General features: G+C 47.4%; 233 protein-coding genes, 2 tRNA genes, 1 pseudogene, 1 riboswitch and 2 other annotated features (2 of these 239 only partly in view). Of the genes and pseudogenes, 186 read left to right on the top strand and 50 right to left on the bottom strand.

The window, feature by feature from the left end; all coding sequences use genetic code 11:
• From rluF to U719_RS04075, 6 genes are all read left to right on the top strand, one after another.
• Positions 1-470 carry the 3' portion of a 23S rRNA pseudouridine(2604) synthase RluF gene (gene rluF, locus U719_RS04050; protein ID WP_023467446.1) on the top strand. It extends 226 nt beyond the left edge of the window, so only the last 470 of its 696 coding nucleotides appear in the window; the start codon falls outside the window, past its left edge; it ends in the stop codon at positions 468-470.
• A 47-nt stretch (positions 471-517) separates the two neighbouring features.
• Positions 518-1,399 carry an EamA family transporter RarD gene (gene rarD, locus U719_RS04055; RefSeq protein ID WP_217448895.1) on the top strand — a complete coding sequence of 294 codons (882 nt, stop codon included), beginning with the start codon at positions 518-520 and terminating at the stop codon, positions 1,397-1,399.
• Positions 1,400-1,415: 16 nt separating this feature from the next.
• Positions 1,416-2,300: an EamA family transporter RarD gene (gene rarD / locus U719_RS04060; RefSeq protein WP_023467448.1), complete on the top strand. Its 885-nt coding sequence runs from the start codon at positions 1,416-1,418 to the stop codon at positions 2,298-2,300.
• A gap of 76 nt (positions 2,301-2,376) precedes the next feature.
• Positions 2,377-3,042: a deoxyribose-phosphate aldolase gene (gene deoC, locus U719_RS04065; protein WP_023467449.1), complete on the top strand. Its 666-nt coding sequence runs from the start codon at positions 2,377-2,379 to the stop codon at positions 3,040-3,042.
• 135 nt (positions 3,043-3,177) lie between these two features.
• Positions 3,178-4,152, top strand: a complete 975-nt coding sequence (locus tag U719_RS04070; protein ID WP_023467450.1) for a BMP family protein — start codon at positions 3,178-3,180, stop codon at positions 4,150-4,152.
• On the top strand, positions 4,149-5,798 hold the full coding sequence (locus tag U719_RS04075) for a methyl-accepting chemotaxis protein (RefSeq protein WP_023467451.1): 1,650 nt from the start codon (positions 4,149-4,151) through the stop codon (positions 5,796-5,798). The genes U719_RS04070 and U719_RS04075 overlap by 4 nt, the downstream gene beginning before the upstream one ends.
• A 76-nt stretch (positions 5,799-5,874) precedes the next feature.
• On the opposite strand, the gene U719_RS04080 is transcribed toward U719_RS04075, so the two are convergent.
• Both U719_RS04080 and U719_RS04085 read right to left on the bottom strand, forming a co-directional pair.
• A complete protein-coding gene (locus U719_RS04080) occupies positions 5,875-7,122 on the bottom strand; it encodes a murein hydrolase activator EnvC (RefSeq protein ID WP_023467452.1) in 1,248 nt (415 codons plus the stop codon).
• A gap of 334 nt (positions 7,123-7,456) precedes the next feature.
• Positions 7,457-8,206 carry an SDR family NAD(P)-dependent oxidoreductase gene (locus U719_RS04085; protein ID WP_023467453.1) on the bottom strand — a complete coding sequence of 250 codons (750 nt, stop codon included), beginning with the start codon at positions 8,204-8,206 and terminating at the stop codon, positions 7,457-7,459.
• A 136-nt stretch (positions 8,207-8,342) separates the two neighbouring features.
• Between U719_RS04085 and U719_RS04090 the strand changes: the two genes are divergently transcribed.
• From U719_RS04090 to U719_RS04100, 3 genes are all read left to right on the top strand, one after another.
• Positions 8,343-8,777, top strand: a complete 435-nt coding sequence (locus tag U719_RS04090; protein WP_023467454.1) for a YkvA family protein — start codon at positions 8,343-8,345, stop codon at positions 8,775-8,777.
• A gap of 131 nt (positions 8,778-8,908) precedes the next feature.
• The gene (locus tag U719_RS04095) at positions 8,909-9,472 is read left to right on the top strand and encodes a DedA family protein (RefSeq protein WP_035398399.1); all 564 of its coding nucleotides are present in this window, start codon (positions 8,909-8,911) and stop codon (positions 9,470-9,472) included.
• 13 nt (positions 9,473-9,485) lie between these two features.
• Positions 9,486-10,115 (top strand): HAD family hydrolase, encoded by a 630-nt coding sequence (locus U719_RS04100; RefSeq protein WP_023467455.1) that lies wholly within the window; start codon positions 9,486-9,488, stop codon positions 10,113-10,115.
• An 86-nt stretch (positions 10,116-10,201) separates the two neighbouring features.
• Here U719_RS04100 and U719_RS04105 read toward each other — a convergent pair whose 3' ends face one another.
• Positions 10,202-11,260 (bottom strand): PTS transporter subunit IIC, encoded by a 1,059-nt coding sequence (locus tag U719_RS04105; RefSeq protein ID WP_023467456.1) that lies wholly within the window; start codon positions 11,258-11,260, stop codon positions 10,202-10,204.
• A 188-nt stretch (positions 11,261-11,448) separates the two neighbouring features.
• Here U719_RS04105 and U719_RS04110 point away from each other — a divergent pair, with 188 nt between their 5' ends.
• Positions 11,449-12,444, top strand: coding sequence for an NADP-dependent oxidoreductase (locus tag U719_RS04110; RefSeq protein ID WP_023467457.1), 996 nt, complete (start codon positions 11,449-11,451; stop codon positions 12,442-12,444).
• 58 nt (positions 12,445-12,502) lie between these two features.
• On the opposite strand, the gene U719_RS16920 is transcribed toward U719_RS04110, so the two are convergent.
• On the bottom strand, positions 12,503-12,667 hold the full coding sequence (locus U719_RS16920) for a hypothetical protein (RefSeq protein ID WP_023467459.1): 165 nt from the start codon (positions 12,665-12,667) through the stop codon (positions 12,503-12,505).
• 287 nt (positions 12,668-12,954) lie between these two features.
• Between U719_RS16920 and U719_RS04115 the strand changes: the two genes are divergently transcribed.
• From U719_RS04115 to pulA, 13 genes and pseudogenes are all read left to right on the top strand, one after another.
• On the top strand, positions 12,955-15,579 hold the full coding sequence (locus U719_RS04115; RefSeq protein WP_023467460.1) for a glycosyltransferase: 2,625 nt from the start codon (positions 12,955-12,957) through the stop codon (positions 15,577-15,579).
• Positions 15,576-16,580, top strand: a complete 1,005-nt coding sequence (locus tag U719_RS04120) for a bifunctional 2-polyprenyl-6-hydroxyphenol methylase/3-demethylubiquinol 3-O-methyltransferase UbiG (protein ID WP_023467461.1) — start codon at positions 15,576-15,578, stop codon at positions 16,578-16,580. The genes U719_RS04115 and U719_RS04120 overlap by 4 nt, the downstream gene beginning before the upstream one ends.
• Complete coding sequence (locus U719_RS04125) at positions 16,475-17,791, top strand: glycosyltransferase family 4 protein (RefSeq protein WP_235147622.1); 1,317 nt, start codon at positions 16,475-16,477, stop codon at positions 17,789-17,791. The genes U719_RS04120 and U719_RS04125 overlap by 106 nt, the downstream gene beginning before the upstream one ends.
• On the top strand, positions 17,788-19,041 hold the full coding sequence (locus U719_RS04130; RefSeq protein ID WP_023467465.1) for a glycosyltransferase family 4 protein: 1,254 nt from the start codon (positions 17,788-17,790) through the stop codon (positions 19,039-19,041). The genes U719_RS04125 and U719_RS04130 overlap by 4 nt, the downstream gene beginning before the upstream one ends.
• A 278-nt stretch (positions 19,042-19,319) precedes the next feature.
• Positions 19,320-20,612, top strand: coding sequence for a nucleotide sugar dehydrogenase (locus U719_RS04135; RefSeq protein ID WP_023467466.1), 1,293 nt, complete (start codon positions 19,320-19,322; stop codon positions 20,610-20,612).
• The gene (locus U719_RS04140) at positions 20,609-21,409 is read left to right on the top strand and encodes an ABC transporter permease (RefSeq protein WP_023467468.1); all 801 of its coding nucleotides are present in this window, start codon (positions 20,609-20,611) and stop codon (positions 21,407-21,409) included. Before U719_RS04135 ends, U719_RS04140 begins: the two co-directional genes overlap by 4 nt.
• A gap of 11 nt (positions 21,410-21,420) precedes the next feature.
• A pseudogene (gene tagH, locus U719_RS04145) lies at positions 21,421-22,161 on the top strand (teichoic acids export ABC transporter ATP-binding subunit TagH); the annotation flags it as partial.
• A gap of 112 nt (positions 22,162-22,273) precedes the next feature.
• Positions 22,274-23,374 carry a non-hydrolyzing UDP-N-acetylglucosamine 2-epimerase gene (wecB, locus tag U719_RS04150; RefSeq protein WP_023467472.1) on the top strand — a complete coding sequence of 367 codons (1,101 nt, stop codon included), beginning with the start codon at positions 22,274-22,276 and terminating at the stop codon, positions 23,372-23,374.
• The gene (locus U719_RS04155; protein WP_023467474.1) at positions 23,371-23,856 is read left to right on the top strand and encodes a hypothetical protein; all 486 of its coding nucleotides are present in this window, start codon (positions 23,371-23,373) and stop codon (positions 23,854-23,856) included. Before wecB ends, U719_RS04155 begins: the two co-directional genes overlap by 4 nt.
• Positions 23,846-25,234 (top strand): MBOAT family protein, encoded by a 1,389-nt coding sequence (locus U719_RS04160; protein ID WP_023467476.1) that lies wholly within the window; start codon positions 23,846-23,848, stop codon positions 25,232-25,234. The genes U719_RS04155 and U719_RS04160 overlap by 11 nt, the downstream gene beginning before the upstream one ends.
• 15 nt (positions 25,235-25,249) lie before the next feature.
• Complete coding sequence (locus tag U719_RS04165; protein ID WP_023467478.1) at positions 25,250-26,425, top strand: DHHW family protein; 1,176 nt, start codon at positions 25,250-25,252, stop codon at positions 26,423-26,425.
• A 25-nt stretch (positions 26,426-26,450) separates the two neighbouring features.
• Positions 26,451-27,365: an LCP family protein gene (locus U719_RS04170; RefSeq protein WP_235147623.1), complete on the top strand. Its 915-nt coding sequence runs from the start codon at positions 26,451-26,453 to the stop codon at positions 27,363-27,365.
• Between the two features lie 228 nt (positions 27,366-27,593).
• Positions 27,594-30,506 carry a type I pullulanase gene (gene pulA, locus U719_RS04175; protein WP_023467482.1) on the top strand — a complete coding sequence of 971 codons (2,913 nt, stop codon included), beginning with the start codon at positions 27,594-27,596 and terminating at the stop codon, positions 30,504-30,506.
• Positions 30,507-30,574: 68 nt separating this feature from the next.
• On the opposite strand, the gene U719_RS04180 is transcribed toward pulA, so the two are convergent.
• Complete coding sequence (locus U719_RS04180) at positions 30,575-31,834, bottom strand: dicarboxylate/amino acid:cation symporter (RefSeq protein ID WP_023467483.1); 1,260 nt, start codon at positions 31,832-31,834, stop codon at positions 30,575-30,577.
• Positions 31,835-32,147: 313 nt separating this feature from the next.
• Between U719_RS04180 and rpsU the strand changes: the two genes are divergently transcribed.
• The 21 genes from rpsU (at position 32,148) to U719_RS04285 (ending at position 51,306) form a co-directional block, all read left to right on the top strand.
• Positions 32,148-32,321 carry a 30S ribosomal protein S21 gene (rpsU, locus tag U719_RS04185; RefSeq protein WP_012369719.1) on the top strand — a complete coding sequence of 58 codons (174 nt, stop codon included), beginning with the start codon at positions 32,148-32,150 and terminating at the stop codon, positions 32,319-32,321.
• 21 nt (positions 32,322-32,342) lie between these two features.
• Positions 32,343-32,789 carry a GatB/YqeY domain-containing protein gene (locus U719_RS04190; protein WP_023467485.1) on the top strand — a complete coding sequence of 149 codons (447 nt, stop codon included), beginning with the start codon at positions 32,343-32,345 and terminating at the stop codon, positions 32,787-32,789.
• A 169-nt stretch (positions 32,790-32,958) separates the two neighbouring features.
• Positions 32,959-33,480 (top strand): NfeD family protein, encoded by a 522-nt coding sequence (locus tag U719_RS04195; protein ID WP_235147624.1) that lies wholly within the window; start codon positions 32,959-32,961, stop codon positions 33,478-33,480.
• Positions 33,477-34,460: a flotillin-like protein FloA gene (gene floA / locus U719_RS04200; RefSeq protein ID WP_023467489.1), complete on the top strand. Its 984-nt coding sequence runs from the start codon at positions 33,477-33,479 to the stop codon at positions 34,458-34,460. Before U719_RS04195 ends, floA begins: the two co-directional genes overlap by 4 nt.
• Before the next feature lie 13 nt (positions 34,461-34,473).
• On the top strand, positions 34,474-34,944 hold the full coding sequence (locus U719_RS04205) for a hypothetical protein (RefSeq protein WP_023467490.1): 471 nt from the start codon (positions 34,474-34,476) through the stop codon (positions 34,942-34,944).
• Between the two features lie 171 nt (positions 34,945-35,115).
• A complete protein-coding gene (locus U719_RS04210; protein WP_023467492.1) occupies positions 35,116-36,078 on the top strand; it encodes a PhoH family protein in 963 nt (320 codons plus the stop codon).
• 36 nt (positions 36,079-36,114) lie between these two features.
• Positions 36,115-38,172 carry an HD family phosphohydrolase gene (locus U719_RS04215; protein WP_023467493.1) on the top strand — a complete coding sequence of 686 codons (2,058 nt, stop codon included), beginning with the start codon at positions 36,115-36,117 and terminating at the stop codon, positions 38,170-38,172.
• Positions 38,169-38,645 carry an rRNA maturation RNase YbeY gene (gene ybeY / locus U719_RS04220; RefSeq protein WP_023467495.1) on the top strand — a complete coding sequence of 159 codons (477 nt, stop codon included), beginning with the start codon at positions 38,169-38,171 and terminating at the stop codon, positions 38,643-38,645. The genes U719_RS04215 and ybeY overlap by 4 nt, the downstream gene beginning before the upstream one ends.
• A complete protein-coding gene (locus U719_RS04225; RefSeq protein ID WP_023467497.1) occupies positions 38,642-38,992 on the top strand; it encodes a diacylglycerol kinase in 351 nt (116 codons plus the stop codon). The genes ybeY and U719_RS04225 overlap by 4 nt, the downstream gene beginning before the upstream one ends.
• 48 nt (positions 38,993-39,040) lie before the next feature.
• Positions 39,041-39,439 (top strand): cytidine deaminase, encoded by a 399-nt coding sequence (locus U719_RS04230; RefSeq protein ID WP_023467498.1) that lies wholly within the window; start codon positions 39,041-39,043, stop codon positions 39,437-39,439.
• Positions 39,432-40,340, top strand: a complete 909-nt coding sequence (gene era / locus U719_RS04235) for a GTPase Era (RefSeq protein WP_023467500.1) — start codon at positions 39,432-39,434, stop codon at positions 40,338-40,340. The genes U719_RS04230 and era overlap by 8 nt, the downstream gene beginning before the upstream one ends.
• A gap of 3 nt (positions 40,341-40,343) precedes the next feature.
• Positions 40,344-41,093: a DNA repair protein RecO gene (gene recO, locus U719_RS04240; RefSeq protein WP_023467502.1), complete on the top strand. Its 750-nt coding sequence runs from the start codon at positions 40,344-40,346 to the stop codon at positions 41,091-41,093.
• Between the two features lie 289 nt (positions 41,094-41,382).
• Complete coding sequence (gene glyQ, locus U719_RS04245) at positions 41,383-42,273, top strand: glycine--tRNA ligase subunit alpha (protein WP_029341034.1); 891 nt, start codon at positions 41,383-41,385, stop codon at positions 42,271-42,273.
• Entirely contained in the window at positions 42,266-44,326 is a 2,061-nt protein-coding gene (gene glyS / locus U719_RS04250; RefSeq protein ID WP_023467506.1) for a glycine--tRNA ligase subunit beta, read from the top strand. The genes glyQ and glyS overlap by 8 nt, the downstream gene beginning before the upstream one ends.
• 21 nt (positions 44,327-44,347) lie before the next feature.
• A complete protein-coding gene (locus U719_RS04255) occupies positions 44,348-44,977 on the top strand; it encodes a helix-turn-helix transcriptional regulator (protein WP_023467507.1) in 630 nt (209 codons plus the stop codon).
• Between the two features lie 12 nt (positions 44,978-44,989).
• Positions 44,990-45,799 carry a pyruvate, water dikinase regulatory protein gene (locus U719_RS04260; RefSeq protein WP_023467509.1) on the top strand — a complete coding sequence of 270 codons (810 nt, stop codon included), beginning with the start codon at positions 44,990-44,992 and terminating at the stop codon, positions 45,797-45,799.
• 146 nt (positions 45,800-45,945) lie between these two features.
• A complete protein-coding gene (gene dnaG, locus U719_RS04265) occupies positions 45,946-47,742 on the top strand; it encodes a DNA primase (RefSeq protein ID WP_023467510.1) in 1,797 nt (598 codons plus the stop codon).
• Positions 47,743-47,776: 34 nt separating this feature from the next.
• Positions 47,777-48,862: an RNA polymerase sigma factor RpoD gene (gene rpoD, locus U719_RS04270; protein WP_023467512.1), complete on the top strand. Its 1,086-nt coding sequence runs from the start codon at positions 47,777-47,779 to the stop codon at positions 48,860-48,862.
• Between the two features lie 153 nt (positions 48,863-49,015).
• The gene (gene cccA / locus U719_RS04275; RefSeq protein WP_023467513.1) at positions 49,016-49,357 is read left to right on the top strand and encodes a cytochrome c550; all 342 of its coding nucleotides are present in this window, start codon (positions 49,016-49,018) and stop codon (positions 49,355-49,357) included.
• A 117-nt stretch (positions 49,358-49,474) separates the two neighbouring features.
• On the top strand, positions 49,475-50,194 hold the full coding sequence (locus U719_RS04280; protein WP_023467515.1) for a tRNA (adenine(22)-N(1))-methyltransferase TrmK: 720 nt from the start codon (positions 49,475-49,477) through the stop codon (positions 50,192-50,194).
• A complete protein-coding gene (locus U719_RS04285; protein ID WP_023467516.1) occupies positions 50,194-51,306 on the top strand; it encodes a Nif3-like dinuclear metal center hexameric protein in 1,113 nt (370 codons plus the stop codon). Before U719_RS04280 ends, U719_RS04285 begins: the two co-directional genes overlap by 1 nt.
• Before the next feature lie 83 nt (positions 51,307-51,389).
• Here U719_RS04285 and U719_RS04290 read toward each other — a convergent pair whose 3' ends face one another.
• Positions 51,390-52,337 carry a 4-hydroxy-3-methylbut-2-enyl diphosphate reductase gene (locus U719_RS04290; protein ID WP_023467517.1) on the bottom strand — a complete coding sequence of 316 codons (948 nt, stop codon included), beginning with the start codon at positions 52,335-52,337 and terminating at the stop codon, positions 51,390-51,392.
• Positions 52,338-52,481: 144 nt separating this feature from the next.
• Between U719_RS04290 and U719_RS04295 the strand changes: the two genes are divergently transcribed.
• From U719_RS04295 to U719_RS04315, 5 genes are all read left to right on the top strand, one after another.
• Positions 52,482-54,245: a HAMP domain-containing sensor histidine kinase gene (locus tag U719_RS04295; RefSeq protein WP_023467518.1), complete on the top strand. Its 1,764-nt coding sequence runs from the start codon at positions 52,482-52,484 to the stop codon at positions 54,243-54,245.
• Positions 54,242-55,195 carry a sugar ABC transporter substrate-binding protein gene (locus tag U719_RS04300; RefSeq protein WP_023467519.1) on the top strand — a complete coding sequence of 318 codons (954 nt, stop codon included), beginning with the start codon at positions 54,242-54,244 and terminating at the stop codon, positions 55,193-55,195. Before U719_RS04295 ends, U719_RS04300 begins: the two co-directional genes overlap by 4 nt.
• 47 nt (positions 55,196-55,242) lie before the next feature.
• On the top strand, positions 55,243-56,595 hold the full coding sequence (locus U719_RS04305) for a DEAD/DEAH box helicase (RefSeq protein ID WP_023467520.1): 1,353 nt from the start codon (positions 55,243-55,245) through the stop codon (positions 56,593-56,595).
• Positions 56,596-56,693: 98 nt separating this feature from the next.
• Positions 56,694-57,596: a deoxyribonuclease IV gene (locus tag U719_RS04310; protein ID WP_023467521.1), complete on the top strand. Its 903-nt coding sequence runs from the start codon at positions 56,694-56,696 to the stop codon at positions 57,594-57,596.
• 20 nt (positions 57,597-57,616) lie between these two features.
• Positions 57,617-58,234, top strand: a complete 618-nt coding sequence (locus tag U719_RS04315) for a hypothetical protein (protein ID WP_023467522.1) — start codon at positions 57,617-57,619, stop codon at positions 58,232-58,234.
• A 121-nt stretch (positions 58,235-58,355) separates the two neighbouring features.
• On the opposite strand, the gene U719_RS04320 is transcribed toward U719_RS04315, so the two are convergent.
• The 3 genes from U719_RS04320 to U719_RS04330 all read right to left on the bottom strand — a co-directional run bounded on the left by U719_RS04320 (position 58,356) and on the right by U719_RS04330 (position 62,280).
• A complete protein-coding gene (locus tag U719_RS04320) occupies positions 58,356-58,526 on the bottom strand; it encodes a XapX domain-containing protein (RefSeq protein ID WP_023467523.1) in 171 nt (56 codons plus the stop codon).
• A 65-nt stretch (positions 58,527-58,591) separates the two neighbouring features.
• Complete coding sequence (locus tag U719_RS04325; RefSeq protein WP_023467524.1) at positions 58,592-60,745, bottom strand: RNA degradosome polyphosphate kinase; 2,154 nt, start codon at positions 60,743-60,745, stop codon at positions 58,592-58,594.
• Positions 60,742-62,280, bottom strand: coding sequence for a Ppx/GppA phosphatase family protein (locus U719_RS04330; protein ID WP_023467525.1), 1,539 nt, complete (start codon positions 62,278-62,280; stop codon positions 60,742-60,744). The genes U719_RS04325 and U719_RS04330 overlap by 4 nt, the downstream gene beginning before the upstream one ends.
• A gap of 215 nt (positions 62,281-62,495) precedes the next feature.
• Here U719_RS04330 and U719_RS04335 point away from each other — a divergent pair, with 215 nt between their 5' ends.
• The 5 genes from U719_RS04335 to U719_RS04355 all read left to right on the top strand — a co-directional run bounded on the left by U719_RS04335 (position 62,496) and on the right by U719_RS04355 (position 68,038).
• Positions 62,496-63,263 (top strand): metal ABC transporter ATP-binding protein, encoded by a 768-nt coding sequence (locus U719_RS04335; protein ID WP_023467526.1) that lies wholly within the window; start codon positions 62,496-62,498, stop codon positions 63,261-63,263.
• The gene (locus U719_RS04340; protein ID WP_023467527.1) at positions 63,260-64,129 is read left to right on the top strand and encodes a metal ABC transporter permease; all 870 of its coding nucleotides are present in this window, start codon (positions 63,260-63,262) and stop codon (positions 64,127-64,129) included. The genes U719_RS04335 and U719_RS04340 overlap by 4 nt, the downstream gene beginning before the upstream one ends.
• A complete protein-coding gene (locus tag U719_RS04345) occupies positions 64,101-64,532 on the top strand; it encodes a Fur family transcriptional regulator (RefSeq protein ID WP_023467528.1) in 432 nt (143 codons plus the stop codon). The genes U719_RS04340 and U719_RS04345 overlap by 29 nt, the downstream gene beginning before the upstream one ends.
• A gap of 94 nt (positions 64,533-64,626) precedes the next feature.
• Positions 64,627-66,057, top strand: coding sequence for a bifunctional ADP-dependent NAD(P)H-hydrate dehydratase/NAD(P)H-hydrate epimerase (locus tag U719_RS04350; RefSeq protein ID WP_023467529.1), 1,431 nt, complete (start codon positions 64,627-64,629; stop codon positions 66,055-66,057).
• Positions 66,058-66,208: 151 nt separating this feature from the next.
• Entirely contained in the window at positions 66,209-68,038 is a 1,830-nt protein-coding gene (locus tag U719_RS04355; RefSeq protein WP_023467530.1) for a GGDEF domain-containing phosphodiesterase, read from the top strand.
• 59 nt (positions 68,039-68,097) lie between these two features.
• Here the strand turns inward: U719_RS04355 and U719_RS16405 are convergent, their stop codons facing one another.
• From U719_RS16405 to U719_RS04375, 4 genes are all read right to left on the bottom strand, one after another.
• Positions 68,098-69,177: a diguanylate cyclase gene (locus tag U719_RS16405; protein WP_023467531.1), complete on the bottom strand. Its 1,080-nt coding sequence runs from the start codon at positions 69,175-69,177 to the stop codon at positions 68,098-68,100.
• A 98-nt stretch (positions 69,178-69,275) separates the two neighbouring features.
• Positions 69,276-69,845: a hypothetical protein gene (locus U719_RS04365; RefSeq protein WP_023467532.1), complete on the bottom strand. Its 570-nt coding sequence runs from the start codon at positions 69,843-69,845 to the stop codon at positions 69,276-69,278.
• 99 nt (positions 69,846-69,944) lie between these two features.
• Positions 69,945-71,054, bottom strand: a complete 1,110-nt coding sequence (ispG, locus tag U719_RS04370) for a flavodoxin-dependent (E)-4-hydroxy-3-methylbut-2-enyl-diphosphate synthase (RefSeq protein ID WP_023467533.1) — start codon at positions 71,052-71,054, stop codon at positions 69,945-69,947.
• A gap of 167 nt (positions 71,055-71,221) precedes the next feature.
• A complete protein-coding gene (locus tag U719_RS04375) occupies positions 71,222-71,707 on the bottom strand; it encodes a hypothetical protein (protein WP_023467534.1) in 486 nt (161 codons plus the stop codon).
• A gap of 207 nt (positions 71,708-71,914) precedes the next feature.
• On the opposite strand from U719_RS04375, the gene U719_RS04380 reads away from it, so the two are divergent.
• From U719_RS04380 to U719_RS04485, 22 genes are all read left to right on the top strand, one after another.
• Positions 71,915-73,558, top strand: coding sequence for a Na/Pi cotransporter family protein (locus U719_RS04380; RefSeq protein ID WP_023467535.1), 1,644 nt, complete (start codon positions 71,915-71,917; stop codon positions 73,556-73,558).
• Between the two features lie 127 nt (positions 73,559-73,685).
• Positions 73,686-73,759, top strand: a tRNA-Met gene (locus U719_RS04385).
• A gap of 11 nt (positions 73,760-73,770) precedes the next feature.
• Positions 73,771-73,844, top strand: a tRNA-Ile gene (locus U719_RS04390).
• Positions 73,845-73,960: 116 nt separating this feature from the next.
• Positions 73,961-75,421 carry an alpha-amylase gene (locus U719_RS04395; protein WP_023467536.1) on the top strand — a complete coding sequence of 487 codons (1,461 nt, stop codon included), beginning with the start codon at positions 73,961-73,963 and terminating at the stop codon, positions 75,419-75,421.
• A gap of 93 nt (positions 75,422-75,514) precedes the next feature.
• Entirely contained in the window at positions 75,515-76,123 is a 609-nt protein-coding gene (locus tag U719_RS04400) for a superoxide dismutase (protein WP_016404085.1), read from the top strand.
• Positions 76,124-76,258: 135 nt separating this feature from the next.
• Complete coding sequence (locus U719_RS04405) at positions 76,259-78,331, top strand: penicillin-binding protein 2 (protein WP_023467537.1); 2,073 nt, start codon at positions 76,259-76,261, stop codon at positions 78,329-78,331.
• A gap of 226 nt (positions 78,332-78,557) precedes the next feature.
• Positions 78,558-79,502: a PstS family phosphate ABC transporter substrate-binding protein gene (locus tag U719_RS04410; protein WP_023467538.1), complete on the top strand. Its 945-nt coding sequence runs from the start codon at positions 78,558-78,560 to the stop codon at positions 79,500-79,502.
• Positions 79,503-79,592: 90 nt separating this feature from the next.
• A complete protein-coding gene (gene pstC, locus U719_RS04415) occupies positions 79,593-80,534 on the top strand; it encodes a phosphate ABC transporter permease subunit PstC (protein ID WP_023467539.1) in 942 nt (313 codons plus the stop codon).
• A gap of 1 nt (position 80,535) precedes the next feature.
• Positions 80,536-81,444: a phosphate ABC transporter permease PstA gene (pstA, locus tag U719_RS04420; RefSeq protein ID WP_023467540.1), complete on the top strand. Its 909-nt coding sequence runs from the start codon at positions 80,536-80,538 to the stop codon at positions 81,442-81,444.
• 99 nt (positions 81,445-81,543) lie between these two features.
• Complete coding sequence (gene pstB, locus U719_RS04425; RefSeq protein WP_053454494.1) at positions 81,544-82,320, top strand: phosphate ABC transporter ATP-binding protein PstB; 777 nt, start codon at positions 81,544-81,546, stop codon at positions 82,318-82,320.
• A gap of 18 nt (positions 82,321-82,338) precedes the next feature.
• Positions 82,339-83,001, top strand: a complete 663-nt coding sequence (gene phoU, locus U719_RS04430) for a phosphate signaling complex protein PhoU (RefSeq protein ID WP_023467542.1) — start codon at positions 82,339-82,341, stop codon at positions 82,999-83,001.
• Positions 83,002-83,108: 107 nt separating this feature from the next.
• Positions 83,109-83,831 carry a DUF4912 domain-containing protein gene (locus U719_RS04435; RefSeq protein WP_023467543.1) on the top strand — a complete coding sequence of 241 codons (723 nt, stop codon included), beginning with the start codon at positions 83,109-83,111 and terminating at the stop codon, positions 83,829-83,831.
• A 32-nt stretch (positions 83,832-83,863) separates the two neighbouring features.
• Positions 83,864-86,047: a 1,4-alpha-glucan branching protein domain-containing protein gene (locus tag U719_RS04440; protein ID WP_023467544.1), complete on the top strand. Its 2,184-nt coding sequence runs from the start codon at positions 83,864-83,866 to the stop codon at positions 86,045-86,047.
• A 104-nt stretch (positions 86,048-86,151) separates the two neighbouring features.
• Positions 86,152-86,301 carry a 50S ribosomal protein L33 gene (rpmG, locus tag U719_RS04445; RefSeq protein WP_012369771.1) on the top strand — a complete coding sequence of 50 codons (150 nt, stop codon included), beginning with the start codon at positions 86,152-86,154 and terminating at the stop codon, positions 86,299-86,301.
• Between the two features lie 57 nt (positions 86,302-86,358).
• The gene (locus U719_RS04450; RefSeq protein WP_023467545.1) at positions 86,359-86,904 is read left to right on the top strand and encodes a 5-formyltetrahydrofolate cyclo-ligase; all 546 of its coding nucleotides are present in this window, start codon (positions 86,359-86,361) and stop codon (positions 86,902-86,904) included.
• Positions 86,898-87,677 (top strand): DUF92 domain-containing protein, encoded by a 780-nt coding sequence (locus tag U719_RS04455; RefSeq protein ID WP_023467546.1) that lies wholly within the window; start codon positions 86,898-86,900, stop codon positions 87,675-87,677. Before U719_RS04450 ends, U719_RS04455 begins: the two co-directional genes overlap by 7 nt.
• Before the next feature lie 165 nt (positions 87,678-87,842).
• Positions 87,843-88,799 (top strand): L-lactate dehydrogenase, encoded by a 957-nt coding sequence (locus U719_RS04460; protein ID WP_023467547.1) that lies wholly within the window; start codon positions 87,843-87,845, stop codon positions 88,797-88,799.
• 257 nt (positions 88,800-89,056) lie between these two features.
• On the top strand, positions 89,057-89,566 hold the full coding sequence (locus tag U719_RS04465; protein ID WP_023467548.1) for a GNAT family N-acetyltransferase: 510 nt from the start codon (positions 89,057-89,059) through the stop codon (positions 89,564-89,566).
• 160 nt (positions 89,567-89,726) lie between these two features.
• Entirely contained in the window at positions 89,727-90,764 is a 1,038-nt protein-coding gene (locus tag U719_RS04470; RefSeq protein WP_023467549.1) for a M42 family metallopeptidase, read from the top strand.
• Positions 90,748-90,951 carry a YqgQ family protein gene (locus tag U719_RS04475; protein ID WP_023467550.1) on the top strand — a complete coding sequence of 68 codons (204 nt, stop codon included), beginning with the start codon at positions 90,748-90,750 and terminating at the stop codon, positions 90,949-90,951. The genes U719_RS04470 and U719_RS04475 overlap by 17 nt, the downstream gene beginning before the upstream one ends.
• An 83-nt stretch (positions 90,952-91,034) precedes the next feature.
• On the top strand, positions 91,035-91,985 hold the full coding sequence (locus tag U719_RS04480; protein ID WP_023467551.1) for an ROK family glucokinase: 951 nt from the start codon (positions 91,035-91,037) through the stop codon (positions 91,983-91,985).
• 216 nt (positions 91,986-92,201) lie between these two features.
• Positions 92,202-94,127 (top strand): LTA synthase family protein, encoded by a 1,926-nt coding sequence (locus U719_RS04485; RefSeq protein WP_023467552.1) that lies wholly within the window; start codon positions 92,202-92,204, stop codon positions 94,125-94,127.
• Between the two features lie 536 nt (positions 94,128-94,663).
• On the opposite strand, the gene U719_RS04490 is transcribed toward U719_RS04485, so the two are convergent.
• Positions 94,664-94,843 (bottom strand): DUF2759 domain-containing protein, encoded by a 180-nt coding sequence (locus U719_RS04490; protein ID WP_023467553.1) that lies wholly within the window; start codon positions 94,841-94,843, stop codon positions 94,664-94,666.
• 168 nt (positions 94,844-95,011) lie between these two features.
• Here U719_RS04490 and U719_RS04495 point away from each other — a divergent pair, with 168 nt between their 5' ends.
• Positions 95,012-95,629, top strand: coding sequence for an MBL fold metallo-hydrolase (locus U719_RS04495; protein WP_023467554.1), 618 nt, complete (start codon positions 95,012-95,014; stop codon positions 95,627-95,629).
• A 42-nt stretch (positions 95,630-95,671) separates the two neighbouring features.
• Here the strand turns inward: U719_RS04495 and U719_RS04500 are convergent, their stop codons facing one another.
• Positions 95,672-95,935 (bottom strand): DUF2626 family protein, encoded by a 264-nt coding sequence (locus U719_RS04500; protein ID WP_023467555.1) that lies wholly within the window; start codon positions 95,933-95,935, stop codon positions 95,672-95,674.
• 224 nt (positions 95,936-96,159) lie between these two features.
• Here U719_RS04500 and U719_RS04505 point away from each other — a divergent pair, with 224 nt between their 5' ends.
• The 13 genes from U719_RS04505 (at position 96,160) to gcvPB (ending at position 104,964) form a co-directional block, all read left to right on the top strand.
• Entirely contained in the window at positions 96,160-96,546 is a 387-nt protein-coding gene (locus U719_RS04505; protein WP_023467556.1) for a Spx/MgsR family RNA polymerase-binding regulatory protein, read from the top strand.
• A gap of 62 nt (positions 96,547-96,608) precedes the next feature.
• On the top strand, positions 96,609-97,451 hold the full coding sequence (locus tag U719_RS04510; protein ID WP_023467557.1) for an ATPase, T2SS/T4P/T4SS family: 843 nt from the start codon (positions 96,609-96,611) through the stop codon (positions 97,449-97,451).
• 14 nt (positions 97,452-97,465) lie between these two features.
• Positions 97,466-98,407 (top strand): type II secretion system F family protein, encoded by a 942-nt coding sequence (locus U719_RS04515; protein ID WP_023467558.1) that lies wholly within the window; start codon positions 97,466-97,468, stop codon positions 98,405-98,407.
• Between the two features lie 17 nt (positions 98,408-98,424).
• A complete protein-coding gene (locus U719_RS04520) occupies positions 98,425-98,736 on the top strand; it encodes a competence type IV pilus major pilin ComGC (protein WP_023467559.1) in 312 nt (103 codons plus the stop codon).
• On the top strand, positions 98,705-99,166 hold the full coding sequence (locus U719_RS04525) for a type II secretion system protein (protein ID WP_023467560.1): 462 nt from the start codon (positions 98,705-98,707) through the stop codon (positions 99,164-99,166). The genes U719_RS04520 and U719_RS04525 overlap by 32 nt, the downstream gene beginning before the upstream one ends.
• Before the next feature lie 5 nt (positions 99,167-99,171).
• A complete protein-coding gene (locus U719_RS04530; protein ID WP_023467561.1) occupies positions 99,172-99,531 on the top strand; it encodes a type II secretion system protein in 360 nt (119 codons plus the stop codon).
• 19 nt (positions 99,532-99,550) lie between these two features.
• Positions 99,551-99,817 (top strand): hypothetical protein, encoded by a 267-nt coding sequence (locus U719_RS04535; RefSeq protein WP_235147625.1) that lies wholly within the window; start codon positions 99,551-99,553, stop codon positions 99,815-99,817.
• Positions 99,793-100,086, top strand: a complete 294-nt coding sequence (locus U719_RS04540; protein WP_023467563.1) for a hypothetical protein — start codon at positions 99,793-99,795, stop codon at positions 100,084-100,086. Before U719_RS04535 ends, U719_RS04540 begins: the two co-directional genes overlap by 25 nt.
• A complete protein-coding gene (locus tag U719_RS04545) occupies positions 100,079-100,564 on the top strand; it encodes a shikimate kinase (RefSeq protein ID WP_023467564.1) in 486 nt (161 codons plus the stop codon). Before U719_RS04540 ends, U719_RS04545 begins: the two co-directional genes overlap by 8 nt.
• A complete protein-coding gene (locus tag U719_RS04550) occupies positions 100,561-100,875 on the top strand; it encodes a hypothetical protein (protein ID WP_023467565.1) in 315 nt (104 codons plus the stop codon). Before U719_RS04545 ends, U719_RS04550 begins: the two co-directional genes overlap by 4 nt.
• A gap of 184 nt (positions 100,876-101,059) precedes the next feature.
• Positions 101,060-102,142, top strand: coding sequence for a glycine cleavage system aminomethyltransferase GcvT (gene gcvT, locus U719_RS04555; protein WP_023467566.1), 1,083 nt, complete (start codon positions 101,060-101,062; stop codon positions 102,140-102,142).
• 13 nt (positions 102,143-102,155) lie between these two features.
• Positions 102,156-103,502, top strand: a complete 1,347-nt coding sequence (gcvPA, locus tag U719_RS04560; RefSeq protein ID WP_023467567.1) for an aminomethyl-transferring glycine dehydrogenase subunit GcvPA — start codon at positions 102,156-102,158, stop codon at positions 103,500-103,502.
• Positions 103,495-104,964 carry an aminomethyl-transferring glycine dehydrogenase subunit GcvPB gene (gene gcvPB / locus U719_RS04565; protein WP_023467568.1) on the top strand — a complete coding sequence of 490 codons (1,470 nt, stop codon included), beginning with the start codon at positions 103,495-103,497 and terminating at the stop codon, positions 104,962-104,964. The genes gcvPA and gcvPB overlap by 8 nt, the downstream gene beginning before the upstream one ends.
• A 66-nt stretch (positions 104,965-105,030) precedes the next feature.
• Here gcvPB and U719_RS04570 read toward each other — a convergent pair whose 3' ends face one another.
• On the bottom strand, positions 105,031-105,411 hold the full coding sequence (locus tag U719_RS04570) for a rhodanese-like domain-containing protein (RefSeq protein ID WP_023467569.1): 381 nt from the start codon (positions 105,409-105,411) through the stop codon (positions 105,031-105,033).
• Positions 105,412-105,549: 138 nt separating this feature from the next.
• Between U719_RS04570 and U719_RS04575 the strand changes: the two genes are divergently transcribed.
• The 3 genes from U719_RS04575 to hpt all read left to right on the top strand — a co-directional run bounded on the left by U719_RS04575 (position 105,550) and on the right by hpt (position 107,503).
• Positions 105,550-106,380: a lipoate--protein ligase family protein gene (locus tag U719_RS04575; protein WP_023467570.1), complete on the top strand. Its 831-nt coding sequence runs from the start codon at positions 105,550-105,552 to the stop codon at positions 106,378-106,380.
• A gap of 24 nt (positions 106,381-106,404) precedes the next feature.
• Positions 106,405-106,827, top strand: coding sequence for a transcriptional regulator MntR (gene mntR, locus U719_RS04580; protein ID WP_035398709.1), 423 nt, complete (start codon positions 106,405-106,407; stop codon positions 106,825-106,827).
• 148 nt (positions 106,828-106,975) lie between these two features.
• A complete protein-coding gene (gene hpt, locus U719_RS04585; RefSeq protein ID WP_023467572.1) occupies positions 106,976-107,503 on the top strand; it encodes a hypoxanthine phosphoribosyltransferase in 528 nt (175 codons plus the stop codon).
• Positions 107,504-107,560: 57 nt separating this feature from the next.
• On the opposite strand, the gene U719_RS04590 is transcribed toward hpt, so the two are convergent.
• Together U719_RS04590 and U719_RS04595 are read right to left on the bottom strand one after the other, a co-directional pair.
• The gene (locus U719_RS04590) at positions 107,561-107,962 is read right to left on the bottom strand and encodes an SA1362 family protein (protein ID WP_023467573.1); all 402 of its coding nucleotides are present in this window, start codon (positions 107,960-107,962) and stop codon (positions 107,561-107,563) included.
• Positions 107,963-107,982: 20 nt separating this feature from the next.
• Positions 107,983-108,915 (bottom strand): DUF1385 domain-containing protein, encoded by a 933-nt coding sequence (locus tag U719_RS04595; RefSeq protein WP_023467574.1) that lies wholly within the window; start codon positions 108,913-108,915, stop codon positions 107,983-107,985.
• A 156-nt stretch (positions 108,916-109,071) separates the two neighbouring features.
• Between U719_RS04595 and aroQ the strand changes: the two genes are divergently transcribed.
• The 15 genes from aroQ to spo0A all read left to right on the top strand — a co-directional run bounded on the left by aroQ (position 109,072) and on the right by spo0A (position 122,870).
• Positions 109,072-109,518, top strand: coding sequence for a type II 3-dehydroquinate dehydratase (gene aroQ / locus U719_RS04600; RefSeq protein WP_023467575.1), 447 nt, complete (start codon positions 109,072-109,074; stop codon positions 109,516-109,518).
• A complete protein-coding gene (locus tag U719_RS04605; protein ID WP_023467576.1) occupies positions 109,515-110,579 on the top strand; it encodes a Xaa-Pro peptidase family protein in 1,065 nt (354 codons plus the stop codon). The genes aroQ and U719_RS04605 overlap by 4 nt, the downstream gene beginning before the upstream one ends.
• Before the next feature lie 35 nt (positions 110,580-110,614).
• Entirely contained in the window at positions 110,615-111,181 is a 567-nt protein-coding gene (gene efp / locus U719_RS04610) for an elongation factor P (protein ID WP_023467577.1), read from the top strand.
• Positions 111,182-111,349: 168 nt separating this feature from the next.
• Positions 111,350-111,799, top strand: a complete 450-nt coding sequence (gene accB / locus U719_RS04615; RefSeq protein ID WP_023467578.1) for an acetyl-CoA carboxylase biotin carboxyl carrier protein — start codon at positions 111,350-111,352, stop codon at positions 111,797-111,799.
• A gap of 15 nt (positions 111,800-111,814) precedes the next feature.
• Positions 111,815-113,167: an acetyl-CoA carboxylase biotin carboxylase subunit gene (gene accC / locus U719_RS04620; protein ID WP_023467579.1), complete on the top strand. Its 1,353-nt coding sequence runs from the start codon at positions 111,815-111,817 to the stop codon at positions 113,165-113,167.
• Between the two features lie 120 nt (positions 113,168-113,287).
• A complete protein-coding gene (gene nusB / locus U719_RS04625) occupies positions 113,288-113,692 on the top strand; it encodes a transcription antitermination factor NusB (protein WP_023467580.1) in 405 nt (134 codons plus the stop codon).
• Between the two features lie 69 nt (positions 113,693-113,761).
• A complete protein-coding gene (folD, locus tag U719_RS04630) occupies positions 113,762-114,595 on the top strand; it encodes a bifunctional methylenetetrahydrofolate dehydrogenase/methenyltetrahydrofolate cyclohydrolase FolD (RefSeq protein WP_023467581.1) in 834 nt (277 codons plus the stop codon).
• On the top strand, positions 114,592-115,914 hold the full coding sequence (gene xseA / locus U719_RS04635) for an exodeoxyribonuclease VII large subunit (RefSeq protein ID WP_023467582.1): 1,323 nt from the start codon (positions 114,592-114,594) through the stop codon (positions 115,912-115,914). Before folD ends, xseA begins: the two co-directional genes overlap by 4 nt.
• Positions 115,915-115,916: 2 nt before the next feature.
• Entirely contained in the window at positions 115,917-116,138 is a 222-nt protein-coding gene (xseB, locus tag U719_RS04640) for an exodeoxyribonuclease VII small subunit (RefSeq protein WP_023467583.1), read from the top strand.
• Entirely contained in the window at positions 116,135-117,004 is an 870-nt protein-coding gene (locus U719_RS04645) for a polyprenyl synthetase family protein (RefSeq protein ID WP_023467584.1), read from the top strand. Before xseB ends, U719_RS04645 begins: the two co-directional genes overlap by 4 nt.
• Positions 117,005-117,121: 117 nt before the next feature.
• Complete coding sequence (gene dxs, locus U719_RS04650) at positions 117,122-119,008, top strand: 1-deoxy-D-xylulose-5-phosphate synthase (RefSeq protein WP_023467585.1); 1,887 nt, start codon at positions 117,122-117,124, stop codon at positions 119,006-119,008.
• A gap of 6 nt (positions 119,009-119,014) precedes the next feature.
• Positions 119,015-119,821 carry a TlyA family RNA methyltransferase gene (locus U719_RS04655; RefSeq protein ID WP_041255024.1) on the top strand — a complete coding sequence of 269 codons (807 nt, stop codon included), beginning with the start codon at positions 119,015-119,017 and terminating at the stop codon, positions 119,819-119,821.
• 154 nt (positions 119,822-119,975) lie between these two features.
• Positions 119,976-120,425 carry a transcriptional regulator AhrC/ArgR gene (gene ahrC, locus U719_RS04660; protein WP_023467586.1) on the top strand — a complete coding sequence of 150 codons (450 nt, stop codon included), beginning with the start codon at positions 119,976-119,978 and terminating at the stop codon, positions 120,423-120,425.
• Between the two features lie 12 nt (positions 120,426-120,437).
• Complete coding sequence (recN, locus tag U719_RS04665) at positions 120,438-122,144, top strand: DNA repair protein RecN (RefSeq protein WP_023467587.1); 1,707 nt, start codon at positions 120,438-120,440, stop codon at positions 122,142-122,144.
• A gap of 3 nt (positions 122,145-122,147) precedes the next feature.
• Positions 122,148-122,870, top strand: coding sequence for a sporulation transcription factor Spo0A (spo0A, locus tag U719_RS04670; RefSeq protein ID WP_023467588.1), 723 nt, complete (start codon positions 122,148-122,150; stop codon positions 122,868-122,870).
• 36 nt (positions 122,871-122,906) lie between these two features.
• On the opposite strand, the gene U719_RS04675 is transcribed toward spo0A, so the two are convergent.
• Positions 122,907-123,485, bottom strand: coding sequence for a dihydrofolate reductase family protein (locus U719_RS04675; RefSeq protein ID WP_023467589.1), 579 nt, complete (start codon positions 123,483-123,485; stop codon positions 122,907-122,909).
• A 675-nt stretch (positions 123,486-124,160) separates the two neighbouring features.
• A complete protein-coding gene (locus U719_RS04680; protein WP_023467590.1) occupies positions 124,161-124,415 on the bottom strand; it encodes a DUF2627 family protein in 255 nt (84 codons plus the stop codon).
• Between the two features lie 122 nt (positions 124,416-124,537).
• Here U719_RS04680 and U719_RS04685 point away from each other — a divergent pair, with 122 nt between their 5' ends.
• The 15 genes from U719_RS04685 to trpA all read left to right on the top strand — a co-directional run bounded on the left by U719_RS04685 (position 124,538) and on the right by trpA (position 141,140).
• Positions 124,538-126,193 carry a sigma-54-dependent Fis family transcriptional regulator gene (locus U719_RS04685; RefSeq protein WP_023467591.1) on the top strand — a complete coding sequence of 552 codons (1,656 nt, stop codon included), beginning with the start codon at positions 124,538-124,540 and terminating at the stop codon, positions 126,191-126,193.
• 144 nt (positions 126,194-126,337) lie between these two features.
• Positions 126,338-127,258, top strand: coding sequence for a phosphate butyryltransferase (gene yqiS, locus U719_RS04690; protein ID WP_041255026.1), 921 nt, complete (start codon positions 126,338-126,340; stop codon positions 127,256-127,258).
• 13 nt (positions 127,259-127,271) lie between these two features.
• Entirely contained in the window at positions 127,272-128,396 is a 1,125-nt protein-coding gene (locus U719_RS04695) for a Glu/Leu/Phe/Val dehydrogenase (protein WP_023467593.1), read from the top strand.
• 16 nt (positions 128,397-128,412) lie between these two features.
• The gene (buk, locus tag U719_RS04700) at positions 128,413-129,516 is read left to right on the top strand and encodes a butyrate kinase (RefSeq protein ID WP_023469887.1); all 1,104 of its coding nucleotides are present in this window, start codon (positions 128,413-128,415) and stop codon (positions 129,514-129,516) included.
• Positions 129,486-130,907, top strand: a complete 1,422-nt coding sequence (gene lpdA, locus U719_RS04705) for a dihydrolipoyl dehydrogenase (RefSeq protein ID WP_023467594.1) — start codon at positions 129,486-129,488, stop codon at positions 130,905-130,907. Before buk ends, lpdA begins: the two co-directional genes overlap by 31 nt.
• Positions 130,908-130,920: 13 nt before the next feature.
• Positions 130,921-131,934 carry a thiamine pyrophosphate-dependent dehydrogenase E1 component subunit alpha gene (locus tag U719_RS04710; RefSeq protein WP_023467595.1) on the top strand — a complete coding sequence of 338 codons (1,014 nt, stop codon included), beginning with the start codon at positions 130,921-130,923 and terminating at the stop codon, positions 131,932-131,934.
• On the top strand, positions 131,931-132,914 hold the full coding sequence (locus tag U719_RS04715; RefSeq protein ID WP_023467596.1) for an alpha-ketoacid dehydrogenase subunit beta: 984 nt from the start codon (positions 131,931-131,933) through the stop codon (positions 132,912-132,914). The genes U719_RS04710 and U719_RS04715 overlap by 4 nt, the downstream gene beginning before the upstream one ends.
• Positions 132,915-132,928: 14 nt before the next feature.
• The gene (locus tag U719_RS04720) at positions 132,929-134,197 is read left to right on the top strand and encodes a dihydrolipoamide acetyltransferase family protein (protein ID WP_023467597.1); all 1,269 of its coding nucleotides are present in this window, start codon (positions 132,929-132,931) and stop codon (positions 134,195-134,197) included.
• A gap of 56 nt (positions 134,198-134,253) precedes the next feature.
• Positions 134,254-134,505, top strand: a binding site (T-box leader).
• Positions 134,506-134,553: 48 nt separating this feature from the next.
• Positions 134,554-134,803, top strand: a binding site (T-box leader).
• A gap of 51 nt (positions 134,804-134,854) precedes the next feature.
• Positions 134,855-136,249, top strand: a complete 1,395-nt coding sequence (trpE, locus tag U719_RS04730) for an anthranilate synthase component I (RefSeq protein WP_023467599.1) — start codon at positions 134,855-134,857, stop codon at positions 136,247-136,249.
• Positions 136,246-136,812, top strand: coding sequence for an aminodeoxychorismate/anthranilate synthase component II (locus tag U719_RS04735; RefSeq protein ID WP_023467600.1), 567 nt, complete (start codon positions 136,246-136,248; stop codon positions 136,810-136,812). The genes trpE and U719_RS04735 overlap by 4 nt, the downstream gene beginning before the upstream one ends.
• Positions 136,813-136,818: 6 nt before the next feature.
• Positions 136,819-137,835 (top strand): anthranilate phosphoribosyltransferase, encoded by a 1,017-nt coding sequence (trpD, locus tag U719_RS04740; protein ID WP_023467601.1) that lies wholly within the window; start codon positions 136,819-136,821, stop codon positions 137,833-137,835.
• A complete protein-coding gene (trpC, locus tag U719_RS04745; protein WP_041255028.1) occupies positions 137,832-138,599 on the top strand; it encodes an indole-3-glycerol phosphate synthase TrpC in 768 nt (255 codons plus the stop codon). Before trpD ends, trpC begins: the two co-directional genes overlap by 4 nt.
• Entirely contained in the window at positions 138,596-139,165 is a 570-nt protein-coding gene (locus U719_RS04750) for a phosphoribosylanthranilate isomerase (RefSeq protein WP_041255030.1), read from the top strand. Before trpC ends, U719_RS04750 begins: the two co-directional genes overlap by 4 nt.
• On the top strand, positions 139,162-140,358 hold the full coding sequence (gene trpB, locus U719_RS04755; protein ID WP_023467602.1) for a tryptophan synthase subunit beta: 1,197 nt from the start codon (positions 139,162-139,164) through the stop codon (positions 140,356-140,358). The genes U719_RS04750 and trpB overlap by 4 nt, the downstream gene beginning before the upstream one ends.
• A complete protein-coding gene (trpA, locus tag U719_RS04760) occupies positions 140,358-141,140 on the top strand; it encodes a tryptophan synthase subunit alpha (RefSeq protein ID WP_023467603.1) in 783 nt (260 codons plus the stop codon). Before trpB ends, trpA begins: the two co-directional genes overlap by 1 nt.
• A gap of 264 nt (positions 141,141-141,404) precedes the next feature.
• Here the strand turns inward: trpA and U719_RS16410 are convergent, their stop codons facing one another.
• The 7 genes from U719_RS16410 to U719_RS04795 all read right to left on the bottom strand — a co-directional run bounded on the left by U719_RS16410 (position 141,405) and on the right by U719_RS04795 (position 150,591).
• Entirely contained in the window at positions 141,405-141,875 is a 471-nt protein-coding gene (locus U719_RS16410) for a GNAT family N-acetyltransferase (protein ID WP_023467604.1), read from the bottom strand.
• Positions 141,876-141,891: 16 nt separating this feature from the next.
• A complete protein-coding gene (locus tag U719_RS04770; protein WP_023467605.1) occupies positions 141,892-143,865 on the bottom strand; it encodes a penicillin-binding transpeptidase domain-containing protein in 1,974 nt (657 codons plus the stop codon).
• Positions 143,866-143,981: 116 nt separating this feature from the next.
• Positions 143,982-144,698, bottom strand: coding sequence for a M23 family metallopeptidase (locus U719_RS04775; protein WP_023467606.1), 717 nt, complete (start codon positions 144,696-144,698; stop codon positions 143,982-143,984).
• A gap of 245 nt (positions 144,699-144,943) precedes the next feature.
• Positions 144,944-145,837, bottom strand: a complete 894-nt coding sequence (locus tag U719_RS04780) for a diacylglycerol kinase family protein (protein ID WP_023467607.1) — start codon at positions 145,835-145,837, stop codon at positions 144,944-144,946.
• A 137-nt stretch (positions 145,838-145,974) separates the two neighbouring features.
• Positions 145,975-147,438 (bottom strand): sodium:alanine symporter family protein, encoded by a 1,464-nt coding sequence (locus U719_RS04785; protein ID WP_023467608.1) that lies wholly within the window; start codon positions 147,436-147,438, stop codon positions 145,975-145,977.
• A 195-nt stretch (positions 147,439-147,633) separates the two neighbouring features.
• Positions 147,634-149,430: a ribosomal protection-like ABC-F family protein gene (gene abc-f, locus U719_RS04790; RefSeq protein WP_235147626.1), complete on the bottom strand. Its 1,797-nt coding sequence runs from the start codon at positions 149,428-149,430 to the stop codon at positions 147,634-147,636.
• 279 nt (positions 149,431-149,709) lie between these two features.
• Positions 149,710-150,591, bottom strand: coding sequence for a DUF1002 domain-containing protein (locus tag U719_RS04795; RefSeq protein ID WP_023467610.1), 882 nt, complete (start codon positions 150,589-150,591; stop codon positions 149,710-149,712).
• 193 nt (positions 150,592-150,784) lie between these two features.
• Positions 150,785-150,891: riboswitch (TPP riboswitch) on the top strand.
• 74 nt (positions 150,892-150,965) lie between these two features.
• Here U719_RS04795 and tenA point away from each other — a divergent pair.
• Positions 150,966-151,661, top strand: a complete 696-nt coding sequence (gene tenA / locus U719_RS04800; RefSeq protein WP_023467611.1) for a thiaminase II — start codon at positions 150,966-150,968, stop codon at positions 151,659-151,661.
• A gap of 51 nt (positions 151,662-151,712) precedes the next feature.
• A complete protein-coding gene (locus U719_RS04805) occupies positions 151,713-152,009 on the top strand; it encodes a hypothetical protein (RefSeq protein WP_058712931.1) in 297 nt (98 codons plus the stop codon).
• A 39-nt stretch (positions 152,010-152,048) separates the two neighbouring features.
• On the opposite strand, the gene U719_RS04810 is transcribed toward U719_RS04805, so the two are convergent.
• Positions 152,049-153,956 carry a glycoside hydrolase family 3 protein gene (locus U719_RS04810; RefSeq protein WP_023467613.1) on the bottom strand — a complete coding sequence of 636 codons (1,908 nt, stop codon included), beginning with the start codon at positions 153,954-153,956 and terminating at the stop codon, positions 152,049-152,051.
• Positions 153,957-154,164: 208 nt separating this feature from the next.
• A complete protein-coding gene (locus U719_RS04815; protein WP_023467614.1) occupies positions 154,165-154,938 on the bottom strand; it encodes a sporulation protein in 774 nt (257 codons plus the stop codon).
• A 110-nt stretch (positions 154,939-155,048) separates the two neighbouring features.
• On the opposite strand from U719_RS04815, the gene U719_RS04820 reads away from it, so the two are divergent.
• The 7 genes from U719_RS04820 to U719_RS04850 all read left to right on the top strand — a co-directional run bounded on the left by U719_RS04820 (position 155,049) and on the right by U719_RS04850 (position 160,424).
• Positions 155,049-156,233, top strand: a complete 1,185-nt coding sequence (locus tag U719_RS04820; RefSeq protein ID WP_023467615.1) for an SAM-dependent methyltransferase — start codon at positions 155,049-155,051, stop codon at positions 156,231-156,233.
• Between the two features lie 30 nt (positions 156,234-156,263).
• Positions 156,264-156,689, top strand: coding sequence for a BrxA/BrxB family bacilliredoxin (locus U719_RS04825; protein WP_023467616.1), 426 nt, complete (start codon positions 156,264-156,266; stop codon positions 156,687-156,689).
• A 287-nt stretch (positions 156,690-156,976) separates the two neighbouring features.
• Positions 156,977-157,750, top strand: a complete 774-nt coding sequence (locus U719_RS04830; RefSeq protein WP_023467617.1) for a transporter substrate-binding domain-containing protein — start codon at positions 156,977-156,979, stop codon at positions 157,748-157,750.
• Positions 157,751-157,807: 57 nt separating this feature from the next.
• Positions 157,808-158,467, top strand: a complete 660-nt coding sequence (locus U719_RS04835; RefSeq protein WP_041255309.1) for an amino acid ABC transporter permease — start codon at positions 157,808-157,810, stop codon at positions 158,465-158,467.
• 13 nt (positions 158,468-158,480) lie between these two features.
• The gene (locus U719_RS04840; RefSeq protein WP_041255311.1) at positions 158,481-159,203 is read left to right on the top strand and encodes an amino acid ABC transporter ATP-binding protein; all 723 of its coding nucleotides are present in this window, start codon (positions 158,481-158,483) and stop codon (positions 159,201-159,203) included.
• A 64-nt stretch (positions 159,204-159,267) separates the two neighbouring features.
• A complete protein-coding gene (locus U719_RS04845; RefSeq protein ID WP_023467620.1) occupies positions 159,268-159,804 on the top strand; it encodes a GNAT family N-acetyltransferase in 537 nt (178 codons plus the stop codon).
• Positions 159,786-160,424 (top strand): HD domain-containing protein, encoded by a 639-nt coding sequence (locus tag U719_RS04850; RefSeq protein ID WP_041255032.1) that lies wholly within the window; start codon positions 159,786-159,788, stop codon positions 160,422-160,424. The genes U719_RS04845 and U719_RS04850 overlap by 19 nt, the downstream gene beginning before the upstream one ends.
• A gap of 65 nt (positions 160,425-160,489) precedes the next feature.
• Here U719_RS04850 and U719_RS04855 read toward each other — a convergent pair whose 3' ends face one another.
• The 4 genes from U719_RS04855 to U719_RS04870 all read right to left on the bottom strand — a co-directional run bounded on the left by U719_RS04855 (position 160,490) and on the right by U719_RS04870 (position 164,351).
• On the bottom strand, positions 160,490-161,203 hold the full coding sequence (locus U719_RS04855) for a ZIP family metal transporter (RefSeq protein WP_023467622.1): 714 nt from the start codon (positions 161,201-161,203) through the stop codon (positions 160,490-160,492).
• A gap of 228 nt (positions 161,204-161,431) precedes the next feature.
• A complete protein-coding gene (gene fadH / locus U719_RS04860) occupies positions 161,432-162,196 on the bottom strand; it encodes a 2,4-dienoyl-CoA reductase (RefSeq protein WP_023467623.1) in 765 nt (254 codons plus the stop codon).
• An 85-nt stretch (positions 162,197-162,281) separates the two neighbouring features.
• Positions 162,282-163,217 (bottom strand): manganese-dependent inorganic pyrophosphatase, encoded by a 936-nt coding sequence (locus U719_RS04865; RefSeq protein WP_023467624.1) that lies wholly within the window; start codon positions 163,215-163,217, stop codon positions 162,282-162,284.
• 57 nt (positions 163,218-163,274) lie between these two features.
• The gene (locus U719_RS04870) at positions 163,275-164,351 is read right to left on the bottom strand and encodes an N-acetylglucosaminidase (RefSeq protein ID WP_023467625.1); all 1,077 of its coding nucleotides are present in this window, start codon (positions 164,349-164,351) and stop codon (positions 163,275-163,277) included.
• 76 nt (positions 164,352-164,427) lie between these two features.
• On the opposite strand from U719_RS04870, the gene U719_RS04875 reads away from it, so the two are divergent.
• Positions 164,428-165,390: an aromatic acid exporter family protein gene (locus U719_RS04875; protein ID WP_235147627.1), complete on the top strand. Its 963-nt coding sequence runs from the start codon at positions 164,428-164,430 to the stop codon at positions 165,388-165,390.
• Positions 165,391-165,619: 229 nt separating this feature from the next.
• The gene (locus U719_RS04880) at positions 165,620-166,744 is read left to right on the top strand and encodes a M20/M25/M40 family metallo-hydrolase (protein WP_023467628.1); all 1,125 of its coding nucleotides are present in this window, start codon (positions 165,620-165,622) and stop codon (positions 166,742-166,744) included.
• Between the two features lie 62 nt (positions 166,745-166,806).
• Here U719_RS04880 and U719_RS04885 read toward each other — a convergent pair whose 3' ends face one another.
• The gene (locus U719_RS04885) at positions 166,807-166,986 is read right to left on the bottom strand and encodes a hypothetical protein (RefSeq protein ID WP_023467629.1); all 180 of its coding nucleotides are present in this window, start codon (positions 166,984-166,986) and stop codon (positions 166,807-166,809) included.
• Between the two features lie 108 nt (positions 166,987-167,094).
• On the opposite strand from U719_RS04885, the gene rnz reads away from it, so the two are divergent.
• The 7 genes from rnz to U719_RS04920 are packed head-to-tail and all read left to right on the top strand — an operon-like array spanning position 167,095 to position 171,846.
• On the top strand, positions 167,095-168,000 hold the full coding sequence (gene rnz / locus U719_RS04890) for a ribonuclease Z (protein WP_023467630.1): 906 nt from the start codon (positions 167,095-167,097) through the stop codon (positions 167,998-168,000).
• A 3-nt stretch (positions 168,001-168,003) separates the two neighbouring features.
• Positions 168,004-168,900, top strand: coding sequence for a hypothetical protein (locus tag U719_RS04895; RefSeq protein WP_023467631.1), 897 nt, complete (start codon positions 168,004-168,006; stop codon positions 168,898-168,900).
• Positions 168,897-169,301 carry a DUF4430 domain-containing protein gene (locus tag U719_RS04900; RefSeq protein ID WP_023467632.1) on the top strand — a complete coding sequence of 135 codons (405 nt, stop codon included), beginning with the start codon at positions 168,897-168,899 and terminating at the stop codon, positions 169,299-169,301. The genes U719_RS04895 and U719_RS04900 overlap by 4 nt, the downstream gene beginning before the upstream one ends.
• Positions 169,279-169,998, top strand: a complete 720-nt coding sequence (locus U719_RS04905; protein ID WP_023467633.1) for a hypothetical protein — start codon at positions 169,279-169,281, stop codon at positions 169,996-169,998. Before U719_RS04900 ends, U719_RS04905 begins: the two co-directional genes overlap by 23 nt.
• The gene (locus U719_RS04910; RefSeq protein WP_023467634.1) at positions 169,934-170,887 is read left to right on the top strand and encodes an ATP-binding cassette domain-containing protein; all 954 of its coding nucleotides are present in this window, start codon (positions 169,934-169,936) and stop codon (positions 170,885-170,887) included. Before U719_RS04905 ends, U719_RS04910 begins: the two co-directional genes overlap by 65 nt.
• A gap of 38 nt (positions 170,888-170,925) precedes the next feature.
• Positions 170,926-171,447 (top strand): ECF transporter S component, encoded by a 522-nt coding sequence (locus U719_RS04915; protein ID WP_235147628.1) that lies wholly within the window; start codon positions 170,926-170,928, stop codon positions 171,445-171,447.
• A gap of 27 nt (positions 171,448-171,474) precedes the next feature.
• Entirely contained in the window at positions 171,475-171,846 is a 372-nt protein-coding gene (locus U719_RS04920) for a hypothetical protein (RefSeq protein WP_023467636.1), read from the top strand.
• A 43-nt stretch (positions 171,847-171,889) separates the two neighbouring features.
• Here U719_RS04920 and U719_RS04925 read toward each other — a convergent pair whose 3' ends face one another.
• Positions 171,890-172,705, bottom strand: a complete 816-nt coding sequence (locus U719_RS04925) for an SDR family oxidoreductase (protein WP_023467637.1) — start codon at positions 172,703-172,705, stop codon at positions 171,890-171,892.
• A gap of 145 nt (positions 172,706-172,850) precedes the next feature.
• Between U719_RS04925 and U719_RS04930 the strand changes: the two genes are divergently transcribed.
• Positions 172,851-174,311, top strand: coding sequence for an MDR family MFS transporter (locus U719_RS04930; protein WP_023467638.1), 1,461 nt, complete (start codon positions 172,851-172,853; stop codon positions 174,309-174,311).
• 253 nt (positions 174,312-174,564) lie between these two features.
• On the opposite strand, the gene U719_RS04935 is transcribed toward U719_RS04930, so the two are convergent.
• Complete coding sequence (locus U719_RS04935) at positions 174,565-175,461, bottom strand: DMT family transporter (protein ID WP_023467639.1); 897 nt, start codon at positions 175,459-175,461, stop codon at positions 174,565-174,567.
• A gap of 44 nt (positions 175,462-175,505) precedes the next feature.
• Here U719_RS04935 and U719_RS04940 point away from each other — a divergent pair, with 44 nt between their 5' ends.
• The 5 genes from U719_RS04940 (at position 175,506) to U719_RS04960 (ending at position 182,583) form a co-directional block, all read left to right on the top strand.
• Entirely contained in the window at positions 175,506-177,623 is a 2,118-nt protein-coding gene (locus U719_RS04940; protein WP_023467640.1) for a DNA topoisomerase III, read from the top strand.
• Entirely contained in the window at positions 177,623-178,042 is a 420-nt protein-coding gene (locus U719_RS04945; protein ID WP_023467641.1) for a hypothetical protein, read from the top strand. The genes U719_RS04940 and U719_RS04945 overlap by 1 nt, the downstream gene beginning before the upstream one ends.
• Positions 178,043-178,113: 71 nt before the next feature.
• Entirely contained in the window at positions 178,114-178,566 is a 453-nt protein-coding gene (locus U719_RS04950) for a hypothetical protein (protein WP_023467642.1), read from the top strand.
• Between the two features lie 207 nt (positions 178,567-178,773).
• Positions 178,774-181,329, top strand: coding sequence for a sensor histidine kinase (locus U719_RS04955; protein WP_023467643.1), 2,556 nt, complete (start codon positions 178,774-178,776; stop codon positions 181,327-181,329).
• A 144-nt stretch (positions 181,330-181,473) separates the two neighbouring features.
• Positions 181,474-182,583 carry an MFS transporter gene (locus U719_RS04960; RefSeq protein WP_023467644.1) on the top strand — a complete coding sequence of 370 codons (1,110 nt, stop codon included), beginning with the start codon at positions 181,474-181,476 and terminating at the stop codon, positions 182,581-182,583.
• A 52-nt stretch (positions 182,584-182,635) separates the two neighbouring features.
• On the opposite strand, the gene U719_RS04965 is transcribed toward U719_RS04960, so the two are convergent.
• The 6 genes from U719_RS04965 to U719_RS04990 all read right to left on the bottom strand — a co-directional run bounded on the left by U719_RS04965 (position 182,636) and on the right by U719_RS04990 (position 188,547).
• Complete coding sequence (locus tag U719_RS04965) at positions 182,636-183,808, bottom strand: MFS transporter (RefSeq protein WP_023467645.1); 1,173 nt, start codon at positions 183,806-183,808, stop codon at positions 182,636-182,638.
• Between the two features lie 114 nt (positions 183,809-183,922).
• Positions 183,923-184,951, bottom strand: a complete 1,029-nt coding sequence (locus tag U719_RS04970; protein WP_023467646.1) for an ABC transporter permease subunit — start codon at positions 184,949-184,951, stop codon at positions 183,923-183,925.
• Positions 184,951-185,811 (bottom strand): ABC transporter permease subunit, encoded by an 861-nt coding sequence (locus tag U719_RS04975; protein WP_023467647.1) that lies wholly within the window; start codon positions 185,809-185,811, stop codon positions 184,951-184,953. Before U719_RS04975 ends, U719_RS04970 begins: the two co-directional genes overlap by 1 nt.
• A gap of 28 nt (positions 185,812-185,839) precedes the next feature.
• A complete protein-coding gene (locus U719_RS04980; RefSeq protein WP_023467648.1) occupies positions 185,840-186,907 on the bottom strand; it encodes a DUF58 domain-containing protein in 1,068 nt (355 codons plus the stop codon).
• A gap of 6 nt (positions 186,908-186,913) precedes the next feature.
• On the bottom strand, positions 186,914-187,837 hold the full coding sequence (locus U719_RS04985; RefSeq protein ID WP_023467649.1) for a MoxR family ATPase: 924 nt from the start codon (positions 187,835-187,837) through the stop codon (positions 186,914-186,916).
• A 17-nt stretch (positions 187,838-187,854) separates the two neighbouring features.
• A complete protein-coding gene (locus tag U719_RS04990; RefSeq protein ID WP_023467650.1) occupies positions 187,855-188,547 on the bottom strand; it encodes a hypothetical protein in 693 nt (230 codons plus the stop codon).
• Between the two features lie 181 nt (positions 188,548-188,728).
• Between U719_RS04990 and U719_RS04995 the strand changes: the two genes are divergently transcribed.
• Positions 188,729-189,343 carry an NAD(P)-dependent oxidoreductase gene (locus tag U719_RS04995; RefSeq protein WP_023467651.1) on the top strand — a complete coding sequence of 205 codons (615 nt, stop codon included), beginning with the start codon at positions 188,729-188,731 and terminating at the stop codon, positions 189,341-189,343.
• A gap of 45 nt (positions 189,344-189,388) precedes the next feature.
• Here U719_RS04995 and amyS read toward each other — a convergent pair whose 3' ends face one another.
• Positions 189,389-190,930, bottom strand: a complete 1,542-nt coding sequence (gene amyS / locus U719_RS05000; RefSeq protein WP_023467652.1) for an alpha-amylase — start codon at positions 190,928-190,930, stop codon at positions 189,389-189,391.
• A 337-nt stretch (positions 190,931-191,267) separates the two neighbouring features.
• Between amyS and U719_RS05005 the strand changes: the two genes are divergently transcribed.
• Entirely contained in the window at positions 191,268-192,092 is an 825-nt protein-coding gene (locus U719_RS05005; protein ID WP_023467653.1) for an endonuclease I family protein, read from the top strand.
• A gap of 360 nt (positions 192,093-192,452) precedes the next feature.
• Positions 192,453-193,037 (top strand): YdcF family protein, encoded by a 585-nt coding sequence (locus tag U719_RS05010; RefSeq protein WP_023467654.1) that lies wholly within the window; start codon positions 192,453-192,455, stop codon positions 193,035-193,037.
• Positions 193,038-193,089: 52 nt separating this feature from the next.
• Here the strand turns inward: U719_RS05010 and U719_RS05015 are convergent, their stop codons facing one another.
• Together U719_RS05015 and ytzI are read right to left on the bottom strand one after the other, a co-directional pair.
• On the bottom strand, positions 193,090-193,641 hold the full coding sequence (locus U719_RS05015; protein WP_023467655.1) for a hypothetical protein: 552 nt from the start codon (positions 193,639-193,641) through the stop codon (positions 193,090-193,092).
• Between the two features lie 134 nt (positions 193,642-193,775).
• On the bottom strand, positions 193,776-193,949 hold the full coding sequence (gene ytzI, locus U719_RS16730; RefSeq protein ID WP_023467656.1) for a YtzI protein: 174 nt from the start codon (positions 193,947-193,949) through the stop codon (positions 193,776-193,778).
• A gap of 126 nt (positions 193,950-194,075) precedes the next feature.
• Here ytzI and U719_RS05020 point away from each other — a divergent pair, with 126 nt between their 5' ends.
• Positions 194,076-195,179 carry a PP2C family protein-serine/threonine phosphatase gene (locus U719_RS05020; RefSeq protein WP_023467657.1) on the top strand — a complete coding sequence of 368 codons (1,104 nt, stop codon included), beginning with the start codon at positions 194,076-194,078 and terminating at the stop codon, positions 195,177-195,179.
• Positions 195,180-195,259: 80 nt separating this feature from the next.
• Here U719_RS05020 and U719_RS05025 read toward each other — a convergent pair whose 3' ends face one another.
• Complete coding sequence (locus tag U719_RS05025) at positions 195,260-196,195, bottom strand: magnesium transporter CorA family protein (protein ID WP_023467658.1); 936 nt, start codon at positions 196,193-196,195, stop codon at positions 195,260-195,262.
• 122 nt (positions 196,196-196,317) lie between these two features.
• Between U719_RS05025 and U719_RS05030 the strand changes: the two genes are divergently transcribed.
• Positions 196,318-196,686: an Hpt domain-containing protein gene (locus U719_RS05030; protein ID WP_023467659.1), complete on the top strand. Its 369-nt coding sequence runs from the start codon at positions 196,318-196,320 to the stop codon at positions 196,684-196,686.
• Positions 196,687-196,732: 46 nt separating this feature from the next.
• Here the strand turns inward: U719_RS05030 and U719_RS05035 are convergent, their stop codons facing one another.
• Positions 196,733-197,611 carry a chemotaxis protein CheV gene (locus U719_RS05035; RefSeq protein ID WP_023467660.1) on the bottom strand — a complete coding sequence of 293 codons (879 nt, stop codon included), beginning with the start codon at positions 197,609-197,611 and terminating at the stop codon, positions 196,733-196,735.
• Positions 197,612-197,829: 218 nt separating this feature from the next.
• Between U719_RS05035 and U719_RS05040 the strand changes: the two genes are divergently transcribed.
• The 11 genes from U719_RS05040 (at position 197,830) to U719_RS05090 (ending at position 207,299) form a co-directional block, all read left to right on the top strand.
• Complete coding sequence (locus tag U719_RS05040) at positions 197,830-199,269, top strand: NADP-dependent glyceraldehyde-3-phosphate dehydrogenase (protein WP_023467661.1); 1,440 nt, start codon at positions 197,830-197,832, stop codon at positions 199,267-199,269.
• 173 nt (positions 199,270-199,442) lie between these two features.
• On the top strand, positions 199,443-200,414 hold the full coding sequence (locus U719_RS05045) for an MBL fold metallo-hydrolase (RefSeq protein WP_023467662.1): 972 nt from the start codon (positions 199,443-199,445) through the stop codon (positions 200,412-200,414).
• Entirely contained in the window at positions 200,414-201,172 is a 759-nt protein-coding gene (locus U719_RS05050; protein WP_023467663.1) for an SDR family oxidoreductase, read from the top strand. The genes U719_RS05045 and U719_RS05050 overlap by 1 nt, the downstream gene beginning before the upstream one ends.
• A 19-nt stretch (positions 201,173-201,191) precedes the next feature.
• A complete protein-coding gene (locus U719_RS05055; RefSeq protein WP_023467664.1) occupies positions 201,192-202,388 on the top strand; it encodes an ABC transporter substrate-binding protein in 1,197 nt (398 codons plus the stop codon).
• The gene (locus U719_RS05060; RefSeq protein ID WP_023467665.1) at positions 202,375-203,133 is read left to right on the top strand and encodes an ABC transporter permease; all 759 of its coding nucleotides are present in this window, start codon (positions 202,375-202,377) and stop codon (positions 203,131-203,133) included. The genes U719_RS05055 and U719_RS05060 overlap by 14 nt, the downstream gene beginning before the upstream one ends.
• Positions 203,130-203,879: a hypothetical protein gene (locus U719_RS05065; protein ID WP_023467666.1), complete on the top strand. Its 750-nt coding sequence runs from the start codon at positions 203,130-203,132 to the stop codon at positions 203,877-203,879. Before U719_RS05060 ends, U719_RS05065 begins: the two co-directional genes overlap by 4 nt.
• Positions 203,851-204,738: an ABC transporter ATP-binding protein gene (locus U719_RS05070; RefSeq protein ID WP_023467667.1), complete on the top strand. Its 888-nt coding sequence runs from the start codon at positions 203,851-203,853 to the stop codon at positions 204,736-204,738. The genes U719_RS05065 and U719_RS05070 overlap by 29 nt, the downstream gene beginning before the upstream one ends.
• 1 nt (position 204,739) lies before the next feature.
• On the top strand, positions 204,740-205,321 hold the full coding sequence (locus tag U719_RS05075; RefSeq protein WP_023467668.1) for a CDP-alcohol phosphatidyltransferase family protein: 582 nt from the start codon (positions 204,740-204,742) through the stop codon (positions 205,319-205,321).
• Entirely contained in the window at positions 205,318-205,902 is a 585-nt protein-coding gene (locus tag U719_RS05080) for an NUDIX domain-containing protein (protein ID WP_023467669.1), read from the top strand. Before U719_RS05075 ends, U719_RS05080 begins: the two co-directional genes overlap by 4 nt.
• A 162-nt stretch (positions 205,903-206,064) precedes the next feature.
• Entirely contained in the window at positions 206,065-206,601 is a 537-nt protein-coding gene (locus U719_RS05085; protein WP_023467670.1) for a PadR family transcriptional regulator, read from the top strand.
• A gap of 80 nt (positions 206,602-206,681) precedes the next feature.
• Complete coding sequence (locus tag U719_RS05090) at positions 206,682-207,299, top strand: hypothetical protein (protein ID WP_023467671.1); 618 nt, start codon at positions 206,682-206,684, stop codon at positions 207,297-207,299.
• 63 nt (positions 207,300-207,362) lie between these two features.
• Here U719_RS05090 and U719_RS05095 read toward each other — a convergent pair whose 3' ends face one another.
• Both U719_RS05095 and U719_RS05100 read right to left on the bottom strand, forming a co-directional pair.
• A complete protein-coding gene (locus tag U719_RS05095; protein ID WP_023467672.1) occupies positions 207,363-208,022 on the bottom strand; it encodes a type 1 glutamine amidotransferase domain-containing protein in 660 nt (219 codons plus the stop codon).
• A 67-nt stretch (positions 208,023-208,089) separates the two neighbouring features.
• The gene (locus U719_RS05100) at positions 208,090-208,944 is read right to left on the bottom strand and encodes an aldo/keto reductase (RefSeq protein ID WP_023467673.1); all 855 of its coding nucleotides are present in this window, start codon (positions 208,942-208,944) and stop codon (positions 208,090-208,092) included.
• Between the two features lie 168 nt (positions 208,945-209,112).
• Between U719_RS05100 and U719_RS05105 the strand changes: the two genes are divergently transcribed.
• The 11 genes from U719_RS05105 to U719_RS05155 all read left to right on the top strand — a co-directional run bounded on the left by U719_RS05105 (position 209,113) and on the right by U719_RS05155 (position 218,224).
• The gene (locus U719_RS05105) at positions 209,113-209,643 is read left to right on the top strand and encodes an NUDIX domain-containing protein (protein ID WP_023467674.1); all 531 of its coding nucleotides are present in this window, start codon (positions 209,113-209,115) and stop codon (positions 209,641-209,643) included.
• A gap of 101 nt (positions 209,644-209,744) precedes the next feature.
• Positions 209,745-210,227 (top strand): Fur family transcriptional regulator, encoded by a 483-nt coding sequence (locus U719_RS05110; RefSeq protein WP_023467675.1) that lies wholly within the window; start codon positions 209,745-209,747, stop codon positions 210,225-210,227.
• Positions 210,228-210,351: 124 nt separating this feature from the next.
• Positions 210,352-211,236: a site-specific tyrosine recombinase XerD gene (xerD, locus tag U719_RS05115; protein ID WP_023467676.1), complete on the top strand. Its 885-nt coding sequence runs from the start codon at positions 210,352-210,354 to the stop codon at positions 211,234-211,236.
• A gap of 118 nt (positions 211,237-211,354) precedes the next feature.
• Positions 211,355-212,527 carry a phosphopentomutase gene (gene deoB, locus U719_RS05120; protein ID WP_023467677.1) on the top strand — a complete coding sequence of 391 codons (1,173 nt, stop codon included), beginning with the start codon at positions 211,355-211,357 and terminating at the stop codon, positions 212,525-212,527.
• 18 nt (positions 212,528-212,545) lie between these two features.
• A complete protein-coding gene (locus U719_RS05125) occupies positions 212,546-213,358 on the top strand; it encodes a purine-nucleoside phosphorylase (protein ID WP_023467678.1) in 813 nt (270 codons plus the stop codon).
• Positions 213,359-213,405: 47 nt separating this feature from the next.
• Positions 213,406-214,707, top strand: a complete 1,302-nt coding sequence (locus U719_RS05130; protein WP_023467679.1) for a pyrimidine-nucleoside phosphorylase — start codon at positions 213,406-213,408, stop codon at positions 214,705-214,707.
• Between the two features lie 105 nt (positions 214,708-214,812).
• Complete coding sequence (locus tag U719_RS05135) at positions 214,813-215,472, top strand: hypothetical protein (protein WP_023467680.1); 660 nt, start codon at positions 214,813-214,815, stop codon at positions 215,470-215,472.
• 82 nt (positions 215,473-215,554) lie between these two features.
• The gene (locus tag U719_RS05140; RefSeq protein ID WP_023467681.1) at positions 215,555-216,559 is read left to right on the top strand and encodes a S66 peptidase family protein; all 1,005 of its coding nucleotides are present in this window, start codon (positions 215,555-215,557) and stop codon (positions 216,557-216,559) included.
• Between the two features lie 103 nt (positions 216,560-216,662).
• Positions 216,663-217,100, top strand: a complete 438-nt coding sequence (locus tag U719_RS05145; protein ID WP_023467682.1) for a peptidylprolyl isomerase — start codon at positions 216,663-216,665, stop codon at positions 217,098-217,100.
• Positions 217,101-217,197: 97 nt separating this feature from the next.
• Positions 217,198-217,725, top strand: a complete 528-nt coding sequence (locus U719_RS05150; RefSeq protein WP_035398198.1) for a type 1 glutamine amidotransferase domain-containing protein — start codon at positions 217,198-217,200, stop codon at positions 217,723-217,725.
• A gap of 172 nt (positions 217,726-217,897) precedes the next feature.
• Positions 217,898-218,224 carry a GNAT family N-acetyltransferase gene (locus U719_RS05155; protein ID WP_235147629.1) on the top strand — a complete coding sequence of 109 codons (327 nt, stop codon included), beginning with the start codon at positions 217,898-217,900 and terminating at the stop codon, positions 218,222-218,224.
• A gap of 17 nt (positions 218,225-218,241) precedes the next feature.
• Here the strand turns inward: U719_RS05155 and U719_RS05160 are convergent, their stop codons facing one another.
• Complete coding sequence (locus U719_RS05160; protein ID WP_023467685.1) at positions 218,242-218,706, bottom strand: DUF309 domain-containing protein; 465 nt, start codon at positions 218,704-218,706, stop codon at positions 218,242-218,244.
• Between the two features lie 92 nt (positions 218,707-218,798).
• On the opposite strand from U719_RS05160, the gene U719_RS05165 reads away from it, so the two are divergent.
• The 12 genes from U719_RS05165 to ymfI form a co-directional block, all read left to right on the top strand.
• Positions 218,799-219,554 carry a segregation/condensation protein A gene (locus tag U719_RS05165; protein WP_023467686.1) on the top strand — a complete coding sequence of 252 codons (756 nt, stop codon included), beginning with the start codon at positions 218,799-218,801 and terminating at the stop codon, positions 219,552-219,554.
• Positions 219,544-220,116, top strand: coding sequence for an SMC-Scp complex subunit ScpB (gene scpB / locus U719_RS05170; protein WP_023467687.1), 573 nt, complete (start codon positions 219,544-219,546; stop codon positions 220,114-220,116). The genes U719_RS05165 and scpB overlap by 11 nt, the downstream gene beginning before the upstream one ends.
• Complete coding sequence (locus U719_RS05175) at positions 220,116-220,877, top strand: pseudouridine synthase (protein ID WP_023467688.1); 762 nt, start codon at positions 220,116-220,118, stop codon at positions 220,875-220,877. The genes scpB and U719_RS05175 overlap by 1 nt, the downstream gene beginning before the upstream one ends.
• Before the next feature lie 126 nt (positions 220,878-221,003).
• Positions 221,004-221,594, top strand: coding sequence for a thiol-disulfide oxidoreductase ResA (gene resA, locus U719_RS05180; RefSeq protein ID WP_023467689.1), 591 nt, complete (start codon positions 221,004-221,006; stop codon positions 221,592-221,594).
• 22 nt (positions 221,595-221,616) lie between these two features.
• Positions 221,617-223,164: a cytochrome c biogenesis protein ResB gene (locus U719_RS05185; RefSeq protein ID WP_023467690.1), complete on the top strand. Its 1,548-nt coding sequence runs from the start codon at positions 221,617-221,619 to the stop codon at positions 223,162-223,164.
• Positions 223,161-224,327 (top strand): c-type cytochrome biogenesis protein CcsB, encoded by a 1,167-nt coding sequence (ccsB, locus tag U719_RS05190; RefSeq protein ID WP_023467691.1) that lies wholly within the window; start codon positions 223,161-223,163, stop codon positions 224,325-224,327. Before U719_RS05185 ends, ccsB begins: the two co-directional genes overlap by 4 nt.
• Before the next feature lie 170 nt (positions 224,328-224,497).
• Complete coding sequence (locus U719_RS05195) at positions 224,498-225,214, top strand: response regulator transcription factor (RefSeq protein ID WP_023467692.1); 717 nt, start codon at positions 224,498-224,500, stop codon at positions 225,212-225,214.
• A gap of 2 nt (positions 225,215-225,216) precedes the next feature.
• Complete coding sequence (locus U719_RS05200; protein WP_023467693.1) at positions 225,217-226,944, top strand: ATP-binding protein; 1,728 nt, start codon at positions 225,217-225,219, stop codon at positions 226,942-226,944.
• A 33-nt stretch (positions 226,945-226,977) separates the two neighbouring features.
• On the top strand, positions 226,978-227,529 hold the full coding sequence (locus U719_RS05205) for a cob(I)yrinic acid a,c-diamide adenosyltransferase (protein ID WP_023467694.1): 552 nt from the start codon (positions 226,978-226,980) through the stop codon (positions 227,527-227,529).
• A complete protein-coding gene (yfmF, locus tag U719_RS05210; protein ID WP_023467695.1) occupies positions 227,526-228,779 on the top strand; it encodes an EF-P 5-aminopentanol modification-associated protein YfmF in 1,254 nt (417 codons plus the stop codon). The genes U719_RS05205 and yfmF overlap by 4 nt, the downstream gene beginning before the upstream one ends.
• On the top strand, positions 228,776-230,047 hold the full coding sequence (gene yfmH / locus U719_RS05215) for an EF-P 5-aminopentanol modification-associated protein YfmH (protein WP_235147631.1): 1,272 nt from the start codon (positions 228,776-228,778) through the stop codon (positions 230,045-230,047). The genes yfmF and yfmH overlap by 4 nt, the downstream gene beginning before the upstream one ends.
• On the top strand, positions 230,047-230,686 hold the 5' portion of the coding sequence (ymfI, locus tag U719_RS05220) for an elongation factor P 5-aminopentanone reductase (protein WP_023467697.1). It continues 65 nt past the right edge of the window; only the first 640 of its 705 coding nucleotides appear in the window; it begins with the start codon at positions 230,047-230,049; its stop codon lies off the right edge, out of view. Before yfmH ends, ymfI begins: the two co-directional genes overlap by 1 nt.

Below are 230,686 nucleotides of genomic sequence, written 5' to 3' on the forward strand. Positions count from 1 at the left end.
TTGATATCGAAGGAAACATCATCGATTTCGTCAATCATCCGAAGCGGATTTTCCCAATCGGTCGCCTCGATAAAGATTCAGACGGCTTGATTCTGTTGACGAATGACGGTGATGTCGTTAACCGGATCTTACGAGCAGAAAACAATCACGACAAAGAATATATCGTAACCGTCGATGCACCAATTACGGATACGTTCATTCAAGGGATGGCGAGTGGTGTTGACATTCTCGGTACGACAACGAAGGAATGCATCGTTGAACCACTTGAGACACGGACATTCCGGATCATTTTGACGCAAGGGTTAAATCGTCAGATTCGCCGTATGTGTAAAGAGTTCGGCTACCGAGTTAAGCGTCTCCAACGCGTCCGGATCATGAACATCGAGCTTGGCGATTTACCGATTGGTTCTTGGCGAGATTTGACAGAAGAGGAATTACGCGAGTTGTTTACGACGCTTGACGGGCAATAAGGTTCAATGAAAGTCGCCACTGGCGGCTTTCTTCATACATAAGGGGGATGACCGTGGATAAACGGGGTATGAGTGCGACATTTGTCGCCTACGTGATTGGTGGACTGTTGCCGATCTACAAAGTATTTGCTGCTGGTATTCCAGCATGGACGGTCGTTTCAATTCGGATATTGAGTGCGTTCATCTTCGTGACGTTGTTACTACGCCTGACGAAGAAATTCCAATTCGTTCGTCAATTATGGCAAAACAAACGCCAGCGCTATACCGTGCTTGCGGCAGGGCTCGTATTAGGTGGGAACTGGTCGCTCTATCTTTACGCCATCGGGGAAGGGTATATCGTTGAGTCGTCACTCGGGTATTACATCAATCCGCTCGTCAGCGTCTTGTTCGGTTTGATCTTTTTTAAGGAACGATTGACGCGTCCGCAAGTGATTGCGATTTTATCAGCAATCATCGGTGTGATGATTTTAACGCTCGGTTATGGTCAATTTCCGATTATCGCCTTTTCACTTGCCGTCTCGTTCGCATTTTACGGTGTACTAAAGAAAAAGGCAGCAGCCGAACCATTATCCGGATTATTTTTAGAGACACTGGTCACGCTCCCGTTCGCTCTCTTGACGCTTGGTGTGACAGATAGTCAACCGCTTGCGATGCCGACGAGTGCGCTGGTTGCGATCATCATGCTCGGGATCGCAACAGCAGTCCAATTGATGTTATTCGGATACGGAATGCCGAAAATCCCGTTTGTCTACGTCGGGATTCTCCAATACATTGCCCCGACCCTGACGCTACTCCTTGGAATTTATCTATTTAATGACGTCTTTACGACGATTCACTTCATCGCTTTCCTGTTCATTTGGATTGCTGTTGCTCTCTTTACGATCAGCGGTTTATCGGCAGGAAAAATGCGAATGAAGAAGGTATCATAATGAAAGAAGGGATTACGTGAATCTACCAGGATTCTTTGCGACACTTGTCGCGTATATCATTTGGGGACTCTTACCGCTCTACTGGAAGATGCTCGCCAACGTACCGAGTGAAGAGATACTGGCACACCGGATTATCTGGTCATTCTTATTTCTGCTCATCTTATTATCATTTCAAAAAGCACTTGGGAAGTGGAAAACGGCGTTACGCGATCCATTCACGCGGCGACTCTTTTTCTTAAACGGACTGATCATCAGTCTGAACTGGTTCATCTATATCTGGGCCGTCAATCATCAATTCATTGTCGAAGCGTCGCTTGGTTATTACATCAATCCGCTTGTCAGCATCGTCTTTGGTGTCGTATTCTTTCGGGAAAAGCTTTCACGGATCGAGTGGATCTCGATTGTCCTTGCGACGATCGGTGTCTTGATTTTGACGATTGGCTACGGCGAGTTTCCATGGATTTCGATCGCACTTGCCTTAAGCTTCGGCTTTTACGGCGTCGTCAAAAAGCGGCGACCACTCGAATCAACGGTCAGTCTGACGCTCGAGACGATGGCGCCGCTTCCGCTGGCTTTGATTTTCCTAGGCTATTGGCAAGTACAAGGGACGTCTTCGATGACCGAATCTGTCGGTACGACGACCGGACTCATCTTGACCGGGATTGTCACCGCTGTTCCACTTTTGTTATTCGGATTCGGGGCACAACGGATTCCGTTCACGTGGGTCGGATTCCTGCAATTCGTCGCACCAACCTTGTCGCTTGGACTCGGTGTGTTGCTGTATCACGAACCATTTACTAAAACGCACATGGTGGCGTTTACATGTATTTGGACGGCAGCAATCGTCTTTACGCTCAATGGTGTCTGGATTCGGAAAAAACAGCTCCGAAAAGTCGCGTAAAAAGATAGAAGTCTGACCTCTTGCGTGATAGAATAAAAACAGAGTCTAAGGGATACCCTTAAGGAGGACAACAAACATGAATTTAGCAGGAATGATCGACCATACGGCACTGAAGCCAGAAACATCACGTGCTCAGATCGAAACACTCTGTAAAGAAGCATTAGAATACAAATTCGCAAGCGTCTGTGTTAACCCAACATACGTCGCGTTAGCAGCAGAACTCTTAAAATCAGATGATGACGTCAAAGTATGTACAGTCATCGGCTTCCCACTTGGAGCAAACACACCAGAAGTAAAAGCATTCGAAACAAAGGATGCGATCCAAAACGGTGCAACTGAAATCGATATGGTTCTCAACATCGGCGCATTAAAAGATGGCGATCTTGAGTTAGTAGAACGTGACATTCGTGCGGTTGTCGAAGCGGCAAACGGTACACTCGTTAAAGTCATCTTCGAAAACTGCCTTCTTACAAAAGAAGAAATCAAAACAGCTGCTGAACTTTCAGTTAAAGCAGGTGCTAACTTCGTGAAGACATCGACTGGTTTCTCAACAGGTGGTGCAACTGTCGAAGACATCCGTCTCATGCGTGAGACAGTTGGTCCTGACATCGGTGTTAAAGCATCTGGTGGCGTTCGTGACTTCGAAGGTGCAAAAGCAATGATCGATGCAGGTGCATCGCGCATTGGCGCATCAGCAGGAATCGCAATCGTTACAGGTGGTACTTCTGATAGCGACTACTAAGAATATCTCAAATGTCCCTCTTTTTTTGAGGGGCATTTTTTTGTTATGGAATTATTCTGAATTTAAATTTTGTATTAAGAAGTCAGACATCGCTTCCGATAATCAGATGTAGAATGTCGGAAGGATGTGGAATGAATGAAACGGTGGAGTGGAATCATACTGGCATCGACACTTAGCCTCGCAGGGTGCGGCAGTGTCATCGATGATCCAGAACGGGCAGTCAAGGAACGAAAGGAAATGGCAGTCGTCTTGTCGGATGTGGGTCTTGGCGATCAATCATTCAGCGATGCGGCGATGAGCGGTATGGCGTTGTTACGCGAGAAGGAAGGTTGGTCAATCGATTACCGAGAGTTGAACGAAACGAAGACCTATAAAGTAGCATTCGAAGCGTTAGCGAAGAAGAAGCCGACCGTCATCGTCGGACTCGGATTCATGGGACAGACGGATCTTGAGACCGTTGCTAAAAAATATCCGAAACAACAATTCGCCTTGATTGATGCTGTATCGACGTTACCGAACGTACTCTCGGTTACGTTCAAAGAGGACGAAGGAAGCTATTTAGCGGGTGCGGCTGCAGGTATCCAAACGAAGACGAATACGATTGGTTTCGTCGGTGGGATGAAGTCACCTCTGATCGAAAAATTCGAAAAAGGATACATAGCTGGCGCAAAAGCCGTCAATCCAAAAACAAAAGTACTCGTCGAATACGCAGAGGACTTTGCAGCGCCTGAAAAGGGACGGACGCTCGCAAACGAAATGATGCAGAAAAAGGCAGACGTGTTATACGCAGCAGCGGGGTTGACGGGAAGCGGTGTCCTTGAGGCAGCGCAAACGAAGGGGAAAAAAGCGATCGGTGTCGATAGCGATCAGACCCCGATCGCACCTGACGCTGTCATGACGTCAATGCTAAAACAAGTTGATCTTGCGATCACGAAAATCGGACAAGATGTGGCTGCGAAAGGTCTACAGTCCGGACAAGTCGTCCTGGGTGTCAAAGAAGGGGCAATCCAGTTGGCTCCAATCCGAAACACGAACTTTACGGACGGGGAACGAAAAAAATTAGAGCAGCTACAACAAGACGTGCTCGAAGGTAAGGTGACGATCCAATGACGTTACGGAAACGATTTTTACTCTCCACGTTAGTGACGATTTTGAGTGTCGTCATCTTGATGGGATGGACTTTGTTCCAACTCCGTCAAATTCAGTCCTATAACGAAGATTACGGGAAACAGCTCGTTGAGATCTCAGAGCTTGAAACGAAGCTCTTATATGAACAGGCAGCATGGAACCGACTGGCAAGCCAACCGTCTGAAAGTCAGGCGGAGCAAGTACAGGCACTTAGCAAAAAGAACGAACAAGCCTTGAACCAGTTACAAAAGACGTATTTGATTCCAGCATTTCAAGAAGAGTTGAACCGGGCGGATATGAAATATAAGACGCTTGCTGCGAAACGGACGGAACTGACGGACGCGATGAATCCGATTGAGATTCGCTCCCATGCCGCACGAATCGAAGGTGTGCTCAGTGATCTCTATACGTTACATACGAAAAATGGAGAGTTTTATGATGTCTTACAACGTGAAGCAAAAGACGAGACATTGAACCTGACGCGGACCGTCATGATTGCGACATTCATTCTCCTGATTGGTCTTGCGTTATACAACTGGTACTTCGCACGTAGCATCACGCGACCAATCAGCCGTGTCGTCCGGACAGCAGAACAGATTTCGGACGGAGACTTATCGCAGGAATTAGTCGTATCCGGTCGAAAAGATGAGATTGGTCGACTCGAGACAGCGGTTGCGCAGATGCAAGGAACATTGCATGAGGTCATCGGAACGATCAGTCGTTCGTCGAATACGATTCGTCAGATGAGTACGGAAGCGACGACGGAGAACGCGAACATCGTTGAAGTTTCTGGTAACATGACCCATGCGATCAATGAGATGGCGAGCGGGACACAAACGGTGTCGGACGATATCCAGACGACAGTCAGTACGATGTCCGATATGCAACAGCTCTTTGAAGAGAGTGAACAACGTGCACAAACGGCTTATGCAGAAGGACAGGCGGCCGATCACGTGATGGTTCAAAGTAGTTCCATCATGGAACAACAGGCCGCATCACTACGTGCATCAACAGAACAAAATCGCGAACTTGGTCAGAAACTGGAAGGTTTCTTAGAGCAGACGCAACAAATCGAACAGATGGCGCAACTCGTCGCTGGAGTTTCTGCACAGACGAATTTATTATCACTTAATGCGGCCATCGAGGCGGCGCGGGCTGGGGAAGCCGGTCGTGGATTTGCCGTCGTAGCAAGTGAAGTTAAAAAGTTAGCGGATGAGACAAATGAGGCGACGCGCTCAATCTTCTCACTCGTTCGTTCGATTCGTCAGGATGGTGCTGTCTTACAAGAAGCACTCGTGCAAGCGGAGCGGGAGCAGACGAATCAGGTCGAGAACTTCACACACGTTCAAGAAGCATTCGGTGAGACGCGTCAAAAGGTAGCAAGTGTGACGGAAACGCTCGATTACGTGACGAAACAACTCGTTCATTCGAAACAACAAGCCCGTCATGTCGTTGGTCAAGTCAGTACAGTCAGTGGCGTCATGGAAGAACTTGCAGCCGGAAACGAAGAAATTGCTGCTTCGATGCGTGATCAACAGGCATCGTTCGAACAGATTCATCAATTGATGCAAGAACTCGAATCGACGACGACGTCGCTTGACAGTCAGACACATCAATTCAAAATTTAATGAACACAGCAAAAAGTGCACGCTTTCTCAGGAAGAGAAGGCGTGCACTTTTTCTTGAATCGACTTATTAGACTTATTAGAAGAAGCTTTCTGGATCGAGCTCATTCGTCCGTCCATTCGCATCATACTGGTATCCACCATCGTGGATTTCAAAATGCAAGTGTGGACCAGTTGAGTTACCGGTGCTTCCGAGAACACCGATTTGCTGTCCTTGTTTGACTTGTTGTCCCTGTTTAACGTTTAAGGCATTCATATGAGCATACACGGTCGTATATGTTTTCCCGTCGATATTATGAGAGATATAGACGTGATTTCCGTAAGGACCACCTGAACTTGCTAAGATGACTGTTCCGCTTGCAGACGCAACGATTGGCGAGTTGAGTGGACCAGCGAAGTCTGTTCCGTTGTGGTACGCATAACCATTACTTCCGCTTGCTGCACCCATTCCTTGCGAAACAGAGCCTTGAGCAGGTTTGATGAATTTACCTTTTGCTTTTGAGATGACTTTCGTACTGGCCTTGCTAACAGATGCTGGCGCTGCCGATTGTTTCGCGGCTTTTGCGGCAGCTACTTTTGCAGCACGAGCTGCCGCTTTTTCAGCTGCTTCCTGTGCCTTCAGTTGGGCCGATGCCTCTTTCAGGCTGAGGATATTGGATTCTATTTTTTTCTTTTGTGACGTCAAGCGTTTCAAAAGGGCTGTTCGTTTTTGTTTCTCTTCTTTCAGTTCACGTTGTTTCTTTTTTAAAACATTACGATCTTCAATCAAGTCTTGGCGTGTCTGCTTCAATTCTTCTTTCGCAGCTGCCAGTTCTTTTTTGTTTGATTCGTAATCTTTTAACAAAGAAGCATCGCTTTCCGCAATCGTATTGAAGGCATTGAAGCGGCTAATCATATCACCGACATCTTTTGCGCCGAAGACGGCTTCAAGCAGCGGGGCATTATCGGCTTTAGACTGACGAACTGCCAGGCGATCACCGAGCATTTTTTCTTGCTTCTTGATTTTCTTTTGTAACTTTTCGATTTTATCTTCTAATCGAGCAATCTGTTTCGTGTTTTCGTCGATCTTCTTTTGATTTTCGACGACTTGTAATGTCAGCCCGTTAATCTGTTGATCCAGGGCGTAGACTTGTTGCTGTGCTTTAGATAATTGATTATTTTTTTGAGACAACGCCTCGCGTTGCTTCGATTGTTGTTGCTGGTTTTGTTGTTGCTTTTCTTTATATGAGCTTGCCGCGTCGACGGGAGTTGTCGTCATGAGCGGACTTGCGAGTAAAGTGAGTGTCATGAGCGATAGCCCGAGTGACTTTCCGAAAGGTCGTTTCATAAACTAAGCGTCATTCCTTTCCCTTGTGAAGTGTTACCTATCCCACTCTAACAAGAAAATCGAAAAATCCACTTTACAATTCTTTTAAAAAAATACAAGAGAAACTAGCAGAAAGTATGAAGAATTTATGAAAATAACGATAGAGAAGTAAAAGGACATGCTTGAATCGTTGATATAGAAGGAAAAATTGAGGAACGATTGATTGATTTCCGAATGATGTCATAGGATATATTTTTGTAACATCATATAAATAGAACGTTTATTAATGTTTGAAAAAGGTATAAGTATAGTTTTTGTGAAATGAAAAAGTGCCCCGAAAGGCACTCAGCACGAATCATTCTTCATAAATCATCTTTCGTGTCATTCCACCGTCTAGGACCAATGTTTCGCCCGTCAAGAAATCGTTATCTGGGTGTGTCAGATAGAGAGCCGCACGAGCGACATCACTTGGTTTTCCGACGCGACCAGCTGGATGTTGACTATGATCTTCAGGTGATAATTCTTGATAGTCACCGGTTTCAATCCAACCAGGAGCAATCGCGTTGACGAGAATTCCGTCTTCTCCAAGTGAGACAGCAAGTGCATGGGTCAGAGCAAAAATGCCACCTTTCGTCGACGCATAGGATTCCGTATGCGGTTCCGACATAAAGGCGCGGGTCGAAGCAAGGTTGATGATTCGACCACCACTTTTACTTTGTTTCAAATAGGGTGTAGCCGCCTTAGTTGTCAAGAAGATGCTACGCAGATTCGTATGATGAACTCGGTCCCATTCCTCAAGCGATAATTCGAGTAATGGTTTTCGAATCATAATTCCAGCGTTGTTGATGACAATGTCGATGCGACCAGTATGTTCAATCGCTTTTTCAATCAACAGTTGAACGTCTTTTTCATGTTGGATATCGAGGTGATAGAAGTAAGCCGTACCACCATCTTCTTCAATTTGTTGGACCAATTCGTCTCCTGTCATCTGATCGATATCAGCAAGAACGACATTTGCGCCATGCGCAGCATAGGTGCGGGCGAGTTCTGCACCAATTCCATTCGCAGCTCCTGTAATGATGACGGTTTGATTAACATGATTCATAAAAATCATCCTTTCTGTAACGCTTCTCTCCCTTTTTTACCGTTCCATCATATCCTGAAACCTGACAGGATTATCATCCGTAGGAACAGGGAAATAGAAAAGCGTTGAAGTTACTTTAGAATGGGGGAAAATAGGAATGAAATTCTCGAATCAACAATTAGAAAAACAACAAAATCAATATGCCGAAGATGCAAAAGATTATATCGATCGTCCGAAAAAGACGAATTCGTTGTTACAACGAGCAACTGCAAAGGTAAACAGTAACTCTCGTTTGTCCGTCGTCTTCTCACCGTTGACGTTATTCGTCGATATGATTCGCGCGTACCAGTCAGGTGAATATCGCAACATTCGTCGTACGACGATCTTAAAAGTAATCGGAGCGTTGATTTACCTCGTGTCACCGATTGACCTCGTACCTGATTTCGTACTCGGATTTGGTTTCGCAGACGATATCGCGGTCATCCTTTTCGTCACGAAAACAGTCTTTGAAGAATTGACACGTTTCAGTGACTGGCAAGATGAACAACAAAAGCGCCGTACGCAACCAGTACAAAGTGAGGATGCGTATTAATCAAATAGATGATCCGAGCGACTTCACTATGAGAAGTCGCTCTTTCTGATGTAAAAAGAGCCGTTTCCTGTACGCCTTCTTGAAAGTTCGATACACTAGAAATAGTTGGTAAAGGGGGAGGAGGGACGAAGATGGGACATCACTGGATGGAGTCATACGGTTATATTGGCATCATGATGACGCTCATGTTTCCATTCATACCGAGCGAAGTGCCGCTAGCGTATGCCGGATATCTCGTCCACACGGCACAGGCGAATCTGCTATTCATGTTGTTCCTCGCTGTAGTGAGCTTCGTCATTAGTCAGAACCTCTTCTTTACGATTGGTCAGTTCGGGAGTGAACGGTTATTGAACCGTTTATTCAAATGGTTTCGGATTTCGGAAACAAAAATGCTTCAGTTTCAGACACAAATGGAGACGAAGGGACGCTATATTCTCCTTCTGTCCCCGATGTGGCGCATCGGATTTGCGATTGGTGCCGGTCTGACTGGTGTTTCACGCTGGACGTTTACCGTCGTGACGACGATTTCCTTTTTCCTTTGGTCGGCGATCTTCATTTGGGGCGGGAAAGCCGTCGGGCATGAATGGCGAAAATTGCACCATCTCAATCATCCAATAGTTTGGATTGGTTTAGGTGTGTTGATTACGGTTGGCTACTTGATTCAAAAAAAGAGAAAAGCAAAAAAAGAAATCTAAAAGGAGTGGGAACATGGCAATTATCTTATTCGATATTGACGGTACATTGATCGATTCAACGGAACAGATGACAGAAGCAATCCATCGGGCGATGGAGGACATGCCGCATCTTCCAAAACCTTCTAAAGCTAGTGTACAAGCAAGTTATGGTTTAGCAGGAAGTGCCTTTTGGCGTAAGGCGATTCCGGAAGCCTCAGAAGAGGATATTCGGTTGATTCGTAAAAAAAGACATGGTCATCTAGAAGCGACGATGGCAGAACAGAATGTCTTGTTTGATGGAATTCGATCCTTATTAGAAGCGCTAGTGTCTGCAGGACATACCATTTCAACAGCGAGTAATTGTGGCAACCACTATCTTAACCTTGTGCTGGATAGTCAAGACATTCGTTCGTTTTTCACGAGTCCGAAATGCTTAGAATCCGTCAACGGGAAAGAAAAGGCGGATATTTTACGAGCGCACCGTGAGGAGTTTGGGGAAGAGTCCTACTGGATGATCGGAGATCGGTCTTCCGATGTGGAAGCGGCTCGTAAGGAAAAGATGCCGGTCGTTTTATGCCAGTACGGTTTTGGGACACAATCCGAGTTGGATTCGGCAGACCATGTCATCGAGTCACCGCTTGACTTACTGACAGTGATCAAATAAATGCACCAAAAAGCCAAGCTCGATCCGTCGATTTTTTAGACGGTCGGCTTGGCTTTTTTTGTGATGAGAGAACGATAACGATGAACTTACTCGAAATCCAGTCGGTATGGTTCTGCACTCATCCATGGACGGAATCTCCGGAAGAGCAGGTGGAACACTAGACAAAGGATGACCGGCAAGAAGATGAATAATCCCAGAACAAATGTCATGTTGAACAATGTCCAGCCTCCTGACATCAGATGTAACGCATTGATCGGACCGATTAATCCAGACATTCCGAAGCCGGCACTAAACGGTGTACCTTGGACGCCGAGCATTCCTGCTAGTGCGCCAAGGATAGCAGCACTACACATGACAGGAAGAATCATCAAGGGATTACGGATGAAGTTCGCCATCTGGATTTTAGGAGAACCAAGAAAATGAGCAATCGACGTTCCGCGCGAATTGGCTTGCCACCCGGCAATCGCAAGACCGAATCCAGCGGAACAGACGCCTAGATTTGCAGCTCCGGCGGCAACACCCGATAGACTGATGGCGGTCGCAATACCGACCGTTGAAAGCGGAGAGACGATCAGTACGGAAAAAGTAATCGCAATCAGAATACCCATTAAGACGGGTTGAAGTGCCGTAAAGTCTGAGATGACATGTCCGATCGCTGTCGTGATCCGTGTCACGAACGGATACGTCAAAACACCAATCCCACCGGCACCGACAATCAAAATCGTTGGCATGACAAGCACCGTATACGTCTTGAAACGTTCACCGATCAATAAGACGATTGCCGTCGCAACAGCTGCCGTCAGTCCGGCATTGATGACGTCGCCCGTGCCGACGAAAACGAAGGTCGCATCTGCACGAGTTGCAACGCCTGAGCCAACGACCGTCGCGAGTCCAATCGACGTGGTCGCAATCGGTGTCACTTTAAATTGCATGGCTACGGCAACACCAATCACCATCGGCAAAAGGCGCATCGCGAGTGTAGTGGCATCTAAAACATGCTGGGCTCCGGATACGTATGGCAACAACGCCTTAGCGAGTTCACCGAGTAGTGCTCCCGGAATGAGGGCAACAAGAATTCCGATACTGAGTCCGTTTAAAACATGAACAGCGAATTGACGTGGCTGACGCAAAATAGATGAATCCATACAAATCCTCTCCTTATGTAATGCTTTTGTGCATAACAGTATAAAAGTTATGAATTGTGTTTTATCTTACGGTAAGAACAGAAGGACGTCAAGAAAAAGTTAGAAAATTCCAAACAAGCAAAGGATTCGTCTTTCAGAAACGGAATTGTTACAGTGAAGAAGTACATTGAATGAGGAGGTCATGAATCATGTCAGAACAACGTATCGTATTAGCAGCACGACCAAACGGAAAACCAACAGGGGAAACATTCCGCTATGAATCATTTGAGTTAACAGAGCTGAAGGAAGGACAAGTCGCACTGGAGTCACTCTATATCTCGGTCGATCCATATATGCGGGGTCGTATGAACGATGCGCGTTCTTATTCGCAACCATTTGAGATTGATGAACCGATTCACGGAGGTGTCGTAGCACGTGTCATCGAGTCTAAAAGTGAAGGGCTCAAGTCAGGTGATGTCGTTGTCGGGATGCTCGATTGGGCAACAAAAGTAGTCGTCGATGCGAAAACCGTTCGTAAAATCGATGAGCAAATCGCACCGATTTCAACAGCACTTGGTGTTCTCGGAATGACAGGGATGACAGCGTATTTCGGATTGCTTGATATCGGGAATCCACAACCAGGGGAAACGGTCGTCGTATCGGCAGCAGCAGGGGCTGTTGGATCGATCGTTGGTCAAATCGCTAAAATCAAAGGCGCACGTGTCGTCGGAATCGCAGGAAGTGACGAAAAGCTACAACACTTGAAAGCAGATCTTGGTTTTGATGAAGTCATCAATTATAAAACGGAAGACATCCGGGAAGCGTTAGACCGGACATGTCCAGACGGCATCGATGTCTATTTTGAAAACGTCGGTGGGGAAATCGGTGATGCAGTTCTTGATCGACTCAATCCATTCGCGCGGGTACCAGTCTGCGGTGCCATTTCTGGATATAACGCACAACAGGACATCGGTCCACGTGTTCAATCGAAATTAATCATCGCGCGTGCGCGCATGCAAGGTTTCTTAGTGGGCGATTATGGCAAACGATTCAAGGAGGCGGCTGAGCAACTCGGTCAATGGGTTAGTGAAGGAAAGTTACAATACGAAGAAACGATCTTTGAAGGATTCGATCGTGTACCAGATGCTTTCCTTGGCTTGTTCGATGGGTCGAACACGGGGAAACTATTAGTAAAAGTGAAGTAAATATGCCAAAAGAGGTTGCGGAATCATTTCCGCAACCTCTTTTTCAATGGCGTAAGATTCATGAATCTTTTCGATCGCGCTCGAGCTCTTCAGGATCAGGATCCGGATGTTGTGTTTCCGCAGGCTTGATTCCGGGATCGGATGTCTCAGCTGGATCAGGATCCGGGTGAAGACCAACGTCTGCCTTTTCATCTGGTAAATCATGATTTTTTTCGTTTAACATGTCCAGTCATCTCCTTTTATCAATACGTAGTAATGTTTCCCCGTTTTTTAAATCCAAAACAATCAGGGTGCATAGGATTCGTTTTTGAAAACATGTGAATGACTTCCACGGACAAGAAAGTGAAAGCGGTCGATTTCCTAGGAAATACAGGTTGACTGAACTGGAATGTAAGGAAAATCCAAAAAAGCTTCATGAAGTCTTTACAAAAACCTTGCAAGTCCTTCAAGTAGCCTTTGAACTGCTTCCGTAGACTAAGAAAGAGTTGAAAAGAGGAAGGGTGTTTACGTGTGAGTGATCAAAAATGGAAACGACAAATCATGCAACAACTGAACTGGGTCCGCGAAGAGAAAAAACGGCTGACGAGCGCGACGACCGCAAGTAAAGATGCACTCGAAAAACTCCGTCAGTTAGACGTCTTGCGACTGCCGACGGTTCGAACTTCTAATAACACGACGACACGTTACCGACAAAATAGCCAAGCGTCACTACTAGATCAATTGGATGTCTCACATATACCGATCCGGACGACGACGCGTTATTATGAAAAACGATCAATCGAAATAGCCATCGTCTGTTCGGAATTCATGTATGCCTACTATGAAGATGCGGCTCATCTTCATTACGTTAATTCTGATACGTTTGAGGATGTCTTCAAACGCCCAATTGATCTATTTTTAGTTATTTCGTCTTGGAAAGGACTCCAAAATGATGATTGGAAAGGTGTCGCCACACCGAATTCCAAGAAGCGAAACCGATTACTTGCGATGATGCAAGAAGTGAGAGATAAAGGCATTCCAGTCGTTTTTCAATCGACAGAAGATCCGAGCAATCATGAACGTTTTCAAGACGTGGCGCAAGCTGCGGATTACGTTCTGACTTCAGATGAGGCGATGATTCCTGAATACCGTGTCTTATGTGGACACGATCGGATCATGGCGATGCCGTTTGGTGTCAATCCACTGATTCATAATCCAATCGGGGCGACACGTAGCCGAAAGAAGGGCGTCTTATTTGCCGGTAGCTGGATGGCGAAATATCCGGAACGTGTGAAAGATACGGAAATGTTATTTGATGGGGTGATGCAATCCTCGCACGAACTCGATATCGTGGACCGAAATTATCATCTCGACTTACCAGCTTATCAGTTTCCGGAGCGCTATCAATCACGGGTCGCACCAGCGATTCCTTATGATGCCTTACAACAAGTCAGTAAATGTTATGACTGGGTTTTGAACTTGAACAGCATCAAATACAGCAAAACGATGTGTGCCCGTCGCGTTTATGAATCACAAGCACTCGGGAATTTGATTCTGTCGAATTACAGTATCGCCGTCAATAATGAATTTCCGAATATTTTTACCGTGCATGACGCACAAGAGGCGACGGCAATCGTGGAGCGCACGTCGCAAGAAGAAATCGAACGGTTACGAGCAGAAGGACTTCGTGCCGTCATGACGGGGCATACGGTCTTCGAGCGGATGGATCAGATTCTAGCGTTCATCGGGCGCATACCTGAGACACAAAAACATCGTTTACTAGTCGTCGTCGCTCAGGACGGAGAAGACATCCGTAACGTAATCGATCGCCAAAGTCTCACACCCGATGCAATCGTTTCTGTGGATGCATTAACGGAGCAACTTTACAATCAAGCAGATCTCGTTGCTTGGATGGATGGACAGGAATCCTATGGTGAGTATTATCTAGAGGATCTTGTGAATGGTTTTAAATACAGTGATGCCAGCATCGTTCGCAAAGGAAGTGAGTATCCGTATCATGTACAAGAGATGAGCGGTAGCCGAAACGGTGCGATTGTTTGGCGGTCAGCTATCGGATATGACATGTTCCAGGCAGATGAACTGAACGGAAAAACACTGTTGCTTGATCAATTGGAGTGGAACGAGCAGACGGTAGTTCCGACGAATCAGACTCCGCAACTGTCGGTCGTTGTTCCAATCTATAACAATGGAAAACACCTCACGTATAAATGTTTCGCCAGTCTCACGCGGATGGATCGATTCATGGAGTCAGAGATTTTACTCGTAGATGATGGATCGACGGACAGAGCGACACGTCAAGCCGTAGAGCGTCTCGCACGACGTCATGAAAATGTCAGAACCTATTTCTTTGAGACAGGTGGAAGCGGTAGTGCTTCACGTCCGCGTAACAAAGGAGTCGAGATGGCACGAGCTGACTACGTGACGTTCCTTGATCCGGATAACGAGGTGCTCAGTGATCGATATGCCTTTTTGCTTCAAGAACTAGAAAAAGATCCATCACTTGATTTTGTGGCAGGGCATATGAAAAAGCTTGCCGAGAAGACAAGTATCATCGCCTTACCGACGATTCGTAAACAAGGACGAACGGTTTGTGAGGATCCGAAAGCTTTTCTATTGAAACATCGGTTTGCGGTACAAAGCATTCAAGCACTCGTCGTCCGTCGCACCTTCTTGCTTGAACATCAATTGGAACAGGTCATCGGTGCGGTTGGTCAGGACTCCTTGTTCTTCCAAGAATTGATGCTTCGCGCGAACCGTGTCTTACTCGTCAATCGAGTTATCCACTATTACTACGCAGCCGTTGCGGGGTCAACCGTGAATGCATTGACGGTAAAGTTCTTCGAACGAAGTGTCGTCCGAGAGCGGGCACGTGCTGAGAAATTCGCTCGTTATGGAGTGCTAGAGGAATACAAGGAAACTCGATTCGAGCATTTCTTTGAGCATTGGTATCTTGTCAAATTACGCTACTGCAGTGATAAGGATTTTGCACCGAGTGTCGCATTGTTGCGAACAATCATCGGATTCTATGAACCCATCACGTTGACGAACCCATTGATCCGTCAGTTCATAGAACTTGCGGATCGACAGGAGACGGATCGACTTCAACACTTATTACTCGAGGAGGTGCAGAAATGACGGCATCGATGAAAACAGCACGCCCCAAGGATCAAATCCGAGCTGCCTACTACGATCAGTTAGGTGGTGGATTCGGTAAAAAAGTTCGCGCACGTGTTCACTGGATCGTTCGACAAGCAAAAGGGGAGCACATTTTAGATATCGGGTGTTCGGGTGGAGTCGTTCCGATTTTACTTGGACGGGAAGGGAAACACGTCGTCGGAATCGATGTACTACCGGAAGCAATCATCGAGGCCAAACAAGCCTTACTGGAGGAACCAACATCCGTTAAAGAAAAGGTGGAATTACATGAAGCAAATGTCATGACATACACACCTGACATTCAATTCGATACAGTCTTGATGACGGAAGTACTGGAACATATCGGAGAGCCAGAGCGCTTTATCGCCCGTGCCGTCTCGTTCATCGCACCAGAAGGACGACTCGTCATCACAGTCCCATTCGGAGTAAACGATTATGCGGATCATAAACGGACATACTATTTAAATCAATTGCTTGAGCAGTTGACACCCTTCGGTAAAATCGAGACGATCGAGCGGATTGATAAGTGGCTCGGGGTCACGATCCAAGTCTATCCGGAACCTCGAGAGGGTCGAGCAATTTTACCAGCGGAAGTCGAATGGCTCGAGGATGCCTTTGAAGAGGTGGAACGATTGCATCTGGCAACGATCCTTGATTTAAAACGCAAGCAACAGAATCTAGAACGGAAAGTGCAACGGTTAGGAGAACAAACGGAAGAATTGGAGCATATTCGAGCAGAATCGCTACGTCAAGAACAGCAACTGCAGGAACAGCATGAACAATACAAGATGCTTGAAGAACAATATGCCGCACTGCTTGATCGATTCGAAGGATCACTGGTGACAAATCTGGAATTGTTGGAGGCGAATGCATCATGGAAATCAAAATACCGCTCACTCGCGCGCTCAAAACTCGGAAAAGTCGTCGTCCGTTACTGGAAGTTCCGACGTCAACTCAAACAACACCGGAGTCGTCGATGAACGTCTTGATGATTTGTCAAAATTTCTATCCAGAAATCGGTAGTGCGGCAAACCGAATGAAGAATATCTTCAAGCGGATGGAACAAGCGGGAAATGATGTCCATGTGCTAACGTCAGAACCGCTCTATCCAACGGCAGAACTCTATACGGACTCGATGTTCTGGGATGAACCGAGCCTCGATACGGCTCATGTGACCCGTATTCAGCCGCGTGACGTCCGGGCAACGAATAATTTATGGCGACGTCTTCGTTTATTCGTCGAACAATTCGTGCTCGCGATTAAAGAGGTGCGGCATGATCCAAAATCCTATGCCTACATCTATGCGACGACGCCATCCATCTTCATGGGACTCGTCGGGGTCGTCGCGAAACATGTCAAAAAGGCTCCATTGATTCTCGATGTACGTGACTTATGGCCGGAATCGTTGATTGGCGTCGGAATCACGAAATCGCGTCTCTTATTGACTCCGCTCTACTGGCTTGAAAAGTGGATGTATCGTCAGGCCGATCAATTGGTCATCAACAGTGAGGGGTTTCGATCGTATATTGAAGGGCGGGGCATTGCACCGGAAAAAATTCATTACATCCCGAACTCCATCGAGGAAAATGAGTGGTTGATCAAACGCCGAAAAGTATCGGAACAAGTGCGCGTCGTGTATACAGGGAATATCGGACTCGCACAAGATGTGTTCTTGTTGCTTGACGTCGCACAGGAACTTCAACAAGAACAGGATATCTGCTTTCAAGTCGTCGGTTACGGCTATCACAAGCAAACGTTCGAACGACTCGTCAAGGAACGTGGATTGACGAATATCGAGTTTCTTGACGCGATGCCACGCTGGGATGCGTTGAAACAACTCGCGAAGAGTGACATCGCCTTTGCGACACTCGTCGAGAGTACAGCGTTCGATACAGTGACACCAGGCAAAATCATCGACTACATGGCGATGGGCTGTGCCATCGTCGGTGCGGTATCCGGTCATGCGGCGCATGTCATTGAAGAAGCAGGAGCCGGTTATGTGTCTGTCCAGCGGAAAAAAGAGGAGATCGTTGATCATATTCTCGAGTTATCACGAAATCCAGAGAAACGTGCAGCGATGGGACGGGCGGGTGTGGATTACGTCCAACGCCATTTCGATTGGGAACAAAATGAACAGCGCTTGTTTGAAGCCATCGAACAAACGCAGTCACGAAAGGCGGTCGCAGAATGAAGCGCATTGGAATGTTTGTTTGGAATCCGTTTACGAATGATGCCCGTGTCTTACGTGAATGTACGGCACTTGTCGAAGCAGGACACCGCGTGGACCTATACTGCTTAAATGACGGAACACTTCCAGAAGTCGAATACCCGATGTCAGGGTTTCGCGTCATTCGAATCGACCGGACGCCACCTTTTGCGAGGTGGCTCCCGTTCTTTCGCAAACGGAAAAAACGGACCCTTGTGATCGGCGTGATGGGTGCGCTTCTTGCGCCATGGCTTATTCCCGTGATGCTCGTGCTCTTTTTACTCATGCGAAGTCGATTCATCCGTTACGCCCTATATAACAGTTTCGGCATTCTTCGTATGACACGTACTGCCCGGAAGCATGATTATGACGTCATGCATGCGAACGATGTCAATACGTTACCACAAGCGATTGGGGCGGCGCGTGGTGCCCAAATCGTCTATGACTCGCATGAAGTCCAAACCGATCGGACAGGATACGGAAGCATGCAAGGGAAATTAGAACGCTGGCTGCTTCGATTCGTCGACCAGACGATCGTTGAAAATGACACGCGTGCAGATTATCATCAAAAATTATATGGAACCCGACCATCCGTCTTGCACAATTATCCGTTTTACGAACCGATTGTTCCGCAACCGCGACCGTTACGCGAAGAGTTAGCACTCGTACCAGACGAGCCGATTTTGTTGTATCAGGGCGGGATCCAGGAAGGACGTGGACTGGAGCGACTCATTGAAGCGATGCCGTTCATCGATCGAGGAACACTTATTTTCGTTGGAGATGGAAAGTTAAAAGGGAAACTCATGCAACTGGCTACGCAATCATCGGAAAAGTCTCGTATCCGCTTCATTGATAAGGTTCCACTTGCTGAACTACCCAGTTACACGGCAGCGGCGACGGTCGGCTTTCAAGTCCTCCAGAACGTTTGCTTCAATCATTATTCCGCTTCTTCGAATAAACTATTCGAATACATGGCGGCGTTGATTCCTGTCATCGCGGCCGACTTACCAGAAATCCGTCGTGTCGTCGAGACAGAAGGAGTTGGATTAATCGTCGATGTCGAATCCCCGCAGAGTATTGCTGCAGCGGTCAATCGTCTAGTGAAGGATGAGAGCTTGCGACGGGCGATGCAGGAGCGAGCAAGCGTAGCAAGGAGACAATACAACTGGGAGCAAGAAAAAGGTCGCCTTCTTGCTGTCTATGACTCGATTTTCATGGAATCTAGCGCAAAATAAGAAAAATAGACAACGACTCGAAGGGAAATCCACGTGCAATGAAGGAGGATTCCTGACGAGTCGTTTTGTTTCATTCGAATAGACACGAAGGATTCGCGAAAGCTTCATAAGATTTACAAAAACGATAGAAAACACTGGAAATGTAAGGTCTGTGAAGAATGGTTTAAGAGATGGTTAGAAGCATTGGAAAGCAAAGGAAATGTCGTTATGGTCTAGTTACAGCCAAGCCACAGACCGTTCGTTGGCTAGTATGACTAACTCGATGGAGGAATGACAAAATGAAACTTTGCACAATCGGACTAGGATATATTGGATTACCTTCTTCTGCGATGTTCGCGGATCATGGCACGGAAGTCGTAGGTGTCGACATCGATCCACAAATCGTCAATCTTCTGAACACGGGAACGATTCATATTGAAGAACCAGGACTCGAGGATGTCATCAAACGAGTCGTCGCGAACGGAAAATTCCGAGCGACACTTACGCCAGAACGAGCAGATGTCTTTTTAATCGCCGTTCCAACTCCTAACTTAAACGATACGTATAAATCGTGTGATTTGAAATATGTCATTTCAGCGGTTAACAACATGCTACCCTTCCTTGAAAAAGGGAACGTCGTCATCGTCGAATCGACGATTGCGCCACGAACGATGGATGATCATGTCCGTCCCTTAATCGAAGCAGCTGGATTTACGATCGGTGAGGACATTTATGTCGTCCATTGTCCCGAGCGTGTCTTGCCAGGACAAATCTTACATGAACTTATCCATAATAACCGAATCGTTGGTGGATTGACGCCAGCGTGTGCGGAGGCAGGTGCTGCCGTCTACGAAACATTCGTTCAAGGTGAAATCGTCCGGACAGATGCGAAGACAGCCGAAATGTCGAAGTTGATGGAGAATACGTTCCGCGATGTCAACATTGCTCTCGCAAATGAATTGACGCAAGTATGTCATCAGCTAGAGATCAACGTCTTAGATGTGATTGAGATGGCGAACATGCACCCACGGGTGAACTTGCATCATCCGGGACCGGGAGTGGGTGGTCACTGTCTCGCAGTGGATCCGTACTTCATCGTCGCAAAAGCCCCATCGCTTGCTCGCATCATTCATACGGCACGACAAACGAACGTTCAGATGCCGCAATTCGTTGCCGAACAAGCAGCTCGTCTCGTCGGTTCGCGTGTCCGTCCAAAAATCGCCGTCTTTGGTGTCACGTATAAAGGAAACGTCGACGACATGCGCGAGAGTCCAGCTGTCGAAGTCATTGAACAATTACTCGACCGTGGACTTGACGTCGCTGTCTGTGATCCGCACGTCGAACGCTCGATTTCGACACGTTTCGAACTCGTCGATGAGCTGGAGGCGATTCAAGGCGCCGACCTAGCGCTTGTCTTAGTCGACCACGATGAATTCAAACAATTCGATTCACGTCGTCTCGCAAACTACATGCGGACACCGTTACTCTTTGATACGAAAGGGATCGTCAATGAGCTCGACGCTGTCAAAGTCCTGAACTTCGGTAATTTGCATACGCACCGCGTGACGGAAGTGGATGCGAAAGCGATATGAACGCGTTACGAACGATTGGGGGAGAGTTGAAGGATCATCTATATCTGATCTTTCGGCTCTCGCTTTATGAAACAAAGAGTCAATATAGCATGCAATACCTGGGTTGGTTTTGGGAGATCATGACGCCACTACTCCAAATCGGTGTCTACTGGGTCGTATTCGGCTTCGGGATTCGTGGTGGGCATCCAGTCGATGGAATTCCGTTCGTTTTTTGGCTCGTCAGCGGATTGATTGCTTGGTTCTTCATCGGCAGTACGATTCCAAGTGGTTCCCGGTCGATTTATGGTCGGGTCGCCCTCGTCTCGAAGATGCATTTTCCATTGAGTACGATTCCGGCGTATGTCATTTTGGCACAATTCTACCGTCATCTCGCGATGATTGCTTTGACGATCATTTTAGGATGTGCCTTCGGTTACTTCCCGGGATGGCATACGTTTGAACTCCTATATATCGTACCGGCGGGCGTCGTATTCCTCTATGCGGTTTCCTTATTGTTATCCGCACTTGCGACGATGATTCGAGATGTGCAAAACATGGTGACATCTGCGATTCGCATGCTGATGTATTTAACACCAATCATGTGGATTCCGCCAGATCACTCGTTATTTAAGATGTTGTTGATGTTAAACCCACTCGTTTATTTGATTGAGGGATATCGGTCCGCACTCATCGGAACGGGTTATCTGCTCGATCATATGTGGTACGGCGTGTATTTCTGGTGTATGACGCTCGCAATCTTACTTGTTGGAGCATCGATTCACATTCGATTCCGACGCTATTTCATCGATTACGTATAGGAGGGAGAACGATGGGTCATGTCGTGTTTGAGAATGTATCGAAACGGTACATGCTCTATGCCCGACCGATCGACAAGCTAAAGGAAGTGTTGTTCGGTAAGGTGAATGGAAAATCGTTCTATGCTCTGAAGAACGTCTCCTTTTCTGTGGAAGAGGGAGAAATCGTCGGTGTCGTTGGCATCAACGGAAGTGGGAAATCGACACTATCGCATCTGCTTGCTAACGTGACACCACCGACGTACGGTCGGGTCACATTGGGTGGAAAGTCAGCATTGATTGCCATCTCTAGTGGATTGAATAGTCAACTGACAGGGCGAGATAACATTGAATTAAAAGGGCTAATGATGGGCTTGACGAAACGACAAATCGAGACGATTACTCCAGAAATTCTAGAGTTCGCTGATATCGGGGAGTTTATCGATCAGCCGGTCAAGACATATTCGAGCGGCATGCGAGCTCGGATTGGTTTTGCGATCTCGATTCATATTAATCCAGATATCTTGATCATCGACGAAGCACTCTCAGTCGGAGACCAAACGTTTACCGAAAAGTGCCTCGATAAGATGCGTGAATTCCGCGATCAAGGGAAAACGATTTTTTTCGTCAGTCATTCGCTCAGCCAGGTAAAGAGTTTCTGTACAAAAATCCTTTGGTTGGAATACGGGGAAGTACGTCTATTTGGTCCGACGAACGAAACGTTGGCTGAATACAATAAATATCTATATTGGTACAAACAGTTATCAAAAAAGCAAGCCTCCCATTACGTAGCTAAGAAACGAACGGAACGGATCGGTTCCGTGGATCAGCAAATGATGGGCGAGACGATTGAACAATCGTCATGAAATGAGATAGGGGATGAAGTAAATGAAACGTGTCATGCTTGTATTCGGAACACGACCAGAGGCGATCAAAATGGCGCCGGTCGTCAAAGCACTTGAAAATCGTCAGGACGTCGAACCAATCGTCGTCGTTACAGCACAACACCGAGAGATGCTCGATCAGGTCCTTGAACTATTCGAAATCACTCCGGACCATGACTTGGATTTGATGCGTCCGCGTCAGACGTTAGAGGAAATGACGGCGCGTATTTTAAACGCGATGCGTCGCGTCCTCGAAAAGGAACAGCCGGATCTCGTCCTTGTCCATGGGGATACGACGACGACGTTCGCTGCTTCTTTAGCGGCGTTCTATCAACAGATTCCAGTCGGTCATGTGGAAGCAGGACTACGGACATATGAAAAGTATGCGCCGTTCCCAGAAGAGATGAATCGTCAATTGACAGGTGTGTTGGCGGATTATCATTTTGCACCGACTGAACAGGCTGCAATGAATTTACGTGCTGAGAACAAGCAGACACCAATCATCGTAACCGGTAATACGGTCATCGATGCGTTGAAGACGACTGTATCACCGACATATACGCATCCTGTCCTATCGCGCCTAGAGAAGTCGGGACGAAAACTCGTTCTTTTGACGGTTCATCGCCGTGAGAATCATTTACAACTGGCAACGATTTTTGAGGCGATCGAACGGTTAGCAAATGATCATCCAGAAATCGAAATCGTCTATCCGGTTCATCCGAATCCGGTCGTACTAGAAGCGGCAGCTCGCTTGGAGCATCATCCGCGGATTCAATTGATCGAACCGCTTGATGTCTTTGACTTCCATAATCTTGCGGCTAGGGCATCCTTCATTCTGACCGACTCAGGTGGGATTCAAGAGGAAGCACCTTCGCTCGGTGTGCCTGTCCTTGTCTTACGGGAGACGACAGAGCGTCCAGAAGGGGTCGAAGCTGGAACGTTGAAGCTCGTCGGGACGAATCCAGAGATGATTTATACGATGAGTCATCAATTGTTGACGGATCAGGTGTTCTATCAATCGATGGCACAAGCGGCGAATCCTTATGGCGATGGACAAGCGGCGGAGCGAATCGTCGATGCCATCATGAGTGAGGTACCTGTATGAGTCAACGTATTCCTCCAGCGATTTATCAATTCTTTCCATTCGGAACGCAGGAAAAAATCTTGCTTGAGGATGCTACAGATGGTGTCTATTTTGATTTTCAAGAAGCGACGACAGACGACAAATTGTACATTCAGTTGTTTGATCAAGGATTTCAACATCCGCCTTCAAAGTTATACCGGTCAGACGCCACGATTACAGGAGATCTCATCGAGGTGACCTGTCATTTCGAAGTCGATGCACCATGTGTCGTTCAGTTATTCAAGATGCAATATGGACAGAAAAAACGGATGGGATCGGAAACGGAAACCGTCACATTGACGAATGCGACAGTCGTTCATGTACAGATGAAACGAGTACCAGGAGCCAAGTATTTCAAGGTGGCATGGAAGTTCTTGCAAGAGGGGAGCTTCCGGGTCCATCTCCGGGACATTCAGATTGTGCAACATGTCACGGCAGGGGAGGAAGCGACGTATGCTATTTAGTTCGACGATATTCTTATTTCTGTTCTTACCGACTGTGTTGATCGTCTATTACCTACTCCCACGCAGCTTCCGAAATGGCTGGTTATTAGTGACGAGTCTATTCTTTTATGCATTCGGAGAACCGCGTTTTGCATTGCTGATGCTACTGAGCGTCACAATCAACTACTTCTTCGCCTTGTTCGTCGATCTGTATCGACACCGAATTGGCGTCAAATGGATCATGTTCAGCATGATCGTAGTCAATCTGGGGTTACTCGGCTGGTTCAAGTACAGCGGATTTTTTGTTCGTTCAGTCAACGAGACATTCGGATTAGGATGGTTCGTACCAGAAGTCGTCTTGCCACTCGGGATCTCGTTCTATACGTTTCATGCGATGAGTTATGTCATCGACATCTACAAAGGGAAGGAAGCGGTGCAAAAGAATCCGCTTGACCTCGCCCTTTATATCGCGTTCTTTCCCCAACTCGTCGCGGGTCCGATCGTTCGCTATAACACGATTGCGAGCCAAATCGAGTCACGAGAAGAGACGGTTTCCGATTTTGCCCGAGGGGTTCGTCGGTTTACGATCGGCTTAGCTAAAAAACTGATTCTTGCCAATGGATGTGGTCAGGTCGCGGATGCCATCTTCAATATGAAAGATCTTTCGATGGGGCTTGCTTGGATCGGCATCATCGCCTACGCCTTACAAATCTATTTCGATTTTTCGGGATACAGTGATATGGCGATTGGACTAGCTTTGATGTTCGGATTTCATTTTCTTGAGAATTTTAACTATCCCTACATTTCAAAGTCAGTTTCTGAATTTTGGCGTCGTTGGCATATTTCGCTTGGATCGTGGTTCCGGGATTATGTCTACATCCCGCTTGGTGGAAATCGTGTCTCACCATGGTTACAGTATCGCAACTTAGCAATTGTCTGGATGCTGACAGGTCTTTGGCATGGTGCGAGTTGGACGTTTGTCGCGTGGGGAGCGTATTACGGAATCTGGATCATGCTCGAGAAAGCATTTCTCGGGAAATGGTTGGAGAAAATGCCAGTCTTCTCGACCGTTTGGACACTCGTACTCGTGTTGGTCGGTTGGGTATTCTTCCGTTCCGAGACGTTCCCAGAAGCCGTTACTTACATTCAAGCGATGTTCGTACCAGATGTAATCTGGGATGAACGCGCGAGCTACCAGCTTGTCCAAAATGGTGTTCTATTGCTTGTCGCGTGTATCGCAGCGACACCGATTCCGAAAATCATCGGAGAGCGATTAGTCGTGTCACTCGGAAGAATTGGTACGACGATGCAGTATGGGTATGCGATGTTGCTACTATTTTTGGCGACATCAGCACTTGTTGCAAGTACGTTTAACCCCTTCATCTATTTCCGCTTCTAAAAAGGAGGTCTACTGATGGCACAGCCACTTGAAACAGAAAATAAGCAGGGACAAAAACGGACGACTTCTTTTGAACGGATCATGATGTGGGTGACGACGATTAGTTTTTTACTCATCTTGTTAACGATTGGTATCGGAACGATCGTCCGAGAGGATCGTGTGCGTTCCCAGTTAGAAAACCGTATACTCGCACAATCGGTCAATCCGACGATCGAAGGAATCGCGACTGGAAAAGACATGCTGAAGATGGAGACGTATTTCACGGATCAACTACTTTTGCGGGGAACGTTCGTTGAGATGCAAGCGCTACTATCGAAGGATGTCTTCAGACAGCCATTTCGTAATGGAATCTATACAGCTAAAAATGGCTATATGATCGAACCGAGTGCCTCGACTCAAGTCCAGATTCCAAACGCGTTTCAGCAATTCGTGCAAGAAGTCGATCGACCCGTATATATGGCGCTAGCTCCATCGAAGACGGTCATTGCTGAACGCGATCAGTTGATCCCATCGTATGTTGCTTCGAATGCACGGACACGTTACGCAGGAATGATTCGTGACTTCAAGGCTGCCGGGATGACGAATTTGTCACTTGATCAATTAAAACTAACGGACTACTTCAAGACGGACCATCACTGGAATATCGACGGGGCAGCGTCAGCATACCAGACGATTACGAAGGGGATGGGCTTGCAACCGGTCACACCATCAAAAGCAGATCGTAAAGAGGATGAGCATGCCTATTATGGTTCATTAGCGCGAAAGACGACGCTTGCGTACGCGACGTCCGGTGATCAGTTAGCTTATTATGGACCAGCATTCTTTAAAGGGATCGATGTCTGTTACGACGGGGCATGCGATCGCCCAGTCATTGATGAATCCTTCGTTCAGCAGGAGGGAGATTACGTCGATCGGTATGAAGTATTCTTGCGCGGGAATCACGGCATCATGTCGATGAAGGAGCAGACGAAGAATGATCGCCCAACGATTCTCGTCTTAAAGGATTCATTCGCGAATCCCGTCTTACCGTTCCTTGCTAAAAGTGCCAATCTGGAAGTCGTCGACGTTCGTTATGTGCCAAAATCATTCGACGTCTCGCAGTTCGCTAAACAAAAACAAGTCGACTCCGTATTGTTCCTGCATAACTCGAACATTGCTGGATTGATGAAGACGTATGAAAACACACTATGAAGGAGTTCATGACATGAGATCCCGAATGGCGAAAAGAAAACCACGCCTTGTTTGGCGCGTATTGAGTGCGCTCCTACTAGGGTTCGTTCTGATTGCTAGTACATCAGCTGGTTTAGCTTTTTTAAAAGTGAAGCAAACGGCAGACGCGTTCTTAACACCGTTAGATGGAGAGCGGCCGAAGCCACTCGAATCGATGAAGCCGGTCAATGTCTTATTACTGGGCGTGGATGAACGGAAAAACGATAAAGGACGTGCCGATGCCATCATGCTTCTTTCATTCAATCCAAAAACGAGACAAGCGACTTCCCTGTCCATTCCAAGAGATATGCAGGTAACCGTGCCGTCTGGCGAAAAGACTAAAATTAATCATACCTATGCCTATGGGGGGGTGAAAGAGACAGTCGAGACGGTGGAGCAGACGTTTGAGACCGATATTCCTTATTATGCGAAAATCAACATGGATGGATTAATTGAGTTGGTCGATGCTGTTGGGGGTGTCACGGTCGACAATCCATCTGCCTTCAGTTGGAACGACCGTCGTCTTCAAAAGGAGTATGAGAAAGGGAAAATTCATCTGACGGGTCTTGAAGCGAGTGGTTACGCTCGGATGCGAAAGCAAGATCCACTCGGCGATATGGGACGACAAATTCGTCAGCGTCAAGTGCTAGAAGCCGTCGGAATGAAGCTTGCTGGACCACAGTTGTTGACGCAACTCGAAAAGATTACGGACGTCATGAAAAACAACTTTACGACGAATATTGGACTCGATGTCGCAGCGCAACTAGCGCAGGAAAATCAGCGGGGGTTCGAACAATTAAAGCCGCTGAAAATCGAGGGAGAAGGATATATCGCAAGTGATGGTGTCTGGTATTTCTTTGCATCGGACGAATCAATGGAACAGACGAAGCAGACAATCGCTAAACTTCTTGCACGATCGTAAGCTATAATTAGTAGTACCATCAGACAAACCAGGATGAGCGTCTCTAGCACATGATTGTGGAGACGCTTTTTTTCTGTCTTCCTCTGATGTAACTCCCCATTCTTTTTGAAAAAAAGTGCTTGGTTCAAAAGTCTTATTTTCGACCAAACCGATGAAATAGGCTTTGACAGGACCTGTAAACGGATGCAAAATGAAAACGATTACATACCAAAAGGAGATGGCTACCGTATGAAACGCATGAGATTCGTTTGTATCGTTGCGCTAACGTTTGCACTGATATTTAGTGGACTCTCTTTATCTGGTCAAGCACTGGAAAAAGGGAAGTCGACATTGGTCATCATTCACTACAAGGCAGACCCGAATGCCACGAAGGATTGGAATCTGTGGTTATGGGCAAATGGACCGGATTATTTTCCGAATAAAGCTCACGCTTTTAACGGCGAGGATGCTTACGGAAAAATCGCAGCTTATGAATTCCCAGTTGATCAGCCGGAAAAAATCGGCTTTATCGTTCGAGATGATAACTGGAACAAAGATGGGGGATCTGAGAATGATCGCTTCATTACGAAAGACATGATTAAAAATGGTGTTGCTGAAATCTGGATCGAGTCGGGAAGTAAGAACATCTCGACAGTCAATCCAAGCAATGGAGCAGATGTCGAAAATATCGACACGAACATCCACTATTACCGGTATGACAATGATTATGAAAAGTATGGCGTTTGGTCTTGGCCGGAAGAGCAGGATGGCAAGCGATTCGAGTTTGACAAGCAAGATGAGTTCGGTGCCGTTGCCAAGGTAACACTCGATAATCCGACGAAAGCACGTCTTGCAGGCGTCATTCCTCATCTTGAAGGATGGTCGGAAAAAGACGGAGCTGATCGTTTCTTTTATGCAGGGGCGAAAGACATCTGGTTGATTGAAGGGGATCAGACGGTATACTACAGCAAACCGGAAATCGATCGCACACCGAAAATCACAAGCTTTTTAGCAGATGACTTCCGGACGATGACATTAAAAACGAATGCACCGTTGACGGAAGAAGACGTAAAGGCATTTACGTTTGAAGGCGTGACGAATCCAGCCGTGTCAGCAATCGATGCCAAAACGGTAAAAGTCGAAGTCACTTCAGATATCGATTTAGCAAAAGTCGTCCGAGCGTCTCATCCTGTTTTTGGAGAAGCAGTCCTTGAAGCGGGTAAAGTGCTCCGTTCGAAAGCATTCGACCAAAAGTATGCCTACGATGGAAAACTCGGTGTCGACTATCAAAAGTCAAAGACGACGTTTAAAGTTTGGGCACCGACAGCACAAGCGGTCGAGCTCGAATTGTATCGCTTACCAAAGCAACAAGCTGCTACGACAAAAGATATCACGCGCGAAATCAAGATGGAACGAACGGATCGTGGTGTGTATCAAGTGACGGTCAAGGGCGATCTTGACGGTGTCGGATACACATACGAAGTCAAACATGCCAAAGAATCGACGCGTGCGGTTGATCCGTATGCGACAGCAGTCGCCGTCAATGGCGACCAAGGTGTCGTCGTCGACTTACGCGAGACGGATCCAAAACGCTGGACAAATGGAAAAATGCCACTTCGCCATGCGACAGATGCGATCATCTATGAATCACACGTCCGTGATTTATCGATGTTTGATGTGACGAACTCGGGTTACGATTCAGGTATCAAACAAAAAGGGAAGTATCTCGGCGTCATCGAGCCAGGTACACGTTTAACGAAGGATGGTAAAAAAACGAAGACGAAGACGGGACTTGATCATCTGAAGGAACTTGGCATCACGCACGTTCAGTTCATTCCAGTCTATGATTTCAACACAGCTTCCGTCGATGAGACGAACCCGCTTAAATCGTATAACTGGGGTTATGATCCAAAGAACTATAACGCACCAGAAGGATCGTATGCGACAAACCCCTATGATCCAAAAGTCCGAATCAAGGAAATGAAGCAGATGATTCAAGGGCTACATGACAATGGACTTCGTGCTGTCATGGATGTCGTCTACAACCATATGTTTGACGCAAAGGCATCAAACCTTGATAAAATCGTTCCTGGTTATTACTACCGTTATACAGAAGGCGGCGATTTAGCGAACGGAACGGGTGTCGGAAACGATACAGCGTCTGAGCGTCAAATGATGCACAAATTGATCGTTGATTCTGTCTCTTACTGGGCGAAAGAATACCACTGGGACGGATTCCGATTTGACTTAATGGGCATTCATGACGTCAAGACGATGAATGATGTCAAACAGGCGACAAAACGAATTGATCCGTCGATTCTCATATTCGGAGAAGGGTGGAGCCTTGGAACACCGCTTCCAGATTCAGAGAAGGCCAACCAAACGAATACAAAACAAATGCCAGGAATCGGACATTTCAATGACAACCTACGCGATGCGCTCAAAGGTAGCGTCTTCATCGATTCAGATGCTGGTTTCATTAACGGAGCAACGGGTCTTGAAACGCGCATCAAACGCGGAATCGTCGGAGAGATTGCTTATAACAAAGAGATTAAAGGATTTACGCAAGAACCAGATCAAGCGATCACTTACGTTGAAGCACATGATAACCATACGCTCTGGGATAAGTTGAACCTGACGAATCCGAAAGACAATGACGCAACGAAGACAAAGATGCATCGTTTGGCTTCAAGTATCTTGTTGACGTCTCAAGGAACAACGTTCATCCATGCAGGACAGGATTTCATGCGGACGAAGGGCGGCGACCATAACTCATATAAATCACCGGATTCTGTCAACCAGCTCGACTGGAAACGGAAGATGGACCGTCAACAAGACGTTGATTATATGACAGGATTGATCGAGTTACGCAAAAAGAATCCAGTACTTCATTTAGCAACAGCAAAAGACATTCGTCGTTACCTGACGTTTGAAGCAGCACCGGCTCAAGTCATCGCGTATCGACTAGATGATTCTGCGCCGAAACAAAAAGAGGATCTCTATGTCATTCACAATGCAAATCGAAAAGCAGTCGACATGAAGTTACCAAAAGGAAAATGGAAGCTGCTTGTAGACGGTAAACAAGCAGGAACCAAAGCAATCCGTAACGTATCAGGTACGGTTCGTGTCGAAGGACTTAGCTCATTCGTCTTATCAAAATAAGTGAACAGATAAAAAAGGACGTTCCGCAGTTGGCGGAACGTCCTTTTCGTCAGTCGAGAAACGTGCAATCAAGCGTAACGCTCATCCGTTTCTTCGTTCTCTTCTTCTTTCAGATTACCTTGTTCCGATTTCGAGACGATGACGGCACATGCTGCGTCACCAGTGATGTTGACGGCTGTCCGCATCATATCAAGAAGACGATCGACACCGATGATTAAAGCGATCCCTTCGACCGGTAGATTGACCGATTGAAGAACCATCGTCAACATGACGAGACCGACACCCGGTACACCGGCTGTTCCGACCGATGCAAGAACAGCTGTCAGGACGACCGTCGCAAGTTGACCTGGCGTCAAGTCAACAGCGTAGACTTGCGCGATGAAGACAGTCGCGACACCTTGCATGATTGCTGTTCCATCCATGTTGATCGTCGCACCAAGAGGCTGGACGAAACTTGAGACGGAACGCGGAACCTTCAACTCTTTTTGAGCCGTTTGCATCGCAACAGGGAGTGTTGCGTTCGACGAAGACGTCGAGAAAGCGAACAGCATGACAGGTGCGAACTTCTTAAAGAAGAAGAACGGGTTCATCTTCCCAAGAAGTGAAACAGTCGAACCATACGTCAATACGGAATGGACGAATAGTGACAAGATGACGACACCCATATAAAGTCCCATTGCTTTTAGCGAATCCCACCCTTGAGAACCGACGGCTGATGCGATCAAAGCAAATGCTCCAAGCGGTGCCATTTTCATGACGAGCGTGATCAAGTACGTCATTAAATCATTACCCTGCTCGATGAACGTCCGTAGTGTCGAGACTTTTTGACCGAGGAACGTGATCCCAAAACCGATAAAGACACTGAAGACGATGATTTGTAGCATATTTCCTTCCGCCATCGACGTGATCGGGTTCGTCGGGAACATACCAACGATTGTGTTGATTATGCTCGTATCTGGTAGATTTCCGTTATCATATTCCAGACCTTGCGTCTCGAAGTTACCAAACGTACCCGGTTTGATCAGTAATGACAAACCGAGAGCAATGACAATTGCGACAGCTGTCGTCGTCATGAAATAAGTGATGGCTTTACCACCAACACGACCAAGCTCTTTTGGATTTCCAAGTCCCATGACGCCAAGGGCGATTGAGAAGAAGACGATCGGTACGACGAGCATCTTAATTAAGTTCAGGAAGATCGTTCCGATGGGTTGTAAAGCATATTTATTCAATCCCTCATAAATCGACTTGTCCGGTAAGGAAGCGAGGACGATTCCGAGAATCACCCCGAGAATCAATCCCCAAATGATGCGCTTTGCTTCTTTCATAAGTAATGTCACACTCCTTTATTTGATAATTGTCTATATTTTGACACATCATCACCCTTTTTGACAAAACATTTTAAAAAATAGATGATAACGCTTACAAAAAAGTTTCTGGATTTTGATGCAGGAATGACTAGATTTTGTTGTCAAACGGATGCAACCATGAGAGGATAGATAAGAACAAAAAGGAACAGCGTAGGGTACAGAAAAGTCGCTAGAATCAACTGTTGACCAAATTGTATATTCCTACTATAATGTTGTATGACGTGTCTGACACGTTTCCTTTAGTCGGTAATATCGGAGGGAGGGAAAACTAGTGGAAACTCGTGTACGTAAAAATGAATCACTTGAAGACGCACTTCGTCGCTTCAAACGTGGTGTTTCAAAAGATGGTACGCTTGCAGAAGTTCGTAAACGTAAACACTACGAAAAGCCAAGTGTAAAACGTAAGCTTAAATCGGAGGCTGCGCGTAAGCGTAAGAAGTTCTAACGTTAGAGAGGGTGTATCCTCATGAGTCTTCAGGAGCGTTTGACAGCGGATATGAAAGAAGCCATGCGTCTACGTGAAAAAGATCGTCTTACGACGATTCGGATGGTGAAATCATCGCTGCAAAATGAAACGATCAAACTCGGTAAGCAAGAATTGACAGACGAGGAAGAATTAACAATTCTTTCACGTGAAATGAAGCAGCGCAACGACTCCCTCCGAGAATTCGAAAGCGCTGGTCGTCACGATCTCGTCGAGAAAATTCAAGCAGAGATTGTCGTGCTCGAAGCTTATATGCCAAAACAGCTTTCCGAGGAAGAAGTACAGGAAATCGTCGACGCAGCTATTGCGCAGACGGGTGCCTCTGCTCCTTCAGATATGGGGAAAGTAATGGGTATCGTCATGCCACAGCTTAAAGGCAAGGCAGACGGTGCGTTAATTAATCGACTCGTCAAACAACGGCTCGCTTAATACATGAAAAAGGTGTCCTTCGGGGCACCTTTTTTGTCGTTCCTGTCACAATTAAAAGTTTCTTAATGAATTCAGAATAGTCATGAAACCTTTTTGTTTTGAAAGCGTATATAATTATAGTAACGAATCAAAGTGCAAAAGAAGCAGCTTCTGACACGAATGAAAAGGGGTGAACGTACGCATGACGTTTAGCTTAGGAATGATTTTGGCGGTCTTCATGATTGGGGTCCTCATGTTACTGGTCGAAATATTCGTCACAGGGTTCGGAATCTTTGGAGTCCTCGGAATCGGTGCGGTCCTTGCTAGTCTGATCATGGCAGGCGCTACAGTTGGTCAAGTAGGTATCGCAATCGGACTTGCTGTATTTCTATCGCTTGCGGCCGGATACTGGGCGTATCGCAGAATTAAATCAAATCAGTCGTTACTATGGCGCGGTTTGATTTTGACGGATTCGACATCGTCTGAAAAAGGCTATCTCTCCCATCAAGACAAAGTACAACTGTTAGGACAAGAAGGAGTCAGTTTGACGCCTCTTCGTCCATCAGGAACGATTGAAATCGATGGGAATCGAATTGATGCCGTAACGGAAGGGACCTTCATTCAAGCGGGGGAAACAATCGTCGTAAAAGAAGTGACGCATGGACGCGTCATTGTTAGAGTCCAACATACGAAGGAGGAGTCCCACACATGACACCTGAACTATTGACCGTATTACTCATATCTGGAGGAATTTTAATTTTCCTCGCCATCTTCTTCACGCTCGTTCCGATCCCACTTTGGATCAGCTCGCTCGCAGCAGGCGTACGTGTATCGATCTTTACATTAGTCGGGATGCGACTACGTCGAGTGACACCATCTAAAATCGTCAATCCGTTGATTAAGGCAGTTAAAGCGGGATTGAACTTGAATACGAATCAACTGGAAAGTCACTTCCTTGCCGGTGGTAACGTTGACCGCGTCGTCAATGCCTTGATTGCAGCACACCGTGCGAATATCGAGTTGAGCTTCGAACGCGCAGCAGCGATTGATCTTGCTGGTCGTAACGTTCTGGAAGCTGTTCAAATGTCGGTTAACCCGAAAGTCATCGAAACACCATTTATCGCCGGTGTGGCAATGAACGGGATTGAAGTAAAAGCGAAAGCCCGGATCACGGTACGTGCGAACATTGATCGTCTCGTCGGTGGTGCTGGGGAAGAAACGGTCATCGCACGTGTTGGTGAGGGTGTCATCTCAACCATTGGTTCGTGTAATGACCAAAAAGAAGTACTTGAGAATCCAGAGATGATCTCACGGACGGTTCTTGCGAAAGGACTCGATTCGGGTACGGCGTTCGAGATTCTCTCGATTGATATCGCGGACATTGATATCGGGAAAAATATCGGTGCGGTTCTGCAGACGGATCAAGCAGAAGCAGATAAGAACATTGCGCAAGCAAAAGCGGAAGAACGTCGCGCAATGGCGATTGCAAGTGAACAAGAGATGAAATCACGTGTTGAAGAGATGCGTGCGAAGGTTGTCGCTGCTGAAGCGGAAGTGCCCCTTGCGATCGCTGAAGCGATGCGTGACGGTAACTTTGGCGTCATGGATTATGCAAACTACTTGAACGTGACGGCAGATACGAAAATGCGTCAAGCAATCGGTGGGCAATCATCACCAAATGACTCACAATAAAGGGTGAGACGGTATGGATATCATATGGGTCGGATTGATGATCGCATTCGGTGTCATCTCCGTCATCTCAAAAGCAGCGGATAAAAAACCGAAGCAGACGAACCGGACACCTTCAAAGGAGTTCGGCGACTATGTGAAACAAATAACCGAACAGGTCGATACGGCGCGACAAGAGATGGTACCTCCACCTGTCGTTCGTAAAAAAGCACCCGCGAAGAAACAACCGGGGGTAACGCAAACAAAAGCGCGACCCGTTCATGAACGAACGGAATTGCAACAACGTTTGGACCAGCGTCAGAAACAACATTCGAAAAAAGGGATGTCCTCTTCGACGATCGGTGAAATCAAAGATAGCGTCGCAGACGGTGCTATTGGAACGTCGAGTCGTTCAGCATCAGCGACGAGACTCTCACAGGATGAAATGCGTCGTGCCATCGTCTGGAGTGAGGTTCTGGGTGCACCCGTTTCAAAACGAAAACGATGATGATTAGACAGTGAGTCGATCCTACGAAACGCGTAGGATCGACTCTTTTTATTTCCCAAAAGGTGGGAACGGGTTTTTCTTTCCATCTTTTCGGCGGAAGTGCTAAAGTGGAAGAGATTAGATATGAAGCGATGACAACTTGTTATCCATGACTAGGAGGCCATTCACAACGTGATATTCAACGAAAGAATCCCATTTGCATTTTCGAATTCAGAACAGATTCAAGCATTCGTCGGTCCGAATGATGCAGTCTTACGTACGATGGAAGCAGAACTTGACGTTCAGCTTACGCATCGAGGAGATGAGCTGTTGGCACAATCCGAACAGGAGCAGTCTGTAATCTTAGCAGGACAGGTCGTAGGCGTCTTGAAACAACTTGTGAATCGTGGAGCTGTTTTGACGGAGCGTGACGCGACGAGCGCCATTCAACTGGCACGTCAAGATCGGGTGGATGAACTACTGGAACTTTACGATACGGTCATTCATACGAATCATAAAGGAAAACCACTTCGTGCAAAGACACTCGGTCAAGCACGTTACGTTCGGGGAATCGACCGCTGTGATTTGACATTTGGTATTGGACCAGCGGGAACCGGAAAAACGTATCTTGCTGTCGTGATGGCGGCAAAAGCGTTAAAGGAAGGTCACGTCAAACGACTTGTCCTGACGCGTCCAGCAGTAGAAGCAGGAGAAAATCTAGGATTCCTTCCAGGGGATCTGAAAGAAAAAGTCGATCCCTATCTACGTCCTCTATACGATGCGCTACATGACGTACTTGGTGTCGAACATACGGCTCGTCTGCTTGAGCGTGGCGTCATCGAGATCGCGCCGCTCGCTTACATGCGTGGACGGACACTTGAACATGCCTTCGTCATTCTTGATGAAGCGCAAAATACGACACGTGAACAAATGAAGATGTTCTTGACGCGTCTCGGATTCCATTCGAAGATGATCGTCACAGGCGATTTGACACAAGTCGATCTTCCGCGAGGAAAAACGTCTGGTCTACAAGAAGCGTTACATTTGCTCGGCAATGTCAAAGGGATTCATTTTGAGCACTTTGGCTCAGCGGATGTCGTGCGTCACCCACTTGTCCGAAAAATCGTTGATGCTTATAGTCAGGATTTGACCTAAGCCGTTACGAAAATAGATGGAAAAGGGGGAGATGATATGCGCAAGGTTGGGGTCTGGGTCGGGCTTTTGACAGTAGTATTCTATCTCGTCGTATCGACGATGATGTATGTCAGTGTTCGGCCAGAAGCCTTGTCCGCAGAACCATTCTCAATTGCAGAAGAAGATATCCGGTCACCCTTGACGATGGAGGACCGGGTTGCAACAAATCAAATCAAGGAAAATTCGGTTGCTGCAATCGAGAGTCAGTATACGATCAAACAAGAGTATGCAGCACAACAAATTGATAAAGTCGAACAACTTTTTGCGAGTTTGTCTGGTATCAAAAAAACAAATGAGATCGGTAAAATCAAACAGCGTCTGCGTGGAACGGAGGCGGCAACTCTTTTGAAGGATGATGAGTTACGCTTGCTTGTGACGTCGACGACAGCACTACGGAATACGACACGTGACGTCGTCATCACCGCGATTGAAGAAGCGATGCGTCAACGTATCTCGTCTGATGGTGGTGAAGTAGCGGAGGCACGTGAGAATGCGCGAACGGATATTGAACGTTCGCCACTGTCCTTTTCACTAAAAGCAGTCGCTAAAGCGATGACCGATCAACTGATCGTGACGAACTACGTCTATGATCCGGAAAAGACGGAACAGCTTCGTAAGCAGACGAGTGATAAAGTTGAACCAGTCATCATTTCAGAAGGCGAAGTGATCGTTAAACGAGGCGAAGTGATTTCACAAGATGCCTATCGTCAGCTACAATTAGTCGGCTTGATTTCTGATCGACAGTCGTTGAAACCGTTACTCGGGGCGATGCTTGTCAGTGCGTTGATGACTGCCTTTTTATTTGGATTCATTCACCGTTCAAAACTGCGATACGCTCAAATGGGGCGGATTCGATTATTCGGGCTTGTCTACCTCGTCGTCAGTCTACAATTACTCGTCATGTATGGTATGGCGTTCTTAGCAGACGACATCAATCCAGCATTTTACTTACTCACGCCGACCGCTTTTGCTGCGCTCGTCTTGCGCAATTTATTGAACGAACGGATTGCATTATCGAGTTCTCTGTTTACGGCGCTTGCCGGAACGTTCTTCTATAGTACGAACCAGAACTTCAGCTTCAATATCGCAATCTATTTATTGGTCGGTGGTTTAGTCGCAACGTTTTTCCTGCGCTCTAGTTTGTCACGACGTCGTATTTTCATGAGCAGTGTTTCGATTGCCGGAGCAAACATCGCGATTTTCTTAGCATTCGTCCTGTTACGAAGTGGTACGTTCGAACTACGAGAAACGCTGATTTTAATCGGTTTTGCGATTGCGAGTGGTATCTTGAGTGCCGTCCTAGCAATTGGACTATTGCCGTTTCTTGAAATGACGTTCGGTATTTTAGCACCGACCCGTCTACTCGAACTGTTGAACCCGACGCATCCGTTACTCAAAAAATTATTAGTTGAAGCACCGGGAACGTACCATCACAGTATGATGGTTGCGAATCTAGCAGAAACAGCCTGTGAAGCAATCGGAGCAGATGGCTTGCTTGCACGAGTCGGCGCCTACTATCATGATTTAGGGAAAACGAGACGACCGCTTTATTTCATTGAGAACCAGCATGGACGCAATCCCCATGATCGATTGACAACGGAAGAGTCGGCACGTGTCATCTTGGCACATACCGAGGATGGTGTTGAATTACTCGAAGAAGCAAAACTGCCTGCAGCAATCGTTGATATTTGCCGCCAGCATCATGGAACCTCTCTGCTGAGATACTTTTATGTCAAGGCAGCAGAACAAGGTGAGGTCGATGAGGAGACGTTCCGATACACGGGTCCGAAACCACAAACTCGTGAAGCGGCGGTCATCATGATCGTTGACTCGATTGAAGCGGCAGTTCGTTCGATGAAAGCTCCTTCAGAAGAAGGAATTCGGGACTTGGTCGCGAAAATCATTCGTGAAAAGATGATGGATGATCAATTTGCGGAATGTGACATTACGACACGTGAGATTTATCGCGTTGGTGAAAGTGCGTGTCATACCTTATCCGGTTTGTTCCATGAACGAATCGAGTATCCAGAATTAAAGAAAGAGGCAACGACATGAATATTTATATGACAGACGAAAATAATCGTCTAACGGAAGAACAACGACAGCTTGTCGAATCGATTTTGATTTACACGGCAGAACAAGAAGAAGTCGATTCAAATAGTGAGTTGTCCGTGACTTTCGTTTCAAACGATGAGATTCAAGAAATCAATCGTGAATGGCGTGGAAAGGATCAGGCAACGGACGTCATTTCCTTTGCGATGGAAGAACTCGGTGAAGATGAAATCGATTTTGGATTGCTCGAAGACGAACCAATCGTCCTCGGCGATTTGATCATTTCCATAGAACGGTGTCGTGAACAAGCGGCAGAGTATGGCAATCATTTTGAGCGAGAGCTCGGTTTTCTCGCTGTCCATGGTTTTCTCCATTTACTTGGATACGATCACATTGAAAAAGCAGATGAGGAAGTCATGACGAAGCGACAGGAGGAAATCCTGCATCACTTCGAGTTATATCGGGGCACATTGTGAAAAGCTGGTGGCAACCGTTTCGGCATGCCATGAACGGATTGTGCCAATCGATTCGAGAAGAACGGCATATGAAAGTTCACGTGACAGTTGGTGCCATCGTGTTACTTGTCGCTTTTCTATTACCATTGACGTCTGTCGAGCGAGCGATCCTCTTCTTGACGGTCGGGATCGTCATCAGTGCCGAGATGTTCAATACAGCGTTTGAGCGCGTCGTTGATCTCGTGACGCAGGAATGGCATCCGCTGGCAAAAGCAGTCAAGGATATTGCAAGTGGAGCTGTTCTCGTGTTGGCGCTTACATCTATTGCAATTGCACTATGCATCTTCATCCCATATTTGGTACAATAAGAATCCGGCCTTTTTGGCCAATACCGTTCCTAAGAAGGGGATATTCACATGAAAACAGAACAATTACTCGAACAAGCTAAACGTGCACGCGAAAAAGCGTATGTTCCATATTCGAAATTCCAAGTCGGTGCTGCTCTACTAACAAAAGACGGACAAGTCTTCCACGGCTGCAATATTGAAAACGCTGCATATGGTCTTTGTAACTGTGCAGAACGGACAGCAATCTTCTCTGCGTGGGCACAGGATGCGCGCGAGTATGCAGCGATGGCTGTCGTTGCGGACACGGAAGGACCGGTCGCACCGTGCGGACAATGCCGCCAAGTGTTATCAGAGATGTGTGACGCGGATATGCCAATCTATTTGACGAACCTTAAAGGGGATGTCACAGAAACAACAGTGGGTGCCCTCTTACCAGGAGCATTCACGAAAGGGGATTTACATGTTTAAAGAAGGATTCAAATCGGGCTTTGTCTCGATCATCGGACGCCCGAACGTCGGAAAATCGACATTCCTCAACCGTGTCATCGGACAAAAGATTGCCATCATGTCTGATAAGCCACAAACGACGCGAAACAAGATCCAAGGTGTCTATACGACAGAAGACGTTCAGACGATTTTCATCGATACACCAGGGATTCATAAACCAAAACATAAACTTGGTGACTTCATGATGAAGGTCGCGACGAACGCATTGCGTGAAGTTGATGCGATTTTATTCATGGTCAACGTGACGGAACCAAAAGGAAAAGGTGACGATTTCATCATTGAAAAATTGAAGGAACTCGATACACCCATCATCCTCGTCATGAATAAGGTCGATTTGATTCATCCGAATGATATTCCGCCAATCATCGAGTCATATAAAAATGAGCTTGAGTTTGCGGCAGTCGTTCCGATCTCTGCGCTTCAAGGTAACAACGTCGGACCGTTACTTGAAGAAATCGCGAAGATCTTACCGGAAGGACCGATGTATTATCCGGCGGATCAAGTCACTGACCACCCGGAGCGTTTCATCATCTCAGAGATGATCCGTGAGAAAGTCTTGCAAAAGACACGCGATGAAGTACCACACTCGATCGCGGTCGCGATTGATCAAATCAAGACGCGTGAGAATGGAAACATGGTCGATGTCCATGCGACGATCTTGATCGAGCGTGATTCCCAAAAAGGAATCATCATCGGTAAACGCGGAGCACTTCTAAAAGAAATTGGCTCCGAAGCACGAACGGACATCGAGATGTTACTCGGAACAAAAGTTTACCTGAACTTGTGGGTCAAAGTCCAAAAGGATTGGCGCAATAAGGCCGGTCAATTGCGTGAACTTGGCTTCCGCGATGACGAGTATTAAGCGATGATCGATAAGGCGGAAGGGCTTGTACTACGAACGGTCGTATACGGTGAATCGAATAAGATCGTCACGCTACTGACACGTGAATACGGCAAGCTCGCCGTCATGGCGCGAGGAGCGAAGAAGCCGGGCAGCCGCTTTAACGCGGCAAGCCAGCCTTTCGTTCGAGCCGTCTATATCTATCCACGGTCTCGTGGTCTCGGTCAGTTAAAATCGGCAGACGTCATCACGAGTCATGCGCATATCCGGCAAGATGTCGTCTTGATGGCATATGCGATGTATCTACTGGAGCTTGCAGATAAAGCGCTTGATGAACGTGTGCCGCAACCAGCGCTGTATGATTTGTTCGTCGAAGGACTGGAGGCGATGGATGAAGGACTCGATCCCGACGTCGTCTCCTTCATCATTGAGTTGCGCCTGTTGCGTCATCTAGGGATTGCGCCACACTTGAACGGCTGTACGATTTGCGGGAGTGCTGAAGCACCGTTTGCTTTTTCGTTACACCACGGCGGTCTACTCTGTCGCCGGCACCGTCATGAGGATGAACATGCCGTCTTTATGTCAGAGGCAGTCGCGAAGATGCTCTACGTGTTTTCCGTCTATGATTTTTCGCGAATCGGGACCGTGACGGTGAAGCCGGAAACGAAGCGTCTACTACGTCAAATCATGGATGCTTATATGGAACGTTACAGCGGGTTACGCCTACGTTCAAAACGTGTCCTCGACCAGTTGATTGATTTCGGCAACGATTGACAGCAACAAGCGGGTTCGGTAGAATAAATGCGGTAGAAGCAACTAAATGAACACGATGACGAAAAGGAGTACCGTCTTTTTCTCAATCAAGCGATTCCAGGGTGGTGCGAGCTGGGAGTGAGAGGGGCGCGAATGGCGTTTCGGAGTGTTCTTTGTCAAAAAGAGTGGCATGCGATGCATGCAAGTAGGGTGGAACCGCGGGCTTGTCTCGTCCCTATGTGCAACGATTGTTGTACATAGGGGCGTTTTTTTGCGTTCCTTAATCATTTTGGAGGTGAAAGTCGTGAAGATGACAGTACAAGACATGATCTTGACATTACAAAAATTTTGGGCAGAACAAGGCTGCTTGACGATGCAAGCATACGACGTAGAAAAAGGAGCCGGTACGATGAATCCGATGACATTCTTACGGAGTCTCGGACCAGAACCATGGAACGTTTGTTATACAGAACCATCACGCCGTCCGGCTGACGGTCGTTACGGGGAAAATCCGAACCGTCTGTATCAACACCATCAATTCCAAGTCATCATGAAACCATCACCTGACAACATTCAGGAATTGTACTTACAAAGTCTCGAGTTGCTCGGTATCAACCCACTCGAACATGATATTCGTTTCGTAGAGGATAACTGGGAGAACCCGACATTCGGTGCTGCAGGTCTCGGCTGGGAAGTATGGCTGAACGGGATGGAAATCACGCAATTCACGTATTTCCAACAAGTCGGTGGAATCGAGTGTAATCCGATCGCAGTCGAGATCACTTACGGAATCGAGCGTCTCGCGTCGTACATTCAAGACGTCGAGAGTGTCTTTGATCTCGTTTGGACGGATGGCTTCAAATACGGTGATATCTTCTATCAACCGGAGTTCGAACATTCGAAGTATACGTTTGAAACATCAGATGTCGCCTTACTCTTCACGTTGTTCGATCAATATGAAAAAGAAGCGAATCGTGCCTTGGACGAGAATCTCGTTTTCCCAGCGTATGATTACATCTTGAAATGTTCGCATACCTTTAACCTTCTCGACGCGAAGGGTGCGATTTCTGTCACGGAACGGACAGGATTCATCCATCGTGTCCGGAACATGTCGCGCCGTTGTGCGCAAAGTTTCATCGAAGAACGGGAACGTCTTGGCTTCCCATTGATCAAGTCGAAAGCAGGTGAGTCACATGCATGAATTATTACTTGAAATCGGTTTAGAAGAGATGCCGGCTCGATTCGTCCTTCAATCCGAAACACAACTCAAGGAGCGCGTGACGCGTTTTCTTGAAGAAGCACGGATTGAGTTCGCGAGCGTCGAATCCTTCTCGACACCACGCCGTCTTGCAGTTTACGTCAAAGGTCTCGCAGCTCGTCAAAGTGACCTCGAAGAGACATTAAAAGGACCAGCAAAACGTATCGCGATGGACGAAGCAGGGAACTGGACGAAAGCAGCCGAAGGGTTTGCGCGTGGTAAAGGGTTAACGACGGACGATCTCTTCCTTGGAGAAGAAAAAGGAGTCGAATACCTTTATGCGACACGTAAGGAAGTCGGACAAGCGACAGCCGATCTACTTCCTGGACTAAAACAAGTCGTCGAAGCGATGACATTCCCGAAAAACATGCGTTGGAGCACACAATCATTACGTTATATGCGTCCAATTCGTTGGTTGATTGCCCTGCTTGACGATCAAGTCATCCCGTTTGAAGTCGCATCCGTCGAAACAGGTCGGACATCGCGTGGACATCGTTTCCTCGGGCAGGACATCACGATCCTACGTCCGAACGCTTATGTCGAAGCGCTCGCAGGAGAAAACGTCATCGTCAGTTACGAAGCACGTCGTCAATTGATCGAAGAACAAATCGCAGCGCTTGCGGCACGCGAACAATTCGAAGTGCCGATCGATGCGTCTTTACTTGAAGAAGTCACGAACCTCGTCGAGTATCCGACAGCCTTGTTCGGTGCATTCGATGAAGCGTATCTTGAGTTACCAGAAGAAGTCTTGATCACGACGATGAAAGAACACCAACGTTACTTCCCGGTCAAACGTGACGGTGCGTTGCTCCACTATTTCGTCACGGTACGAAACGGAAACGCAACACATCTTGAAAACGTCGCACGCGGAAACGAAAAAGTCATCCGTGCCCGTTTAGCCGATGCGCAGTTCTTCTATGAAGAAGATAAAAAAGCAGATATCGATGAACAGGCGAAACGTCTTGATAAAATCGTCTTCCATGAAAAATTAGGAACGACAGGCGAAAAAGTCCGTCGCGTCCGTCAGATGGCACTCGCACTTGCAGATCGTGTCGGTGCAGACAAAACACGTGTCGAACGTGCAGGACAGATCTATAAATTCGACCTCGTCAGTCAAATGGTCTATGAATTCACAGAATTACAAGGTCTGATGGGTGAGCGTTATGCGAACATGAAGAATGAGGATCCGGAAGTCGCGGCTGCGATTCGTGAACATTACATGCCACGCTTCGCGGGTGATGCAAGTCCGGAGACACCGACAGGAACACTCTATGCGATTCTCGATAAGATGGATAGCGTCGCTGGATTCTTTGGTGTCGGTATGATTCCGAGTGGATCAGCGGATCCGTATGCATTGCGTCGTCAAGCACAAGGGATTGTTCAGATTTTATCAGATCGCAAGTTGAATCTGACATTGACTGAATTGATTGCCTTCGTCGTTTCAGAACAGGTGGCAGCAGGTCTTTATGCGAAGGATGCCGAAGAAGTTCAAGCTGCATTACAAGACTTCTTTGCACAACGCTTGAAATACCGTCTATCGGAAATGAACTTCCGTCATGATGTCGTCGAAGCCGCTCTTGATCATACGTTGACAGTCGAAGCGAATGAGCAGCGTGCTGCGATGCTTGAAAGTGCGACGAAAAAAGAATCGTTCAAGAAAACAGTCGAACAACTCAGTCGTGTCTTAAACATCTCGAAAAAAGCAGAAGACGTCACAACTGTTAATCCAGCGCTCTTTGAAAATGATGCGGAACGCGCGTTGCATGAGGCGATTGAGAAAACCTTACCAGAGGTCGATCAAGCAATCGCGTCACTTGATTATGAGCGAGCGCTTGAGGCACTTGAGGCAACCGTTCCGTCGATTACAGCATACTTCGACGGTACGATGATCATGACGGACGACGAAACGGTCCGTACGAACCGTCTTAGCGAAATGAAACGATTTGCGCAAGCCATCGAATCAGTCGCCCGGTTCAATGCACTTACTTTAGCGTAAAGAAAAAGGACGGATGAGCCGATGAAGTTAAATGAACGGCAAAAAAAGATACTCCAAATCGTCAAAGAGAATGGTCCGATCACGGGAGAGCAGATTGCTTCTGCACTCTCCCTGACACGGGCGACATTACGACCCGATTTGTCGATTTTAACGATGACCGGCATGCTAGAAGCGCGTCCACGTGTCGGCTATATGTACGTTGGAAAGAAAAATGCGTCCATGCTTCATGAGAAACTCGACACCTTGACCGTCGGCGAATTCATGTCGTCGGCAAAGGTCATTCATGAAGGGATGACCGTATACGATGCGATCGTTCACTTATTCCTTGAAGATGTGGGTTCGCTGTTCGTCGTCAGTAAGGACCATGCGTTAGTCGGTGTGTTGTCACGTAAGGATTTTCTACGTGCGGCAATCGGTAATCAAGAATTAGATACGTTACCGGTCAACATCATCATGACACGGATGCCGAATTTGACGGTCTGTGAAAAATCGGAGACGTTGATTGGTGCCGGTATGAAACTGATCGAAAAACAGATTGATTCAATGCCAGTCGTCGAAGAGGAGAACGGCGTCTTGAAAGTCGTTGGTCGAATGACGAAGACGAACATGACGAAAGTGTTGGTCGCTTTAGCACGTGATGAAGAAATTTAAGGAGGGTTCCTGATGCGTCAACGGATTTATGTCGTGAGTGACTCTGTCGGAGAGACGTGTGAACTCGTCGTCCGCGCAGCTGCAATCCAATTCCCGGAACAAGCCATCGAAACGGTCCGCATTCCGTTCGTCGATGATGATCAAGTTATTTATGACTTGGTTCTTCATGCGAAAGAAGAACAAGCGACAATCGCTTTCACGATCGTTCATGCGACCCATCGTCGTCTGCTTGCAAACACAGCTCGCGCCCACGGTGTTAAAGCGATTGATCTACTTGGTCCATTGCTTGACACGATGGAAGATCGCTTGCAGATGCAACCGAAGGAAGAGCCAGGGTTAATCTATCGCCTAGATGAGGAGTATTTCCGAAAAATCGAAGCGGTTGAATTTGCTGTCAAGTATGACGATGGACGTGATCCAAAAGGTATCAAACGTGCGGATATCGTCTTGATCGGGGTGTCGCGTACATCAAAGACACCACTTTCGCAGTATCTGGCTTTGAAGCGATATAAAGTAGCGAACGTACCACTCGTACCTGAATCGATCCCGCCAGCGGAGCTATTCGATATTCCAAAAGAAAAATGTTTTGGACTACTCATCTCACCGGAAAAGTTGATCGACATCCGAATGGAACGCCTGCGTTCATTAGGACTCAAACCAGAAGCAGCATACGCGCAGATGGACCGAATCAACCGGGAACTCGAATACGCACGGAATTTATACGAACGAATCGGTTGCCAAGTCATCGACGTGACAAATAAAGCAGTCGAGGAAACGGCAAACCTGATTTTGACCGGAATTTCCGGGAAAGCGCATGACTAGTCAAGCAGTCAGGAACATAGTATACTTGTTTAGCTGATAAATGAGATAATGCCCTTTTTCTAATGAAACGGAACGAGTCATCGTTCCGTTTCATTGCGGGTATGGTCATGTAAGGATAAGTTCTCAAGGAAAGGGGAGAGGACGGAATGAAGCGAATTCCTGATGAAATCGTCGATCAGGTCCGCCAAGCAACGGACATCGTCGAATTGATTTCAGAACGTGTAGAATTAAAAAAACAAGGGAATCGATATTCAGGGCTTTGCCCGTTTCATTCTGAGAAATCACCTTCCTTTTCTGTTTCTCCTGATAAAGGGATGTACTACTGTTTTGGATGTGGTGCAGGTGGAAACGCAATCACTTTCGTCATGGAAACAGAAGGAATGAGTTTCAAGGAAGCCGTCTCTAAATTAGCTGATCGAAGCGATGTCACACTTCCGGAACTGGAGCCGGATCGATTCGAACAATCGGAATCGACACCCGAACAGGAAAAGAAGTTCCGGATGCGCGAGGCACATCGGATCGTCACCGAGTTGTATCATGAGGTGTTGATTCAAACGGAAGCAGGCGATGCGGGACGAATCTATTTAGAGAATCGTGGTATCCGTGAAGGTGCGATGCGTGAGTTCCGACTCGGGTATGCACCGGATCAAGATCGTTTTACAGTGGATTCCTTGGCACGACGTGGGTTTGATTTAGATGAGATGGTCGAAGCGGGATTGATTTCAATCGGACGCGATGGCGATTATCGAGATCGATTCAACGGTCGAGTCGTATTTCCTATCTCCGATCGTGATGGCACGATCGTCGGATTTAGTGGACGTTCGATTGATGGTCGTGATCCGAAGTATGTCAATACAGCGGAAACACCTTTGTTCAATAAAAGTGAACTGTTATTCGGATTCGCTCAAGCACGAGGAGCGATGCGCAAAATCAAACAAGTCGTCCTCGTTGAAGGGAATCTTGATGTTGTGCGTGTCGCTCAAGCGGGTATACCTTATACGGTAGCCTCTTTAGGAACAGCCTTAACACCGGTTCATGCCCAAAACCTAGCACGTATCGTCGATGAAGTCATTATTTGTTATGACGGAGACAAGGCAGGACGCGCTGCGACGTTAAAAGCCCTACAGTTGCTTGAAGCCGTTGCCGTCGACTGTTCCGTCATCCGTTTACCGGATGGCGAAGACCCGGATTCCTTCATTGGGAATCAGGGCGAAGAGACGTTTTTACACTGGATTGAACAAGAACGGGTTTCAAGTCTTGAATTCAAATCTTTTTATTTTCGACAAGGAAAAAACTTGCGATTAGAAGGAGAACGCGTTCGATATATTGAAACTATGCTTGAAGAGATTGGTCGAACATCCAATCCGTTGTTACGGGACATTTATTTAGGAAAACTTTCTGAGGAATTTAAACTCTCGAAAGACTCCTTGATCGCACAAGTGCGTCCAACCGTCCAACAACCGAAGAGAGAACAAATCGTTTCCGATCGCCCAGCTGCTCTACCGACAGCACCTCCTGACCGAACGTTCGCGAACTGGAAAAAGGCAGAACGCTTCTTGCTTGCCTACATGATCCGTTCAGAAGAAGTATGTCTTGAAGTGCGAGAGCAACTAGGTGTCCAATTCAATGATCCGGCACACCAATTGATTGCCGGCAAGCTATATGAATTTTACGGAGCAGGTACGCAAGGAAGTCCTGATCGTTTTTTGACGATGTTGCACGACGCCTCTTTGCAACGAATCGTAGCGGATTTAGAGTTCATGCTAATGCCTGAATATGATCCTGATTTACTCAGTCACTACATTCGTGCCGTCCAAAATGAACAGCAACGTCGGTTGTTAGAAGAAGAAAAGTCACGATTGAATCAACAAACAGATATCCGTGCTCAAGCGGAGCTGATGCAGGCGATCATAGAACGGAAGCGTCGTTTAAAAGATCGATGACCTGCTGCATGATGTGGAAGGAGTGTATGGTTCGATGGCAGAAAAAGCAAGATCAGAAGCTGAATTACTCCGTCTCGCGAAAGAGGAACTCATCGCGCTCGGACATAAAAATGGTGAATTGTCACACCAAAAGATCGAAGACAAACTAAGTTCGTTCGAATCAATGGATGCTCAGCAATTCGAGGAATTCCTTCAATTGCTTGAAACAGAAGGTATCAAGGTCAACAATGACGGTACAGGGGACGAAAAAGAAGAGGCGGATCTAAACGATTTGTCTGTTCCTCCTGGTGTCAAGATCAATGACCCTGTCCGGATGTATTTAAAAGAAATTGGTCGCGTTGATTTGTTAAATGCAGAAGATGAAGTCGAACTTGCTAAACGAATCGAACAAAACGATGAAGAAGCAAAAAAACGATTGGCGGAAGCAAACTTACGTCTCGTCGTTTCGATTGCGAAGCGTTATGTCGGACGCGGTATGTTGTTCCTTGATTTGATTCAAGAAGGCAACATGGGTCTGATCAAAGCGGTCGAGAAATTCGACTATACGAAGGGATATAAATTCTCGACGTATGCAACATGGTGGATTCGTCAGGCAATCACACGTGCGATTGCTGACCAAGCGCGGACAATCCGAATTCCAGTTCACATGGTTGAAACGATCAATAAATTGATTCGTGTCCAGCGTCAACTCTTGCAAGATCTCGGACGTGAACCATCACCGGAAGAGATTTCAAAAGAGATGGAAATCACGCCAGAAAAAGTCCGTGAAATCCTGAAGATTGCGCAAGAGCCGGTTTCTCTTGAAACTCCAATCGGGGAAGAGGACGATTCACATCTCGGAGATTTCATCGAGGACCAAGATGCGACGGCACCACAAGATGCTGCAGCATACGAACTCTTGAAAGAACAACTCGAAGATGTGTTAGATACACTGACGGATCGTGAAGAAAACGTCCTCCGTCTTCGTTTTGGTCTTGACGATGGTCGGACACGGACACTTGAAGAAGTCGGGAAAGTATTTGGCGTTACACGTGAACGAATTCGTCAAATCGAAGCAAAAGCACTTCGGAAATTACGTCATCCGAGTCGTTCGAAACGCCTGAAAGATTTCCTCGATTAATTCAAAGTGTGAAGAATATATGAAATTTTAGTGGGAAGGAAGAAAAAAGTTTCGTTTTTTTCTTCCTTCCCTGTTTTTTTTACAGTAGAATAGTAACGGGGAATACCATTCAGTCACCAACTTGGTTGGGTATAGAATATGGGGGGAATCCAAATGCGTAATCCATTAGTACCGTTCGCGGCGATCGCAGTCATCGCCATCATCGCTATGATTTCATTGTCTTACTTTGGGGTCGATCAGGTGAAGGAAGCTCGCAAAGGGCCGTCAACTGCAGAAATGAAGCCAGAAGACTTGTTTGCATCTAAAGGATGTACAGGATGTCACGGTGGAAACTTAGAAGGCGGAACAGGTCCGAACTTAACAAAGATCGGCGCGAAGCTGAAAGAAGATGAAATTAAGAACATCGCAATGAACGGTAAAGGGCAAATGCCTGGCGGTCTTGCGAATGACGAAGAAGCAGCTGTTCTAGCCAAATGGTTAGCTGCTAAGAAATAAGAACAAGGGCATCTATCTCGTTACGAGATGGATGTTTTTTTGTGGTGTATGGTATCTTTTTTAGCGTAAATCCGCTATTTTTAAAAGAGAGTTTTTCGGAAAATAGGAAGGATGAAGATGATGCAAATGAACGTCGTATTGGATCAACGACTCCAAAAAGTCGTGTCGTATATTCCACAAGGAGCTATCCTCGCAGATATTGGATCAGATCATGCATTCGTACCATGTTTTTGTATCCAGCAACAGAAAATCGAACGCGCGATCGCGGGAGAGGTAAACGAAGGACCGATGGAAGCGGCAAAAGGACAAGTGGCGCTTGTCGGGCTCGAGTCACAAATCGATGTCCGCCTTGGAAGTGGACTATCGGTTTTAAAGCCGGGCGAAGCAACAGCGATTACGATTGCAGGAATGGGCGGAACACTGATTGCCTCAATCCTTGAAGAAGGCAAAGATCGGCTGTCGGGGGAGGAACGTTTGATCCTTCAACCAAATGTTGATGCAGTTGATGTTCGGAAGTGGTTGCTGACGAATTCATATGCGTTATTGTCTGAAGCCATCGTCGAGGAGAGCGGAAAGATCTATGAAATTCTCGTTGCAGAACGTGGAGATGAAACACTTTACTCAGAGGACGAAACAACACGTCAGTGGGAATTGTTCTTTGGACCACAGTTAATGCGGGAACGTGCACCAGAATTCATTGAAAAATGGCAGATTGAAAAACAAAAGCGAGAGTATATCCTAGCTCAGATGAAACAAGGACAAGCAACGGAGGTTTTATCTGAAAAAATCGAAGCCATCGAACGATTGATTCAAAAGATGGAAGAGGTGACGAACTAATGGCGAATGGGAACCATGTCATTGAGCAGTTTGAAGCATTTGCTCCGAAAAAATTTGCACTCGAAGGTGATCCGATTGGTCTACAAATCGGAACATTGAACAAGGACGTCAAACGTGTGCTTGTGACACTTGATGTCTTGGAGTCTGTCGTCGATGAAGCGATTGAAAAGAAGGTCGATCTCATCATCGCGCATCATCCACCGATTTTTAGTAAATTAGCAAATGTGACGGATCGTTCTGCAACAGGACGGATCGTCACAAAATGTATCAAACACGATATTGCGGTGTATGCTGCACATACGAACCTTGACGTAACACCAGGCGGGGTCAATGACTGGATGGCAGATGCGCTTGGTCTTGAGTCTTGTGAAGTACTAGCACCGACGTTTGAAAACACGCAATATAAACTAAGTGTCTATGTACCGACCGAGGCTGTAGAGCGCGTTTCAACAGCCCTTGCACAAGCGGGAGCAGGAAAAGAAGGAGACTACAGTGATTGTCAATTCCACGTCGATGGAACAGGTCAATTCCGACCGTTGACGGAAGCTACCCCGTATATCGGTGAAGCAGGGCGACTCGAACGCGTTTCAGAAGTCCGAATCGAAACGATCGTTACGGAACTGAATCAGAAACAAGTCATTCGAGCGATGAAACAGGCTCATCCATATGAGGAAGTCGCCTATGATCTCATTCGCCAAGAACGCCCGGCAACATCACTTGGTCTTGGACGGATTGGTCGGTTACCGGAAGCAATGACGTTACGAGAATTTGCAGAACATGTTCGCGATGCGTTTGGTGTACAAAACTTACGTTTCGTCGGAGACGAATCGCGCCATATCCAAAAAGTAGCGGTCCTTGGTGGTGACGGCAATAAGTACGTCTCGAATGCAGCATTTGCAGGAGCAGATGTCCTTGTGACAGGAGATCTCTATTTCCATGTAGCGCATGATGCGATGGCACTTGGACTAGCAGTCGTCGATCCGGGACATCATGTGGAGTCGGTCATGAAAGAAGGCGTCGTCAACGAATTAAGCAAACGATTCAAAGAGAAGAAGATAGATGTGGAACTCATCGTCTCGACAGCCAATACGAATCCCTTTCATTTTTTGTGATATGTAAAGTAAAAAATGAGATAAAACACCGGACGGCGATGATTCGCTGTCCGGTGTTTGTTATTACTTCTATCATATTCAGGTTAAAGGATTTTTACTTTTGGTAAAATCCGTCGTAGTTCAAGGAATGGTGTCTTGTCATGTGTACTGATGTCTGATGGATCATATTGCTGTAAGAAATCAATGACCTTTTTCGTGATTGGTGTTGGTGTTGATGCACCTGATGTGACACCAACTTGCTGTACACCTTTAAGCCATGATAGATCGAGTTCTGTTAAATCACCAATCCGATGCGCTGGAGTTCCTGCGATATCGAATGATACTTGTGCCAATCGGTTCGAGTTGTTAGAACGTGGATCACCGACGACGATGACAAGGTCACAATCTCCTGCTTGATCAGCCACAGCTTCTTGCCGGACTTGTGTTGCGTTACAGATTTCATTGTGTACTTCTACATGCGGATACTTTTTACGCACGTGTTCCATCAAAGCTTGGACATCCCATTGGCTCATCGTCGTCTGATTCGTGACGATGATTTTTTTATGAGCGAGCTGAGGCGGGAGTTCATCGATATCTTCGACTTTTTCGATGAGGTGCACATGCTCTGGTGCTACACCGACTGCACCTTCAGGTTCCGGGTGTCCATGTTTGCCGACGTAGATGACTTCATAATCATCCGCGACGACTTGTCGAATCAAATCGTGTGTACGCGTCACGTCAGGACATGTTGCATCGACGACGTGCAGATTTTTTTCGGCGGCGCGTGCATAAACAGCAGGCGAAATACCATGCGCTGTAAAAATGACAGTTCCTTCTTGAATCGTCTCAAGTGCTTCGAGGCGATCGGGACCATCGACTGTGATGACACCCATACTTTCGAATTCACGTGTGACATGAGCATTGTGAACGATCATACCAAGAATATGAATCGGGCGTGGCAAGTCTTTATTCAATGCCGCTTGTTGTGCAAGTTTCATTGCATCGACGACACCGTAACAATAGCCGCGGGGGCTGATTTTTTTTACTAGCATAGTTGTAGATTCTCCCTTTGTGAAAAAGAATGATTAGTTAGAGTGTACCATTGTTTAGACGGGAATGAAAATAGAGGAGTCTGTTTCAGAAACAGAACATGGTATACTAATGAAGTTGCAATTATTTAATAAGGGGGCGAAAGGGTGGAGTCTAAGAAAATGATGCGGTCGTATTTTTTTCAAATCACCGCCATCTTATTCATCCTGTTATGTCTTGTCATTTCAGCGCTTGCCTTTACTGCGGATCGAGTCACGATTTCACGAGTCGAACAGCAAACGGAAAAGCAGAGTGAGAAAAGTGTCGAAGTTTCTGGAAACGCGATCCGTGATAACATTGGGAATTTACATGAGGAAATCATGAGTTTGCAGTTAAACGTCGAAAATCCTGATAAGCTAAGTCGAAAAATTGAAGAATCAAATCTTCTTGATATTGATACTGGATTTAAAAGTCTTTTTTATTTTGACAGAAAGACGAAACAGATTACTTGGTTCTCAAGTGAAGATCGTCGCGTACCAGATAGTACGATAGTAAAGGATGATGATTTTCTACAAACTCTGACAAGTACGGATTTTCATATGAGTAAGCTGTACTCAATGGAATCAGATGCCGTCACATATATGTTCGTGCCAGTTCGAGATGGTAACGAACGTGTAGGTGTGTTTGGTGGTGGACTAAGTGCGATGAATTCAATCATTTTCCGGAAATCATTAGAATCTTTTGATGATCAAACGATTGCCTATTTATTTAATAGTAAAAAAGAATTGCTAGCAACGTCGAGTAATCTTGTGACAGACGAAGAACGACTATTGTCGAGAAGTGTGATCGATCGTGCATTTCAATCCGTCGAACCATCTGAAATCTTTAGTACGAATCAAGATATGTATTACTTTGCAAAAGATTTAAAGGTGACGGATTGGAAAATTCTCGTTCGAACGCCGCGAAACGTTTTTTATGAACCTGTCTACACGACACGGCAGCAGTATTTGATCATCGCCGCTTTGACGCTCGTCCTTAGTCTGATTGTTGGCTATTTAATGTCACGACAATTGACATCTCCTTTACTTGAGCTTGTTCATAAAATTGAGAAAAGTAGTTCCCCGAAACCGATCGTCCTTGAACGTGCCGGATCAAACGAAGTGAAGACATTGGTCGCTGCTTATAATGAATACTCACAGCGAATGGAACATGCGCGACTTGAGCAGTTAAGTCAACAGCAAACCATGTTGCAGCAAGAGAAGCTAGCGTCACTTGGTCAATTAGCGGCGGGCATTGCTCATGAGATACGTAATCCATTAACACCAGTCAAAATGACCTTACAGTTATTAGCCGCAGAAAAGGATCGAGATACAGAGATGTTGATGTTAGCTTTATCTGAGCTTGATCGAGCGAACGGCATGATTCAGACGATGCTTGATTTATCCAAAGGCGAGAACAATGCGCTTCAAAAAACGACGATTGATATGAATGATTTAATGAAGAAGCTGACATATATCTTAGAAGCGGAAGCTCATCTTTACGAAGCGGATTGTAAAATTTATACACCTTCCTTTATGCCAAAGATTCATGCATCAGAAGAGGGGATTTTGCAGATTTTAGCAAACTGTGTTCGAAATGCCCTTCAAGCTGTCGCGTTTAAAGGGCCAGATGGGATTTGTCATTTGCATGTTCATATCTATCCGGAAGAGGTTGTCTTCATCATCCAAGATAATGGTGTCGGAATGGACGGTGATCAGATTGATCATGTTGGTCAAGCATTCAAGACGTCAAAAGTGGATGGAAATGGTCTTGGACTGTTCATGTCAAAACAAATCGTACGCGATCACAAAGGGAAGATGATTTTTGACAGTAAACCTGGAGTTGGCACAACGATTCAAGTTCACTTACCTCGAAAGGAGCAAACGGAATGAAATTCAATAAAGCGTGGCTATTCGTCTTAGTCATTTGGATATCATCCGTTCTTCTTATATCCAATATGTTCGTGAATACGGATTCGAATCCGCGTCGTCATCTCATCGGTTTTACGATCGTCAATGATAAACATGAATTTGCGCAGCGGCTCGTTGATGCGTTCAAGACACAAGCGAAACTGAATAAATATGAAGCAGTCGTCGCGACGTCGCATAATTCACGCATTAATGAAAGAGAGCAGATTGAAGAATTCATTCGAATGAAAGTGGATGCAATTTTCGTTACCACACTCGACGATGTTTACATCGCTGAATCTTTAGAAAAAGCTGCCAAAGAAGATATCCCTGTTTTTGCGATCGATCGATTGATTCGCTCCGATGCAGTCGTCAGTTCGATTACCTCAAATAATCAATTGATCGGGGAACAGCTTGCCTCATTCATCAAACACGAACGCATCAAGCAGACGGGACGAGCTACGGCCGACATCATTGAAGTCGCGGGTACGGCAAACGTCAATACGACGAATGAACGACACCGGGGATTTTTGACTGGTCTTGAGCGTGAGCCGGAACTTGAAATCGTCGAATCCGTGAATGGGGATTACGACCCCGTCACTTCAGAACAGGTCATGACACAGGTGATTGAGTCGGGAATTCCGTTTGATGCCATCTATTGTCACAATGACGATATTGCGCTAGGTGTCCTCGAAGCATTGAAAAAAGCAGGGATCAAAGGAAAAATAATTGTCGGCATAGACGGGAATCGTGCTATATTAGAAGCTGTTGACATGAAATCGATGGATGCGACGGTCGTCCAGAGTGCTGATGAGATGATGAAAGTCGCCTTCAGTGCATTGAAGCTTCATACGAAAAACAAAAAGATTCCAACTCGTTTTTATACGTACTCCTATCTGTATGACGGTAGTAGACCCATAACCATGTTGAACTAATCGAGAGGCAGAAGCCTCAGCAAATAAGGAAAGGACGGTGTCAATTCATGAATGGATTCAGCCATTATCAATTACACCCGTTCGTCATCGAAGCACTCGATGACGCCCGCATCACAAAACCGACCGACATTCAGTCGCGGATCATCCCAGCTGCAGTAAAGGGACGCGATATCATCGGTCAATCACAAACAGGAACAGGAAAAACGTTATCGTTCCTTCTTCCAATCGTTCAAAACGTCGATCCAAAGCTTCAAGAATTACAAGCCATCATCGTTGCTCCAACGCGCGAACTTGCTTGGCAAATTCATGAAGAACTGAAATCGTTACTCGTGAAGGAACCAGACTTCATCAAGACGAGTCTTATTACAGGTGGAATGGATCGCGAACGTCAAATCGGTCGTGTGAAAGTCTCACCTCAAATCGTTATCGGAACACCGGGACGTATTTTAGATCTATTCAAAGAACAGGCTTTAAAACCGCATTTCGTGAAGCACTACGTTATCGATGAAGCGGATCAAATGCTCGACATGGGTTTCTTGCCAGAAGTTGACCGGATTGCGCAAGCTCTTCCAGAACAGCTTCAGATGATGGTCTTCTCAGCAACGATTCCTGAGAAATTGCAACCGTTCTTGAAAAAATACATGAACAACCCGCGTTATGCGCATGTGGATCCAAAACAACAGACAGCGAAGAAAATCGTTCACCATACGATTCCGGTCAAGCATCGTGAGCGCTCACAATTGACGTTGAAAGTCGCGAAAGCGCTGAATCCGTATATCTGTCTAATCTTTACGAATACAAAAGCAGAAGCAATCGAAGTCGAAGCTTTGTTCCTAGAAGCAGGACTGAACGTTGGTTCCCTTCACGGAGATCTTCCGGCACGTCGTCGTAAACAAGCCATCAAAGAAATCAACGATGCGAAGTATCAATACGTCATCGTGACGGATCTTGCAGCACGCGGAATTGATATTTCAGGTGTCTCACACGTCATCAACCACGGTATTCCAAAAGATTTAGACTTCTACGTCCACCGTGTCGGTCGGACAGGTCGCGTCGATCAAGATGGATTGGCGTACACATTGTTTGAAGATCACGAGAACGGCATGATCAATCGCTTAGAGGACCGTGGCATTCAATTCACGAACGTTGATGTCAAAGGAACTCAAATCGTCGAGGTCAAAGAACGTCGTCGTGCGAAGCCGCACATGAAAACTGCTGTCTCGAAGACAGCGCATAGCCGTCTGTCGGGTGAAGCAGCAAAAGCGAAAAAACGTGTTAAACCAGGTTATAAGAAGAAGCATCAATATAAGCTGAAAGAAACAGCAAAACGTGAACGCATCAAAGAACAACGTGGTGTCGGTCGCGCGCAACGTAAAGAAAACGCACGCAAATCAAAATAATTCCATTGATGACACCCGTGAAATGAAAAAACATTTTTCGGGTGTCTTGTCGTTTTCAAGATTTGGTACACTGTAAAAAGAGAAAGGTGGAAAAGAACATGAAAATAGGTTCACACGTCTCCGTTTCGGGGAAAAAAATGCTGTTAGGTGCAAGTGAGGAAGCGGCATCTTACGGTGCAACGACGATGATGGTCTATACAGGAGCACCTCAAAATACACGCCGTAAGCCGATGGAAGAATTACGGATTCAAGAAGCATTGCAACATATGAGTGCTAATAGAATAGAGGAAATCGTCGTGCATGCGCCGTATATCATCAACTTAGGGAATACGACGAAACCCGAGACATTCGAACTTGCTGTTTCGTTTTTAGCAGCAGAAATTAAACGAGCAGAAGCGCTTGAAAAGGCGCAACACATCGTACTACATCCTGGTGCGCATGTCGGTGCTGGGGAAGAAATCGGAATCAAACGGATTGTTGAAGGACTCAATGAAGTACTGACAGGTGACGAACAGGTCAAGATCGCGCTTGAGACGATGGCTGGAAAAGGATCGGAAATCGGAAAAACCTTCGAGGAACTTGCTCAAATCATCGAAGGCGTCACACATCATGATCGTCTGTCCGTCTGTCTCGATACATGTCACGTGCATGATGCAGGATACGATATCGTGCACGACTTAGATGGTGTTCTTGAACAATTCGACCGGATCGTTGGACTGGATCGTCTTGGTGTCATCCATGTGAATGACTCAAAGAATATCCGTGGTGCTCGAAAGGACCGTCATGAAAATATTGGTTTTGGTGAGATTGGATTTGATGCCTTACATCGTGTCGTGCATCATCCTGCTCTAGCACATTTACCGAAAATCTTAGAGACGCCATACATTGGTCTCGATCCAAAGAAAAAAGTGGCACCGTATAAACAAGAAATCGATATGTTACGTTCGGGTGCGTTTGATGCAGACTGGCGTCTACCGATTCTAGGAGCACCAGTCGAATAACTCATAAAGGGGTGTCTGTGATGTGTCATATACTCGTCGTTGATGAGACTAGTTTTGCGATACGACAAGCTGTTGTCCACTACTATGAAACAAAGGAACCATTTTATTTGCCGGCAGAACTGGCAGAGGGAGAAGAGGTGTTTCTTGCGACGACTGACGGTATCATGGCGTATGCTGAAGCCTTGTTCACCGAGTATACGACACGTCCAGAAGATCCGTTTTGGCTGACGAACGCTGACGACTCAGAAGGGTCATATGTGTGCCTGGACCTCATCAGTGTGGATTTACGTCATCCGTTACTTGGACGACCACTCGATCAACTTGGTCTTAAAACCGGATCAGTCGAAGGCGTGGTTCGCACACGTCTGCTCGATTCATGGCAGTATGGGTATTTCGAAACGGATGTACTGACACTCGAACAATCTAAACAACGTCGAATCGAGCGCTTCAAGGAGCGAAATCATCTGGAACAAGTCGCGCGTCAATGTATGCATTGTGAGGAGTCTCGGCAGTCGTTACTTGAATGGCATCTGACGCCAGAAGGATATCAGACGGTTTGCCCGACCTGCCACCGATGGTTACACCAACAGATGCTGCATGCGGTGGATACGGCAGCAGCAACGGAAGAGAGTGAGTAAAATCTTTTCCTATTCAAGCAAAGCTCCCACGATCGACATTTAATCATTAAAACCTTAAAAAGAATCAAAAAACAGTTCTCTTTTCTGCGCTGGCAGCAAAGAGAACTGTTTTTTGTTTGGATTAGAAAAAGCGTTCTACTAAAAATAGATAGATTTTCATCCCAAGGAAGACACCGAAGATTCCGACGACGGCTGGAAAAACAGGTGGAGCAGGAATCGGCAGTTTCAGTGCGGTGAACACAACGCCGCAGATGACGCCGGCGAGAAGGGATAATAAGATTTGCTGAAGCATACATTTCGTCCTTTCTGCTGTAAATCAGCATTTGAAGTAGAGTACGTGGTAAAACATGACCAACATCATGTAGCATTTTGATCAAGAATGACTTTGTCCTCTTTCTTTTCAATCGTGATCCACTTGTGTGTCAATGGAGCTGTAAAACTAGGTTTTTGTTTTAGTTTGCCGCTCGTATAGTCTTGAATCAGCAGCTGGGATTCACAGCTCTGTTTTCCATCCTTCACGTAATGATAAGATCCATCGGCTGCCTGCTCACGCGACTTTACATTATCAGCAAGGGCGAGGGCGAGACAATCCTTTAAATACTCCTTATGTTCTTCGTCCATGATCGGGAACAAGATTTCAATCCGTTTTCGCATGTTGCGTGTCATCCAGTCCGCGCTTGACCCATACATCAAATCCTGTCCATTGTGGTGGAAGTAGAAGATGCGTGAATGCTCCAAGTAACGGTCGACGATCGAGATGACGCGAATATTCTCCGAAACATCTGGAATGCCAGGACGCAGACAACAGACGCCCCGAACGATAAGTTCGACTTGGACACCGGCGCGCGATGCCTTGTAGAGCCGTAAAATGATGTCTTTTTCCGTTAAACTATTCATCTTAGCAACGATTCGACCATTTCCGTGTTTTTTATGATGATGAATCTCTTCATCGATTAATGACAGGAACTTCTCAAGCATCGCGTTCGGTGAAGTTTGGATGACGTTCCATTCCGGCTGTTCCCCGTACCCGGATAACCAATTGAAGAAGTTCGTCGCATCTTCGGCGATCTCTTCCCGAGCGGTTAATAATCCGACGTCCGTGTATAGTTTCGCCGTCGAATCATTATAGTTGCCGGTACCAAGGTGGACAAAACGCTGAATTTTGCCTTCGTGGAGTCGGACGACGAGCGTGATCTTCGAGTGTGTCTTTAAATCACTATATCCGTAGATGACATGGGCGCCGACCTTTTCTAGTTGCTTTGCCCATTCGATGTTTTTCGCCTCGTCGAATCGAGCCTTGAGTTCAACGAGGACGGTGACCTGTTTCCCGTTTTCAGCAGCCGTTTTTAAGGCCTTGATGATCGGTGAATCACCAGATACGCGATAAAGTGTTTGTTTGATGGCAAGGACGTTCGGATCATTTGCCGCTTGGACGATGAACCGGACGATAGGATCAAACGTATGATACGGATGATGCAAGAGATAATCGCGTTCGAGTAATTGATTGAACAGATTTTTTGAACTATCGAGTGCTGGTGGGTCGACTGGCATGATCGTCTGATAAATCAAATGATCATATTCAATACCGATTTGACTGTAAAAGGCAAAGGAGAACGTTAAATCAATCGGACCATCCACGGCAAAGATGTCGCGTTCCTGTAAATCAAGTACATCGCGCAACATGTTGAGCAGTTCGGTATTGATGGCAGCTTTTTGAACTTCGAGTCGAATCGCGACTCCCCAACGCCGCTTTTTTAATTCTTTCTCAATCAGCTTTAATAAGTCATGCGTACCTTCCTCGTGAAACGGAAGGTCGGCATTACGCGTAATTCGAAACGGCATCGCAGACAACACACGATAGCCTTTGAATAGACTATCGATGAAGGCGATGATGACGTCTTCGAGTAAGATGACAGCGGTCGTCTCATCATCTTCTACCGGTAAATCGACGAATCGTGGCAAGACAGCAGGTACTTGTACGAGCGCCAAATTCCGTTTTGTCCCGTCTTCTGCCTCGAGTACCGTCGCGATGTTGAGTGACTTTGACGAGAGCATCGGGAATGGACGATAGGCATCGACAGCGACAGGCGTGAGTACCGGAAAGACTTGTTCACGGAAAAAGGATTTTACATAGGTCGTCTGATCCGAAGTCAGGGCATCATATTTTAAGAATGTAATGCCTTCATCGGATAACGTCTGATTGATTGATTGAAATGCTTCGTATTGCCGATCGACTAACTCCTTTGTTTTCGCTGCGATCGCACGTAACTGCTGTTTGGGTGTCATTTGTTGTTTATTTTCCGGTTTATTGAATCCGGCGAGTACTTCATCCTTTAAACCACCGACCCGTACCATATAGAACTCGTCTAGATTGGAACTAAAGATACCGAGAAACTTAAAACGTTCCATTAACGGATTGCGTGTGTCAAACGCTTCATCCAGTACACGTTTGTTGAATTGGAGCCAGCTAAGCTCACGATTATTGAAATGTTCCGGTATGTCGAGCTTCATGAAGGAAGATCTCCTTTCGTTTCGAAGGTAATCGTACAATCAATGATTCGTTCCAGGTGTTTCTTTTGTTTTTCCGCTTTTTCGACTTCGAATCCATAATCATGATCCCCTGTATCGAGGACGAATTGGAGTTGATCCTTTTGAAGGAATAGCTCCAAATGATCGACAGCTTTTCGCTCCGTCACGTCGAGCGCATGACTTAATTTGAGGAGAGAACCAAGTAGATCGAAGCGATCCAGCGATTTTTCCGTAAACCAGTCCTTGAAAGGTTTCGCAAGCTGGTTCATCCGTTTGGCAGAAGAATAGGAGCTGACAAGCGAGAGCGCAACGCGATCCTTGTGCGTCATGCCATTCAATTCGGTATTCGTCAACAGGTAGAACGTCTGGTCCGATCGTGTATCTGGATTAATGTATTGTCCACAATAAAATAAGCGACTTGCTGAATCGAGCAGTCGTAGATCAGACGCGCGTTCTGAAATCAAGTCGAGCGTGACGAGCTGCCGGTACATCGATTTGGCGAGAGTTCCAATATATGACGCACGATCTCGATTGACCTTATAGTCGCTTTCGAGCTGATAGAGACTTTGCTCACGTACGTTTTCAATCCGACGGTATGCTTCGTCCTGCACATCGAACTCGTAAACAAGACCTTCGCGAAGACCGAGATTACTCATGACGAATTCTTCCGCTTCGATGTGATGAGCTAACTCTTGAATCGCAATCAATGCCGGCAGGAAGATATCAATTCGATCCTTTGAGAGTCCTTCGATTTTCGATAGTTGTTTCGCCGACTTGCCTTCGAGATCGTCCACCATCTTCGCGAGTTCCTTCGCTTTGATTTGATATTGGTGAACACTTCGTAGGGGATAGTCCTGATTCGACTGATGGATCCGAACGAAATTTCGGGCAGAACCACCGACACCGATTAAAGGAAGCTTTTTATCACTCAGCCATGGAATCGATTCGAATTGCTCCCGTAGGAATTTCACCAATTTTTTCTTATCGCTGGTATTTAGTGTCTCGTCCGAAACGAATTGCCGTGTCAAAGTGACGGCACCAAATGGAAAGCTGTGATACGCCACCATTTCGCGATTTTCAATCAAGGTGACTTCCATGGAACCACCACCGATATCGACAGAAAAGCCATCAGTCAGGAAGGTCGAATTGATGATGGCAAAATAGCCATAGTATGCTTCTTGTTCATCTGTCAGAACCTGAATGGAAAAAGGCGTGTTTTCTGTAACGGATTCAACGATGGCATCTCGGTTCGTTGCATTACGGATGGCTGCTGTCGCGACACAGATTGTTTCTTCGACTTCATGGGTGACACCAACTTCATAAAAACGATGTAACGTTTCTTCGAGTAAGGCGATGCCTTCATCATCGAGTGCTCCATCCTCGTTGATGTGAGCAGATAACCGGGCGACGACTTTAATATTAATCTTCTCGATATAGCGACCAGAAGCGATCGGATGGAAGATGACATAACGAATCGAGTTGGAACCGATATCGATGACTGCAAGTTCTTGTTTCAAATGACTCCGACTCCTCTCTGCGATGCGTGCACTAAAAGAATTCCCTCTCTGAACAAGCCGGAAACAGCTAGCTTCTTTCTTTATTGTACCTTGAATGTTTTCTAAGGAGGATAGGAAGTTGCTAGAGTTGCACCAATAATTGGCGGGCGCTATAATAAGACAGTTGATTAAGGCGTAATTATTCCGTTTTACGAAAACGGAAGGAGTGAAAATACATGGAAACACCAATCATCGAGATTGATCAAGTCAGCTATGATTACCCGGATCGTCGGGTGTTGAATCAAGTCTCGTTTCAGGTCGAGCAAGGGCAATTTTTAGCCATCGTCGGTGAAAATGGATCCGGAAAATCGACGCTGATCAAATGTATATTAGGGTTATTGCAACCGAAAGGAACGATTCGTTTATTTGGACAATCCCAATCACAATTCAATGAATGGTGGCGGATCAGCTATGTTTCGCAAAAAGCGGCAGCGTTCAACTCCGGTTTTCCGGTGACTGTCGCAGAAGTCGTTGAGATGGGACTGTACGCTAAAAAAGGACTCTTTCGTCGCTTGTCTCGCGACGATCGAGACAAAGTACGAACGGCCCTCGAAACGGTCGGCATGTGGGAGCGACGCGATTCAAAAGTAGGCGACCTATCCGGTGGTCAACAACAACGTGTTTTCATCGCACGTGCGCTCGTCAATGATCCGGATTTAATGATCTTGGATGAACCAACCGTTGGTGTCGATCAGCGATACGTGAAAGAATTTTATGAGATCTTAGAAGAACTTCGTCGAGATAAGCGCCGGACATTCGTTCTTGTCACGCATGATATTCATTTCGTCAGTAAACTTGTCACGGATGTGATTCATCTGGTCGATGGACGTTTAGGATGTAACTGTGGCATCAAGGAATACTGGGAACTAGATGAACAGACGATCCGCTCCCTCTATCCGGTTCCGGGACGTGTCCTCGTTCATGAAGGGAAGAGTGTCCAATGATTGAAGCGTTCATGACGTTAAAGTTTTTACAGTACGCTTTGGTGGCTGCCATTCTGATCGGATTCACGGCACCATTGATCGGTTCGTTCGTCGTCGTCCGGCGGATGAGCTTAATCGCAGATGCACTATCACACGTCACGCTAGCTGGGATTGCGCTCAGTCTATTGATTTCTGGAATGGTCGCACAATTAGCGGACTTGAATCCACTGTATTTAGGAATCGTGACGTCGGTCATCGCGGCACTGACGATCGATTGGTTGCGTGCGAAGTACAAGCACTTCCAAGAACTCGCAATCCCGATCATCATGGCGACGGGAATGGGGCTTGGGGCAACATTCATCAGTCTCGCGAACGGCTTTTCAATGGATCTCGTCTCCTTCTTATTTGGAACGGTCTCGGCTGTCGCCTTGACGGATGTGTACACGATTCTTATCGTGACGATCGTCGTCGTCATCTTCGTCTTTGCTTTTTACAAGGAATTGTTGTTCCTCTCCTTTGACGAGGAGCAGGCGCGCGTTTCCGGGATTCGCCTTCGCTTAGTGCATATTCTCTTTATGATCGTCGTTGCGCTTGTCATTGCGATCAGTATGCGAATCGTTGGGATTTTGCTTGTCTCAAGCTTAATCACGTTACCGGTTGCGGCAGCACTTCGAATTGCGAAGAGTTTTAAGATGACAATCTTTTTAGCAATCATCTTCGGCGAAATCGCTACAGTACTTGGACTCATCCTGGCTTATCAGTTCGATTTGGCACCCGGCGGAATGATCGTCTTGATTGCGGTACTTGAGCTGATCATCGTGATGCTGTTGGAACGTTTTTGGATAGGAGGGAAAACACATGAAGACGAACATCGAACAAGCGCGTGAACGCATGAAGGCTTCTGGGTTTAAAATGACACCGAAGCGTCTCGATTTGCTATCGTATCTGTTTGAAGTGAATCGTTATGTCAGTGCGCGGGAAGTAGCAGAAGCTCTTCGAACGTCTCATCCTTCGTTAAGTTATGATACAATCTATCGAAACTTGAATGACTTTTCGGAAATCGACTTATTAGAAGTGACGGAATTAGACGGTGAGATGAAATACCGAGCAGCTTGTGCTTCAGGACACCATCATCATCATTTGATATGCCGAATCTGCGGCAAGACGGAAACATTGAATGTCTGTCCGATGGAATGGGTTTCTCCGGTCCAAGAGACTGGCTTTGAAGTTGAGGATCATAAGTTCGAAATTTATGGACGCTGTGCGAATTGTCAACGCATGACATCTTAAATGAAAGAGGATGCCCGGTCGGGCGTCCTCTTTTTGCGTTTTAAAAGACTAGTCCTGTTCAAAACGGGAATAGTCGAACAGAGGTGATGAGAAGATGATTTATGATACACAAGAAGCGCGACAAATCGATGAGTGGGCACGGACATCCGGACTGCCACTTGAAGTGCTGATGGAACGAGCTGGAAGTCACATCGCAACACGTATCAAAGAGCGTCATAGGAAGACGGAGCGAATCTTGATTTTATGTGGGACAGGCAATAACGGTGGGGATGGCTATGTCATTGGACGCGAATTGATACGCGACGGATTTGATGTCACACTACATGCACCATTTGGAGAAAATCGTTCGGATACATCCATCGTTCATGTTCATTATGCAGAAGCGTTCGGACTTGTGACCGAACAACCGTGTGGTCAATATGATGTGATTCTAGATGCCTTATATGGAACGGGATTTGATCCAAAGCGGATGAATCAAGTGTTCGAAGCGCAGTGTGAATTCGTATCGGAACAAAAGCGGCAAGGGGCACGTATCTATGCAGTAGATGTTCCAAGCGGAGTACCGACAGATCATGCAACGGAATTTAAGGAGACAGCGATTCGCGCAGACGTGACATTCCAATTGCATGCAATGAAACGATCTGCCTTTTTAATACGAACAGCCCCGTTTTATGGCGAATTAGAAACAATTGATATCGGATTACCGACTTTTGGTGAATGGCGCGTATCACCTAAGGATGTGACCGCCTTATTCAAGCGGGAACCATACGGGCATAAAGGAACGTACGGGACGGCGCTATTGATTGGTGGAAGTGAGACGATGCCGGGCTCCATCCAACTCGCTACACGGGCAGCCTTACGAACAGGAGTCGGTAAACTACAAGTTGCGACGACGGCACTTGCGAAACATGGAATCATCGCCCAAGCGCCGGAAGCGATGGTCATTGATCAGACGTTACCAGCAATTCAGGAGATGCTCCCCTCCATCTCAGCAGTTGGAATCGGTCCTGGATTATCGCAAGAGGCAGTCGAAACATGGGTGGACCATCTACTTGAGAGTGATGTGCCGGTTGTATTAGATGCTGCAGCTCTAGTAAAAGAAAGTTATCCCGAGCGAACCGCGCCGATCATCGTCACACCGCATATCGGTGAATTCGCCCGGATGACGAACCAGAGTGTCGCAAGTATTCAAGATGATCTTTTTGGTCAGGCAACCGACTATGCCATCTTGCATCAAGTAACTGTCGTCTTGAAGTCCCATGTCATCTTAATCGCGAAACCGGATGGAGGCGGATTCGTCATCTCTGGTGCATCAAGTGGTCTCGCCAAAGGAGGAAGTGGGGATACTCTGTTTGGCATATTAACCAGCCTTCTTGCACAACATCCAACAGGCGACATCGAAAGAACATTAGCGCAAGGAGCAGAGTGGTATGCACGTGCTTCTCGGCAAGTTGAACGACGCTTACATCCGAGTAGCTTGCTAGCGACGGATGTCATCGAGGAGTTAGGTAGAGTCGAACTATAAAAACATCAATTTGAAAGAAAGTCTTCCACGATACGTATGAGGGAAGACTTTTCTTTTTAGGAAGGAATTGACACATTCCATTTAACAGGAGTATCATCAAGCGATGTCGAAACCTTTATACGGAAAATCTGACGGAAAGGAGGGGAAAAGCATGGAGGATATCGTTCGGAAACAACAATGGTGGATTGGAAACTTTGCTCTTTTCATGATGCTTGTTGGTGCTCTAATCATTTATACGACGACGGAAGAGACAATCAAGAATGCATATTTGAGTCGTTCTGTCATTATTTCATTTTTAGTCATCATGGGAATTTTTATTTTTTATATCAGTCGTCGTAAGATGGAAATCGTTTTGCAAACGCACTTATTGTCCTTGATGTTGCTCGTCGTTCCGATTACATCGATTAGCTTTTTACCTTACGCGGCAGTTACCGTTTGGGCAAGTAGCTTTTTGTTTTTGATGATCGCTTTAATCTCCTATCAACGCATCATGATGTGGTACGCCATCATTGTTACCATCGCAACTAGTTTGTACGTCATGGGGAATGTCGATACCGTAACGGTGGAAATTGATCCGACCGACCATTATGGGCGGATTGGTATGATTGTGATTGGCGTATCGATTGCACTTGTCATCAATCACTTGCATATTCGCAATTTAAATCGTTTGAATGACCTTGCGATACAATTACACGATACGGCGCGACGTGATGAAGAAACAGGTGTCTTGAATCGTCAAGGATTAAACGAAATTGATTTTCCAAGATCCGAACAACAGCTCATTTTTGTCGGGATTCATTTAGAAAACTACTATGAGCTGGCACGTTATTTTGGAGAAGATATTCAGTTACAAGTACTACGCGCCTGTATCGAGCGACTCAAGAGACAACTACCTCCTTATCAAGCGTTTGCTCGGATTGAAGCAGGGACGTTATTGATTGTCATGGAAAAGCCGGACGAGGTGGCATGTAAGGAAGCGATGGAAGAATTGAGCCAAGAAATTTCCGTACCATACGAAATCGAGGGGCATCATGTCTATGTCAACATATCCATCGTCATTGATAATGGCGATGGGGCGACCGACAATCGAAAGCGTCGGGTGCAGCAATTATTGACTGCCTTACAAGAAGCAGCGCAACAAAACGAACGTGTGATGTGTATTGACCAAGAATGGCGTAAGGATCAAGAATTACGAGTCAAAGCAGCACAATCGTTAGCACAGGCTAATATTGAAACGGATTTTCACCTCGTCTATCAACTGCAATACGATGTTCGATCAGAGCAATTCATCGGTCTCGAAGCATTGGTTCGATGGAAGACCCCGCTACAGGGAGCCGATCGACCATCCGTGTTCATCCCGATTGCTGAAAAAAGTGACTTGATCATTCGTCTAGGTGAGTGGATCTTTGAGGAAGGATGTAAGACGCGTAAAGCATTGGTCGGTCTGGTTCCGGATGAGTTTACGTTGTCAGTCAACGTATCACCACGACAGTTGACGAGTGAGTCGTTCATGCCATTCATTGAACGAACGTTACTCAAGTATGCATTAAAGCCGCAACAGATTAAGATTGAGATTACGGAAAGTCAGTCGCTCGATTTTGAGAGTCAGTCGATTCATCGAGCGCTCAAGCGCATCAAAACGCTTGATTTCCCAGTTTCGCTTGATGATTTCGGTACTGGTCATGCGTCTTATCACGTCCTCGAACGTTTATTACCGTTACGTCAATTAAAGATTCCGAAGCAATTCATTGAACAAATTGGAGCATCGGAGAAACGACAATCGATTCTTGAGTCGATTTTTCAATTGAGTGAGTCGATGCATGTCGAATGTATCGTTGAAGGAGTAGAGACAGGAGAGGAAGTACGCATTGCCAAAGAAATCGGGATTCATTTGTTCCAAGGCTATTTCTTCGCTAAACCCGTACCACTTAAAGAAATCATCTGTCTGCTACAAAAAACGAATGAAGGAACGATTCATTAATCAAAAAAAGCCACTTCAGTCCGAATTTTTCGGAGAGAAGTGGCTTTTTCATACAATACTTATGATTGGTACAGTCGATACTGATTTCGACCTTGCGTTTTTGCCTCATATAAAGCGGAATCTGCTTGCTTAAAGACCATTTCAGCAGGCTGATGATGAGCGTAAGCAATTCCAGCGGATACGGTGATTGATACGGCATGATCCTGCATCACGAACGGTGTTTGCTGAACGGCTGTTACGATCGTTTCCGCTATGATAACAGGAGAGTATTGTTCGCTATCCGGAATGATGATAATGAATTCTTCGCCTCCATATCGACCGACCGTGACTGGTACAGGACAATATTCATTCAATATAATCGAAAAATGGCGTAAGACGGCGTCACCGATGGCGTGACCGTGTGTATCGTTCACAGTCTTGAAATGATCCAAATCGAATAGAATCACACTCCAAGAGGCGTTACTTTTTTCGAGCGTCGTTACTTTTTCTAAAATGACATGTCGATTCGCAAGCCGTGTCAACTGATCGGTCGATGCGAGGTAGGATTGATAGGAGTACAGAACAAAGTGCTGTTGAAGGAGCGAGGATAACCGATAAAACAAAATCGCTCCACCAATCGTTAGGATAAAATAGGGAATATAGATCGTTTCCCATGCATCGACAGGAGAATTGCTTATGATCAGTCGCCAAAGAACAAGTAATGAACCGACCGTGACGATGGCGGAAAAGAAGTACCCTTGTCGTGTGATAAATCGGCGACAAATAAACGAAAGAATTAAAAAACCAAGTAGTGTGATGACAGAACTAAGTAGAACATTCAGTGAAGCGCCGTCATGAATCAAGAACCGATAAAATAGAAGCATCGTTCCTGTCACTGCGATACTGACGTTACCGCCAAATAGGGCGGATAAAGCGAGAGGTAACAATCGTAAATCGATCAGTGCCCCATTTAAATCGATGGCGTGGTGCATAAGGAGAATTCCTGTTACTCCATTCGCTAGTCCGAAATACAGGCGAGTGGACATCATCGAGTCCGGTTGAATCGGTAAGCGATCACGCAACAGATAAAAAGTGAATGTAGAGACAAGAAAGATAATACAGATATTGACGAAAAAGATATTCACTGTCGTAAGCATCATGAAACCCTTTCTATTAGAAAATCTAAATCTAATGCCATTGTATGCTATCTCATCGGATAATGGCATAGAAAATGGAAAAAACAGCCTAATCGGCTGTTTTAACGAATTGGTGCAAATTTTTGAATCTCTTGAACGGCCTCATTCCAGGAAGCGACACGAATGACATTATTCGGTACGGCTTTACGGTTATAAGGTGCATCGAACAAGATTACAGGAATAGAGGTGTCTTCTGCGATTTGTACAGCATTCTCTAATCGATCTTCCATGAATAAATCGAGTGATAAATCACGGACGACTTGTACTTTGTCGTGTGATCCCGTCATGATCAAGGAATCAAGAGGAAGTTCGTGTTGTTTGATCCACTCTTCTGTTACAGGACGAACGAGCTCCGATCGTGCTGTTACGTAATGGAGATCATATTGCTTCCGCAAATTCCATAAGTGATGACGAACATGTTCTTGAGGGATGGATTCACGATAAATGCCTGTCTCGTGACCAGAGTTCACCATGTAGTCCCAAAATTCGATTTGATTCATATCGGTATACGTATGCAATTCATACTCGGACGCCTGATTGAAGTCAATCGACGTTCCGAGATGTTTATTCATGTAAGTGAAGCAAGAGGATGGATGTGTGATCGTTCCATCAATGTCGATTCCAATTTTCATTTACAGTCACCCACGTTCTAAAAATTTTTCTTCACTTAGTATAACATAGTCGAAATCGAGATAGGAAAAAAGACTCCTCGCGAGGGAGGAGTCTTCCACTTATGCGTGATTTGCTTTTTCGGCTTCTTTTTCAGCCTGTTTTTCGAGAACGATTGCATCAATCTCTTTCTTCAATTCTTCGACCATCGTTGCTTCCGGTACTTTACGGATGATTTCTCCGTGACGGAACAATAATCCTTCGTTGCGTGCGCCAGCGATACCGATATCAGCTTCACGTGCTTCACCAGGACCGTTGACCGCACATCCGAGAACCGCGACTTTGATGTTCGCTTGGATGTTTTCGATATAGTCTTCGATTTCTGCAGCGATCGACATCAAATCGATTTCGATCCGACCACATGTTGGGCATGAGATCAATGTCGCCGCATTCGCCGCGAGACCAAATGATTTCAAGACTTCTTTTGCGACTTTTACTTCTTCGACAGGATCCGCTGAAAGAGATACACGAACCGTGTTTCCGATTCCGCGTGACAAGATCGCGCCAAGTCCCGCTGCTGATTTTAATGAACCAGAGCGAAGTGGACCAGATTCCGTGATCCCGACGTGAAGTGGATAGTCGAACGATTCAGAAGCAAGTTGATACGCTTCAAGCGCCAACTGTACGTCTGATGCCTTAAGCGAGACGATGATGTCATGGAAGTCGAGATCTTCGAGGATCTTAATGTGGTGCAACGCACTCTCGACCATACCACGTGCTGTCGGGTAGCCGTATTTTTCAAGAATGTGCTTTTCAAGTGAACCGGCGTTTACTCCGATCCGGATTGGGATGTTTTTCGCTTTGGCTGCTGTCACGACGGCTTCGACCTTTTCGCGGCGACCGATGTTACCCGGGTTGATCCGGATTTTATCGACGCCAGCTTCGATTGCCATGAGCGCAAGTTTATAGTTGAAGTGGATGTCTACGACAAGCGGAATGTTGATTCGGCTTTTGATTTCTGCAAGTGCGAGCGCATCACGTTCTTCTGGACAAGCGACGCGGACGATTTGGCAACCAGCTTCTTCAAGACGTAGAATTTCAGCGACTGTCGCTTCGACGTCGTGTGTTTTAGTTGTCGTCATACTTTGGATGATGACTTCATTATTTCCACCAATGACAAGGTCCCCTACACGAACAGGACGAGTCTTAGAGCGATGGACCATTTTCGGCATATCGAAAATCTCCTTTTGTGGCATACCGCCATATTGTTTATGTTTACCCTTCCTATCATATCGAACTATTCCCTAAAAATCGAGAAACAAGAACGAAAATCGAACATTTACAATTGTTTAATGAAAGAAGGACGTCCGTCAATCCGTCGGACGCCTGATTTTGATACTTATTGAGGTTTGCGTGAAGCGCGTGGCTTCGCGGAACGGGCAATCCATAATGGCACTAATGTGTAGACGAGGTGTCCGATTACGAGTATCCCGATTCCGAAGCGAGGATAATCGAGTTGGTATAGAAGCATACCGAGTGGGAAAGACCAGAGATTCGTCGCAACTGTGTAAGGAAACGTTTGGCGATACGCCCACGGACGGGGAAGTAACAATCGGACAAATCCCTTCGTTAGATACGCCATAAACAATACGTAAAGTAATACAGCGATTGCGATAAAGATGAAATGAAGGATGAACCAGACGACGATTGGGATGTTTTTTTGTAAAAAGAAGGAATCAATGACTGTCGTCCAAAATGAAATCCAAGCTAATCCACAAAAATAAAGGGAAACATCTGCCAAACGAAGACGCAAAAACGGACGATTTGGAATTAAAGAAGTTTGTAAGTAATTAATCAGTTGACGTAAAAATGACAAGTAAATCACTCTTTCTACTGTTTTAAAACAGATTTTAATTATTTAATTTTTATTAGTAATAAAGGGTTTTTGTGTAATGGTACAGATTAATAAAACCTTAACAAACGGATGTCTCAAAAACTATTTACAAGTTCAAAAGACCTTTACATAATGGGGGAGTTGAGAAAATAAACTTTACAAACACATCAATCCACATGAAATAAAGGAGCTGGCAAGATGAACTATGATTTGCAGGAAATGATTTTCACCTTCATCGGTGGACTCGGGATTTTCCTATTCGGTATTAAGTATATGGGAGATGGGCTCCAAAAAACAGCAGGAGACCGATTACGTTATATCCTCGATAAATATACGACGAACCCACTGTTAGGTATCCTAGCAGGTATCGTCGTCACGATTTTGATACAGTCGTCGTCAGGGACGACCGTCATCGTCGTCGGACTCGTTAGTGCAGGTCTGATGAATTTACGACAGGCGATTGGAGTCGTCATGGGGGCTAACATCGGAACAACGATTACGGCCTTCATCATCGGCTTTAACGTCAAGGAAGCTGCGCTTCCAGCAATCGCCATTGGTGCTTTCTTGATCTTCTTCTTTAATAAAGAAAGGGTTCAATACATCGGACAGATTTTCTTTGGCTTCGGTGCATTGTTCTATGGTTTGACATTGATGGGCGACGGAATGGCTCCACTTGAGTCAAGTGTCTGGTTCCGTGAGTTGACGGTATCGATGTCGGATAACCCATTGCTTGGTGTATTCGTCGGAACGATTTTTACCGTTCTTGTTCAGTCGTCGTCAGCAACGATCGGTATCTTACAAGAGCTATACGCTGGTGGCATGATCGATATCAAAGCAGCACTTCCCGTCTTGTTCGGTGATAACATCGGAACGACGATCACAGCAGTACTCGCAGCACTTGGTGCGTCGATTGCAGCTAAACGAACAGCAGCAGCACACGTCATCTTCAACATTATCGGGACGATTTTATTCTTGATTGCTTTACCAATCTTCTCGAATTTCATTACTTGGATCACGGGCGCGCTTGATTTAGGGCCAAAGATGCAAATCGCCTTTGCACATGGAACATTCAACGTCGTCAATACGTTGATTCAGTGTTGGTTCATTGCGCAAATCGCATGGCTTGTACAAAAAATCGTACCGGGTACGGATACGACGATTGATTCAAAACCGCGTCATCTGGATCAAAATATCTTGAACCAATCTTCAGCACTCGCATTAAACCAAGCAAAGCTCGAAGTATTGCGTATGGGTGAATTCTCGAAAGACGCACTTGCAAAAGCACAGCGTTACACACAATCGCATGATAAGAAAGATGTATCGGAATCACAACAGATTGAATATGCGATCAACCATTTAAATACAGAAGTCACGAGTTATCTCGTTAAAGTAGCGGCACATGATTTATCAAAACGTGAATCAAATGAGCACTCGTTACTGATGCATGCCGTCAATGATTTTGAACGGATTGGTGACCACGTTGAAAACATCGTCGAATTGGTTGACTTCCAAATCGTCAACCGGATTCAGTTCACATCATCAGCGAAGCAAGAACTTGATGACATGTACGCTTTGACACAAGAAATCGTCGATTGTGCCGTTCGCGCTGTCGAAGAGGATGATGTCACACGGGCTCGAAAAGTTCTTGAACTCGAAGGTAAACTCGATGCACTCGAACGTTCATTCCGTAAGCATCATGTCCTTCGTGTTAACGCTGGCGAATGTACGGGACAAGCAGGGATGATTTTCGTCGATCTCTTGTCGAACCTCGAACGAATTGGCGATCACGCTGTCAACATCACGGATCTCGTCCTTGAACAGCGGACCGCATTAACGAACTAAGTGAAATACGATTTATCTATGACAGCTGATTTCAAAAAATGAAATCAGCTGTTTATTTTTTTGAAATAGCATATTGACAAGTTTCGCCACATCTCGTAATCTAGTAAGAGTAAGAAACATACATCATGGCGGTGTAGCTCAGCTGGCTAGAGCGTACGGTTCATACCCGTGAGGTCGTGGGTTCGACTCCCTCCGCCGCTACTATTACTTAAGGACCCTTAGCTCAGCTGGTCAGAGCAGACGGCTCATAACCGTCCGGTCGCAGGTTCGAGCCCTGCAGGGTCCATTCAGTAGAACGCTTCTCGTTGAAAAACGAGGAGCGTTTATTTTTGTTCCCCCGGGGAATAGTAAAGATATTGTAATAATATTCATACTATAGTAACTAAGGGAGAGCGAAGAGAGATGGAACGTAACCATACGATGATGCAGTTTTTTGAGTGGCATGTAGAGAATGATGGGAAGCACTGGCAACGCTTGAAAGAGCGGGCGCCTGAATTACGTGCTGCCGGCATCACGTCCGTGTGGATTCCACCGGCGTCAAAAGGTCAATCGGATGAAGATACAGGATATGGCATCTATGACGTCTATGATTTAGGCGAATTTGATCAAAAAGGAACGGTCCGTACGAAATACGGTACGAAAGATGAACTCGTCGAAGCGATCCAGGTTGCTCGTGAGAACGATATCGCTGTTTACGCGGATGTCGTCATGAACCATAAAGCAGCAGCCGATGAACTCGAGACAATCAATGTCGTCGAAGTCCATCCGGAAGATCGTTCGAAAGAAATTTCAGAAGAGTTTGAAATCGAAGCTTGGACGAAGTTTACGTTCCCGGGACGTAACGGAAAATATTCAGATTTCATCTGGACACATGAATTTTTCAATGGAACGGATTTTGATGCTCGTGAAGAAAAGACGGGTGTCTTTAAAATTTCCGGTAAAAATAAAGATTGGAATGATCAAGTCGATGATGAATTCGGAAACTATGACTATTTGATGTTCGCGAACATCGATTATAATCACCCTGAAGTCCGAGAAGAAATGATCCGCTGGGGACATTGGTTCCAAGAAACAATTGATTGCCAAGGTTTCCGACTCGATGCCATCAAACATATCAACTATGAATTCGTTCATGAATTCGCAAAATCAATGATTGAAAAAAGTGAAGGTGACTTCTATATGGTCGGTGAGTTCTGGAAATCAGATCTCGATGATTGTCGTCATTTCCTCGATAGCGTCGACTATACGATCGATTTATTCGATGTTCCGCTTCATTACAAGTTCCATGAAGCTTCGAAGCAGGGGCAAGACTTTGATATGACGACGTTGTTTGCGGATACCCTTGTCGAATCACACCCGACGAATGCCGTCACGTTCGTCGATAATCACGATTCACAACCGGGCGAATCACTGGAGTCGTGGGTGGATGACTGGTTTAAACAACATGCTTACGCGGCGATTTTACTTCGTAAAGATGGTTATCCATGTGTCTTCTACGGTGACTATTATGGTGTGCAAGGACCACATCCGGTAGAAGGAAAAAAAGAAATGATTGATGCCTTACTCTATGCACGGTATCACAAAGCGTATGGTGAACAAGAAGATTATCTCGATGATCCACATTGTGTCGGTTGGGTTCGTCGTGGAGTTGAGGAAATTGAGAACTCCGGCTGTGCGGTCTTATTGTCGAATGCCGATATGTGTGAAAAACGGATGTTTGTCGGTGAAGAACGTGCAGGTCAAGAATGGTTTGACTATACGAACCATCAAGATCACCCTGTTGTGATCGACGATGAAGGATTTGGTGTCTTCCCAGTTCCAGGTGGTGGTGTATCAGTTTTTGCTCCACGAGAAGTCGAGTAAATCCGAGGGTCTTGACTTGCGTCAACACAGGTTCTTTTGCTAGTCTTAAAGGGTATTGAAGTTTTCGAAAATAGTACAAAGGGGGACATGAACATGTCAAAATTTGAATTACCAGAACTCGGCTACGCTTATGATGCGCTTGAGCCACATATCGATGCTCGTACGATGGAGATTCACCACACGAAACACCACAACACGTATGTCACGAACGTGAATGCGGCGCTTGAGGGTACAGAACATGAAGGAAAGTCACTTGAAGAACTTCTTCAAAACTTGGATGCTCTCCCAGCAAACATTCAAACTGCAGTCCGTAACAACGGTGGCGGTCACTGGAACCACTCATTCTTCTGGAAACTGTTGAAGAAGAACGATGGTGCTGCTCCAACAGGGGAACTCGCGGCAGCAATCGACGAAGCATTCGGATCATTCGATGCATTCAAAGATGCATTCGCGAAAGCAGCAACAACTCGTTTTGGTTCAGGTTGGGCTTGGTTAATCGTTGATGGTGGGAAATTGGCAGTCGTTTCGACACCAAACCAAGATACACCAGTCATGGAAGGCAAAACACCAATCCTCGGTCTTGATGTTTGGGAACATGCATACTATCTCAACTACCAAAACCGCCGTCCTGATTACATCAATGCGTTCTTCAACGTCGTTGATTGGGATCACGTAGCGAAGCTTTACGCTGACGCGAAGTAATGTGAAAACGAGCGTATCGTTCAATTGTGAACGATACGCTTTTTTTAATGCGGAAAATGATGGGATAGGTTGTTATGGAAAGTTTCCTTCTATATAATGAAACAAGATGACTTTTGAACGATAGGGGAGTACGCCATGGCTAAACGAATCACCGTACGAGGAAGACGGCGTAATCATCTGCCGCTTCGTCTGAATTTAATGTTCTTCGTCGTTTTTTTATTGTTTGCGATTTTGATTTTCCGTTTAGGAGTCGTGCAAATCGTCAATGGTGAGAAAATTTCGCGGGAAGTTCAAAAAACAGAAATGATCGCATCAAAATATGAAGTGCCACGCGGAAAGATTTATGACCGGGATGGTCGTCTTTTGGTTGATACGATTTCTAAATACTCCATCGTCTACCGTCGCGCACAAACGACGAAAGTCGATGAACGCATTGAGATTGCACAGCGTCTTGCGGCAATCATTGATCTACCGAAAAAAGATTGGAAAGTCACGGAACGGGACATCAAGGATTTTTGGGTGGCGACGAATACAAAAGAATCGGATCGTCGATACCAAGAGGCAGTAAAAAAGAAGTATCCTTCAACAGAAGCACAAAGTAAGCTCTCGATTCCGGAGCAAGATAAAATTCGTTTAGATGCCATCACAAAAGAGGATATCGATTATGATGATCAGACAATGGAAGTCATCGCGATCAAACATAACATGGAAGTTGGTTATGCACTTGATCCGCAGCTCGTCAAACTCGGTGCATCTGCAAAAGAGATGGCGATCATCGATGAAAATCTAGAAGATTTAAAAGGTGTATCGGTGGAACCGTTTTACGAGCGTTCTTATCCATATGAAGGAACACTTCGGAATATCTTTGGGAAGTACTCGAAGATTCCAGCAGAACAACAAGCAGAGTTCAAAGCAAAAGGTTACAGCTTGAATGACCGTGTCGGAACATCATTCCTTGAACAACAGTATGAAGATCTACTGCGTGGGAAACCCGCATACGATGTGTATGAGACGTTTAACGGAGAGCCGGTCGGTGATCCAAAACGCGAGGAAGGCGAGTCTGGTAAAGATCTCGTTTTAACTGTTGATGCAGAGTACAACAAACAAGTCGACAAAATCATGCAACAAGCCATTAAAATGGGGCGTGGCATGGGTAGTCGTTATCTAAAAGAAGGTTACGCCGTCGTCATGAATCCACAGACAGGTGAGATTCTTGCGATGTCTGGTCAAAAGTTGGATCCAGCAACCGGCAAGTTCTCAGATGTCGCAATCAATAACGTCTTGACGTCGCTTCAAATCGGTTCGACGATCAAAGGTGCAACGGTTGCGATGGGACTTGAGGAAGGTGTTATCCGTCAAAACGAAGTCATCAATGATGCTCCGATCACGATTGGTGGTACGAAAAAAGCATCGTACGTCAACATGGGAGCAATCACGGATTTGACGGCACTTGAGCGTTCATCAAACGTTTATATGTTCAATATTGCGATGCGGATGGCGAAATATCCGAGTAATGGTATCGCTGGAGCAAGTGTAGATGCAGCGGCTGCGATCATGCAGAATTACTACAGTCAGTTCGGGCTCGGAGTGACGACCGGTGTCGATTTACCGTACGAAGCAAAAGGTGTTCAAGGGACACCGGACCGTGTCACGCTACTCATGGACCGAGTCATCGGACAGTACGATGCCTTTACACCGCTACAAGTTGCACAGTATATTTCAACACTTGCCAACGGTGGCTATCGTGTTCAACCGCACTTCTTAAAAGAAGTTCTCGCGTCGAATTCGATTGAAAAAGGAACAAAACAAGTGGATTATAGCTTCAAGACGAATTACCTGAATCGGATTGAGGTCAGTCAAGATAACATTGATCATGTCCGCGAAGGATTGCATCGTGTCGTTAAGGGAGAGCGTGGTACAGCAAAAATCATTGCCCAAACCGGTATTGATGCAGCTGCGAAAACAGGTACAGCGCAGGTCAGTGTCTATGGTGATGATGGAATCGCCTTACGTGACGGAAGTGGTCAACCGGTTCGTTCATTGAACTCGAACCTTGTCGGTTGGGCACCGTATGACAATCCAGAGATGGCATGGGCCGTGTTCCTTCCTTATATGGAACAAGAAACCGTCAACTCAAAAATCGGTCATGATCTTGTCAAAGCGTATTTCAATGTGAAGGACGTACCATGGCAAACTAAGCCAAATTAACTAGAAATAAAGCGAGAGTGAGCAATCACTCTCGTTTTTTTTGTTTGTATTGACCTTTTTTTCTAATGGATTTCGAATTGTAAACACTAAAAAACACGCCTTTACAATTCTTTTACGTTGGATTCATTTCGTTTTAATAGTTCATCCGTAGTATAAGTCTTGTAAGGAAAACGGATAAAAAGTCGTGACATCGTCAGCGACATACTTTCGAGGAGGAAAATTAATCATGTCTTGGATGAAAAAAACAGCACTCATCACAACGGTAGCATCAATCGCAGTAGTGGGGGCAGCATGTGGTAACGATAAAGGCGGTTCTGCTAGTTCATCTGATTTAAAAGGAAAAATCGCAATCGACGGTTCTTCTACAGTCTTCCCGATCATGGAAGCTGTCGGTGAAGAATATTCGATGGAACAACCTGACGTAGATGTCACAGTCGGTGTCTCTGGTACAGGTGGCGGATTCAAACGCTTCGTCGTTGGGGAAACAGATCTTTCAAACGCATCGCGTGAAATTAAAGAAGAAGAAGCAGCTGAAGCGAAAAAGAACAACATTGAATTCACAAAAATGGCACTCGCATATGACGGTTTGACTGTCGCAGTCAGCAAAGAAAATACATGGGTAAAAGAACTCACAATGGAGCAACTCGAGAAAATCTGGCTCGACCCGAACATCAAGACTTGGAAAGATGTCGATTCTTCTTACCCGGCTGAACCATTGAAATTCTTCAGCCCAGGGAAAGATTCAGGAACATTCGATTTCTTCTCTGAGGAAGTACTTGAGAAAAAAGACATGCGTAAAGATGTTCAATTATCAGAAGACGATAACGTTCTCGTCAAGGGTGTTGAAGGAACGAAAGGCGCAATCGGATACTTCGGTTATGCGTACTACGCTGAGAATAAAGATAAGTTGAAGGAAGTACCACTTTCTGCTGAAGGAAAAGACGCAGTCGATCCAACACCAGAAACGATCAAAGATCTCTCTTATCCACTATCACGTGAAATCTACACGTACATCAATAACAAATCGATGAAAGACAAAAAACAAGTCGCTGACTTCGTTCAGTTCACGAACGAAAACGCTGGTGATCTTGCTGAAGAAGTCGGATATATCAAAATGCCGCAAGATCGTTACGATGAAAACGCAAAAGCAATTGAAGACGCAATGAAATAAATCATCGAGTCATGAGGATGGCCCAACCGGGGAAGTCTGTACCGGTTGGGTCCCGTTCTCATGTCAAGAAGGAGTAGGGAGTGAAGAAGGATGAGTTCAACACAAAATAAATCGGTTCGCGAGCTGATTCAACAGAACCGACAGCAAAAATATAGTATGAAAAACGTCATGGAACGCGTCATGCCGATCGTGTTATTCCTTTGTGCGTTCGTCTCGGTCGTTACGACCATCGGCATCATTCTCACGTTAGTCATTGAAACAGAGCACTTCTTCGAAGTCGTTCCGTTCAAGGAATTCTTCGGCAGTACGAGCTGGTATCCACTCAACTCACAACCAGAGTATGGAATTTGGCCGCTTGTCGTCGGGACGCTTGAGATTACCGTGATTGCGATGCTAGTTGCCGTGCCGATCGGTCTCACATCAGCGATTTATTTAAGTGAGTACGCGTCAGACCGCGCACGCCGTATCTTAAAACCAATTCTTGAAGTGTTAGCAGGTGTTCCAACGATCGTCTTCGGATTCTTCGCGTTGACGTTCGTCACACCAGTACTCGTAAAATTGATTCCAGGTATTCAAATTTACAATGCGCTCAGTCCGGGAATTGTCGTCGGGATCATGATCATTCCAATGATTGCTTCGATTTCTGAGGATGCGATGAGCTCTGTTCCGAAAAAAATTCGTGATGGTGCACTTGCCCTCGGTTCGACACGTCTTGAAGTCGCTTTGAAAGTCGTCGTTCCAGCTGCCTTATCAGGTATCATTGCGTCGATCGTACTCGGTATGTCACGTGCAATCGGTGAGACGATGATCGTAACGATCGCTGGTGGTTCGAATCCGACAGCTGCGATCGATCCACTCGAGCCAGTCCAAACGATGACAGCGTATATCGTTCAGGTTGCCTTAGGTGATGCTGGATTTGGAACTGTCGAATATTACAGTATCTATGCGGTTGGTACACTCTTGTTCGTCTTCACGTTAGTGATGAACTTACTTGCGAACTGGATCACACGCCGCTTCAGAGAGGAGTACTAAGATGGCCTTACCAGAAAAGCAACCTGTCTCAAAAAAATTCATTGATCCGGTCGCGGTGAAGAAATCCATTAGCCAGCGACTCATCGTCAACAACGTCACAAAAGTCATTTTCCTTGCTGGACTGTTCTTCGGTCTCGTCGTCTTAGGTATTCTCTTGTTCGGCGTCATCCGTGACGGTGCGTCATGGTTATCACTTGAGTTTCTACAAAATGCACCATCACGCCGTTCGGAACGGGCTGGGATTTATCCGGCGTTAATGGGCTCCATCTTCTTGATGCTCCTCATCATCCCGATGATTTTCATCATTGGTGTCGGGGCAGCGATTTACCTAGAAGAGTATGCGAAGAAGAGTCGGATGACTTCATTCATCGAAGTCAACATCTCAAACCTTGCAGGTGTACCATCGATCGTCTTCGGTTTACTTGGTTTGACGTTCTTCGTACGTAACATGGGCTTCGGCTCGACATTGATTGCAGGAGCCTTGACACTCGCGTTGATGAGTCTTCCGGTCGTCATCGTCTCGTCTCAAGAGGCGATCCGTGCCGTTCCACAAGCAATGCGTCATGCATCACTTGCACTCGGTGCGTCAAAATGGCAAACGACGTTTAAAGTCGTTCTTCCGGCATCACTACCAGGTGTCATTACTGGGATCATCTTGGCTGTATCTCGAGCAATTGGTGAGACAGCACCACTCATCATGGTCGGAGCTGCGATTTTCATTGCTCGTGCGCCAGAAAGTATTTTCTCAGAATTCACAGCATTGCCGATTCAAATCTACAACTGGACAAGTCGTCCGCAAGCAGATTTCCAAGGACTTGCAGCTGCGGGAATCATCGTCTTAATGGTCATTCTCTTGACGATGAACTCACTTGCGATCTGGATCCGGAACCGTTTCTCAAAACGTTATTAATCGAACGAGATAGATAGAAGGGATTTCTTTTAAGGAGGAAGACAGATGATGGATACGAAGCTGAATACGAAATCAGTCGTTACAGAAGGGACAGAGCGTATGAACCAACCAGTAGCAGCACGTGAGAGCGTCTATAACGTCAAAGACTTAAACTTATGGTACGGTGACGATCATGCGCTGAAAGATGTCAATCTCGACATTAAGAAAAATGAAGTCACGGCAATCATTGGACCGTCTGGCTGCGGGAAATCGACATTCATCAAAACATTGAATCGAATGGTCGAACTCGTTCCGATCGTACGGACGAATGGTGCAATCGAGTATCACGGACGTAATATCTTTGATAAAGAATACGGTGTCGAAGAATTACGGACATCGGTCGGAATGGTCTTCCAACAACCGAACCCATTCCCAAAATCAATCTATGACAACATCGCTTATGGTCCTCGTGTCCACGGTGTTAAAAACAAAAAGATCCTCGACGAGATCGTCGAACGCAGTTTACGCCGTGCGGCAATCTGGGATGAAGTCAAAGATCGTTTGAACGAAAATGCCTACGGTCTTTCTGGTGGTCAGCAACAACGTCTTTGTATCGCGCGTTGCCTTGCAATCGAGCCAGATGTCATCTTGATGGATGAGCCGACATCGGCACTTGACCCGATTTCTACATTAAAAGTAGAAGAACTCGTCCAAGAATTGAAATCAGACTACTCGATCATCATCGTGACACACAACATGCAACAGGCTGCACGTGTTTCGGACAAAACAGCGTTCTTCTTGAATGGTGAAGTCGTCGAGTTCGATCAAACAGACCGGATCTTTGGAAATCCGAGTGACAAACGGACGGAAGATTACATTTCAGGACGATTCGGATAAGAAGGGGAGACGAGACGAATGGCAGCGAACCGTACGATTTTTGGAGAAAATCTTGCAATACTCGATCAAAAGGTCTTTTTACTGGCTCGCAAGACGATGCAACAGATCGCAACAACGGCAGAAGCACTCGAAAAATATGATCAAGACATCGCGCGTAGTGTCATCGAAAACGATAATGAACTCGATGATCTTGAACTTGAAATCAACGATGATGCGATTCTCTTAATCGCGAAGCAACAACCCGTTGCGACGGATTTACGACGAATCATCACCGCGATGAAAATTTCGTCGGATCTCGAACGGATTGCAGATTATGCGGGGAATATCTCAAAAGCTGTTCTTCGTGTCGAAACATTCCCGTATGTCATCGATATCTCTTTGTTGAAAGAAGCATTCGAGACATTACTGGATATGACGGAAACTGCGATCGTCGCCTATCGTGACGGAGATGTCGAGAAAGCAAAAGCCTTGTCTGATCTCGATAACGTCATTGATGAGACGACATATAAGGCACTTCGCCAGTACATGCGTCACATGTCACTTCAGCCGATTGTCGTCGATGAAGTTATGCAATTCACGAACATTTGCCGCTACATCGAGCGGATGGGTGATCACTTGACGAACGTCGGGGAGCATCTGATCTATCTCGAAAAAGGAAAACATTATGATTTAAACGGATGAATCAAGTAGGCAGGAGGAATTTCCTCTGCCTACTTTTTTTGTAAAGGGATTCGAAACACGTTTGTAGAATAGGAAAGAAGTGAATAATGACAGAGAGGTGATTGGGAATGCTTGAGCAAATCATTAAATTGAAAGAACAAGGGCTGACAACAAAACAAATCGCAGCTCAATTGGATACGACTGAAGGAAAAATCAAATATGCGTGGACTAAATATCGTAAATCGTTAACAGAACAACCTTTAGTAGCGCCGAAAGTAGAATCAAAAACGGTCAAGCAGACAAAAAAGTCGACTGCACCTGTATTAGACGTCGTACCGTCTGTGCAAGTGGTACCTTCGCTAGAACGTGACGCGTTTGGAATGGCGACACATTACGAGGATGACATCCTCCACGCCATCGTTCAGTCACCGACAGCGTTATACGTCTACTGGGAATTGTCTGAACTGTCGAAACAGTTGCTAGAGACGCACTATCACACGACGTTTGATTCGTTCCGTAAAGAATTACGCATTATTGATGTCACGCTTGTTGAATATGAACAAGGACAGGCAAATCGGACGTATCAATTCGAGCTACCAGAAATGACGAATGCTTGGTTCGTTCGACCAGTCGCCCCGAATACTACATACATCATTGAATGGGGCATTCAAACGATCGACGGGGACTTTGTTCCAGTACTGCGTTCAAAACCAGTCGAAACGCCACGTGACGAGCCAGTTACGGACGGACGGTTCGCGGAAGTCGTGCATCATTGGCAATACGGAGAGGTCGAACAACCGGAATGGATCGAAGTATTACGTCCTTACTCCTATTTCGATCGCGTCCGATAATGGAATTAGAGAGAGGGAAAGGAAGAGAAGCTATGCGAAAAGGATATTTTTCACTCGTCTTACATGCACATTTACCATATATCCGTCATGAAGAGGCGCATCGTCTAGAAGAACGGTGGATGTATGAAGCGATTTCAGAAACCTACATCCCATTATTGTGGGAGGTCGATCGCTTGTCACGTCCGCTCGGCTGGACGGTCAGCATTTCACCACCCGTCATCGAGATGCTTGCCGACCCATTGATTCAAGAGCGGTATATCGAGCATATCGAGGATACGTTACGTTTGATTCGCCAGGAACTAGAGCGAGAGCTTGCTCAAAAGGAACGAGATGCGCTTCTATTCTATCAAGACCGCTATCAAGATTTATTGAATACGTTCCTTCACTGGGAAAAAGATTTGAACCGCGCATTCCGTCATTACAAGGAGCAAGGTTATCTCGATTTGATTACGTGTACGGCGACGCACGGATTCAGTCCGCACATGTTGTCTGAACAAGCGGCACGTTCTGAAATTCAGACGGGATTGAACTGTTTCGAACGTCATTACGGATTCCGTCCATCTGGTCTTTGGATGCCAGAGTGTGCGTATACGCCAGGACTTGATCGTATTTTGTATGAAGAGGGCATTCGTTATACATTCGTTGACGAACATTCAATCTTAAACGCGGATCCGTCACCGAAACACGGAATCGGAGCACCTGTCTATTCGCCGCACGGTGTGGCACTGTTCCCACGTGATCAAATCATTTCCGGGAAGATTTGGAGCTCTGTCATCGGATACCCGGGTCATCCGGATTACCGCGAGTTTTATCGTGACCTTGCGTACGATCGAGAGTGGGATCAAATCGCTGAGTTCATGCACCCGGAAGGCTTACGTTATGATACAGGATTGAAATTGCATCGTGTAACAGGAGAAACGGATCAAAAAGACTATTACGTTCGTGATTGGGCATGGCAACGGACAAGTGAGCACGCAGCAGACTTCGCACAAGCACTTGGTGAACATTTAGATGCGCATCAAGGACAAGACTTCCCACCGTTCCTTGTCACAGCACCATTTGATGCCGAATTGTTCGGTCACTGGTGGTTTGAAGGTCCCGACTTCCTCGGTAAAGCGATGGAACGTTTAGAAGATCAAGGAATTGAGTCGATTTCACCGGCGATCTTCCTCGAACGTCACTTCCAAGACATCGACACGGCGCACGTCGCGATGGGAACGTGGGGACGAAAAGGCTACGCGGAAGTCTGGATCAATGAACGGAATGACTGGATGATTCGTCATCTCCATCAGCTTGAGAAGAGACTAGCAGGAATCGTGGCTCGAAATCGTCATCAAGATGCGTTGACTGTCAAAGCGAAGCGTCAACTCATTCGAGAATACCTCCTCGCTGTCTCGAGCGACTGGCCGTTCATCCTTGATGGACAGACGACAGCGCAGTATGCTGCGAATCGTTTCCGGGAGCACATCCTACGTTTTGAAGAAACTGAGCGTCGCCTGGATGCTGAGGAGCTGACGGTGGAATGGTTGGATGCTCGATATCGCGAATATCCTTTCCTTCAAGATTCAGATATTGAACCGGATGTCTTCTTGACGGCACATGATTACTACGTGGCAGTGAAACGTGAAAAATCTTGGAATACAGACGCCATCTTATTGTTTGTCCGACAATATGATGCGTCAGACCGGCCAGCTTCGGAGCTCGCTCGACGGCTTGCTGCTGCTGGTGAGAACGTCTATGTCGTCACGGAACATCCGGAAGCGTATCGATTTGAAGAAGGTGTTCACGTTTACGGAGTGCAAGTGACAGGTCTACCGCTCGTTCAGACCTATAACCAACTGGCGGCACTAAATTTAGCCTTCTTACGCCAAGCGCAAGCTTTGAGTAAGATCGTTGATTTCGCAGTCATCCACAACTTCAACATGGAGACCGCATCAGCTGCCCAAGCTATCGCGAAGATCAAAGAGTTGCCACTCGTCAGTAACGTCTACGATGTCGAAAGTGAGCGTTCTCCTGATCGTTCAGGTGGTCTGGTCGTTGCCTTAAAACGACTTGAAGGAGATGCGTTGCGCCAATCAGCGGTTGTTTATCTAGAACGAGAAGAGTCACGTCACGGGGTGGAACAAGAGTATCACGTCGAAAAGAAGCCACTGCGTTTTGAAGAGAACCTTGAAAAACCATATCAACACGTGACGAATCCGAAAAAGAACGGATGAACAGTTGCAATTCCTTTCCTTTCTTGGTACGATACTTGAGTATGCTTAACCTTATGTAAAGCAAAATCACTTGATACATCGAGAGCTAGATAGGAGGGAATCCCATGCGCGTTAAAATCACATTAGCTTGCACTGAAACTGGTGACCGTACTTATATCACTAAAAAGAACAAGCGTAACAACCCAGAGCGTCTTGAGTTGAAGAAATACAACCCACGTCTCCGTAAGCACACACTTCACCGTGAAGTGAAATAATTGAGATGGAAGCCGTCACTTCGTGTGATGGCTTTTTTTGTGGAAAGGAAGACATTCATGAATAAACAAGAAGTACGCCGTCTGATCAAAGAACGACTCGATATGATGGAGAACCGTGCGGAGAAGGAACGGTTGATTCACGAACATGTATTATTATTACCTGAATGGCAACAAGCGACTTGTGTCGCGATCACATTAGCTTTTCGAAATGAATGTGATACAAGAATGCTGATTGAACAGGCGTGGCAAGAGGGCAAGACGGTCTTGATACCAAAAGTAGTCGGAGACGAGATGATCTTTTATGAACATGGACCAGAAGATCAACTGCAAGCAAATCAGATGGGGATTTCTGAACCGACCGCTTCAGCACGTCGCGCTTCACTTGCTCAAGCAGAGCTTTGCCTTGTTCCGGGTCGTGCCTATCGACGGGACGGCTATCGGTTAGGATGGGGGGGAGGTTATTACGATCGTGCACTCGTGACCTATGCAGGATGTAAAGTATCGATTGCCTTTTCTGAACAACTTCTTTCAGATTTTGAAGTGGAAGCCTTTGATATCCCAGTTGATCTGATCGTCACTGACTTAGAGGTCATCCGATGCTAAGCGCGACCATTTTGTTTTGTCTATTGCTTGCTTGGACCGGACGATCTTTTCGTTTATTGACGACAAGTGGTGCGATCATGACCTTGCTCGTCGGTAGTGGTGTCTCATTCGGATTCGGTTGGCAAGGATTAGTAGTACTCTTACTTTTCTTTGGTAGCTCGAGCTTGTTATCGAAGGTCGGACGGTCCAGAAAACAATCGGTCGACTCCATCGTTGAGAAAGACGGCGCGCGTGACGGATGGCAGGTCCTTGCGAATGGAGGGCTAGCGTTCATTGCTGCCTTAGCGTATGCCATGACGATGGATTTTGCGTATCTCTTGTTGTTTCTATTCGTCATCGCAGCATCGAATGCTGATACGTGGGCATCCGAAATCGGACCGCTCTCAAGACGTGATCCATGGTCGCTCAAAACGTTACGACGGGTACCAGCAGGAACAAGTGGAGCGATGTCGCTGATTGGAACGGTCGGTACGATCGCAGGAGCTGCGTTCATCGCGATAGCAGCGCATTGGATATTTTCTCTTTCTTTAAGAGACGTCTTACTCGTAACAAGCATCGGTGTACTCGGGAGCCTGCTGGATACACTATTTGGAGCAGTAGGGCAACGCGTTTACCGATGTACAGTTTGTGGGGAATACACAGAAAAGCGAAAGCACCATGGGCAACCGACAGCTTATGTTTCAGGTATTCGATTTTTAGGGAATGATGCTGTCAATGTCTTAACGAGTGGTTTGGCAAGTGGAATCGGGTTTATCATCGTTCGATTCTGGTAACTGGAAAGTATATGAGTATGTAATTCCTTATGTTAGGATATCAATGACACAAAACGGACAAATGTGATTAATTTCACATGATACAAATAATGTGAAAGATGTTACAATTTATTTGTGAGATAGTTAACAAACTCTTAGGATGAATGAAAGGGTGGACATAACGATATGGAATTACATGCGAAAGTGACACGAGTAGCCCTCATTGGAGCTGGTGCAGTCGGTTCAAGCTTTGCCTATCAGATGTCAACAGCTGGGCTTTGTGAAGAACTTGTCATCATTGATGTCAACAAAGCCAAAGCAGAGGGCGAGGCAATGGACTTAAACCATGGAACACCATTTAGCTCTTCACCGATGCGAATATGGGCTGGCGACTACGCGGACTGCCGCGAAGCGGAAGTCGTCGTCATCACGGCAGGCGCTCCACAAAAACCAGGTGAGACAAGACTCGATCTCGTTGCAAAGAATGCGTTGATCATGAAAGAAATGATTCGTCAAATCATGGATTCTGGTTTTGATGGGATCATCGTCGTGGCTTCTAATCCGGTTGATATCATGGCGCATCTTGCCTGGAAATATTCCGGTCTTCCGAAATCCCGCGTATTTGGATCAGGAACGGTGCTTGATACAGCACGTCTGCGTCAAATGCTTGGAGAATACTTTCACATTGACTCCCGAAATGCCCATGCCTATATTCTTGGAGAACATGGTGATACGGAATTCGCTGCCTGGAGTAACAGCCGTATTTATGGAAAAACGATTGATGAACTACTTGCTGAAGACGATCGTTATTCTCAAGCAGATCTTGATCAAATTTACATCAACGTCCGAGATGCTGCTTATCATATCATCGAGCGCAAAGGGGCAACCTACTATGCGATCGGGCTTGGGCTTGTTCGGATCGTTCGTGCGATCCTCGGAAATGAGAACTGTCTATTAACGGTCGGTGCGCATGTCGATGGGCAGTATGGCATTTCCGGTATCCACATTGGAGTTCCCGCCATCATTAATCGTCAAGGTGTGCGTGAAATCATTGAAGTCTCATTGACGGAAGAAGAGTTGAAGAAATTCCATCATTCTGCTGATGTATTGCGTCAGACGCTTGAACCCGTCTTGCAAGGATAAGCGTACGCATCATGCTGAAGGTATTACCGAAATAAAGTAGTAAAAAAACTCAAGTGTCGGACTTGCTTCATATTGTCCACACTTGAGTTTTTTTGATGTAAAGAACGAATACATAAAAAATCACATCTATTCGTCCAGTAGTAAAAAGAGAAAAATCTAGGTTTTATTTTACTAGAAAAGGGTTAAGTAAGAGATAGAAGCATTTTTACGTCATTTTTTGTACGTCATGATACCCAAAAAGGAGAGAACCGACAGTCATGTATACTTTTCGAAAACTAACTAAAGAGGATGCAGAACAATACTGGAATCTACGCCTTGAGGGATTAAAAAATCATCCAGATGCATTCGGTCATTCGTTTGATGATGAACAGCAAACCCCGCTCCGCGAAGTACAAGAAGGACTTGAGGGAGAACCCGACTCCGATGAGGTTTGGCTTGGTATGTTCGACGGTGATACGTTGTTTGGGTTTGGTCAGGTCAAACCATATGAATTGTCACGTGAATCGCATAAAGCGATGATTTCTGGAGTATACGTATCACCTGAATATCGCGGGGGTACTGGTCGCGCTTTAATGGAAGCCTTAATCGAGGAAGCGAAAAAATTACCGGACGTCGAGCAAGTCATTCTTGCCGTTTTATCAGGAAACGAAGCCGCACAAAATCTTTATGAGTCGCTCGGTTTTGAAGTATATGCCGAAGACCCAGATTCCGTAAAATTAGAAGACGGCACATATCGTGATGATATTTGGATGAAGAAGTACGTCTAAGTTTTTCAGAGGATGTAGATTAGAAGCTGTAGCAAAAAAGTGCTACAGCTTTTTTGCATGGTATCCGTAGGATATCAGTATCGGCAAAGAATGAATATTTGTTATCATGAGAACAAAGCGGATGTCACATCGTAGTCCGATTGAAAGGGAGCGAATGAAAATGAAAGAAGTCATACGTACGATTGAAGAGCTTGTCTCGATTCCGAGTCCAACAGGTTCGACAAAAGAAGCGATTACATATGTAGAAAAGCGATTGGTATCAGAAGGAATCACGTATCGAAAACTTGAGAAAGGAGCGATTTTAGCGACACTACCTGGTGCTTCAACGCGTACGCGGTTACTGACGGCACACGTCGACACACTAGGAGCGATGGTGAAAGAGATTTTACCAACAGGACGACTTCGTTTATCACAACTGGGGGGATATGCTTGGACAGCAATTGAAGGTGAGAACTGTCTCATTCACAAGATGGACGGTCAAACGATTTCAGGTACAATCGTGTTCCACCATTCGAGTGTTCATACGTCGCGCGAGACGAATAAGACGGAACGCTCCGCTGATAATATCGAAGTACGGCTCGATATCCGTTCAACGACAGCGGAAGAGACGCGCGTTGCGGGGATTGAAGTAGGAGACATCGTAACATTTGATCCGCGATTCCTCTACACGGAAACGGGATTCGTGAAGTCGCGCCATCTCGACGATAAAGCATCCGTTGCTTTGTTGCTTGAATTGATCAAGGAATGGAAAACAATCGAGCTGCCACACACGGTCCAGATTCTGATTTCAAATTACGAAGAAGTTGGATTCGGTGGAAATGCTGGATTCACGGAAGAAGTCGCAGAATACATCGCGGTCGACATGGGGGCACTAGGAGACGGTCAACACTCCGATGAATTCACGGTCTCGATCTGTGCGAAAGATGGTTCGGGTCCATATGACTTGGCTTTACGCCACCAGTTAACGCGTTTAGCACAACGTAACAGTATTCCATATAAGGTTGATATCTATCCATTCTATAGCTCGGATGCCTCAGCGGCAGTAAGTGCGGGACACGACGTCCGGCACGGATTGTTCGGTCCGGGAATCGAATCGAGTCATTCGTACGAACGTACACATGAGACGTCGTTACAAGCGACATATGATTTGTTGCATGCCTATGTAAAGGAGCCGATGGTTGATGAAGACACTGTATGACGTACAGCAGTTACTCAAGACATACGGAACATTCATCTATCTTGGGGACCGAGCGTCCGATATCGCGATGATGATGCTTGAACTCGATGAATTACAAGAAGCAGGCGTTTTGGAACAACGTCAGTACGATTCAGCGAAACTAATCTTACGACATGAATTAAAGCGTTCACAATCCGATAACATTTAAGATTGTGCAACCCTTTGCGCAAACGGGTTATGTCCGGTAAAATGAGGAAGCAGACATTATATGAGTATAGGGGAGACGAAGCAATGAAATGGTTACTCGGCATTGATATCGGCGGCACGACAGTCAAGATGGCAATTTTGGATTTGCAAGGGATCATCGTAGAAAAGTGGGAAATCGAGACGGTCGTTTTGAATGATGGCGTACAAATTCCTGGAGATATCGCAAAATCCTTCTTTGAGAAGTGTCAAGAGAGCAATAAACGACCAGAAGATTTCGTCGGAGCGGGCATCGGTGCGCCGGGATTCATTGATTTCAATACAGGTGTCGTTGAGAAAGCAGTCAATATCGGTTGGACTAACTTTGAACTCATCGGTGAATTCGAACGTTTGACGGGTTTACCGGCTGTGCTTGAAAATGATGCGAACGCAGCGGCAATCGGTGAGATGTGGAAAGGTGCCGGTAGTGGGGCAACCGAACTCCTTGCTGTCACACTCGGTACGGGCGTCGGTGGTGGTCTGATCACGAACGGACAAATCGTGCATGGTACAGTCGGAATGGCTGGAGAAATCGGTCATATCACGATGTTGCCTGAAGGTGGCGTCCTATGTGGATGTGGTCGCAAAGGATGTCTTGAGACGATCGCGTCAGCAACAGGGATCGCTCGTCTTGGTCTTGAGAAGCGTAAAGGGAAAGAAACGTTACTCAACGACATCAAGGCAGTGACAGCAAAAGACGTATTCGAAGCGTATGAGAAAGGAGACCGGATTGCAACGGAAGTCGTAGAAGAAGTGACGTTCCATCTCGGTCTTGCCATCTCCAACTTAGCGAACAGTATTAACCCGGAAATCATCGTTATCGGTGGTGGTGTGTCAAAAGCGGGCGAGACATTGCTTGCACCACTCCGTCAACAGTTCGAACGCTTCGCTTTACCACGGGTTTTCGGATCAACGACGTTCAAGATTGCCGAGCTTGGAAACGATGCAGGAGTCATCGGCTGTGCATGGCTTGCGAAGCAGATGTTTCTCAAAAAATGATAATATTCAATTTCAGTAAAAGGTTCGCTTCGGCGAATCTTTTTTTTGTTTACAAACGTACAGTAATTATGTGATTGTTAAGTATCTTCCGGATTCCAGTTGCATTTTTGTAAAACTAAGCGTAAAATTTTCACGTGATATGGGTATATGTAAATTATGAGGTAAGTTGTGTGAACTGAAATCAGAAAGCACATGTAAATTAGGAGGCAGGTTTTTATGCAGCAAGACGCAAACATCTGGTCGCGAATGCGCCTAAAGATGGGTCAAGGCGTTCGCAGCACCTATAAAGAGCACAAGCTCTTTTGGATTGCGACCTTATTGATTTGGTTAAAAACGTATTTAGCGTATACACTTTTCTTCAACGTTCCCGTAACAAACTCTGCGCAAGCATTCATTCTACTAATTAACCCAATTAGTTCAGCGCTCTTCATGTTCGGGTTCAGCTTCTTCTTCCGAGGAAATGTTCAAAAATGGTTCATCTACGGCACACTGTTCGTCGCGACACTCATTTTATATGCGGACATCATTTTCTTCCGCTTCTTTAATGACTATCTGACGTTGCCGGTATTGTTCCAAACATCGAATGCGGAAACTGTTTCTGCATCGCTCGGGTCACTTTTGAATTGGTCCGATTTATTGATCGTCGGTGACTTGATCATCTTACCGTTCTTCTTACGGAAAATGGACATGTCAAAAAATGTTGCGTCACGTGGACGCGCGATTCTCGCATTCGTTGCAGCAGTTGTCGTTTTCCTTGGAAACTTGACGCTCGCTGAGACAGAACGTCCAGAATTGCTCACACGTGCCTTCGACCGAGAATTGCTCGTTAAAAACATCGGAACATTTAACTTCCATATGTATGATGCTCTCATTCAGTCTAAGACATCTGCGCAAAAAGCACTCGCGGACAGTTCTGAACTGTCGGAAGTTCAAAGTTTCATTGATTCAAAACATGCTGAACCGAACCCAGCTATGTTCGGAAAGTACAAAGGAAAGAACGTCATCGTCGTTTCCTTTGAGTCGGCACAATCCTTTGCAGTTGGATTAAAAGCACCAAACGGACAAGAGATTACACCGAACCTGAATAAGTTGATCAAGGAATCGCATTCATGGGATAACTTCTATCACAACACAGGACAAGGGAAAACGGCAGATGCTGAGTTCATTCTCGAAAACTCGATCTATCCACTTGGACGCGGTGCAGCATTCTTTACGAACGGAGAAAATGAATTCCGGGCAACTCCTGAAATGCTGAAAGAAGACGGCTATTATTCAGCTGTTTTCCATGCAAACAACAAATCGTTCTGGAACCGAGACATCGTCTACAATAGCTTTGGCGTCGATCGTTTCTTCTCAGAGACGGATTATGACCTAGGTGATCCAGCAGATTTGACGGAGTGGGGCTTGCTCGATGATAAATTCTTTGAACAGTCATTGCCGATGTTGAAAGATTTACCACGTCCGTTCTATTCGAAGTTCATCACATTGACGAACCACTATCCATTTGAGATGCCAAAACCAGAAGATGAACTTGTACCACCGCTTGAGACAAGTTCTACGACGCTGAACCACTACGTTCAGGCACTAGCGTATCAAGATATGGCACTCGGTAAATTCATCGAGGGTCTGAAAAAAGATGGTACGTGGGATGATACGATCTTCATGGTCTATGGTGACCACTATGGTATCTCGACGAACCACAATGCTGCGATGGCAGAACTCATGAACAAAGATGAGTTGACGCCGTATGATGTCGCGCAATTGCAACGTGTACCATTCGTGATCCATTTACCGGGTCAAACGAAAGGTGTCAAACATGAAGACGTCGCGAGCCAAATCGACATTAAACCGACATTGCTTCATCTGTTAGGACAAGACTTCAAGAATGAAGTATTGTTCGGTACTGATCTCTTCTCGAAACAGCACAAGGATTATGCGCTGTTCCGCGATGGTTCCGTCATAACAGACAAAACGGTTTATACGCAGGAAACATGTTATGATCGTCAGACAGGTGAAGAGGTAAAAGATGGAGAGTTAGCAGAGATGTGTAAACAATCTACGAAACAATCCGAGAAGGAGTTAGGACTTTCGGATAAAGTCATCTATGGTGACTTGCTCCGTTTCCTTCAAACTTCAAAATAAGATGAAGAAAACGAATCTACTTTCGAGTGGATTCGTTTTTTTGTAGAAAGGCAAATAAAAAGAGAGATGCGCGAGGCATCTCTCTTCAGATTTTAGACAAAAGGGCTGACACCAAAAAATGACGCATCTTTTCACGCCCTTTCCTCAGGCGTGTGCCTCTAACAGCGCAAAATTGCGCTTTTTCCTGTAAGAGTGGCGTGTAACGCGTCATTCTTTTGATACTCGGAAGAAGGATCAGGGAAGCGTTTTGTTCACTCGACATCGCTTCCTAGGGAATAACAAGCAAGAGCGACCCTGTAGCGAATTGAAGCGGCGCGATGCTTGTCTCAGGAAAACGATTCGAAACGAACAAAAAAGTGCAATCCTTCTCGTTAGAGAAAAATTGCACTTTGTCTTTAGTCTCAAGGGGCTGACTCAAAAAAAAGAATGACGCGTCATTCTTTTTATTACGAGATAAGGGAGGCAGATCATCAATCTGCCTCCCTTATCTTTGTAGATACTGACTTTTGAGTCAGCCTCTTTTTAGCGTATCTTGATTACGATGGAATACCGCCGTAAATCAATGTCGCAATCCCGAACCAGCCGAATAAGACGACAGTCAGACCTGCGAATACGAGTGGAAACATTTGGCGTTTCTTAAGTGAACGAACGACGGCCCAAACGCCGACGAGTGCGACGAAGAAGAAAAGCCAACCGATTGGTTGATCCAAATGCATGACGTACTCCCCCTTAAACAATCACGTTATGAATTTCACGAAGATTTCACTTAAATCTCACTTTTTAGTTTATCCGACTCGCGGGATAAAGTCGAGAGGGCGTTGCAGGAACTTTCGACAATTTCGTGTATAGTAGGAGAAGAGTCTATTGTAAAGGGGTTTTATAGAATGGAAATCGTAATGATCACTTCCGGTATGGCATCTGAGAATGGTTATTTGTTATTTAAAGATAAGGAATGTCTCGTCATTGATCCGGGTACAGAAGATATGCGGTTTTTCGATGAGATTGAAAGTCGGGGAGCAACATTAAAAGCGATTTTGTTGACGCATGCGCATTTTGACCACATTGGTGGTGTGGATATGTTACGACGCTTCACGGAAGCCCCTGTCTACGTGCATCCGGAAGAAGCAGGATGGCTCGGTAATCCAGAATGGAATGGTTCAGCAAAATTCGGAATGCCACCGATGCGGATGAAACCAGCGGATCATTTGTTGCAACCAGGACGATTGACGATCGGTAGCTTTTCGATGCATGTACTTGAGACGCCAGGACACTCACCAGGAAGTGTGACGTTCTACTTTAAAGGAGAACGGATCGCGTTCGGTGGAGATCTCCTGTTCCAGCAAGGCGTCGGACGAACGGATCTACACGGTGGGGATCAAGACGTATTGATGCGTTCACTGGATCGACTCATCGCGGAACTACCGGCAGATACGACGGTTTATCCAGGGCATGGTCCGAGTACGACGATTCGTCAAGAAATGAAATCGAATCCATTCCTCTGACTAAAAAAACTCGCCATCCAAAAGGATGACGAGTTTTTTTCATTACATCTGGAAGTTCGACCAGTACGTAAAGACGATGAAAAATACAGTTAAGTAAGCTCCAAAGATATAGACATACGTTTTTTCAGTTAAGCGCAAGTAACCGAGCGCTGCAAAAAAGACAGTTTGTGCTAAGAAGACGAAGCCCATGACTAAAAATGAATCCGTATGCTCACTTGAGCTTGCATCGCCACCCAATGCGCCGATAAATGCCATGACTGCGATGATACCAGTCCAGAAACCGAGTACGCGGTACATTCTCCCCATTCCTATAACCCCCTAAATCCGACAGATAGTCAATATACGTACTTATTTTACCAAGCAAACAATCATCCGTCCATCCTGTTCTAGTGATTGTTAAGGAATAACTGTGAACAAAAGATGAAGTTTCAAAAAAAGTTGTACAATAGTTGTACAAAAGGTGTACAAAGTCAAATTAACGTGCTATAGTAACTGTAATGAAACCCCACACTTTGAGAGGAGGAGCAAAAATGACGAATGAGTTAGTCTTTTTCACATACCCAAGCTGTACATCATGTCGTAAAACGAAATCATGGTTAAAAGAGGAACATGTTGATGTAGAGGAACGTCATCTGTTCAGAAATGCTCCAACAGTTGATGAACTCATGGAACTGTTGAAATTATCGACGGATGGGATTGAAAGTTTGCTCGCAACACGCAGTCAAGCCTTCAAGGATCTCGGCATTGATATTGAAGACATGAAACTCAGTGAGTTATTACGCCTCATGAGTGACAATCCGAAATTATTACGCCGCCCAATCATCACTGATGGAAAACAACTTGTTATCGGATACGATAAACCAGGTCTTGAGACATTGGCGAAGCGTAAACATCGGACAATCGCACACGTATCGTAAAGAAGCCGGTTTGGTCGGCTTCTTTTTTTTGTGTATTGTTTGCGGTAGGGAGGTGAAGAGAAATGAAGGAATGGACGACACAACTCATGGAACGATTCGAATCACTTGGTGCAACAGATGTTCATTTCGTACCGAATGAAGCTTGCGTCCGAATAGTTTGTCGAACGGGTGATGGTTTGTGTGAACAAGAAGAGGTGGAACTGACACGTTACCGGACACTTGTCAGTCATGTCCGCTATGAGGCGAACTTAAAGGAACAGAATGAGCGGATTCCGCAAAGTGGTTTGTATCCGCACGGGAAAAAGGGCATGCGTGTCTCGTTGTTGCCGAGTCGACAAGGGGATGCGATGTCGTGGCGATTTTATCGATCAACGGTCTCTCAAGAAACAGCTTTACGAACGTTACACAATCAATTGGACTTCGCCTGGTTAGCTGAACAACGACACGGGTGTATCGTCATTTCTGGATCGACAGGTGCAGGAAAGACGACGATGTTATATTCCTTGATGAGTGCAATGGAAGAAAAGCGAATCATCTCGATTGAAGATCCGGTGGAATGTACGGTACCAAACGTCTTACAACTGGAACTAAATGAAAAGGCAGGCTTCACTGCTACGCGATGTTTTGAGGAAATATTGCGAGCGGATCCGGATTGGATTGCTTTTGGTGAGGTGCGGACGAGAGAGGCAGCACGTTTGACGATGAATGCCGCACTTAGTGGTCACGTCGTGTTATTTACGTTACACGCTGGAAGTATTGATGAGGCGCGATTGCGATTGCGTAGTTTAGGGATCGAAGAGTCAGAACTAGCTGTCTGTCAACGCATCATTCATCTCGAGCGAAAAGGAGAGGATGTCCGCTGTACCGTCAGAAACTTACAAGCCGCGATCAAAGTCGGTTCTTAAAACGATATCACCGTTTGTTATCAAAAGGCATTTCCGCGAAAGAGACGTTACTCATTTTAAAACGATTCGAGCGTCAGCCGTTCGCGGAAGTAGTCGGAGAAATGGAACAATGTCTTGAAAAAGGAGACTCCTTTGCAGCATCGCTTGAACCGCTTGCGTTAACGAATACCTTAAAACGACTTCTTTTCGTTGGAGAAAGGACAGAGCGACCATTGCTCGTTCTTCGCCAAATCGTGAAACTGCTCGACCTCGAAACAGAAATGCGATCGAAGTTTTGGAAGATGATTCGGTATCCGCTTGTTCTAGCGACCAGTCTATTCCTTCTGTTCTTCTTTTACGCCCTCTACGTATTTCCGTCTCTCCTCGAGATGTCGGACCCGAAGACTCTCCCCTCATTTCTGCATCTCCTTCTTCACCCCTCTGCGAAATATCTGCTCGCAAGTATTCCCGTTATTTTGTTGACCTCCGGGTACCTCTTTTTTCGCTTCTTTCCGTTAAACCGTATTTTACGACTGAAACCGCTACAGCGTTTGATTCGCCTCTACTACAGCTATTTATTCACGATCGAAGTAGGATCGTTCATCGATGCTGGCTTCTCGCTCGAAGAGACCTTTCGCCATCTAGAGCAAGGACAAGCGAATAAAAAAGGGCATCTCTATGCTCGTCTACATGCTAAACAACAGGCAGGGGAACCACTTGCAGAAGCGCTTGGCGAAGATGAGATCATCGAAGCCGAGACGATTGGAATCGTCCATTTGGCGCGGGAAAGTGGCGATCTTGGACCGTTATTGCTTGAACAAGCGACACTTTTGCATGAGTCGATGGAAGAGGAACTAGAGAAAAAGTTGTTATGGATAGAGCCGATTTTGTACGGTGGATTGACGATCATGACGGGAACGTTGTTTCTCATCTTGTATTATCCGATACAGCTAGCGATACAGCAGCTTCCATTCTAAACAGAGGAGACGATACGATGAAACAATTCTTAAAGCGACAGGATGGATTCACCTTACTTGAGATGGCAGCCGTCTTATTGATCATTTCGTTATTACTGCTCGTTTTGATTCCAACGATGACAAGTGGAAAGGACCAGGCGAAAGGTGTGAGTTGTGAGGCGAACATTCGAGTCATTCGGTCAGAAGTAAACCTTTACTATGCCAAAGAGAAGAAGTACCCAGAATCGCTTCAGACGATCAATCGCGGAACAGCTGATAAACCGAATGCTCTCGTCTGTGATCAGGAGACGTATACGTATGATCCGAAGACTGGCGAACTTACGAAGTGAACGTGGATTTACCTTATTTGAGATGACGGCGGTGCTGACAATCATTGCTTGTTTACTTGTTTTTTTATTACCGGCACTGTTTGAAAAACGACCGGACTGGATTCCGCTTGAACAAGAGGTTCGTCTGATGGAACAAGATATTCAGACACTTCGACTGATGCAGTACTCAAAGCAAGATCAATCATTGATGCAGTTTCGATTTCGAGGAGACGGTGCAGGATACCTTGTCCTTGCGGATGACCGGTTGTTATGGCAACGGACATTCCAAAATGGTCATACGTGTACCGTTCCACCCTCGAATCGCATCATCTATTTTAAAAGCTATCACTCGATTTATGCAGCGACCTGGTCTTGCCGTTCGGCAACAGCCGAATATGAAATCAAATTCTTACTTGGGAACTATCAAATGGCAATCCGTAAAGTGAGGTGAGAAGGATGCAGAACGAACGCCAAGCGGGCTTCTCTTTGCTTGAAGTGATGCTCTCGATCGTTGCAATCGGTATCTTCATGATGTTAGCGATTGATCCTTATCTCGATTTACGGACGAAACAAATGAAATGGGAACAAGAGACGGAACAGCTTGAGCAGATGGCGACGGATCAAGTTGAAAACCGAACAGCGTCCTATGTCCTGAAACAAGGAGAGTGGTGCAATGAAACGATGTGTCTTGCGAGCGGAATCCGGAATGACCCTTCTCGAACTCTCATTCGTCCTATGGCTGAGCCCACTTCTTCTGCTGGCAATCTTGACATTGACCCCTCTCGTTCGTCCGCCGGAAGTCAACCGAATGAATGAAAAATTGTTCTTTCATACCGTGGAACGACTGATGTGGCGTAGTACGATGTGTGAGCGCGTCGGAGACGAGATTCGTGGAATGGACGTCAATCCGGGAGAGACGGCTGAAAAGTGGCGTCTCGTCCGTGTGCAAGATCAACTGCGTCTCAAGAAAGAACAGGGAGGTGAACTGACATACGCCCGCGACGTCAAACACTATACCGTGACAGGGGATGCCGAGATTCTCTCGATTCAGTTGAACGACAGCAGACGTTCCTTCCGATGCGTCAGGAAGGATTCATCTTGATTCAAACGTTACTGTTACTTCTAGGAATGGGAGTCGTGCTCTTGATTTCTTGTCAGCAAATTGACGAAGAGATGCGGCATCATCAGTTAGAGCAAGAAGCCCTTCAACTCGAGTCTCTCATCCGAGCGGCGAAAGCAGATTGTACGAAGGACGAGACCCTCCGCTACCCAATCGGACAAGTCAGCTGTACAGCGACCGATAAAGACTTTAAAATGGAAGCGAGATTAGAGAATGGTCAAAGAATCGAGGCGGTCGTCACACATGAGTAAGGTTTATTTGATTGGGTTTATGGGAACTGGTAAAACAGCCGTCGGACATCGATTGGGTTCACAATACGAGGTCGACGAACTGGATGAACGGTTCGAACAGGAACATGGACAAACGATTACCGCTTTTTTCGCTGAGCATGGCGAAGCAGGGTTTCGTACACATGAAAGCGAATTGTTGAAGAGTAGCAAAGCCGAAGTGGTCGTCACAGGTGGCGGGATCATCGAACGAGAAGAGAACCGACTGTACATGCAGGAGTCCGGAACAGTCGTCTGGATCGATACACCCTTTGATTTGATTTGGGAACGGATCGCCGCTGATCCGAATCGTCCACTCGTGACAGAACGGGAACAAGTGAGACGATTGTTTGAACGTCGCTATTCCTTATATGCTGGAGTAGCTACTGTCCGACTTGAAGGAACGGCATCAATCGAAGAATTAACGCGTGCGATTGAAACTGTATTGGAGGAGAAGTCATGATTTGGATTACGTTAGGTATTATTTTATTGGCTATCATAGGACTCGTGTTGTTTGGATTCAGTCTTTACAAAAAGAAGCTGTCTCAGGATATTCGGCAGTTAAAACAACTGATGGAGCGCTTTACGATTCGTCAGCAAACCTTGCAGACGAACATTGATCATACGACGCAGCGAATCGATCAAATCAAAGGGAATATCAATCGAATCACTGAAGAAGGAAATCGTGTGAAGCAAGGAGCGAGCCAATTGGTGACGGAAGGTCGTCGACTCCAGGAAGAAATCAAACGAACTGCCGGAATCAAACAATTTTGAAATGGCTTTCATGGGAAGAATATGAAACAATAGGAGAGAAGGGACAGGGTCCTTTCTCTCTTTTTCGTATGTTCCTTTTTCCGAATAATACTAGATAATTATGATTTTAATTGGTAAGATGGATTTGAAAATGGAACATTAAAGAGAAGAGAGAGTGAAAACGTTCGTAAATAGGGGGATTTGTATGAGTCAAACGACATTGAAAAGAACACCGTTATTCGAAACGGTTTCGCAAACCGGTAAGATGGTGGATTTTGCGGGATTTGAAATGCCAGTTTTGTTTTCCTCGATTAAAGAAGAACACGTTGCAGTAAGGGAGAACGTCGGCATGTTCGATGTCTCGCACATGGGAGAACTGTTCGTCAGCGGACCGGATGCTCTGACGTTTTTACAAGCTACATTATCGAACGATATTTCAAAGATTGCGGTGGGGCAAGCGCAATATAACGTCTTATGCCAAGAAGACGGTGGGACAGTGGATGATTTACTCGTCTATCGTTTGGCAGAAACGGACTATCTTCTCGTCGTCAATGCTTCGAACATTGAAAAAGACGAACAACATTTACGTCACTATCTAACAGGGGACGTTACGCTTGAGAATCAATCGGAACAATATGGTCAAATTGCGGTCCAAGGACCACGTGCGGAAGCCATCCTTTCCGGCATGACACCACTTGTCTTATCAGAGATCGGATTTTTCAAGTTCCAACAGGGGACGGTTGCAGGAGTGGAAATGATCGTCTCACGCAGTGGGTACACAGGGGAAGATGGGTTCGAACTCTACATGGCAGCTGGTGACGCACCTGCTGTCTGGCAAGCACTACTTGAGCAAGGTGTCGTACCATGCGGGCTCGGGGCACGTGACACATTACGTTTTGAGGCATGTCTGCCACTTTATGGACATGAATTATCAGCAACGATTTCACCCATCGAAGCGGGAATGGGCTTTGCGGTCAAACCACAAGTCAAACCGTTCGTCGGTTCAGAGGTCTTGTTGCAACAGAAAGAACAAGGAGCACCGCGACGCTTGATCGGTCTTGAATTACTCGATAAAGGGATTGCGCGTCAAGATGCACCGGTTTGGCATGACGGGGAAGTCGTTGGTGTGGTGACGACAGGTACGTTGCCGCCGACAGTCGGAAAAGCGATTGCTTGGGCACTCGTTCCTGCAGAAGTAGCGGAACAAGAGCAATTTGAAGTGGAAGTACGCGGAAAACGTTTAGCAGCGAAACGAACAGCGACACCGTTTTATCGTCGCACGAAATAAGGGGGATATTTCTATGGATTTTCGTTATTTACCAATGACAGCAGAAGATGAGCAGGCGATGTTACAGACGATCGGTGCAGCATCGATCGAAGATTTACTCGCTGATATCCCGGCATCCGTCCGTGATAACGGTACATTGGAAGAAGTCGGCGTGCCACTTCCGGAAACGGACTTGATTCGGACGCTATCGAAGCTTGCCGACCAAAACATGAATACGAAACAATATCCATCGTTCCTTGGCGCAGGCATCTATGATCACTATGCACCTGCTGTCGTCAACCATATGTTACTGCGCTCAGAGTTTTACACTGCCTATACACCATATCAGCCAGAGATTTCGCAAGGTGAGCTACAAGCGATTTTTGAATTCCAATCGATGATTTGTGAATTGACAGGGATGGATGTCGCGAATTCTTCGATGTATGACGGGATCACGGCGTTAGCGGAAGCGGCCATGCTTGCGTGTGCCCATACGAAGAAAAAGACGATCGTTCTTTCAGACGGCGTTCACCCGGAAGCACACGATGTCGTTCGGACGTATGCGAACGGTCCTGGACTAAACGTCGAGACATTATCGCTTGAGCAAGGTGTCACACGGATCGATCAACTCGATGCCATCGAAGACGTCGCCTGTGTCATCGTGCAGTATCCGAACTTCTACGGTCGTGTCGAAGAACTACAAGCATTGGCCGATGCGACACATGCACGTGGTGCGCTCTTCATCGTCTCTGCGAATCCACTGGCACTCGGTATCTTAGAAGCGCCAGGTAAACTTGGCGCTGACATTACGATCGGAGATTGCCAACCGTTCGGAATTCCACAAAGCTTTGGTGGACCGACATGTGGTTATTTCACGACGACAAAAGCGTTGATGCGTAAGATTCCGGGACGTCTCGTTGGACAGACCGTCGATGAGAATGGGAAACGCGGTTTCGTTCTGACATTACAAGCACGTGAACAACACATTCGCCGTGACAAGGCGACATCTAATATCTGTTCGAACCAAGCGTTGAATGCACTCGCTGCTTCGATTGCGATGAGTGCACTCGGAAAACGGGGTATCCGGGAACTCGCGACACGTAACTTGCAAACGGCACATGCCTTAAAACAAAAGCTGAAACAGGCTGGCTTTACGATCGTTGACGATGGACCGAGCTTCAATGAATTCGTCGTTACGCTACCAATCGACGCGACACGTGCGAGTCAACAATTGCTCGATCACGGGATCATCGGCGGTTTGCCGTTAGGATCGTATGACGCGGCACGTCAAAATGAAATGCTTGTTTGTGCAACGGAATTACGGACGAATGAAGAGTTGGATCAATTCGTGACAGCGTTAGGGGGACTCACACATGAATGAGCAAACATTGATCTTTGAAATTTCTAAACCGGGTCGTATCGCCTATAGCTTACCGTTACCGACTGTCGATGAGGTGGCAGTAGAAGAATTGTTACCGACCTCGATGTTACGGAAGGAAGACGTGGCGCTACCGGAAGTATCTGAACTGGATCTCGTCCGTCACTACACGGCACTCTCGAACCGTAACCATGGTGTGGATTCTGGATTCTATCCACTCGGGTCATGTACGATGAAATACAACCCGAAAATCAATGAAGATATGGCACGCCTCCCTGGGTTTGCACACATTCACCCGCTTCAACCAGTCGAAAGTGTCCAAGGGGCACTCGGTTTAATGTATGATCTGCAAGAAAAACTCGCAGTCATCACAGGAATGGATGAAGTGACGCTCCAGCCGGCGGCGGGAGCACACGGTGAATGGACAGGCTTGATGTTGATTAAGGCCTACCATCATGCACGTGGTGACTTTAAACGGACGAAAGTCCTCGTACCGGACTCGGCACACGGAACGAATCCCGCATCGGCATCAGTCGCTGGATTTGATACCGTGACGGTCTTATCGAATGAACGTGGTCTCGTTGATTTAGCAGACTTAAAGAAAAAAGTCGGTGACGATACAGCGGCACTCATGTTGACGAATCCAAACACGCTCGGTTTATTCGAGTCGGATATCGTCGAAATCGCAAAAGCGGTGCATGAGGCAGGCGGAAAACTGTACTACGATGGTGCGAACTCGAATGCGATCATGGGCATCGCTCGTCCAGGAGACATGGGCTTTGATGTCGTCCACTTGAACTTGCATAAGACGTTCACAGGACCGCACGGTGGCGGCGGACCAGGGTCGGGTCCAGTAGGGGTCAAACAAGATTTGATTCCGTATTTACCGAAACCGATCGTCCGCAAAGAGGAAGAGCGTTATGTCCTCGACTACGATCGCCCGGAAGCAATCGGTCGTGTCAAACCATTCTACGGTAACTTCGGCATCAACGTGCGTGCCTATAGCTATATTCGGACGATGGGTGGAGCAGGTCTCGCTCGCGTCTCGAAAGAAGCGGTCTTGAATGCGAACTATATGTTGGCTCGTCTCAAAGGTGCGTATGACGCGCCATACGACGTCTATTGCAAGCACGAATTCGTCTTGTCGGGTAAACGTCAAAAAGCACTAGGTGTCCGGACGCTTGACATCGCTAAACGTCTGCTTGACTTTGGATACCATCCACCAACGATCTACTTCCCATTGAACGTCGAGGAGTGTATCATGATCGAACCGACGGAAACAGAGTCGAAAGAAACACTCGATGCCTTCTGTGATGCGATGCTCCAGATTGCAAAAGAGGTCGAAGAGACACCGGATGTCGTCTTGAACGCACCACACACGACAATCGTCAAACGGATGGACGAGACACTTGCTGCTCGAAAACCGGTCTTACGCTACGAACCAAAACAAGAAGTACACGCATAAGCTATTTCATAAAAAAGAGGATTTCTCCGACGAAGGAGAGATCCTCTTTTTGCGATGAACGAAGCATTAGCTCCGTTTGATTTTTCCTGACCACTGCTTGAATCCGCCTTTTAACTGATACAGATTCGTATAGCCTGCTTTTTTCAAGACTTTTGCAGCCTGTGAAGAACGCATGCTACCTTGACAATACAAGTAAATCGGCATGTCTTTTCGTAATTCCTTCGATCGCATCTTCATTTGGCTGACCGGGATGTTACGGGCACCGACGATGTGTCCACCTTTGAATTCCTGTGTTTCGCGAACATCGACGATTTGTGCTTTACGGTAGTTCGCACGGAATTCTTCTTGCGACAATTTCGTGATGCCTTTGACCGGCATGAAACGCCAAGCGATGTAGGCGATCAGCGCGACCCATAATACGATCGTAATGATAGTTCCAGTTTCCATATTCGACTTCCAACCCCTTCGTTCGTTTAACCTCTGTTTCATTATAGTCAACGAAATCGATTTCGGCAATCGACTCGTGATTGCGCGACCGAGAATGGGTTTGATACACTAAGACGGAAACGTTTTGGGGGTGCTCAAGTGAACAGAGAGTGGCAAGTGTTGACGACGCCGGCGATGGAGCCGGCAATGAACATGGCAATCGATGAAGCATTGATTCAGTTCGTCGGGCGGGGGGAGATCGCACCGACGCTTCGTTTTTACTCATGGGAACCACGCGGATTAAGTGTTGGTCATTTTCAACGGGCAACCCGTGATATCGATCGAGAGCGGATTGCAGAGCTCGGGATTCCGATCGTGCGTCGGATGACAGGAGGGCGCGCTGTCTTGCATGCAGACGAGTTGACGTACAGTGTCGTCATCCCGGAAGATACAGAAGGTTTACCACGCACGGTCATCGAAAGTTATCGGATGTTGACGGAAGGGATTCGCAAAGGATACCATCACCTCGGCATTCCGGTCGAATTTTCCGTTCCGTTGACGGAAGAGGAAAAAGAAGAGTTACGGAAGCCGAAATCAGCCGTTTGTTTTGATGCCGCATCGTATTATGAACTCGCTGTCGGAAAACGGAAAGTCGCTGGAAGTGCACAAGTCCGCCATCAAGGCGTTGTCTTACAGCACGGTTCGGTCCCGCTCTCTGTCGATGAAGGTGAATTGTTTGATTGTTTCTTGTATGATGATGAGTCGACGCGCGAACGGATGAAGGCACGTTTCTCTGGAAAGGCTGTCGCTTTGAATGAGCTAGCAGGTCGCGCTGTCGCCTTTGACGAGGTACGAGAAGCGTTCACGAAAGGCTTCGAAGAGGCACTTGATTTGTCGTTCGTTCCGTTGACGTTCACGAGTGAGCAGTGGCAGGAGATTGAGCGTCTTGCCGAGAAATACCGTAGTGATGAGTGGAACTGGAAACGCTAATGAATGAAATGGGAAGGTGATGTCGTGCCAACTCCGAGTATGGAAGATTATTTGGAACAAATTTATAAACTGATCGAAGATAAGGGATATGCCCGCGTGTCGGATATAGCGGAGTCGTTAGGAGTTCACCCGTCCTCGGTAACGAAGATGGTTCAAAAGCTCGACCGGGAGACGTACCTCGTTTATGAAAAGTATCGGGGTCTCATGCTGACGCCTAAAGGACGCAAAATCGGGAAGCGTCTCGTGGAACGACATGCCTTGCTTGAAGATTTTCTTCGTCTCGTTGGTGTGGATGAAGAACTGATCTATAAGGATGTCGAAGGAATCGAGCACCATATTAGTATCGAAGCATTGGATAAGATTAACGGAATGATTCAGTTCTTTGCGGAACGTCCTGGTTTGAAAGAGGAACTGCATCGCTATCAACAAGCCCATCCAGAAGATTGAGGCTTGTTTTTTTATATTTCTTTGCCAAAAAAGTTCTCAAACACGAACGATCCATTACATTTTTATGATAAAGTGCGCATTTTAAGTTGGATATGCTATACTGAGCCTGAAAATGGACGAAGGGGGTGGCGGGTGTTCGCACCTTGTCATGGAAATCACGATTAAAGAAAAATTAGTGTCGGAGTCACAACTGAAAGAAAAAGTTCGTGAATTAGCACAACAGATCGAAGCAGATGCGGCTGGGCGTCAAATCGTTCTCGTCGTCGTGTTAAAAGGATCGATGGTCTTTGCTGCCGATTTGATGCGCGAAATCAAAGGAAGCGTTCAAATTGATACAGTCGCGTGCTCTTCTTACGGAACAAAGACCGTCTCTTCCGGGCGTGTTCAGTTGAAGAAAGATCTCGATCTCGATGTGCAAGGGAAATATGTCGTCGTCATCGAAGATATCATCGACACAGGGCGGACGCTCCATTTCTTATGTGATCACATGAAATTGCATCAACCCGGAGTTCTCAAAGTATGTACATTGCTTGATAAACCGGCACGTCGTGAAGTAAAACTCGACGCAGACTATGTCGGTTTCGAGATTCCGGATTACTTCGTTGTTGGGTACGGAATCGATTGTGCGGAGGAATATCGCAATCTACCGTATATCGGTTGGGTCGAAACGGATTGAACACGAAAAAAGGAGGTTCGTCGCATGACGAATCTCCTTTTTAATGTACTTCTGAAATTAGAAAGCACGTTTTTTCTTTTTGCCTTTTTTTCCTTCGATGACTGTCAGATGAGGCGCTTTTGAACGATCCCGCAACGGTCTGACTTTATTCGATGCCGGCGCTTTTGAAGACTTGACCGGTTTTTTCTTAAAGTCTGTCCGGCGAACAGAATTCGAAGAGCCATGCATTTTTTTTGATTGAGCGACGGATTTTCGGTACTGAGCATTTGCGCCCGTTCCGACGCTTCGATTACGAGTCAGGAACTTAAAGAGCAAGAAGATGATCCCGGCGGTAATCCCGAAGAACAGCAATTGTGAAAACAGACTACTTGGATTATTGACGAGTTTATATCCGAAGCCGACAAAAGCGAACAGTAACACGACGAGTGCAAATGTAGAACCAATGCGTTGTCTGATCATAATATCACCCCTGTTATCGATTAACCCAGTGCATTCTCATGTAGGTTATGTTCCTGTTTTTCCAATGCTTCAAACGCATAAATCGCAACCTCGATCTGTGCATCGTCCGGTTCTTTCGTCGTCAAGTATTGTAACCATAGGCCAGGCAAGGCAATGACGCGAAGTCCTTTGATGTGCTGTGCTTTGTTCGTCAGCTGCAACACTTCAAATGAAAGACCGATGACGACCGGTAATAAAGCGATCCGGCAGACGAGACGCAACCAAAGCGGATCCGTTGGCACGATCAGATAGACGAAAAATCCGACGATGACGGTGAAGATCAAGAAACTCGAGCCGCAACGGTAATGAAGACGACTGCTGACGCGAACGTTTTCGACCGTGAGTGGGCGTCCTGATTCGACGCAGTTGATGACCTTATGCTCTGCACCGTGATATTGAAAGAGTCGTTTGACGAGCGGAGTCAATGAAATCACGTAGAGGTAACTGAACAAAAGCGTTAATTTGATTGTTGCTTCGATGACATTTTGAATGACATGTCCTGATAAAGCAGGGAACACATCGAATAGTGACGCAAGGAAAGCAGGTAGTAACGTAAAAAGTAATTTACCGAAAAAGAATGATAGGACTCCGACGACAGCTACGCCGAGCCATTTCGTCAAAGGGCTGGCAGTCGTCTCTTCCGGCTCTTCTTCACCAGGTTTGACACCGTATCGGTCACTTGCGAAGTTCATATGACTGGCACCATTCGCTGAGGACTCCATCAAAGCGAACAAGCCACGTAGAAGTGGAATTTTTTTGCCTTTAGCGATTCGTGGTCGAACCGGTTTTTGTTGGGCGAACGTCTCGATCGACTCATCGTTTCGACGAATCGCTGAGACCGCGTGGGTCGCATTTTGGAACATGACGCCTTCGACGATGGCTTGACCACCGACCGGCGGATTAGTCGTTTTCATAATAGAACGCATCCCGTCTTCATTAAAATTAGGTGTATCGTCAGTGTACTTGATTTACAACAAAAAAACTATGTTCGACTCGTCAAAACGAGGTAATCTTTAGGAGTCGGAAATCGGGTTATGATACAATGAAAAGGAATTCGAGGAGGTGTTTTTTTGCGTGTCTTGATATTAAACGGACCAAACTTGAATTTACTCGGAACACGCGAACCGGATACATATGGAACGGCGACATTAGCCGACTTAGAACACGACCTTCGCACTTATTTTCCGAACATTCAGTTTCGGTTTGAACAATCGAACCATGAAGGACGACTGATTGATGTTCTTCACGAGGAACGGGGAGCGGACGGCATCGTCTTCAATGCTGCTGCCTACACGCATACGAGTATCGCGTTACGTGACGCGATTGCTGCAATCGAAGCGCCCGTCATCGAGGTCCATCTATCGAATGTCCATGCACGTGAATCCTTCCGGCATCATTCGATGATCGCACCCGTCTGCCAAGGTGTCATCGCTGGACTTGGCATGACGGGATATCGTCTGGCAACGGAGGCACTCCAAGCTTTACAACAATCGGAACAAGGGGGAAATCAATCATGAAACAACGGATCGAGGCGTTACAAGCAGCTTTAAAGGAACGGGACCTTCCAGGATTACTCGTCACGAAAGCAGAGAACATTCGATACATTTCCGGCTTCACGGGATCAAGCGGTGCATGTCTCGTAACAGAAGAGCAAGCGTACTTCGTGACGGATTTCCGTTACACGGAGCAAGCGGCAGACCAAGTCAAAGGAATGGAGATCGTTCAAATCGAACGTTCGATTCCAGAGACGATGGGCGAATTGATGGCAGGAGCGCGTGTTCGCGCGGTTGGTGTCGAAAAGGATGCGATGACACTCGGTGCTTTTGAAGCATACGATCAAGCTTCAGCAATCGAGCTTGTTCCGACGACAGGAATCATTGAAAACCTACGCTTGATTAAGGATTCGTCAGAGATTAAGATGATTAAGGAAGCGGTGGAGCTCGCAGACGCGACCTTCCAACACATCTTGACGTACATTCAACCAGGACGAACGGAACTTGAAGTATCAAATGAACTAGAATTCTTCATGCGGAAGCATGGAGCGACGTCTTCTTCTTTCGATACGATCGTGGCATCGGGCTATCGTTCTGCCTTGCCGCACGGTGTTGCCAGCTCGAAGGTCATTGCGACGGGTGAACTCGTCACGCTTGATTTCGGAGCGCTCTTGAACGGTTATGTTTCAGATATCACACGGACTGTCGCAGTCGGTCCGATCAATGCCGAGTTGCAGAAGATCTACGATACGGTCTTGCAAGCGCAACTAGCGGGTGTCGACGGCTTAAAACCAGGCATCACTGGGATCGAAGCGGACGCATTGACACGTGATATCATCAAAGAAGCAGGTTACGGTGAGTACTTCGGTCACTCGACGGGACACGGTATTGGTCTAGAAGTACATGAAGGACCTGGCTTGTCGTTCCGCTCTGAGACGAAACTTGAACCGGGCATGATCGTTACGGTCGAACCAGGTATCTACGTGCCGCAAGTTGGCGGATGCCGGATTGAAGATGACGTTTTGATCACGGAAACAGGTCGAGAAATTCTTTCGTCTTCACCAAAAGAACTGATCACTCTCTAATTCAGAGTGACGGGACATTTTAGGAGGAACCATTCATGGTATCAGTAAACGATTTAAAAACAGGATTAACGATTAAGACTTCAGACGGTATGATTTGGCAAGTACTTGAATTCCAACATGTTAAACCAGGTAAAGGGGCAGCGTTCGTTCGGACGAAAATGCGTAACATCCGTAACGGAAACATCCAAGAGATGACATTCCGTGGTGGTGAGCGTGTCGAGCGTGCACACATCGAGCGTAACAAGATGCAATACCTTTACCCAATGGGCGAGACTTACGTCTTCATGGACACAGAATCGTATGAGCAATTGGAATTGACGACGGCACAAGTCGAAGCAGCTCTTCCATACTTGCTTGAAAACATGGAAGTTCAAATCGCGGTTTACAACGGCGAAATCCTCGGTCTTGAATTGCCGAACACAGTCGTCATGACGATCGTTGAAGCAGAGCCTGGCGTTAAGGGTGATACAGCTTCGAACGTCAAGAAAAATGCGACAGTGGAGACAGGTCATATCATTCAAGTCCCACTCTTCATCGAAGCAGGCGAAAAAGTAACGGTTGATACACGTACAGGTGATTTCACAGGTCGTTACAACGGATAATATTGAAACGACAAGACGTCTCTCACCTTTTATCAGGTCGAGAGACGTCTTTTTTCATCCAGCTTGACTTGCATCCAATGGTATGACCAGTTAATATAAGTATTTGAGTAGGCATTAGCACCTGGTATAATAATTGTGAATACAGCATAGATGGGGGAAGAATGACAGATGAAAATCGATCAGTTGAAACAAGTACTCGAAATGCTCGATCAGTCGAGTGTAAATGAACTCTCACTCGAGACGGATACGTATAAATTGAAGTTGAAGAAACAAGGAGAAACAGTAACGGTCTCGCACCAAGCACCTGCTACTCCAGTGGCGGCGCCAGCTCCTGTGAAGCAAGCGGCAGCACCAGTCGAGGAAGAGGTGACTACGGATGATACGGTCACGATCAATGCCTTGATGGTCGGAACGTTCTATTCGCGTCCGAATCCAGATAAACCTGCATACGTCAAAGTCGGTGATCAGATTGAAGTGGGTCAGATCGTTTGTGTCCTTGAAGCAATGAAACTCTTCAATAACTTAAACTCGGAAGTATCTGGAACGGTCGTCGAGATTCTTGTCGCCGATGGAGATCTCGTTGAATTTGGTCAACCACTCTTCCGGATCCGTCCGTAAACGGGGGTGAACAGCATGGAAAAATTATTGATTGCCAACCGTGGAGAAATCGCCGTCCGCATCATTCGAGCGGCAAAGGAACTTGGAATACAAACCGTTGCTGTCTACTCGACAGCGGATAAGGAAGCCTTACACGTTCGTTTAGCCGATGAGGCGTACTGCATCGGTGAGGCGAGTTCTGCTTCATCTTACTTAAACGTTACGAATATCCTCGCGGTCGCAACGAACCGTCAAGTGACGATGATCCACCCGGGTTACGGTTTCCTAGCAGAAAACGTTGATTTTGCTGAGATGTGTGAAGCGTGCGGGATCAAGTTCGTTGGTCCGACGTCGGATGCGATCCGTCAGATGGGGATCAAGGACGTTGCGAAGAAGACGATGATCGAGTGTGGAGTGCCCGTCGTGCCTGGTTCAGATGGAACGGTCACGGACGAAGAAGCGGTCGCACTGGCGCAAGAAATTGGTTATCCGGTCATCATCAAAGCAACAGCAGGTGGTGGCGGTAAAGGGATTCGGGTCGCTCGTTCGGAAGAAGAGCTGATCAACGGGCTAAGTGAGACACGCCGTGAAGCAAAACAAGCTTTCGGAAACGGGGATGTCTATTTAGAACGCTTCATCGAAGAGTTCCGCCATGTCGAGGTACAGGTCCTCGCCGATCGTCACGGGAATGTCATTCACCTCGGTGAACGGGATTGTACCGTCCAGCGCCGGATGCAGAAACTGATCGAGGAAGCGCCGTCACCTGCGGTCAGTGAAGCGACACGATTGAAGATGGGAGAGGCTGCCGTAAAAGCCGCAAAAGCGATTCAATATACAGGAGCTGGGACGATCGAATTCATCTTCGTCGAAGAGACGGAAGAGTTCTTCTTCATGGAGATGAACACACGCATTCAAGTCGAACACCCGGTAACGGAGATGATCACTGGGTTCGATCTCGTTCAAGCGCAATTGCAAGTCGCGCTCGATCATCCGCTTGCCGTTAAACAAAAGGATATCAAGTTCCACGGTCATTCGATCGAATGCCGAATCAATGCCGAGGATCCAGATCATGATTTCCGTCCGTCTGCTGGACGCGTCACACAATACGTGACACCAGGCGGAATGGGCGTACGTATCGATAGCGCAGTCTATCCGGGGTACATGATTCCACCGTACTATGACTCGATGGTCGCGAAATTGATCGTCCATGCGGAAACACGGGAAGAAGCATGTGCGAAGATGGAACGTGCACTAGCTGAATTTTGGATTGAAGGTGTCAAAACGACGATCCCGTTCCACGAACGTGTTCTCAGTCACCCGGTATTCCGGCGTGGGACGTTCACGACGAAATTCGCAGAGCGTGAGCTAAAAGGTACGATCGTTAACTGAATCAGGACGGGAGTTTGTGCGACGAACTCCCGTCTTTTTTTGGCGTTCTCTATGTTTTTTAAAAGAGGAATGTGCTAAACTAACTGATTGAGAACGACAAAAAAAGGAGCACGCAAAATCATGATGAAACGACACATGGCACGCGAACTCGCAGTCCAATCTTTGTTCCAAATGGAGCTTTCGGATCTGACTGCACAAGAGGCCATTGAATTCGCGGTAGAAGGTAAGGAATACGACACATTCGTCGAGCAATTGGTGAACGGTGTCGAAACGAACAAAGCAACGATTGACCAACACATCCGAGAAGCACTGGTCAACTGGTCATTCGAACGACTCGGAAACATCGAGCGGACGATTCTTCGCTTAGCCGTCTACGAATTATTGTTCGAAACGAACATTCCGGTTCGAGTGACGATCAACGAAGCGATTGAATTGACGAAGGCGTTCGCTGACGAAGAAGCGACAAAAATCGTGAACGGTGTTCTCGGTAAGGTCGCACAAGGCGTCGTCAAAGAAAATTCATAAACTTGTAAAACCGAATAGAGACAAACAGACAGAAGAGTGAATCGAACTTTTTGGGGGAGTGGACAAATCATGGCAGTAGTAATCGATGGAAAACAGGTAGCCCATTCATATCGTATGAAGCTGAAAGAAGAAGTCGCACGTCTGAAAGAACAGCGGATTCAACCGCAATTGACTGTCATCCTGATTGGCGAAGATCCTGCTAGTCAGTCCTATGTACGTGGTAAAGAAAAGGCGGCGAAGGAAATCGGCATGGATTCGGAGTTGATCCGACTTCCGGCAGAAACAACGGAATCAGAGCTTCTTCACTTGATCGAACGTCTGAACGTTGATGCGAGTGTCCACGGGATTCTCGTTCAATTGCCGTTGCCTGACCATATTGATGAGAGTAAAGTCATTTTTGCGATTTCTCCTGAAAAGGACGTCGATGGTTTTCATCCTGTCTCTGTCGGGAAAATGATGATTGGTGAACCGACATTTTTACCGTGTACACCAAACGGCATTCTTCATCTCGTCAAAGAGATGAACGTACCGATTGCCGGTCAACACGTCGTTGTCGTCGGTCGTAGCCAAATCGTCGGTAAACCCGTCGGTATGTTGTTCTTGAATGAATCGGCTACCGTTTCCTATTGTCATTCCAAGACAAAAGATCTCGGTGCGATGACGCGTCAAGCGGATATCTTGATCGTCGCAGTCGGCGTACCGAAGCTGATTACGGCGGATATGGTGAAACCGGGTGCTGTCGTCATTGACGTTGGTGTCAACCGTGTCGATGGCAAACTCGTCGGTGATGTCGAGTTTGATACGGTACAAGACGTTGCATCGATGATCACACCTGTTCCAGGTGGCGTTGGTCCGATGACGATCACGATGCTACTGCATAACACGATCGAGGCTGCGCGATGAGCGAACCTCTTCACGTTTCCGATTTAGTCCACTATGTCAAACGTGAACTAGAAGGCGACGCCCTTCTGCAACAAGTCCAGGTGGTGGGAGAAGTGTCGAACTTTAAACGACACTCTTCCGGTCACCTTTATTTTACGTTGAAGGACGAGCAGTCACGGATGAAAGCCGTCATGTTTGCCCGGGATGCGAGTCGAGTCAAAGCAGACGTTCGCGATGGGATGCGTGTCGTCGTCACCGCGCGCTTATCCGTTTACGTCTCTTCTGGAGAGATGCAACTCTATGTCGAACGGATGACGGAAGATGGTGTAGGAGCGCTATATGAGGCGTTCTCACGCTTGAAGGTGGATCTTGAAGAGCGTGGTTGGTTTGATCCAGCAATCAAACAATCGTTGCCAGCGTTTCCAGAGCGCATCGGAATCATCACGTCGCCAAAAGGAGCAGCGCTTCATGATATCGCAACGACACTCCGGCGCCGCTATCCGCAAGCAGCCATCGTCTTCGCCCCGGTCCTTGTACAGGGAGCGGACGCGGCACCACAAATCAGTCGTGCCATTCAGCTGATGAATGAGCATGCTGCCTGTGATGTGTTGATCATTGGTCGTGGTGGTGGTTCGATTGAGGAGCTGTGGGCATTCAATGAGATGTCTGTCGTGACAGCCGTGTTTGAATCCCGCATTCCGATCGTCTCTGCTGTCGGTCACGAAACGGATTTTACGATCAGTGATTTCGTCGCCGACGTTCGTGCTGCTACACCAACGGCAGCGGCAGAACTCGTCACTCCGGAAGCAGAGGCACTCACTCGACGTGTGCAGGATGTAGAGCGACGTTTAGAACGAACGTATGCACAACTCCTCAAAAGTAAACAAGAGCAAGTGACACGGCTTGCCGCGAGCTATGGTCTGAAATCACCACGCGTCCTACTCGGACTGAAGCAGGAACAATTGGACCGGGCAGAGATGTCACTCCAAAAGGAGATCAAGCAAGTAGTAGCGCAACACCAGCAACAGGTGGAGCGTCTTGACACACGCTTAATGCGTGTGCCGATGCGGGATCGCTTCGTGCAACAACGGGCGACGATTGAACAATCACGACGTCGACTCGAAATCGTTCGTCGACTTTTACAATCGAAGCAACAACAGGTGCGTCATGTGCTCGCGCGACTCGACTCCGTCAGTCCTACGCATGTTCTGATGCGCGGTTATACGTATGTCGAACAGGATGGACAAATCGTCCGTTCCGCGAAGGCATTGACAGCGTCTTCGTTCGATATCCGATTCCATGATGGAACGATTCGTGCTAAACGAGAGGATGGGGAGTAAGAATGGAGACGGAACAATCTTTTGAAGAAGCACTGGAACGATTAGAAGAAATCGTCACGTTACTCGAAGAGGGCGAAGCTCCTCTTGAACAAGCGATGGCTCTATATGAAGAAGGCGTCAAACTGACGGCTCTTTGCCAAGGAAAGTTATCCGTTGCTGAGAAAAAACTCGATCAAATCCTGGAGCAAGATGGTACGCTTCGGGAAAAAGGAGGAGCGCAATGATTGCTTTGAATGAGTGGAAGACACAAGTCGAAAATAAAATGGAAGAGTTCATGGAGCGACTCGACGCACCGGATCGTTTACGCGATTCGATGCGGTATTCACTCGATGCGGGTGGGAAACGAATTCGCCCAGCCTTGATTTATGCGGTACTCGATGCTTTTTCCATCGATCGTTCAAAAGGTGACGCGACTGCTGCGGCACTTGAGATGATTCATACATACTCACTGATTCACGATGACCTTCCAGCAATGGACGATGATGATCTGCGTCGAGGGCGTCCGACGAATCATATCGCTTTTGATGAAGCAACAGCGATTTTAGCAGGAGATGCCTTGCTCACGAACGCCTTCAGCTGTCTTCTTGAGGCACCAGCTTCGCCGGAAGTAAAGCTTGCACTTGTCGAACGGTTGGCAACAGCAGCGGGCGCTACGGGTATGGTCGGTGGTCAGCTCGACGATATGCTCGGTGAGCGTGGCGGCATCAATGACGTAGCGGAGCTTGAGTCGATTCACCGTCGGAAAACAGGAGCACTCCTCGTCTTTGCAGTCGAAGCGGGTGGTTTGCTTGCCTCGGTCAGCTCGACGGATCTTGATCACTTGAAGCAATACGGTCGCCATCTCGGAATCGCATTCCAAATCCAAGATGACATCTTGGACGTAACAGGCGATGCTGAAAAAATCGGCAAACCGGTCGGTAGCGACGAAGGGAACGAAAAAGCAACGTACCCAAAATTACTGGGTCTTGAAGGAGCGAAACGCGCACTGACAGCTCAGGTGGAAGCAGCGGAACAAGCGATTGATGCATTATCAGTCGAAGCGACGACACTTAAGGAACTGCTCGACTTCGTGGTCAAGCGCGACCATTAAGCAGGACGACGCATCTGCGTCGTCTTTTTCTATGCTGACAATGGCGCTCGATAGATTGTTCTAGTACAATGTAGGGTACAAACCCTATAAGATTGTAAGGAAAAGAGGCGGTAAGGTATGAAATTGACAGAAATACAGGATCCGTCATTTTTAAAGCGTATGTCGGTCTCCGAACTCGAAGTACTCGCAGGCGATATTCGACGCTTTTTGATTGAAGAATTAGCGACGACAGGTGGACACTTGGCACCGAACCTCGGTGTCGTCGAGTTGACGCTTGCGTTGCATCGTGAATTCGACAGTCCGAATGACAAGTTCGTCTGGGATGTCGGGCACCAAGCATACGTGCATAAGATTTTGACAGGACGTGCGAGCCAGTTTGATACGCTCCGTCAGCACAAAGGACTCTGTGGGTTCCCGAAACGCAATGAGAGTGTGCATGACGTCTGGGAGACAGGACACAGCTCGACGTCCTTGTCAGCAGCAATGGGGATTGCTGTCTCGAACGAACTGAGCGGTAAGAGTGATCGTGCAGTCGCGATCATCGGTGACGGTGCTTTGACAGGTGGTATGGCACTTGAAGCATTGAATCATATTGGAGCAGAACAACAAAACGTCATCGTCATCTTGAACGATAACGAGATGTCGATTGCACCAAACGTTGGGGCGATGCATCAAATGCTTGGACGAATTCGTTCATCACGTAAAGTGCGTTTTGCCCAAGACGAGCTTGAAACGTTGATCAAAAAGATTCCGGTCATTGGCGGACGTCTTGAAAAAGGAAGCGAGAAGTTGAAGGAAGCCGTTAAAGGCGCACTTGTTCCTGGCATGTTCTTCGAAGAGCTCGGCTTCAACTATTATGGTCCGGTCGATGGGCACGATCTTGATGATTTAATCGAACAGCTCAATTACGTGAAAAAAGAAGAAGGTCCTGTCTTACTTCATGTCATCACGAAAAAAGGGAAAGGCTATCGTCCGGCAGAGTTTGATGGCGTCGGCACATGGCATGGTCTTGGACCGTACAAGATGGAGTCTGGCGAAGTCATCAAAGGGAAATCAAAAGCACCTAGTTACTCCTTTACGGTAGCGGATACTTTAACAAAGATGGCACGTGATGATGAAAAATTGACGTTGATCACGCCGGCGATGAGCGTCGGTTCAAAACTCGATTGTTTTGAAAAAGAATTCCCAGAGCGGATGTTTGACGTCGGGATTGCAGAACAACATGCTGTCACGTTCGCAGCTGGTCAAGCGACACAAGGGATGAAACCTGTCGTATCGATCTACTCGACCTTCTTCCAACGTGCATACGATCAGCTCGTTCACGACGTGGCGCGTCAAAATCTAGATGTGACGTTTACGATTGACCGATCAGGACTCGTCGGTGCGGATGGTGAAACACACCAAGGCGTCTTCGATATTGCCTTCATGCGTCACGTACCGAACATTCGGATCGTCATGGCGAAGGATGAGAACGAACTGCAACATTTGCTCTATTCGGCCGTCAAATATGAAGGACCAATCGCCGTTCGTTTCCCACGTGGAGAAGGTATCGGTGTACCAATGGACGAGACATTGCATGAAATTTCGCTTGATACATGGGAAGTCGAACGTGAAGGAACGGACGTCGCGATCCTTGCGTTTGGACCACAAGTACAAGATGCGCTCAAAATCGCGGATCTCCTAGCAGACGAACTGTCGGTTCGTGTCATCAATGCTCGGACGATCAAACCGCTTGACGAGAAGATGCTGAACGCCCTTTACGCAGAAGGGATTCCACTCGTGACGCTCGAAGAAGCCGTCTTAAAAGGTGGATTCGGATCAGCTGTCCTTGAGCATGCGAATGAGCAGGAAGCATTCCCACGCGTCAAACGCTTTGGTATTCCGGATTGGTATATCGAGCATGGCGGTGTGAACGAATTACTGGAAGAAATCGGATTATTACCTGGACAAATCGCAGAGGAAGTACGCGCTTTCGTCAATCAAGGAAAGAAACAGAGTGTGTGACGATTCATGGAAAATGTAAAGAAAATCCGCCTCGACGTTCTTCTCGTCGAGCGCGGTTTGTTTGAAACGCGTGAAAAAGCGAAGCGATCGATCATGGCTGGACTGGTCTTTAGTGGTACGGAACGATTAGAGAAGGCCGGTGAGAAGGTCAAATCGGACATCGATCTGCACGTCAAAGGTCAATTGATGCCCTACGTCGGTCGTGGAGGCTTCAAGATGGAAAAGGCACTTCAAGTATTCGATTTCGATGTCACGGGTAAAACAGGTCTCGATATTGGATCGTCAACGGGTGGCTTTACCGACTGCTCCTTACAAAATGGAGCAGCACATATGTATGCGCTCGATGTCGGTTCCAATCAGCTGGACTGGAAGCTTCGCTCGGATGACCGTGTGACGGTGATGGAGAAAACGAACTTCCGGCATGCGACACCAGACATGTTCCCTGTTGCGCCGCAGTTTGCGACGATCGATGTCTCATTCATCTCGTTACGGTTGATGCTTCCGCCGCTGAAGACGATCCTCGTCGAAGGAGGAGATGTCATGGCGCTCGTCAAACCGCAATTCGAAGCGGGGCGTGATGATATCGGTAAAAAAGGCATCGTGCGTGATGAACGGATTCATGTCCGTGTCCTCGAGGAGATGGTCGAATTCTTCATTCAACAAGGATTCTATGTGAAACAGCTCGACTATTCACCGATTACTGGTGGAGAGGGGAACATCGAGTTCTTATTGCATGCGCGCCTTGGTCAACCAGGACTTGATTCATCCGTCCATGCGACGGAGACAGTCAAGCAAGCACATGCTAGTCTTTAAACGAACAGATGAAAACGAGGGCGGATCCGGTTCATGGGTCCGTCTTCCTTGTTGTTCGGAGCGACGAAAACCGTATAATAAAATGGCAAACGTGGACTTTTAATGATTTATTGGATTACAATAGTAACATCGAAGAATACTGTGAGGTGCAGGGATGACAAAGGGGCAACGGTTGATTAAGATTCGGGAGATCATCACCCAGTCGGAAGTAGAAACCCAAGATGAATTGGTAGAGGAATTACGGAATGCAGGATATAAGGTTACACAGGCAACGGTATCACGAGATATCAAGGAACTTCATCTCGTTAAGGTCCCGTTGAATGATGGACGTTATAAATATAGTTTACCTGCCGACCAACGCTTCAACCCACTCGGGAAATTGCGGCGTCTGCTCGGGGACAGCTTCATCTCGATTGATTCTGCTCAAAATCTGATTGTCATGCATGTCCTGCCGGGAAATGCGAATGCAGTCGCTGTCTTACTGGATCATTTGAGCTGGAACGAACTGCTTGGCACGGTGTGTGGGGACGATACGATCCTATTAATCGCACGAAGTGAGGAACAAGCGAAAGAAGTGACCGAACGAATTTTAGAAATGCTGTAAGGAGTTGACAGGATGCTAGCTGAATTATCGATCAAACAATTTGCGATCATTGACGAGCTACAGATCGACTTTAAAAAAGGAATGACCGTCTTGACTGGGGAAACAGGTGCCGGTAAATCGATCGTTCTCGACGCGATCGGATTATTGATTGGTGGACGTGGATCCGCGGAATTCGTTCGATACGGGGAAGATCGGGCGGAGCTAGAAGGATTGTTTCTGATTGAAGACGACCATCTCGTCTATGATCTCGCAGAAGAGTATGGTATCGATATCGAAGATGGATTGATCATCTTACGACGTGATCTGTTCGCGACCGGGAAAAGTGTCTGTCGCGTCAACAATAAGCTGGTCACACTGACGATCTTACGGGAGTTCGGACGTGTCCTCGTCGACATGCACGGGCAACATGAACATCAGCATTTAATGGACAGTACGTATCATCAAGCGATTCTCGATGACTTCGCGCAAGAGACGATTGCACCGCTCCTTCAAGCCTACCAGTCCGGTTATCAAGCGTATGAAGAAAAACGGACGGCGCTGCAATCGCTCGCGCAAAGTGAGCAAGAACTCGCTCAACGGATTGATTTACTATCGTTTCAGACGGAAGAGATCGAAGGCGCAAAACTTCGAGCACATGAGGAAGACGAGTTGCTCGTCGAACGAAATCGTCTTGCGAATTTCGAGAAGCTATATGCGTCGTTAAAGACAGCATACGATGCTTTGCATGATGAGATGCGCGGCATCGACTCTGTCGGAGACGCGATGCGTGAATTACAACAAGCATCAAGCATCGACGAACAGTTTTCGCAGCAGAGTGACGCGATCGCAAGCGCTTTTTATGGACTCGAAGAAGTCGGGTATGCGATTCGAGATCAACTTGAAACACTTGAGTTTGATTCCAATCGACTCGATGAGATCGAACAACGTTTATCCGTCTTTCAACAACTGAAACGAAAATACGGGGCGACGATCGAGGAAGTCATTGCGTATGGGGAAAAAATTCGAGTTGAACTTGATACGATGACGAATCGAGATGAACGGATTGAGCGCTTAAAAGCCGAAGTCGAACAGCTCGAAGGCGAATTGTTTGAGATAGGTGGGCGTCTGTCGCAACAACGTCGAAAAGCGGCCGTTCAATTAAGCGAAGCGATTCATCTGGAGTTACGTGAGCTCTATATGGAAAAAGCGCGGTTTGAAATTCGTTTTCTTCAAGACGGGAAGACACCGATGCTACGCAAGAACGGGATCGATCAAGTGGAGTTCTTCATCATGACGAATGCGGGAGAACCATTCAAGTCGCTCGGAAAAGTCGCATCGGGCGGGGAGTTATCTCGTATCATGCTCGGACTGAAGTCAATCTTCTCGCGCTCGGTCGGAGTTGCTTCGATCATTTTCGATGAAGTCGATACAGGAGTATCGGGTCGTGTCGCACAAGCGATGGCTGAAAAAATCTATCGTTTATCGGTAGACGGACAAGTGCTCTGTATTACGCACTTACCGCAAGTCGCTTCGATGGCCGATCAACATCTCTATATTCGGAAGATTGAGGAGACGGATCGTACGACGACACAGGTCAACGTCTTGTCTCAGTCAGATCGAGGAAACGAACTAGGACGGATGATTTCCGGTGCACATATGACGGATTTGACGTTACGCCATGCCGAGGAATTGATGGATCAGGCGAAGACGATGAAAGAATCGCTTAAAAATGGGGTGTAAGGATTGATTAAAGTCGGGATAGCAGATGATAATCGCGAAATGGTCGAACTGATTCGCCAGCATATCTCTGCGCAAGAAGACATGGAAGTCGTTTGCGTCGCCTACAATGGCGAGAGTTGTCTCGAACGTATGAAAGAACATGAAGTGGATGTATTGCTTCTCGACATCATCATGCCTCATTTAGATGGGCTTGGTGTTCTCGAAGAATTGATGAAGAAAAAGAAAAACCCTGCTGTCATCATGTTGAGTGCTTTCGGTAAGGATGAGGTCTCACAACAGGCGGTCACTCTCGGAGCATCGTACTTCTTACTTAAACCGTTCAGCATGGATCAGCTCGTTCAAAAAATTCGTCTCGTGACGCATCAAGGACAAGCACCGATCGTCGAAACGATTGATTTAAAAGTCGGTACGACACTGCGAGAAGTGGGGATTGCTCCGCATATCAAAGGCTTCACGTATTTAAAGGACGCTGTCTTAATGGTGCTAGAACGGGAAGATTTACTTGGATTGATCACAAAGGAACTCTATCCGACGATTGCGAAAAAACATCAAACGACGGCATCTCGCGTCGAACGAGCGATGCGTCACGCCATCAAGTCCGCTTGGAACGAAGGAATGCAACAGCACGAGCTCTTCAATGGTCGAATCGAACAAGAGAAAAGTCCGAAGAACTCGGAATTCATCTCGTATGTTTCAAGTCATATGAATCAAGAACAATCTGGTTAAAGGAAACACACCGTCTAATGGATAGACGGTGTGTTTTTAGTTCCGATCCCGCTCATAGCAAGCGATCAACACGCCGTTATCAAACGTGTGTCGTTTCGTGACGTTCCAAGTGAGGGGCGTCATTCCGTTGTCTGGAAATAGACGTTTACCAGAACCAACGATAACTGGATAGTGGATCAATCGAAGTTCATCGATCAGATCAGCTTCATAAAGCGTATGAACGAGTTGACTACTCCCCCAGACGTGAAGCGGTGGTCCGTCCTGTTGTTTCAAGCGTATTAGTTCAGAAGTCGGTTGATTCAAATATGTCGTCGGCTGCCAACGAATAGGTGGTGTATGACGCGTAGAAACATACTTCATGGCACGATCGGCAACTGGCCAGATATCGGCATGGAGTGGCCAGTAACTCGACCATTGCTCGTAAGTCGCGCGACCGAGTAACAGGGCGCAATCCTCTTGCATCCATCCACGGATGACCTGACCGATCTCAGGATGTTGAAACGGAGCAGTCCATCCACCGTGCTTGAAGTCGTTGCTCACATCCTCATTCTTTCCGCTCGGTGCTTGAATGACACCGTCTAACGATAGATGTTCGAATACGATGATTTTTCGCATGAAGGGTCTCCTTTCGATTACGATCTGCTTATAGCATACCGTAAAGCTAAAAATATATAATAGCGCTTGCAAATAAATATTGCATAAACTGAAATGTTTGTTATAATAAAGGTACCAAATGATTTGGCAAGACGTCAGATGAACGTCGAGTCGACAAGGACTCCGGAAATCCTGTTGATGAACATCATCTCAGAACGCCAACTGTAAATGGCTCAAGAATGCCGGACGACATTCTCTTGGTAGAAGTCGTACCAAGGTATCTTGTTCATTCTAGATGGGAAATCTCGAATGAATGGGAGCTTCCATGATTTCGAAGCTAGGGAAAAGTGGAAGGTAACGGATCGTCTAAAATGAAAAGTACAGTTCGTGAAAAGGAGTGTTGTCTAGCAGTGATTGTTAGCAACCGAATGTTTGACTGCTTCAAGCGGATGACATTACGCTCCACCTAGGTCCCGAGTACAGTCAGATGATGGAACTGAAACACCATTCTATCGTTAGCCCGATAGCCAGATCTGATTTCTTTCTACCTCTTCATTAAGAGGAACACCTAAGGTTTTGGAGTACACGAATAGTTCTAACTATGAGAGGAGTTCATCCGTAAGTGAAACCAATTTTATATGAGTAAAAGGTCCCGCGCTTGAAATGAGTTCAAGAGATGGGGACCTTTTTCTGTGTTCATTTTTTTTGATAGCGATCGGAGACTTTTCCACGTTTTCGATCGCGATAAAAGACATATCCTGCGACAAATCCAATGCCACCCATCGCAAGAATCAAACCAACGAGACCTTGCAATACATATACGTAAGCCGCATCGCCTAAGTATTTAAACGGCACTTGCGCAATTAGAAAAACACTATCACGCATGAGCTTAATACCAATCGCGCCGATGATGCCGGGGATTAATAATGAGAGCAAACCAATGATACGCATAGGACGCCACTCCTTTCCAAGCGTATTGTATCAAAAAATCGATCGTTCTGCGAATCGGGTTTGCTTCCCTATTTTATTCCGAGTACGATAGAAATGTAAGCAGTTTCAAAGGGGGAATTCATATGCATCATCTACTCGTCGTCGGGGCTGGTCAAGGGGGAACAGAAGTCCTGCATGCGTTTCAACGTTCACCATTATTAACGGTCATTGGTCTTGTCGATCCAAACATGGATGCGCCTGGGGTGGCGCTTGCACGGCGTGCGGACATTCGGATTGAAACGAACTGGTCAGCTTTTGAAGGAGCTGATGTCGATTTCATCATTGACGCTACAGGAGAAACTGGCGTACTTGAGCAATTGATTCATGATTTTCCGGGAGCGGCGGTCTTACCGGGTGAATTCGTCAGAGTGTTGCTTGAGCGATTGACTGAAAAAGAGAAAATGCTCGAAGCAATCATTCATTGTACGAGCGAGGCGATTTCCGTCGCCGATCAAGACGGACAGACGATGCTGATCAATCCAGCATATACGCGTATGACTGGTTTCACGGAGCGAGACGTCGTCGGAAAACCGGCAAGTGCCGATATCGGAATGCAGGAATCCGTTCATTTGAAAGTCTTGAATACGGGCGAGAACGTGCGGGATGTTCGCATGAAGATCGGGCAAGATCAACGTGATATCATCGTCAATGCGGCACCCGTCATCGTCGATGGACAAGTCCGCGGTTCCGTTGGGGTCATTCGGGATATTTCGGAAATGAAGGCACTCGCCAAAGAATTGAAGGCAGCGCGCCAAAAAATCCGGACGCTCGAAGCTAAATATACTTTTGACGATATCATCGCTGAGAGTGAAGCGATGCGCTTCGTCGTCGATCAAGCAAAGCTTGCGGCAACGATGCCCGTCAACGTCTTGATTCGCGGTGAATCCGGAACCGGCAAGGAATTGTTTGCACATGCGATCCATGCAGCGAGCGAACGTAAATATGAACAATTCGTCCGCGTCAACTGTGCGGCAATCGCACCGACGTTACTCGAAAGTGAACTATTCGGGTACGAGGAAGGCGCGTTCTCAGGAGCGCGACGTGGTGGGAAGCGGGGATATTTCGAAGAAGCACACGGGGGTTCGCTATTCTTAGATGAGATTGGCGAACTACCACTCGACGTCCAGGCCAAACTATTACGGGTGTTACAGGAAAATGAAGTCGTTCGCGTCGGTGGGACGAAGGCGATTCCAGTCGATGTCCGGATTATCGCGGCGACGAATGCGAATCTAGAGCAAAAGATCATCATGAATGAGTTCCGAGAAGATCTCTACTACCGGATCAATCGTTTACCGATTCACATACCGGCACTACGTGAGCGACCGGATGATATCGCACCATTGACCTTGCACTTACTCCGTAAATTGAATCAAAGTTATGGACGATCGGTCGGACGGATATCGGATGATGTACTTGAAGCAATGAAGAAGCAACCGTGGAAAGGAAATGTCCGCGAGCTTGAAAATGTCATCGGTCGCGCGTTGATTTTTACGGATAAAACAGAAACCGTCTTGCGAAAAGGTCATCTTCAGCTTGTCGTGCCACAAACAACGAAAGTCACGACGAGACAGAAAAAGGAAATCAAGCATTTATCGGACGAGATGTCACACGTCGAAGAACGGTTGATTCGGGAAGCGCTTACTGCCTTTAATGGCAACAAAACAGAAGCGGCGAAACAACTCGGAATTTCTCTTCGGGCACTTTATTACAAAGTGGAACGATTTAACATCTATTCGTGAAGCGCAAATTTTTGCGTGCAATATATTGCAAAAAATGCAAAAGCGTGCAAAATTAAAGACGTTCTTGCTTAACCTACCGTCTCTTTTGAATTGGCACGAAAATTGCTATTACTATTTATGTATGACAGGTGAGGGGGGAATACGGTGAGATTCAGTGAAATGGTCGAGCAGGCAGCTCGACTCGAAGATTCCGTCGTTGCGATTGCAGCTGCGGATGACGAAGAAGTGATGGATGCTGTCGCATTAGCAATTGAGAACGATTTAGCACGTTTTCATTTGTTCGGGGATGCGACACGGATTCAGCAGATGATTCAAAAACGAGCATTACGAGAGTCACAGTTCGTGATCACGCACACTTCTACATCACAAGAAGCGGCAGAGCGTGCCGCTCATGCCGTTCGCAAAGGGGATGCGAGCGTCTTGATGAAAGGTCTTGTTCCGACAGCAACGTTCATGAAAGCTGTCTTGAACAAAGAAACGGGTCTGCGTTCAGGGAATGTCTTGTCGCATGTCGCCTTGTTCGAAGTACCGGGGCGTGAATCAGCAATCGGATTAACCGATGCAGCGATTCACATCCAACCGACACTCGAAGACAAAGTGAAGATCATCGAAAACGGTGTCTCCGCCTTACGAGCGCTTGGATACGGCTTACCAAAAGTCGCAGTCTTAGCAGCTGTCGAAGTCGTCAATCCAACGATGCAGGCAACGATTGATGCCGCTCTGCTAACACAAATGAACCGACGTGGTCAAATCAAGGATTGCCTTGTAGACGGACCACTCGCACTCGACAATGCCGTAAATCTCGTCGCTGCCCAGCAAAAAGGGCTAACGGGAGACGTAGCAGGTCAGGCGGATTTACTCGTCGTTCCGCAAATTGAAGTCGGAAACGTCATCTACAAATCACTCATGTATTTCGCACATGCCTCGGTTGCGGCGATTCTCGTCGGAGCGCGGGCGCCAGTTGTTTTGACCAGCCGTGCCGATACAGCAGAAGCAAAAATGTACTCACTAGCCTTTGCGCTATTAAATGCCCAACAGACGAAAAAAGTAAAACAAACAATCTGAGGAGGAACTTAAAATGGTCGAAACAAACGTAGAGTCACGCTTCAGCATCTTTGAAACAATGGAGATGGAAGATTACGAACAAGTCGTTTTTTGCCACGATAAAGTATCAGGATTAAAAGCAATCATTGCGATTCATGACACGACACTCGGACCGGCACTCGGTGGACTTCGCATGTGGAACTATGCATCAGACGAAGAGGCATTGATTGATGCGCTCCGTTTATCAAAAGGAATGACGTATAAGAACGCAGCCGCTGGGTTGAACCTTGGTGGTGGTAAAGCGGTCATCATCGGCGATGCGAAGACACAAAAGTCAGAAGCACTCTTCCGGGCATTCGGACGTTACGTCCAGTCACTGAACGGTCGTTACATCACAGCAGAAGATGTCAATACGACAGTTGCAGACATGGATTATATCCACATGGAGACAGATTTCGTTACTGGTGTCAGCCCAGCATTCGGATCAAGTGGTAACCCATCACCGGTTACGGCATACGGTGTCTATCGTGGAATGAAAGCAGCGGCAAAAGAAGTGTACGGAACAGATTCACTTGGTGGAAAAACGATTGCGATCCAAGGTGTCGGTAACGTTGCCTTTAATCTATGCCGTCATTTACATGAAGAAGGGGCGAAACTGATCGTCACAGACATCAATCAAGAAGCACTTCAACGTGCAGAAGAAGCATTCGGTGCCTTGATCGTCGCACCAGAAGACATCTACAGTGTCGAAGCAGATATCTTCGCACCATGTGCCCTCGGTGCGACATTGAACGACGAGACGATTCCACAATTGAAAGTCAAGATCATCGCCGGTGCAGCAAATAACCAACTCAAAGAAGACCGTCACGGTGACATGCTCGAAGAACGCGATATTTTATACGTACCAGACTTCGTCATCAATGCTGGTGGTGTCATCAACGTTGCCGATGAACTCGATGGATACAACCGTGATCGTGCCATGAAAAAAGTTGAACTCGTCTACGATGCGGTCACGAAAGTGTTCGAAATCGCAAAACGCGATCATTTACCGACATACCGTGCGGCTGAGAAAATGGCAGAAGAGCGTATCGCAACGATGCGCAGTGCCCGCAGCCAATTCTTGCGTCGTGATAAAAACATTCTAGGATCACGTGGCTGATCAGAGGAGGATATCCATGAGCGAACGTATTTTAACGATTAATCCCGGTTCGACGTCGACGAAGATCGGTATCTTCGAAGGGGCGAACCAGGTGTTCACGAAGACGTTACGCCATCCAGCGGAGGCGGTCGGAGGACCGCTTCCAGCGCAGCTGGAGATGCGTCGTCATGTGTTACTCGAAGTATTGGCTGAAGAGCAGATTGATTTGAAAGCGCTTACTGCAGTCGTGGGTCGCGGAGGACTACTCCGGCCGCTCGTCAGTGGTACGTATGCCGTCAATCGAGAAATGCGAGAAGACTTACTCAGCGGTATTTTTGGCGTCCATGCCTCGAATCTCGGCGGACTCCTCGCGGATGAGATTGCTCGGACACTCGATATCCCATCGTTCATCGTTGATCCAGTCGTCGTTGACGAACTCGAGCCGATTGCGCGGATTACAGGCTTACCTGAACTTGAACGAAAGAGTATTTTCCATGCTTTGAATCAAAAAGCTGTCGCGAAGCGGTACGCGAAGGAAATCGGGCGTCCCTATGAGGAACTGCGCCTGATCATCGCACACATGGGCGGCGGGATTACGGTCGGTGCGCACCAAGAGGGGCGTGTCATCGATGTCAACAACGGGCTCGATGGAGAAGGACCGTTTTCGCCAGAACGCAGCGGATCGCTACCTGTTGGTCAACTAGTAGAACTATGTTATAGTACCAAGTATAAACTTGAAGAGATGAAGCGTCTGGTCGTTGGGTCAGGCGGACTTGTCGCGCACTTGGGAACGTTTGACGCGATCGAGATCGAGCGCCGGATTGAAGAAGGCGACGAAAAAGCGGCGTTGTTATATGACGCGATGGCGTACCGGGTCGCAAAAGAGATCGCTGGTCAAAGTGCCGTCTTGTTCGGTCAGATCGACGCGATCATCCTAACAGGCGGACTTGCCTATAGTGATCGGTTGACGCGTGCGATCGAAGAACGCATCGCCCACCTCGGTCAAGTCGTACGTAGTCCTGGTGAAGATGAGTTGCAGGCGCTCGCAGAAGGAGTGTTGCGTGTCTTACGTGGGGAAGAAGAAGTTAAGGAATATGGAGGCGAACCAACATGGCTAGAGAATTCGACGTCGTTGTCCTAGGTGGCGGACCCGGTGGATATGTCGCCGCGATCCGTGCGGCACAAGCCGGGAAGTCGGTAGCAATCGTGGAACAAGGAAAATTAGGCGGGACATGCTTACATCGTGGCTGTATCCCATCTAAAGCCTTTTTGAAATCAGCAGCAGTCTATCAGACGGTCAAACACGCTGCTACATATGGCGTGGACGTACCGGAATCGTTTTTACGATTCGAACAGGTCAAACAACGTAAACAAGAGATCGTAGATGGATTAGAAGCAGGCATTCAGCACCTGATGAAAAAAGGAAAGATTGAAGTCTTTCATGGTCGGGGTTCGATTCTTGGACCAAGTATCTTTTCACCGATGCCGGGAACGATCAGCGTCGAACCGGAAGAAGGCGAAGGTGAGTTGATCCTTCCGCGTCAATTGATCGTCGCGACAGGGTCACGTCCACGTCCATTGAACGGACTTGCTTTTGATTCAGAGTATGTCCTCAGTTCGGATGATGCACTCGATATGGCAGATTTGCCAAAATCGATCGTCATCATTGGTGGTGGCGTCATCGGTGTCGAATGGGCATCGATGTTGACGGATTTTGACGTCGCAGTAACGGTCGTTGAATTCAGCGATCGGATTTTACCGACGGAAGATGCGGCAGTCAGTCGTGAAGTCGCCCGTCAACTGAAAAAGCGGGGCGTCAAGATTCATACCGGCGCAGCTGCACAAAGTGACACATTCCGGATGTCAGAAGACGGTGTCTCGATCGCGATTGACCGTAATGGAGAACAAACGACGCTTGAAGCGGATAAGTTGCTCGTCGCGATCGGTCGAATGGCGAACGTCGAAGGCATCGGGATCGAAAACACGAATATCGTCGTCGAAAATGGCTTCATCCAAGTAGATGACCATTTCCGGACGAAGGATCAACATATCTATGCGATCGGAGATGTCATCGGTCGCTTACAACTGGCGCACGTCGCGTCAGCAGAAGGTGTCAAAGCGGTCGAGGCGATCGTCCACGGAACGACGACACCACTTGAATATGCGTTCGTACCACGTTGTATCTACAGCGTACCGGAAGCGGCATCGGTCGGTTTGACGGAAGACGAAGCAAAACGTGCCGGAATGGACGTCAAGGTAGGGAGCTTCTCGTTCAATGGATTAGGGAAAGCGCGGATCGAAGGAGAGGCGGCAGGCTTCATCAAGCTCGTCTCCGATGCGAAGACAGATGATCTCGTCGGCGTTCACATCGTCGGACCAAAAGCAACGGAACTGATCAGTGAAGGTGGATTAGCGCTCGTACTCAATGCAACGGCATGGGAAGTCGGACAGCTCGTGCATCCGCACCCGGCCTTGTCAGAAGCATTCGGTGAAGCAGCACTTGCCGTCGACGGACTCGCGGTTCACGCCTAAGGAGGAATTACGGATGGAAAAAATAGAATTCAAAGAATTAGTAGAACTCGGATTAACGGAACAGGACGCGATTCAGATGTTCGAAACGATGGTCCGTGCGCGGAAGATCGACGAACGGATGTGGAAGTTGAACCGAGCGGGTAAAATTCCCTTCCTCGTCTCATGTCAAGGACAAGAAGCGGCTCAAGTCGGTGCAGCGTTCGCCCTTGAAAAAGGAACGGACTACATTTTGCCGTATTACCGTGATTTAGGCGTCGTCTTGCACTTTGGTCAAACGTCACGCGATATCATGCTGTCGGCATTCGCAAAGGCAGAAGATCCGAACTCAGGTGGTCGTCAAATGCCAGGACACTACGGTTCACGTGCCTTGAACATCGTCACGGGTTCAAGTCCGGTTACGACTCAAGTCCCACATGCTGTCGGGATCGCACTTGCTGCGAAGATGCGTAAGGAACCACTCGTTGCTTACGTCTCGTTCGGAGAGGGCTCTTCAAACCAAGGAGACTTCCATGAAGGGGCGAACTTCGCCGGAATTCATAAGCTCCCGGTCATCTTGTTCTGTGAAAACAATAAATACGCGATCTCGACACCTCTCTCAAAACAGCTGTCAGCGAAACACGTCGCTGATCGGGCAATCGGCTACGGAATGCCTGGCTATACGGTAGATGGCATCGATCCACTCGCTGTCTATAAGGTCGTCAAGGAAGCACGTGAGCGCGGATTACGGGGAGAAGGTCCGACCTTGATCGAAGTTGAAGTCGAACGCCTCGTGCCACACTCATCCGATGATGACGATAAATCGTACCGTTCTGCTGAAGAACTCGATGCCTTAAAAGCACGTGACGGGATCAAACTCTTCCGTGCGCGTTTGATTGAAATGGGCGTCCTGACGGAAGAATCAGCGACTGAAATCGAACAAGCGATGGAGAAAGAAGTCGACGAAGCAACGGCTTATGCGGAAGCAGCAGCTTACGATGCGCCAGAAAATGCATTACGTTACGTGTACGACGAGGAGGAAACGAAATGACGACGTTAAGTTTAATCGAAGCGATCAATAGTGCAATCAAAGAAGAGATGGAACGCGACGAGTCCGTCTTCATCCTCGGCGAAGACGTCGGTGTCCGTGGTGGTGTTTTCCGGGCGACACAAGGATTGCTCGAACAATTCGGAGAAGAACGGGTCATCGATGCACCGCTCGCTGAGAGTGCGATTGCTGGTGTCGGAATCGGAGCTGCGATGTACGGCATGCGCCCGATTGCTGAAATGCAATTCGCTGACTTCATCATGCCAGCGGTCAACCAAATCGTCAGTGAAGCAGCGAAGATTCGGTACCGTTCGAACAATGACTGGACGTGTCCGATCGTCATCCGCGCACCGTTCGGCGGCGGTATTCACGGGGCACTTTATCATTCTCAGTCGGTCGAAGCGATGTTCAACTCGACGCCTGGTCTGAAAATTGTCATCCCATCGAATCCATATGACGCAAAAGGATTGCTAAAGGCAGCGATTCGTTCGAATGATCCGGTCTTGTTCTTTGAGCACAAACGAGGCTATCGTCTGTTAAAAGGGGATGTTCCTGAAGGCGACTATACGGTCGAAATCGGTAAAGCAGACGTCAAGCGTGAGGGTGAAGACGTGACGATCATCACTTACGGACTATGTGTTCATATGGCACTTGAGGCAGCAACACGCCTTGAAAAAGACGGAATCGATGTCCACATCCTTGACTTGCGGACCGTCTATCCAATCGACCGCGAAGCAGTCGTCGAAGCAGCGAAAAAGACGGGGAAAGTCTTGCTCGTCACGGAAGACAATAAAGAAGGTAGCGTCATGAGTGAAGTGTCGGCGATCATTGCAGAAGAAGCATTGTTCGATCTCGATGCACCAATCGAACGACTCTGTGGTCCAGACGTCCCAGCGATGCCATACGCTCCGACGATGGAGAAGTTCTTCAACATCTCAAGCGAGAAAATTGAAGATAAAATCCGGACGTTACACGCATACTAAGGGGGAACTGACCGATGAAGACTGAAACACTTACGATGCCACAACTCGGGGAAAGTGTTACTGAAGGAACGATTTCGATGTGGCTCGTCAAACCGGGCGATACTGTCAAAAAATATGATCCGATTGCAGAAGTCATTACCGATAAGGTAACGGCAGAAGTCCCATCTTCGTTTGATGGTGTGATTGAAAAACTACTTGCAGAAGAAGGCGATACGTTGCAAGTCGGTGACGCGATCGTCACGATGCAAGTCAGCGGCGGATCAACGGAAGTCGCGGCGACTGAACAAGAAGTGCCAGCTGTCGAAGAGACGACGTCGGCTGATACATCGATGAAAAAACGCTATTCACCAGCGGTCTTGAAATTATCAGGCGAACACGGCATTGATCTTGAACAAGTGACGGGAACGGGAGCGGGCGGCCGGATTACCCGGAAAGATCTCTTGAAATTGATCGAGTCTGGATCGATCCCGACACCACAAGCAACGGAACCAAAACCGGAAGCGCAAGCGGCTCCGGTAGCGCCTCCGGCAGAAGCACCACCCGCACCAAAACGTCCGGTCATTGCACCACAACCGACGGAAACAGGCGACATCGAGATTCCGACTGCCGGTGTGCGTCAAGCAATCGCTTCGAACATGGTTCGCGCGAAGCACGAAGCGCCACATGCTTGGTTGATGATCGAAGTCGATGTCACGAACTTGGTCGAAGCACGTAATCGTCATAAAGATGCGTTCTTCAAACAAGAAGGGGTCAAATTGACGTTCTTACCATTCTTCATGAAGGCGACAGTCGAAGGATTGAAGAAACATCCAATCATGAACTCGACATGGGCGGGAGATAAGATCATTCAAAAGAAAGCGATCAACCTATCACTTGCTGTCGCGACGCAGGACGCTCTGTTCGTACCAGTCGTCAAGAATGCGGATGAACTAAGCATCAAGGGGATCGCACGCGCGATTGATGACTTCGGGAAACGGGCACAAGCCGGCACGTTGTCGTCTGCAGAGATGCAGGGCGGGACGTTTACGGTTAACAATACGGGCTCATTCGGTTCAATCCAATCAGCACCGATCCTTAACTTCCCGCAGGCGGCGATTCTATCCGTTGAATCAATCGTCAAACGTCCAGTTTGGGTGAACGGCATGTTTGCAGCACGCGACATGGTCAACCTCTGTATGTCGATCGACCACCGGGTGCTCGACGGACTCGTTGCCGGACAGTTCCTACAAACTGTCAAACAAGCGCTCGAATCGATTGATCCGAACCAACTTTCCTTATACTGAGTTTTTCCAGTTGACAGGGAAGAAGAAGCATCGTAATATAAGAATCAATTCAACACACGATAGCAAAGACGAAGAGAAGTAACTTGTGAAACGATTCAAGAGAGCTGATGGGTGGTGCGAATCAGTATCGGGCAACAAGCGAATGGCCTTCTGAGCTTCAGACCGAATCCCTTCAATGGGTAGTAGGCTCTGACGGGTTCCTCCCGTTATCGGGGTCGACGAATCAGGACAACGGTCCGGTTCGTTTCAAAGGGGACGGTGTCAGCATCGTCAACGAAGGTGGTACCGCGGGTCTTCCCGTCCTTCATGTTCTACATGAATGGGCGAGAAGACCCTTTTCGTATACAATCGAATCGAACAAATCGTAGAGTGAGTTAAGTAGCGAGACAACATCGGCGTTTCAGAGAGCGGAAGAATGGTGCGACTTCCGTACGGCGAGGTTTCGTGAATGGTCTCATGAGAGCGTGGCTGAACGAAGAAGTAGGTCGCGACGGATGCCCCCCGTTATCGTAGGCTATGATGTCTCTTATTAGACGCATCAGACAGAGTGGGAACGGTCGAACCGTTCCAATCGAGAGGTGGCACCGCGAGATAATCGTCCTCCATGCAGCATACGCTGTGTGGGGGACTTTTTTATATTCCAGGAGGCGAACAGGGATGGTTCAGACAGACACACTTATTATCGAACAACTTGAACTAAACGGCGACGAGATGACGCCAATCATGATTTTTCAACAACTGAGCGGAACACAGAAATGTTTGCTTGAAAGTTCTGCGCATACGGATCAAGGACGGTATTCGATCATCGGTGTTGATCCGGTGGAGATGATTCGCGCAGAGGGACGGACCGTGACGCGGGAACAGTTGACGACAGGTCGATTGACGCAGGAAACGGGTGATCCAGTACGACTGATGCAACAGATGATCCTCCGGGGTGGAGTTGAAGAAGACCTTCCGTTTTTAGCGGGTGGGATCGGATATGTCGGTTACGACATGATGCGCGCCTATGAAACGCTCGGAGCGGTTCCTGAGCGAACGCGCCAACTACCGGACGCGCTGCTCGCCGTATACGACCAAATCATCCTGTTCGATCATCTCGAGCATCGTGTTCATTTGATTCAAACGTCACTTGGTGGCATCACTGATCGTGATGAATTACGTCAACGTTTAGCAGAACGGAAAGCGCAACTTGAGCAACCACGGGAGCGAACGGACATCGAGCGTCCACTCCGGGATGTCGTCTATGAACCGTTAATGGATCAAGAGACGTTTGAAGGACTCGTCGAACAAGCGAAGAGACACATCCGCCAAGGCGACGTCTTCCAACTGGTTCTCTCGCAACGACTTGATGCGACGTTCTCAGGTGATCCGTTCCAATTTTATCGGAAGCTCCGCAAGGACAATCCGAGCCCTTATCTCTTCTATATCGACTTAGGCGAAGCAATCGTACTCGGGGCCTCCCCGGAAAGTTTGGTCCAAGTCAAAGGGAATCGCGTGACGACGAATCCGATTGCCGGTACACGCCGCCGGGGGAAGACGAAAGAGGAAGATGGACGGTTAGCAGAAGAGTTGCTGCACGACGAGAAGGAACGAGCGGAACATCGAATGCTTGTCGATCTTGGACGCAACGACCTCGGTCGGATTTGTCAGATTGGTACCGTCGAGGTGACGCGATTCATGCAAATCGAGCGCTTCAAGAACGTCATGCACCTTGTCTCCGTCGTTGAAGGAACGTTAGCAGACGGAAAGACCGGCGCAGACGCACTCGTCTCTTGTCTACCGGCTGGGACGGTCACGGGAGCTCCGAAAATCCGAGCGATGCAGTTGATTGACCAGTACGAGCAGGTGAAACGAGAAGTATATGCCGGGGCTGTCGGCTATTTCGATGTTCGGGGGAATATGGATTTTGCCCTCGCTATCCGGACGATGGTGATCAAGGATGGTGTCGCTTCTGTTCAAGCAGGGGCTGGTATCGTTTACGATTCGATTCCACGCCTCGAGTACCAGGAGACGTTACACAAAGCGAAATCACTACTGGAGGTTTGGAAATGATCATCCTAATTGATAATTATGATTCTTTTACCTATAACCTATACCAATACGCATCCGTTTATACGGACGTTCACGTCATTCGAAACGATGCGGTCAGCATCGAAGAACTACGCGAGATGAAACCAGACGGCATCATTCTCTCACCCGGTCCCGGTCGCCCGGCTGACGCTGGCATCTGCATCGATCTCATTCGTCAATTATCGGGTCGAGTACCGATTCTCGGTGTCTGTCTCGGACATCAGGCAATCGGCGAAGCATTCGGAGGACGCGTCGTCGAAGCACCGGTCATCATGCACGGGAAGACATCGATGATTCGACAATCGGGACAACTCTTCGACGAAATGACGGAAACGTTAGAGGTCATGCGCTATCATTCGCTGATCGTCGCTCGAAACGACTTACCGACGGAGCTCGTCATCACGGCAGAAACGGATGACCGGACGATCATGGCACTCGAGCACCGGACGCATCCGACGTTCGGAATCCAGTTCCATCCGGAATCCGTCGGAACACCACAAGGACAGCAGATGATTGAACGATTCATTGAATTGACAAAGGAGTGACGAACGATGAAAGAGACGTTATTGAAACTAGCAGAAGCGAAACATTTACGATACGAAGAGATGCAACAGGCAGCACGCGAACTGTTTGCGGAAGACGTGACCGATAGCGAAATTGCCGCTTTTCTCGTCGCATTGAAAGCAAAAGGGGAGACTGCAGAAGAACTAGCCGGTCTCGCTTCGATCATGCGCGAGGTCGCCCTCGACATTCCAGTCACCGGCGATTTCATGGATAACTGCGGCACGGGAGGCGACGGCTCACAATCGTTCAACATCAGTACGACAGCCGCCTTCGTTCTAGCCGGTGCCGGCATGAAAGTCGCAAAGCACGGAAATCGGAGTGTCTCAAGTAAAACAGGCAGCGCTGATGTGCTCGAAGCACTCGGGGTTTCACTTGATACGACACCAGAGCGTTTAGCAGAACAGCTCGAGTCGAACGGAATCGCCTTCTTGTTTGCGCAACGGATGCACCCACGCGTCAAGCAAATCATGAAGGTCCGACGCGATCTGCGGATTCCAACGATCTTTAACTTGATCGGACCGTTGACGAATCCGGTCCCGCTCAAGACACAACTATTAGGAATTTACCGGGAGGATATGCTTGAGACGATGGCGTTGACATTGCACCGACTCGGGCGGAAGCGAGCAATCGTCTTACATGGTGCGAATGGAATGGATGAAGCATCCCTTGCCGGAACGAACCAACTCGTCTTACTCGACGAAGGTGAGCTGATCCGCTTCAGTCTTCACCCGGAGGAAGTCGGACTGAAGACCGCACCGCTTGAAGCAATTCGCGGAGGTAGTGCACAAGAGAATGCGGCGATTTTACTCCGTGTTCTTGGTGGAGAGCATGGTGCTTATCGCGACACGGTTCTACTCAATGCGGGAATTGCTCTCTTTGCAGCAAATCGGGCGAAAACGATCGAAGAAGGGATCGCCTTAGCAGCAGATAGCATCGACTCAGGACGGGCGATGGAACGATTGAATCAATTACGACAAATGACACGGGAGGAAGCAATCGGATGAATATCTTAGATCGCATCATCGAAACGAAACGGACAGAAGTCCTGCAATTAAAATTAACTGGTGTCGAACGGATTGATCGGGAGGCATTGAAGCCGTCGATTAAGCAACGACTAGCCGGAGCGGATTTATCCGTCATCGCGGAAATTAAACGAGCTTCGCCATCAAAAGGGGCCATCGCACTCGACGTCGACGTCATCGCTCAGGCCAAACAATATGAAGCGAGTGGGGCGACTGTCATCTCTGTCTTGACGGACGAGACGTACTTCAAAGGATCGATGGACGATTTAGCGGCAGTCGCTGCAGCAGTCGACATCCCGGTGCTTTGTAAGGATTTCATGATTGATCGGATTCAAATTGACCGGGCAAAAGCACATGGGGCACGGTTGATTCTCCTGATCGTCGCCGCTCTCGAGCAGGAGACGCTTGCTGACTTGTATGCATATGCTTACGCGGAAGGACTTGAGGTCTTAGTCGAAGTCCATGACGAAGAGGAGTTACGCCGGGCAGAGGCGATCGGTGCGCAAATCATTGGCATCAACAACCGGAACTTGAAAAAGTTCGAAGTCGATTTACAGACATCGGTCGGATTACTCGAACAAAAACAACCGGACGTCCGGTATATCAGCGAGAGTGGCATCAAGACAGTCGAGGAAGCACAGCGATTACACGCTGCCGGTGCAGACGGGATCCTCGTAGGTGAGACGTTGATGCGGGCAGACGATCCACAAGTCTTCATTCGAGAAGTGAGTGGCGTTCGCGTATGACACGGATTAAGTTCTGTGGTCTCCGGGAAAGAGAACATGTCGAAGCGGCAGTTCGCTTAGCGGACTACATCGGCTTCGTCTTTGCTAAAAGCAAACGACAGGTCACGCTAGAAGAGGCGGCGCGTCTTAGACGCGACATTCCGAGTACGGTCCAGGTCGTCGGTGTCTTCGTCTCCCCGACCTATCAGCAGGTGACCGACGCCGTCGAGCAAGTCGCGCTAGATCTCGTCCAAATTCATGGTGTCATTCCGGACGGAGAGATACCAGTTCCCGTCATTCAAGCGATTCCGGTAACGAACATCGCAGAAATAGAGCAACAGACGGAGTATTTGCTCGTCGACGCACCGGTTGCTGGAAGTGGCGAGACATTCGACTGGTCACGAGACATTCAAGCCGATCGTCCACTATTCATTGCCGGTGGCTTGACAGCAGGAAACGTCGGAGAAGCAATCAAACGATATCACCCGTTCGCCGTCGATGTCTCAAGTGGCATCGAGACGGATGGACGGAAAGATCCCATCAAAATGCAGGCATTCGCAGATGCCGTAAAGGAGAGAGAAGTATGAGCTACGCACAACCAGATACACTCGGACAATACGGTAAATACGGAGGACGCTACATCCCGGAAACATTGATGCACGCGGTGATCGAACTCGAAGAAGCTTACGCAACGGTAAAAGAAGATCCAGCGTTTCAAGCGCGAATGGACGAGTTATTGAAAGAATACGTCGGACGTGAAACACCACTTTATTTTGCCGAACATTTGACGCAAACGATCGGTGGCGCAAAGATCTACTTGAAACGAGAAGACTTGAACCATACTGGTGCCCATAAAATCAACAATACGATCGGTCAAGCGTTATTGGCTGAACGGATGGGGAAACGAAAAATCGTTGCTGAGACAGGGGCAGGACAACACGGTGTCGCGACTGCGACGGTCTGTGCCTTACTCGATCTCGAGTGTGTCATCTTCATGGGAGAAGAGGACGTCCGTCGTCAAGAGTTGAACGTCTTCCGGATGGAGTTACTTGGAGCAACCGTCATCCCGGTCACACAAGGCAGTCGGACACTTAAAGATGCCGTCAATGAAGCACTCCGTTACTGGGTCAAACATGTCGAAGACACGCATTACTTGATGGGTTCTGTTCTCGGACCCCACCCATTCCCGCAACTCGTCCGTGATTTCCAAGCGGTCATCGGAAAAGAGACACGACGTCAAATCATCGAAAAAGAGGGGCGTCTGCCAGAGGCGATCGTCGCTTGTGTCGGCGGCGGTAGTAATGCGATCGGGATGTTCCATCCGTTCATCGATGATACAGATGTAAAATTGTACGGAATCGAAGCAGCGGGCAGCGGAATCGACACAGAAAAACACGCAGCGACGATGACAAAAGGAGAGGTCGGTGTCTTGCACGGCTCGATGATGTATCTCTTACAGGATGCCCATGGTCAAGTACAAGAAGCGCACTCGATCTCAGCTGGACTGGATTATCCGGGTGTCGGACCGGAGCATAGCTTGCTAAAAGATATCGGTCGCGTCCAATATGAAGCGGTGACCGATGAACAAGCACTCGAAGCACTTCAGCTGTTGAGCCGCAAGGAGGGAATCATCCCGGCACTTGAGTCGGCACACGCCATTGCCTATGCGACACAACTCGCTGCAGAGATGGACAAGGAAGAAATTCTCGTCATCTGCTTATCAGGACGGGGCGATAAAGACGTCGTCACTGTCAGAAACGCACTAAAGGGGGAAGCGTGATGCGATTAGAAACAGCCATTCGTACCGTTACGAGCAAAGGGGAGAAAGCCTTCATTCCGTACGTCATGGGGGGAGATGGAGGAATCAATCAACTCCCGGAAATCCTGTCGTTTCTCGCTGAATCCGGAGCGACAGCGATTGAAGTCGGTGTTCCGTTTTCGGATCCTGTCGCTGACGGTCCAGTCATTCAAGAAGCGGGACTCCGGGCACTAGAAGCGAACGTTGGACTGAAGGATGTCCTCGAGGCAGTTCGCGTTGCTCGTCAGACCGTCGATGTTCCGGTCGTCTTGATGACGTACTTAAATCCGATTTTCCGCTACGGATTAACGGCGTTTCTAGCGACATGTCGCGAAGTCGGGGTCGACGGACTGATTATTCCTGATTTGCCGCTTGAGCAGAGCGAACAGTTCTTCGAACAAGAAGATAAGTCGGACATCGCGCTCGTTCAACTCGTCTCCTTGACGAGTCCGATGGAGAGAATCCAAAAGATTGCCGATAAAAGTGAAGGATTCCTCTATGCGGTCACGGTCAACGGAACGACAGGCGGACAGACGACGTTTGATACTGCGCTCGAAGACCACTTAGCGAACGTTGCAGCAAACAGTCCAGTACCTGTACTTGCCGGGTTCGGGATTAGTACACCGGAACATGTCAAACAACTGAGCCGCCCAGTCTCGGGGGTCATCGTCGGCAGTAAAATCGTCGATTTACTGCATCAGAACGATCGAGAAACAATTCAACAGTTGATGGCAGCACGTCTTGCGGCGACGCCGTCGCATTAATAAAAAGGAGCTGACTCAAAAGTCAGTCTCTACAAAGATAAGGGTGGCAGAATGATGATTTGCCACCCTTATCTCGTAACAAAAAGAATGACGCGTCACACACCACTCTTACAGGAACAGGCGCATTTATGCGCTGTTAGAGACGAACAAGACCCGCTTTTCTGCTTGAATGAAGCAGGAAAGATGGCTTGTGTCTCGCCTGAGGAAAGGGTGTGAAAAGACGCGTCATTCTTTTTTTGAGTCAGCTTCTTTTTCATATAGATGTCACTGTTGAACGAGCGACTTCTGCAAGTTGGTATACAGTGGTTCGAATCCGAGTTCCTCATAAAACGTTGCGGCACGGTCGTTGACCGCCCAGACGTTCAATCGAACCGCAGCAACACCTCGCTCGAGCGCGAGTTCTTCTGCCGCCTGCATCAACTGGCGACCAATTCCGGATGAACGATGGGAAGCGTTGACACCGACGTCAGTGATGTTCAAGATCCGGACAGGCGTGAATCGATTGGCTGCTGGCGCTGTCCACTTACCAAACAAGTAACCGGTGATGTCGTCTCCGTTGAGTGCCGTCAGACAGAGGTGTTGTTCTGAATCGAGCATTTGTCCTAATGACTCGAGCGTGTATGGCGTCAAAACATCCGGATGAAAATGAGACGATAACCGCTTATGATGCTCGAACGTCTCTGCCGTCAGTGCAAGCAGGGCAGGGAGGTCTGAAGTACGGCTCGTGCGGATCATCAAGCAATCACTCCGATCATCGATTTTGTTTGAGTACTTCGGCGACAAGTCCCGATACATACGGACTACCACGATCTTCTTTTTCGACCGATTCAATCATGATGGCAACGAGAAGATCTTTTTTGTCGTTATCGAAACCGACGAAGAAGCCATTCTCTTTTCCATCGGTTTCGCCTGCCTTTTTCAATTCTGCCGTACCGGTCTTACCGGCAACATCGACTTCCTTGATGTCAGCTGGGAGCGTATAACCGTTATGGACGACGTCATAAAGATCATCGCGAATCATCTTCGCGTCTTTTGCATCCAGCAGATCCTTTTTAAAGACTTGCTTCGTTTTTTCCTCTTGTAAAAGGGTCGGACGATAGATTGTTCCATCTGTCAGGAAAATTTCATACATCGACGCTAGATGTAGAATGTTCGTCAGCATCTGTCCTTGTCCGTAGGACGTATCCATCAGCTGTCCATCTGAAGCGATCGTCCCGTCGTTTGAGATTTGAGAAGCGCGTAACGGATACGCAAACGGTAGCTTCTCTCCGTAGCCGAGGGCTTCAAGTCCAGACGTGAACGCCTTCGTTCCGACCTGTTCGAGTGTGGAGCGGGCGAAATAGATGTTATCTGAATAAACGAGCGCATTGTGCAGATTCACAGGTGCTGGCGTCTCGTGAATCCGCGTGACGTTAAAACCATCGATCTTATTTTTCAGTCCATTGATCGTATAGGCTTTTTCCGGGTCGAGTGTTCCACTCTTTAAGCCAACGGCGGCCGTCAGGGGTTTTTGGGTCGAACCGGGTGCGAAAGCACTCGTGAATCGGTTCAACAATGGTTGATCCGGATCCTGCGTCAGTTCATCGAGTCGCGCTTGCGAGATCCCTGACATGAATTCAGAAGGATCAAAGCCCGGGGAGCTGAGTAAGACACGTGTCTCACCAGTCCGCGGATCGATTGCCGATGCCGTTCCTGGATCCTCTTTCATCGTGTCATACGTCTTTTTCTGAAGCGTAGCATCAATCGTCAACGGGATATCCTCACCATCGGACGGTTTCGTTTCAGCGACGGTGACGCTTGATCCGTCTTTCTTTTGTAGAATGATCGAAGCTCCGGCTTTACCGCGTAACCGATCATCAAGGACTTGTTCGAGACCCCGTTTCCCGACCTGTTCGCCAGCTTGGATTTTATTTTTTGATTCTTTAATCTCGTCTGCTGTCGCTGAACCGATATAACCGATCAAGTGTGAAGCGGCCTTCCCGAGCGGATATGTTCGGACTTCCGTCTCTTTGACGCTGATACCTGGAATGTCACGCAATTTCGCAACCGTTGCTTCGTCGGTCAGTGTTTTGAGCGGAACGAATTGTCCGTCCTTGACCCAACTTGCTTTTAAGGAATCTTCGACCGATGAGGTCGGGCGATCGAGCAACTCGGCAACTTGGTCGACATCTTTAAGTTGTCCTGCAGTTGCGCCGACAGCATATCCTTTACCAGAGGTCGCGAGCGGTTTATTGTTCGCGTCGAGTAAATCACCACGTTTGCCTTCTACGGTTTCTAACTGAACCTTGTCTTCTTTCTTAAAGTCTTTTAGAACAAACGAAGAGTCCCAGTCAATGAACCAGTTTTCTGTTTCTCCTTGTTTCTCGAATGTTAACGGGACTTGTTTATCATAAGCAACGGCTCCTGCCACCGTATCAAAGGAGATCCGCACGGGAAGGGACGCTTTTTCGTCATCCGTTGCTTCCTTTACTTTCTTCCGTTCGACGGATAACTTTTTGATATCAAGCGTTTTCGACAACTGTTTCGTCCGTTCGATGAATTCTTTTTTGCCGTATTCCTTTTTAGTAGCCGTACTCGCGTACGTATACATCTTATCGTAATCTTGTTTCTCCCAAAGTTTGATGTAGGCATCAAGCCGTTCTTCAGGTGTCGGCTGATCTTGACAACCGGCAAGCAGTGTCACGCCGAAAGATGCTGATAGAATCAGGGGAATGGTTCGTTTCATGTGATTGTCCTCCTATATGGATGAGAGCCTTGAATATACCGTACCACTCCTGTCAGGAGATTTCATCTGAAACAAAAAACCGGACTTCTCACGGGGAGAAGTCCGGTGAATCAAGCTTAGTTGAAGTAATTGAGTGGATTAACGCTGTTGGCAGCAGAAGTTCCGCTGTAGACGTATGGACCACGATGCATTTCGAAGTGGAGATGCGCACCGAATGCGTTACCTGTTGCACCAATCGTACCGATTTTCGATCCTTTAGCAATCGTCTGTCCGACTGAGACAGAGCGACTGTTTAGGTGTGCATATACCGTCGTGTACTGGATGCCGTTGACGGTATGTGTCATCATGACATGATTTCCGTATGCGCCGTAATAACGGGATGTGATGACTTTACCGGCAGCTGATGCATAGACAGGTGTGCCTGTTGGAGCACCAATATCGATACCGTTATGGAACGTGTAACCGTAAACGCCACTTGCAGCACCATACCCTTGCGTGATTGGACCACTTGCTGGACGCGAAAAACCAGTCGTTGCTTTTGACGAAGTCGTTGTGCTGTATTTTTTTACATATGTAGAAGAAACATAGCGTGAGGCGCCGCCGTACGAAATTTTCGTCCATGAACCGGAAACACCGAGATAATTGAATGTCTGTCCTGTATTGACGCTACCGACGATTTTATAAGCCGTTGATGGGCCAGTACGGACACGAAGTCCGTCTGCTGTGACCTTTACCTTATATGTCGTTGCAGCTTCAACTTTCGAAGCACTCGTTGTTGCAAAACCTGAAACTACCAAAGCTGTCATTGTCATTGTTGTAAGTAAACGTTTCATTGAGTGTATTTCCTCCTTAAAAATCTGAAGCGACAGAACGGATCATTACAAAATTGTAAGATTTTATGTATATTTATTTATTTTAGGGAATGATTTTTCGCCTGAGATGATTATAGCATCGTCAATAACACAAAAATATTTCAAATGTATTTCAAAATTATGCGTTATTAACATATATTGTAATGGATTAATAAGTAAAAAAGAACTGACGAAGAGTCAGTTCTTTTTTCGATGAACCTATACTGTTATTCAGCAGAAGAGGGTGAAAACACGGTTAAATGTTGCGGGAGCACCTCGACAGTCACAGGAACATGACCTGCTGTGTCCCCATCGGCATTAATCGGCAATTCTTCTTTCGAGCGAATTTCGACACGTGTCGTCGTGAAGTGTTCGATTTGATCGGCTTTTGATAATCCACCCGTGATGAGTTTAGGTAATGCTTGGAGCGCATCAAAGAATCCAAGCTTCGTAATGATGAAGCCATGCAGCAGTCCATCATCGACTTTTGCGTCTTCTGCAAACGATTCGAATCCTCCGACGGAATTCGTCAAGGCGATGATCAACAAGTGTGCTTCTCCATCAAATTGTTTCTCAGCAGAATCAATTTCAATCGGATAGGGACTATGATCCTTGAAGGCTTTTAGACCTTCAATGAAATAAGCGACCGATCCGAGTGACGTTTTTTGTTCGACACTGACCTCCTCAACGGCTTCTGCAATCAGACCAACAGCGATGACGTTCATGAAGTAATGGTCATCATATTTACCGATATCGAGCGGTCGGGCAGGGGCATCAGCTAAAATCTGGATTGCCTCTTCGGGATCCGTCGGGATGTGTAATGCGCGCGATAAGTCATTGACCGTTCCGAGTGGGACGATCCCGAGTGTTGGCCGATGCGGTTGCTCGGCGATTCCGGTGATGACTTCATTGACCGTTCCGTCACCTCCCATGGCGATGACAGCGTCGTAATTAGACTGGGCAGCATGACGCGCGAATTCCGTCGCATCGTGTTCTTTTTCCGTAAACCGAACGTCGACGGTTTCAAAGCGAGTAGCAAGCGTCTCTTCAGCGAGCGTCGCGTGTTTTTTTCCGAGTTCTTTACCAGAAGACGGGTTGATGATCAACATGGCTTGAGACAAGATGAATTCCTCCTTCAGGACAATCTGTTGACTTTTTCCCTGTCCGATGAAAACATAATCCCAATTCTTTTTTACAAATAAAAACACCGAGTAGGCACATGGCTTACTCGGTGTTGAAGTTCGAACTCAGAAGTGATTTATTGTGATGGTGGCACTTCACCAGCCGCAGGACGTGCTTCTTCTTCAACGTCCCAACACTCTGTATTTTCGATCCCGAGTGCTTTTGCTGAGAAGACAGGATCGAGTCCCTGTTTCCGTTGTTCCTGGTAGTCTTTGATGACTTTGAAGGCGATGCCGCTCAAGAGGAGAATCGCCGTCATGTTAATCAATGTCATGCCTGCCATGAAGAGGTCGGCAAAACTCCATACCATACCTAGGCTAAGAACAGATCCGATGAAGACGAAGCCCATTGTCGCAATTCGGAAACCGAAGACAGCTGCTGGACTTTGTTTGATGAACTCGATGTTCGTCTCACCGTAGTAGTAACTACCAACGATCGAACTGAAAGCAAACAAGAAGACACTGAGTGCGATGAATGGTGGAGCAATTGCACCAAATTCTTCGGAGAGCGCGTTTTGCAACATGCCGATTCCTTCGCCATTTCCAGCCGCATAACTATCACTGAGGAGAATGATCGATGCTGTCGCTGTACAGACGATCAATGTATCAAGGAATACACCAAGTGTTTGCAAGAAACCTTGTTTTGCTGGGTGTGAGACTTCAGCAGCAGCAGCGGCGTTCGGAGCAGACCCCATCCCGGCTTCGTTCGAGAACAATCCACGTCTGACACCGAGTGAGATCGCAGCACCGACCGAGCCACCGAATGCTTGCTCAATTCCGAAAGCACTTTTAAAGATCATTGCGAACACACCAGGAAGCTCCGTCAGGTTCGTGACGACGACATAAAGGGCAGCAAGCAAGTAAAGACCTGCCATGATAGGAACGATGATCGCAGAGAATTTCGCGACGCGGTGGACACCACCAAAGATGACGAGTCCCGTCAAGACGACAAGTACAACACCGACGATAGTTGTATTGATACCAAACGCATTGTCAAAGGCAGCAGCAATCGTGTTCGATTGAACCGAGTTGAAGATAAGTCCGAACGTAACGGCAATCAAGATTGCAAAGACAATTCCGAGAGCTCGGTTTTTCAAGCCTTTTTCGATGTAATAGGCAGGACCACCACGGTACGCGTTTGATTTCGTATCGCGTACTTTATAGACTTGAGCCAGTGTACTTTCGATGAGAGCTGTCGCACCACCGAGAAGAGCGACCATCCACATCCAGAAGACGGCACCGGGTCCACCAAGTGTGACGGCAATCGTGACACCGGCAAGGTTACCCGTACCAATCCGTGTCGCAGCTCCGATAAAGAATGACTGGAGAGAAGTGATGCTTTCCCCTTTGTCGTCTGTTGTTTGTTCACTTTTATCGAGCGTGACGCGGAACATCTCTTTTAAGTACGTGAACTGGATAAATTTAGTTCGGATCGTGAAGTAGATCCCACCGCCGATCAATACGGCAACTAGCACATACGCACCTAAAATATTGTTGGCGTAATCGACACTTCCTTGAATGACTTGCTGAATGGCGTTCATGATGGTGTATTCCTCCCAAAGAATAATAAAAGCTATACGCTAAATTATACGAATTTTCTGAAAATAAGCAACAACAAAATAAAATAAAATTTTAAAACTTAATAAGGTTAGCTAAAAAAACATATGATGAAATCTTATGAATGAACGAAAAACTGTCACTCTCGGTATCGAGAGTGACAGTCAAGTAAAGCTGGATCATCCATACTGTAGTAACTGTTCGTATAGGTCATCGAGTTGCTGTTGGATGCTTTTAGAAACGGTATCGGTCGGTTTTTCACGTTTTGCTAATTTCTGTTCAAGCCGCTCGATCTGCACTTCTAACTCGTGTTGTGACAAGCGTTTTGGTTTTTGAGGGGTTACGTGGAGTGAGGAAGACGTAGCGACCTTAGTACGCTTCTGTTGAGCATACGTATACGTACCATGATAACGCGTCAGACCATTTTCGAGCCACAGGATCTGCGGAAAAAGCCGATTCAAGAAATAGCGGTCGTGTGAGACGGCAATCAATGTACCAGAAAAATTCTCGAGTGCTTCTTCGAGTGTCTCTCTTGATTCAATATCGAGATGGTTCGTCGGCTCGTCGAGAATTAATACATTGATCGACGAATGAACGAGGACGGCGAGTTGCAATCGCACACGTTCGCCTCCGCTCAGTGACAAAATGGACCGAAAGACAGTTGGTCCAAAGAACAGGAACCGGGCTAGGATATGGCGGGCTTCCGCTTCTGGAACGGCAATCCGGTCTCTAAACCAGTCGATTAACCGCGCGTCCTCTTCGAAATGGGCATGCTGGGACAGGAAACCGATCCGATTCGATGGTCCACGCGTGAGTGTGCCTGCGTCAGGTGATGATTCGTCAAGCAGCAGTGAGAGCAACGTCGATTTTCCGCTTCCATTCGTTCCGACAATCGCGATCCGATCCTGTGCCATGATCTCGAACGAGACGTCATCAAAAATGTGGCGGGTTCCGTAAGCAAACGAGAGTTCTTCAGCGCGAAAAACGACTTGGCTCGTGTGATCAGTGGAAGAGAAGGAGACATCAGCGGTTTTGGCTTCGAGTTGTGGTCGTTTAATCCGTTCGATCCGCTCGAGTGCTCGTTCCATTGATTTTGCTTTACGGAATAATTTCTCACTCGGTGGAGACGCTTCGTTTGCCCATTGCCGGAGTCGACGAATCGCTTCCTTCATTTTCTTTATTTTTTTCTGTTGCTCTTGGTAGGCGTGGAACTGTTCCATCAAGCGACGTTCACGTTCGACGACGAACGCGCTGTAGTTCCCTATATAGGTTGTCAGTTCACCGTCCTCGAGTTCAACGATCGAGGTGACGACGGCGTCTAAGAAGACCCGGTCGTGAGAGACGAGCAGGATGGTTCCTGTGTAGTCCCGTAAGAACTGCTCCAGCCATTCCACGGCAGCTAAATCAAGATGGTTCGTCGGTTCGTCAAGAATGAGCAGATTTGGCTCCATGAGTAACATGCGACCGAGACAAATCTTCGTCTGTTCACCACCACTCAACTGGTGGAAAGGACGAGTGAGTAACGGACGAAGGTGTAACCCGTTCACCATGCGCTCGATTTTCGAGTCGAGTAGATAGCCATCCTTTTGTTCGAACGCATTCGTCGCTTCCGCATATCGTGCGAGTAACGCATCAAGATTCTCTGGTGCTGTCGCCATCATTTGCTCCAACTGTTGCATCCGAGAACGGATCGCGAGGATGTCTTCAAACGCTGTCCAAAGGACGTCGAGTCCGGTCATCGTCTCACTATAAACAGGAAGTTGTTCCAAATAGCCGATCGTCAAACCGCTCTTTTGATAGATGACACCACCGTCCGGTTGCTCAAGGCGAGCAAGCAAGCGGAGTAATGTCGTCTTGCCACTCCCGTTTCGTCCAATTAGACCGACACGGTCGTGTTCGTTTAAGAAGAGGGAAACATCCGTTAAAATTGTCTCGCCTCCGAATTGTTTGGTTAGGTGTTGAATGTCGCAAATCATCATAGTAAGTCGATCCTTTCGCGCGCATCAAAAAAAGGAGAGCGCAAATAGCACTCTCCATCACGTGTGAAAGATGCGCTTTGCTGTATTTTTCAATCATGAAGTTCTAAAAAAGGGCAGACGGGTGCCTTAGAACGCCATTCCATGAAAAATCGCGCGCAACAGATACAATTGTTCCATCAACCAGTGTTTGCACGCGGCAAAGTCCATCTTTTCACACCACCTTTCGTTTCAGATACATCTAGTTTACTATTTTTTTGTCAGTTACGGAAGTCTGAATTATTTGAACACACCCGCGATTGAACTGAAGAAGTCACTGAGTCCATCAAATAATTTAGCGAAAAATCCTTTCGTTTCTTCTGAAGTTGCGAACGCGTGGATGTCTTGTCCCGCATTTTTCAATCCACTCTCGATTTGTCCCCAGTTGATGTTCGCTTGCTCCATTTGATTGAACAGATTCGTCAGCCGGTCCATTTGTGCGTCAGACAACTGGATATTGTTGTTTTGAATGACTTGGACGATCAGGTTTTCGATTTCGACTTTGGTTTCCGGTTTTTGATTGGCGATCTCAGCCTTGATCTCATTCATCAAGTCAGCCACCTTATCCGTTCCGACCGTTTTTCCAACGTCTGATGTGACTGATAATTCTTGCTGTGCTAGATCCTTGCGTTCGTCACTTAACTTTATCCCGGTTTCAGCGGAAGTTTGATCGTACGCCTTCATTATTCCTGTCAGTGCCGATGTCCCGGTCACCTTGTAAGGGGAAGTAATCGTGATGTCGGCATCTTTGACACCCGCTGTGACGAGAGCGTTGAGATACATATCCTTCGTCACCCATGTGATGTTTTCCGTCGAGACGGAGAGTCCATCTCCTTTTTCCGTCAGTTCGATTTTAGCCGACGAATACATGTTGCCGCCTTTTTGCGACTGTGGGATGTTTTTCCCGAGATATTTTTCCTCGTCAGCAGAAGTGGCGATGATCGGTGTGATCCCTTCCGGTGCATTGAGACGTGAAAGCACCCATGCTTTATCTTTTGCGCCGAGCGACTCCCCGAGTGTGACGATCGTCTTATCGACGACTTGTTCGGCGGATGCGGCTGTTGGGAGTAATAAAGCAGAAGCGATAACGGCTGATGCCATGATTTTTGTTGGTGTATGCATAATGAAATCCTCCAATTGTAAGTAACAGAATGAATTATAGTATCAGGTACTAAAGTTAGTGTACGAGAACGAAAGAAGTTCGGAATCGGTCTGCAGATGGAGACGATATCCGTCTTCTGACACTCCATAGTATAGCGAAAAGGAGACAACTTGACTTCCGTTTTCAGCATGCTATAGTGAATTTGAATCGAATAATGACCACTAGGGGAGTCGGTAGACCGACTGAGACGAACGAAGACGTTCGGACCCTTTGAACCTGATTAAGTTCGTACTTACGGAGGGAAGTGGCGTCAAGTCTTGTTCTTCTTGCGCCATGCCCGTGTGTTTCGGGGTGGTGTTTTTTCGTTTCATAACTAAACGAGGAGGATGAGATCATGACATTCACACAAGAAATCAAACAAGCGGCACAAGCGTATTGGGATAGTAGTTTTACGCACCCATTCGTACAAGGAATCGGGGAGGGGACGTTACCGCTCTCGAAATTTCGGCATTACGTCATGCAGGATGCCTATTACTTAAAACACTTTGCGAAGATTCAAGCGAAGGCAGCGTCAAAAGCAGACGACTTCGCGACGATTGCGACACTTGCCGAGCATGCGACTTCGACTTACGAGGCAGAGTTGAGCTTACATCAATCATTTTTTGAGCCGCTCGGTATTACGGCAGCAGATCTTGAAGCATTTGAACCGGCACCGACAGCATATGCGTATGTCTCGCACATGCATCATGCGAGTGAAGGAACGCTCGGTGAGACGATTGCTGCCATCTTGCCATGTTACTGGTTGTATTATGAAGTCGGGCAACAATTACTAACGTGTACACCGGAAGAAAAAATCTATCAGCAATGGATCGACACGTATAGCTCGGAATGGTTTGAAAAGGTCGTCTTTGAACAGATTGCACGGCTTGATGCGCTGGCGGAGCAAGCGAGCCAGACGGAACGCGAGCGGATGAAACGTCATTTCGTGACGAGTTGTTACTATGAGTTACTCTTCTGGCACATGGGGTGGACGGAAGAGACGTTCACGTCGGTCTACGAAACGATTCCAGCTCGCCCGGTATCTTCTTAAACCAGTAGATGGTAGAATTAGGAATACCATCTAGTGAAAGTAGGGATTGGAATGGAAATCATAGTCATCACACTCGTAATCCTCGCGGCATATGCTATGCAACGAATGCTTGGTAAAGTCAAAGTAAGATTTGTAGGACTTATCATCCCAACGTTGATCGTGTTATCCGGTATATCCGCATCGACTCGAAACTTCAAGGTAGCGTATAGCATGGGGAGCTACATTTCTGCTGTTCTTGTCATCGTCGTCTATGCACTACTGACTTATTGGTTATACCGCGTCTACCATCGTGCGAAAGAAGAAGCTGAATATCCGTATCAATCATTAAAAGACCGAGGCATCCTTTAAGGAGCTTCGGTCTTTTGGTGTATCACGTCATCATTTTTTTCAGTTTTTAAAGCCGTCACCGAATTCGAGATGCAGTTGATCGGTAAAGACACCGTTCTTAAAGACCGGCACATCAACCGGTAAAGTGCCTTGCGGTTTGAACGTTCCGAAGATTGCTCGGATACCTGCAGGCAGGTTCGGTCCCGCTGATTTTAGATTGCCTGCTTCGGAGTCTGGACCGTTCGGATCACCTTTGAAGCCATAGACGAGGACGTGTGCCGGTGCGTCCGGTTGAACGGCGACATCGTATGGGTTACGGAGACTGAGCAGGACGGATGGTGTATCCGTTTGTTTCGCATAGCGGAAGATCGAAGCCGGAATCGCTTGTTCTGGTGCAGTAGGTAGTAGTTTAGCACTCGTGTTGACGTTGGAACCGACGATGATGTAATCTGCTGCATCGAGTTGCGCCCGTAATGTCGGGTTTTGGTCGAGCGGTAGCGTAGTAGCCGAGTAATTCGCTGTCGTCACGTGCCAGTTCCGATTCTTCGGTAGGGAAGCGATCGTTTTTTTCATGCTGTCCGTTTGATCCGCCGCAGGAGCGATCACAAGAACGTTGGCATTCTTTTTCGGTTTGAATGGTAAGGTCCGCTGATCATTTTTCACGAGTGTGACCGCGGCTTCCGTCATCGCACGTTCTTTTGCTTTATGCTCGGGACTACCGACGATTTGGTTCGATTGCGCGATTTTTTCAGCTAGGGATGTCGAATCAGTCGTACCGTTCCAAATTCCGCGTTCTGCTTTCAGTGTCAGAATCCGCTCAACCGATTGATCGATCCGTTCCTCTGAGAGGCGACCATCTTTGACTGCTGCGATCACATCCTTGAAAATCCGGTCGAGTTTTGTGACATCCTGCTCGGAACGAAGGATCGTCGGCATGAGCGCGATATCGACACCGGCGTCAAACGTCTTTAAGACGGCTTCTGATTCCGTGAAGTTGTCGGCGATCGCCTGCATGTTCAACGCGTCTGTGATGACGATGCCATCGTAGCCAAGTTTTTCGCGCAGTACGCCCGTGATGACATCATCCGATAACGTCGCAGGTAAAGGGAAGGTACCATTTGTCGACGTGACGACTTCAGGTTCGATTTGCGGCATCCCGATGTGTCCTGTCATGATCATATCGATGTCTTCAGCAATAGCTCGCTTGAACGGTACGAGCTCGACTTGTTCTAGCTCCTGCAGGGACCGGTCAACGACCGGTAATCCATAGTGGGAATCGGTCGCCGTATCGCCGTGACCCGGGAAGTGTTTGGCGGTCGCTGCGACACCTTCAGACTGAATTCCCTTCATTAGAGCGGAACCGAGTGTGCCGACGAGCTCCGGATCACTCGAGAACGAGCGGACACCAATGACAGGATTTCCAGGATTGCTGTTGACGTCGAGAACCGGACCAAAGTTGACATTGATGCCGAGCGCACGCAGTTCCGAACCGATGATATGACCGGCATCATTGGCATATGTGCTACTGCGGGTCGCACCTAACGCCATATTGCCAGGTAAGTTCGTCCCTGTTCCGAGCCGAGTAACGATTCCACCTTCTTGGTCGATCGTGACGAAGAGCGGAATATCGTTGCTAGCATCTTGTTTGACGACTTCTTGCAGATCATGAACGAGTTTCGTCGTCTGTTCGGTTTCGCTGACGTTCTCAGCAAACAAGATGACGCCGCCTAAATCATAGCGATCGATGATATTCGCGACTTCTGGGGCAAGCGACGTATGATTGCTGCCATTCCACTGCCGGAAGTCCGGCATGATCATTTGCCCGATTTTTTGTTCGAGTGTCATCGTGTCGATTTTGTGACTGATCCGATCGGCTGAAGATCCTGCCTCTGCCATGACAGGTAAACTACTTGAGACGAGTACTGCTGCGAGTCCGGCTGTTAACGTGAACTGTCCGATTTTTTTCATGATGTACGTCCTCCTTTAGTCAAACCGTGACTGGAATTCTTTTCAATACGGACAGTATAGCAAGGTGTTTGTTTTAAAACAATATTTTATTTGTAAACGATTTCAAATTGAAATAAATTTCAAAGATGTTTTTAGACAAACTGACTTGAATGAAAAAAAGTGACTCCCCCTGAAGAGGAATCACTTTCAAGTAAAGTCGATCGATTGATCAGCTATAGCGTTCCACGATGCTTGTCAGCTGACGTTCGACGAACGATTGATCCTGCAGTTCACTATTGGACAGACGCAGTTTGATCATCGACTCATCCGCACCAGCCATTTCACTGAATAATGAACCAAGACTGTGCGCACGACGGTCGACTTGGACGATTAAATCAATCCCTGAGCTGTCTTGAAGCATGATGATTTCGATCTCATCCAGTTTATGGGCGTAGTGTGTATTGCGAGCTGAATACTCAAGCTCCTGAGCAATCGGTAAATCTTTCCGGAATCGTCCAGGTAATTTTTCCGTATCGGCTTTTTTCAATCGGAAGCCAAGTGACTCCATCGCGTCTAAGACTGTCGCTTGGTAGCGGTTTGCTTCGACGATGACGGCGTCACGGTCCGATGGATCGACGGCTTGAGCGATGTCGAGTCCCGTCTCGATCCACGATTTCGATTGACTGACGGAGAGTGGTGTATTCAGCGGTACGCGTAATGTAAAGGGAATTTCCCGCTCGACACCCGCTTCAATCGTGAACTTCGCTTCATTTAAGGCAAATCGGTCGAGCGTGAAGGTCGTAAACGTCGTGCTATCATTGACTTCTTGTTTGTACTGCGTGTTGAATTCAAGATAAATTCGATCAATTTCTTGATCGACGTTTCCACCCTTGATATGGACGACACCGTGAATTTGACCGCCTGGTTCACAGCGGTCATCCGTCAAGCGTGTATCGACCGTTGCGGCACCGATTCCGATTTGTGAGAGAATTTTTTTGAACAAGATGAATTCCTCCTTTTGATTACGTACGAATGATAAAGCGTGTAAACTTGTCGAACAGGTACGAATTTGCTACAGTTTCGAAAGAACATCAGAAAAGGACGGGACGACTAGTGGAACTACATGAATTAAAAGCGAGTCTTGCCTCGCAAATCACGCAAGGAACACTGATCCATGCAACGATAAGTAATCCGCGTCAAAAATCAAATGATCTCCGACGAATCAAGGTAAAACCGATTCTATTAAGAGATACGGTGATGATGCAGGTAGAGTTTCAATTTGAACGCGTTATGAAGCATGAAAATATTTTAATTGACGATTTCGTCGGACGACTCGATGACTGGTTCACGGAATTCCGTCAATTCTTATTCCGTTTTGAAGAAGAAGAATGGCAATTCCAGCTCTCGAAAAAGATGAAAGTCGCGATCAAGACATCCAAAAAGGAGCCGATGAAAGCTCTCTTGTCGCATGACCGAAAAAAAACCTATCTATTAGAAGACGGTGTGCCGGTTCCGTTTCTGATTCGCTTAGGCGTCATGACGGAAGCGGGTCAAGTCAAAAAACAGAAGTATGATAAGTTTAAACAAATCAATCGCTTTCTTGAATTCGTTGAGGATAGCATTGCTGCCTTGCCAAAAGGAAAAAAACTCCGGATCTTGGACTTCGGATGCGGGAAGTCGTATTTGACGTTCGCTCTCTATCATTATCTAAAAGTCGTCAAAGGATTCGACCTCGAAGTGACAGGTCTTGATTTAAAGAAAGAAGTCATCGAAGAATGTACGCAAATTGCGCGTGATCTGGATTATACCGATCTGACATTCCGCGTCGGGGACGTTCATGATTACACAGGGGAGACGGAAGTCGACCTGATGGTGACACTTCACGCTTGTGATGTCGCGACGGACGTCGCACTCGCACGAGCTGTCGACTGGAATGCATCAGTCATCCTGAGCGTACCGTGCTGTCAAAAGGAATTGAACCGTCAACTGGACTGTTCGCCACTCGATGTCATGCTCCAGCACGGACTGATCAAAGAAAAATTCGCATCACTGGCGACAGATTCGATTCGTGCTGAGTTGCTAACACTGGTCGGATATGAAGCGCAACTTCTCGAATTCATTGATCTCGAGCACACACCGAAGAACATCTTGATTCGAGCATACAAACAAAACAAGCGACCAACGGAAGAGAAAATCGATCGTTACATCGCGTTCCGTGATTTGTTGCATGCCCGACCATTTTTAGAAACTGAATTAAGCGGCAGACTTGGACAGATTTCACCGAAACTCGTACAATAAGAAGGAGAACGAATCAAAGGAGGCAATACGATGGATTTCCAAATGTATTTTGAAGATGTCGTCCAAACAGCCCGCAAAGAAGCGCAAGCTGCTGGATTTGAAGAATTAACGACGCCAGAGAGCGTGGATGAAGCAATGAAACGCGAAGGGCTAACACTTGTCCTTGTCAATTCGGTGTGTGGATGTGCTGGCGGGATCGCCCGTCCTGCTGCAGCGTACGTTAATCGGAAAGAGGGTATCAAGCCCGATCATTTCGTCACGGTATTCGCTGGACAAGATCGCGAAGCGACAGACCGTGCGCGTGAATACTTCGAAGGTTACCCACCTTCATCTCCATCATTTGCATTAATGCAAGATGGAAACATCCTCTCGATGGTCGAGCGCTTCGACATCGAATCGTTCACGGCGGAAGAGGTCGTCGAGAAACTTGAATCATTGATTGAAATCTACGCATAAGCAAAGAAGGCTCCTGATAAAGGAGTCTTTTTTTGCGTATTCATGAGATTAAAATAATAAATTTTAAAATTGAAAGCGTTTGCAAAATTGTATAAAAAGTCATTTATGCATGATTTATGAATAGAAACTCAAAAAAATTTATATATTTATGCTTTACAGTGAATAAATATTCGTATATCCTAAAAGCAATAGAACAGGTCAGGCTTTTCGGTATTGAATTGGACATACACATAAGTCATACTATTGTTAAAGTTCTGACAATTGAGCGTTGGAAGGGGAAAACTCGAATGAAAAAATTATTAGCAACGGCAATGGCAGGCATTCTGGCAGTCACGATGGCAGCATGTGGCGCGTCGGAAGAATCAACAGGTGGATCAAGCAAAAGCGATAAAGTATTGACGATGGGAACGTCAGCGGATTACTTCCCATTTGAATACATCGATACGAAAAAAGGAGAGGACATCGTTGGGTTCGACGTTGCGATCGCCAAAGAAGTCACGAAAAATCTCGGGTATGACTTAAAAATCGAAGACATGGAATTCGGTAGCCTACTTGGTGCCCTCAGCTCAGGTCGTGTCGATTTCGTCATGGCGGGTATGACACCGACAGAAGAACGGAAGAAAAATGCTGACTTCACAGACATTTACTTCGAATCGAAAAACTTGGTCATGACGAAGGATAAAGCGATCAGTTCGGAAGACGAACTCAAAGGCAAAAAAATCGGTGTCCAGCTTGGATCCATCCAAGAGGGACTCGCAAAAGATCGCTTCAAAGATAGCGAAGCGGTTCCTTTGAACAAAATCCCAGAAATCATTCAAGAATTGAATACAGGTCGGATTGATGCCCTCATCATTGAGGACGCAGTTGCCGTCAAATACATGGATCAAGATGCATCCCTGAAAACGTACCAGATTAAAGAAGATGGTCCAGCTGGATCAGCGATCGCCTTCAAAAAAGGGGACAAGATGCGTGACGATTTCAACAAAGAGTTGAAGAAGATGATTGACAGTGGTGAAATCGATAAATTGGCAGAAGAATGGTTCCAAAAAGAAGCAAAATAAGTCAAGTGCATGGGGGTGGGGGTAACCTCATCCCTTTTGTGCGACGTTAGGAGATTGATTATGATAGACTTTACAAAGATTCAAGATTCAATTCCATATATTCTTGAGGGGATTCCGGTCCTGTTCCAAGTCGTCATCGTGGCGGCCATTGCCGGGATGCTGATCGGAATCGTCGTCGCGGCACTGAAAATCACGAAGAGCCGTTTCCTCCGTTTCATTGGTCATGCTTACACAGCGATCTTCCGGGGGACACCATTGATTTTGCAACTTGCGATCGTCCACTTCGGATTACCACAGTTGACAGGGTATGTGACGACAGGATACCAATCGGCAATCATCGCCTTCTCCTTGAACTCCGGAGCATATATCTCGGAAATCATTCGGGCAGGGATTCAGGCTGTTGATCGTGGACAATGGGAAGCGGCAGATGCGCTTGGTATTTCGTATTTCAAACAACTCCGTTCGATCATTTTGCCACAAGCCTTTAAAAATATCCTTCCGGCGATCATGAACGAATTGATCACGTTGACGAAGGAATCGGCACTCGTCTCGACAGTCGGTGTGCTCGACGTCATGCGTCGTGCGCAAATCGTTGGAGGAGAAAAGGCGATTTATTTCGAACCGTTGTTGTTTGCCGGATTCGTATATTTTGTTCTCGTCATGGGATTGAGCTTGATAGGCCAACAAGTCGAAAAAGCTATGAGAAAGAGTGGGTAATCAGATGGAACCTATGATCCAAGTCACCGATTTGCATAAGCAGTTCGGAAAATTAGAAGTATTAAAAGGTATCTCGACGACAGTCACACGCGGTGAAGTCGTCGCTGTCATCGGACCGTCGGGATCCGGTAAATCAACATTTCTACGGTGTATCAACTTACTTGAGCAACCAACGAGTGGAACGATCATCGTCGATGGTTTTGAATTAACGAAACCAAAAGCGAACATCTCGAAAGCACGTCAGAACATCGGCATGGTGTTCCAACAATTTAACTTGTTCCCACATAAGTCTGTTCTTGATAACTTGACGTACGCACCAATCAACGTCCTTGGTATCTCAAAAGACGAGGCAGTCAAGCGGGCAGAGACATTGCTTGAACGTGTCGGTCTAGCTGAAAAACGCGATAATTACCCGAACCAGTTGTCAGGTGGACAAAAACAACGGGTCGCAATCGCACGCGCTCTTGCGATGGAACCGAACGTCATGTTGTTTGATGAACCGACGTCAGCGCTTGACCCAGAGATGGTCAACGAAGTACTGGACGTCATGAAACAATTGGCGGAAAGCGGAATGACGATGGTCATCGTCACTCACGAGATGGGCTTCGCCAAAGAAGTCGCGGATCGCGTCTTGTTCCTCGATGAGGGGATTCTGATGGAAGAAGGTTCACCGGTCGAACTCTTCGACAATCCGAAGACGGACCGGGCGAAAAAATTCCTCGAAAAAGTTTTATGAGCACAGCACGCTAACTCTGAAGAGGGTTAGCGTTTTTCGGTTTTTAGTAGAGAGGGGGATAAGAATGAAAAAATTGCTTGAAGGTCATCATACTCGTCTGACGCGTTTTCAGTCGGAAGATACCGAAGTGATGCAACGTCTGCTTGACGATGCAACGTTTGCTCGTCATTTCAGTGCGACGCCATATCGTCACTTATCGAAGGAAAAGATTGAACAGATGATGGCGACGGATGCTCCGGAGACGTTTCGGTTTGCGATTCGTAACTTCGAAGATGAACGGATGATTGGGGTGGTCGCATTAGAAGATATATTACCGACACACGGAACAGCATGGCTGATGATCGGCATCGATCCGGATTGTGAAGGACAAGGGTATGCGACGGATGCGCTACAGACGATACTAGAGTACGCCTTCTTAGAGTTGAACTTGTACCGGATTCAATTGACGGTCTTTGAGTATAATACACGTGCGGTTAAGCTGTACGAACGACTCGGGTTCGTACAGGAAGGAAGATACCGTGCCTTTTTACGACGAGACGGAGAGCGGCATGATATGTTACTGTACGGATTACTCGAACCGGAATGGAGAGATCGACAATGATTCAAGAAACGGAAATCTTCGTCCGGTCGTTTCACGCGACGGACTTTTCAGGTCATGATTATGCCCATATCGAACGGGTTCGCCGTTTAGCGTTACATATTGCCAAACAAGAAGGCGGGAACGTCAAAATCATCGAACTATCTGCCTTACTCCATGACGTAGCAGATAGTAAACTCGGAGGAACGGCAGAGACGGTCGCAACATTTTTGCAAGGAAAGGTGACGGAAGAAGAACAAGAACAGATTCTAGACATCATCACGAGCCTGTCCTATAAAGACGGTACACGCCCACCGATGCAAACAATCGAAGGGCAAATCGTTCAAGATGCTGATCGTCTCGATGCCATCGGTGCAATCGGGATTGCGCGCACATTTCAGTTCGCTGGTCGGTTCGGGGAGCCGATGCATGTACCTGGTCTAGCACCACGAGAACCGGGTGACCGAACGGGAGAGACGAGTGCCCTGAATCATTTTGAAGAAAAGTTATTCCGGCTAAAAGATTTAATGAATACGAACACAGCACTTCATTTAGCAGAGGAGCGACATCGCTACATGGAAGAGTTCGTTAATCGTTTTAAGCAGGAATGGGAGGGTGCTACGGGAGAAATAGGTGATATGTAAATCGATTTAAACACATAAGGCGCGTTGTCCGGTTCATTTTCCAGACAACGCGCTTTATGTTGTATTTAACTAAGGATGATGGCAGTAATTAACCCAAGTGCTGCGAACAGACCAACGATCGCACCACCTTCCTCGTGAGCTTCCGGCATCATCGTCGAAGCAAGCATCGCAATGATCCCACCGCTTGCGAAGCTACCGATCATGGCGAATTGCATGTCCGGGAGTTCTGCGAGAATCGTGTAGCCGGCGAGTGAGGCGAGGGCGGAGATCAACCAGACGACTCCCCACATCAGTAATACTTTGTTCTTCGAAAAGCCATCTTTTCGCAAACCGGTCGTACTCGATAAGCCTTCCGGGATGTTGCTGACGAAAATCGCCGCGACGAGTGCCGCGCTGACATTTCCCGATAACAGACTGGCACCGATCATGATTGATTCCGGGATCGCATCAAGAATCGTCCCGAAAAAAATCGCTGTTCCCGTGCCTTCGTTCCCACCAGACGAGCGTTTCCGTTTACTCGCGCCGCGTGACGAAACGAATAGGTCAAAGCCCGTAAAGACGAGTGCGCCGACGATGAAGGAGATTGCGACGACGAGCGTCGTTGACTTCTTTAATGCTTCATCGAGTAACTCGAACGTCGCTGCTCCAATTAAGATGCCGGTCCCAAACGACATGATATAACCAATCAGGCGTTGCTTTAAGGGTAAGTAGAGCCCGAATAGGGCACCGATGACAACGGCCCCACCTGCTAGCGCTCCCCAACCGAACGCTTCCCACATACGATCGCCTCCTTCTTGTCCTTTTTACCTGTTCTAGATAATTCATAAACATAGCGAAAAGAAAGAAAAAAAGTTCGCGACGCATGCAAGGGGCTGACTTAAAAACAGAATGACGCGTCATTTCACGCCTTTTCCTCAGGGGAGATACAAAATCCTGTAGGAGTGGCGTGAAACGTATGATTCTTATCTTTGTGGAGACCGACTTCTTGAGTCATTCCATCTCAATCATTAGAACGGTTGTTTATTTAACCAATGTCCACCGTCAAGAGCGATACATTCTCCGTTCAAGTAGCGGGCTTGATCTGACACCATCCATGTTGCAAGTGTTGCGATCTCTTCCGGTGTCCCGAATCGACCGAGCGGGACGTTGCGGCGAATTCGTTCCGCGTGTTCCGGTGACAATGCGAGTTTATCAGCACCACCTGTCCGTTCGATCGGTCCCGGACTGATCGCGTTGACACGGGCTTGATATTTATAGCCCCATTCGACGGCAAGCGTCCGCGTCAAGTTCAGGACACCGGCTTTCGCAGCGGCGCTCGGAGCGACACCAGCGCCAGCCTGCCACGCATAAGACGCAACGATGTTGACGATTTGTCCGCCAACGACTTGATCTTCCTGCCATCCTTTGACCAGAGCGTGACAGCAGTTGAATGTCCCGTTGAGGACGATATCGATGACCGTCTTCCATCCATTCGGTGATAACTCGTCGGTCGGGCAGATGAAGTTCCCGGCAGCATTGTTGATCAATGCTTCGAGACGACCGAACCGTTCCCGTGCTTGATTGACAGCAGCCAGACAAGCGTCAGCATCACGGACATCCATCTGAATCGTCAGATGTTCGCCTTGAATCTGCTCCAATGCTTCATCCATCAGTCGCAAGCGTTCCGCGTCGCGTCCTGTAACGACGACGTTCCAGCCGGCTTTCTTTAAGGCGAGCGCCATCGCTTTCCCCATTCCGTTCGTTCCACCCGTCACCATGATCGTTTGTGTCATATTGATTCCTCCTTTATGTAATGAATGAACAGCCATTCATATTCTTTATTCAAAAAAGAAGGAGCGAACTCCTTCTTTTTCTGACTTATTGTGTTGCAAGAGCCGTATCTGTTAAGACAGGAACGACTTGTTTCTTACGTGAAACGACACCTTCAAGGTAAACAAGGTTGTTCGTCGCTTCAAGACCGTAAGCACGCTCGACGAGATTCGCTTCTTTCCCGAGGACGAGTCCAACAGAGTTGTTCGTCAAGATATCCGTGACGATGAAGACGAACAGATCAAGACCTTTTGCAAGGATGACTTCGTTGATCGCTGTTTCGAGTTCTTCTTGGCGAAGCAAGACTTCTGCTGTATCGACCGTGTTGACTTGAGCGATTTCGACTTTGAGTGTTCCCATCGTGAATTCTTTTGCATCAAGTGAGATCAATTCAGGAACGGATTTTTTCGAGAGATCAGCTCCAGCTTTGAGCATCTCAAGACCGTAGACGTTCGCATCGACACCAGCGATTTCTGCGAGTTCACGTGCTGCGATGATATCTTGCTCCGTGCAAGTCGGCGATTTGAATAGGAGCGAGTCAGAAATGATCGCTGATAACATCAACCCAGCGATTTCTGGTTTGATGGCAACACCATGCTCTTTGTAGAGTTTGTTCAGGATCGTTGCTGTACAGCCGACTGGTTCTGCCCGGTAGTAAACAGGGTCTGATGTCTCGAAGTTTGCGATCCGGTGATGGTCGATGACTTCTGTTACCGTAACCGCATCGATATCGTTCGCACTTTGCTGACGTTCGTTGTGGTCGACTAAAATGACGTGTGATGCTTCCGTCGCGACTTCTGTCACGAGACGTGGTGCTGAAACTTTGAACGTATCGAGTGCGAATAACGTTTCATCATTCATTTCACCGAGGCGGATGGCTTCGGCATTGACACCGAGTGCTTTCTTTAATTCTGCATAAGCGATTGCCGATGTGATTGTATCGGTATCAGGATTTTTGTGACCAAATACTAAAACTTTTTCCATGACGTGTTCACTCCTCAATGATTGTTGTCTCGCCCTATAGTGTATCATATCTCCGATTTAGAAAGCGTTCATTTTCACCATGATACCAGCGATTTTTTCACTCCAGAAGGGGTCTGACGCGTAAAAGACGTTCATGCCTTTTTGTTTGTTCCCAAGGTACGCCCCACGGAAATAACGTCCATCCCGATCGAGATAATCCTTTGCGATGAATCGACCGGTCTGCTCGATCGAGTCCGTCAAGGATTTATAGACGGTCGCATCTTCTCCCGGTGCGGAATCGGTCGCATTGACGCCGAACAAGTTATTTTTCTCGCGGGCAATCTCAGACCGTCCATAATCGGATTCGTGAATCGCATGTGCAAGCAGATAAGCCGCGTTGACACGGTATTTCTTTTCAACGGACTTAAAGACTTTTCCTTTACCGATCAAGGGGCTGTCCGGAGCTTGCTCCTTGATGAACGCATCGAGTTGTTTGGCACTGAGACGCGTCGGTTTCGTCAAATCACGTGTTAATGTCTTCGATTCAACATATTTGCTCGTCCGAGGCGTCGTTTTCGTTGCTTCGCCGGCAACGATCAGTCCACCAAGTCCGCTGTCCGCGACGATGTAGTGAAGGAGACGATCACCTTTCGTCTGGTAATACGATGCATTCGAGACACGTTCTGCCGGGAATGGGCGTAAGCGGTCCGTTGGGACATGACCCGTCACGCCGGCGATGCTGACACGACTTGTCTGTTCCCCGAATTCAAGCAACTGGACACGTGAGCCGGAAGCGACGTACGTGAGCCGTTTCTTTAAATCAGGGTCACGATGAATTGAAAGGATACCACGATCGTCGACGATCCCAGTACCTGGTCCACCGAGGTAGACATAGCGGTCGTCCGATGAACGTTTCACCGCACCACGCTGACCCGCATATTCCTTCGCCTCGGCGAACGTCTGGAAGTCTTGCTCGTTGATTTTACCTTTCTCATAGCGCTCAGCCGAATAAGGCGCAGGTGGGGTTAAGACGGTCTTCGGTTCCTCGCGGAGCCAAAAGAACAAGAGAACTCCGATGAGGAAGAAAAAAAGTAATCCTTTTATCGAACCGGTCCGGCGCACGGGGCGACCGGGGCGGATAGTGCGTGTCGTCAAAGTAAATCACGTCCTTTAAAAAGCAATGGACATTCCTGTCCAACGTAGGTAGTCTAACAAAGAAAAACAAAAGGGGGTGAACCTGTTGCAAATTGGTTATCGCACGCTGAAGACAGCGGTCGCTGCTGCGCTCGCGATGTGGATCGCAGAACAACTCAAGCTCGACTATTACGTCTTCGCTGCCATCATCGCCATCTTGAGCATCCAGTCGACACGAAAGAAGACGTTCCGGTCTTCTTACGAACGCATCATGGCATCATTACTTGCCATCGTGCTTGGATTCATTCTATTCGAGGTCATCGGCTATCGTCCGGTGACGTTATTGATCTATTTCATTTTATTCCTTCCATCCGTTCAACGCCTCCGACTTCAGGACGGTTTCATCACGAGTGTCGTCATTCTGACACATTTGTATACGGAACGTCAGCTCAACGCGCACATCTTATTGAACGAATCCTTATTGCTTGGCATTGGTGTTGGTGTCGGATTACTTGTCAACATGTACATGCCAAGTCTCGATTTGTTGATTGACGACCGCCGAGAAAAGATTGATCAACGGATCGCCGCCTTATTTTTTGAAGTCGCCGCTGCGATCGAGACAGGGCGGGTCAATCATCATGCGTTGACGCTTGACGAGACAGAACGTCTGTTACGTGAAGGGAAAGATGCCGCCTTAAAACGGATGGGAAACGCGATCGGTCGTCGGAACGATGACGAAGATTATGCCTACTTCCGGATGCGCGAACAACAATTCGAGTTACTGCGCGGTATCGTCCATCATGCCGAGGAACTGGTCCTCGTCGTCGAAGAAGGAAAAAAAGTCGCCGACTTCTTTCGGACGATTGGTGACAATGTCCGACCTGAAGCCGACGCAATGGTGTACATTTCAGAACTAGAGGCATTATTGACACGTTTTCGTGCCTCTGCCTTACCCGTCACGCGGGAAGAGTTCGAGGTCCGCTCTGCCTTACTGCATATGTTACAAGAAGCGGAGCAGTATTTACGTTTAAAACAACGTTACGTCAATCAAAAGAAATAAAACATCGTCGAAGCGAACGTACCGATCAGGAAGATTGCTAAAATCCCGATCGTCGTCCATTTGATGATGCGTTGTTGTTTCGATGGTTTTGCCATATCCACTACTCCTCTCTTACATCAACTGATTAATGCCATTGTACAAACAACCTTTCAGAAGTGCAAATGACGATGGGGATGGTATACTAAAAAAGCGCTAATGGATTGAAACATATTAAGAGGAGGGTTTTGTCATGGTCAATGAACAACGTGTATTAGATACGTTTTTAGAACTTGTCCAGATCGATTCGGAATCAAAAGAGGAGGCACGCATTTGTGCTCACTTGAAAAAAACGTTCGAGGATCTCGGATGTGAGGTGTTCGAGGATGACGCTTCGTCCAAGACGGAACATAAAGGAAACAATTTAATCGTCACGCTTCCGGCAACAAAAGAAGGCGTCGATAAAATTTATTTCACTTCCCATATGGATACGGTATTCCCGGGGCAAGGCATTAAACCAATCATCGAGGACGGTTACGTCAAGACGGACGGCACAACGATTCTTGGGGCAGATGATAAAACAGGTCTCGCATCTCTGATCGAACTCGTGCATGTATTGAATGAAACGAAACAACCGCACGGAAAAATTCAGTTCGTCATCACAGTCGGTGAAGAATCTGGGCTCGTCGGTGCGATGGTGCTTGACCCATCAAAAATCGATGCCGATTATGGTTTTGCCCTTGATTCAGATGGAAAAGTCGGAGACATCATCACGGCTGCTCCAACACAAGCAAAAGTCAATGCGAAGATTTTCGGGAAAACAGCTCACGCTGGTGTAGCACCGGAAAAAGGTGTCTCGGCGATTACGATTGCTTCGAAAGCGATCGCGAAAATGCCGCTCGGTCGGATTGATGAAGAGACGACAGCGAACATCGGACGGTTCAGCGGTGGTGGTCCATCAACGAACATCGTTTGTGATTATGTAGAAATCTTCGCGGAAGCACGGTCACTCGTCGCTCCGAAGATGGAGGCACAGACAGAGAAGATGAAAGCGGCGTTCGAAGAAGCAGCAGCAGAGCTTGGTGGTCGTGCTGAAGTCGAAGTCAAAGTCATGTACCCGGGCTTCAAGTTCGAGGATGGAGATCAAGTCGTCGAAGTCGCGAAAGCAGCGATCACACAACTCGGACGCACGCCACGCCTCTTACATTCTGGTGGCGGATCAGATGCCAACGTCATTGCTGGTTTTGGTATCCCAACGGTCAACTTGGCTGTCGGATATGAAGATATCCACACGACGAATGAGAAGATGCCAATCGAAGAACTCGTCAAAACAGCGGAACTTTGCGTGACGCTAGTTGATTACATCACGAACAAATAAGCTGATGAAACACAAAAAAGAGTGTACCGCAACATTGCGGTACACTCTTTATCATTGTACGATTAAACTACTTGAGGACGATCAACATATTCCATAGACTCTAGAACGAGTTCTTCTGTACATAATAAGGTCGAAGCGATTTCATCGATTTGAATCGACTTTCCGTATTTTTGCCGATAACTCTCGTTCAGTTTGCGGGCTTCCCGGACGATGCGGGCATAGGTCCGTTCAATCTTAGTCATGGAAAAAACCACCTTCCAAATCTGAATAGGTACAGTTTACCATGCTTCAACAGAAGAAAGGTGTATTTTGTGTATAAAAAATGCTAATTTTACGAAAAGGGGAAAAAGATGGAATTTTATTTTTTAGGGACAGGAGCCGGTATGCCGTCGAAACAACGAAACGTCACATCGATTGCCTTGTTACACCCCAAAATGACCTGGTTGTTCGATTGTGGAGAGGCGACGCAACATCAAATCTTACACAGTCCGATCAAACCACGGAAAGTCAACGCGATCTTCATCACCCATTTACACGGGGATCATATCTTTGGGTTACCAGGATTCATTAGTACAAGAGCAGCGCTGGAAGGCACGACACCGCTAACGATCTATGGACCGACCGGGATCAAAGAATGGATGGACGCGACATTACGCATCACAGGAACATATCTACGCTATCCACTCCGGATTGTTGAAGTCGAAGACGGTCAAACCTATGACCAGGATGGATTCCGCGTGACGGCGCGGTCGCTTGAACATCGCTTCCCGGCGTTCGGGTACCGACTAGAAGGGCCAGAAGAGCGGGGTGCTTTGCGTGTGGATGCACTGAAGGCACTAGGCGTGCCATCCGGTCCGATCTATCGCCGAATCACACTGGAAGAAACTTTCGAATTCGAAGGCACGGTCTATCCATCGTCCGATTTTTTAGAGTCACCCAAACCGGGTGTCAAGCTAGCCGTTCTTGGCGATACGATGCCGTGCGCGGCCTCGGTCGAACTGGCGCGAGACGTTGATGTATTAGTCCATGAAGCGACGTTTGCCGATCGGGAAATCGAACATGCGGGACGCTTCGGTCACTCGACCGCTCGACAGGCAGCTGTCATTGCAGAAACGGCACAAGCGAAAAAGCTTCTATTGACGCACGTTTCCGCTCGTTATGTCGATCAAGAGGAAGTACTGGAACAAGAGGCGCGAGAAGTATTCGCGAACAGCCATCTCATGTTTGATCACCGGGTCGTCCCGGTCAAAGGATAGACGATGGACTTTCTCATTCTATGGGCACTCTTTTTACTGGCTGCTAGCGGATTAGGTTTTTTGCTCGAACGTCGGACGGAAAAAGAAAAATACTTGTACATGAAGTTCGTTTTTTATGCGTGTCTCGGGGCTGTGTCATTTCCAGTCTATGATATTCAGTTACCGCTCGGCATCATCATTTTCCTGATTGTCCTGCATCCGAAAAAGAACTCGCGTTATAAACGGTATATGGCACTCTTTGGGTTCTTATTCTTCCTGTTCCAACTCTTTCTCGGTCCGTTTGATGGTGGGATGTTGCGGGAAGAGACACAACAGATTGGTCGCGTGACGATCACGGATGACTCATTCGACAATTTCCTTTCTCAAATCGAACGACGTGTCGGTGAAGAGGGGCTGCGGATGGAACAAAGTCAGTTGATGTTCGATCGGGGCGGGAATCTCAGGAACGCCTCGTTTGAGATGCTCGTCGAAACACCGAAACGTTTCATTCGTTACGATGTGAGTTATCAGGAGCTGACGGGAACGATTTCCTATCGACCGCGTGAAGAGTTGACGACAAAATCGTTGACGTCGTATTACCAGAAACTGATTGATGCGAATCAATCGTTTGAGACGTTGCGAAAGCTTTCGATTCATGAGATTTTACATGATTCCAAAACACCCTATGTCGAGATGGATCTCGATGGGCTCTATGAAACGTTTAGTCTACAGGATGCAACGGTCTTCTTGATTGATGACGAAGGAAAACTGATTCCGTACGTCAATACAGGGGACGATGTCTTAGCGAATGCGGTCCGTCTGACCTATTATCGTTCTGACGGTCAATCCTTACGCGATAAAACTATTCTGTTATATAATTACAGCTTTGAGACATCAAGGCGAAAAGGAGTCGTACGATGAAAAAATGGTTATTTGCTGCAAGTATCGTGTTACTTGCCGGTTGCGCAGAAGCAAAAGAGGAACAACAAACAGCTTCTTGTGAGGCGGAAGTCAAGGTATCGGTCGTGGATCACGTCAAGGATAAGACGTTGTTTAATAAAGACGTATGCTTGAACGAAAACGATACAGCACTGGATGCACTGGAAGATACGACGCTCGATGTCGTCAAAACAGGTAAAGGTGAGATGGCATATGTCACGGCAGTCGATGGGATTCGAGAGAAATCAGCTGGAGCAGGTAGTGGCTGGGTCTTCGGAGTCAATGGCAAACCAGGCGAAGTCGGTGCCGGAAGTTATGAACTGAAAAAAGGAGATCGTCTCGAATGGCGATTTGAAAAAGATGCAATGGCTTATTTTGAGTAAGCCAGAACGGGAGCGACTTCACCCAGTGAACGTCGCTCTCTTTTTCATCGGGATGATTACGATTCCGTTCGTCCTCACACATGATCAATCAGTGATCGTCGTCTATCATCTGCTCTTGTTTTTATTCGTTCAAGAACGGACTGTGTTTCGCTATTTAGTCCTCCCGGCTCTTTATGCGGTCATGATGTGTGTCCCGCTTCTTTATGGTGCAAGCATTGACACAGTAGCGATTTATGAAACGACGGTCCAAGTGACGCTATTCATCACGTCGAGTCAATGGATTTTTACGTTGGTTCGACTCGATCAGATGGGACCGTTGTTTCGTTTCTTACCTCGATTGACACGATTGACGGGGATGGTGCTGGCGCTGATTCCGTCTTTCTTACGCACTTGGCCCGAAGTCAAGATGAGTCATCCGGATACGTCGCTTGCTGTTCGACTGGAGCGGATGGCCGCCTATCATATCGTACCGATCGAAGCGGTGCCGTCTCGCTTAAGACCGATCACACGACGTGATGTTCAGACAGGCTTATTGCTTGCGACAGGACTGGCTCTTTGTCTGACACCATGGACAATCGTTCCGGCGATGATTTTGCCTATAGCGCTATTATTTACAAAAGGAGGAATCCGGGATGCCTATCATGTATACCGACACCGATCGCGAAGAGCGACTACGTCAACAGGCGAGCGAACATGAACAACCGGTATTGACACCGGAGCGGTTGCTTCATGGACGTGTCCGAGATCTTCTGGCGACGGATTCCTTGTTTCGGGCAGGAGAACTCGCGACCTTGCTTGGGCTAGAAGCTTTTTTTGAAGCGGAATCGAGTGAACTCTCATCTGGAGAACAACAGCTCGTCGGTCTCGGTCATGCGTTGTCTTCGTCACCAAAGAGCTTGTTCTTGTCGGAACCGTTTCTCTTTCTTGATCAAGTCAGGAGAAAGCGATTGATGGGATTGCTTGAAGAAATCGAACGACGGTTTGGTTGTCAGATCCATTGCTCGATGACCATACAATCCGACTTGGCGATTACGAGTCGCGCTACTGAACTGACAGGTCGTGTCCTGAATCGGATCGAAAACGTCCAACACCGTTATCCGTTACAGACACGCTATGCACTCGTGACAGCAAAATTGTCGTTTCATCAAGGTGAACGCATTGCGATCATCGGTGCGAATGGTAGTGGGAAATCGACGTTACTACGACTCGCGCTCGGTGTCGAGCGACCGCTATACGGAAAAGTTCGGCGGTCGGGGGAGACGCATTATATACCAGCGCATCCGATGCTTGCGCCATTAGACGATCGAAGCGGTAGTTTTACGACGCAAAAAAAACGTCTCTTGGACGGTATCGATTGGAGTAAAGACAGCTATTACTTTGATGAACCGACGGCTGGACTTGATGACAGTGAACGAATGGCTTTCGTCGCATCGTGGAAGAAGAATCCGGCGAATCTGATCGTCATGGCGACACATGATCCAGTTCTCATTCGGGCAGCACAGCGGATCATTTATCTCGTACACGGAGAAGTTGCTTTCGATGGACCGACGAAGAACTTTTTACAAGAAAGTCGGTTGTTCGTATGATCGTCGCAACGGTTCTAATCGTTTGTCTGTTTTTAGTCATGTTCGAGAGACTCCAGATGACGGATCAACGATTACGGTTCATCGCCATCATCACGGCAGCGGCAATCGTCGGACGATTGTTGTTCTCCAGTTTGCCGAATGTCCAGCCGGCAACGGCACTTGTCTTGTTAGTATCCGTCTTCATCCATCCGATCGTCGGAGCCATTTCTGGGATGCTTGTCGTCGTGTTAACGAGTTTGTTTCTCGGAAGCGGTCCGTTCGTCCTCTTTCAGGCGCTGGCGTATGCAACAATTGCCAGTCTAGGATTCGTTCCGTTTCTTCGTTACCGGATCGTATTGACTGGGTATGGATTTCTCGCTGGTTTCTTATATGGATGGGTGAGCAATCTCGGGTTCTTGGTATTGACCGGATTCTCGTGGCAAGCTTTTTTGACACTGCTTGTAGCCGGGGGAACGTTTGATATGCTTCACGGATTTAGTAACGCGATATTCGTTTGGATATTGTTTCCGATTTTTTTACGAATTATGCATTCATTCGATGAAAAGAGGGGTACAGAATAGTAACATACCGAACAGGAGGGAAGGCATATGCTGGGATCGTCGATTTCGCTTGCTTATGTCGTCATGTTGCTCATCGTCTCAAGTGTCGGCTTAGTGTTTGGCAGTATTCTGTTGATGAAAGGTACGATTAGAGGACGTTACGCTGCTTGTTACTTACTTGCTGCCGCCATCTTCCCAAGCGCCATGCTCATTACCTCATCAGAAGGATTACTTTGGCAACATTTACGATTCGAGAGTTCATGGTTCCTCGCGATTGTCTCCTGGTTACTCGTCTTATCGACGGGCTACATCGTCTCGATCACGGGTGCGCTCGTCATTCGTTATCTGTATCGCTATACGACGACCTTTGATCGCGTCAAACGTTATGCGACGCGGCGTTTTCGTCATCATGAGGCATAAATACAAAAACGGAAGAACCAGCTATCTGGTCCTTCCGTTTTTTTCATGAATTCGCGTACAGGAGTTCTTCTTCTGTCGAGGATTCTTGTTGGCGAGCAGGATCTTGAATTCGACCTGTCACTTCTGTCAGGAGACGGCGTGGCAAGAGACGAGACAAGGAAACCATGGCGCGGTTGCTTGCACCTGGAACGACGACGCGGCGTCCTTTGAGCATGCCACGGTACCCGGCGAAGGCAACGAGGTGTGACGGCATACTCTTGAATGGTAGCGTGATGTTCGCCCGGTCGAAGAAGTTCGTATCGGTCGGTCCCGGGCAGAGACAAGTCACACTGACACCCGAGCCGTCGACTTCTGTCGCAAGTGCTTCCGAGAACGACAGGACATAGGCTTTCGTTGCGTAGTAGACACTCATGTAAGGTCCTGGCATGAAGGCAGCGACCGACGCGACATTCAGGATGCGTCCGAAGCCACGTTCAACCATTCCTGGTAAGAGACGTTTCGTCAAATCCGTCAAGGCGACGACGTTGACCTGGATCGAGTTAATGTCTTCTGTTGGATCGATTTCCGCAAAGCGTCCTGACGTGGCGAAGCCGGCGTTATTGAACAATAGATCGACTGTCAATTCTTGTTCCTCTAAGTATTGCACGAGACGATCAACGCTGTCGCTTAGTGATAAATCAGCAGCGAATACATAGACTTTGATCTGATAGCGTTTTTCAAGGACCTGTTGAAGCTCCTTCAATTTTTTCTCATTGCGGGCAACGAGTACACAATCGAAGCCATCTCGCGCCGCGAGGACAGCGAGATCCAGTCCGATTCCACCCGATGCACCGGTAATCAGTGCCGTTTTTCGTAACATAGGACATTCCTCCATTCGAAATCGTGAATCTGAGTCTAGTGTATACCATTCCATACCGTTCCCGCGAATCCTGTTTCGTAAGCATTTACTTTTCTTATCACTGGTCCAACCAGTATGATAGAACAGTAGAGGGGAAGTGGAACAGATGAGGAAAAAAGTAACCGTCGCCTTGTTGCTCGCGACGTTTTTAGCCGCGATCGAGGGGACGATCGTTGCAACAGCAACACCTGTCATGGCGAGTGAATTGAACGGGGCGAAATTAGTCAGTTGGATCTTTGCTGGATTCTTGTTGTTCATGGCGGTATCAACACCGATTTACGGAAAGATGGCAGATTTATATGGTCGAAAACGGGTTCTGTTATTCGGGATCGGCGTCTTCACCGTCGCTTCGTTAGCCTGTGGACTCGCTCAATCGATGGAGATGTTGATCGTTTTCCGTGCCGTCCAAGGTATCGGGGCAGGAGCTGTATTACCGATCGCGATGACGATCATCGGTGATTTGTATACATATGAGGAACGAGGGAAAATCCAAGGAGTGCTCAGTGCCGTGTGGGGAATCTCTGGTGTCGCTGGACCACTCGTCGGTGGGTTCCTCGTCGAATCGCTTTCGTGGCGGTATATTTTCTTACTAAACGTACCGTTTGCCTTATTGTCGTTCTTCATGATCGTCGTTTACTACAAAGAGACGGTCCGTGAAACAGAGCGGAAAATCGATTACCGGGGCGCGTTATTGTTTGCGCTCGGGATGAGTGCGTTTCTGTACGGCTTATTGTCGGGGAGTGAATCGGAGACGTTCTTGCGTCCAATCATTCTAGCGAGCTTTTTCATTAGTTTCGTTTTATTGTTCACGTTCTATCGTGTCGAGAAAAAGGCGAGCGATCCACTCTTACCACCAGCAGTCATTCGCCATCCGGTCATTCTCGTGATCAACTTAGCGGTCTTCTTTTCCGCCTGGGTACTCGTCTCGATGTCAGCGTATATTCCGATTTTTGCCCAAGGGGTACTCGGCAAGAGTCCGACCGAAGCTGGTTTCATGTTGATGCCACTGTCGCTTTTTTGGACGCTGACCGCCATTATCGGTGGACGGACGATTGGTGCCGCCTCACCCCGGTATCGGACGATGACAGGAATGGGACTGCTGATCGTCGGTACAGTGATTTTATCGTTGATCACGCGCGAATCAAGTGATGTTTTCATCTATCTTGCCGTTTCGCTGATTGGAATTGGTTTTGGTCTCTCACAACCAGTCTTCATGGTCGTCCTGCAGACTTCCGTCGATTGGTCACTTCGTGGCTCAGCGACGGCCGTCAACTCGTTCTTGAGTACGACGGGACAGACGCTCGGTGTTGCGATCTTCGGTACGATCTTCAACCTATCCATCCTTCGTTCGTTTTCAGCGTCGGACACGCTCTCAGGGTACGCGATTGATCCATTTTTCCAATCGAGTACGGCAAAAACGTTCGGACAGGATGTGCAGTATGCGGCAGAAATCGCGTTATCACATGGATTACGTTACGTCTTCATCGGTGGCGTTCTTTGTGCGATTCTCGCGTTTGCGATGACATGGCGTTTACCGAAAGTTCGACCTGACGATCCACGATCGTAATGAAGGGGCTGACTCAAAAAAAGAATGACGCGTCTTTTCACGCCCTTTCCTCAGGCGAGACACAAGCCAGCTTTCCTGCTTCGTTGAAGCAGGAAAGCGGGTCTTGTTCGTCTCTGACAGCGCATAAATGCGCTTGTTCCTGTAGGAGTGGCGTGTGACGCGTCATTCTTTTTGTTACGAGATAAGGATGGCAGATCATCATTCTGCCACCCTTATCTTTGTAGAGACTGACTTTTGAGTCAGCCCCTTGTCATTAGGAGGATTGACTAGTGGCACTCTCACGTTGGGCAAGTTGTTCGCGAATATCGCGTTCGTTGCGTCGGAGGAACAATCCAATTCCGATCAATAGTAAAGCGGCACCGGTGATTTGAATCCATGTCAGCTTCTCATCGAACAGATAGTATCCGAAGATCATCCCCCAAACCGCTTCGCCAAGGATCGTGATGCTGACGATGCTGGCACTGACACGAGCGAGCGCCCAGTTGAATAAATTGTGACCGAGTAACGTCGGGAAGACGGCAAGAAGAATATACAGCCACCAATCTTGTTGGAACGCAGCAACGAGATTCGTTGATTGAATCAATGATAACAAAAGTAAGACGAGCGACGCGACAGCGTAGACACCGAACGAATAGAGGTTCGTCGAGACGCTTGTGCGGACGTGTTGACCGAGCAACCAGTAACCAGCGACTAAAATCGTTGCGAGCAAGGCAAGACCGTCCCCGATCAAGGCGCGCATGCCGACAGCGATATCTCCATAAGCGACGAGACCGCCACCAAATAAGGCGACAGCGACGAACAGGAGTGCTTTGCGCGACGGGTGTTGTTTGAAGAATAACGCGTTACCGGCCAGGACAAAAATCGGACTCGCGGTCACGAAGAGCGTTGAGCTCGCAACTGTCGTATAATCAAGAGAGAGGAACCACAGCCAAAAATGACCGGCGAGCAAAATGCCACTTAACAGCATATGCCGGATCGTCGACGAACTGAGTTGCAACAGTTCCTTCAATCGAATGAGTGGGAGCAACAACAAGGTCGAGAACAACATGCGGTAAAAGGCGACAGCCTCGATCGGTGTCTCCGCCCACTTGACGAAGATTGCCGATGTTGAAATAAAGAATAAAGCCATGAATAACGTAAAATAGGGCATGGGTACCTCCACATGTCTGAAGTAAGGAAATGAGGGTGAAGCGTGTGCAATTGATCATTGCTGAAAAACCAAAACAAGCGGAAAAACTGGCAGCTCCGTATCCATCGGTGAAGCGGGACGGCTACATTGAAATCAAACCATGTGACCGGTTTCCGCAAGGAGCAAAACTCGCTTATGCGGTCGGACACTTATGTGAACTGCAGGAGCCAGCGCATTATGACGCCAAATGGAAACGATGGAACTACGATCATCTGCCGATCATCCCGGAACGATTTGATTACCGACTGGCAAAAGGCAAGAGTAAACCATACCAGGTCATCAAGAAATTATTGAATGAGCGGACGACGACTTCCATCATTATAGCATCGGATGCCGAGCGAGAGGGAGAGGCAATCGTCCGATTGATCTTACGTCTCGCGAACAACGCAAAACCGTTGCAACGACTCTGGATTTCGAGTCTGACGCCTCAAGCCGTTGACCATGGTTTTGCGAACCTGCTCGATGGCAAGGAAACGGAGAACATTTTTCACGAGGCGATGAGTCGCGCTTGCGCCGATTGGTTGATCGGGATGAATGCGTCCCGTGCGTATACGACGTTACTGAAGAAGAAGGGCATCGCCGACGTCTTTTCCCTCGGACGGGTCCAGACACCGACGCTCGCACTGATCGTCGAACGGGAAAAACAGATCGAGAACTTCCGACCGGAGACGTACTACGAAGTCGAGGCGGATTTTACGCGATACAAAGGAAAATACATCAATGCGAAGAAACAGACGAAGCTGAGTGACCGGGATCAGGCACAAGCGATCGTGAATCGGACGAAAGGAACCGGAGTCGTCGCATCAATCGAGAAAAAGCGGCAGACGGAACGACCACCGTTTTGGTTCAGTTTATCGCTCTTACAAACAGAAGCGAGCCGACGGTTTGGTCTCGGTGCAAAAGAGACGCTCGATATCGCGCAAAAACTCTATATCCGTGGTTGGATCAGTTATCCGCGAACGGACTCTTCCTTCGTGACGAAAGAGGAGGCAGGACAGTTCCCGGTCATTCTTGATCGGTTACTGAAGCAAGCGGAATATAGTCCAATCAAGGATGTCCTGACGAACAATCCGGTTAACGATAAGCGCTACGTCAATCCGGCAAAGGTCAGCGATCACTATGCGATCATTCCAACAGAAGAAGCGGGTGCCGTCGCGAAGCTCTCCGGACGAGATGCGCAAGTCTACGACTTAATCGTTCGCCGTTTTCTTGCTGCCTTTGCACCGGACGCTGTCTCGGAGAAAACGGAAATCGTGACGATGCGTGAGATGGACCGTTTTTTAACACGCGGCAGTCGGACGATTGATCCGGGCTTTAAACAGGTCTTACAAATCGAGTCAAAAGAAGTCGAATTGCCAGCCGTCGAACAAGGACAAGAGATGCCGATCAAAGGCTGTCGACTGCTCGAGAAACAAACGGAGCCGCCGAAACGCTATACGGAAGGGACGCTCATCCTCGGTATGAAAACAGCTGGTAAGTTGCTTGAAGACGATCTGCAAGCGATCATGAAGGAAGTCGAGGGACTCGGGACGGAAGCAACTCGTGCCGGGATCATCGATGGACTAAAACGACGGGAATACATCAAACTCGTCAAAAAAGAGATTCATCCGACGCCAAAAGGTCGGATCTTGATTGATGCCGTGACGGGGAGTATTCTTGCTTCGCCAGAGATGACAGCGAAGTGGGAGAGCCGTCTCGAGCAAATCGGTAAAGGGGAGGCATCTGCTGCCCAGTTCATTGAACAGGCGAAAAAATTGTCGGAGCATCTCGTCGTCGATGCCAAACAACGAATTGAACAACTCGCCGTTGATCCGACACAAGTCAAAAGCAAGTCCCCGCGGGGTGCAACGAATCGTCCGGTCGGTCCGTGCCCGCTGTGTCAATCAGCAGTGCTTGATCGTGGGAAGTTCTATGGCTGCAGTGGCTATCAAAAGAACAACTGTGGCTTTACGTTACCGAAAACGATCCTTGGTGCCCGACTGACGCAAACGGAAGTCAAAAAAGTACTAGCGGGTCAAAAAACAAAGCCACTCGAGATGAAAAAGAATGCGCGCCAGTTTAAGGCGATGCTCTATCTCGAACGTGATCAATTAAAATTCGAATTCACGAAAGGGGAAGACTGATGCAATACGAACTGATTCAAAATCAAACGTTTCGTCCTGTCTTTGAACGACTGTTACAGGAAGGGCGCCGCTTGACGGTCTGGTTTCCGGATCATATCGAGGTACAGTCGGCAGAAGGACTGGTCGAAGAAGCAGAAGAACTGTTTGGTGTGACTGCGGAAGTGATCGATGATCCACAATCATTCGGAAAACACATCCTACTTCCGTACTTGACGGAAGTCGAGCACCGGGAAGATGGATTCATCCGCTACGAAGCTGAGCTGACGGAAGAGTTACGCCAACTCGTACGCGAATTGACATTACCGATGCTGACGGAAGGCGACTTCGAAGTGTTGTATTCATATCAAATCGAGACGGAGACGGAACGCTTCTTCGTTGAAGACTGGTTCCAAGCTGACTTACAAAAACTACCTAACTAGGTGAAACTTTCTTGAAGAGGATGACGTAGGATAAGTGATCGTCATCATTCTATTCATTTGGAGGGTTCACTATGTTCACAGTAGCATTCATGGAAAGCGAATTGGGAGGCGACGGCTTCTTCTCGGGCATGCCGATTTTCATGGTCGGATTTTTTGTTCTCATCATCGGTTTCATTCTGTTTGGAGTCATCTCTGCAGCCTCAAAGGGAATCTCAACGAATTCATTGACGCAACAACTGCGCGAGCATGCGGCGCGTCTCGTCAGTCCGGATGAATCGGATGCACAGAATTACGTCGCTTACTTAGAAACGTTGACAAGTTTTCCAGTGGAAAAGACGAATCTCGAACCGTTTCGGATTGCGACTGGCATCTTAAGACTCGTCCAAGGAACGGATCAAATTTCCGAAACGACGAAAAAACAAGTCGTCGCTCAGTACTTACGGCTCGGTATTTTGGATGCGGATCATTTAGCGGACGAACAGCCGGTCCGGAGCCATAGCCATAGCCATCACCATCATCATTAAAAAGGGTCCTGAGGGGCTCTTTTTTTGTTGAAAACGGTTGAATCGTGACATCTAATTGTCATATACAACGATTTAGATTAAAGTTGTATGAAATTGAAATCTTTTTGAGCAGAATGCTGTGTATCGGTTGAAAAAAGTTTACAATGAATGGACGGGAATACCTTTATTGCTGGAGAAAGATAAAGGGAAAGGAGTTGAATTTCTTTAATGAAAACATGGCTGAATCGAACGATTGGACGGCAAATCATGTCTGCGTTTTATGTGATTTTTCTGACACTGCTGCTAACGACAGGTGGTGTCTACCTATATACGAAACAACAGGTGGATGAATCACGCCAAGAGTTAAAGATGTTAAACGAACATCGGACACGGGCGACGGATTTGTACGAATCATGGCAAAGCATGCAGTACGAGATGCGTGGCTTCGTCTTGCTTGGTGACGAAGAGATGTTAAAAGAAATCGAAGCAAAGAAAAATGGCATCAATCAACAAACGACATGGTTCGAGCGCAATGCACGCTTCAAAGAAGAACGGCAGTATGCAACGGACGCACGGGAACTCTATACAGCGTATACCCAACGCGTCATGCCGAGCCTCGTCAATTATGTCGCGGCGAAAAAAGACGGCAAAGTGACGGAACCGTTCTTGAAGATGCCGACGCTTGGAAAGGTCACAAAATCAAAGCCACTCGATCCACAGCGGAAGTTTAACATCAAGACGAAGAGTGCGGCTGATATGAGTTCAAGTATCGTTGATATGGAGACGGTCTTCACAAAATATCGTAATTCCTTAAACGATCAAGAGATGGCAGCGCAAGAGCGGCTTGGTAAACAAGTCAACTCGTCGCAAATTCTCGGAGCAGTCAATATCGCAATCCTCTTATTGATTACTCTCGTTTTCGTCCGACCATTCGTCCGCCGCTTGACGCGTCAGTTGCGTCAGTTGAACCGGGAAAGTGGACGACTCGCTAAAGGTGAGGATGCGACACCAATCGTCATCACGAATCGTCAAGATGAGATCGGTGAATTGACGACGACGTTCAACCAGATGGCAGCCGCCATTTCCGGGCAAAAACATCAACTCGTCGCAAGTAACGACGAACTACAAAGTCAACAGGAAGAATTAATTGCCCAGCAAGAAGAGCTTCAATCGCAACAGGAAGAGCTCGAAGAAGCACTCGACATCACGTTGCGCAACGAGACGCATTTGCGTTATCGCAATGAGTTGACCGAGACACTCGCGTCTCGTGAAACGTTGACGGCGTATCCAGCGATCATCGAAAAATTGATCACGATTACCGATGCGGAGCTCGGAGCAATCGTCTTCTTAGAGCAAGACCGCTATACGGATCTCGTCTCTTACGGGATGACGGCAGCTCAGGAGCACCAGTTATTACATGCTTCGACGTCATTACTCGAACGCACACGTCAAAACAAGCGAGCTGTTCGCTCGACGAAACAAGTCGCGAGTCATCATCCGCTCCCATATCCGTACACGATGTACGAAATCGTCGTACCGGTGATGGATCCAGCGACGAACACGATGATTGCAAGCATTTATCTCGTCCGTTACCGGGATGCCTTTACGGAAGAGCAGACGAACGAAATCTGGTCGTTCTCCCGTCAATTGGCACTCTCCTTGCTCCGGATGCGTGTCTTTGAAGAAGTCGAACGAGAACGGGAAAAGACGTCCAAACTTCTCCATTCGATTCGGGAAGCGGTCATCTATATCGAAGGAGAGACGATTTTTGCCAATAAACCATTGCTCGCTTTATTCCATCATCCGGCGCACGATCAAGTGGCGGAAGAAGGATTGATGACGCTCGACGTCAAAATCGAAGAGTTGGCAGTGCAGGTCGATCAACATGAGGCGTTCTTAACCTACATGGATCATGTCTGCAGTCAGGAAATTCCGACGGAGAGCTTGGCGTTGTCCTTGAACAAGGAGGAGCGATTCGTCACGTTATATGCAGAGGAAATCCATTACGGTGGTTGTTTCCGCGGTACGATGCTCGTCTTACGTGACGTGACGGCAGAGACGGCGATCGACCGGATGAAATCGGAATTCGTCTCGACCGTATCGCATGAGTTACGGACACCGCTTGCCTCGATTTACGGCTATACGGAATTGATGCTCGCGCGCGACGTCCAGGAATCAAAACGTCAACGGTATCTCGAGACGATTCATGCAGAAACCGAACGGTTGACGAACCTCGTCAACGACTTCCTCGATGTCCAGCGCATGGAATCGAGTCAGCAACAGTATGACTTTAAACCGCTTGATCTGACGAAAGTCATTCAGGAAACGGTCGAGTTCCATACCGCTTCGGCAAAAGATCACGAGCTAGTCCTTGATTTTGAAGAAACGACGACGGGGCGGATTCATGCTGACGAACAAAAAATGCGTCAGCTGTTCACGAACCTGATCAACAATGCAATCAAGTATTCACCGGATGGTGGTCAAATCACGATCACGATGCGTCAAGTCGAAGATCGTGTCCAGCTGAAGATCGAAGATGAGGGAATCGGCATTCCCCGTCACGCGTTACCACAACTGTTTAGTAAGTTTTATCGAGTCGATAATTCGGATAGTCGAAAAATCGGCGGTACCGGTCTTGGTCTTGCGATTTGTCAGGAAATCGTTCGTTCGCACGAAGGGATGATTCATGTCGAATCAACAGAAGGTGTCGGGTCCGCGTTCATCGTCGAACTACCGATCGTCCAGTCCGTCGTACCGGTCACGGAATCGGCAGATGAATGTTAATGTCAAAAGCGTTCTTTGATTTTTTAATCAAAGGGCGTTTTTTTGTTGGTTTCATCTGCAAAACGGGAATTAACTACTATCAAACAGAAAGGAAGTGAGGAGATGCGGCGAAGCAGATGGCCTTGTTAAGTCCGACGATCACTCATGCTTTGGATCCTGATCGAAGCTAGTAGTTCGTTCATTCCAGCTTATGTGATTGAGCGCTTTTACTGGGAAGACCGGGGAATGAGCATTGCCGACGTCGTCATCGCAGAAATCGTCTTTGCTTGGGTCATGTTGATTGGTGAGATCCCGTTCGGTTTGTTATCCGACCGGTGGGGTAGAAAGCCGTTCATTCTGGCTGGTTTCGTATGTGAGTGGTTATCGTTTACGGTGTTGCTTGAAGCCTACTCATTACCTGCTTTCCTCTTGGCGATGGCCCTTGCTGGCATCGGTGGCGCAGCACTTAGTGGAGCGCTTGAAGCCCACGTCTATGAAACATTGCGAATGCATAGGAGAGAAGAGCGATTCGAGACGGTCTGGCGAGTGATTTCAATCAGTGGTTTGTTGACGTCTGGACTTGCGGCACTCGTCGGGAGTTACGCCGTGCGATCGGTAGACTTGATCTGGCACTATCACGTGTCTTGGTGGGTTTTGCTCGGAACAGTACTCCTGACGTTTTTCTTAAAGGAAGCATCGCGAGAACAAGACGGAGAGACGAGTTCGTTGAAGACATTGCTAAACGGTTTTTCGTTTCGACGCGTCTACGTCCGAATTCTTTGTCTTGTCTTGTTATACGGGGCGACGATTGATTTCGTTGATGAGTTTTGGCAACTCTATCTACGGGATCAAACGATACCGATGGTCCATTTCGGATTCGTCTTCGTGTTATTCCAAATCATGCAGGCGATTGGTGCGTCCTTATCTCGGTTCCGATCGCCCGTCGGATGGGCGATGATCTATATCGTGTGTCTTGCCGGATTGTCGGTTGCATCTCCGCTCGTCAGTATCGGTTTACTCGGTATGCTGTACTTGTGCTATGGCTGGGCTGAGCCTTATGTGACCACTGTCATCCAAGATGTTGCGCCGACAAATGGACGCGCAACGTTTACGTCGCTGATCTCAGTCATTGAACGTTTAGCTGTGCTTGGAACCGGTACGCTATTCGTCTTCGTCGAACGTGTCTTCTCGCTTCAGATGACCTATGCTGCGCTCGGTCTCGTCTCACTTATATTGCTTCTGTTGTATAGTGTGACGCGAACGCGTCAGAACTGAATCAAAAAAAGGACAAAGGTGCATTGACCTTTGTCCTTTTGACTGTCATTTATTACGACACGTGTCGTTGCTCCTGAGAGGAACGTGCCAATACCTGGCGAGCCGGTTGCCACATCAACAAGGAGAGGGCTCCTGCGAGCGCATAGACAAGCTCGATCGCAAACACATCGGCAAGCCATCCGAACAGCAGACTACCGAGACAGAAGCAGAGTGCATACACGGTTTGTTGCACGCTATAGACATACGGTAACCGTTCGAGTGGTGTCGTCGTCTGCAACAACGTATTAATCTCGATCGCCCGGACCTGACTTGCGAAGCCTTGGAACAGACAAGCGATCACGGCAAGTGTGACGATTGGAGCGAAAGCAAACAAGAAGGTCGCCCCAATCGAAAAGGCGATACTACAATAAAGCAACGAACGCGTTCCACGACGACGTAACATCATGTAACTACCGGCGATCATGCTCAGCAGATAGAAGGCATTTAGAATGCCCCACCAGCGTTCCGATAGCTGGAAATGTGTATCGATGTAGACGAGAAACAGAGCAGAAATCCACGCCGTACTGACGAACGCATCGATTCCGACGAGGTAGGTGTTGGCTTTCGCGAAAGAATGCGATCGCGTGTAGCGAATACTCGACCGGAAGGAGACGTCTTCTTCTTCCATCGAAGGGTCGGGTAGAGAGCGGACACTTCGATAGAACAGATAGCTGATGAGACTGGCACCTAAAAACAGACCAGCCGAGACGGACAAGACGGAAAGAGGCGATAACCAGCTGACCAGGATGGCGCCGAGCGGCCACATGATAAGTTGAATTACTTGATTCGAACCTTGTACGAGACTGTTAGCTTTCTGGACATCCTGACACAGTCGAGGGATGAAGGCACTTTCGATCGGACGAGCAAATCCATCGAAGAAAGCGATACACCCAACGAGTGCGAGGATAAGTGGCAGTGGTAAATCAAATCCCCAGATGATGCCTAATAGAATCGTCTTGAGGAGTTGACTGCCGAATAACAAGGAGGCATGGGGAACACGTTGAGCGACTTGGGCGAATAAGAAGCCGCTTCCTGTCATGCCTGCTGTGACGAGAACGGGAAACAGGGCAGCGAGACTCGCTTGCCCTGTCGTTTGATAGATCATCGCGATCAGGGAGACGATATAGAGCGCATCTCCCGCATTCGCAATCCATTGACTGACCAATAAAAGCGTAAACCGGTTCATTCTGAATGACCTCCATATCGTACGTATTTAGTTAGGAGTGAGAATTCAGAATGACTTACATTGGACGCCCTCATTTCATGTTTTTTTCTAGTGTAAGAGGAAAAAAATGGATTGTCAATCAGAATCGTGACGGGAGTTCCGGGCAACGAGTGTAAAGGGATCGACCATCGACGTCGCAGCGGCTTCGTCTTGAGCACGAGATGCCGATAGCTTGATTGGTTTTAGTTGCTGGCGGAAGCGGAAAGCCCGTTCGAGTCGACTCATGAATAGATTGCTGAAAAAGACGACTAATGCTAGCCCAATCAGTGGAACAAGGAACATATGATTGAGCCAAGACGTCGCTGAAAACTGGTTATAGTAATAACCGAACATCGAGGACCACTCAAAAATCGTTGGGGCAGTTCCTACATGTAAATTAACCGTTCCAGCGAAGAAAATTTTGAAAAGTGATAAGTGAACGAGTAACATCAACGTTTGGATGAACTGTTGCATAAAAACGATTGTCAACGTTGGAACAAGATGTGGCCAAATGTGGCGTCTGAACCGATGCCACGGACTGCCACCAAGCGTCTGGGCGACAATCATGAACTCTTGACTAAGTAACTGACGGGTCTCAGCAATCAGATAAAGCGATAAAGAGGGGAGACCAAGCAAAATCAAGACGATCAACTCGAACGATACACGGTCGAACAACGGTGGGATAGCAGTCGAATCAAAGAACGTAAGTGATGGAAGCAAAATGAGCAACGCGACGAGAGAGAGCGGTAAAACTAAAAATCCATCAAGAATAAGTTTTAAGTATCGATTGACGCGAGCACTTCTAAAAGCTAGCGGAATCGCAATCACTAGCGAAAGAAACATTCGACCGAGCGCAACAATCATACAAATACCGGCTGTCCATTTAAATCCTTCAATCATCAATTGAAAGAGGTCATAGCCAGAGCGGTCTGTACCGAGCCATTGATCACTTGACGGTTTTAGTGGTGACGTCGCAAGGAACGTACCGTCTTCAGCATACCGGTTCGAGATTTGATCGACTTGACCATCACGGAAGATCGTATTTCCAAAACTAAGGAGCAGTAAACCAGTGAGTAAAAATAAACATAGCCAGAAGACAGGATCTCGCATCAAAGTACGACGCATCAAATCCCCCCTTTCCAGGCGTTAGGAATAAGCCATTCTGCCAACAAATCAATGATGAAAATCGGCAGATAGATTAAGAACAAGATGACCATCAAAATCGGCATTTGTCCATTATAAAAGACGAACCGGAACATACCTTGCACTTCGAACGTGTATTCAATGATCACGAGACTCGATAAGACCGTAATGATGTTCGCTCGGAAAAACAGATAAAACCGATAGATCATTGTCGGAATCAAATGTTTCCAGAAAAGAGCGGCAGGACGAATGCCTTTAGCCCGAGCGAGTTCAAGGAAAGGAGCAGCTTCCTGTTCGAGTACTTGCGTCGTTAACCATTTGATGAAGAAGAATAGTGTTGTCAACGTTAGCGTAAGAATCGGTAAAAAACGAATGTACTCAGCATAGGATCCCGCAATTTCGATTTTGTCATACCCGGTCGTTTTAAACAGATAGAGGACAAGGAATTGCGAAAGAATGATCCAGAACAGATCCGGAACCATCTCAAGCGTCCGAGTCGTTTGTTTCAGCATCATGCGTGTTTTGCGACCACTCCGATAAAACAAATAAGCATAAAAAATCGCACACACAGCGGAGACCAGCATAGCTGTCGTAAAGATGATCAACGTCTCTTTAATGAATGGACTGATGGTAGGAAGCAACAAGAATTCCTTTTGAGCGGTTACGTTGAAATAGGTAATCTCATCAAGTTTCGTTAATTGAGCAAATTGTTGCTTCAGACCTTCCCAGTAGCTTGCTGGGTTGAATTTCATTTGCGCGACAAGCGCCGGAAGGGCGCTGATCGCAATCAAGACAAAAAATGCCACGATAAGCTGAATTGATTTTCGGGCGATAAACACCATGAGGCGAAAAACTCCTTTCTTTGGATCCTCAGCCGATGGCGAGAATCCGGTCATTGCCAATTTGGATCAACTGACTGTTCATATGTTTCCTGCGCAGTACATAGCGTTCGAACTGTTGTGTCGCGATGAACGAATCACGCGTCGAGACCGTCGAAAGGGTCATCAGGACATGTTTTAATTGCGGTTGTCCTTCTTGTAACGAGAGATGTGTCATCCGGTTTGCTCCGTCGAGTCGATTCAAGAACAGTTCAATCTTACAGCCCTCCTTGATTAATTCACTGATCAGGAATGCCGCTTGTTCGATGAACGTCTCAAATTGTTGGTGGAGTCCGTAACCGCTCGGGGCAGATAAGTTCAAGGCAATCGTAAACGTATCTTGATTGCTCGTTTCGAACACTTTCGCCTGCAAGCGACCGGTCTTCGCCGTCGCATACCAATCGATCTCTTTTGACGGTTCCGCCGTATAGGGTTTTGCACCGAGTTGAACCAGTTTGTTCTTGAGCGGTGAGTAACGGTCCGGTCGATCACCGATCCGTAAACGCTGTAAAAGAAGCGGCGTCGCTTGCGCCGTCAAGGACGGTAAGACTGTAAACGACGGATATGTATCGAACGTAAAGAGATAAACGCCCATCTTCCAAGGCAGGCGAATCGTTAAGATGATCTCATCGAACTCGGCTGGTCCGCGGCGAACCGTCTGAATCGGGATCGTCACTGCGTCTTCAGAGTCAATCACTGCGTGAAACGTCGCCGGGTGTAGTGGATCCATCTCCGGGAAGATGACTCCGCCATCCGTGTGCAAACGAAGTGTCGCTTCGAGCCCAAGCTGACTCAAGGATTCGACGCCGAAGACTTGCAAATGGAGCGACGTCTTCTCCTGGTTGAACATCAATGATTCATAATGTTTCCATTCGATTGCGACATCCCGTCGTAACTGCTTTTCTGTTCGCCCGACGACGAAATGAATCGTCGCCAAAGCTGCGAACAGAAATCCGAGGACGGAAAGACGCGGAATGAAGAGGAAGATGAACGTCATCGTGACGTACAGTGGAAAAAGTCGGCGTTCAAGCCAAAACGGGACGGAACGTTCAATCTGCATGATTCGTCACCCCATCTCGACCGGAACCGGCACGTCGTCCAGAATATGCGTCAAAACAGCCGCTTTCGTCGTCTTGATTCCACCTTCGAGTGTCAGTGTCAGGCGATGGGATAGGACGTGTTTTGCAAGATATTTGATATCTTCCGGGATGATGAAGTCGCGTTGATTCAAGAACGCGTAGCTTTGCGAGGCGCGAAGTAATGCAATCGCTCCACGCGGACTGACACCGACTTCAATGAGTTCATGGTTTCGTGTCGCTTGAACGATGTGTAATAGATAATCAAGCACGTCTTGCGATGCATGGACGTGGCGTGCCTCTTCCTGCCAGGAAATCAAGTCGCCGCCTGACGCGATGCCGACAGCTGACCGACGGACGTTCGTCAGAATTTCAGACAATAAGCGCCGTTCGTTCTCAAAATCCGGATAACCGACTTCGATCGCGACCATAAACCGGTCGAGTTGGGCGTCCGGTAGTGGGAACGTTCCTGCCGATTCAATCGGGTTTTGCGTCGCGATGACGAAGAATGGGGCTGGCATCTGATAGGTCGTTCCACCAATCGAGACCTGACGCTCTTCCATCGCTTCAAGTAATGCCGATTGTGTCCGCGGAACGGCACGGTTAATCTCATCGATCAAGACGACGTTCGCGAACAGTGGACCGCGTTTATTCTCGAACTCCTGTGTCTTTAAATTGAAGAAGTCTGAACCGATGACGTCTGACGGGAGAAGATCCGCCGTGAACTGAATCCGCGAAAAGGCACTCTCAAAGCTCTGAGCGAGCGCCTTGGCGAGCATCGTTTTCCCTGTTCCCGGTACGTCTTCTAGTAGAATATGTCCTTCTGCGATGAGTGCCGTCAGACAGAGATCGATGACGTCCGGTTTACCGAGATAGATGGAATTGAGTTGATCTTTTAATTGTTGTAGTTTCATAGGAAATCCCTCCAAGGTTAAATGGTTGAGTAGCGTGCTAGTTGTTGTTCGAATCGTAGAATCTCATCGTCCGTGACGATCGTTTCCGACATATCACCGTAGCGAATATTCCGATATAACTGAAAATCGACAGGGACTTCAATCCTACGTAACCAGTCTTCGAGCGTTTCGTTCGGACGACGTTGCTGACTGCGCGGTAAGTGTTGCTCAAAGCGGATGACGAGATCACGGACACGTGAAGACGAATACGATGCATACAGATAAGGCGATTTTCTTAAAGAAGTAGGATGAAAGATCGATTGAGCGAATGGAACGTCATCCGTTACTTCTCCTGTAGACCTGCGCCGTTTTTTCACGCGACGCGACTGAACGAGTTTCCAGACCATGAAACTAAACAAACTGATTAAAATGATGTATTGCAGATAAGAAAGTGGAGAGTCAGATACATTTGCTTTGAGTGATTTCCATATTTCTTTCGGGCGAGGAATACGTTCGATTTTGTCAAATTCTTTTCGAGTAATACGTTTCGACATGATGATTGCGTCATTTTGATTTTTTTCAGGTACTCCTTCAGCAAGATGTTCTTCTGAGACGAGCTTAACAGGATCCGGCATGATGTAATGCGTATAGACGTACGTCGTGACGGTTTGAAACAAGAACAGACCAATCAGAATGACACCTAGCGACATGATAAAGCGTTGCCGTAACACAAGCGATCCTCCTTCCTGTTTTTAAGGAAAAAATATCCATATGTACTTAGGAAGATTTTAGCATACACGCTTAACAAATAAAAACAATTTTCTGAAAATAAAGACAAGGTGAGACGATTCATTTTCAAGTGGTAAGGGTATGATGGAATCAGTGGTTCTTGAAAGAGAAAGGGTGTTTTGTATGAAATTGATTATTTTTGGAGCGACGGGTCAAACGGGGCAAGAACTGGTCAAGCAAGCGATTGATCACGGGCATGAGGTCACAGCATTCGTCCGCAGTCCGGAAAAACTGACACTACGTGACGAACGGTTACACGTCGTTAAAGGCGACGTGCTCGATCAAGAAGCGGTGACGGCTGCTGTTGCCGGGCAAGAAGCTGTCCTGACGGCTCTTGGCACTGAAAGTCTTGCATACAGCGGCTTTTTAGAACGGAGTCTCGTCCGGATCGTGACAGCGATGAAAAAACAGGGGGTAGACCGGATCGGTTATGTTGCGTCTGCCGGTGTTGATGATGAATTACCGGGTGTACAAGGGATGCTCGCTCAGCGGATTCTGAAAAATCCACTGAAGGATCACCGCCAAGCGATCGCGCTTTTGCAACAAGCGGATTTGAACTATACGGTGGCCCGACCACTCCGTTTACTGAACGGTCCGTTGACGGGGCTTTATCGTCAAGCAGATACAGGTGTACCGGAAGATGCGAAACAGATCAATCGCGCAGATGTGGCGCATTTCCTCTTACAGGCAATCGAGACAGAAGATCATATCAAATCGAGTGTCGGTTTAGCAGAATGAAGAAAAAAAGACTCTCCCACATACGGAAGAGTCTTTTTTGATTGCTTATTGTTGACGATAGACGGAGACCGAACCACCGTTAACGAAGAATTGACCGTAACCATCTTGGTTGATCGTGACCGATGCTGTGTTGTTTCCAGTGATGTCTGTCCAGACTTCTCCTTTGTTCTGAAGCCCGACGTACATCCACTTGCTACCGCCAGGACCATCCGAAAGGATTGTCGCAAGACCTGATTTTGCCCGGTCTGAGACACCTTCACGTGTCCAACCGATGATGTCTTGGTTATCAAGGTAATCATTTTGTTTCCCGAACGCGAAGTCCTTCCGTGCTTTGAGTAACGGATCAATCTTCGAAGCGAGTGCTGGAATTTCGCGATTCGACGTACCCTTTGTACCATAGTAGTCACCATAGAAGACCGACGGATACCCTTGTTCACGTGTCAGGATCATCGCGTAAGCAAGCGGTTTGAACCATGACTGAACCGTTGATTCAAGCGATTGTCCAGGCTGCGAATCATGGTTCTCTACGAGTGTGACGGCCTGGACTGGATTGCTCTTGACGAGAGTACCATCAAAGATCGTCCGCATGTCGTAATACCCGCCGCCTTTACTTGCCTGTTCGAACTTATAATGAAGCGGCGCATCAAAGACGGATTGTTGATAATTCGTCCGGCTTAAGTAGTTTTGCAACGTGCCGAGATCGTTCTGCCAGTACTCTGCGACTGTAAACAATGGTTTGCCCGTCGTCTGACGAACATTCGCGAGCCAGTCCGCTAAGTAACCGTGTTTGATATGCTTGACGGCATCGAGACGGAACCCATCAAGACCAAGTTCGTTGACGTACCATTTACCCCAGTTCTTCATTTCTTGCTGGACTTCTGGATGATCGAAGTCGAGATCCGCATACATCAAGTAATCGTAGTTGCCATTTTCAGTTGAGACATCCGTATCCCACGCTTTACCGGTACCGCGGAACTTGTAGATGGCACTCTTAGAACGTGATTGATCCCAGTCCGTGCCGTCGAAGTGGTACCATTTCCACTTGAAGTTCGAGTAGAGGTTATTTCGTGCTGCAAAATTGAAACCCGTCCATGCCTGGATTTGATAATCGCCAGAGACTTCTTGATTACGGTTACCCGGGTTGACTTCGACTGCCGTGACGGCTTCCGTGAAATCGGCGCCACCTTTATGGTTCATGACGACATCACCATAGACATCGATTCCAGCGGTATGCAATTGTCCGATCGCCGTTTTTAATTGCGCCTTTGTGCCGTATTTCGTACGGACCGTTCCTTTTTGATTGAACTCACCTAAATCGTATAGATCGTAGGCGCCGTATCCGACATCATTTTGCGAGGTACCTTTGTAAGCAGGGGGAATCCAGACCGATGTGATTCCGAGCTGATCAAGCTTTGTTGCGTCACTCCCAAGACGGTTCCAGTGGTTACCATCATTTGGCACATACCATTCGAAATACTGCATCATCGTTCCGTTGTCTGCCGTTGCGCCGACTGCAATCGGTTGCGCAAGTGGCGCTAAAAAAGCAGCGGATGCGACGGTTGCTAAAATCCATCTTTTTTGTTTCACGTAAAGACCTCCTTATGATTTGTGAAAGCGCTTGCATTATTTATTATAGGGAAGCTTCAGACAGGAGGAATATCGTCCCGGATTCTTATTTGTAAGTCTCTTTTGTTCGTGACTTTTGACCCTAGAATATTTCTTCTGAAGAATTATTTTGATGAGATTGACGTCATGAATGAAAAAAATCAGGACCATCTAACCGTTGCCTTTCGATGAATATTCTGAACGACGACTCACCTTTAAAAAAGCAGGTCTATCGTCCATCTTCCACCAGGAATGGATTCGGTGTGAAAATGAGCGTGTAACACCAGCTCTCATACATACCATTTAAGGGGGAACACACATGAACTGGAAGTCAAAGGTCACAGGTGCGCTTGCCGCAACACTTGCACTCGGGTCAATCGTCTTTACACCGGTCACAGCAAAAACAGTTGATCCAAAACAAGTTTCAGCAGGTCCGCAGATGGTCACGTCACAATCGACGATCGATGCGTACTATCTACCAGCAACGGGGAAGACAGGGGCAGCGTTGAAGGCATCGCTGCACGATATCATCGACAACCATACACAAGTGTCATACGACACGGTATGGACAGCACTGAAAGAAACGGATCAAGATCCAAATAATGCGAATAACGTCATCGAGTTATACACGGGGAAATCGATTGCGAAAAGTAACAACGGTGGGAATGTCGGTCAATGGAATCGTGAACATGTCTGGGCAAAGTCGCACGGTGACTTTGGTACGACGAACGGTCCTGGAACAGACTTGCATCACTTGCGTCCGGAAGACGTCGTCGTCAACAGTGCACGGGGCAATCTTGACTTCGACAATGGCGGTACGAAATACAGTGGTTGCGATTGCTACCGTGATGGCGATTCATGGGAACCACCAAACCGCGTCAAAGGTGACATCGCACGGATGATCTTCTACATGGCGGTTCGTTATGAAGGTGGCGGAGAAATCGATCTCGAAGCTTCAGAAAACGTCAATAATGGTACGAACCCGTTACACGGCAAATTGTCGACGCTGAAAGCATGGAATAAGCTTGACCCAGTTGATAGCTTCGAGAAACGTCGCAACGATGTCATCTTCGAGAAGTGGCAAAAAAACCGGAATCCGTTCATCGATCATCCGGAATACGTAACATCAATTTGGGGAAATTGATGACGAGTCAGTAAATAGGAAAGGGGCTGACTCAACAGTCAGTCTCTACAAAGATAGGGGTGGCAGAATGATGATCTGCCACCCCTATCTTGTAACAAAAAGAATGACGCGTTTCACGCAACTCCTACAGGGAAAAGCGCATCTTTGCGCTGACAGAGACAAATAAGACCCGCTTTCCTGCTTGAATAAAGCAGGAAAACTGGCTTGTGTCTCGCCTGAGGAAAGGGCGTGAAAAGACGCGTCATTCTTTTTTGAGTCAGCCTTTTTTCATTGAGTCCGAACCTGTTATGCTGAAACTTTTTTGGAGAACCATTCGTATTGCCTACCGTAAGCCATTTTTTAGTAGAGAGGTCGTACGGTATGATCAAACGCACGTTTAACAAACGAAACATCAAATGGATGGTCGGTGGGGGACTCGTCGCTTGTGTCGCCTTCTGGTACAGTGTCGGTATTTTCGTCAATAAAGGGGAACGGCCACTCGCTGATGGGACGTCACCGTATGTCATCGTCCTCGGTGCGGGTGTCAAAGGAGAAAAACCGTCGCAAATCCTACATAACCGGATTCAGGCAGCTGCGGCATATGGGAAACAACATTCAGAAGTCCGCTTCATCTTGAGCGGTGGACAAGGTCCGGATGAAGATATTTCAGAAGCAGAGGCGATGCGTCGCGGGATGGTGGCATCTGGGATTGCTGAAGAACGGTTGATCCTTGAAGCCGACTCGACATCAACGACGGAAAATCTACAATTTTCAAAAGCGTTGTTGCCAAAGGACGTTCGTCGCGTCTCGATCGTCACGTCAGACTTTCATCTGTACCGTGCGCGACAAGAGGCGAAACAACTTGGTTTACAGACGGATGCGATTCCGGCTGAAACGCCACTTTCAGGAGTCCTTCGATTTGGAATGCGCGAACGCGTTGCGATCGTTGTTCAATTCCTACGCTAAAAACCCCGACATGCTGAACATGTCGGGGAGAAAGAAGAAGTGCATTGAATGATTAGATGCCTTCACCTTTATGTTTTTCCTCGGAAGATTGAGAATCATTTGCTTGTTTGTCGGAAGCATCATGCTCAGCAGGTGGTTCTTCTTTGCCGAGTGCGACATCCTTCGCTTCGACGACTTTATTGCTGATTGCATTCAAGTCACCTTTCGTCTCATTTACTGTCTCTTTCACCGTCGAGGCATCTGATTTCACCGTTTCAAGCTCTGTGTTCACTTTGTCATAGACATTTTGAACGTCAGATGCGACTTCTTGAATGATGCTTGAAGCACTCTTCACTTGATTGATGACTTGTGATGCTTTACCTGACGGATCTTCCTTAATAGAAGAAGCGAGGGTAGAGACGGAATCTTTCGCCCCCCGTAAACTCTGTTTCGTATTTTGGCGAGACGAAGAACTAAGTAGCGTCAATAGACCGCCGACAAGGGCACCGAGCAACATCCCTGTGACGAGATTGATTTGACGACCTGATGATTCTTCCTGATCGAACTGGCGATTCGGATGTTCTGCGTGTGCTGCGTGTGGATCATGTTGAAGCTTCGGTTCCATGATGAACACTCCCTTGAGATAATATTTAACCATGATATGGATATACCCTTGTGAGTGAATAAAAAACATTTAAAAATAACATGTATTTGAAATGAATATAAAAAAGACCATCGTGATATGATGGTCTAAGAGGTTCATTTGTTGGATGAATCATCATCATTTTCGTGACGAAGTTTTCGGTTGATTTCATCATAATCGATTTCGATATCATCTTTGTTGCCTTTGTAGCCATATCCTTTCGAAATGACGATGATCGAGGCGACCAAGACGAATACGATGATGAGAATGGAGACGACATATAACCACATAGTCCACTCCTCCTTTCGTTCACTTTCTAGTATGACGGAAAACGCAGCTTCCGTCTAAACGAAATTGTAGGTTGTGTGCTAAACTGATGTCAGATAAACATGTTAAATGGAACGAGGTGACGGCGTATGAGTATTTTGGTCGTAGATGATGAGTTAACGAATTTAATGCTCCTAGAGCGATTGTTAGAAAATGAAGGCTATGACGTCGTCAAGGCGATGAGTGGGGAAGAAGCAATCGAATTAATGGAGGATCCGTTATTCATCGAACAGTTGGACGTCGTTCTTCTCGACGTCGAAATGCCAGGAATCAGCGGAATCGAGGCGACACGTTTGATTCGAAAACGGTTTGGTCTTGATGAATTACCGATTCTGATCGTTTCCGGGCGATCAAACGAAGAAGATATCGTTGATGGACTGAATGCAGGAGCATCGGATTATACGACGAAACCGATCCGTAAAACGGAATTGCTCGCGCGAGTTCGTAACGCGATTGGTCTGAAGCAAGCAATCGATGCGCGAAAACGATATGAAAAAGTATTACAGGAAGACTTTGATTTGGCGCAAAAACTGCAACAGAGTGTGCTCAGTGCGAATATCGAAGACGATGAGATCCGCATCATGGCGACGTATATCCCTTCTAAAAAGCTCGCGGGAGATATGTACGCCTGGTACCGCATCTCTCAAAATAAATACGGCATCATCTTGTTTGACGTCATGGGACACGGTGTCTCTTCTGCGCTGATCACGATGGGAATGAGTTCGATTTTGTTCGAACTCGTGCACCGGATTGGTGATCCAGCACAAGTACTTGAAGAATTGAATCAGCAGATGAGTCGTTTGTTCCCGGGAGACGAGACAGAAATCTATTTCACTGCCGTTTACCTCTACATCGACCTAGATGAGATGAAGCTCAGCTATGCGAACGCAGGGCACCCACCTGGTTTGTTACGCATGAATGATCGAATCATTCCGCTTGAGAATACGGGACTTCCTGTCGGTATGTTCGAAGACTCGACGTATTCGAGCAAGACGATCGACATCGTCTCACCAGGATGTGTTTACTTGTACACGGATGGTTTCATGGAACTCTACAGTAAAGGCATTGATGAAGGAATCCATGCCATCCAGAATCTGATCGAACAACAAGGACCGAACATCCATCAGTTGATTCAACCGGATCAGAGCGATGAAGCGGATGACCTATGTCTCGTGACGGTCGAAATCAATTAACCTGTAAATGAAAAGACTCAGCGACGGAAGCACCGTCGCTGAGTCTTTTTTGAGTCATACAAGCTCTGGATCTACTTGAACTAAAAGAACCTTCTCCGCCATAAGATGAAGGCGGCAAGACCAGAGAAGAAGATCATCATACCGAAAACAATCCAGAATCCGATGACTTCTCCTTCCCATGGAACGTGGACGTTCATCCCGAACATCCCGGAAATCATCGTTGGAATCGAGATGACAATCGTAATTGAGGCAAGGAACTTCATAACGAAGTTGACGTTGTTCGAGATGACAGAACCAAACGTATCCATCGTCGAACTGATGATGTCTTTATAAATTTGAGCCATCTCCATCGCTTGTCGGTGTTCGACGAAGACGTCTTCCAGTAAATCTTCATCATCTTCATGTTTCTCAAGACTCGGTGTCTTAATGATTCGGTCGAGCACACCATCGTTCGATTTCAAGGACGTCATGAAATAGACCAATGATTTTTGAAGATTCATCAATTGAAAGATTTCTTGATTTCGCATCGAACGTTGAAGTTCTTCCTCAAGTTCGTCCATACGACGATCGATTTGACGCAAGAAACGTAAATACGAGGAACTGACTTTATAGAGAATCTGGAATACGAAGCGCGATCGGTAATTCGTCCGGAATCCTCGCAACTTACCACTCGAGAATAACGTCAGGACATCGAGCTGTTGCGAACAAACGGTGATGAAATGACGGGATGTCACGATGATACCGAGCGGAATCGTATTATAACGGCGTCCTGATGATTCTTCTTCGATGTAGGGAACGTCGACGATCATCAGTAGACCTTCTTCATCTTTTTCAAAACGTGGTTTTTCTTCCACGTCCAAAGGGTCATAAATGAAATCCTCTGGAATATTCGTAGCAGCGATGACTTGGTCGGCTTCGTCCTTTGTCGGATTGACAAGATGGATCCAGGAACCCTTCGTGAACTCCTGTATCTCGTTGACTGCCCCGGTGACATCGCTTCGATAAATCGTCAACATATTGTCTATCCCTCCTGCTCTTCACTGTCTCATTATAGAAATAGAAACGATGGCGTGTAAATGATTCTCCGATTTTTTTTTACGAAGATTAGTGATAAGATGAAAACAGAGGAGGGGAAGACATGCCTTTTTTTAATGCTAAGAAGCTCGAAGAACTTCAATCGATCGCGGGTGGGGATCACGCGTTCCTTCAAAAAATCGGAGAAACGTATATCGCGCAGTTCGATCGAAAGTTTCCTGAACTAAAAGATGCCGTCGCCAAGCAAGATGCTGAGCAAACTGAAAAGCTCGCTCACTTGCTAAAAGGTGCTTCCTATTCCGTTGCCGCTGATGATTTAGCTGATGATTTCGAACTGCTTGAAAAAGAAGCAGAATCTGGTTCAATGACCGGAACACAAGAAATCGTCGATCGGATTGAGCAATGCATGGTGGAATTCCGTGTCGTCTGGCTCGATGTGTTTACTGGAAAAAATCTTGACGCGCTGCGTTGAGCAATCGAATAGATCAAAAAAGCCGACATGCTGTCGGCTTTTTTTCTTATAAGACGTATGAATCGACCGTTTCGATCAAACGACCGATTTCCGGTTTCGTGATTTGTGCATTGACACCAACCGACTCACCTTTATGGCGTAAATCGTCGGAAATCAAGGAAGAGAAGACGATGATTGGCAATTCCGCATAACGATCATCTTCACGGAGTCGTTTCGTCAAGTGTAGTCCATCCATCTTCGGCATCTCGATATCGGTGATCAGGAGGTCACAGTTGCTTCCGTTCTCAAACGCATCAAAAGCTTCCTTACCGTTGATGAACCATTTCAGACCATGGTAACCGGCTTCCTCGAGTGTTTCGATGATCAACGTCCGGAGCATTTCCGAGTCTTCGGCGATCCAGATGACTTTGTCGGACCGGTCACGGGACTGGACGCGACGCCCTTCTTCGCGGGCGAAGATATCCTTGCGTGAGAGCTCAAGTGCGATTTTTTCGTAGTCGAGCAAGATGATCATCTTGTCGCCCGTTTTGACGACACCGTTCGTTAATCCCTCAATGCCACGAGCGAGTTCGTTTGGTGTATCGATCTGTTCCCATGAGATACGACGGATTTCCGTCACGGAATCGACACGCAGGACGCTCTTTTCCCCATTAAATTCACAGATGATCAATCGATCCTCGGTTGCTTCATCGTGAGGAACACCGATGACCGTCGGCAAATCGATGACCGTCATGACTTCGCCACGGAGTTCAATCAATCCTTTGACAGCATCCGGTGTACCTGGGAGTGGTGTCATCGGGAGCGGAACGATGATTTCCCGGACCTTCATGACGTTGATTCCAAACGTGTATGGTCCGCAATGGAAGATGACGATCTCGAGTTCGTTCGTGCCGGCTTCTAATAAAATATCGTGCTGATTATACATATGGTTGTGCCCCTTTCCATTACCTTCACTTCACTTCTGACTAGTTATCGGCATGCTACGCTGAAAATTCTAGTTCTGAATTGACAAAAAAAGTGTTGTAATCGCTTTCATAATATGTTAAGCAAAAAGTTTGGCATTTGTCAGACCAATTGATTACAATAAGCTATGCAGCCACACACTGAAATGAGAGAGATAAAAATAAATGGAGGTAGAGTGGAATGACTACAGCAACAACCTACACATTTTTACTAGATGGACAATGGCATGAAAGTGAATCAAAAGAGACAATTGAAATCTCTTCACCATATAAAGAGGATCTTGTCGGTCGCGTTCAAGCGATGACGAAACCGGAAGTCGATCGTGCCATCGCTTCAGCGAAAGCGGCACAAGCAGAGTGGGCAAAACAACCAGCGAACAAACGGGCTGAATTGCTTCACGCTTGGGCAACGGAACTCGAAAAACGTGCGGACGAAATCGGTGAAGTCATCATGCGCGAAGTCGGTAAAGGACGTGCAGATGGCGTCAAAGAGGTCAAACGGACAGCTGAAATCATTCGCTACACAGCGGAAGAAGGTCTCCGTTTCGACGGTCAGATGATGCAAGGGGATTCGTTCCCTGGTGGTAGCGCGAAAAAAATCGCGGTCATCAAAAAAGCACCACTCGGCGTCGTGCTTGCAATTTCACCGTTCAACTACCCAGTCAACTTGGCAGCAGCGAAACTCGCACCTGCCCTCATGACAGGAAACGCCGTCGTCTTCAAACCGGCAACACAAGGTTCGATCAGCGGTATCTTGATGGTCGAGGCACTCGTCGCAGCAGGTCTTCCAGCTGGACTCGTCAACATCGTCACAGGTCGTGGATCGGTCATCGGTGATTACTTGACGGCTCACCCAGGCATCAACATGATCACATTTACTGGTGGTACAGGCACAGGACAACATTTGTCGCGTCAATCGGCAATGATTCCACTTGTCCTTGAACTTGGTGGAAAAGACCCAGCGCTCGTTCTTGAAGATGCGAATCTGTCACTTGCGGCAGACCATATCATCAGTGGGGCGTTCTCTTACTCAGGTCAACGTTGTACAGCAATCAAACGCGTCTTCGTTCTTGATCACCAAGCGGATGCACTCATCGAAGAACTCAAGACACGAATCGCGAAATTGACAGTCGGTTCACCTGAACAAGACAGTGTCGTCGTACCGCTCATCGACACGAAATCAGCGGACTTCGTCGAAGGCTTGATCACGGACGCAACAGACAAAGGCGCAACACTCGTCACAGGTGGCGGACGTACGGCGAACTTGATCGAACCAACACTTCTTGACAACGTGACACGCGATATGCGCGTTGCTTGGGAAGAGCCGTTCGGACCAGTTCTTCCAATCATCCGTGTCAACTCGGTCGACGAAATGATTGCATACTCAAACGAATCAGAATACGGTCTTCAAGCAAGTGTCTTCACAGAGAACATCGATGCTGCGTTTGCAGTAGCGGATGCGCTTGAAACAGGTTCTGTTCAAATCAATGGTCGGACGGAACGTGGTCCTGACCACTTCCCATTCATCGGTGTGAAATCATCGGGTCTCGGCGTTCAAGGCGTCGGACGTAGCCTCGCTTCGATGACACGCGACAAATTAACAGTCCTCAACTTAAAATAAGTTTCTGACCGACCTTTCAATCTGCGGAAAGGTCGGTTTTTTGTGCATCCATTTCTCGCGCTTTAACGTAAGCTAGAAAACAAATGTTACCCTTTGACGCACAAAGTTTGGCGCTATAGCTTCATTCTCTCTATAATGAAAGAAAATGGACGAGAGAAAAGAGGCGTGTAGGTATGACTGTATCAGACGAAATCATCCCGATTCCGATTCCGACACCATTTCCGGTTGGAGACGTGAACTGCTATGTACTACGAACGGAAGGGGAAAACATCCTCATTGATTGTGGACCGGATACGCTTGAAGCATGGCAAACGATGCAACGGACGCTTGCGCGACATGAACTTCAGGTCGAGGATTTAGATCGTGTCATCGTGACACATCACCATGCGGATCATGCTGGGATGGCACATCGCTTTTCAGAGAAAGGCATTCCCGTCTATGGACATGCGCGATTACGCCCATACTTGGAACAGGACGAGACCTTCTTGAACAACGGGGACGCATTCTTGCGTCGATTGGCGACATCGTTTGGCGTTCCGCTAGCGATTCAAGAGATGTTACCAAGCTATCAATCTGCCTTGAAATGGCTTGGAAAAGGTCAACTTGATTTCACATTAAAAGAAGGCGACGCGATTACGCCGTCTGGGCGATACCGGGTCATCGAACTACCGGGGCATGCAAGTGACCAAATCGGAATACTAAGTGACGATGGTGTGTTGTTCGCGGCTGATCACCTGCTCGACCGGGTCGAGCCGAATCCATTGCTCGAGCAACCACAACCAGGTGATGATGTGCTCGTAAAACGTCCCGTTCTTGCGTATCTTGACTCTTTAGAAAAATTACAAAGTGAGCAGATTCGAATCGCCTACACTGGACATGGTGCTCCGATTCGAGATGTCGCGGTACTCGTCGAAGAACGATTGATGCAACGCAAAGCACGTGGTGATCAGCTCTTGAAGTATTTTACGGGAGAACATACGTTATTCGAATTAGCACAAGTGACGTATGGAAACCGATTAAAAAAATCATTCCCTCTTGTCATGAGTGAGATGAAAGCACGCCTCGATACACTCGTCGCCCGCGGTGCGATCACGGTCGAGAAACGATCAGGTATCCTCTACTATTCGAAAATGGAGGAAGTCTAATGCAACTCATCAACCGGACGATCGTCATCACGGGTGCTTCAAGTGGACTCGGGGAGGCACTGGCGCGCACTCTGCATAAAGAAGGCGCAAACTTGATTTTAATCGCACGACGCGAGGATCGGTTACAAACGTTAGCATCTGAACTCCAGGCAGACTACCTGGTCTACGATTTGGAAGAGGCGCCTGAAATTCTTGCGAAAACACTCGCAAATCGTTATGGACGCATCGATATTTTGATTAATAACGCAGGTTTCGGGGAATTCAGCTTCCTAGACGATACCTCGATTGAAACGATTGAGTCGATGCACCGAATCAACGTCTTAAGTCCCGTCCGCTTAACGAAGGCCTGTCTGCCATTACTGAAAGAAGGTGGCATGATCGTCAACGTGGCCAGTCAGGCCGGAAAACTACCGACACCTAAGTCAACGATCTATTGCATGACGAAAGCAGCGATGTTGCAGTTTTCGAACGCGTTACGTCTGGAGTTACGTCCAAAAGGCATCCACGTCATGACGGTCAATCCAGGGCCGATCGCGACAGAATTTTTTGTCCGTGCGGATGTCGACCGGAAGTATGAGCAAAATGTCGCTTCCATCGTCCTATCGAAAGAACGACTGGCTTCGACTGTCGTCCGAGCAATAGAGCGACGTAAACGTGAAGTCAATGCACCATGGTGGATGGAGTTATCGGCAAAAGGGTACGGCGTGATACCACGGTTGATCGAGTGGTTAGGAAAACCGGGCTTCGATAAAAAGTGATGACGGAGGAGAACGACAAATGAAAACAAAGGTAATCAGCTTTCTTGCCCTAGGTACGCTGCTCGCAGGCTGTGGTACTCCGGATGCGACACCGGAGCCGAAGAATGTCTTAGGGACTTCTTATCAGACGATCGAAAAAGAAGCGGAAAAATCAACGGTTCGGATGTATATGTGGGGCGGCGATGACGGCATCAATGCCTACATCGATGAGTATGTAGCACCGCGTCTGAAGAAGGAACACAACATCACGTTAGAACGGGTCCCGATCGAGACGGCGGATATCATTCAAAAACTGCGTGCTGAGAAACAGGCAGGTAAGGAAAAAGGTGTCATCGATGTCGTCTGGATCAATGGCGATAATTTTTTAAATGCTAAAAAAGATGATTTACTCTATGGAGAAATCACAAAAGTCCTCCCGAACATGAAATATGTTGATGCTGCCGCACAGAGTTCAGATAGTGGTACGAAAACAGACGGACTTGAAGCCGCATGGGGGAAAGTTCAATATACGTTGCACTATGACGCAGCTGACGTGAAGTCGCCACCGACCGACTTGAAAGCACTGAAGTCATGGGTCAAGGAAAATCCAGGACGTTTCACTTATCCGGAAGTGACGGACTTTACGGGGAATGCCTTCGTCCGCCACGTCATGTATGGTGTCGAATCGAATGAAACCTTAAAAGACCCGAAAGCAGACTTCAAGAAGACATGGGCTTATTTGAACGAAATCAAACCGTATCTCTGGAAAAAAGGGAAGACCTATCCAAAGACACTTGCCCAACTCGATCAGTTATACGCGAAGGGAGACGTTGATTTCACGATGGGCTTCAACGAACGACGGGCTGAACAAGAAGTGAAGACAGGAACGTTTCCGAAACAAACACGTCCGATCGTCTTGAAGGATGGATCAATCGCGTCGACGCATTTCCTTTCCGTACCGTTCAACGCACCGAATCCGAAGGGCGCACTCGTAGCGATCAATACGTTGTTATCACCAGAAGCACAGTTGAAAAAATATGATGCGACGTATTGGGGAGACGGAACGAGTCTTGATTTGTCGACACTGAATTCATCAGAACAAAAGCAATTCGCTGATGTACCGGCTGCACCGTCGACACCAAAGCCAAGCGTCTTTGAAGGAAAGGTCCGGACGGAACTCGACCCATCCATTTTCGAGATGATCCGTAAGGAATGGCCGTCTCGTGTGGCGCGGTAACGCATATCCTCCTGCACTCTTGATGGCAGGGATGGTCTTATACGGGTTATGGGTCAGTATCTCGATGACGACATCTGCTGATTACCGCGAGCTACTGACGGATGAGGTCTTTTTAGAGAGTCTAGCCGTCAGCAGTTACGTGGCCATCATCAGTACGGTGCTCGCGCTGATCATTGGTGTGGTGCTCGCAAGGCTCTTGAGCAGAACACGACTAGCTGCGTTACTTGCGATTCCTTTATTCATCCCTCATCTAGGAGCAGCATACCTCGCGATTCTCTATTTGAGTGATGTGCCTGTCATCGGACCGCATGAAGGGAATTATTTTAGTGTCATCCTGACGTATCTGTATAAAGAAATTCCGTTCGTGTTTTTTTATCTCTTACCGGTGGTCCGGCGCCTTGATTCGCGTTATCAAGAACTCGGTATGATGCTCGGTTTATCACCAGTGCGCCGCTTCTGGCATGCGCGGGGCGTTTTCCTACTCGTTCCGATGCTTGAGGCAGCATTTATCTTGCTTGCCTTCATCCTGTTCGCATATGAGATTCCAGCACTGCTCGGCGTGACCTATCCAAAATTACTTGGCGTCTATGCATTCGATTTGTATACACAAGGCGATTTATCGGAGCAACCACTCGCTTTTGCAATGAGTGTCGTCTTGACGGGAGGACTCTTCCTCCTGCTATTGCTTATGACTGGTTTGACACGCCCACTGGCAACGAAGATCAGTAGGGGGCGAAGCGAATGATGAAAAAAATCAGTGTGACCGTATTCGTTGTACTCCTGTTCATCGTTCCTTTAATTGGTTTGATTCCAGGAGAGTGGAATTGGAATCCGCGCCTAGAAGCGACGCTCGGCACGACCGTCGCGATGATTTGTGCCGTCGTATTGTTAAATCATCTCTTCGGATACATGGCAGGAAAAGCGATTGCCTTTCAAACGGGGAAACGGATTCGTATAGCAGAGTTTTTGATTAGTTTGCCGCTGTTCGTTCCCGTGTTATTGCTATCATTCGGTCTCTATTTGACATGGATCCGTCTTGGTTTGGCAGATCGATTTTTTGGTGTCCTGCTCGTGTTGCTTCTGCCGACCTTACCCTATACAGTTCGCTTGTACACGAACGGATTTCAGGCGCTCGGAGAACGGATGCTTGAACAGATGGTCTTGATTGAGGGAAACCGGTTCAAGCGTTGGTTCTATTTGACGGGACCGATGCTTCGGTCGACGTTACAATCCGTGACGCTACTCGTCACGGTGATCACGATCAGTCAGTATGCACTAGTTGCGTTGATTGGTGGTGGGATCGTCCGCATGATATCACTCGAAGTATTCCCGGCGTATTCTGGTAATTCGCAAGGGGCGGCGCGTCTAGCGACGCTGTGGTTGATCGGGTTGCCCATTCTCTTTTATGCTGGACAAGCCGTTATTTTTTCTAGTTGGATACGAATCGTACGGAGGCGTTTAAATGGAAGTCACGATACAACAAGTCAATAAACGATTTGGAACGAAGCATGTATTGTCTGATATCGATGTAAATATCGCATCTGGACAATGTGTGGCTTTAGTCGGACCGAGTGGTAGTGGGAAAACGACGCTTCTCCGCCTGATTGCAGGTCTTGAGCGCGTGACGAGCGGAATGATTCAGTTCGGCGACCGAGATGTGACTGTCCTTTCACCGAATCAGCGAGGTGTGACGATGATGTTTCAACGGTCGCTGTTGTTCCCACATTTGAACGTCGAACAAAACATCCGTCTCGGTGCCAAACAATTAACACCGATCGAGCTCGAATCCTGGTTACATCGCGTCGGACTCGAGGGAAGAGGAAAAAGTGCTGTTCACGAATTGTCAGGGGGCGAACAGCAGCGGGCGAGTTTAGCTCGTGCGCTGGCGAGTCAACCGGACTTCTTGTTGCTCGATGAACCGTTCTCGAGTCTAGATGTACCGAGACGACGTGAACTACGGACATTGATTCGGAAGTTGACCGAGGAACAAGGTGTCACGACACTCCTTGTCACACACGATCGGGAAGAGGCAATGGCGATGGCAGATGTCGTTTATGTCTTAGAGCATGGACGAATCGTCGATCATGGCACTCCAATCACACTTAGTCAGACAAGTCCGTTTTTTGGCGAAGGCATTCAAATTGAAGAAACATGGCATCCGTTGACGGCAGTCAACTTGGTCTCAAGACCGACGAAGGAGACGGATGAACGTGTTACGATTACGAAAGAACTCATTCAATACGGTGTTCGATTCTACGAAGTCGAACGAGCATCCGGAGAACGACTCGTGCTCTCTTCAGACGAGACGATTCATGAGAAAGAAGGCTATATCGTTAGAAAGGAGGGGTGACATGTTAGATACGCGTGCGCGTAAAATCGTTCAACCCCTATTTGATCAAGGGGCGACCTTATTTAAGAAAATTGGATTATCGGCGACACAGGTGACGATCATCTCCGGCATCATCGGTGGTGCGACGGGCTTTTTCGTCTATAACGACATGATGGGAACGGCGATTGTCTTGTTGTGGATCTCGGGCATGCTTGATGTCATCGATGGAACGATGGCACGAAAAGAAAAGACGACTCCAATCGGCACGATTCTTGACCTTGTTCTCGACCGGATCGTCGAGCTGTCAGTATTGATTGGACTTGCGCTTCGGTTTCCGGAAACGCAGGTCGTTATTCTGTTGCTCGTCGCATCATTCGTCATTGGGATGACGATGTTCCTTGCAATCGGAGCGGTCAGTGAAAATTACGGCTACAAGTCGTTTCAATATCAACCGGGACTGGTCGAGCGAACGGAAGGGTTCTTATTCCTAACAGCGATGATCCTGTTCCCAAGCGCCATCATTTGGATCGCAATTGTCTTTTTGATTGCTGAACTCTATACGGTCGGGGAGCGATTCCATCAAGCTTCGAAGGTGTTACGATGAGTGAACAAGAGATGATCATGACTGTGGATCGAGCGGGCAACCTGCTCGGACCTCGTCCACGATCGGAAGTCCACGCTAACGGCTTGTGGCATGAAACGTTTCATTGTTTCGTTTACGATCCAAAGCGGGACGTCGTGCTGCTCCAGCAACGGTCTGAACAAAAGAAGGACTTTCCAGGAATGCTTGATATCACGGCAGCGGGTCACTTGCTTGCGAATGAGACAGTCGAGGATGGTGTCCGGGAACTCGAGGAAGAGATTGGTTTGACGTGTACGTTTGATCAATTGATACCGCTTGGCATCCAGGAAGAGGAGTTTCGGGATGCGTCACTATGGGACTGTGAGCGATGCCATGTCTTTCTTGCTCGAAGTGATCAAGCGATAGACGCATACGTCCTCCAGGAAACAGAAGTGAAGCGATTGATTGCTTTTTCGATCGAGCAGTTTGAGCGAATTGCTGACATGTCCATCGAGCGTATTCAGGACACGACAGGCGAGTGGTTCGATCGTCGTCAATTCGTTCCGCATCCTTCTTCTTACTGGAGACATGTACGACAGGGAATCGAGCAATTACGAAAATAGAAAGAATGGGAAAGAAATAACGCATGAAGACCTACGATCGAAAGTGATTTCGCTCGCAGGTCTTTTTTTAATCGTACATTCGTTCGACGCAAGAGTAGCGAAATTAAGATATATTTGAGATAATTAAGTATATATACAAAAGAAGGAAAGAAGGTGCAGCCAGTGGCATTACGATTTGCACTACTCGGGCTGCTGACCCAAGGGGAAGCGACCGGTTACGATTTAAGCGCGACTTTTAAAAAACAGATGATCCACTTCTGGACCGCACACCATACTCAAATATACCGAGAGTTGTTGAAAATGGAAGAGGCAGAGCTCGTGACGAGTGTTCATATCGTCCAAGAAGACTTGCCGGACAAGAAAGTCTATTCGATTACCGATAAAGGGCGTACGGAGCTCGTTGAATGGTTACGGACACCAAATGAATTCAAACCGAAGATGAAGGATGAGAACTTGATGCGGGTGTCGCTCTTGCATCTGCTCCCACCAGAGGAAGCCGTTGCTTATTTGGAAGAGTCGAAGCGGCACCATCAATTTGCCGTCGAGATGATGCATAGTTGGCGTCACGACCACCTCGAGAACGGTGCAACACTAGGGGAGACCTTGACGAGTGAGTACGGCTTGCGTATGATGTTGAATTACTTGGATTGGTGTGACTGGGCAATCGCGGAAATCAAAAAGAACGAAGCAAACGTCTAACCAAATTGGCTCGATTGTCATGTAGATGGCGGATTCGAGCCAGTTTTATTTTGTAATAGGATTTAGTAAGGAGAGAATCGATGTACTTTAATGACTATGAAGACTGGATTGAGGAAGAGGCGGAAGCCTTATTTCACTTACATGAAGAACGGTTGATACGAGAAGCAATCTCGTATTCGCAATTCACGGCGTATGTAGAAGAGGCACTCCTTGAACCATTATTACTGAAGCTACGTTGGCTAGGAGAAGCAGAAGAAGAGGAGATTCTAGAACGGGCGGATTCAATCGTTTGGGAGAATGCCTCGGGTCATTCGGAAGCTTCCCTTCGGCGAGATGTGTTACGACGGGTCGTCGAGCGAGACTTTACTGCGCATATCCTCGCGTACCTCACACCAATTCTTGAAGCTAGACAAGCTACTTATGAGGCGGAATTGAAGCAGCTTCAATTGGCGCATGCTGAACAAATAGATGAGGTCAAACAACACGAGCAACAGATTGAACTCGGACCGCCACCTAAAAAAGTCAAAAAATGGTGGTACCTCAAAGAAAAAGAAGTAGCACGTTCCTATACGGAGGAAGAACGATCTGCATTGCAAGCCCAACAGCAACAACTCGAGGACGAGTTAAAGCGACTCGAACAAAAAACACGTGAGACAGAAGCTGACCTCGAACGATTGGATTCAATTCACCGTCTATAACGTATGAAAAAATGGAGCATGCGACATGATGTCGCGTGCTCCATTTTGTATGAATACTATCTATTACGCTTGTGTCGCCAGTTTTGCGAGGACTAGTTTTGCGACTGCTTCACTTGACGCTGGGTTTTGTCCTGTGACGACGTTGCCATCGATGACGGCGAATTCCTTACCGGCATCCGATGTGAGGAAAGTAGCGCCTTCGCCACGGAGTGTCGTCTCAAGCAAGAATGGTACTTTATCTTCGAGACCTGTCGATTTTTCTTCTTCGTCTGTGAAGCCGTTGATTTGACGACCTGAAACGAAAGGTTTGCCATCGATCATGACGTGCGCGAAGGCCGCTGGACCGTGACAGACTGATGCGACGACGCCATCTTTTTTGATGACAGCTTCAATGGCACCAGCCACTTGTGGGTTATTCGGGAAGTCGACGACTGCACCGTGACCACCTGGGAAGTAAACAGCATCAAATGATGCTGGATCGACTTCCGAGAGTGCTTTCGTGTCGTGCAACGCACGGCGTGCATCTTGGAATTTTGGCAAGATTTCTTTGACGATCGATGCTTTATCGATCGGGACGTCGCCACCTTTGATCGAAGTGACCGTCACGTCATGTCCTGCATCCTTAAACAGGTTGTATGGTGCTGCGAACTCTTCGAACCATAATCCTGTTTTGTGACCATTCATGTCATCTGCACTTGTTGATACGATTAAAATACGAGCCATAATAAAACTCCTCCTCTGTATGAACGTTACAAAGAAGGAGTTTCCCGGAGATATGAAGAGTTAAACCTCACCGGTGTTCCGTATAGTGATGAACCGGTAGTGTAGCAAGTGCCTGGTCGATTTGAGCTTGTGAGATCGACTCTTTCATCGCTTGGACGTTTGCCTGAAGCTGTGACACGCTCGACGCACCAGGAAGGACGATGTCGACCTGTTGATCGATGGCTTGCAACGCAAGCGCAGGAAGCGGGAAATCTTGAAGTTTTTGAAGACTCGCTTCAAGCGTTTCCTTATCGAATTGTTCGAACCGATCAACCGACTGCAGGCGTGAAGCACTCTCATGTGTCAAGAGTCCTTTTGCCAGTGGACCACGGGCAACGACTTGGATGTTTTTCTCTTTTAAGCGTGGCAACAACTCTTCGATGCGGCGATCGAGCAACGAATAAGGCGTCATCAAGTAAGAGAAATTACTATGCTCGAGCCAATATTCGATGACATTCGGGCGCAGTGACGACAGACCATATTCCTTGATCTTCCCCTCTGCTTTTAAATCTTCCATTGCGCGGATCGACGCATCGATGTCATCATCGATCGTGCCGCCGTGGACGTAATACAGGTCGAGATAAGGTGTTTCAAGACGATTCAAACTTTCAAGACAAGCTTGCTTCAGATAGTCATAACTCGGATCCCATGTCCAACCGGTTCCGGTCGCGTTCATCCGATTCCCACCTTTTGAGGCGAGGAACAATCGACTGCGATCCTCTTGTGAGAAGGTTTGACCGATGATGGATTCGACCGCTCCGTTCGCATAGACGTCCGCTGTATCGAAGTGCGTGATTCCGGCATCAAGTGCCGTCCGCAGGATTGCTGTTGCTTCCTCCTGACCACGCTTTAAGATCGTCATCGTACCTAATCCTAATGACATGTTCAATTCCCTCTTTTCTTAGATGAACTATAAGTTTGGAACTTCTGCTTTCTAGTGTATCATATCTGATGAAAAAGACGATTTCGAAGTCTTGCGGCAATACGTCGGAAACGGCATACTAATCATGACAGAGAGCGTAAACTAAGATAGAAGAGGGGAACACATCCGATGGAAGAAAAAACGATTGAACGTGAAGTGATTTATGAAGGAAAAGTCTTTGATGTCGAGAAACATGTCGTCACGTTACCGAACGGCAATACCTCGGTCCGTGAATTGGTCTATCATAATGGTGCCGTCGCAATCATTGCTTTTGATGAACAAGGTGATTTGATCGTCGTGGAACAGTACCGGAAGGCGTTCGAGAGTCTATCGATCGAGATTCCAGCAGGAAAACTCGAGAAAGGCGAAGATCCACTCGATTGTGCCGGACGCGAATTAAAGGAAGAAACAGGATACGTCGCGAAAGAGTTACGACATGTCTTTGATTTCTACGGTGCGCCTGGTTTCTGCAGTGAGCGTGTACATATCTATGAAGCGATTGGTCTGACTGCCGGTGATCGTCAACTCGATGAGGATGAGTTCCTTGAGAATAAGACATTGAAGCTCGAAGAAGCACTCGAACTCGTTGCAAACGGAACGATCGTCGACGCGAAAACGATCATGGCGATCCAGCATTGGCAAATTCGTACTTTAAAATGATTCTCATTTAAATGATTTTCAGTTGATAATCATTTTAATTTGAAAAAAGACTGATTATCAGCTATGATAATAGCATCAGTTCGAACAAAGGGGGCGTTATGATGGAAAGTCGTGTAGAACGCATCAAAAAACAGCTAAGCGGTAAAGGATATAAGCTGACTCCCCAACGTGAAGCGACTGTGCGTGTCCTGCTCGAACACGAGTCGGATCACCTCAGTGCCGAAAATGTCTTTCTCCTTGTAAAAGAAAAGAACTCCGACATCGGACTTGCGACGGTTTACCGGACGCTCGAATTATTGACGGAGCTTGAAGTCGTCGATAAAGTCAACTTCGGAGATGGCGTATCCCGGTTTGATTTACGACAAGAAGGTGCGAGTCATTCGCATCACCATCTCGTCTGTATCGAATGCGGATCCGTCGAAGAGATTTTAGACGACATGCTAGAAGAAGTAGAGAAAGAAATCGTGTCCCGATTCCACTTTAAAATCAAGGATCACCGCCTGACATTCCATGGCGTCTGCCGTGTCTGCCAAGAGCGTCATGCTCGGGAAGCGTTGGAACAATCGCAAACACAAACAGTCTGACCGTCCGACGAAATTTCGGATGGTTTTTCTTTTTCAATTTTATAGGTCAGACCTCTTCACAACGGTTTACACCTTTGATATGATGGGAAAGTAAGCGATTTCGTAAACGAAGAGGATGAGTTCAGTGCGTGAACAACTGGAAGCATTTATCAATTATTTAGTGATTGAACGGCAAATGTCCGCGAATACGGCAGCTGCGTATCGAAATGATTTAAATCAATACTTACAGACGCTTGAAACAGCGGAAGTTTCCTCGTTCGAACAGGTTCACCGACATCATATCGTCGACCATATTGAACGATTGCTTGAAGCACGAAAGTCACGATCGACGGTTCGCCGGGCGACGAGCTCGATCCGTTCGTTCCATCAATATTTGGTCGAAGAGAGACTTGCAACACATGATCCGTCTCGTCATCTTGATTTACCGAAACCGGAGAAAAAGTTGCCCGTCGTCTGGAGTCAAACGGACGTCGAACGCTTGCTTGATTCGGTCGTCGGTGTCGATCCGCTTACACGACGAGATGCAGCAATGCTTGAGCTTCTCTATGGAACAGGCATGCGCGTCAGCGAACTGCTCCAACTGAAGTTGAACGATTTGCAACTCGAACTCGGGTATCTGTCGTGTCTTGGGAAAGGGAACAAATCCCGGATCATCCCGATGAGTACGACATCGATTGAAAGTGTCAGGACATATCTTGACCTCGCGCGCAATAGTCTCGGCGGTCAAAAGACGGACGATGTCTTCTTGAACAGTCGCGGTGATCGTTTGTCACGGCAAGGGTTTTGGAAGATGATCAAGCGACGGGCAAAGGAAGCGGGTATTGAAAAAGAGATCACACCGCACGTCCTGCGCCATTCGTTCGCGACCCATCTACTTGAAAATGGTGCCGATTTACGCGTCGTACAAGAAATGCTAGGACACGCTGATTTGTCGACGACACAAATGTATACACACGTTAACAAAGCACGACTTCACGACGTGTATAAGAAACATCATCCACGGGCATGATGGTTCTATCTTTTAAAGGTCTGACTTCAGACAAATGATGCGTTTTGTCTAGTCCCTTTCCGGGAAAAATCGTAACGGGAATCGCACAACTACAGCTCGTATATAGGAGGAACAGCAAATGGCTCAATCATTTAAACGTGTATTTTTGATCGTCATGGACTCCGTAGGAATCGGAGAAGCACCGGACGCTGAACAGTTCGGAGATCTTGGTTCGCATACGCTCGGTCACATCGCGCGTGAACGCAACGGACTCAACATGCCGAACATGGCAAAACTCGGTCTCTCGCATATCGAACCGATCGAAGGTGTCTCAGCTGAAGAAGCACCGCTTGCGGCATACGGAAAAATGCAGGAAGTATCTGCAGGGAAAGATACGATGACAGGGCATTGGGAGATCATGGGACTCCGGATCGATACACCATTCCGTGTCTTCGAAAAATTCCCGGATGATTTGATTCATCGCCTAGAAGAGTTCTCAGGTCGGAAGATCATCGGGAACAAACCGGCTTCTGGTACGGAAATTCTCGACGAACTCGGACAAGAACATGTCGAGACAGGCGCCTTGATCGTCTATACGTCGGCAGACTCTGTTCTTCAAATCGCAGCACACGAAGAAGTCGTGCCATTAGAAGAATTATACCGGATTTGTGAATACGCACGTGATATCACACGGGATGACCCGTACATGCTCGGTCGTATCATCGCGCGTCCATTCCTTGGTGAAGCAGGAGCGTGGGTCCGGACAGCGAACCGTCACGACTATGCACTTAAACCATTCGACCGGACGGTCATGAACGAACTCGAGACGGCAGGACTCGATGTCATCTCGCTCGGTAAGATTGCTGATATCTACGATGGAGAAGGCGTCACGGATGCAATCCGGACGAAGTCGAACATGGACGGGATGGATCAGCTCGTGAAACAACTTGATCGTGATTTCAACGGACTTTGCTTCTTAAACCTTGTCGATTTCGATGCGTTGTTCGGACACCGTCGTGATCCGCAAGGCTACGGACAAGCACTCGAAGAGTTCGATGCACGTCTACCTGAAGTGTTTGCTCGCTTAAACGAAGACGATCTCTTGATCATCACGGCTGACCACGGAAACGATCCGGTTCATGCTGGGACTGACCATACACGGGAATACGTACCATTGCTTGCCTACCATAAAAATGGTGTTGCAAAACCGCTCGGTATCCGTGAAACGTTCGCTGATCTTGGAGCGACGGTCGCAGAAAACTTCGCCGTCAAGATGCCGGCACATGGAACAAGCTTTTTAACAGAACTATAATTCGAGGGAGCGATTCAGATGACAGTCAACTGGAATGAAACACGTTCGTTTTTAGAAAGCAAGATGCAGGCAAAACCGGAGATCGGATTGATTCTTGGTTCAGGACTGGGTGTCCTCGCGGATGAGATCGAAAACCCGATCGCGATTCCATATCATGAAATCCCGAACTTCCCAGTATCAACGGTCGAAGGACACGCGGGACAACTCGTCTTCGGTACTCTTGAAGGGAAACAAGTCGTTGCGATGCAAGGGCGATTCCACTTCTACGAAGGATATTCGATGGACATGATCACGTTCCCAGTCCGTGTCATGAAAGCGATCGGTGTCGAGACATTGATCGTCACGAACGCAGCGGGTGCTTGTAACGAAGCGTTCGAACCAGGTGATTTGATGTTGATCACAGATCACATCAACTTCTTCGGTACGAACCCATTGATCGGGAAGAACGTCGATGAGATGGGACCACGTTTCCCGGATATGTCGAAGCCGTATGATGCGGAATTACTTCGTCTTGCACAAGAAACAGCAGATGAACTCGGAATTCGTGTCCGTCAAGGTGTCTACTTCGGAAACACTGGTCCAACGTATGAGACGCCAGCAGAAGTCAAGATGGCACGGATGCTCGGTGGCGACGTCGTCGGTATGTCGACGGTCCCTGAAGTCATCGTTGCCCGTCATTCCGATATGCGAGTCCTTGGGATCTCATGTGTCTCGAACATGGCAGCAGGTATTCTCGACCAACCGTTACATCATGATGAAGTCATCGAAACGACAGAACGTGTCCGGGCACACTTCCTATCACTCGTTCGCGGTTCGATCAAAAAAATGTAACGACTGTTTATAAAACTCACAAACCACTCCTGAGGAGGAACTAGATTATGCGTATGGTAGATTTGATTGCAACAAAACGAGACGGTGGCGAACTCGCAACAGCTGATATTCAAGCAATGGTAGAAGGATTCACGAATGGTGAGATTCCAGATTACCAAATGTCAGCGATGTCGATGGCGATTTTCTATCAAGGAATGTCAGATCGTGAAATCGCTGATTTGACGATGGCGATGGTCAACTCGGGCGACGTGATCGACCTTTCACGTATCCACGGGAAAAAAGTCGATAAACACTCGACAGGCGGTGTTGGTGACAAGATCAGTCTGATCGTCGCACCACTCGTTGCGTCAATCGGCATTCCGGTTGCGAAGATGAGCGGTCGTGGACTCGGTCATACAGGTGGAACCATCGACAAACTCGAAGCGTTCCCTGGTTTTGACGTCGAGCTTTCAGAAGAAGCGTTCGTCTCACAAGTCAACGACATTAAGATGGCAATCATCGGTCAAACGGGTAACCTAACGCCTGCAGACAAAAAACTCTACGCCCTTCGTGACGTCACGGCGACGGTCAACTCGATCCCATTGATCGCAAGTTCAATCATGTCGAAGAAGATTGCAGCAGGAGCAGACAGCATCGTACTCGACGTCAAGACGGGTTCTGGTGCCTTCATGAAATCGTTCGAAGATGCAAAAGCACTTGCGACAGAGATGGTTTCGATCGGTAAGAGTGTCAACCGTAAGACGGTTGCTGTCATTACGGACATGGATCAGCCGCTCGGCTTTGAGATCGGAAACGCAAACGAAGTCAAAGAAGCGATCGAAGTCCTTCAAGGGAAAGATGTCCGTGACTTGAAAGTCATCGCCTTGACGATTGCATCACACATGGCAGTCCTCGGTGAGTTCTACCCGACGTTTGACGAAGCATATGCGGATCTCGAAACACGTCTCGGTAACGGCGCAGCACTTGACGTCTTCAAGAAGTTCATCGCAGCTCAAGGTGGCGACGCGTCACTCGTTGACGACATGACAAAAGCACTTGAAACGAAATACGAAAAAACATTCGTCGCTTCAAAAGCAGGTTATGTCTCTGAAATCATCGCTGACGAAGTCGGTGTTGCAGCAATGATCCTCGGTGCAGGACGCGCGACGAAAGCAGATGAGATCGATCACGCAGCAAGCGTTACGTTGCACAAGAAAGTCGGCGACCGTGTAGAAGTCGGCGATGTCATCGCAACACTTCGTTCAAACAAAGAAACACTCGATCAAGCAATCGAAAAAATGGATCACGCGTACCATATCAGTGAAACGAAACCGGCAGAACGCCCGCTCGTTCACGCTGTTATCCAGTAAGCAATCCAATCAGCAATACTTGAGTAGTGGACGTCGTCCGCTACTCTTTTTTGTGATAAAATCAAAAGTGTAAAAAATTGGTATTGAAAAAGAGGGGGAGTATTCATGAAGCTTATGAAACGTTTGACCATCCTGTTATTCAGTCTAATCGGAGTCATCGGATGCGGCAGTGTCATACTAGTTTTTTCCTTTTGGCAAAGTACGAAGCCAGACGCAGCAGAAGAAGCGAAAATAAAAAACGAAGCCAAGGTTTATTTAGAAAAGCAAAAGTATCTAAAGGAAGCACGAGTGACCGGTAGTGTTTACGATAGTATGGGGAATTTTTCATTTGATTATGCGGCACAAGCAGTTGATAAAAAAACGAATACGGAGTTTTTAATCTATCAGACTGAAGAATCGGGAACGTTCGTCGATTCGTATCATGCGTCACTTTGGGAAGACCAGCTAGAACGACGTATCATGTCTCCTACGCTTGAAAACATTGATGAGAAATTGGATGTACACGTTTTATATGATAACGAAGAGATCCAACAACTTGGTGACGCGCGTTTTGAGCCAAAAGCTTACTTACGTGAAGACGTAGCACCGACCGTCTTAATTGATGTCCATCGTAAACGACATGAACTGGACAAAGTACGAATCGAAGAGTGGGCAAAGTCGTTGCGTGAACAAAAGATCCTGCAACACATGACGGTCAAGATTGATTATGTCTCGAAAAAAGGTGAGTTACTGGAGGATGGGAATTCGTTGTTCGTAACGTTATAAAATGAATTAAAAAATGAGAGTACGCGGTTCCCATTCGATTTGTTATACTGGAAATACTTGTAATGAATAAGGGGGAACTTTCATGAAACCACCACGTTTACAAAAAGGGGATAAGATTGCCATCGTCTCACCGGCGTCTGCTGTCGCAGCATACGTACCGCGTCGTCTCGCCCGCGGTATCGCAACACTTGAAAAAATGGGCTTTGAGGTCGTCTTGATGCCGAACGCAACAGCTGTCCATAGTCATACGGCAGGAACGATCGGGGAACGGCTACAAGATTTACATATGGCGTTCGCTGATCCGTCGATCAAGGCGATCATCTCGACGATCGGTGGGTTTAACTCGCACCAGCTACTCGACGAACTCGATTATGAATTAATCCGGAACAATCCGAAGATCTTCGTAGGTTACAGCGATATCACGGCACTGTTTGCTGGGATCTATCAGCAGACAGGATTGACGACGTTCGTCGGACCCGCACTGCTGACGCAGTTCGGTCAATTCGATGGTCTTGATCCGTATACAGAAGAATCGTTCAAACGTACGTTCATGCAGACGGAGCCGATTGGTCGGATCGAAGCGTCTGAGGAGTGGACAGATGAGGTTTTACGCTGGGATGTCGCGGACGACCGAAGACGAGAACATCAAGTGAACGCAGGGTACACGATCGTTAAGACCGGTGTCGCAGAAGGTCCGATTCTGACGGGGAACACGGGAACACTTTTACTGCTTGCCGGAACACCTTACTTGCCATCGTTTGACGGTGTCGTCTTGATGCTTGAGGATGACGAGAGTGAGACACCAGAAACGATCGACCGGTATTTCACGCAATTGCGACACATGGGTGCGTATGACAAGATTGCGGCACTCGTCGTCGGACGCTTCCCGCGAAAAGTCGATTTTGACCCGGACTTCCCGCTCAAGGACATCATTCTGCGCGCGACGCGAGGCTATGATTTCCCGATCATTCTCGATGCGGACTTCGGGCATACGGATCCCGTCACGACACTCGCGAATGGGGTGCAGATTCGTGTCGAAGCAACGGATTCGGTGACACTCGATGTGTTAGAGGCAGCCGTCGAGTAAAAAGGTCTGCACGACGCCTTGAAATTTGGTACACTGTACCATGGAATCACGATCTTGAATCGTGACGAATCTCCTGCTGAAAAGCACGAAAGGTTGGTCAAACATGCAAAAAACTGGTCATATCTTATTAGAAGATGGAAATAAAATCGAATTCGAATTGTTCAACGATGAAGCACCGATCACGACTGAAAACTTCGAAAACCTTGCGAACTCGAACTTCTACGATGGATTGAACTTCCACCGTGTCATCCCAGGCTTCGTCTCACAAGGCGGATGCCCAATCGGAAACGGTACAGGCGGTTCAGGAAAAACGATTCCTTGTGAAACGTCAACATCATACCCACACAAACACAAGGCGGGTTCACTCTCGATGGCACACGCTGGTCGTAACACAGGATCAAGCCAGTTCTTCATCGTACACGAGCCACAACCGCACCTCGACGGCGTACACACGGTCTTCGGACAAGTGACTTCAGGTCTCGAACATGCACAAAAAATGAAGCAAGGCGCTGGCATTAAAGAAATCCGCGTCGAAGCGTAAGTTCTTGCTCCTCTTCGAACGTTCGAAGAGGAGTTTTTCTTTTTTTAGAACCGGGTACAATCAGTAAGGGAACTCAACTCGAAAAGGAGTGTTTGTCATGCGTTTAGAAGGAAAACGAATCATCCAAGTCGTCAGCAATGACTTCGAGGATTTAGAATTATGGTATCCAGTCCATCGCTTACGTGAAGAAGGCGCAATCGTCGACATCGTCGGTGAGAAAGCGGATGAAACATATATCGGGAAGTACGGTGTCCCAATCAAATCGAATAAGACGTTCGATGAGATCAATCCAGCAGAATACGATGCGATTCTTGTTCCAGGTGGTTGGTCGCCCGATCTATTACGCCGCTTTGACTCTGTTCTGAACATGGTGCGTCATTTTGACCAGAACAAACAACCGATTGGTCAAATCTGCCACGCTGGTTGGGTGCTGATCTCTGCTGGCATCTTAAAAGGCGTCAACGTCACGAGTACGCCAGGGATTAAGGATGACATGACGAATGCGGGTGCGATTTGGCATGATGAAGCAGTCGTCGTCGACGGACATATCGTCTCGAGTCGTCGTCCGCCCGATCTACCGGACTACATGCGTGCCTTCATCCAAGTGATGGAAGAACAAGCGTGATTCAGATGCAGGGGACGTCACGAGACGGACTCCTGCATTTTCATGGATTATGAAAAAAATGCAGTAATTCTGTGTGAGAAGGTGTAGAATGAATGAGTCTCAGTCGTTCATGCTCCTGAGAGTTGTTGAAATTAGGAAGGTGTAGAATCACATGCTAGTAAAATATAAGAAGTTGAATGAACGGACCGCGATGGGGCTGATCGCCTTTTCGTGCGAAGTGAAGGATCCGAAGTATTTGCTTGAAACGGTTCAAGCCTATGAACAGGAAGAAGACCAACGCTTGTATTTGTACAAACAAGATGAGGATTTCGTCGGTGTCATCGGGTTTCAATTAATGGATGGCCATGCTGAATTGAAACATATCGCATTATCACCGTCTTTCCGTGGAGAACGGATGTCGTATCTCCTACTCGATGAAGCAGCCAAACTTCTTCGAACGGATATTACGGGTGCGACCGAAGAGACGCAACGCCTCGTCGACAAATGGAAAAATCAATAAAAAGACCGGTCCATGGCTCAGATGGACCGGTCTCTTCGGTTTTGTAGCGCTTCTTGTCGTGCCGTGACGACATCCGTACGATCGCGTAAACGGTGTTTATGTGTCACATAGTCGAGATCAGGTGCTGTCGCTTCAAGTGCGACGGCTCGGATGACGTCCGAGAAGACAGGTAACGGGATGTGTCGATAGACCTTATCCGTAAAATGGTCGCGATGATCGAGCAAATATGAGACGTCGATCCCGGACGCAATCAGTGATGCCCGGTGACGTTCGATTTTATCGAATGCTTTCGCATATGTCCGCTGTGCCCCAGTCGTATTTCCGCGGCGGTGATGATAGCGGGCGACGGCCAGTTGGATCAGACCGACAAGCGCCTCGTCCTGGCGTTGTCCTTCTTGCCAGACTTCCTCTAAGATTTCATGGCACTCGAAGTAATCGTGCCGAATGTTGAATTCAAATACGAATCGTTCAATCGGATTCATGGAATCACCTCTTCCTTTGAATATAACATAGTCGAACCCATCCGTTGTATGGTATACTAAGGCGCAAAAAACGTTGATGGGCAGGGAGAATCATGGAATCATACAGTGTAAAGATGGATGCGTTTGAAGGCCCGCTGGACTTGCTGTTACACTTGGTTGGTAAATTAGAAATCGATATTTATGATATATCCGTTTCCATGGTGACGGATCAATATGTGTCCTATATCCGTGCGATGCAGCATCTTGAACTAGATGTTGCTAGTGAATATCTTGTCATGGCAGCGACGCTGTTGCAACTGAAAAGCAAACAACTCTTGCCGATCGAACAGACGGAATACGATGAGATTCCTGATTTCGAGGAAGAACCGACACGAGAAGGTCTGATTCAACAGTTGATCGAGTATAAAGCATATAAGGAAGCAGCACTCGTCCTGAAAGAAAAGGAAGAGGCACGCCTTGAGCTGTTCTCGAAACAACCAGAGGATTTGATGCGTTATCTCGACACGGATGCACAAGAGTATAACGGTACGTTATCACTGAGTGATTTATTACGTGCTTACGAAAAAATGCGCCAACGGGAAGCCTGGAAGGTACGCCGTTCGAAGACGGTCAAACGGGAAGAACGTTCACTCGAGCAACAGATGGAGTCCGTTGCCCGGTACGTCGCGACCCGTGAGCGGACGACATTCTTCGGTTTTTTTGCGGAGCAACCGACGGTCGAAGAACTAGTCGTCAGCTTCCTCGCTGTTCTTGAGCTCGTGAAGCAACGGGTCATTGATTGTGAACAGATGACCGATGATATCCTATTGCGGAGCATGGTGAAGGAGGAGAGTCAGATTGGCGTATGAACAAATCATTGAGAGCCTGTTATTCGTCGTCGGAGACGATGGAATCGATCCGCGTGGTCTCAGTCAAGCGCTAGAGATCAGTGAAGCGGCAGCGCGTGAACAGTTGCTGGCTCTTCAAACGACATTCGAAGCAGAGCAGCGTGTGTTGCAAATCGTGGAGTCGGGTGGTGTCTTTAAGATGGTGACACGAAAAGAGATGTCGCCATATATTCAGGCATATGCCGGTTCGCTCGCAGAAGATTCCTTGTCTCGAGCAGCAATGGAGACACTCGTCATCATCGCATACAAACAACCTGTCACACGTGCTGACATCGAAGTCGTTCGTGGTGTGAAGACGGAGCGTGTCATCCATACGTTAAGTGCAAAAGGTTTGATTGAAGAGGCGGGACGCGCTAAAGGCGTCGGTCGCGCAAAATTGTATAAAACGACGGATCATTTCCTGGACCATTTTGGTCTGAACAGTATTGAAGAGTTGCCGCCACTCGAGTTCGAAGAAACGTTCGAATCGGATGGAGATCTCTTCTTCCGGAATGATCCTTCATTAGAGGAGAGAGTGAATTAATGGAACGGTTACAAAAAATCATCGCACAAGCAGGTGTCGCTTCGCGGCGTAAAGCAGAGGAATTGATCACAGCAGGTCGCGTCAAGGTCAACGGAAAAGTCATCACGGAGCTTGGAACGAAAGTCGGAGCACGTGCCGAAGTCGAAGTAGACGGTGTGAAGCTCGAACGGGAAGAACACGTCTACTACATGCTCTATAAACCAACAGGTGTCGTTTCGACGGTTGAAGACGACAAAGGACGTAAGACGGTCGTCGATCTCGTACCACCCGGACACCGTGTCTTCCCAGTCGGTCGACTCGACTACAATACGAGCGGTCTTCTTTTAATGACGAATGACGGTGAATTCTCGAACCTCTTGCTTCACCCGAAATATAAGGTACCGAAGCGTTATATCGTCAAAATCAAAGGTGTACCAGAATACTTCCACGTCAAAGGTCTTGAAAAAGGTGTCGTCTTACCGGATGGTTTCAAGACAGGTAAAGCACGTGTCGAGATGCGCGATATCGATAAGAAGAAAAATACAGCGATTCTTGAAATGGTCATCTACGAGGGACATAACCGTCAAGTCCGTCAAATGGTCGAGACACTCGGTTCGGAAGTCTTGAAGTTGAAACGTGAACAGTTCGGTTTCTTGACACTGGCCGGTCTTACTTCTGGCGAGTGGCGTGAACTTTCAAAAAAAGAAGTCAATCAATTGCGTGAGCTAGCGGATCCAGCCGCTCCACCTACGAAAAGACGTAAGAACACAAAAAAACGTTAATTTGTAAAGCGAGAAGCTCATCCTCCGGGTTGAGTTTTCTTTTTTTGTGACAAAACGATTAACGAATTTCACATTTTGTCAACGGTAAAGCGATTTCAAGTACAATATGGGTGGAGGCGGTAAAATATGAAAAAAACGAAACAAAATCCGGAAGAACGCTTAGCAGCGGCCCAGCAAAAAAAGAAGAAACGCTCCTTCTGGCGTCTGATGATCATGACGATTGTCTTGTTCGCCGGAGCAGTCGTCATCATGCAATTCGTCGATCAAGCGACACGTGATAAAAACGGTCGTGTCATGGCAGGCGATGATGCCCCTGGTTTCGCACTCGTCGATCTATATGGTGAGAAACAGCACTCGATGGACGAATACAAAGGAAAAGGACTTTTACTCAATTTCTGGGGAACATTCTGTGAACCATGTAAGAAAGAGATGCCATTGATCAATGACAACTATCAGATGATGCAAGACCAAGGCGTCAATTTCGTAGCGGTCAATGTCGGTGAAACACCAGTTCGTGTCTCAAGCTTCATCAAGGATATTGGCGGAACGGACTATCCGATTCTCATGGATACGAACAGTTCGGTCGAGAAGGCTTACGGGATCTACAACTTACCTGTGACGTTCATCATCAATAAAAAAGGTGAAGTCGTCGAGAAGTATGAAGGTGAGATTGATCAAGCGAAGCTCGAAGAGATGGTGAAGAAGGCGAACGAGTAACGCATCGAAGGGGGATTTAAGGATGCAGGAGCAAGAAGATTTCAAACAACTGGACATGCGTTACGAGGAAGCGGAGCTTCGATCGAAACGTAAGAATCCATCTTGGATCGACCGGGCATGGACGTTCTTCTCGTCCGTCAAGGTCGGGTTATGGTTGATTGCCTTGATCATCATCGCGAGCGGGGTCGGAACGATCTTCCCGCAAGAGATGTATATTCCACAGGCAACACCACCAGAAGAGTTTTACCAAAAGGAATACGGCACGGCAGGTGACATCTACTATACGTTAGGATTCCATAACCTATTTGAATCATGGTGGTATATCGGATTGATCACGCTTTTATTACTCTCGATCATCATCGTGTCGATTGACCGATTCTTCCCGCTCTACCGAGCACTGAAGAAACAACCGGTCATCCAGTCGGACCGTTTCATGAACGGTCAGCGATTTGGCGCGGAAGCGACTGGCGATGTCAAAAAAATCGATGCGATCGCACCGTTGCTTGAGAAAAAAGGCTATAAAGTCCGTCGACAAGACGGGGCACTCTTAGCGGAAAAGCAACGTTTCGGACGATGGGGTCCATACATCAATCATATCGGACTCGTCTTATTCTTCGGTGGTGCGATGCTTCGAGTCGTACCAGGGATGCACGAAGATGAATTACTTTGGCTCCGCGAAGGAGAGACGTTGCCGATCGAGGCGACGGACAATCAGTACTACTTGAAAAATGAAGCGTTCAACATCGAGTTCTATGATCCTGAGAAGGTCGATGAGAAGTTCAAGAAATCACTTGAAGCAGCAGGCGGAAACGTACCGAAGAACTATGATACGAAGATGACGCTGTACAAGAAAGTCGGCGAAACAACCGATTTCAAACCGAAGCTTGAAGAAATCAAGTCAGGTGAGACGGCAGTCAACCGCCCATTCGAATTCGATGATTATCAAGTCTTCCAGGAACAATACGCGGCAGATCCGGAATTCAAGACGATGTCGTTTAATATCGTCAACCAGAAGACGGACAAAGTCGTCGATACGATCAAAGTCGACTTGCGTGATCCGAAAGAAACATATGCTTTAAAAGATGGATATGAAGTCGAACTGAAGGACTTCCTTCCGGACTTCGTCGTTAAAGATGGTCAGCCAACGACGAACTCGGGACGTCCAGTCAATCCAGCCTTCGTCTTTAGTATCAAGTCACCGGAACATCCGAAAGGTGAACGGAGTTTGATTGGGATCAAATTGAACGTCGGTGGAGATGAGAACCAGTACAAAATGGCATTCGCGGGTACGGAACTCTCGAACATCTCGGGTGTCCGGATTAAAAAAGATCTGACGCTACCGTTCCTGTTTGCAGGTGGTATCATCTTCATGGCAGGTTTATTGATCGGAATGTACTGGCCACACCGTCGTCTCTGGCTCAAAGAGAAGAACGGTCGGATCCAGATTGCTGGATTTACGAACAAAAATGCATTGGGGCTTCAAAAAGAAGCTAATCTCGCGTTGACGGAAGTCGGTCTACCAGAACTTGAGGATCGACAAAAGTTGCGGGAAGAGGGGGAAGCTAAATGAATTTGCTTCAGTTGAGCAGTAACCTGCTCCTTACATCATTCATCGTCTACCTCGTCAGTACAGGATTCTTCGCTGTAGCGACGAGTGGTAAAAAAGGACCGACGCGTTCTGGTAAAATCGCCTTTACGCTCGCAATCATCGGTTTCCTCGCGCAGCTCGGATATTTCTTCACGCGCTGGGCTGGAGCTGGGCACGTTCCAGTTTCGAACTTATATGAATACACGACATTCTTCGGCATGATGATGGTACTTGGTTTCTTGATCGTTTATGCCATCTACAAAAACAACGTCCTTGGCTTGATTGCGATGCCAGTTGCATTGCTCGTCATCGCCTATGCGTCGATGTTCCCGGATGAAGTCCAACCGTTGATCCCAGCACTACAAAGTGTTTGGCTCAAAATCCACGTCACGACGGCAGCGCTCGGCGAAGGGATTCTGGCCGTCAGCTTCGCGACGGGATTACTGTATCTGATTCACGCGACAGATTTCAGTAAGGAATCGAAAACACGGACGTGGCTCGAAGTCGTCATGTTCTCACTCGCATGTGTTGTCGGTTACATCTTAGTTGGGCTGTTGTTCAAAGCAACAGGTTCTGCATCGACGATCGAATACGTTGCGAAAAACGGTGCAACGATGACACATGACTACGCGATGCCAGTCTTGACCGGTCCTGAAGGCGGAAAAGTCTTATCGGGTTCAGGTGCCGTCATCGAATTACCGAACTTCTTGAACGCGAACAAAGTCAATACGGTCTTATGGTCGATCATTGGTGGCGTCGTCTTATACGTCTTGCTTCGCTTCGTCATTCTTCGCAAGCGTCTTGCTGAGAGCTTGAAGCCGATTGCACGTAAGATTGATCTTGAGACAGCAGATGAGATCAGCTATCGTTCTGTTGCGATTGGTCTTCCAATCTTCATCCTGGGCGGTCTGATCTTCGCGATGATCTGGGCGCAAATGGCTTGGAGCCGTTACTGGGGTTGGGACCCGAAAGAGGTATGGGCACTCATTACGATGCTCTTCTACGTCTTTTATCTCCATATGCGCATCCAGCGTGGTTGGATTGGTAAAAAATCAGCTTGGTTATGTGTCGGCGGATTTGCCGTCATCATGTTCAACCTTGTCTTCGTTAACCTTGTCGTAGCAGGATTACACTCGTACGCGTAAGAAAAAGCAAGCAGCGGACCCGGAAACGGTCCGCTGCTTTTTCGTGTGCGTCTGACCGAAGTGTGCCTTTTCGGAGAAATCAGCCGGAGCAAGCCATTCTTTTCGTTTCATAGTATACTAAAAGAGTAGTAGGATAGAGGAGTAGAGTTTAGTTCATAGGAGGAGACAGCATGTCAGAAGAAGCACGTATTTTAGTCGTCGACGATGAAGAACGGATTCGTCGCCTGTTGAAGATGTATCTGGAGCGGGAAAATTTCACGATCGAGGAAGCAGACAATGGAGAGACGGCGCTTGAAATGGCGCTTGAGACAGAATACGATGTCATTCTCCTCGACTTGATGATGCCGAAGATGGACGGGATGCAAGTCTGTGAAGAACTGCGGAAAACAAAAGCGACGCCAATCGTCATGTTGACGGCAAAAGGCGAAGAGACGAACCGCGTCCATGGGTTTGAGATGGGGGCAGATGATTATATCGTCAAACCATTCAGTCCACGTGAAGTCGTCTTGCGTGTCAAAGCGATTCTTCGTCGGGCAAGTGCGACGAAATTCCTCCACACGGATGCGAAAACAAAAGATGTCATCGTCTTCCCACACTTGACGATCGACAATGATGCGCACCGCGTGACGGTCGAGTCGCAAGAAGTCAATTTAACACCAAAAGAATACGAACTCCTGTATTTCTTAGCAAAACAAACGGATAAGGTATTCTCGCGAGAACAATTACTCAAGGAAGTCTGGAACTACGAATTTTTCGGAGATCTGCGGACAGTCGATACACACGTCAAACGTCTGCGTGAAAAGCTGAATCGTTTGTCTCCGAACGCCGCTCAAATGATCACGACGGTCTGGGGTGTCGGATACAAGTTCGAGAATAGTCCGACCTGACGATGAAATGGTTGCAAAGCGTTGTCATCAAACTATGGGGAACGATTCTGTTACTCGTTTCGGTCGTCTTGATCGCCTTGACGATCTTGTTACTTGAATTTTTCAACTCGTTCCATATCGAACAGGAACGGGGGCACTTGGCAAAGCTCGGTCAACAAGTCGAGACCGTCTTTCAGGCGCACTCCGGCATCGAGGAAGGGTCGAGTACTGCTGTTGAAATCACGGATATCTACGGGGCAACACTGATCGCAAAGACGCAGGATGATTCCGTCGAAGCGAATATCTCACAAGCGAAGGCGAACCGGATCATCAAGGAACTCGAACGTCAGAACTGGAAAGCAATTGATGGTGAAGAAGGCGAGACAGCGATAGGCAACTATGAGACCTTTGATGGAAAAGCAGCACTCGCGTATCGGGCACCGCTCATTACGGATAGTGGCAACGGAACGATCTACTTGATCGAGCAATTGACGAACATCGAACAGGCGAATGAGGGTGCACGTCAAATCATTCAACTCTGTGTCCTGTTAGCGATCATCGGAACGACCGTCTTTGCCTTCTTCCTCTCGACACGAATCACGGCGCCACTGCGAACGATTCGCCAAGCTGTCGTTGAGGCCGGTGAAGGAAAGTTTGATCAGAGCCTGACGCAACGTTCACGGGATGAGATCGGTGACTTAGCGCTTGCGTTCAATGAAATGAGTAGTCAACTCAATCAATACGTCACCGATCTCGACAAGGAGCGGCATTTACTCTCCTCGATTCTGCGCTGTATGGCAGACGGTGTGTTGACGTTCTCGAAATCAGGTGAGCTCCTCGCGACGAATCCACCGGCTGAAGCCTTTTTGGCGGGTTCTCCCGTACCGGATGAACTAATTGAGTTATTCCAGACGGTCATGCGTGAAGAGACGGAGATGACGGTCTCCTTTGAACGAGAGGGACGCTTCTACATCATCATCGTCAGTCCGTTACTCGAACAAGAAGAACAGATCGGAGCGGTCGCCGTCTTGCGTGATATGACGGAAGCGCAGCAACTCGAGAAGATGCGCGCTGATTTCGTCGCGAACGTCAGTCATGAATTGCGGACACCACTCGTCATGCTGCAAGGGTACTCGGAAGCAATTGTCGATGGGATGACCGAGAGTGATGAGGCAACGAAGGAATTCGCTTCGATCATTTACGACGAGTCCCAGCGACTGTCGAGACTCGTTAACGATCTTCTTGATCTTGCACGAATGGAAGCGGGATATCAGGAGTTACGGATTGAATCCGTCGAAGCAATCCCTTTTGCGAAGCGGGTGATCAAGAAGTTCAAACAGATGGGACGCGATAAACAAGTTACCTTCTCGGTTTCTGGTCCGAACATCGCGTTTGAAGCAGACCCTGATCAGATGGAGCAAGTCTTGACGAACCTGCTTGGGAACGCCCTGCGTTATACGGAGAACGGTGAAATCAAGATTAAGATTGACGAAGATAGGGAAAACATTACATTATCCGTCATTGATTCGGGTGACGGAATTCCAGAAGAAGATCTACCGTTCGTCTTTGACCGTTTTTATAAAGCGGATAAAGCGCGGACACGTGGCAAGACGGGTACAGGAATCGGTCTTGCGATCGTGGCGAATGTCGTCCGAGCTCATGGTGGTGAAGTCGAAGTCGACAGCCGCTTAGGAGAGGGAGCGACCTTCCGGATCCGATTACCGAAAAAACAAGGGAAGCGAACATTATGAGTCGCTTCCTTTCGCTATAGGAGTGAATGAAAAATGAAAATTTACACGAAGTCTGGTGACGAAGGAGAAACATCTCTCGTTGGTGGGAGAGTCAAAAAAAATGATCGGTTGATTAGCTTGATGGGAGAACTCGACGAATTGAACAGTTTCGTCGGACTTGCCCGGACGAAAGCATCGTCAATCGAGGTGCGGGAACAGCTGACAGTGATCCAGCACGCCTTATTCGATTGTGGCAGTGACTTGATGTATGTCGAACCGCGCCCGTCACGTTTGAGTCAAGAAGCGACGATTGATTTAGAAAGTTGGATCGACACGTTAACGGAGTTATCGCCGCCGCTCGATAAGTTCATCTTGCCTGGCGGAACGGAAGCAGCTGCAACGTTACACGTGGCACGGACGGTCTGTCGTCGCGTTGAACGTTCGATGATCGATGTTCCTCAAGCGGCTCATTTATTACCGTTCATCAACCGACTCAGTGACTTCTTCTTTACAGCAGCTCGTTACGAGAATGCCGTCAAACAAAAAGCAGATATTGAATATGTCCGCAGTGCGCATGTATTCAAACGAAAGGATGGAGAGCAATGAGTCAGTCATTTAGCACATGGAAAAAGGAAGGAACGAGCTACCATCTCGTTCCGACCGACAAATTCAAGACGACGACGATTCTCGTCACATTTTCAGCACCGTTAGAAGCGAAGACGCTGACAAGCCGTGCAATCCTACCGTATATCATGGAAAAATCGACAGCCGCTTATCCGTCGATGAAAGCGTTACGTGAGCCGCTTGAAACACTATATGATGCGGGACTTTATGCGGACGCGTCGAAGTTCGGAGAAGAGCACGTCATCTCGTTCCAACTCGATGTCGTCCGGGGAGAACTCGTCCATCATCCGTCGTTGTTAAAAGAAGCACTCGAATTGCTCGAGCAAATGGTGCTGTATCCAGATTTGACGGAAGGTGGCTTCCGTGAACAGTTCGTCAAACAAGAAAAACGATTGCATGCCTTACGGATCAGTTCACTATATGACGATAAAATGCGCTACGCACAGCAACGTCTTCTCGAATTGATGGCACCAGGTGAAGCCGTCGCGTTGCCATCGCTTGGAACACTCGAAGAACTCGAACAGATCACCCCGTCATCCTTGCGTGATACATACCGTTCGATGATCGAAGACGACCGGATTGATGTCTTCGTCGTCGGACATGTAACGAAGGAGGAGATGGAAGACGCTCTATCATTCTTGCCATCGCATTCTGAAAAAATCAGTCATTACATTCCGGCCCAAAAAGCAGTCAATGGTGTAAAACGGTCGAGTGAAACGCAACCGATCAAACAAGGTAAATTGCATCTTGGTTACCGGGTAGCGGTCGATCCGACATCTGCTGACTCGATTCGGATGCAAATCGTCAATGGTCTGTTCGGTGGCTTCCCGCATTCAAAACTGTTCATGAATGTCCGTGAAAAAGAGAGTCTCGCCTATTATGCGGCTTCACGGTATGCGGCATTGAACAGTGCACTCTATGTTTATGCCGGGGTCGACACGAAAGAAGCAGAACGTGCCGAGAAGATCATCTTGGAACAACTCGTTGATTTGAAAGCAGGACAGTTCACGGATGAAGAATTGACACAGACGAAGGCGATGTTGATCAATGCGCGCCGTCAAATCCTTGATCAGCCAGGTCAACTGATTGGTTGGTTGAATGGTTCGAAGATGCGTGGACTGACACTGGAAGATGAGATTCATATCATTGAAACGGCGACACGTGAAGACGTCGTTCGATTAGCAGCGGCAATCGATCTTGATGCCGTATATCTATTGCGAGGTGAAGCATGATGGAACAACTAACCTATCACGATACAGACGAAACGGTATACCACGAGCAGCTCGATAACGGCTTATCCGTCTATTTGTTGCAAAAAAAAGGATACGAAAAGACGTATGCGACGTTTACGACGCGTTATGGTTCGATTGATCAACGATTCAAAAAAGGCGAGGAATGGATCACGGTACCGGACGGCATCGCCCATTTCCTCGAGCATAAGATGTTCGAATCCGAAAAAGGGGACGTCTTCCAAGAGTTCGGTCGTCTCGGTGCCTCTGCGAACGCCTTTACCTCGTTCTCGCGGACAGCGTATTTGTTCTCAGCGACGTCGTTGATCGAACAAAACCTCGAGACGTTGATCGATTTCGTACAAGATCCCTACTTCACGCCGGAAAGCGTTGAAAAAGAGAAAGGGATCATTACGCAAGAAATCCAGATGTATCAAGATAATCCGGGATGGCGCCTGTTCTTCGGTCTGATCGAATCGATGTATGCATCGCATCCAGTTCGGATCGATATCGCGGGAACTCCGGAATCAATCAATCAAATCACAGCCGATGACTTGTACACGTGCTACCGTACGTTCTATCATCCATCGAACATGGTGTTGTTCGTCGTCGGAAACATCGATCCGGAAGAGACACTAGCATTGATCAAGGCGAACCAAGCGAAGAAAGACTATACGGATCGCCCGGCAATCGAACGAGATTACGGTCAAGAGCCGCATGGCGTACATCGTCCACGTTTTGAACTCGAGCTCGACGTTAAGACACCAAAGGTATTGATCGGTTACAAGGACGAATCGCTTCGCGGCGAGGCACAAGTCCGCCGTGAGTTAACGAGTGAACTACTGTTACACCTCTTGTTCGATCAGACATCATCGACGTATTTGGAACTGTATGAAGACGGTCTGATTGACGATACGTTCAGCTTTGATTACTCGAGTGAGGAAGAGTTCGCCTTTGCGACGTTTGGCATGGAGACAGAGGATCCAGACAAGTTCATCCAAGCGTATGAGACACTCCTGCAAACGCGTCCTGACTTCACGGAAGATGAAGTCACGCGCAAGCGGAACATGATGCAAGGGAAATTCCTCCGTGCCTTGAATTCACCGGAATTCATTGCGAATCAGTTCTCGCGTCACGCACTTGCCGGTACGAATCTGTTCACGCTTCCGACATTGATTGCTTCGATTACGAAAGAAGAGATTGAAGCCCGTTTCGACGAGTTGTTCGCCATTGAAAACCGGGCGATCTCAATCGTCAAACCGTACGCGTGATGCGAATCCTCATCACCGGTGCGAGTGGCGCCATTGGTCTTGCGGCAGCAAAACAACTTGCTGCCGCCGGACATGAATTGGTGCTTCAGACGTATCGACAGCAAGCGGTTTTAGAACGGATGATAGAGGAGTGGCAAGGCGAGCACCACATCCTGACTGCGAATTTAGCAGACGAGAAGGACTTGCAGGCATTTTGTGCGGCATTACCTGTCGTCGATGCCTTCGTCCATTGTGCCGGAACGAGTTATAGCGGTCTGTTGCTCGATCAATCAGCAACATCAATGCACGAACTCTGGAAAATTCATGTCGAGGCGTTGATGCGCATCAGCCAAACCGTGACACGGACGAAACCGTTTACGTCGAAGCTTGCGATCGTCGTCATCAGTAGTGTGTTAGGAGAACAAGGTGTCGCGGGTGAGGTCGTCTATTCGACATGCAAGGCGGCACAGCTTGGATTCGTCAAGGCATACAGTAAGGAACTTGGACCGATGCATGGACGCATCAATGCGATTACGCCGGGGTGGATCGATACGCCGATGAACGCGATTTTTTCTGAGGATGAAAAGGCAGAAGCGATTGCTGAAATTCCTGCCGGACGATTCGGAAAAGCAGAGGAAGTGGCTACTGCGATCCGTTACT

It is taken from the genome of Exiguobacterium sp. MH3 (assembly GCF_000496635.1).
In the GTDB taxonomy this organism is placed as follows: Bacteria; Bacillota; Bacilli; order Exiguobacteriales; family Exiguobacteriaceae; genus Exiguobacterium_A; species Exiguobacterium_A indicum.

What these genes read in the sequence shown, in the direction of transcription:
- xseA (WP_023467582.1), top strand. Translation starts at nt 114,592, where the DNA reads ATGAGCGAACCTCTTCACGTTTCCGATTTAGTCCACTATGTCAAACGT.
- U719_RS05160 (WP_023467685.1), bottom strand. Translation starts at nt 218,706, where the DNA reads ATGAATCCGATTGAACGATTCGTATTTGAATTCAACATTCGGCACGAT.
- U719_RS04450 (WP_023467545.1), top strand. Translation starts at nt 86,359, where the DNA reads ATGAATAAACAAGAAGTACGCCGTCTGATCAAAGAACGACTCGATATG.
- U719_RS16410 (WP_023467604.1), bottom strand. Translation starts at nt 141,875, where the DNA reads ATGATCCGCACGAGCCGTACTTCAGACCTCCCTGCCCTGCTTGCACTG.
- U719_RS04095 (WP_035398399.1), top strand. Translation starts at nt 8,909, where the DNA reads ATGGGACATCACTGGATGGAGTCATACGGTTATATTGGCATCATGATG.
- U719_RS04500 (WP_023467555.1), bottom strand. Translation starts at nt 95,935, where the DNA reads ATGGGGAGAATGTACCGCGTACTCGGTTTCTGGACTGGTATCATCGCA.
- floA (WP_023467489.1), top strand. Translation starts at nt 33,477, where the DNA reads ATGACACCTGAACTATTGACCGTATTACTCATATCTGGAGGAATTTTA.
- U719_RS04470 (WP_023467549.1), top strand. Translation starts at nt 89,727, where the DNA reads ATGAAAGAAGTCATACGTACGATTGAAGAGCTTGTCTCGATTCCGAGT.
- glyS (WP_023467506.1), top strand. Translation starts at nt 42,266, where the DNA reads ATGCATGAATTATTACTTGAAATCGGTTTAGAAGAGATGCCGGCTCGA.
- U719_RS04805 (WP_058712931.1), top strand. Translation starts at nt 151,713, where the DNA reads ATGGAAATCATAGTCATCACACTCGTAATCCTCGCGGCATATGCTATG.
- U719_RS04510 (WP_023467557.1), top strand. Translation starts at nt 96,609, where the DNA reads ATGAAGGAATGGACGACACAACTCATGGAACGATTCGAATCACTTGGT.
- U719_RS04315 (WP_023467522.1), top strand. Translation starts at nt 57,617, where the DNA reads ATGTGTCATATACTCGTCGTTGATGAGACTAGTTTTGCGATACGACAA.
- pstB (WP_053454494.1), top strand. Translation starts at nt 81,544, where the DNA reads ATGAACCAACCAGTAGCAGCACGTGAGAGCGTCTATAACGTCAAAGAC.
- U719_RS04120 (WP_023467461.1), top strand. Translation starts at nt 15,576, where the DNA reads ATGACGGCATCGATGAAAACAGCACGCCCCAAGGATCAAATCCGAGCT.
- rpmG (WP_012369771.1), top strand. Translation starts at nt 86,152, where the DNA reads ATGCGCGTTAAAATCACATTAGCTTGCACTGAAACTGGTGACCGTACT.
- U719_RS04135 (WP_023467466.1), top strand. Translation starts at nt 19,320, where the DNA reads ATGAAACTTTGCACAATCGGACTAGGATATATTGGATTACCTTCTTCT.
- U719_RS04925 (WP_023467637.1), bottom strand. Translation starts at nt 172,705, where the DNA reads ATGTTACGAAAAACGGCACTGATTACCGGTGCATCGGGTGGAATCGGA.
- gcvPB (WP_023467568.1), top strand. Translation starts at nt 103,495, where the DNA reads ATGAATGAGCAAACATTGATCTTTGAAATTTCTAAACCGGGTCGTATC.
- U719_RS04070 (WP_023467450.1), top strand. Translation starts at nt 3,178, where the DNA reads ATGAAACGGTGGAGTGGAATCATACTGGCATCGACACTTAGCCTCGCA.
- U719_RS04395 (WP_023467536.1), top strand. Translation starts at nt 73,961, where the DNA reads ATGGAACGTAACCATACGATGATGCAGTTTTTTGAGTGGCATGTAGAG.
- U719_RS04355 (WP_023467530.1), top strand. Translation starts at nt 66,209, where the DNA reads ATGGAGGATATCGTTCGGAAACAACAATGGTGGATTGGAAACTTTGCT.
- U719_RS16405 (WP_023467531.1), bottom strand. Translation starts at nt 69,177, where the DNA reads ATGATGCTTACGACAGTGAATATCTTTTTCGTCAATATCTGTATTATC.
- U719_RS05165 (WP_023467686.1), top strand. Translation starts at nt 218,799, where the DNA reads ATGGAATCATACAGTGTAAAGATGGATGCGTTTGAAGGCCCGCTGGAC.
- rpoD (WP_023467512.1), top strand. Translation starts at nt 47,777, where the DNA reads ATGGCAGAAAAAGCAAGATCAGAAGCTGAATTACTCCGTCTCGCGAAA.
- U719_RS04980 (WP_023467648.1), bottom strand. Translation starts at nt 186,907, where the DNA reads ATGCAGATTGAACGTTCCGTCCCGTTTTGGCTTGAACGCCGACTTTTT.
- U719_RS04825 (WP_023467616.1), top strand. Translation starts at nt 156,264, where the DNA reads ATGGATTTCCAAATGTATTTTGAAGATGTCGTCCAAACAGCCCGCAAA.
- U719_RS05075 (WP_023467668.1), top strand. Translation starts at nt 204,740, where the DNA reads ATGTTAGATACGCGTGCGCGTAAAATCGTTCAACCCCTATTTGATCAA.
- U719_RS04340 (WP_023467527.1), top strand. Translation starts at nt 63,260, where the DNA reads ATGATTGAAGCGTTCATGACGTTAAAGTTTTTACAGTACGCTTTGGTG.
- U719_RS04300 (WP_023467519.1), top strand. Translation starts at nt 54,242, where the DNA reads ATGAAATTCAATAAAGCGTGGCTATTCGTCTTAGTCATTTGGATATCA.
- U719_RS04530 (WP_023467561.1), top strand. Translation starts at nt 99,172, where the DNA reads ATGCAGAACGAACGCCAAGCGGGCTTCTCTTTGCTTGAAGTGATGCTC.
- U719_RS05050 (WP_023467663.1), top strand. Translation starts at nt 200,414, where the DNA reads ATGCAACTCATCAACCGGACGATCGTCATCACGGGTGCTTCAAGTGGA.
- phoU (WP_023467542.1), top strand. Translation starts at nt 82,339, where the DNA reads ATGGCAGCGAACCGTACGATTTTTGGAGAAAATCTTGCAATACTCGAT.
- U719_RS04365 (WP_023467532.1), bottom strand. Translation starts at nt 69,845, where the DNA reads ATGAAAATTGGAATCGACATTGATGGAACGATCACACATCCATCCTCT.
- U719_RS04085 (WP_023467453.1), bottom strand. Translation starts at nt 8,206, where the DNA reads ATGAATCATGTTAATCAAACCGTCATCATTACAGGAGCTGCGAATGGA.
- U719_RS05135 (WP_023467680.1), top strand. Translation starts at nt 214,813, where the DNA reads ATGAAGCTTATGAAACGTTTGACCATCCTGTTATTCAGTCTAATCGGA.
- U719_RS05130 (WP_023467679.1), top strand. Translation starts at nt 213,406, where the DNA reads ATGCGTATGGTAGATTTGATTGCAACAAAACGAGACGGTGGCGAACTC.
- U719_RS04110 (WP_023467457.1), top strand. Translation starts at nt 11,449, where the DNA reads ATGTCAGAACAACGTATCGTATTAGCAGCACGACCAAACGGAAAACCA.
- U719_RS05045 (WP_023467662.1), top strand. Translation starts at nt 199,443, where the DNA reads ATGACTGTATCAGACGAAATCATCCCGATTCCGATTCCGACACCATTT.
- U719_RS04465 (WP_023467548.1), top strand. Translation starts at nt 89,057, where the DNA reads ATGTATACTTTTCGAAAACTAACTAAAGAGGATGCAGAACAATACTGG.
- deoC (WP_023467449.1), top strand. Translation starts at nt 2,377, where the DNA reads ATGAATTTAGCAGGAATGATCGACCATACGGCACTGAAGCCAGAAACA.
- yfmF (WP_023467695.1), top strand. Translation starts at nt 227,526, where the DNA reads ATGAGTCAGTCATTTAGCACATGGAAAAAGGAAGGAACGAGCTACCAT.
- U719_RS04985 (WP_023467649.1), bottom strand. Translation starts at nt 187,837, where the DNA reads ATGAAACTACAACAATTAAAAGATCAACTCAATTCCATCTATCTCGGT.
- U719_RS04960 (WP_023467644.1), top strand. Translation starts at nt 181,474, where the DNA reads ATGCTTTGGATCCTGATCGAAGCTAGTAGTTCGTTCATTCCAGCTTAT.
- U719_RS05185 (WP_023467690.1), top strand. Translation starts at nt 221,617, where the DNA reads ATGCAGGAGCAAGAAGATTTCAAACAACTGGACATGCGTTACGAGGAA.
- U719_RS04595 (WP_023467574.1), bottom strand. Translation starts at nt 108,915, where the DNA reads ATGAAAACGACTAATCCGCCGGTCGGTGGTCAAGCCATCGTCGAAGGC.
- pulA (WP_023467482.1), top strand. Translation starts at nt 27,594, where the DNA reads ATGAAACGCATGAGATTCGTTTGTATCGTTGCGCTAACGTTTGCACTG.
- gcvT (WP_023467566.1), top strand. Translation starts at nt 101,060, where the DNA reads ATGAGTCAAACGACATTGAAAAGAACACCGTTATTCGAAACGGTTTCG.
- U719_RS04440 (WP_023467544.1), top strand. Translation starts at nt 83,864, where the DNA reads ATGCGAAAAGGATATTTTTCACTCGTCTTACATGCACATTTACCATAT.
- U719_RS04715 (WP_023467596.1), top strand. Translation starts at nt 131,931, where the DNA reads ATGACGACGTTAAGTTTAATCGAAGCGATCAATAGTGCAATCAAAGAA.
- U719_RS05005 (WP_023467653.1), top strand. Translation starts at nt 191,268, where the DNA reads ATGAACTGGAAGTCAAAGGTCACAGGTGCGCTTGCCGCAACACTTGCA.
- U719_RS04170 (WP_235147623.1), top strand. Translation starts at nt 26,451, where the DNA reads ATGGCGAAAAGAAAACCACGCCTTGTTTGGCGCGTATTGAGTGCGCTC.
- ybeY (WP_023467495.1), top strand. Translation starts at nt 38,169, where the DNA reads ATGAATATTTATATGACAGACGAAAATAATCGTCTAACGGAAGAACAA.
- buk (WP_023469887.1), top strand. Translation starts at nt 128,413, where the DNA reads ATGAGCGAACGTATTTTAACGATTAATCCCGGTTCGACGTCGACGAAG.
- U719_RS05110 (WP_023467675.1), top strand. Translation starts at nt 209,745, where the DNA reads ATGGAAAGTCGTGTAGAACGCATCAAAAAACAGCTAAGCGGTAAAGGA.
- U719_RS05025 (WP_023467658.1), bottom strand. Translation starts at nt 196,195, where the DNA reads ATGTTGACGATTTATCGAAGCGATGTCACCGGGGCAGTCAACGAGATA.
- U719_RS04480 (WP_023467551.1), top strand. Translation starts at nt 91,035, where the DNA reads ATGAAATGGTTACTCGGCATTGATATCGGCGGCACGACAGTCAAGATG.
- U719_RS04280 (WP_023467515.1), top strand. Translation starts at nt 49,475, where the DNA reads ATGATGCAAATGAACGTCGTATTGGATCAACGACTCCAAAAAGTCGTG.
- U719_RS04935 (WP_023467639.1), bottom strand. Translation starts at nt 175,461, where the DNA reads ATGCCCTATTTTACGTTATTCATGGCTTTATTCTTTATTTCAACATCG.
- U719_RS04710 (WP_023467595.1), top strand. Translation starts at nt 130,921, where the DNA reads ATGGAAAAAATAGAATTCAAAGAATTAGTAGAACTCGGATTAACGGAA.
- U719_RS04215 (WP_023467493.1), top strand. Translation starts at nt 36,115, where the DNA reads ATGCGCAAGGTTGGGGTCTGGGTCGGGCTTTTGACAGTAGTATTCTAT.
- U719_RS04490 (WP_023467553.1), bottom strand. Translation starts at nt 94,843, where the DNA reads ATGCATTTGGATCAACCAATCGGTTGGCTTTTCTTCTTCGTCGCACTC.
- U719_RS04540 (WP_023467563.1), top strand. Translation starts at nt 99,793, where the DNA reads ATGCGTCAGGAAGGATTCATCTTGATTCAAACGTTACTGTTACTTCTA.
- ccsB (WP_023467691.1), top strand. Translation starts at nt 223,161, where the DNA reads ATGAATTTGCTTCAGTTGAGCAGTAACCTGCTCCTTACATCATTCATC.
- U719_RS05200 (WP_023467693.1), top strand. Translation starts at nt 225,217, where the DNA reads ATGAAATGGTTGCAAAGCGTTGTCATCAAACTATGGGGAACGATTCTG.
- U719_RS04335 (WP_023467526.1), top strand. Translation starts at nt 62,496, where the DNA reads ATGGAAACACCAATCATCGAGATTGATCAAGTCAGCTATGATTACCCG.
- U719_RS04915 (WP_235147628.1), top strand. Translation starts at nt 170,926, where the DNA reads ATGTTCGAGAGACTCCAGATGACGGATCAACGATTACGGTTCATCGCC.
- accB (WP_023467578.1), top strand. Translation starts at nt 111,350, where the DNA reads ATGAAAATCGATCAGTTGAAACAAGTACTCGAAATGCTCGATCAGTCG.
- U719_RS04605 (WP_023467576.1), top strand. Translation starts at nt 109,515, where the DNA reads ATGAAACAACGGATCGAGGCGTTACAAGCAGCTTTAAAGGAACGGGAC.
- wecB (WP_023467472.1), top strand. Translation starts at nt 22,274, where the DNA reads ATGAAACGTGTCATGCTTGTATTCGGAACACGACCAGAGGCGATCAAA.
- U719_RS05020 (WP_023467657.1), top strand. Translation starts at nt 194,076, where the DNA reads ATGAGTATTTTGGTCGTAGATGATGAGTTAACGAATTTAATGCTCCTA.
- U719_RS04230 (WP_023467498.1), top strand. Translation starts at nt 39,041, where the DNA reads ATGAAAACAGAACAATTACTCGAACAAGCTAAACGTGCACGCGAAAAA.
- U719_RS04305 (WP_023467520.1), top strand. Translation starts at nt 55,243, where the DNA reads ATGAATGGATTCAGCCATTATCAATTACACCCGTTCGTCATCGAAGCA.
- U719_RS05145 (WP_023467682.1), top strand. Translation starts at nt 216,663, where the DNA reads ATGCAAAAAACTGGTCATATCTTATTAGAAGATGGAAATAAAATCGAA.
- dnaG (WP_023467510.1), top strand. Translation starts at nt 45,946, where the DNA reads ATGAAGCGAATTCCTGATGAAATCGTCGATCAGGTCCGCCAAGCAACG.
- U719_RS04455 (WP_023467546.1), top strand. Translation starts at nt 86,898, where the DNA reads ATGCTAAGCGCGACCATTTTGTTTTGTCTATTGCTTGCTTGGACCGGA.
- U719_RS04180 (WP_023467483.1), bottom strand. Translation starts at nt 31,834, where the DNA reads ATGAAAGAAGCAAAGCGCATCATTTGGGGATTGATTCTCGGGGTGATT.
- U719_RS04865 (WP_023467624.1), bottom strand. Translation starts at nt 163,217, where the DNA reads ATGGAAAAAGTTTTAGTATTTGGTCACAAAAATCCTGATACCGATACA.
- U719_RS04400 (WP_016404085.1), top strand. Translation starts at nt 75,515, where the DNA reads ATGTCAAAATTTGAATTACCAGAACTCGGCTACGCTTATGATGCGCTT.
- accC (WP_023467579.1), top strand. Translation starts at nt 111,815, where the DNA reads ATGGAAAAATTATTGATTGCCAACCGTGGAGAAATCGCCGTCCGCATC.
- era (WP_023467500.1), top strand. Translation starts at nt 39,432, where the DNA reads ATGTTTAAAGAAGGATTCAAATCGGGCTTTGTCTCGATCATCGGACGC.
- U719_RS05015 (WP_023467655.1), bottom strand. Translation starts at nt 193,641, where the DNA reads ATGGAACCGAAGCTTCAACATGATCCACACGCAGCACACGCAGAACAT.
- U719_RS04970 (WP_023467646.1), bottom strand. Translation starts at nt 184,951, where the DNA reads ATGCGTCGTACTTTGATGCGAGATCCTGTCTTCTGGCTATGTTTATTT.
- U719_RS04695 (WP_023467593.1), top strand. Translation starts at nt 127,272, where the DNA reads ATGGTCGAAACAAACGTAGAGTCACGCTTCAGCATCTTTGAAACAATG.
- U719_RS05090 (WP_023467671.1), top strand. Translation starts at nt 206,682, where the DNA reads ATGTACTTTAATGACTATGAAGACTGGATTGAGGAAGAGGCGGAAGCC.
- U719_RS04460 (WP_023467547.1), top strand. Translation starts at nt 87,843, where the DNA reads ATGGAATTACATGCGAAAGTGACACGAGTAGCCCTCATTGGAGCTGGT.
- U719_RS04130 (WP_023467465.1), top strand. Translation starts at nt 17,788, where the DNA reads ATGAAGCGCATTGGAATGTTTGTTTGGAATCCGTTTACGAATGATGCC.
- U719_RS04155 (WP_023467474.1), top strand. Translation starts at nt 23,371, where the DNA reads ATGAGTCAACGTATTCCTCCAGCGATTTATCAATTCTTTCCATTCGGA.
- trpD (WP_023467601.1), top strand. Translation starts at nt 136,819, where the DNA reads ATGAAAGAGACGTTATTGAAACTAGCAGAAGCGAAACATTTACGATAC.
- U719_RS04850 (WP_041255032.1), top strand. Translation starts at nt 159,786, where the DNA reads ATGGAGAGATCGACAATGATTCAAGAAACGGAAATCTTCGTCCGGTCG.
- U719_RS05100 (WP_023467673.1), bottom strand. Translation starts at nt 208,944, where the DNA reads ATGTCATTAGGATTAGGTACGATGACGATCTTAAAGCGTGGTCAGGAG.
- U719_RS04995 (WP_023467651.1), top strand. Translation starts at nt 188,729, where the DNA reads ATGAAATTGATTATTTTTGGAGCGACGGGTCAAACGGGGCAAGAACTG.
- U719_RS04895 (WP_023467631.1), top strand. Translation starts at nt 168,004, where the DNA reads ATGGACTTTCTCATTCTATGGGCACTCTTTTTACTGGCTGCTAGCGGA.
- U719_RS04405 (WP_023467537.1), top strand. Translation starts at nt 76,259, where the DNA reads ATGGCTAAACGAATCACCGTACGAGGAAGACGGCGTAATCATCTGCCG.
- U719_RS04545 (WP_023467564.1), top strand. Translation starts at nt 100,079, where the DNA reads ATGAGTAAGGTTTATTTGATTGGGTTTATGGGAACTGGTAAAACAGCC.
- U719_RS04550 (WP_023467565.1), top strand. Translation starts at nt 100,561, where the DNA reads ATGATTTGGATTACGTTAGGTATTATTTTATTGGCTATCATAGGACTC.
- U719_RS05105 (WP_023467674.1), top strand. Translation starts at nt 209,113, where the DNA reads ATGGAAGAAAAAACGATTGAACGTGAAGTGATTTATGAAGGAAAAGTC.
- U719_RS04685 (WP_023467591.1), top strand. Translation starts at nt 124,538, where the DNA reads ATGCATCATCTACTCGTCGTCGGGGCTGGTCAAGGGGGAACAGAAGTC.
- U719_RS04310 (WP_023467521.1), top strand. Translation starts at nt 56,694, where the DNA reads ATGAAAATAGGTTCACACGTCTCCGTTTCGGGGAAAAAAATGCTGTTA.
- U719_RS05150 (WP_035398198.1), top strand. Translation starts at nt 217,198, where the DNA reads ATGCGTTTAGAAGGAAAACGAATCATCCAAGTCGTCAGCAATGACTTC.
- glyQ (WP_029341034.1), top strand. Translation starts at nt 41,383, where the DNA reads ATGACAGTACAAGACATGATCTTGACATTACAAAAATTTTGGGCAGAA.
- U719_RS04350 (WP_023467529.1), top strand. Translation starts at nt 64,627, where the DNA reads ATGATTTATGATACACAAGAAGCGCGACAAATCGATGAGTGGGCACGG.
- trpE (WP_023467599.1), top strand. Translation starts at nt 134,855, where the DNA reads ATGGTTCAGACAGACACACTTATTATCGAACAACTTGAACTAAACGGC.
- cccA (WP_023467513.1), top strand. Translation starts at nt 49,016, where the DNA reads ATGCGTAATCCATTAGTACCGTTCGCGGCGATCGCAGTCATCGCCATC.
- U719_RS04645 (WP_023467584.1), top strand. Translation starts at nt 116,135, where the DNA reads ATGATTGCTTTGAATGAGTGGAAGACACAAGTCGAAAATAAAATGGAA.
- efp (WP_023467577.1), top strand. Translation starts at nt 110,615, where the DNA reads ATGGTATCAGTAAACGATTTAAAAACAGGATTAACGATTAAGACTTCA.
- ahrC (WP_023467586.1), top strand. Translation starts at nt 119,976, where the DNA reads ATGACAAAGGGGCAACGGTTGATTAAGATTCGGGAGATCATCACCCAG.
- U719_RS04920 (WP_023467636.1), top strand. Translation starts at nt 171,475, where the DNA reads ATGCTGGGATCGTCGATTTCGCTTGCTTATGTCGTCATGTTGCTCATC.
- U719_RS04080 (WP_023467452.1), bottom strand. Translation starts at nt 7,122, where the DNA reads ATGAAACGACCTTTCGGAAAGTCACTCGGGCTATCGCTCATGACACTC.
- folD (WP_023467581.1), top strand. Translation starts at nt 113,762, where the DNA reads ATGGCAGTAGTAATCGATGGAAAACAGGTAGCCCATTCATATCGTATG.
- U719_RS04590 (WP_023467573.1), bottom strand. Translation starts at nt 107,962, where the DNA reads ATGATCAGACAACGCATTGGTTCTACATTTGCACTCGTCGTGTTACTG.
- rnz (WP_023467630.1), top strand. Translation starts at nt 167,095, where the DNA reads ATGGAATTTTATTTTTTAGGGACAGGAGCCGGTATGCCGTCGAAACAA.
- U719_RS04525 (WP_023467560.1), top strand. Translation starts at nt 98,705, where the DNA reads ATGATCCGAAGACTGGCGAACTTACGAAGTGAACGTGGATTTACCTTA.
- ispG (WP_023467533.1), bottom strand. Translation starts at nt 71,054, where the DNA reads ATGCCGAAAATGGTCCATCGCTCTAAGACTCGTCCTGTTCGTGTAGGG.
- U719_RS04505 (WP_023467556.1), top strand. Translation starts at nt 96,160, where the DNA reads ATGACGAATGAGTTAGTCTTTTTCACATACCCAAGCTGTACATCATGT.
- U719_RS04950 (WP_023467642.1), top strand. Translation starts at nt 178,114, where the DNA reads ATGTTCACAGTAGCATTCATGGAAAGCGAATTGGGAGGCGACGGCTTC.
- U719_RS04285 (WP_023467516.1), top strand. Translation starts at nt 50,194, where the DNA reads ATGGCGAATGGGAACCATGTCATTGAGCAGTTTGAAGCATTTGCTCCG.
- U719_RS05140 (WP_023467681.1), top strand. Translation starts at nt 215,555, where the DNA reads ATGAAACCACCACGTTTACAAAAAGGGGATAAGATTGCCATCGTCTCA.
- U719_RS04075 (WP_023467451.1), top strand. Translation starts at nt 4,149, where the DNA reads ATGACGTTACGGAAACGATTTTTACTCTCCACGTTAGTGACGATTTTG.
- U719_RS04410 (WP_023467538.1), top strand. Translation starts at nt 78,558, where the DNA reads ATGTCTTGGATGAAAAAAACAGCACTCATCACAACGGTAGCATCAATC.
- U719_RS05080 (WP_023467669.1), top strand. Translation starts at nt 205,318, where the DNA reads ATGAGTGAACAAGAGATGATCATGACTGTGGATCGAGCGGGCAACCTG.
- yfmH (WP_235147631.1), top strand. Translation starts at nt 228,776, where the DNA reads ATGATGGAACAACTAACCTATCACGATACAGACGAAACGGTATACCAC.
- U719_RS04965 (WP_023467645.1), bottom strand. Translation starts at nt 183,808, where the DNA reads ATGAACCGGTTTACGCTTTTATTGGTCAGTCAATGGATTGCGAATGCG.
- deoB (WP_023467677.1), top strand. Translation starts at nt 211,355, where the DNA reads ATGGCTCAATCATTTAAACGTGTATTTTTGATCGTCATGGACTCCGTA.
- U719_RS04810 (WP_023467613.1), bottom strand. Translation starts at nt 153,956, where the DNA reads ATGAAAAAAATCGGACAGTTCACGTTAACAGCCGGACTCGCAGCAGTA.
- U719_RS04380 (WP_023467535.1), top strand. Translation starts at nt 71,915, where the DNA reads ATGAACTATGATTTGCAGGAAATGATTTTCACCTTCATCGGTGGACTC.
- U719_RS04830 (WP_023467617.1), top strand. Translation starts at nt 156,977, where the DNA reads ATGAAAAAATTATTAGCAACGGCAATGGCAGGCATTCTGGCAGTCACG.
- U719_RS04255 (WP_023467507.1), top strand. Translation starts at nt 44,348, where the DNA reads ATGAAGTTAAATGAACGGCAAAAAAAGATACTCCAAATCGTCAAAGAG.
- U719_RS05125 (WP_023467678.1), top strand. Translation starts at nt 212,546, where the DNA reads ATGACAGTCAACTGGAATGAAACACGTTCGTTTTTAGAAAGCAAGATG.
- trpB (WP_023467602.1), top strand. Translation starts at nt 139,162, where the DNA reads ATGAGCTACGCACAACCAGATACACTCGGACAATACGGTAAATACGGA.
- U719_RS04845 (WP_023467620.1), top strand. Translation starts at nt 159,268, where the DNA reads ATGAAAAAATTGCTTGAAGGTCATCATACTCGTCTGACGCGTTTTCAG.
- U719_RS04720 (WP_023467597.1), top strand. Translation starts at nt 132,929, where the DNA reads ATGAAGACTGAAACACTTACGATGCCACAACTCGGGGAAAGTGTTACT.
- U719_RS04125 (WP_235147622.1), top strand. Translation starts at nt 16,475, where the DNA reads ATGGAAATCAAAATACCGCTCACTCGCGCGCTCAAAACTCGGAAAAGT.
- xseB (WP_023467583.1), top strand. Translation starts at nt 115,917, where the DNA reads ATGGAGACGGAACAATCTTTTGAAGAAGCACTGGAACGATTAGAAGAA.
- U719_RS05205 (WP_023467694.1), top strand. Translation starts at nt 226,978, where the DNA reads ATGAAAATTTACACGAAGTCTGGTGACGAAGGAGAAACATCTCTCGTT.
- U719_RS04140 (WP_023467468.1), top strand. Translation starts at nt 20,609, where the DNA reads ATGAACGCGTTACGAACGATTGGGGGAGAGTTGAAGGATCATCTATAT.
- U719_RS05055 (WP_023467664.1), top strand. Translation starts at nt 201,192, where the DNA reads ATGAAAACAAAGGTAATCAGCTTTCTTGCCCTAGGTACGCTGCTCGCA.
- U719_RS04770 (WP_023467605.1), bottom strand. Translation starts at nt 143,865, where the DNA reads ATGAAACGAACCATTCCCCTGATTCTATCAGCATCTTTCGGCGTGACA.
- pstC (WP_023467539.1), top strand. Translation starts at nt 79,593, where the DNA reads ATGAGTTCAACACAAAATAAATCGGTTCGCGAGCTGATTCAACAGAAC.
- U719_RS04495 (WP_023467554.1), top strand. Translation starts at nt 95,012, where the DNA reads ATGGAAATCGTAATGATCACTTCCGGTATGGCATCTGAGAATGGTTAT.
- U719_RS04190 (WP_023467485.1), top strand. Translation starts at nt 32,343, where the DNA reads ATGAGTCTTCAGGAGCGTTTGACAGCGGATATGAAAGAAGCCATGCGT.
- abc-f (WP_235147626.1), bottom strand. Translation starts at nt 149,430, where the DNA reads ATGATTTGCGACATTCAACACCTAACCAAACAATTCGGAGGCGAGACA.
- U719_RS04735 (WP_023467600.1), top strand. Translation starts at nt 136,246, where the DNA reads ATGATCATCCTAATTGATAATTATGATTCTTTTACCTATAACCTATAC.
- U719_RS04910 (WP_023467634.1), top strand. Translation starts at nt 169,934, where the DNA reads ATGCCTATCATGTATACCGACACCGATCGCGAAGAGCGACTACGTCAA.
- U719_RS04955 (WP_023467643.1), top strand. Translation starts at nt 178,774, where the DNA reads ATGAAAACATGGCTGAATCGAACGATTGGACGGCAAATCATGTCTGCG.
- U719_RS04325 (WP_023467524.1), bottom strand. Translation starts at nt 60,745, where the DNA reads ATGAAGCTCGACATACCGGAACATTTCAATAATCGTGAGCTTAGCTGG.
- U719_RS05095 (WP_023467672.1), bottom strand. Translation starts at nt 208,022, where the DNA reads ATGGCTCGTATTTTAATCGTATCAACAAGTGCAGATGACATGAATGGT.
- resA (WP_023467689.1), top strand. Translation starts at nt 221,004, where the DNA reads ATGAAAAAAACGAAACAAAATCCGGAAGAACGCTTAGCAGCGGCCCAG.
- trpC (WP_041255028.1), top strand. Translation starts at nt 137,832, where the DNA reads ATGAATATCTTAGATCGCATCATCGAAACGAAACGGACAGAAGTCCTG.
- U719_RS05040 (WP_023467661.1), top strand. Translation starts at nt 197,830, where the DNA reads ATGACTACAGCAACAACCTACACATTTTTACTAGATGGACAATGGCAT.
- U719_RS04475 (WP_023467550.1), top strand. Translation starts at nt 90,748, where the DNA reads ATGAAGACACTGTATGACGTACAGCAGTTACTCAAGACATACGGAACA.
- U719_RS04485 (WP_023467552.1), top strand. Translation starts at nt 92,202, where the DNA reads ATGCAGCAAGACGCAAACATCTGGTCGCGAATGCGCCTAAAGATGGGT.
- ytzI (WP_023467656.1), bottom strand. Translation starts at nt 193,949, where the DNA reads ATGTGGTTATATGTCGTCTCCATTCTCATCATCGTATTCGTCTTGGTC.
- U719_RS04880 (WP_023467628.1), top strand. Translation starts at nt 165,620, where the DNA reads ATGGTCAATGAACAACGTGTATTAGATACGTTTTTAGAACTTGTCCAG.
- U719_RS04520 (WP_023467559.1), top strand. Translation starts at nt 98,425, where the DNA reads ATGAAACAATTCTTAAAGCGACAGGATGGATTCACCTTACTTGAGATG.
- U719_RS04655 (WP_041255024.1), top strand. Translation starts at nt 119,015, where the DNA reads ATGGAAAATGTAAAGAAAATCCGCCTCGACGTTCTTCTCGTCGAGCGC.
- U719_RS04945 (WP_023467641.1), top strand. Translation starts at nt 177,623, where the DNA reads ATGCAATACGAACTGATTCAAAATCAAACGTTTCGTCCTGTCTTTGAA.
- U719_RS04905 (WP_023467633.1), top strand. Translation starts at nt 169,279, where the DNA reads ATGCAATGGCTTATTTTGAGTAAGCCAGAACGGGAGCGACTTCACCCA.
- U719_RS04160 (WP_023467476.1), top strand. Translation starts at nt 23,846, where the DNA reads ATGCTATTTAGTTCGACGATATTCTTATTTCTGTTCTTACCGACTGTG.
- U719_RS04100 (WP_023467455.1), top strand. Translation starts at nt 9,486, where the DNA reads ATGGCAATTATCTTATTCGATATTGACGGTACATTGATCGATTCAACG.
- nusB (WP_023467580.1), top strand. Translation starts at nt 113,288, where the DNA reads ATGATGAAACGACACATGGCACGCGAACTCGCAGTCCAATCTTTGTTC.
- fadH (WP_023467623.1), bottom strand. Translation starts at nt 162,196, where the DNA reads ATGACACAAACGATCATGGTGACGGGTGGAACGAACGGAATGGGGAAA.
- hpt (WP_023467572.1), top strand. Translation starts at nt 106,976, where the DNA reads ATGGAAATCACGATTAAAGAAAAATTAGTGTCGGAGTCACAACTGAAA.
- U719_RS04165 (WP_023467478.1), top strand. Translation starts at nt 25,250, where the DNA reads ATGGCACAGCCACTTGAAACAGAAAATAAGCAGGGACAAAAACGGACG.
- U719_RS04885 (WP_023467629.1), bottom strand. Translation starts at nt 166,986, where the DNA reads ATGACTAAGATTGAACGGACCTATGCCCGCATCGTCCGGGAAGCCCGC.
- U719_RS04105 (WP_023467456.1), bottom strand. Translation starts at nt 11,260, where the DNA reads ATGGATTCATCTATTTTGCGTCAGCCACGTCAATTCGCTGTTCATGTT.
- gcvPA (WP_023467567.1), top strand. Translation starts at nt 102,156, where the DNA reads ATGGATTTTCGTTATTTACCAATGACAGCAGAAGATGAGCAGGCGATG.
- U719_RS04785 (WP_023467608.1), bottom strand. Translation starts at nt 147,438, where the DNA reads ATGAACGCCATTCAGCAAGTCATTCAAGGAAGTGTCGATTACGCCAAC.
- U719_RS04930 (WP_023467638.1), top strand. Translation starts at nt 172,851, where the DNA reads ATGAGGAAAAAAGTAACCGTCGCCTTGTTGCTCGCGACGTTTTTAGCC.
- U719_RS04320 (WP_023467523.1), bottom strand. Translation starts at nt 58,526, where the DNA reads ATGCTTCAGCAAATCTTATTATCCCTTCTCGCCGGCGTCATCTGCGGC.
- U719_RS04680 (WP_023467590.1), bottom strand. Translation starts at nt 124,415, where the DNA reads ATGCGTATCATTGGTTTGCTCTCATTATTAATCCCCGGCATCATCGGC.
- U719_RS04345 (WP_023467528.1), top strand. Translation starts at nt 64,101, where the DNA reads ATGAAGACGAACATCGAACAAGCGCGTGAACGCATGAAGGCTTCTGGG.
- dxs (WP_023467585.1), top strand. Translation starts at nt 117,122, where the DNA reads ATGAAATTGACAGAAATACAGGATCCGTCATTTTTAAAGCGTATGTCG.
- U719_RS04675 (WP_023467589.1), bottom strand. Translation starts at nt 123,485, where the DNA reads ATGCGAAAAATCATCGTATTCGAACATCTATCGTTAGACGGTGTCATT.
- lpdA (WP_023467594.1), top strand. Translation starts at nt 129,486, where the DNA reads ATGGCTAGAGAATTCGACGTCGTTGTCCTAGGTGGCGGACCCGGTGGA.
- U719_RS04260 (WP_023467509.1), top strand. Translation starts at nt 44,990, where the DNA reads ATGCGTCAACGGATTTATGTCGTGAGTGACTCTGTCGGAGAGACGTGT.
- U719_RS04205 (WP_023467490.1), top strand. Translation starts at nt 34,474, where the DNA reads ATGGATATCATATGGGTCGGATTGATGATCGCATTCGGTGTCATCTCC.
- U719_RS04435 (WP_023467543.1), top strand. Translation starts at nt 83,109, where the DNA reads ATGCTTGAGCAAATCATTAAATTGAAAGAACAAGGGCTGACAACAAAA.
- pstA (WP_023467540.1), top strand. Translation starts at nt 80,536, where the DNA reads ATGGCCTTACCAGAAAAGCAACCTGTCTCAAAAAAATTCATTGATCCG.
- U719_RS05175 (WP_023467688.1), top strand. Translation starts at nt 220,116, where the DNA reads ATGGAACGGTTACAAAAAATCATCGCACAAGCAGGTGTCGCTTCGCGG.
- U719_RS05010 (WP_023467654.1), top strand. Translation starts at nt 192,453, where the DNA reads ATGATCAAACGCACGTTTAACAAACGAAACATCAAATGGATGGTCGGT.
- U719_RS04090 (WP_023467454.1), top strand. Translation starts at nt 8,343, where the DNA reads ATGAAATTCTCGAATCAACAATTAGAAAAACAACAAAATCAATATGCC.
- recO (WP_023467502.1), top strand. Translation starts at nt 40,344, where the DNA reads ATGATCGATAAGGCGGAAGGGCTTGTACTACGAACGGTCGTATACGGT.
- U719_RS05195 (WP_023467692.1), top strand. Translation starts at nt 224,498, where the DNA reads ATGTCAGAAGAAGCACGTATTTTAGTCGTCGACGATGAAGAACGGATT.
- rarD (WP_217448895.1), top strand. Translation starts at nt 518, where the DNA reads ATGACCGTGGATAAACGGGGTATGAGTGCGACATTTGTCGCCTACGTG.
- U719_RS04900 (WP_023467632.1), top strand. Translation starts at nt 168,897, where the DNA reads ATGAAAAAATGGTTATTTGCTGCAAGTATCGTGTTACTTGCCGGTTGC.
- U719_RS04750 (WP_041255030.1), top strand. Translation starts at nt 138,596, where the DNA reads ATGACACGGATTAAGTTCTGTGGTCTCCGGGAAAGAGAACATGTCGAA.
- U719_RS05070 (WP_023467667.1), top strand. Translation starts at nt 203,851, where the DNA reads ATGGAAGTCACGATACAACAAGTCAATAAACGATTTGGAACGAAGCAT.
- tenA (WP_023467611.1), top strand. Translation starts at nt 150,966, where the DNA reads ATGACATTCACACAAGAAATCAAACAAGCGGCACAAGCGTATTGGGAT.
- recN (WP_023467587.1), top strand. Translation starts at nt 120,438, where the DNA reads ATGCTAGCTGAATTATCGATCAAACAATTTGCGATCATTGACGAGCTA.
- U719_RS04570 (WP_023467569.1), bottom strand. Translation starts at nt 105,411, where the DNA reads ATGGAAACTGGAACTATCATTACGATCGTATTATGGGTCGCGCTGATC.
- U719_RS05065 (WP_023467666.1), top strand. Translation starts at nt 203,130, where the DNA reads ATGATGAAAAAAATCAGTGTGACCGTATTCGTTGTACTCCTGTTCATC.
- U719_RS05030 (WP_023467659.1), top strand. Translation starts at nt 196,318, where the DNA reads ATGCCTTTTTTTAATGCTAAGAAGCTCGAAGAACTTCAATCGATCGCG.
- U719_RS04975 (WP_023467647.1), bottom strand. Translation starts at nt 185,811, where the DNA reads ATGGTGTTTATCGCCCGAAAATCAATTCAGCTTATCGTGGCATTTTTT.
- U719_RS04840 (WP_041255311.1), top strand. Translation starts at nt 158,481, where the DNA reads ATGATCCAAGTCACCGATTTGCATAAGCAGTTCGGAAAATTAGAAGTA.
- U719_RS04775 (WP_023467606.1), bottom strand. Translation starts at nt 144,698, where the DNA reads ATGAAACGTTTACTTACAACAATGACAATGACAGCTTTGGTAGTTTCA.
- trpA (WP_023467603.1), top strand. Translation starts at nt 140,358, where the DNA reads ATGCGATTAGAAACAGCCATTCGTACCGTTACGAGCAAAGGGGAGAAA.
- U719_RS04795 (WP_023467610.1), bottom strand. Translation starts at nt 150,591, where the DNA reads ATGCATACACCAACAAAAATCATGGCATCAGCCGTTATCGCTTCTGCT.
- U719_RS05035 (WP_023467660.1), bottom strand. Translation starts at nt 197,611, where the DNA reads ATGTATAATCAGCACGATATTTTATTAGAAGCCGGCACGAACGAACTC.
- U719_RS04290 (WP_023467517.1), bottom strand. Translation starts at nt 52,337, where the DNA reads ATGCTAGTAAAAAAAATCAGCCCCCGCGGCTATTGTTACGGTGTCGTC.
- U719_RS16920 (WP_023467459.1), bottom strand. Translation starts at nt 12,667, where the DNA reads ATGTTAAACGAAAAAAATCATGATTTACCAGATGAAAAGGCAGACGTT.
- U719_RS04855 (WP_023467622.1), bottom strand. Translation starts at nt 161,203, where the DNA reads ATGTGGGAAGCGTTCGGTTGGGGAGCGCTAGCAGGTGGGGCCGTTGTC.